Source organism: Meiothermus sp. (assembly GCF_026004115.1).
GTDB lineage: Bacteria > Deinococcota > Deinococci > Deinococcales > Thermaceae > Meiothermus.
The window spans coordinates 396,133-626,818 of the sequence record NZ_BPIM01000001.1; the positions used below are offsets into that span (position 1 = coordinate 396,133).

193 protein-coding genes, 3 tRNA genes and 1 riboswitch (2 of these 197 running past the window's edge) are annotated in these 230,686 nt (G+C 61.6%); of the genes, 100 read left to right on the plus strand and 96 right to left on the minus strand.

Features of this window, described 5'->3' with window-relative positions; translation table 11 throughout:
* From Q0X23_RS01895 to mce, 3 genes are all read left to right on the plus strand, one after another.
* Positions 1-796: the 3' end of an LPS-assembly protein LptD gene (locus tag Q0X23_RS01895; protein ID WP_297858710.1), read on the plus strand. It extends 2,189 nt beyond the left edge of the window; 796 of the gene's 2,985 nt are visible here — the last part of the coding sequence; the start codon falls outside the window, past its left edge; it ends in the stop codon at positions 794-796.
* Complete coding sequence (locus Q0X23_RS01900) at positions 797-1,915, plus strand: hypothetical protein (RefSeq protein ID WP_297858711.1); 1,119 nt, start codon at positions 797-799, stop codon at positions 1,913-1,915.
* A gap of 67 nt (positions 1,916-1,982) precedes the next feature.
* Positions 1,983-2,378 (plus strand): methylmalonyl-CoA epimerase, encoded by a 396-nt coding sequence (gene mce, locus Q0X23_RS01905; protein ID WP_297858712.1) that lies wholly within the window; start codon positions 1,983-1,985, stop codon positions 2,376-2,378.
* Between the two features lies 1 nt (position 2,379).
* Here mce and Q0X23_RS01910 read toward each other — a convergent pair whose 3' ends face one another.
* On the minus strand, positions 2,380-2,979 hold the full coding sequence (locus tag Q0X23_RS01910) for a DedA family protein (RefSeq protein ID WP_297858713.1): 600 nt from the start codon (positions 2,977-2,979) through the stop codon (positions 2,380-2,382).
* Between the two features lie 250 nt (positions 2,980-3,229).
* On the minus strand, positions 3,230-3,931 hold the full coding sequence (locus Q0X23_RS01915; RefSeq protein WP_297858714.1) for an SDR family oxidoreductase: 702 nt from the start codon (positions 3,929-3,931) through the stop codon (positions 3,230-3,232).
* A gap of 146 nt (positions 3,932-4,077) precedes the next feature.
* Between Q0X23_RS01915 and Q0X23_RS01920 the strand changes: the two genes are divergently transcribed.
* Together Q0X23_RS01920 and Q0X23_RS01925 are read left to right on the plus strand one after the other, a co-directional pair.
* Positions 4,078-4,515: an OsmC family protein gene (locus tag Q0X23_RS01920; RefSeq protein ID WP_297858715.1), complete on the plus strand. Its 438-nt coding sequence runs from the start codon at positions 4,078-4,080 to the stop codon at positions 4,513-4,515.
* 57 nt (positions 4,516-4,572) lie between these two features.
* Positions 4,573-5,346 (plus strand): hypothetical protein, encoded by a 774-nt coding sequence (locus Q0X23_RS01925; protein ID WP_297858716.1) that lies wholly within the window; start codon positions 4,573-4,575, stop codon positions 5,344-5,346.
* A 348-nt stretch (positions 5,347-5,694) separates the two neighbouring features.
* Here the strand turns inward: Q0X23_RS01925 and Q0X23_RS01930 are convergent, their stop codons facing one another.
* Entirely contained in the window at positions 5,695-8,466 is a 2,772-nt protein-coding gene (locus Q0X23_RS01930) for an exodeoxyribonuclease V subunit beta (RefSeq protein WP_297858717.1), read from the minus strand.
* Between the two features lie 215 nt (positions 8,467-8,681).
* Positions 8,682-8,855, minus strand: a complete 174-nt coding sequence (locus tag Q0X23_RS01935) for a hypothetical protein (RefSeq protein ID WP_297858718.1) — start codon at positions 8,853-8,855, stop codon at positions 8,682-8,684.
* A 63-nt stretch (positions 8,856-8,918) separates the two neighbouring features.
* On the opposite strand from Q0X23_RS01935, the gene Q0X23_RS01940 reads away from it, so the two are divergent.
* Positions 8,919-9,788 (plus strand): aminotransferase class IV, encoded by an 870-nt coding sequence (locus Q0X23_RS01940; protein ID WP_297858719.1) that lies wholly within the window; start codon positions 8,919-8,921, stop codon positions 9,786-9,788.
* A 30-nt stretch (positions 9,789-9,818) separates the two neighbouring features.
* Here the strand turns inward: Q0X23_RS01940 and Q0X23_RS01945 are convergent, their stop codons facing one another.
* The 12 genes from Q0X23_RS01945 to Q0X23_RS02000 all read right to left on the minus strand — a co-directional run bounded on the left by Q0X23_RS01945 (position 9,819) and on the right by Q0X23_RS02000 (position 25,663).
* Positions 9,819-12,230, minus strand: a complete 2,412-nt coding sequence (locus tag Q0X23_RS01945) for an ATP-dependent nuclease subunit B (RefSeq protein ID WP_297858720.1) — start codon at positions 12,228-12,230, stop codon at positions 9,819-9,821.
* 37 nt (positions 12,231-12,267) lie between these two features.
* Complete coding sequence (locus tag Q0X23_RS01950) at positions 12,268-12,804, minus strand: hypothetical protein (protein WP_297858721.1); 537 nt, start codon at positions 12,802-12,804, stop codon at positions 12,268-12,270.
* Positions 12,805-12,814: 10 nt separating this feature from the next.
* Positions 12,815-14,191: a c-type cytochrome gene (locus Q0X23_RS01955; protein WP_297858722.1), complete on the minus strand. Its 1,377-nt coding sequence runs from the start codon at positions 14,189-14,191 to the stop codon at positions 12,815-12,817.
* Between the two features lie 2 nt (positions 14,192-14,193).
* Positions 14,194-14,766: an SCO family protein gene (locus Q0X23_RS01960; RefSeq protein ID WP_297858723.1), complete on the minus strand. Its 573-nt coding sequence runs from the start codon at positions 14,764-14,766 to the stop codon at positions 14,194-14,196.
* 191 nt (positions 14,767-14,957) lie between these two features.
* Positions 14,958-17,348, minus strand: coding sequence for an ATP-dependent helicase (locus Q0X23_RS01965; protein ID WP_297858724.1), 2,391 nt, complete (start codon positions 17,346-17,348; stop codon positions 14,958-14,960).
* 83 nt (positions 17,349-17,431) lie between these two features.
* Entirely contained in the window at positions 17,432-19,267 is a 1,836-nt protein-coding gene (locus Q0X23_RS01970; protein ID WP_297858725.1) for a PQQ-binding-like beta-propeller repeat protein, read from the minus strand.
* A 51-nt stretch (positions 19,268-19,318) separates the two neighbouring features.
* Positions 19,319-20,266 carry a methionyl-tRNA formyltransferase gene (gene fmt / locus Q0X23_RS01975; RefSeq protein ID WP_297861144.1) on the minus strand — a complete coding sequence of 316 codons (948 nt, stop codon included), beginning with the start codon at positions 20,264-20,266 and terminating at the stop codon, positions 19,319-19,321.
* A gap of 62 nt (positions 20,267-20,328) precedes the next feature.
* Positions 20,329-20,934, minus strand: a complete 606-nt coding sequence (def, locus tag Q0X23_RS01980; protein WP_297858726.1) for a peptide deformylase — start codon at positions 20,932-20,934, stop codon at positions 20,329-20,331.
* Between the two features lie 34 nt (positions 20,935-20,968).
* Positions 20,969-21,841: a DMT family transporter gene (locus Q0X23_RS01985; RefSeq protein WP_297858727.1), complete on the minus strand. Its 873-nt coding sequence runs from the start codon at positions 21,839-21,841 to the stop codon at positions 20,969-20,971.
* 361 nt (positions 21,842-22,202) lie between these two features.
* Positions 22,203-23,111, minus strand: coding sequence for a CAP domain-containing protein (locus Q0X23_RS01990; protein ID WP_297858728.1), 909 nt, complete (start codon positions 23,109-23,111; stop codon positions 22,203-22,205).
* A gap of 9 nt (positions 23,112-23,120) precedes the next feature.
* Entirely contained in the window at positions 23,121-24,362 is a 1,242-nt protein-coding gene (locus tag Q0X23_RS01995) for a pitrilysin family protein (RefSeq protein ID WP_297858729.1), read from the minus strand.
* A 68-nt stretch (positions 24,363-24,430) separates the two neighbouring features.
* Positions 24,431-25,663, minus strand: coding sequence for a pitrilysin family protein (locus Q0X23_RS02000; protein WP_297858730.1), 1,233 nt, complete (start codon positions 25,661-25,663; stop codon positions 24,431-24,433).
* 139 nt (positions 25,664-25,802) lie between these two features.
* Between Q0X23_RS02000 and recG the strand changes: the two genes are divergently transcribed.
* The gene (gene recG, locus Q0X23_RS02005) at positions 25,803-28,172 is read left to right on the plus strand and encodes an ATP-dependent DNA helicase RecG (RefSeq protein WP_297858731.1); all 2,370 of its coding nucleotides are present in this window, start codon (positions 25,803-25,805) and stop codon (positions 28,170-28,172) included.
* 98 nt (positions 28,173-28,270) lie between these two features.
* On the plus strand, positions 28,271-28,519 hold the full coding sequence (locus Q0X23_RS02010) for a hypothetical protein (protein ID WP_297858732.1): 249 nt from the start codon (positions 28,271-28,273) through the stop codon (positions 28,517-28,519).
* Positions 28,520-28,721: 202 nt separating this feature from the next.
* On the opposite strand, the gene Q0X23_RS02015 is transcribed toward Q0X23_RS02010, so the two are convergent.
* Positions 28,722-29,726 carry a serine hydrolase gene (locus Q0X23_RS02015; RefSeq protein ID WP_297858733.1) on the minus strand — a complete coding sequence of 335 codons (1,005 nt, stop codon included), beginning with the start codon at positions 29,724-29,726 and terminating at the stop codon, positions 28,722-28,724.
* A gap of 73 nt (positions 29,727-29,799) precedes the next feature.
* Here Q0X23_RS02015 and Q0X23_RS02020 point away from each other — a divergent pair, with 73 nt between their 5' ends.
* The 3 genes from Q0X23_RS02020 (at position 29,800) to Q0X23_RS02030 (ending at position 34,328) form a co-directional block, all read left to right on the plus strand.
* Positions 29,800-30,363, plus strand: coding sequence for a GNAT family N-acetyltransferase (locus tag Q0X23_RS02020; RefSeq protein ID WP_297858734.1), 564 nt, complete (start codon positions 29,800-29,802; stop codon positions 30,361-30,363).
* Positions 30,364-30,600: 237 nt separating this feature from the next.
* On the plus strand, positions 30,601-31,020 hold the full coding sequence (locus tag Q0X23_RS02025; protein ID WP_297858735.1) for a MarR family winged helix-turn-helix transcriptional regulator: 420 nt from the start codon (positions 30,601-30,603) through the stop codon (positions 31,018-31,020).
* Positions 31,021-31,022: 2 nt separating this feature from the next.
* A complete protein-coding gene (locus Q0X23_RS02030) occupies positions 31,023-34,328 on the plus strand; it encodes an MDR family MFS transporter (RefSeq protein ID WP_297858736.1) in 3,306 nt (1,101 codons plus the stop codon).
* Positions 34,329-34,348: 20 nt separating this feature from the next.
* Here Q0X23_RS02030 and Q0X23_RS02035 read toward each other — a convergent pair whose 3' ends face one another.
* From Q0X23_RS02035 to Q0X23_RS02075, 9 genes are all read right to left on the minus strand, one after another.
* Positions 34,349-35,374, minus strand: a complete 1,026-nt coding sequence (locus Q0X23_RS02035; RefSeq protein WP_297858737.1) for a cytochrome P450 — start codon at positions 35,372-35,374, stop codon at positions 34,349-34,351.
* A 95-nt stretch (positions 35,375-35,469) separates the two neighbouring features.
* Complete coding sequence (locus tag Q0X23_RS02040) at positions 35,470-36,828, minus strand: NAD(P)/FAD-dependent oxidoreductase (protein ID WP_297858738.1); 1,359 nt, start codon at positions 36,826-36,828, stop codon at positions 35,470-35,472.
* Positions 36,825-37,913, minus strand: a complete 1,089-nt coding sequence (locus Q0X23_RS02045) for a glycosyltransferase family 2 protein (RefSeq protein WP_297858739.1) — start codon at positions 37,911-37,913, stop codon at positions 36,825-36,827. The genes Q0X23_RS02040 and Q0X23_RS02045 overlap by 4 nt, the downstream gene beginning before the upstream one ends.
* A 56-nt stretch (positions 37,914-37,969) precedes the next feature.
* Positions 37,970-38,638, minus strand: a complete 669-nt coding sequence (locus tag Q0X23_RS02050) for a 1-acyl-sn-glycerol-3-phosphate acyltransferase (RefSeq protein WP_297858740.1) — start codon at positions 38,636-38,638, stop codon at positions 37,970-37,972.
* A 115-nt stretch (positions 38,639-38,753) separates the two neighbouring features.
* Complete coding sequence (locus tag Q0X23_RS02055) at positions 38,754-39,908, minus strand: carotenoid biosynthesis protein (protein WP_297858741.1); 1,155 nt, start codon at positions 39,906-39,908, stop codon at positions 38,754-38,756.
* Position 39,909: 1 nt separating this feature from the next.
* On the minus strand, positions 39,910-41,097 hold the full coding sequence (locus tag Q0X23_RS02060) for a lycopene cyclase family protein (protein ID WP_297858742.1): 1,188 nt from the start codon (positions 41,095-41,097) through the stop codon (positions 39,910-39,912).
* Positions 41,098-41,189: 92 nt separating this feature from the next.
* Positions 41,190-42,722, minus strand: a complete 1,533-nt coding sequence (locus Q0X23_RS02065) for an NAD(P)/FAD-dependent oxidoreductase (protein ID WP_297858743.1) — start codon at positions 42,720-42,722, stop codon at positions 41,190-41,192.
* A gap of 95 nt (positions 42,723-42,817) precedes the next feature.
* The gene (locus Q0X23_RS02070; protein ID WP_297858744.1) at positions 42,818-43,645 is read right to left on the minus strand and encodes a phytoene/squalene synthase family protein; all 828 of its coding nucleotides are present in this window, start codon (positions 43,643-43,645) and stop codon (positions 42,818-42,820) included.
* A gap of 38 nt (positions 43,646-43,683) precedes the next feature.
* Positions 43,684-44,361, minus strand: coding sequence for a class I SAM-dependent methyltransferase (locus tag Q0X23_RS02075; protein ID WP_297858745.1), 678 nt, complete (start codon positions 44,359-44,361; stop codon positions 43,684-43,686).
* A 120-nt stretch (positions 44,362-44,481) separates the two neighbouring features.
* On the opposite strand from Q0X23_RS02075, the gene Q0X23_RS02080 reads away from it, so the two are divergent.
* From Q0X23_RS02080 to Q0X23_RS02095, 4 genes are all read left to right on the plus strand, one after another.
* Positions 44,482-45,363 (plus strand): MerR family transcriptional regulator, encoded by an 882-nt coding sequence (locus Q0X23_RS02080; RefSeq protein ID WP_297858746.1) that lies wholly within the window; start codon positions 44,482-44,484, stop codon positions 45,361-45,363.
* Between the two features lie 94 nt (positions 45,364-45,457).
* Positions 45,458-46,048, plus strand: a complete 591-nt coding sequence (locus tag Q0X23_RS02085; RefSeq protein WP_119342079.1) for a Crp/Fnr family transcriptional regulator — start codon at positions 45,458-45,460, stop codon at positions 46,046-46,048.
* Between the two features lie 7 nt (positions 46,049-46,055).
* Positions 46,056-46,955 carry a complex I NDUFA9 subunit family protein gene (locus Q0X23_RS02090; RefSeq protein WP_297858747.1) on the plus strand — a complete coding sequence of 300 codons (900 nt, stop codon included), beginning with the start codon at positions 46,056-46,058 and terminating at the stop codon, positions 46,953-46,955.
* A gap of 44 nt (positions 46,956-46,999) precedes the next feature.
* Positions 47,000-47,275 carry a hypothetical protein gene (locus Q0X23_RS02095; RefSeq protein ID WP_297858748.1) on the plus strand — a complete coding sequence of 92 codons (276 nt, stop codon included), beginning with the start codon at positions 47,000-47,002 and terminating at the stop codon, positions 47,273-47,275.
* A 370-nt stretch (positions 47,276-47,645) separates the two neighbouring features.
* On the opposite strand, the gene Q0X23_RS02100 is transcribed toward Q0X23_RS02095, so the two are convergent.
* Positions 47,646-48,557 (minus strand): glycosyltransferase family 4 protein, encoded by a 912-nt coding sequence (locus tag Q0X23_RS02100; protein WP_297858749.1) that lies wholly within the window; start codon positions 48,555-48,557, stop codon positions 47,646-47,648.
* 472 nt (positions 48,558-49,029) lie between these two features.
* Here Q0X23_RS02100 and Q0X23_RS02105 point away from each other — a divergent pair, with 472 nt between their 5' ends.
* On the plus strand, positions 49,030-50,424 hold the full coding sequence (locus Q0X23_RS02105; RefSeq protein ID WP_297858750.1) for a choice-of-anchor Q domain-containing protein: 1,395 nt from the start codon (positions 49,030-49,032) through the stop codon (positions 50,422-50,424).
* Here the strand turns inward: Q0X23_RS02105 and Q0X23_RS02110 are convergent.
* The 8 genes from Q0X23_RS02110 to Q0X23_RS02145 form a co-directional block, all read right to left on the minus strand.
* A complete protein-coding gene (locus Q0X23_RS02110; RefSeq protein ID WP_297858751.1) occupies positions 50,421-53,129 on the minus strand; it encodes a PA14 domain-containing protein in 2,709 nt (902 codons plus the stop codon). The genes Q0X23_RS02105 and Q0X23_RS02110 overlap by 4 nt on opposite strands.
* Positions 53,130-53,173: 44 nt before the next feature.
* Positions 53,174-54,745 carry an NAD(P)-dependent oxidoreductase gene (locus Q0X23_RS02115; RefSeq protein WP_297858752.1) on the minus strand — a complete coding sequence of 524 codons (1,572 nt, stop codon included), beginning with the start codon at positions 54,743-54,745 and terminating at the stop codon, positions 53,174-53,176.
* Between the two features lie 46 nt (positions 54,746-54,791).
* Entirely contained in the window at positions 54,792-55,982 is a 1,191-nt protein-coding gene (locus tag Q0X23_RS02120; RefSeq protein ID WP_297858753.1) for a DegT/DnrJ/EryC1/StrS aminotransferase family protein, read from the minus strand.
* A 237-nt stretch (positions 55,983-56,219) separates the two neighbouring features.
* Positions 56,220-58,283 (minus strand): Ig-like domain-containing protein, encoded by a 2,064-nt coding sequence (locus Q0X23_RS02125; protein ID WP_297858754.1) that lies wholly within the window; start codon positions 58,281-58,283, stop codon positions 56,220-56,222.
* Between the two features lie 402 nt (positions 58,284-58,685).
* The gene (locus tag Q0X23_RS02130) at positions 58,686-59,450 is read right to left on the minus strand and encodes a hypothetical protein (RefSeq protein ID WP_297858755.1); all 765 of its coding nucleotides are present in this window, start codon (positions 59,448-59,450) and stop codon (positions 58,686-58,688) included.
* 111 nt (positions 59,451-59,561) lie between these two features.
* Complete coding sequence (locus Q0X23_RS02135) at positions 59,562-60,734, minus strand: glycosyltransferase (RefSeq protein WP_297858756.1); 1,173 nt, start codon at positions 60,732-60,734, stop codon at positions 59,562-59,564.
* Positions 60,709-61,992 (minus strand): O-antigen ligase, encoded by a 1,284-nt coding sequence (locus Q0X23_RS02140; protein WP_297858757.1) that lies wholly within the window; start codon positions 61,990-61,992, stop codon positions 60,709-60,711. The genes Q0X23_RS02135 and Q0X23_RS02140 overlap by 26 nt, the downstream gene beginning before the upstream one ends.
* Positions 61,989-63,419: a lipopolysaccharide biosynthesis protein gene (locus tag Q0X23_RS02145; protein WP_297858758.1), complete on the minus strand. Its 1,431-nt coding sequence runs from the start codon at positions 63,417-63,419 to the stop codon at positions 61,989-61,991. Before Q0X23_RS02145 ends, Q0X23_RS02140 begins: the two co-directional genes overlap by 4 nt.
* 236 nt (positions 63,420-63,655) lie before the next feature.
* On the opposite strand from Q0X23_RS02145, the gene Q0X23_RS02150 reads away from it, so the two are divergent.
* The 12 genes from Q0X23_RS02150 to Q0X23_RS02205 all read left to right on the plus strand — a co-directional run bounded on the left by Q0X23_RS02150 (position 63,656) and on the right by Q0X23_RS02205 (position 78,862).
* Positions 63,656-64,441, plus strand: coding sequence for a hypothetical protein (locus Q0X23_RS02150; RefSeq protein WP_297858759.1), 786 nt, complete (start codon positions 63,656-63,658; stop codon positions 64,439-64,441).
* 176 nt (positions 64,442-64,617) lie between these two features.
* On the plus strand, positions 64,618-65,787 hold the full coding sequence (locus tag Q0X23_RS02155) for a choice-of-anchor Q domain-containing protein (protein ID WP_297858760.1): 1,170 nt from the start codon (positions 64,618-64,620) through the stop codon (positions 65,785-65,787).
* Positions 65,788-66,147: 360 nt separating this feature from the next.
* Positions 66,148-67,386, plus strand: a complete 1,239-nt coding sequence (locus Q0X23_RS02160; protein ID WP_297858761.1) for a glycosyltransferase family 4 protein — start codon at positions 66,148-66,150, stop codon at positions 67,384-67,386.
* Positions 67,387-67,395: 9 nt separating this feature from the next.
* Positions 67,396-68,715, plus strand: a complete 1,320-nt coding sequence (locus Q0X23_RS02165) for a nucleotide sugar dehydrogenase (RefSeq protein WP_297858762.1) — start codon at positions 67,396-67,398, stop codon at positions 68,713-68,715.
* Between the two features lie 9 nt (positions 68,716-68,724).
* Positions 68,725-69,672: a Gfo/Idh/MocA family protein gene (locus Q0X23_RS02170; protein ID WP_297858763.1), complete on the plus strand. Its 948-nt coding sequence runs from the start codon at positions 68,725-68,727 to the stop codon at positions 69,670-69,672.
* A 2-nt stretch (positions 69,673-69,674) separates the two neighbouring features.
* Positions 69,675-70,253: an acyltransferase gene (locus tag Q0X23_RS02175; protein WP_297858764.1), complete on the plus strand. Its 579-nt coding sequence runs from the start codon at positions 69,675-69,677 to the stop codon at positions 70,251-70,253.
* Complete coding sequence (locus Q0X23_RS02180) at positions 70,250-71,398, plus strand: DegT/DnrJ/EryC1/StrS aminotransferase family protein (RefSeq protein ID WP_297858765.1); 1,149 nt, start codon at positions 70,250-70,252, stop codon at positions 71,396-71,398. Before Q0X23_RS02175 ends, Q0X23_RS02180 begins: the two co-directional genes overlap by 4 nt.
* Positions 71,399-71,448: 50 nt before the next feature.
* Positions 71,449-73,353 (plus strand): asparagine synthase (glutamine-hydrolyzing), encoded by a 1,905-nt coding sequence (gene asnB / locus Q0X23_RS02185; RefSeq protein ID WP_297858766.1) that lies wholly within the window; start codon positions 71,449-71,451, stop codon positions 73,351-73,353.
* Positions 73,354-73,396: 43 nt separating this feature from the next.
* On the plus strand, positions 73,397-74,542 hold the full coding sequence (locus tag Q0X23_RS02190) for a glycosyltransferase family 4 protein (protein WP_297858767.1): 1,146 nt from the start codon (positions 73,397-73,399) through the stop codon (positions 74,540-74,542).
* Positions 74,543-76,384 carry an asparagine synthase (glutamine-hydrolyzing) gene (gene asnB / locus Q0X23_RS02195; RefSeq protein WP_297858768.1) on the plus strand — a complete coding sequence of 614 codons (1,842 nt, stop codon included), beginning with the start codon at positions 74,543-74,545 and terminating at the stop codon, positions 76,382-76,384.
* A gap of 39 nt (positions 76,385-76,423) precedes the next feature.
* A complete protein-coding gene (locus Q0X23_RS02200) occupies positions 76,424-77,626 on the plus strand; it encodes an acyltransferase family protein (RefSeq protein WP_297858769.1) in 1,203 nt (400 codons plus the stop codon).
* A 432-nt stretch (positions 77,627-78,058) separates the two neighbouring features.
* Positions 78,059-78,862: a DNA-formamidopyrimidine glycosylase gene (locus tag Q0X23_RS02205; RefSeq protein ID WP_297858770.1), complete on the plus strand. Its 804-nt coding sequence runs from the start codon at positions 78,059-78,061 to the stop codon at positions 78,860-78,862.
* Positions 78,863-78,887: 25 nt separating this feature from the next.
* Here the strand turns inward: Q0X23_RS02205 and Q0X23_RS02210 are convergent, their stop codons facing one another.
* The gene (locus Q0X23_RS02210) at positions 78,888-79,229 is read right to left on the minus strand and encodes a hypothetical protein (RefSeq protein ID WP_297858771.1); all 342 of its coding nucleotides are present in this window, start codon (positions 79,227-79,229) and stop codon (positions 78,888-78,890) included.
* 35 nt (positions 79,230-79,264) lie between these two features.
* Positions 79,265-80,221 (minus strand): YafY family protein, encoded by a 957-nt coding sequence (locus Q0X23_RS02215; protein WP_297858772.1) that lies wholly within the window; start codon positions 80,219-80,221, stop codon positions 79,265-79,267.
* Positions 80,222-80,489: 268 nt separating this feature from the next.
* Between Q0X23_RS02215 and Q0X23_RS02220 the strand changes: the two genes are divergently transcribed.
* The 3 genes from Q0X23_RS02220 (at position 80,490) to Q0X23_RS02230 (ending at position 83,019) form a co-directional block, all read left to right on the plus strand.
* A complete protein-coding gene (locus Q0X23_RS02220; RefSeq protein WP_297858773.1) occupies positions 80,490-81,407 on the plus strand; it encodes an SDR family oxidoreductase in 918 nt (305 codons plus the stop codon).
* Between the two features lie 112 nt (positions 81,408-81,519).
* On the plus strand, positions 81,520-82,488 hold the full coding sequence (locus tag Q0X23_RS02225; protein ID WP_297861145.1) for a D-alanine--D-alanine ligase family protein: 969 nt from the start codon (positions 81,520-81,522) through the stop codon (positions 82,486-82,488).
* A 36-nt stretch (positions 82,489-82,524) separates the two neighbouring features.
* Entirely contained in the window at positions 82,525-83,019 is a 495-nt protein-coding gene (locus tag Q0X23_RS02230) for a cupin domain-containing protein (protein WP_297858774.1), read from the plus strand.
* Positions 83,020-83,028: 9 nt separating this feature from the next.
* On the opposite strand, the gene Q0X23_RS02235 is transcribed toward Q0X23_RS02230, so the two are convergent.
* From Q0X23_RS02235 to glgC, 4 genes are all read right to left on the minus strand, one after another.
* Complete coding sequence (locus Q0X23_RS02235; RefSeq protein WP_297858775.1) at positions 83,029-84,369, minus strand: glycogen synthase; 1,341 nt, start codon at positions 84,367-84,369, stop codon at positions 83,029-83,031.
* A gap of 15 nt (positions 84,370-84,384) precedes the next feature.
* A complete protein-coding gene (locus Q0X23_RS02240) occupies positions 84,385-84,813 on the minus strand; it encodes a gamma-glutamylcyclotransferase (RefSeq protein ID WP_297858776.1) in 429 nt (142 codons plus the stop codon).
* A gap of 4 nt (positions 84,814-84,817) precedes the next feature.
* The gene (locus tag Q0X23_RS02245) at positions 84,818-85,507 is read right to left on the minus strand and encodes a SagB/ThcOx family dehydrogenase (RefSeq protein ID WP_297858777.1); all 690 of its coding nucleotides are present in this window, start codon (positions 85,505-85,507) and stop codon (positions 84,818-84,820) included.
* Positions 85,508-85,574: 67 nt separating this feature from the next.
* Complete coding sequence (gene glgC, locus Q0X23_RS02250; RefSeq protein ID WP_297858778.1) at positions 85,575-86,816, minus strand: glucose-1-phosphate adenylyltransferase; 1,242 nt, start codon at positions 86,814-86,816, stop codon at positions 85,575-85,577.
* Positions 86,817-86,970: 154 nt separating this feature from the next.
* Between glgC and Q0X23_RS02255 the strand changes: the two genes are divergently transcribed.
* Together Q0X23_RS02255 and Q0X23_RS02260 are read left to right on the plus strand one after the other, a co-directional pair.
* Entirely contained in the window at positions 86,971-89,130 is a 2,160-nt protein-coding gene (locus Q0X23_RS02255) for an AAA family ATPase (RefSeq protein ID WP_297858779.1), read from the plus strand.
* Between the two features lie 139 nt (positions 89,131-89,269).
* Positions 89,270-90,286, plus strand: coding sequence for a S41 family peptidase (locus tag Q0X23_RS02260; protein WP_297858780.1), 1,017 nt, complete (start codon positions 89,270-89,272; stop codon positions 90,284-90,286).
* A 45-nt stretch (positions 90,287-90,331) separates the two neighbouring features.
* On the opposite strand, the gene Q0X23_RS02265 is transcribed toward Q0X23_RS02260, so the two are convergent.
* Positions 90,332-91,249 (minus strand): aldo/keto reductase, encoded by a 918-nt coding sequence (locus Q0X23_RS02265; protein WP_297858781.1) that lies wholly within the window; start codon positions 91,247-91,249, stop codon positions 90,332-90,334.
* A 158-nt stretch (positions 91,250-91,407) separates the two neighbouring features.
* Complete coding sequence (locus Q0X23_RS02270) at positions 91,408-92,838, minus strand: ATP cone domain-containing protein (RefSeq protein WP_297858782.1); 1,431 nt, start codon at positions 92,836-92,838, stop codon at positions 91,408-91,410.
* Between the two features lie 87 nt (positions 92,839-92,925).
* Between Q0X23_RS02270 and Q0X23_RS02275 the strand changes: the two genes are divergently transcribed.
* Together Q0X23_RS02275 and Q0X23_RS02280 are read left to right on the plus strand one after the other, a co-directional pair.
* Positions 92,926-93,000 (plus strand) — tRNA-Cys (locus Q0X23_RS02275).
* A gap of 44 nt (positions 93,001-93,044) precedes the next feature.
* Positions 93,045-93,121, plus strand: a tRNA-Val gene (locus Q0X23_RS02280).
* A 27-nt stretch (positions 93,122-93,148) separates the two neighbouring features.
* On the opposite strand, the gene Q0X23_RS02285 is transcribed toward Q0X23_RS02280, so the two are convergent.
* Positions 93,149-93,772: a sigma factor-like helix-turn-helix DNA-binding protein gene (locus tag Q0X23_RS02285; RefSeq protein ID WP_297858783.1), complete on the minus strand. Its 624-nt coding sequence runs from the start codon at positions 93,770-93,772 to the stop codon at positions 93,149-93,151.
* Between the two features lie 197 nt (positions 93,773-93,969).
* On the opposite strand from Q0X23_RS02285, the gene Q0X23_RS02290 reads away from it, so the two are divergent.
* From Q0X23_RS02290 to Q0X23_RS02345, 12 genes are all read left to right on the plus strand, one after another.
* Positions 93,970-94,320, plus strand: a complete 351-nt coding sequence (locus Q0X23_RS02290) for a hypothetical protein (RefSeq protein WP_297858784.1) — start codon at positions 93,970-93,972, stop codon at positions 94,318-94,320.
* A 486-nt stretch (positions 94,321-94,806) separates the two neighbouring features.
* A complete protein-coding gene (locus Q0X23_RS02295; protein WP_297858785.1) occupies positions 94,807-96,195 on the plus strand; it encodes an HD-GYP domain-containing protein in 1,389 nt (462 codons plus the stop codon).
* Positions 96,196-96,239: 44 nt separating this feature from the next.
* Positions 96,240-96,695 (plus strand): DUF5317 domain-containing protein, encoded by a 456-nt coding sequence (locus tag Q0X23_RS02300; RefSeq protein WP_297861146.1) that lies wholly within the window; start codon positions 96,240-96,242, stop codon positions 96,693-96,695.
* A 77-nt stretch (positions 96,696-96,772) separates the two neighbouring features.
* Complete coding sequence (locus tag Q0X23_RS02305; RefSeq protein ID WP_297858786.1) at positions 96,773-97,780, plus strand: isocitrate/isopropylmalate dehydrogenase family protein; 1,008 nt, start codon at positions 96,773-96,775, stop codon at positions 97,778-97,780.
* Positions 97,781-98,023: 243 nt separating this feature from the next.
* Positions 98,024-99,160, plus strand: a complete 1,137-nt coding sequence (gene pilM / locus Q0X23_RS02310) for a type IV pilus assembly protein PilM (RefSeq protein WP_297858787.1) — start codon at positions 98,024-98,026, stop codon at positions 99,158-99,160.
* Positions 99,153-99,818 (plus strand): flagellar protein FliT, encoded by a 666-nt coding sequence (locus Q0X23_RS02315; protein WP_297858788.1) that lies wholly within the window; start codon positions 99,153-99,155, stop codon positions 99,816-99,818. Before pilM ends, Q0X23_RS02315 begins: the two co-directional genes overlap by 8 nt.
* Entirely contained in the window at positions 99,799-100,449 is a 651-nt protein-coding gene (locus Q0X23_RS02320) for a type 4a pilus biogenesis protein PilO (RefSeq protein WP_297858789.1), read from the plus strand. Before Q0X23_RS02315 ends, Q0X23_RS02320 begins: the two co-directional genes overlap by 20 nt.
* A complete protein-coding gene (locus Q0X23_RS02325) occupies positions 100,446-101,534 on the plus strand; it encodes a hypothetical protein (RefSeq protein ID WP_297858790.1) in 1,089 nt (362 codons plus the stop codon). Before Q0X23_RS02320 ends, Q0X23_RS02325 begins: the two co-directional genes overlap by 4 nt.
* Positions 101,535-101,543: 9 nt before the next feature.
* Positions 101,544-103,076 carry a secretin N-terminal domain-containing protein gene (locus Q0X23_RS02330; protein WP_297858791.1) on the plus strand — a complete coding sequence of 511 codons (1,533 nt, stop codon included), beginning with the start codon at positions 101,544-101,546 and terminating at the stop codon, positions 103,074-103,076.
* Between the two features lie 389 nt (positions 103,077-103,465).
* Positions 103,466-104,617, plus strand: coding sequence for a chorismate synthase (aroC, locus tag Q0X23_RS02335; protein WP_297858792.1), 1,152 nt, complete (start codon positions 103,466-103,468; stop codon positions 104,615-104,617).
* A 185-nt stretch (positions 104,618-104,802) separates the two neighbouring features.
* Complete coding sequence (locus tag Q0X23_RS02340; RefSeq protein ID WP_297858793.1) at positions 104,803-105,348, plus strand: shikimate kinase; 546 nt, start codon at positions 104,803-104,805, stop codon at positions 105,346-105,348.
* Positions 105,329-106,396: a 3-dehydroquinate synthase family protein gene (locus Q0X23_RS02345; RefSeq protein ID WP_297858794.1), complete on the plus strand. Its 1,068-nt coding sequence runs from the start codon at positions 105,329-105,331 to the stop codon at positions 106,394-106,396. The genes Q0X23_RS02340 and Q0X23_RS02345 overlap by 20 nt, the downstream gene beginning before the upstream one ends.
* 177 nt (positions 106,397-106,573) lie before the next feature.
* Here Q0X23_RS02345 and Q0X23_RS02350 read toward each other — a convergent pair whose 3' ends face one another.
* The 5 genes from Q0X23_RS02350 to ispD form a co-directional block, all read right to left on the minus strand.
* Positions 106,574-107,857: an NAD(P)/FAD-dependent oxidoreductase gene (locus tag Q0X23_RS02350; protein WP_297858795.1), complete on the minus strand. Its 1,284-nt coding sequence runs from the start codon at positions 107,855-107,857 to the stop codon at positions 106,574-106,576.
* 137 nt (positions 107,858-107,994) lie between these two features.
* On the minus strand, positions 107,995-109,545 hold the full coding sequence (locus Q0X23_RS02355) for an iron ABC transporter permease (RefSeq protein ID WP_297858796.1): 1,551 nt from the start codon (positions 109,543-109,545) through the stop codon (positions 107,995-107,997).
* Positions 109,546-109,661: 116 nt separating this feature from the next.
* Positions 109,662-110,717: a thiamine ABC transporter substrate binding subunit gene (locus Q0X23_RS02360; protein ID WP_297858797.1), complete on the minus strand. Its 1,056-nt coding sequence runs from the start codon at positions 110,715-110,717 to the stop codon at positions 109,662-109,664.
* Positions 110,718-110,765: 48 nt separating this feature from the next.
* Positions 110,766-110,865: riboswitch (TPP riboswitch) on the minus strand.
* A 35-nt stretch (positions 110,866-110,900) separates the two neighbouring features.
* Positions 110,901-111,728, minus strand: a complete 828-nt coding sequence (gene ispE, locus Q0X23_RS02365) for a 4-(cytidine 5'-diphospho)-2-C-methyl-D-erythritol kinase (protein ID WP_297858798.1) — start codon at positions 111,726-111,728, stop codon at positions 110,901-110,903.
* A complete protein-coding gene (gene ispD, locus Q0X23_RS02370; RefSeq protein ID WP_297858799.1) occupies positions 111,716-112,354 on the minus strand; it encodes a 2-C-methyl-D-erythritol 4-phosphate cytidylyltransferase in 639 nt (212 codons plus the stop codon). The genes ispE and ispD overlap by 13 nt, the downstream gene beginning before the upstream one ends.
* Positions 112,355-112,492: 138 nt before the next feature.
* On the opposite strand from ispD, the gene Q0X23_RS02375 reads away from it, so the two are divergent.
* Entirely contained in the window at positions 112,493-113,269 is a 777-nt protein-coding gene (locus Q0X23_RS02375; protein WP_297858800.1) for an undecaprenyl-diphosphate phosphatase, read from the plus strand.
* On the opposite strand, the gene Q0X23_RS02380 is transcribed toward Q0X23_RS02375, so the two are convergent.
* From Q0X23_RS02380 to Q0X23_RS02390, 3 genes are all read right to left on the minus strand, one after another.
* Complete coding sequence (locus Q0X23_RS02380; RefSeq protein WP_297858801.1) at positions 113,266-113,856, minus strand: UbiX family flavin prenyltransferase; 591 nt, start codon at positions 113,854-113,856, stop codon at positions 113,266-113,268. The genes Q0X23_RS02375 and Q0X23_RS02380 overlap by 4 nt on opposite strands.
* 142 nt (positions 113,857-113,998) lie before the next feature.
* Positions 113,999-115,375, minus strand: a complete 1,377-nt coding sequence (locus Q0X23_RS02385) for a sodium:alanine symporter family protein (protein ID WP_297858802.1) — start codon at positions 115,373-115,375, stop codon at positions 113,999-114,001.
* Positions 115,376-115,389: 14 nt separating this feature from the next.
* Positions 115,390-116,175 carry a DUF4388 domain-containing protein gene (locus tag Q0X23_RS02390; protein WP_297858803.1) on the minus strand — a complete coding sequence of 262 codons (786 nt, stop codon included), beginning with the start codon at positions 116,173-116,175 and terminating at the stop codon, positions 115,390-115,392.
* A gap of 185 nt (positions 116,176-116,360) precedes the next feature.
* On the opposite strand from Q0X23_RS02390, the gene Q0X23_RS02395 reads away from it, so the two are divergent.
* Positions 116,361-117,059 carry a carboxylesterase gene (locus tag Q0X23_RS02395; RefSeq protein ID WP_297858804.1) on the plus strand — a complete coding sequence of 233 codons (699 nt, stop codon included), beginning with the start codon at positions 116,361-116,363 and terminating at the stop codon, positions 117,057-117,059.
* A gap of 229 nt (positions 117,060-117,288) precedes the next feature.
* Here Q0X23_RS02395 and Q0X23_RS02400 read toward each other — a convergent pair whose 3' ends face one another.
* From Q0X23_RS02400 to Q0X23_RS02445, 10 genes are all read right to left on the minus strand, one after another.
* On the minus strand, positions 117,289-117,996 hold the full coding sequence (locus Q0X23_RS02400) for an RNA-binding protein (protein ID WP_374707438.1): 708 nt from the start codon (positions 117,994-117,996) through the stop codon (positions 117,289-117,291).
* 226 nt (positions 117,997-118,222) lie between these two features.
* Positions 118,223-119,896, minus strand: coding sequence for an ABC transporter ATP-binding protein (locus Q0X23_RS02405; protein ID WP_297858805.1), 1,674 nt, complete (start codon positions 119,894-119,896; stop codon positions 118,223-118,225).
* 59 nt (positions 119,897-119,955) lie between these two features.
* A complete protein-coding gene (locus Q0X23_RS02410; protein ID WP_297858806.1) occupies positions 119,956-121,125 on the minus strand; it encodes a sugar synthetase in 1,170 nt (389 codons plus the stop codon).
* A 99-nt stretch (positions 121,126-121,224) separates the two neighbouring features.
* On the minus strand, positions 121,225-122,010 hold the full coding sequence (gene lpxA, locus Q0X23_RS02415) for an acyl-ACP--UDP-N-acetylglucosamine O-acyltransferase (protein WP_297858807.1): 786 nt from the start codon (positions 122,008-122,010) through the stop codon (positions 121,225-121,227).
* The gene (gene fabZ, locus Q0X23_RS02420) at positions 122,007-122,450 is read right to left on the minus strand and encodes a 3-hydroxyacyl-ACP dehydratase FabZ (protein WP_297858808.1); all 444 of its coding nucleotides are present in this window, start codon (positions 122,448-122,450) and stop codon (positions 122,007-122,009) included. Before fabZ ends, lpxA begins: the two co-directional genes overlap by 4 nt.
* 204 nt (positions 122,451-122,654) lie before the next feature.
* The gene (locus Q0X23_RS02425; protein ID WP_297858809.1) at positions 122,655-123,617 is read right to left on the minus strand and encodes a Gfo/Idh/MocA family protein; all 963 of its coding nucleotides are present in this window, start codon (positions 123,615-123,617) and stop codon (positions 122,655-122,657) included.
* Positions 123,618-123,791: 174 nt separating this feature from the next.
* Complete coding sequence (gene lpxC, locus Q0X23_RS02430) at positions 123,792-124,544, minus strand: UDP-3-O-acyl-N-acetylglucosamine deacetylase (protein WP_297858810.1); 753 nt, start codon at positions 124,542-124,544, stop codon at positions 123,792-123,794.
* Positions 124,545-124,571: 27 nt separating this feature from the next.
* Positions 124,572-125,567 carry a UDP-3-O-(3-hydroxymyristoyl)glucosamine N-acyltransferase gene (locus tag Q0X23_RS02435; protein WP_297858811.1) on the minus strand — a complete coding sequence of 332 codons (996 nt, stop codon included), beginning with the start codon at positions 125,565-125,567 and terminating at the stop codon, positions 124,572-124,574.
* Between the two features lie 133 nt (positions 125,568-125,700).
* Positions 125,701-126,747: a rod shape-determining protein gene (locus Q0X23_RS02440; protein ID WP_297858812.1), complete on the minus strand. Its 1,047-nt coding sequence runs from the start codon at positions 126,745-126,747 to the stop codon at positions 125,701-125,703.
* Between the two features lie 268 nt (positions 126,748-127,015).
* Entirely contained in the window at positions 127,016-127,576 is a 561-nt protein-coding gene (locus Q0X23_RS02445; protein ID WP_297858813.1) for a molybdenum cofactor guanylyltransferase, read from the minus strand.
* Between the two features lie 336 nt (positions 127,577-127,912).
* Between Q0X23_RS02445 and Q0X23_RS02450 the strand changes: the two genes are divergently transcribed.
* The 4 genes from Q0X23_RS02450 (at position 127,913) to pstB (ending at position 131,901) form a co-directional block, all read left to right on the plus strand.
* Positions 127,913-128,884, plus strand: coding sequence for a PstS family phosphate ABC transporter substrate-binding protein (locus tag Q0X23_RS02450; protein WP_297858814.1), 972 nt, complete (start codon positions 127,913-127,915; stop codon positions 128,882-128,884).
* Positions 128,885-128,954: 70 nt separating this feature from the next.
* Positions 128,955-129,875: a phosphate ABC transporter permease subunit PstC gene (gene pstC / locus Q0X23_RS02455; RefSeq protein ID WP_297858815.1), complete on the plus strand. Its 921-nt coding sequence runs from the start codon at positions 128,955-128,957 to the stop codon at positions 129,873-129,875.
* A complete protein-coding gene (pstA, locus tag Q0X23_RS02460) occupies positions 129,875-131,092 on the plus strand; it encodes a phosphate ABC transporter permease PstA (protein WP_297858816.1) in 1,218 nt (405 codons plus the stop codon). The genes pstC and pstA overlap by 1 nt, the downstream gene beginning before the upstream one ends.
* 2 nt (positions 131,093-131,094) lie before the next feature.
* Positions 131,095-131,901: a phosphate ABC transporter ATP-binding protein PstB gene (gene pstB, locus Q0X23_RS02465; RefSeq protein ID WP_297858817.1), complete on the plus strand. Its 807-nt coding sequence runs from the start codon at positions 131,095-131,097 to the stop codon at positions 131,899-131,901.
* Between the two features lie 53 nt (positions 131,902-131,954).
* On the opposite strand, the gene pth is transcribed toward pstB, so the two are convergent.
* Together pth and Q0X23_RS02475 are read right to left on the minus strand one after the other, a co-directional pair.
* Positions 131,955-132,563, minus strand: a complete 609-nt coding sequence (gene pth, locus Q0X23_RS02470; RefSeq protein ID WP_297861148.1) for an aminoacyl-tRNA hydrolase — start codon at positions 132,561-132,563, stop codon at positions 131,955-131,957.
* 67 nt (positions 132,564-132,630) lie between these two features.
* Positions 132,631-133,251 carry a 50S ribosomal protein L25 gene (locus tag Q0X23_RS02475; RefSeq protein WP_297858818.1) on the minus strand — a complete coding sequence of 207 codons (621 nt, stop codon included), beginning with the start codon at positions 133,249-133,251 and terminating at the stop codon, positions 132,631-132,633.
* A 546-nt stretch (positions 133,252-133,797) separates the two neighbouring features.
* On the opposite strand from Q0X23_RS02475, the gene Q0X23_RS02480 reads away from it, so the two are divergent.
* Together Q0X23_RS02480 and Q0X23_RS02485 are read left to right on the plus strand one after the other, a co-directional pair.
* Entirely contained in the window at positions 133,798-133,959 is a 162-nt protein-coding gene (locus tag Q0X23_RS02480; protein ID WP_297858819.1) for a hypothetical protein, read from the plus strand.
* A gap of 145 nt (positions 133,960-134,104) precedes the next feature.
* Positions 134,105-134,842: a single-stranded DNA-binding protein gene (locus tag Q0X23_RS02485; protein WP_297858820.1), complete on the plus strand. Its 738-nt coding sequence runs from the start codon at positions 134,105-134,107 to the stop codon at positions 134,840-134,842.
* 215 nt (positions 134,843-135,057) lie between these two features.
* Here Q0X23_RS02485 and aceB read toward each other — a convergent pair whose 3' ends face one another.
* Positions 135,058-136,632, minus strand: coding sequence for a malate synthase A (gene aceB, locus Q0X23_RS02490; RefSeq protein ID WP_297858821.1), 1,575 nt, complete (start codon positions 136,630-136,632; stop codon positions 135,058-135,060).
* A gap of 145 nt (positions 136,633-136,777) precedes the next feature.
* Between aceB and Q0X23_RS02495 the strand changes: the two genes are divergently transcribed.
* Entirely contained in the window at positions 136,778-137,575 is a 798-nt protein-coding gene (locus Q0X23_RS02495; RefSeq protein ID WP_297858822.1) for an IclR family transcriptional regulator, read from the plus strand.
* Positions 137,576-137,585: 10 nt separating this feature from the next.
* Here Q0X23_RS02495 and Q0X23_RS02500 read toward each other — a convergent pair whose 3' ends face one another.
* Together Q0X23_RS02500 and speD are read right to left on the minus strand one after the other, a co-directional pair.
* Entirely contained in the window at positions 137,586-138,635 is a 1,050-nt protein-coding gene (locus tag Q0X23_RS02500; protein ID WP_297858823.1) for a cyanophycinase, read from the minus strand.
* A gap of 57 nt (positions 138,636-138,692) precedes the next feature.
* Positions 138,693-139,133: an adenosylmethionine decarboxylase gene (gene speD, locus Q0X23_RS02505; RefSeq protein WP_297858824.1), complete on the minus strand. Its 441-nt coding sequence runs from the start codon at positions 139,131-139,133 to the stop codon at positions 138,693-138,695.
* A 295-nt stretch (positions 139,134-139,428) separates the two neighbouring features.
* Here speD and Q0X23_RS02510 point away from each other — a divergent pair, with 295 nt between their 5' ends.
* The 4 genes from Q0X23_RS02510 (at position 139,429) to Q0X23_RS02525 (ending at position 144,341) form a co-directional block, all read left to right on the plus strand.
* Complete coding sequence (locus Q0X23_RS02510; protein ID WP_297858825.1) at positions 139,429-140,181, plus strand: succinate dehydrogenase; 753 nt, start codon at positions 139,429-139,431, stop codon at positions 140,179-140,181.
* A 12-nt stretch (positions 140,182-140,193) separates the two neighbouring features.
* Entirely contained in the window at positions 140,194-142,023 is a 1,830-nt protein-coding gene (locus Q0X23_RS02515; protein ID WP_297858826.1) for a fumarate reductase/succinate dehydrogenase flavoprotein subunit, read from the plus strand.
* 2 nt (positions 142,024-142,025) lie between these two features.
* Positions 142,026-142,796, plus strand: a complete 771-nt coding sequence (locus tag Q0X23_RS02520; protein ID WP_297858827.1) for a succinate dehydrogenase/fumarate reductase iron-sulfur subunit — start codon at positions 142,026-142,028, stop codon at positions 142,794-142,796.
* A gap of 465 nt (positions 142,797-143,261) precedes the next feature.
* Positions 143,262-144,341: a sensor domain-containing diguanylate cyclase gene (locus Q0X23_RS02525; protein ID WP_297858828.1), complete on the plus strand. Its 1,080-nt coding sequence runs from the start codon at positions 143,262-143,264 to the stop codon at positions 144,339-144,341.
* A 414-nt stretch (positions 144,342-144,755) separates the two neighbouring features.
* Here the strand turns inward: Q0X23_RS02525 and Q0X23_RS02530 are convergent, their stop codons facing one another.
* The 6 genes from Q0X23_RS02530 to Q0X23_RS02555 all read right to left on the minus strand — a co-directional run bounded on the left by Q0X23_RS02530 (position 144,756) and on the right by Q0X23_RS02555 (position 151,944).
* Positions 144,756-147,962 carry a molybdopterin-dependent oxidoreductase gene (locus Q0X23_RS02530; protein WP_297858829.1) on the minus strand — a complete coding sequence of 1,069 codons (3,207 nt, stop codon included), beginning with the start codon at positions 147,960-147,962 and terminating at the stop codon, positions 144,756-144,758.
* Positions 147,959-149,080 carry an NrfD/PsrC family molybdoenzyme membrane anchor subunit gene (gene nrfD / locus Q0X23_RS02535; RefSeq protein ID WP_297858830.1) on the minus strand — a complete coding sequence of 374 codons (1,122 nt, stop codon included), beginning with the start codon at positions 149,078-149,080 and terminating at the stop codon, positions 147,959-147,961. Before nrfD ends, Q0X23_RS02530 begins: the two co-directional genes overlap by 4 nt.
* A gap of 9 nt (positions 149,081-149,089) precedes the next feature.
* On the minus strand, positions 149,090-149,980 hold the full coding sequence (locus Q0X23_RS02540; protein WP_297858831.1) for a 4Fe-4S dicluster domain-containing protein: 891 nt from the start codon (positions 149,978-149,980) through the stop codon (positions 149,090-149,092).
* 484 nt (positions 149,981-150,464) lie between these two features.
* Positions 150,465-151,190, minus strand: a complete 726-nt coding sequence (locus Q0X23_RS02545) for a sulfite exporter TauE/SafE family protein (protein WP_297858832.1) — start codon at positions 151,188-151,190, stop codon at positions 150,465-150,467.
* A complete protein-coding gene (locus Q0X23_RS02550) occupies positions 151,187-151,591 on the minus strand; it encodes an OsmC family protein (protein WP_297858833.1) in 405 nt (134 codons plus the stop codon). Before Q0X23_RS02550 ends, Q0X23_RS02545 begins: the two co-directional genes overlap by 4 nt.
* 8 nt (positions 151,592-151,599) lie before the next feature.
* A complete protein-coding gene (locus Q0X23_RS02555) occupies positions 151,600-151,944 on the minus strand; it encodes a DsrE family protein (RefSeq protein ID WP_297858834.1) in 345 nt (114 codons plus the stop codon).
* A gap of 153 nt (positions 151,945-152,097) precedes the next feature.
* Here Q0X23_RS02555 and Q0X23_RS02560 point away from each other — a divergent pair, with 153 nt between their 5' ends.
* Both Q0X23_RS02560 and Q0X23_RS16135 read left to right on the plus strand, forming a co-directional pair.
* Entirely contained in the window at positions 152,098-152,385 is a 288-nt protein-coding gene (locus tag Q0X23_RS02560) for a helix-turn-helix transcriptional regulator (RefSeq protein ID WP_297861149.1), read from the plus strand.
* A 98-nt stretch (positions 152,386-152,483) separates the two neighbouring features.
* Positions 152,484-152,609, plus strand: a complete 126-nt coding sequence (locus tag Q0X23_RS16135; protein ID WP_374707467.1) for a thioredoxin family protein — start codon at positions 152,484-152,486, stop codon at positions 152,607-152,609.
* On the opposite strand, the gene Q0X23_RS02565 is transcribed toward Q0X23_RS16135, so the two are convergent.
* The 3 genes from Q0X23_RS02565 to Q0X23_RS02575 form a co-directional block, all read right to left on the minus strand.
* Positions 152,606-153,532 (minus strand): sodium:calcium antiporter, encoded by a 927-nt coding sequence (locus tag Q0X23_RS02565; protein WP_297858835.1) that lies wholly within the window; start codon positions 153,530-153,532, stop codon positions 152,606-152,608. The genes Q0X23_RS16135 and Q0X23_RS02565 overlap by 4 nt on opposite strands.
* A gap of 342 nt (positions 153,533-153,874) precedes the next feature.
* Positions 153,875-154,093, minus strand: a complete 219-nt coding sequence (locus tag Q0X23_RS02570) for a GDCCVxC domain-containing (seleno)protein (protein WP_119342115.1) — start codon at positions 154,091-154,093, stop codon at positions 153,875-153,877.
* A complete protein-coding gene (locus Q0X23_RS02575; protein ID WP_297858836.1) occupies positions 154,090-154,437 on the minus strand; it encodes a helix-turn-helix transcriptional regulator in 348 nt (115 codons plus the stop codon). Before Q0X23_RS02575 ends, Q0X23_RS02570 begins: the two co-directional genes overlap by 4 nt.
* Positions 154,438-154,812: 375 nt before the next feature.
* Here Q0X23_RS02575 and Q0X23_RS02580 point away from each other — a divergent pair, with 375 nt between their 5' ends.
* From Q0X23_RS02580 to Q0X23_RS02590, 3 genes are read left to right on the plus strand one after another with little or no spacing between them, the layout of a single operon-like run.
* Positions 154,813-155,292, plus strand: coding sequence for an arsenate reductase (azurin) small subunit (locus tag Q0X23_RS02580; protein ID WP_297858837.1), 480 nt, complete (start codon positions 154,813-154,815; stop codon positions 155,290-155,292).
* Between the two features lie 10 nt (positions 155,293-155,302).
* Positions 155,303-157,882 (plus strand): arsenate reductase (azurin) large subunit, encoded by a 2,580-nt coding sequence (locus Q0X23_RS02585; RefSeq protein WP_297858838.1) that lies wholly within the window; start codon positions 155,303-155,305, stop codon positions 157,880-157,882.
* A gap of 53 nt (positions 157,883-157,935) precedes the next feature.
* The gene (locus tag Q0X23_RS02590; protein WP_297858839.1) at positions 157,936-158,205 is read left to right on the plus strand and encodes a hypothetical protein; all 270 of its coding nucleotides are present in this window, start codon (positions 157,936-157,938) and stop codon (positions 158,203-158,205) included.
* On the opposite strand, the gene mnmA is transcribed toward Q0X23_RS02590, so the two are convergent.
* Positions 158,176-159,276 carry a tRNA 2-thiouridine(34) synthase MnmA gene (mnmA, locus tag Q0X23_RS02595; RefSeq protein WP_297858840.1) on the minus strand — a complete coding sequence of 367 codons (1,101 nt, stop codon included), beginning with the start codon at positions 159,274-159,276 and terminating at the stop codon, positions 158,176-158,178. The genes Q0X23_RS02590 and mnmA overlap by 30 nt on opposite strands.
* A 100-nt stretch (positions 159,277-159,376) precedes the next feature.
* Between mnmA and Q0X23_RS02600 the strand changes: the two genes are divergently transcribed.
* Complete coding sequence (locus tag Q0X23_RS02600; protein WP_297858841.1) at positions 159,377-160,117, plus strand: META domain-containing protein; 741 nt, start codon at positions 159,377-159,379, stop codon at positions 160,115-160,117.
* A gap of 5 nt (positions 160,118-160,122) precedes the next feature.
* Here the strand turns inward: Q0X23_RS02600 and Q0X23_RS02605 are convergent, their stop codons facing one another.
* Positions 160,123-160,725 (minus strand): Uma2 family endonuclease, encoded by a 603-nt coding sequence (locus Q0X23_RS02605; RefSeq protein WP_297858842.1) that lies wholly within the window; start codon positions 160,723-160,725, stop codon positions 160,123-160,125.
* Between the two features lie 213 nt (positions 160,726-160,938).
* Here Q0X23_RS02605 and pyrR point away from each other — a divergent pair, with 213 nt between their 5' ends.
* The 17 genes from pyrR (at position 160,939) to Q0X23_RS02690 (ending at position 188,376) form a co-directional block, all read left to right on the plus strand.
* Positions 160,939-161,484, plus strand: a complete 546-nt coding sequence (gene pyrR / locus Q0X23_RS02610; protein ID WP_297858843.1) for a bifunctional pyr operon transcriptional regulator/uracil phosphoribosyltransferase PyrR — start codon at positions 160,939-160,941, stop codon at positions 161,482-161,484.
* Complete coding sequence (locus Q0X23_RS02615; protein WP_297858844.1) at positions 161,481-162,416, plus strand: aspartate carbamoyltransferase catalytic subunit; 936 nt, start codon at positions 161,481-161,483, stop codon at positions 162,414-162,416. The genes pyrR and Q0X23_RS02615 overlap by 4 nt, the downstream gene beginning before the upstream one ends.
* Before the next feature lie 66 nt (positions 162,417-162,482).
* Positions 162,483-163,799 (plus strand): dihydroorotase, encoded by a 1,317-nt coding sequence (locus Q0X23_RS02620; protein WP_297858845.1) that lies wholly within the window; start codon positions 162,483-162,485, stop codon positions 163,797-163,799.
* Between the two features lie 35 nt (positions 163,800-163,834).
* Positions 163,835-164,311, plus strand: coding sequence for a hypothetical protein (locus tag Q0X23_RS02625; protein ID WP_297858846.1), 477 nt, complete (start codon positions 163,835-163,837; stop codon positions 164,309-164,311).
* 66 nt (positions 164,312-164,377) lie between these two features.
* Positions 164,378-165,058, plus strand: coding sequence for a response regulator transcription factor (locus Q0X23_RS02630; protein WP_297858847.1), 681 nt, complete (start codon positions 164,378-164,380; stop codon positions 165,056-165,058).
* A gap of 193 nt (positions 165,059-165,251) precedes the next feature.
* Complete coding sequence (locus tag Q0X23_RS02635; RefSeq protein ID WP_297858848.1) at positions 165,252-165,764, plus strand: hypothetical protein; 513 nt, start codon at positions 165,252-165,254, stop codon at positions 165,762-165,764.
* Between the two features lie 36 nt (positions 165,765-165,800).
* The gene (locus Q0X23_RS02640) at positions 165,801-168,500 is read left to right on the plus strand and encodes an S-layer family protein (protein ID WP_297858849.1); all 2,700 of its coding nucleotides are present in this window, start codon (positions 165,801-165,803) and stop codon (positions 168,498-168,500) included.
* 62 nt (positions 168,501-168,562) lie between these two features.
* The gene (locus tag Q0X23_RS02645) at positions 168,563-171,607 is read left to right on the plus strand and encodes a hypothetical protein (protein ID WP_297858850.1); all 3,045 of its coding nucleotides are present in this window, start codon (positions 168,563-168,565) and stop codon (positions 171,605-171,607) included.
* Entirely contained in the window at positions 171,604-177,174 is a 5,571-nt protein-coding gene (locus tag Q0X23_RS02650; RefSeq protein ID WP_297858851.1) for an autotransporter outer membrane beta-barrel domain-containing protein, read from the plus strand. Before Q0X23_RS02645 ends, Q0X23_RS02650 begins: the two co-directional genes overlap by 4 nt.
* A 231-nt stretch (positions 177,175-177,405) precedes the next feature.
* A complete protein-coding gene (locus Q0X23_RS02655) occupies positions 177,406-177,579 on the plus strand; it encodes a hypothetical protein (RefSeq protein WP_297858852.1) in 174 nt (57 codons plus the stop codon).
* 72 nt (positions 177,580-177,651) lie between these two features.
* Positions 177,652-180,555, plus strand: a complete 2,904-nt coding sequence (locus Q0X23_RS02660; protein ID WP_297858853.1) for a hypothetical protein — start codon at positions 177,652-177,654, stop codon at positions 180,553-180,555.
* A 119-nt stretch (positions 180,556-180,674) separates the two neighbouring features.
* Positions 180,675-181,655, plus strand: coding sequence for a folate-binding protein YgfZ (locus Q0X23_RS02665; RefSeq protein ID WP_297858854.1), 981 nt, complete (start codon positions 180,675-180,677; stop codon positions 181,653-181,655).
* 88 nt (positions 181,656-181,743) lie between these two features.
* Complete coding sequence (locus Q0X23_RS02670) at positions 181,744-182,946, plus strand: CinA family nicotinamide mononucleotide deamidase-related protein (RefSeq protein ID WP_297858855.1); 1,203 nt, start codon at positions 181,744-181,746, stop codon at positions 182,944-182,946.
* On the plus strand, positions 182,943-183,467 hold the full coding sequence (gene thpR, locus Q0X23_RS02675; protein WP_297858856.1) for an RNA 2',3'-cyclic phosphodiesterase: 525 nt from the start codon (positions 182,943-182,945) through the stop codon (positions 183,465-183,467). Before Q0X23_RS02670 ends, thpR begins: the two co-directional genes overlap by 4 nt.
* 53 nt (positions 183,468-183,520) lie before the next feature.
* Positions 183,521-184,570 (plus strand): recombinase RecA, encoded by a 1,050-nt coding sequence (recA, locus tag Q0X23_RS02680; protein ID WP_297858857.1) that lies wholly within the window; start codon positions 183,521-183,523, stop codon positions 184,568-184,570.
* Positions 184,571-184,906: 336 nt separating this feature from the next.
* Positions 184,907-186,682 (plus strand): ribonuclease Y, encoded by a 1,776-nt coding sequence (gene rny / locus Q0X23_RS02685; protein ID WP_297858858.1) that lies wholly within the window; start codon positions 184,907-184,909, stop codon positions 186,680-186,682.
* A 173-nt stretch (positions 186,683-186,855) separates the two neighbouring features.
* The gene (locus tag Q0X23_RS02690) at positions 186,856-188,376 is read left to right on the plus strand and encodes a CoA-acylating methylmalonate-semialdehyde dehydrogenase (protein WP_297858859.1); all 1,521 of its coding nucleotides are present in this window, start codon (positions 186,856-186,858) and stop codon (positions 188,374-188,376) included.
* A gap of 65 nt (positions 188,377-188,441) precedes the next feature.
* On the opposite strand, the gene dnaJ is transcribed toward Q0X23_RS02690, so the two are convergent.
* Positions 188,442-189,524: a molecular chaperone DnaJ gene (gene dnaJ / locus Q0X23_RS02695; protein ID WP_297858860.1), complete on the minus strand. Its 1,083-nt coding sequence runs from the start codon at positions 189,522-189,524 to the stop codon at positions 188,442-188,444.
* Positions 189,525-189,931: 407 nt separating this feature from the next.
* Here dnaJ and Q0X23_RS02700 point away from each other — a divergent pair, with 407 nt between their 5' ends.
* The gene (locus Q0X23_RS02700; RefSeq protein ID WP_297858861.1) at positions 189,932-191,047 is read left to right on the plus strand and encodes an aminotransferase class V-fold PLP-dependent enzyme; all 1,116 of its coding nucleotides are present in this window, start codon (positions 189,932-189,934) and stop codon (positions 191,045-191,047) included.
* 88 nt (positions 191,048-191,135) lie between these two features.
* On the opposite strand, the gene Q0X23_RS02705 is transcribed toward Q0X23_RS02700, so the two are convergent.
* The gene (locus Q0X23_RS02705; RefSeq protein ID WP_297858862.1) at positions 191,136-191,867 is read right to left on the minus strand and encodes a diguanylate cyclase; all 732 of its coding nucleotides are present in this window, start codon (positions 191,865-191,867) and stop codon (positions 191,136-191,138) included.
* Between the two features lie 204 nt (positions 191,868-192,071).
* Here Q0X23_RS02705 and Q0X23_RS02710 point away from each other — a divergent pair, with 204 nt between their 5' ends.
* Positions 192,072-193,328 (plus strand): replication-associated recombination protein A, encoded by a 1,257-nt coding sequence (locus Q0X23_RS02710; protein ID WP_297861150.1) that lies wholly within the window; start codon positions 192,072-192,074, stop codon positions 193,326-193,328.
* A 73-nt stretch (positions 193,329-193,401) separates the two neighbouring features.
* Here the strand turns inward: Q0X23_RS02710 and Q0X23_RS02715 are convergent.
* A tRNA-Trp gene (locus Q0X23_RS02715) sits at positions 193,402-193,478 on the minus strand.
* A 103-nt stretch (positions 193,479-193,581) separates the two neighbouring features.
* Here Q0X23_RS02715 and Q0X23_RS02720 point away from each other — a divergent pair.
* Positions 193,582-194,538: a carbohydrate kinase family protein gene (locus tag Q0X23_RS02720; RefSeq protein WP_297858863.1), complete on the plus strand. Its 957-nt coding sequence runs from the start codon at positions 193,582-193,584 to the stop codon at positions 194,536-194,538.
* Positions 194,539-194,742: 204 nt separating this feature from the next.
* Here Q0X23_RS02720 and Q0X23_RS02725 read toward each other — a convergent pair whose 3' ends face one another.
* Positions 194,743-195,537 (minus strand): class I SAM-dependent methyltransferase, encoded by a 795-nt coding sequence (locus Q0X23_RS02725; protein WP_297858864.1) that lies wholly within the window; start codon positions 195,535-195,537, stop codon positions 194,743-194,745.
* A gap of 309 nt (positions 195,538-195,846) precedes the next feature.
* Between Q0X23_RS02725 and Q0X23_RS02730 the strand changes: the two genes are divergently transcribed.
* The 8 genes from Q0X23_RS02730 (at position 195,847) to perR (ending at position 202,024) form a co-directional block, all read left to right on the plus strand.
* A complete protein-coding gene (locus tag Q0X23_RS02730; protein WP_297858865.1) occupies positions 195,847-197,211 on the plus strand; it encodes a PASTA domain-containing protein in 1,365 nt (454 codons plus the stop codon).
* On the plus strand, positions 197,156-197,509 hold the full coding sequence (locus tag Q0X23_RS02735) for a hypothetical protein (RefSeq protein ID WP_297858866.1): 354 nt from the start codon (positions 197,156-197,158) through the stop codon (positions 197,507-197,509). The genes Q0X23_RS02730 and Q0X23_RS02735 overlap by 56 nt, the downstream gene beginning before the upstream one ends.
* Entirely contained in the window at positions 197,506-197,835 is a 330-nt protein-coding gene (locus tag Q0X23_RS02740; protein WP_297858867.1) for a YraN family protein, read from the plus strand. Before Q0X23_RS02735 ends, Q0X23_RS02740 begins: the two co-directional genes overlap by 4 nt.
* A 58-nt stretch (positions 197,836-197,893) precedes the next feature.
* Positions 197,894-199,717 carry a menaquinone biosynthesis decarboxylase gene (locus tag Q0X23_RS02745; RefSeq protein WP_297858868.1) on the plus strand — a complete coding sequence of 608 codons (1,824 nt, stop codon included), beginning with the start codon at positions 197,894-197,896 and terminating at the stop codon, positions 199,715-199,717.
* Positions 199,718-199,822: 105 nt separating this feature from the next.
* The gene (locus tag Q0X23_RS02750; RefSeq protein WP_297858869.1) at positions 199,823-200,251 is read left to right on the plus strand and encodes a hypothetical protein; all 429 of its coding nucleotides are present in this window, start codon (positions 199,823-199,825) and stop codon (positions 200,249-200,251) included.
* 58 nt (positions 200,252-200,309) lie between these two features.
* A complete protein-coding gene (locus Q0X23_RS02755; protein WP_297858870.1) occupies positions 200,310-200,555 on the plus strand; it encodes a hypothetical protein in 246 nt (81 codons plus the stop codon).
* Between the two features lie 74 nt (positions 200,556-200,629).
* Positions 200,630-201,523, plus strand: a complete 894-nt coding sequence (gene hemC, locus Q0X23_RS02760; protein ID WP_297858871.1) for a hydroxymethylbilane synthase — start codon at positions 200,630-200,632, stop codon at positions 201,521-201,523.
* Positions 201,524-201,631: 108 nt separating this feature from the next.
* Positions 201,632-202,024, plus strand: coding sequence for a manganese-dependent transcriptional regulator PerR (perR, locus tag Q0X23_RS02765; RefSeq protein WP_297858872.1), 393 nt, complete (start codon positions 201,632-201,634; stop codon positions 202,022-202,024).
* Between the two features lie 2 nt (positions 202,025-202,026).
* On the opposite strand, the gene Q0X23_RS02770 is transcribed toward perR, so the two are convergent.
* From Q0X23_RS02770 to Q0X23_RS02785, 4 genes are all read right to left on the minus strand, one after another.
* Entirely contained in the window at positions 202,027-202,896 is an 870-nt protein-coding gene (locus Q0X23_RS02770; protein ID WP_297858873.1) for an alpha/beta fold hydrolase, read from the minus strand.
* 134 nt (positions 202,897-203,030) lie between these two features.
* Positions 203,031-203,681, minus strand: coding sequence for a DUF5639 domain-containing protein (locus Q0X23_RS02775; protein WP_297858874.1), 651 nt, complete (start codon positions 203,679-203,681; stop codon positions 203,031-203,033).
* A gap of 23 nt (positions 203,682-203,704) precedes the next feature.
* Complete coding sequence (locus tag Q0X23_RS02780; protein ID WP_297858875.1) at positions 203,705-205,231, minus strand: carboxylesterase/lipase family protein; 1,527 nt, start codon at positions 205,229-205,231, stop codon at positions 203,705-203,707.
* A 123-nt stretch (positions 205,232-205,354) separates the two neighbouring features.
* The gene (locus Q0X23_RS02785; RefSeq protein ID WP_297858876.1) at positions 205,355-205,870 is read right to left on the minus strand and encodes a bioflim formation protein; all 516 of its coding nucleotides are present in this window, start codon (positions 205,868-205,870) and stop codon (positions 205,355-205,357) included.
* Between the two features lie 389 nt (positions 205,871-206,259).
* On the opposite strand from Q0X23_RS02785, the gene aceA reads away from it, so the two are divergent.
* Positions 206,260-207,570 carry an isocitrate lyase gene (gene aceA / locus Q0X23_RS02790; protein WP_297858877.1) on the plus strand — a complete coding sequence of 437 codons (1,311 nt, stop codon included), beginning with the start codon at positions 206,260-206,262 and terminating at the stop codon, positions 207,568-207,570.
* Positions 207,571-208,194: 624 nt separating this feature from the next.
* Here aceA and Q0X23_RS02795 read toward each other — a convergent pair.
* From Q0X23_RS02795 to Q0X23_RS02835, 9 genes are all read right to left on the minus strand, one after another.
* Positions 208,195-209,901, minus strand: a complete 1,707-nt coding sequence (locus tag Q0X23_RS02795) for a DUF294 nucleotidyltransferase-like domain-containing protein (protein WP_297858878.1) — start codon at positions 209,899-209,901, stop codon at positions 208,195-208,197.
* 59 nt (positions 209,902-209,960) lie between these two features.
* Positions 209,961-210,647, minus strand: coding sequence for a gamma-glutamyl-gamma-aminobutyrate hydrolase (locus Q0X23_RS02800; RefSeq protein WP_297858879.1), 687 nt, complete (start codon positions 210,645-210,647; stop codon positions 209,961-209,963).
* Positions 210,644-212,038 (minus strand): aldehyde dehydrogenase family protein, encoded by a 1,395-nt coding sequence (locus Q0X23_RS02805; RefSeq protein ID WP_297858880.1) that lies wholly within the window; start codon positions 212,036-212,038, stop codon positions 210,644-210,646. The genes Q0X23_RS02800 and Q0X23_RS02805 overlap by 4 nt, the downstream gene beginning before the upstream one ends.
* A gap of 10 nt (positions 212,039-212,048) precedes the next feature.
* On the minus strand, positions 212,049-212,819 hold the full coding sequence (locus tag Q0X23_RS02810; protein ID WP_297858881.1) for a glucose 1-dehydrogenase: 771 nt from the start codon (positions 212,817-212,819) through the stop codon (positions 212,049-212,051).
* Positions 212,820-212,831: 12 nt separating this feature from the next.
* Positions 212,832-214,208: a glutamine synthetase family protein gene (locus Q0X23_RS02815; RefSeq protein ID WP_297858882.1), complete on the minus strand. Its 1,377-nt coding sequence runs from the start codon at positions 214,206-214,208 to the stop codon at positions 212,832-212,834.
* Between the two features lie 177 nt (positions 214,209-214,385).
* Positions 214,386-215,843 carry an ethanolamine permease gene (eat, locus tag Q0X23_RS02820; RefSeq protein WP_297858883.1) on the minus strand — a complete coding sequence of 486 codons (1,458 nt, stop codon included), beginning with the start codon at positions 215,841-215,843 and terminating at the stop codon, positions 214,386-214,388.
* 24 nt (positions 215,844-215,867) lie between these two features.
* Positions 215,868-217,322 carry a PLP-dependent aminotransferase family protein gene (locus Q0X23_RS02825; RefSeq protein WP_297858884.1) on the minus strand — a complete coding sequence of 485 codons (1,455 nt, stop codon included), beginning with the start codon at positions 217,320-217,322 and terminating at the stop codon, positions 215,868-215,870.
* Positions 217,323-217,458: 136 nt separating this feature from the next.
* Positions 217,459-219,348, minus strand: a complete 1,890-nt coding sequence (abc-f, locus tag Q0X23_RS02830; protein WP_297858885.1) for a ribosomal protection-like ABC-F family protein — start codon at positions 219,346-219,348, stop codon at positions 217,459-217,461.
* A 70-nt stretch (positions 219,349-219,418) separates the two neighbouring features.
* The gene (locus tag Q0X23_RS02835) at positions 219,419-219,988 is read right to left on the minus strand and encodes a glycerol-3-phosphate acyltransferase (RefSeq protein WP_297858886.1); all 570 of its coding nucleotides are present in this window, start codon (positions 219,986-219,988) and stop codon (positions 219,419-219,421) included.
* Positions 219,989-220,260: 272 nt separating this feature from the next.
* Between Q0X23_RS02835 and Q0X23_RS02840 the strand changes: the two genes are divergently transcribed.
* The 5 genes from Q0X23_RS02840 to Q0X23_RS02860 all read left to right on the plus strand — a co-directional run bounded on the left by Q0X23_RS02840 (position 220,261) and on the right by Q0X23_RS02860 (position 229,384).
* Positions 220,261-221,289: a LacI family DNA-binding transcriptional regulator gene (locus tag Q0X23_RS02840; protein WP_297858887.1), complete on the plus strand. Its 1,029-nt coding sequence runs from the start codon at positions 220,261-220,263 to the stop codon at positions 221,287-221,289.
* A 61-nt stretch (positions 221,290-221,350) separates the two neighbouring features.
* On the plus strand, positions 221,351-222,544 hold the full coding sequence (mqnE, locus tag Q0X23_RS02845; protein WP_374707439.1) for an aminofutalosine synthase MqnE: 1,194 nt from the start codon (positions 221,351-221,353) through the stop codon (positions 222,542-222,544).
* Positions 222,545-222,568: 24 nt separating this feature from the next.
* Positions 222,569-223,456, plus strand: a complete 888-nt coding sequence (locus Q0X23_RS02850) for a menaquinone biosynthetic enzyme MqnA/MqnD family protein (protein WP_297858888.1) — start codon at positions 222,569-222,571, stop codon at positions 223,454-223,456.
* Positions 223,457-223,777: 321 nt separating this feature from the next.
* Positions 223,778-226,678, plus strand: coding sequence for a tetratricopeptide repeat protein (locus Q0X23_RS02855; protein ID WP_297858889.1), 2,901 nt, complete (start codon positions 223,778-223,780; stop codon positions 226,676-226,678).
* 69 nt (positions 226,679-226,747) lie between these two features.
* Positions 226,748-229,384 (plus strand): PQQ-binding-like beta-propeller repeat protein, encoded by a 2,637-nt coding sequence (locus Q0X23_RS02860; RefSeq protein WP_297858890.1) that lies wholly within the window; start codon positions 226,748-226,750, stop codon positions 229,382-229,384.
* A gap of 469 nt (positions 229,385-229,853) precedes the next feature.
* Here the strand turns inward: Q0X23_RS02860 and gltX are convergent, their stop codons facing one another.
* On the minus strand, positions 229,854-230,686 hold the 3' portion of the coding sequence (gene gltX / locus Q0X23_RS02865; protein WP_297858891.1) for a glutamate--tRNA ligase. It continues 607 nt past the right edge of the window; the window shows 833 of its 1,440 coding nt (coding positions 608-1,440); its start codon lies beyond the right edge, outside the window; the stop codon is at positions 229,854-229,856.

The window sequence follows — 230,686 nt, forward strand, 5'->3', positions numbered from 1 at the left end:
GGCCTCCGTCACCAACCCCAACCCCACCACCACCCCCGCCCTGCTGGACGGCCTGGCCCAGCTCACCCTGAGCCTGCATACCTTTGTCTTTGCCCACACCATTGGCTTTAGCCCCGGCAGCGAAACCCGCTTCCGGCTGGGCTACCAGTACAGCGCCGACCTCCTGCAGGCCGACCTCTTGTGGAACTACCGCGAGGGCCTGCTGCGAAACCCCCGCCTGGCTGTGCGGGCCGCTGTGCGCGAACCCGAGGTATTCATCAACGAGGTCTCGGCGGAGTTTCACTTCCCCGAAAGCGAAAACCTCCTCACCCTCGAGGACGACACCCGGGCTTTCCTGCGCTTTGTGCGCTTTAGCGGCGAGCTGGAAATTTTCCCCGCGCCCCTGCGGATGGAAGACCCTCCCGGCCTTTCGTTGCAAGGTTTTGTGGCCCTGGAGCGCCTCACGGACAACAGCGGACGCTTCCGCGTGACGCTACGCGAGTTTGGCCCCACATTAAGCTTTATGGGCCAGGAAAAAACCCGCCTGTTCTACCGCATGGTGTGGAACGCGCCCGAAAGCGGCGGAACCAACCCCCGGGAGTTCTTCTTGCCCAACCTCGAGGGCACCATCCTGCGCCCCCGCTTCGACCTGATTATTGACCGTTGCTGCTGGGCTTTCCGGGCCAGCCTGGATACCCTCAAGCAGGAGTTCAAGTTTTCCTTTGCTCTAGGGGGCGATGCCGCCGAGTTCTTGTTCAGTCAGAATAATATCGTTCTGCCGGGCGGCATCAAACTCCCTACCCCCGGAGGTCGGTAGATGAAATGGAGAATCCATGCCCCAATCGCTCTCCTGTTGACCCTCGCCGCCTGCACCGGCAGCAGCGAGCAACCCACCCTCGCCCTGCTGGCAGCCGCCATCAACACCCCCAGCAGCAACACCTACCAGATTCGCTTTTTCCAGAGCAGCACCCTCCAGCCGGGCAATTTCGACCCACCGCGCCGGGTAGGCAGTTGGGATCTGGGCGAGCCCATCGTAACCCTGCTCTACCGCCGCAGCCTACAGGAGGGGGTCAACGACCAGCTCTGGGTGCTCACGCAAAACCGCCTGCGCCGGTACAACGCCAGCAACCTCAGTGTGGAGGATGTGGGAACCCCCCAGCTCGACGGCCTTGACCAGGCCACAGGGGTAGACTGCTCGGGGGGCTATCTGCGCCAGGGGCAGAGCAACATTTTACTGGTCTGTCCCCCCGCGCCGGCCATCCCTCCCCGCCCTATCGAGGAATACCGGGCCTGGATTATTCCCTTCACGGCCACGGCCCTTCCAAGCCCCATTGACTTCACCAACCCCAACCTGGTGCGCCTGAACGCTCCTGTGCGTCTCACCCTGGGGCTAAATGACCAGCTGCTCTACCTGACGCCGGCCCAGTTCGGGCAGTACGATTTCGTCAACCCGTTCATCGAGCGACCCCTGAGCCTCACGGGCAGCCCCACCGATCTGATTTTTGTGAACGGCCAGGGCTTAGGTCTGTTCGACGACAACGACCCCACCACCACCGACACCACCCTGGTTTCCTGGAACCTTGGCGCTACCAGCGAGGTAGGCCTGGTGCGGGACAGCAACATCGCCGCCCGGCAGTTTGCCCGGGGCGCTCCACCGGTCTTTGTGCTGGGTACCGGACTCGCCCGCTTCGAGGGGGGCTTTCAGCTACCCCGGGAGGGCGAAACCGGGCTACTGCGCACGCTTGGCTACGCCACGGGCGTTGTGGGGCTGGATCAGTTTTTATACCTCGCCGATGCCAGCAGCCCGGCCTTGCGGGTCGTAGACCTGACCGTGAATATCGCCAACACCCTCACCAGTGCCGGGGTTCGCACCTCCACCCTGAGCAACATCTTTCAGGAGCGCATCGTCGGCCTGGCCTTTATCCCGGTGGAGTAGCATCCTTCGGCCCTGCATCCTACGAATATCCCTGTCCTGCCAAGCGCTATTGAGGTAGCTTGGGAATATGAACATCCACCACATTGGTATCGCGGTTCAGGATTTGGAACAGGCCGCCAGGCCCTACTTCGAGCTTGGCTACACCCTCGAGGCCCAGGGCACCGTTGAAAGCCAGGGGGTCGAGGTCTGGATGCTCAAAAGTGGGCCCAGCCGGCTCGAGCTTCTCAAGGCCACCCGCCCCGACTCGGCCATCGCCCGGTTCCTCGAGAAACGCGGGCCGGGCCTGCACCACATCGCCCTGGCCACGCCGGATATCGCCGCCGAGTTACAGCGACTGGCCGCCATTGGCACGCCCCTGATCGATGCCGCCCCCCGCTCCGGTTTTGCGGGGCACCAGGTGGCCTTCATTCACCCCAAATGGTCGGGGGGGGTGCTGGTCGAGCTGGTCGAGGTTCAGGCCTAACTTACTCTGGCCTGCGGCTGGGCCAGCGCAGGTTCCCAGAGCGGTAAGCCCGCCAGGCGGCCAGCAGAACGGCAAAGCCCACTCCGGCCAGCAATATCAGGTAGACGTAGCGCTCGAGGTGTGGGATCTTGGAGCCCACATAGTAGGCCACCAGTGTGAGCCCCTGGGTCCAGAGCAAGCTTCCCAACAAGCTCAGTGAAAAAAACCGCAGCCAGGGCATCTTTACCGTCCCACAGGTAAAAGGCACCACCGCCCGGAACACCGGCACATAAGGGCCTATCAAAATGGAGAGCGGGCCAAAGCGGGCCATGAAGCGCCGGGTGCGATCCAAATCTTCCTGTTTGACTTTTGCCCTGGTCAGCAAGGCCGGCCCGAACTTGCGGCCCAGGAAATAGCCCAGGTTGTTGCCCAGCACCGAACCCAAAAACAAGGCCAGCAAAGCAATGGGCAATTGCAGTTTGCTGGCCGCCGCGAGCAAACCTACCGCGATGAGAAGCGAGTCCCCCGGCAGAAAAAACCCCACCAGCAATCCCGTTTCAGCAAACACCGTAGCGAAAATACCTAGATACCCCACTGCCTGCACATAGGCCGTTACATCCATGCACCTCACCCTAAGGCAAAAGGCGTCCAATCGGCAAGCCAATTTGAAGCATAACTTTGGGTTACGCTGGGGCTAACGGCGGTTGGCTCTTCTATACGGGATTTTTCGCCATATTCACGGGCACCTTCGACCCAATCTACCCTCCCGAATTCTCCCGGCACCCAAAGAATCGGCGGTCGGAACACCTTACGCGTGTCTTATCGAGAAGCTCAGCTGTGAGGTGTGTACAGATTTCTATGGTAAAGGTGTTTTACCGAGGCGGGAAAATCTGCAACTCCAGCACCCGGCCCCGGGGGCTGCGGCTGGCTGCATAGACCAGGCTTTCGCCAATTTCGGCGGGGTCTACCCAGGCCATGGGGTCGGCGTCGGGCATCTCTTTGCGGTTGGCCGGGGTGTCCACGGCCCCCATGGGGTAGACAATCGCCACCCGGACTGCCGTGCCCGTTAGTTCGGCATCCAGCGAGCGCAGGTAGGTCGCCACAGCGGCTTTGGCGGCGGCATAGAGCGCCACGCCGGGCCCCACCCCATTCCAGGCAGCCGCCGCCGAAATACCTGCAATAAAGCCGTCTTTCTGGCCCAGGAGCTCGGGCAGTATGGCCCGGGTCATGTAAAACAGGGTACGCATGTTGAGGTCGAACATCCGGTCGTAGAGGCTGGGATCGGTGTCCTTGACGGGCGCGTAAGCGAAGCCCCCTACGGTATGAATCAGACCATCCACCCGCCCGAAGTGGGCTTTCACCTGGCGCACCAGCATTTCGGCGTCGGGGTAGTGGGTCAGGTTGGCCACAAAGGCCCGCCCGCCCAGTTCCTGTGCTCGCTGGGTAATGGTCGTTTCATAAGCATCGGCGAAGGCCAGCTTTGCGCCTGCCTTGATGAACGCCTGGGCGATGGCCCCCGCAATGGCGCCCCCACCACCGGTGAGAGTATAGACTTTGCCCTCAAGGGTCTTCATAAGACAATTATCGGCGGGTTCGCCCAAGCGCGCTTGTCTGTGGAGTCACATTTGGTTTTCCGGGGGTCAATGGAAAGCCAGGGGTCAATTCTCCTACAGTTTTATCGTATTATCCCGCTCAGGGCAGCTAGGCTCCCAGGAGGCTTATGGCGACGAAAAAAGTGGTACTGCATCGTTTGGGAGGACACCGGTTTGTAGGCATCAACGAGCAAGGCGACAAGGTAATGGTGGACGGCGACCAGCCCGCTACTGGCATGCGCCCCATGGAGCTTTTGCTGGCAGCGCTGGCAGGCTGCACCGCCTACGACGTCGTGGACATCATGGAGAAGAAGCGCCAGCCCCTGGCCAGCTACCGCGTGGAGGCTGTGGGCGAGCGGGCCGAGGAGCACCCCAAGCGCTTCACCCACATTGTGGTTACCCACTATGGCGCCGGGCCCAGCGTGACCCGGGAGGCCCTCGAGCGGGCCGTGGAGCTCTCCCACACCAGATACTGCTCGGTCTCGGCCACCCTGAACGCCCATATTGAGACCCGGGTGGTAGTAGAGCCCTGGCAGGGCGAGCCGCAGCTTCAGCAGCAACAGTAAATTTTTCTAGAGCAAACCCCCATACTCTCTCATGCAAGGCTCTGGTAGCGTTGCCCCATGCGAGTGACTATTTTAGCTGCTGTACTGGTTTTATCTGGCCTTGCCCTGGCTCAAACCACTTCTAATTCTCCTATCGCCTGGGGTTCATATACCATCCGGCAAGAAGCGGGCCTGCTACGCATCATCCGTGCAGACCGCACGCAGGTGGAAATTAAAGGCGGGCAGTTCGAGGTCAAGCAGCTCGAGCTGACCGGCCAGGCACCCGCCGAACTCTGGATCAACGAAACCTCGGGGCCTCACACCACGGCTTATTTCTTCACCCAGGAGCAGGGCTTTCGCAACCTGCTCATCTACCGGGGGCGCACCGCCGGGGTTCTGGAAGTGCGCGATGTGGACGGCGACCGGCGGCCCGAGATAATTGTGGGCACCGATGTATTTTCCGACTTTGGCGGCTTACCTCGGGAGGTGTACCCCCGCCTGACCTACATCCTGGCCTGGGACGGGGTGCGCTATGTGGACGCCACCGCGCGTTTCCCCGCCTTGGGTTTCCGCACCCTTTCCTATTACCGCACAGCCCTCCAGGACGCTCTCATCCAAAAGGACGAAGTCAACGCCCGCAGCGCCGCGCTGGGCTACTACGGGCGCGGCCTCATTACCGGCCAGGCCGACGAGGCCAAAAAGTGGCTGATGGCCAACACCCCCCTGGCCATCCGGCGCTGGCTGCTGGACCTCGAGGGCGAGGTTATCCGGGCTTTGTATACCGACCTGGCCTGCCGGATGACGGTGAGTTACAGCCGGAGCCTGCCCCCCAAGCCAGTTTGCAACAGGTAATACCGGATTCAAAAAGACAGTTTACAAAAACAAAAACCCCAGGGTTGTCTTTTTGAATCCTAGATCACACCCCGCCCTTTCGGTCGGCGAAAAAAGCGTCTGCCTTCCAAGGGGCGGTATCGCCCTCCGCTACGCGGATAACTTCCAAGGGGCGGTATCGCCCTCCGCTACGCGGATAACTTCCAAGGGGCGGTATCGCCCTCCGCTACGCGGATAACTTCGGTCGGGTTGATTCGTTACCGAACGTTAACGAATCAACCGAATCTGGTATAACAGCCGCAGATTGCTGAAGGCTCAAGGCCGAAGGCGATGGGCGAAAAGCTGCCTGATTGCCAGGAAACCTGGAGGTCAGGAGCCTGGCTGCGTAAACCCATTTCGCTTTTCAGAGGGCCTGATCTCGTCCAGGGCAGCCTCCAGGAAGGTCTTCTCCAACCGAATGACCTCGCCAAAACGCAGGTACACCAGCCGCACCTCGGGTTCTATCTGCCAGGCCTGCTGAACGGCAGCCAGGTAAACCCCAAGCTGGAAGTAATACTGCTCGGGCCGCACCTCCTGGTCGGTCTTGTAGTCTTCCAGGTACCACTGCTCACCCACCCGGTAGAGCCGGTCTATTACGCCTTGCCAGACGGTTGTGCCCAGGGGGAGGGCTACCGCGAACTCGGGGTAGTCCTCGTCGCGGGGCCAGGGGAGCTGTGTGCCCAGAAGCCCCTGGTAGCTTTGCAGCAGGGTGTTCACTTCGTCCATGATGCCGGCCCGCTCGTCGGGGTCATAGGGAAACATCACCTCCTGGGCCTCGAGGTTGGCCAAATGTGCGGGGTTGTCGGGGTGCCAGTTCTGCCCGATGGCGTAGTGTACCAGCGTTCCGATGGCCCTGGCCCGGCCCGGCAAGGTCTCCCCTTCTTCGGGGTCCGGAAGCGGCAGGGGTTCGGCCTCAAGGCGCTTGTAGGCCGAGGGCGAGAAGAGCGGGGGAAAAGGCTCGATCTCGAAGCGGGCGGCCACCCAGGGTGCGGATTCGAGCGGTTCGGACGAGCCAATGACCGGGGTTGGCGGTATGGGCTGGTAGCGCCAGGTCTGTAACGTGAGTTCGGGTCGGTTGTAGCGCGGGCTGTAAGGCCCCAGGTTCAGCGCCTCCAGCACCCTCACCCAACCCTCGGGCCTGTCCTTGCTCACGCTACCGGTCAGCAGCAGGGTGTCGCGGGCCCTCGAGGCCGCCACGTAGAAGAGGCGGTAACTCTCCTCCTGCTCGAGGGCTTTGACCTGCTCTTTGAATACCCCAAACTGCGGGGTATCCGGCAGGGCCACCCATTGCGTCAGGTGGGCAGCATCGTCCTCCTTACGTCCCAGGTAAAGCGGTCGGGCCTGGTGGGTGTTCTTCCGGCCCAGGTCAAACACCGCCACCACCGGCCACTCCAGCCCTTTGGCGCGGTGAATGGTCAGGATTTGCACGCCCTCGCCCGCCTGCGGCACATCGCCCGCGTCGGCCTGGCGGGAGAGCATCTGAAGCCGCTCCAGCAAGCCCTCCAGGCTCTGTGGCGGGCGCGAGGCGAAGTAAAAGAGCAGGGCGTCCACATTTTCCCGCGCACGCGGCTCCAGAAACTCGGGGTAGGCCCGGCCCGCCATCAGGGGTGCGCGGATCAGGTACTTGAGCGCCTCGAGCGGAGCCTCCAGGCGCAGCCGGGCCTGAACCTGTCGCAGACGCGTATACACGCTAGGCCACCGGAGTTCCAGGGCTTGCAGGGGCGCACTCGATTGCAGCACCTGCTCGATTTGGGCCAGCTCCAGGGGCTTGAGGGGCCCCTCTTCGGTGTGCTGTCCAAAGGGGCTTCGCAAAAATACCGCCAGCGAAAGCCCCTGGGGGTTGAGGGCGGCCCGCAAGGTGTGGTAAAGGTCGCGCACTTCCTGTCGCTCGTAATAGCCCCGCCCTTGCAGGAGCACGTAGGGCACCTGGGCAGCTCTGAAGGCTTCTTCCAGAAAGCGCACGCTTTGGTACGAACGCACCAGCACGGCCATCTGGGAAAAAGCGGTCTGGCTTGATAAATCCCGCAGCCGGTGTGCCAGCACCCAGGCTTCCTGCTGCCGCAGTTCGTCGAGGGGGCTTTCGCCCACAACCCAGTGAATCTCCAGCCGCCCCTGCTCGGATCGAGTACTTTCCACCGGCGGAGCTTCCTCGGGGCCAAAACCCTGTCCCTGAGCAGCTAGATTCTTGGTCAGGTGGTTCAAAAAGCGCACCAGGGTCTGGCTGTGCCGGTAGCTCCGGGCCAGCGGCGGCAGAAGCTGGCCCTCCCGCAGGGCCTTGCGAAAGACCCCTACATCGGCATCGCGGAAGGCGTAAATGGACTGCTTGGGGTCGCCAACCATCTCGATGGGCAGTCCGGCCTGCTCGAGGGCCTCGAAAAAAGCCCCTTGCAGGGGGTTTACGTCCTGGTACTCGTCTACCAGGAGCACCCGTACCCGCTCGAGCACCCGCTCCAAAGCGCGGGGGTGGCGGGTAAGTTCCAGGGCGCGGCGCTCGATTTCAGAAGGCGAGAGCAGGTTGGCCCCCAGGCGGGCCTCGTAAGCGGCATATACCGCCGCATAAACCCTCAGCAAGCGCTGGTTGACCTCCCCTTCGGCAGGCTCGAAGACTTCGGCCTGAGAGCGCCTGGAAAACAGGTGCAGGAGGGGTTCGGTCAGGTCGTCGGTGGCCTCGCCGAAGAGCAGATGGCCCGGATCCTGGGCCAGATAGCGCAGGGTGTTCCACTCTTCCTCGAACAGGGCCAGAGCTTCCCAATCGCCCAGCATGGAGAAGTCGGGGTCGAGGTGCAACAGGGGGGCCGCAAGGCGCAGGCACTGACCCATGAAGCCGTGGATGGTACTCAGCGTAGCCCCCGTAATCTCGCGGGCGGCCTCCTGGAAAGCAGGCTGGCTTGCCGCCGAGGCTTCAAAATCCAGATGCTGCCCCTTGGTGAGCACATCCTCGATGGCCTGCCCCACCCGCACCCGCAGTTCGTCGGCGGCCTTGCGGGTAAAGGTCACACCCGCGATACGGCGCAGGGGCGTACCGGAAGAAATAAGCTCCAGGTAGCGCAAGACCAGGCTGGCGGTCTTACCGGTTCCGGCGGAGGCGACACGAACTTTCACAGGTGTTTGTCGGTGCAGTCCTGGTTGCAGGCAATGAGCAAAAAGACTCGAAATCCCTCGATACTGAGATAGCCTGCAGCCATCATAAAGCAGACTCCAGAGCCGATTTGTCCCGGACGCCCTCCAGTCCTCCATAGCGAACCAGGGCATTGCGGTGGAGCACTTCAACCAACCCCCCTGTGGGGTAACGGTGTCCCTTGCAACGATAAAAGAAACTAGCGCTGGGCAAGGCCACGCAATACCTCCGCATTGCGATCGAGAGCCTCGGCCACTATGCGTTCCTGCTCTTCCGCTGAAATCTCCTCGAATTCGATCCCCTCTACTGCAGATAGTTCTACGGACGCAGGTAGGTCGAGTTGAACCGGCGGCTTGGTATCGGCTGTAGCCATGTTTCTCCTGTTTGGAAGCATTATAGCAAGAACCTGCTAGAATTCGAGCGTTAGAGGTTTTTTGTGAAGTACGCCCACATCAACGGAACCATTGTCGAGCACGCCCAGGCCAGCCTGCACATCTCGGATCTGGGCCTGCGGCGGGGCTATGGGGTGTTCGAGTTTTTTCGTATTTTGCGGGGGATTCCGGTTTTTCTGGAAGACCACCTACAGCGCTTCGAGAATTCCGCCCGGCTTTTGGAGCTCGAGGTTCCCTACAGCCGCGATACGCTCGAGGGCTTCATTCTGGAGCTTATTCGGATGAACCATCTTGAGCAGGGCGGCATCCAGATGCTCCTGACGGGCGGCTACTCCGAGGACGCCTTTACCCCCGGCAGGCCCAACCTGGTCATGGCCCCCATTGCGGTCAACCCACCCCCGCCGCACCTCTACGAGCAGGGCGGCAAGGTGATTCTGCACCAAAACCTACGCGAGCTGCCCGAGGCCAAGACCACCGACTACCTGGTAGCGGTGCGCCTCGCCCGGCGGGTGCGGGCCGAGGGGGCCACCGAGGTGGTTTATCACGATGGGCAATGGGTCTCGGAAGGGGGGCGCAGCAGCCTTTCCGTCATCAAGAACGGCGTGCTCATCACTGCGCGGGAAGGGGTCTTGCCGGGCATCACCCGCAAGCACATGCTGCAGGTGGCAAAGCCCCTGCTGCCCATCGAGGAGCGCGCCATTGCCCTGGGCGAACTTTTCACCGCCGACGAGATGCTCCTGACCGGGGCCACCCGGCAGGTCATGCCCATTACCCAGATCGAGGACAGGCCCATAGGTAGCGGCCTGGTGGGGCCTTACGCCCGGGCTTTGATGGAGGCTTTCAAGAAGCACCTAGAAGCCTACCTGCTCGAGCGGGCAGCGGTGGGCAAAACCTCTGTATCAAAGGGCATTTGAACTTGTCGCCCGGGATAGGTTGCGGCAGAACTAGCCGGTTCTACCCTCGCGGCACATATCTTTGACCCCACAGCTACGGCAACGAAAGCCGGGGTTGGGTGTTATCTCCCCGGCTTGGTGGCTTTTGTGCACTACTTGAACCTTCTGCAAAAGTTCCTCGAGCTTTTTCCAACCCGCTTCGACCGGCTTGTCGTAAACCCGCACCGGCTCCCCCAGCACCGGCCAGGCCCAGATGTGCACCCGGCGAATGCGCCCCTTGAAGGCCGAAAGCAGGTAGCCGGCAGCCCAGCGCTCACTCCAGCGGTCACGTACCTGCTCCTCGGCCTCCTTGGGAGGGGTTTCAGGAGCTACAAAGCGGTAGATGTGGGCCTCGCTGCCCTTGCGCAGCACTCCGTCCAGGTAGGCTTCCAGCCCCTGGCCCTGTAGCCTGAAGCCCAGGCTCAGCTCCCCCAGAAGACTGTAGTGATGGCGCATCCAGCCTTCGGCCTGGGGAAACTGCTGGGATAGGGCCTGAAGCCGTGCCGGTACAAGTTTATCGGCCTTGCGCAGCTCGCGCACCCAGGTCTGCCACCACGGGGGTGCCTCCGGCTTTGGGATTAGCTGCTGGGCCCAGAACTGAAAGCTGCATTCGCTATAGCGACGCAGGTCTTCTACCCGGGGTGGCCCCAGGTTCACCAAGCCCAGGGGGGCCTGGTAGCCCTCGGAAGGGGCCGACTCCAGCAGGCTGGCCAGGGGCAGCCTGGGCAGATAGGGCGGCGGGTGCCTGCCCACCAGGGCCGGCTCGGGCTCGAGGGGCCCCTCCTGGCTGGCCTCGGGGTAAGTGATGATTACCTCGTCGGCGCGGGCTCGGAGTTCCTGCAAAAGCAAGCGATCCCGCCCCAAAAAACGCTTGGGCAAGAGGCCGCCAGCTTGCCGGAGGGCTTCCTCCAAACCCATGCGCCATTCCTCGGGCACGAAGTAGTCTTCTTGTTCGCCGGTACTGTAAGCCCCCTCCACCGCGTAGCTCAGGTAAAGCTTCTTCCAGCGCTGCCCTGAGGCCAGGGTAGGCGTAAGCAGGGCCACCCCCCCTGGCGGACGGTGCGGCTCGTAGGTCTCGGCCAGCAAGGCCGCCCACCAGTGACGAAAATCGGGGCCGGTGGCGATGCGGTGAGCCTCCAGGGCCCGCTCCATCAGGGTGGCCCGGCGCGGGCTGTGGCGCACCTCCGGCAGGGAGTCGAGCAGTTCTTCGGCCCAGGCCAGCGAGGACTGCTGGGAGATGGCACCGCGGTTGTCGAAAGCCGACCCATCCTCGCCAGGGGACTTGAGGCGCGAAAGCCAGGCCATCCACAGGTCGTAAAGCCCCAGTTCTGCCGCCAGCCGGGCAATGGCGGCATTGCCCACCAGGCTGCGCTCGAGGGCCGCCCGGCCCAGGGGGGCCAGGTCGGGCACGGACAGCAGGCGAGAAGGGGTGGGGTAGTCGGGCAGCTCCAAAAGCTCGAGCAAGAGCCGCCCCTCGGGGGTGTCGGCGGCGCTGCGGGGGCGGTAATCCACCAGGGGCAGGCCGTACTCGTCGGCCAAAGTGAGCAGGGCCGGAATCCGGGACTCCGGCGCCACCACGGCCACCTCGAGGGCCTTATAACCCAAAGCCAGGTCGCGCTTGAGGGCCCGCATCACCCAGCGGGCCTCGCTCACCGGGTTCTGGGCGCGGTAGATTTGCGTCTGGGTAGGGCGGGGGTGCAGCGCCGCATCGGGCGAAAGGCCGGGCGGGGCCTCCGGCAGCCCAACCCAGACCGGCACGTGCACCGAAAGCGCCTGCAACAGTCGAAGTTCCAGTACACCCAGTTCGCGGAAGCCGTCCACCACCACCAGGTCGGGCTCGAGGCCGATGGGCGCGGGCTTGCTGCGCGAAGAGGCGGACTCCACAAACTGCACAGGCCTCGTCTGACGCTCGAGCTGCACCGGTCCTTGCTCCAGCAAGGCCAGCGCCCCGGCGCGAAAGTCGTCATAGTCCCAGCGACCCCAGACGGTTTTGAGTTCCTCGTAGCGGGCGTAGACCTTTTGCAAGCGCCGGGCCTCGGGGCCCAGCGGGGGTATCTGCTGGGGCGCCACCCCGTTGCGCTTGGCCTCGGCAATGACGCGGGTAAACAAGCGGGCCTCGCCCGGGCTGGGCAGGGGGCCTTCGCCAGATATCAGCGCCTCCCCCACCAGCGCCACCCGGCTTGGCCCGGTCAGAATGGGTTTTAGGCCAAAGCTGGCAGCCAGCAGCCGATAGTAAAGCTGCTGCGAGGTGAGCACCTCGAGGCCCAGCACCGCGCCGTTCTCGGTTGCGCGGCGGTAAACGTAGGCTTTTTGCGCCGGCAAGCAGACCCACCAGACCCGCTTGCGCTGTTGCAGGTAGGTGTACGCGAGCTCGAGCAGGCGGGTGGTTTTGCCGGAGGCCGGAGGGCCGACAATCAGATGCACAGCTTCACTATATCGGCCCCCTCACAGGCCCGTGAAGCTACCGAATCGCGGGCTCTAGCACAGGAAACCGCACCGGCGAACGCTGGTAAGCCGCCAGCCAACGGGGGTCTGACAGGGGTTCTAAGTTCCGCCCCAACACCAGCACCCCCACCACCCGGCCCTGGTGGGTTAGAAAGCAGCGGTAGCCCCTGGGCTCACTCACATACCAGTTGCCCAGATTGAGGGTCTGGGTCACCCCCTCAAAGCGTCGGGCAAGCTGGTTGCGCAATCGCAGGGCATCCTGCACGGGGCGATCAACCACCACCACCGCGATGTCCTCGAGGCCCAGCGGCACCGGGGTCAGGTCTATGTTTACCGTGAGGCGCGACACCGGCACGCCGTCTGCCGCCAGCACCACCCGCAGCAAGAAGCGCTGGGGCGCCGCCCGCTCGGCATAGGCAAACTGGGGGCGCAGGTTCTGGAAAAGGGTCATGCAGCGTTCCATCACCAGTGGATCGCTCGGTTGAGCCCAGCCCAGTGCCCCAAGGCTCCAGACCCACAGGGCTATGGTCGGCGGAATGGCCCTGCGCCACACGGCTTCTCCCCTACTCCCGCACCCCGAAGAGCGAGCCCAGGCACATCTCGTCGGTAGTCCCCTCACCCCAGGTCATATAGCGGGGCGGCAAGATCTCCCCACCCGGGCCAGGGATGGCCGACTTATTGTCGTGGACGCAGGTAACCCGCACCCGGTCGCCCTGGCGCAGCCGGAGGGGGGTCTGGTACCAGTACTCGCCCTGCCACTGGAAGTTCCACTGGGGAATGTAAAAGAGCGTCCGGGCCCCCGCCGTGCCGGGGTTGACCTCCACCTTGAACTCCACCCCCCGCAGGTGCATGTGGGCGGTCACGCCGTAGACCTCCATGGCGCTTTGGGTTGTCCAGTCGCAGGAGGTGGCCTGACGGCTGCCATCGCCCACGTTGCGCTGGGCGTAGCCCTCGATGGAGGTGTTGCACAGCAGGTGAATCCAGTCGGCAATAAAGCCCAGCTCGGTTCTGGCTCGAGCGTACTCGCGGGTGCACTGTTCCCCGGTCAGGCCAGGCGGGCATTTGATTTCCACCGGGGCGGCCAGGGTCATGCCCACCAGGCGCTTGAGCTGCACCCCTTGGGGGGCCAGGTACAAAGCCATCTGGGTGGCGTCGGGGTTGGCGCCCGAGGCGGTGTTGTAGTGCACCTGCATCACCACCCGGCTGCCGGCCCGCAGGAGCCGTCCCGTGCCCTCCGGCAGCAGGGTGGCTCCTCCACCAGGCACCCAGAAGCCCAGTATGCCGCCGATGCTGCGGGGGTCGCTGCTCAGGCCCGGCCCGCCAAAACACTTCCAGCCGGGGCCGGGCTCGGTGCGGTCTTTGGCCAGGGCGGCCTCCACCATATCGGGGCCGATCAGGAACAAGATCACGTGATGCACGCTGCGCTTGTCACCCGGAATAATCTTGTAGCCGGTCATGTAGGTGTCGCGGTCGAACGTTGCAGGCATCAGGAAGCAGCGATAATCGTCCTGCAAGGCATCGTCGGGGGTGTAGGGGGGGTTCAGTGTGGCCACCAGGTCAGGCTGTGGAGCGGGCACGGCTGCTTTAGCAGCTACCGGCCTGGGGTCACCCAACGGCGCACCTGCCTGGGCCCAGGCAATCAGGGCAGCCTTGGCGCTGGCGGAAAGCTTACGCTCGTCCTTCAGGGGGGGTGTGCCCGCGCCGGGGGGCCAGGGCGGCATCCGGCCCTGCTTCACCGAGTCGGCAATGGCCGCAGCCATGTTGCGGGCCCAGCGGGCATCGTCGAGGGGAAAGGGCGCAATACCCCCTTCGGCATGACAACCCGCGCAGTTGGCTTGCAGAATCTCGGCCACTTCCCCGTAGTAGGTAGGGGGTTGGGCGGGCCCGGCTGCAATGGAACCCAGGGCCAAAAAAATCAGCAGCGGCAAACGTTTCGGCATATTTACCTCAGCAGTTGGGCGATTTCTTCCTTCAGCTTAGCGGTGGAAAGGCGGCTGACCCCATAGAGCATCCGTACCAACCGCCCCTGGGCGTCCAGCAGGGCCATGGCGTCGGTATGAAAAATCAGCCGCCCACCGGGGGCCAGGTTGTACTCGACGCTGGCGGCCTCGGCAATGGGGCGGATGGCTTCGGGCCTGCCGGTCAGGCCCTGTACCGGCGCAAAACCCCGCAGATATTTTTGCAGCGTTTGGGGGGTGTCGCGCTCGTCCACGCTCAGGAGCAGTAACCGCAGGTGGGGTGGGGCGCCCAGGGCCTCGTAGGCGGGTAGCAGGCGGCCCAGCGTGAGGGGGCAGGCGTCGGGGCACTGGGTGTAGCCAAAGAGCACCACCGCCGGGCCCTTAGGCGGAAACACAAACGCCTTGTTCTCGTGCGAACGCAGTTCCACGCTGGGGAGCGCTCTGGGCGGCTTGAAGTCGGCCACCCCCGGCCCGGAGGCAGGCAGATAATGCCCCCCGTGCGCCCAGACCAGGCTAAAAAGCCCCAAAAGAAAGATGCTGCGTAGAGGCGGTTTCACCTTCACCATCATGACCGGAACCAACCCAAAAGAGAATCGGATAACGCAGGGTGTAATGCAGCGGAAGTCGGAGGACGCAGTTTTCAAGTCGGGCTGGCCCCTGCTTGTCTTCGGCCAAAACACGACTTCCCCGGGTTCCTGCCTCTTTAGGCTAGCACCGCTCACTGAAACCAGGCTGAAGCCAAAGATACCTACCCCACCACCTCGAGCCTTGCGTAGCGCAGGGCCAGCTTACGAACCCCATCGGCAAAAGCCACCGTAGCCACGCCGTCTTCCAGACTCACCACCAACCCGGTGCCAAACTGGATGTGCTTGACCTTTTGGCCGGGTTTGAGGGCGGGGGGGCCGCTCTGGGCCGGGCGCTTGAGGAGGAAGCGCTCGAGGTCAGCAAACTCGCCTTCTGGCCCCTGGCCCGGCTCCACATCGAAGGCTTCCCAGAGGGTTTTGGCCTCGAGGCTAAGCCCCAGCGCCTCCAGCCAACCGGCCTGCTCGGCCCGGGCAAAAAGCCTCAGTACCTTGGCGGCAACCCCAGGCGCCTGCGGGGCGTTCCACCACTGGTACAAGTAGCGCTCGAGGCCCAGCTTGTGTGCTCCCTGGGCCAGGGCCAGGGTCTGGGCCGTAGAAAGTTCTTCGGCCCAGAGGGCCAGGGCCTCCCCCATCCGCTCCACGGCCCCCAGCACTTGCAGGTGCTCGGCTTCCTTCAGAAAAGGCGATAAGGGCAGGCTGGAAAGGGCGTACAGGTAGGTGTGCTGGGCGCTTCGGGTCAGGGCTACGTAGAAGAGGCGGCGTTCTTCCTCGAGGTTCTGCGAACCGCTATAGGGCAGGGTGCCCTCGTTGCAGTCGGGGATGAAGACCAGGGGCCACTCGAGGCCCTTGGCCCGGAAGATGGTCATCAGGCTCACCCGCTCGCGGGTGTCCTGGGCCGGGTCGCCCAGGTGTTCCTGGGCCAACAGCTCGATGTGCCGTAGCAGGGCGCCCACGCTGCCCTTGTCGCGGACATACTCCAAAAAAGCCCGCACCCCCTCGGCCTTGCCCGCCCCCACCTCGTAGAAACCCGAGGAACGCAACAGATGGCGGCAGTAGTCCAGACGGGCCTCGAGCGCCTCCAGCACCGCGTAGGCTGGGCTTCGCTCCAGCACCGCGCTCAGCCACGTAAACAGCTCGGCCAGCTCGTGCAGACGCCTACCAACCCGCTCCTCTGCACCCGCCGCCTCGGCTTTGAGGGCCTCCACCAGCGAGGCCCCCGGCTCCACCCGTCGCCAGACGGCATCGGCCAGGGCACGGCTCAGGTAACGCTTGGGGGTGTTGTAGATTTGCAGCCACAAACGCTTATGTTCTTCTTCCAAGCCCCCTTGGGCCAGGCGCAGGTAGGCCAGAAGCCCCTGGATCTCCGGACGCTGATAAAAGGGCGGGCTGCCCACCACCCGGTAGGGAATTTGCCGCTCGATCAGGGCCTGCTCGAGGTAAGGGGTCTGGGCATAAAGCCGCACCAGCACCACCATCTCGGCTGGCCGGCGGCCCTCCGCGAGCAGACCGGCTATGTCGCTTACCAGGCTTTGCGCCTGGGCGGGCATGTGGGGCTCCATCCGCAGGTGCACCCGGCCCGCAAAACCCCTGGTCAGGCTCAGGCGCTTGGGCTCGCGCTGCTGGTTCTGCGCAATCACCCGCCCGGCCAGCGCCACCTGCGGCGCCGGGCAGCGGAAGCTGTCGCGGATCAGGTATTTTTTCGCCTGATAGCGCTGGGCAAACTCCAGGATGAAGCGGGGGCTGGCGCCCCGCCACTCGTAGATGGTCTGGTCGTCGTCGCCCACGGCCATGTAGTTGCGGTGCGGGGCGGTAATCAGGTCAAGCAGCTCCGACTGGGCCAGGTTCACATCCTGAAACTCGTCCACCAGCACCGCTTGAAAAGCCTTTTGTACGGTTTGCAGGATGCCCGGGTAGCGCACCAGCACCTCCCAGCCCTGCAGCAGCATGTCGTCGAAGGTAAGAAGCCCTTCGGCCCGCCGCACCTGCTCAAAGAGCCGGTACAGCTCCAGGTACCACTCGAGCTCCCGGGGCGCTTCGGCCTGCGAGGCAACCTGGAGGGCCGCCGGAGGCAGACTGGCCCCCTTCAGGTCGGCGTATTGCAGGTTGCCCTTGCAGGCCCCCACATAGCTCAGGAAGTCCTCGGGCTCGAGGTTCTCCAGCTCGGGTGCCCAGGACAGTTTCAGGTCTCGAGCCCGCCGCAGGGTGCGCTGCAAGAGGGCCTGCTCCGAGCCCTCTTCCTTCAGCTCGGCCAGCTTCAAAAGCCCCTCCGAAGCGGCCTTGCGCACAATGCGGTAGCCCAGGGCGTGCAGGGTGGAGACCTGCACCCCGTGGGTGTGGGGCCAGCGCGTGAGCGCGCGCCTGAGGTCGTCCACTGCCATGCGGCTAAAGGAAGTAGCCAGAATCCTGCGCGGCTCAAAAACCCGCTCGCGCACCAGGCGCTCCAAGCGGTGCACCAGCGCGGTGGTCTTGCCCGCCCCCGCCACCGCAAACACCAGCGCAGGCCCCTCGTTGTGGGCCACGATGGCTTGCTGTTCGTCGGTCAGGCGCAAGGACACAGTCGGAATAGTCTACTCAACACCACGTTATTCCTTATGCTAATGGCTTATAGTTGTGAGGCAAAACGCGACGGAAAAGAGCTTCACGCAAACCGGTATAGCTTCCCACCCAGCGTGGCCACAAAAAGGGCCCCCCGGTAGGGCAGGGGCGGCACCTGGATGGGGCCCAGGCCGGTGGCCTCGAAAAGCAGACGCCCGCTCTGGGTGTCTACGCCCAGCAGCCGGCCTTCCTCGGTGCCCAGGTAGAGCACCCCGTGGGCAATGGAGAGCCCCGCCGTCACCTGGCCGACCTCGAGCTTCCACACCTCGTCGCCGGTTTTTTGGTTCAGGGCGTACAGTGTGCCGGCCCAACTCGCAGCGTACAGATGCCGGTCGTCCAGGGCCGGTGCGCCCCAAAGCTCGCCCTCGAGGTCGAAGCTCCACTGCACCTCGCGGGTCAGAGGATCGAAGGCGTGGATTTCTCCGGCCCAGGTGGGAATGAACAAGAGCCCCCCCCGGGCCGGCAAGGCCGTGTGCACCGCCCCTGTCTCCACCTTGTAGCGCAGGTGGCCGCTCAGGGGGTCGAGGGCATACAGCCAGCCGCCCTCGCTGGCCACAAACAACAAACCCCGGTAGAGCGTGGGCGAGGCCGAAAGCTCGCTCCCGGCCTGGAAACCCCAGCGCAGGGTGCCGCTGGCCTCGAGGGCATACAAAAAGCCATCGCGCCCAGCCAGGTAGATGAGGTCGGCTACCAGGGGTGCGGCGGTAATCTCGGCACGGGTAGGAAAACTCAGGATGGGCCGGCCGGAGAGCGACATCCCGGTCAGGCGGCCATCCCAGGCCGCCACATACACCCGCTCCTCGGTCACCACCGGCGGGGCCGAGACCTCGTCGCCTAGGCGCTGGCGGTAGACCGAGCCATCGGTCAGGTCGATGCGGGCGATGCCCTGCCCCGCCCCCACCCAGAGGCTGCCCTCGCGGGCTACGAGCTCTCCCGGCCAGGCCACCTCGCCCGAAAGGTCGTAGGTGCCGCGGAGCTCGAGTTTTTCAGGCCGGGCCGGGCCGGTGGGGTAGTGCCCGCTGCGGCTGGCCCCCGCCCGGGGCGTGGCCGAGAGGCTCTCGCGGTAGCGGCGCAGAGTTTCTTCCAGCACCGCGTGGGCCGTGGCCGCATTGGCCGGGCGTTCGCCGGGGGTTTTTTGTAAGAGCGCCTGAATCAGGCTAGCTACCTCGTCCGGAATGGCCGGGTTCAGGCTCTGGGGCGGCCGGGGAGGCTCGTAGACGTGCTGGTAGAGCACCGACTGGTCGTTCTCTCCCTCGAACAGGGGCTGGCCGGTAAAGGTGCGGTAGAGCACCGCGCCAAAGCTGTACAGGTCGGCCTGGGGAGTAAGGGAGAGGCCCTTGGCCTGTTCGGGGGCCATATACTCAGGGGTGCCCACGGTAATGCCGGTGCGGGTAAAGTGACGGCTTTCCTGCATCAGGTAGGCCAGGCCAAAGTCCATGACCTTAGGCTGGCCTTCGGGCGTAACCAGGATGTTGCGCGGGGTCAGATCGCGGTGGATCACGCCCCGGTGGTGGAGGTGCCCCAGGGCTTCCAGCACCCGCGCCGAGGCCGTGAGCAGGCGCAGGCCCTCCAGGCCATCTTCGAAGGGGCCCAGGCGGTCGTAGCTACCGCCCTCGACCAGCTCCATCACGAAGTAGGTGCGCCCCTCTTCCTCACCTAGATCGAATATCTGCACCACGCCCGGGTGGGAGAGCTTGGACAAAGCCTTGACCTCGCGGAAAAAGCGGTTGCGCTCGCTGGGGTGCAGGTAGGCGTGCAGAATCTTGACAGCTACCGGGCGATCCATACGCTCATCGGTAGCCCGCCAGACCTCGGCCATGCCCCCCTCGCCCAGGGGGGCCACAAGCCTGTAGCGTCCGGCCAGTTTCACCTTATCCATGGTACTCATGGGCTATGCAACCATTATGGAGCCAGCAAGCTCTAGCCGGCGTCAGTCCAAGCGGTCGCCGGGCCTGAGGCGCGCGCCCCGCGCCCAGTCTACGGCAGGCATGGGCTTTTTCCCTTCAGGTTGAACCTCGAGCAGCCGGATATAACCCTCGCCGGTAGCTACTACCAAGCCCTGGCCCATCTGCACCACCGTTCCCGGCACCCGCATCTGGGTATTCGCTGAATCCTCGACGCATGACATACGTGTCACTTTCACCCGCTTACCCTGGTGCTCGAACCAGCTACCCGGCCAGGGCTCTACCCCCCGGTAGCGGTTGTAGATTTCCAGGGCAGTGCGCTCCCAGACAATTTTACCGTCGTCCTTTTGCAGCATGGGCGCGTGGGTCCCCTCGGGGGGCTGGGGGGCGGGTTGCAGGCGCTCGAGGTCGGCCAGGGCATCCAGGAGTAGCTCGATACCTTTGTCGCGCAAGCGGTTGGCGAGTTCTACCGCGGTCTCGTGGGGTTCGACGGCGGTGCGCCACCTCGCCACCACCGGGCCGGTGTCCATGCCCACATCGGTCTGCATGATGCAAACTGCCGTTTCGGTCTCGCCGTTGATGAGCGTCCACTGCACCGGCGCGGGGCCCCGGTACCTGGGCAGGTCGGAGGGGTGCAGGTTCAAAAAGCCAAACCTGGGAACCTCCAGCAACTCGGCGGGGAGGATTTTGCCATAGGCCGCCGTTACAGCGACCTCGAGGCCCAGGCTTTGGAATAGCGCCAGGAACTCGAGGTTTTTGCGAAGCCGCACAGGTTTCTCCACCCGCAAGCCGCTTGCCTCGGCCCAGGCGGCCACCGGGCAGGGGGTCAGGCGCAAACCCCGCCCGGCAGGCTTGTCGGGCTGGGTCACCACCAGCACCACTTCGTGGTGACGGTGCAGGGCTTCCAGCACCGGCACGGCCCAGGCTGGCGAGCCAAAAAAAGCAAGACGGCGGCGCAGGGGTTGAGAGGTCATGATGGGTTGTTCAGAAGGCAGCAGATCGTTGACTAAAGGCTCTCGACCATCGACCATTGACCTTACCTGGTTTGTCCCAACCGCGCAGCCTCCTCGCGCAAAAAGGCCTTGGCCTGCCGCTGAAACTCGGCCAGGTCTTCGCGGTGTTCTTCCAAAAACTTTTGCTTATCGGCAAAGGACATCCGCTGGAAGAAGAGGATGCCGTCGAGGTGGTCAATCTCGTGCTGCATGACCACCGCCAGGTAGCCCTCGGCCTCGAGCACCTTCTGTTCGCCCTTCTCGTTCTGGTACTCGACCCGCACCTGCAAATCGCGCTGGGCCCCTTCGGCATAGAGGCCCGGTAGTGAAAGGCAACCCTCGGTGATGGACTGCTGGCCGGCGCGGTAGGTGATGACCGGGTTCACCATCACATAAAGCGACTTGACGCGGGTTTTGAGGTCGGCCTCGGGGCCTTCTTCCTCTCCCTCGTCGTCCAGGTACTCGGCAGCCACAAACAACCGCTGGCCAATGCCGACCTGGGGGGCAGCCAGCCCCACCCCCCTTGCTTCGAACATGGTCTCGAGCATGTTCTCGGCCAGACTGGGTATACCGCTAAAATCCTGCACCGGCAGGGCTTTTCTCTTCAGGATGGGGTCGCCGTACAGGCGAATGGGGAGAATCTCAGCCATTGTGGATTATTGTCTATGGTCTCTGGGCGATTGTCTATTGCTGGGTCACCTTGCCCAAAGTATTCACAATAACCACCCCAGCCAGAGCGATTCCACCCCCCACCAGGGCCAACACCCCCGGCACCTCCCCCAGCCAGAAGTAAGCAATCAGGGTAGCGAACACCGGGGAGACGTACAGAAAACTGGTCACCTGCGACGCCGGAGCCCGGCTCAGGGCGTAGTTCCAGGTCAGGTAGGAAAGCGCACCCGGCACCACACCCAGGTACACCACGCTCCCGGTGGCCTGAGCCGAGGCGGCTTGCATCTCGGCCCAGAGGCCCGGCCAGAACACCAGCAGCGGCAGCGTTCCGGCCCAGATGGTGTAGGCGGTGAAGTTGAGGGGGTTGTATTTTCGCACCAGTTTGCGCTGAAACACGAAGTAGACCGAGGTCACGAAGGCCGCAAGCACAATCAGCAAGGCCCCCGGCTCCAACTGAAAGCTGCCCGGGTGGTTGCCCACGGCGATCAGGGCTACGCCGGTAAAAGCCACCGCAATGCCCAACCAGCCCCAGGCCGAAAGCCGTTCGCGCAGGAAAAAATAAGACATCAGGGCCACAAACACCGGCCCTACTGCAATCAGGAGCGCCGCCGGCCCGGCCTTCACGGTGACCTGGCCAAAGTTGAGGGCCGTGTGGTAGGCAGTGATGCCCAAAAACCCCAGGCCCAGGATGGCGGGCCAGTCCCTCCGTTCGGGTAGGGGCATCCGCACCCACAAAGCATAGACCACCATCGCCGCCGAGGCCACCAGAAAGCGCAGCAGGGTCAGGTGAGCCGGGCTATAGTCTTGAAGGCCCGCACGTATCCCGGCAAAGGCCGAGGCCCAGGGCAGGATGGTAAGGCCAATCGCCAGAAGGACTCGTGAATCCACCGGGGGATAGTAGCATATCGTTAGAGCCCATGACCCACGGTATGCTCGAGTTCATCCGCCACCAGAACGCAGAGGGCGCTCGCTCAATGGTTATCGGCGGCGAGGATTTATGAAACCCATCGCTCGGAAGTAGCGGTTCGATGAAGTACCCTCCGAAAAAGAGTACTGGCAGGCCCTACCCCTGGAGGTGCGCCTACAGGCAGGGGTGGAGATGGCCTTCTTCTGGGCTCGCTTGCACGAGCAAGGCAGCGACAAAATTCATCCTGTAGCGCGCAAAAAGCCTCTCGCTCAGCCGAAATCTATAGAAGACCGCACGCAGAACAGCCCGCAACCATAGCCGTAGCGCAATTCGGAAAACAGCTCACGGTTTGAGGGGAATGCGGTGGCTGTAGTTTACGCTGTTGCCCTGGCGGATGCCCAGCCACAAGGCTTCTAGCGTGCCGGGAAGGGTCAGCTCGAGGCGCACCGGCCCGGACACATTCTGCCAGAAGCGTGGCTGCGACCCTACCGCCAGGGTGTAATTGCCGGCGGGAAGGTTGAGCAAGACTTGCTGGCCCGGCGCCTGGCTGTGCTCGAGAGTCTGCTGCAAACGCAAACCGCGCTCGCCGTTGCGGGTCGTCCACCAGGTCTGACCATCGAACACCGCGAAGCTCACCTCGGCTTTTGGAGGAAGCTCGAGGCGGTTCTGGATGGGCGGGTTGAGGCGGGCGTAGAGGTTGTTGCCCACAAAAATACCCACCGTACCGGAAGCCGTACCGGTAAGCAGCAGTACTGTGCGTTCGGCCTGGGCCGGGGTCAGGCGCACCTGGGGGTCAAAGGGCCGCCCAATGAAGTTCTGTACCACCATCACCTGCCGTCCCTGACGCACCAGGGCCACCCCCAGGTGGGTGAACTCGGGCTTGAGCAGGTTGGCCCGGTGTCCGGGGCTGTTCATCCAGCCCGTAAGCGAACGCCGGGGAATTTCTGCGTCCGGGTAGCCCTCGAAGCTGGCCAGGTTCTCCCCTACCGTGACCTCGAGCACGCCGGCAGCCCGCAGCCGCTCGGCAGCCCCCAGGCCATCGGGGTTCTGGTGAGCAAAAAAGCTGCGCCGGAGCATATCCCAGGCGTGGCCCAGGGCCGCTTTGTGGGCCAGTGTATCCCATTGCAAGGGCCGCAGACCCCGCTCGGTGCGCACCTGGTTGGTGCGCTTTAGCACCTCGAGCTCCAGGGCGCTCTGGGCCAGCGACACGCTCCCCAGCAGAAAAATGCCCAGCAGCCCGACCCGCCACATCCCCGCTTCCTATTGGGCCGGCACCAGACAGTAGATGAAACTCTGGCTGAAAGGTCTGGTCTCCAGAAGCCCGTTGACATCGGCCAGCGTAACCGCCTCGACCTTGCGGGCCACCTCGCTCAAGGGCTCGTAGGTCTGGTTGTACAGGTAGTTGATACCCACGCTCATCAGGCGTTGCATGGGGGTCTCGCCGGCAAACACCAGTGCGGCAGCCAGCTTGTTTTTGGCCCGCTCGAGTTCCTCCAGGCGCACCCCCTCGCGCTCGAGCCGGCCCAGTTCATCGCGTAGTACAGCCTTTACGGTTTCCTCGTTGGCGGGGTCGGTCTGGGCGTAGATGTAATAAAGCCCGGCCCCATCGGCCTCATCCACCCCTGCCCCCACCGACTCCACCAGGCCTTTATCGCTCAGGGCCCAGAAAAGGCGGCTGTTGCCCTCCTCGCCCAGGATGTTGGCCAGAATGTTGGCCGCATAACGGCGCGGATCCTGGGCCGAAACCCCCGGCGCCAGCAGCGCCAGGTAGGTCTGGGTGGCCTTGGGATAGGGTTCGCGCAGTTCGCCCACAGCGGGGTGCAAATCGGGATAATCCCTGCCGGCCTGACCCTTAGTCCAGGTCGCTGTGAGTTCTTGCACCTGCGCCAGGGTACGCTCCCAGTCCACCTTGCCCGCCAGGGTCAGCACCAGATTGGACGGCGCATAACGCCGGGTCTGATAGGCGGCCATCTGGTCGCGGGTCAGGGCAGAAATCGACCGGGTGGTGCCCAATACGCTGTTGCCCAGCGGATGCCCAGCAAAATAGCGGGCCCGCCCCCAGTCAAAAAGCATGATGTTGGGCCGGTCTTCGTAGAGGGCAATTTCCTCCAGGATGACCTGCTTTTCGGTGTCGAAGTCTTCCTGTCGCAGGGCCGGGCGCATCAGGTCGGTCCAGAGTTCCAGGAGCCTTGGGGCAAACTCGGGCAACACCGCGGCATAGTAGACGGTGTTCTCCTCCGAGGTATAGGCGTTGTACTGTGCCCCCATCTGGTCGAACTCGAGGTTCACCTGAAGGGCGTCGCGCCTTGCGCTGCCCTTGAACAGCATGTGTTCTAAAAAGTGCGACACCCCGGCGATCTCGGGGGTTTCGTCGCGGCTGCCGGTCTTGCAAAAGTAGCCCAGGGCCACGCTTTTGGCCTCGGGGTTAATTTCGGCAATTACCGTGAGCCCGTTTTCCAGGGTGGCTTGTTTGAACTCGAGCACCGGTTTGGTTTGGGTCATATTTACTCCAAAAAAGGAAGTTGTCCTGAACCGTTGGCCTTAGGGCCTTGAGCACTGGGCTTCTAACACTACTCCGTAACCGCCAGCTTTCTGGGCCCCAGGGTCGCAATCCAGGGGTTTTGGTAAGGGTTGGCGGCCAGGTAGCGGTTGATGCGCGGCACATCTACGGCAGCAATCTGGGCCTCGATCTCCTCCAGGGGGCGCACCCGGCCCAGCAGGTAGAGGTCACGGGCGATGCTGGCGGCCCTCGAGCGCGACGACTCATCCTGCATCACCAGGGCGGCCCGCAGGCCAATCTTGGTGCGCTCCAGCTCCGCCTCGGTCACGCCTTGCGATAGCCGGGCAATCTCTTCCTGCATCACCTTCAGGGTCTCGTCGGCCCGCTCGGGGGTGGTGCCGGCGTAGGCGGTCAGGTAGCTGTAGCCCTTGACGCCGTTGGGCGCCGCATAGACCGAGTAAACCAGGCCACGCTTCTCCCGTACCTCGGTGAACAGACGGCTGCTGCTGCCCCCCGAGAGCACCTGGGTAGCCAGGCGGGCGCTGTAAAACTCGGGGTGGTCGAAGGAAATATCGGGGTAGACCAGGCCAATCTGCACCTGGGCGCTATCCTGCTCGAGGTGAATGGCATGCACCGGTTGTAGCTCGATGGGCGGATAGCTCACCCCCGGCCCGCTCCACGCCCCTAGGGCGTTGAGCACGGCTTCCCTGGCCTGTTCAAAGCGCACCCCTCCTACCAGGGCCAGAATGGCCCCCTGGGGGGCATAGCGCCGGGCAAAATCCTGACGCAGGGCCTCAGCGGACATTGCCTCCAGATGGGCCTTTTTGCCGCTGGGGTTGCGCCCGTGGGGGCTGGCAAACACGGCCTGGCGCAGGGCCGCGAACATCTTTTTGGGGGGCTGGTCTTCCAGCGAGGCCAGCTCCTGCAAGGCAATCTGGCGCACAGCTTCCAGGGCCTCGGCGGGGAGACGTGGGCGCATGAGCACATCGGCATACAGCGAGAGCACCGCCGGGAGCTTTTCGGCCAAAAACTGCGCGGCAAAAGTGGTGTACTCGAGGGCGCTGCTGCTGCCGCGGCGCACCCCCAGGTCGTCGAAGGCATCGGCCAGCGCCCGCGCATCCCGGCTGCCGGCCCCTTTCCACAGCCAGCCCTCCAGCAGGCTGGCCGCGCCCTCCATGCCTTCGGGGTCGTTCACCGCACCCACCGGCACCAGCAACTGCAAAGCCACCCCGGGCATCCAGGGACGTTCTTCCACCGCCAGGGTGAGGCCGTTGGGCAATACTTCTACCTGAGATAAAGCCATACCTCCCAAGTATAAGAGCTGGCCCCATCCCGACCATGACTTTTCAGACATTGCCCGGCTATAAGGCGTTACGCAGGATCAGCAGGGCCACAAAAGCCGCCCGGTCTGCTTGGATACAATAAGCCTAGAAGAGGAGCCTGTGACCCGCGAAGAGCTAAAAGCCCGCCTCATCCGCCCCCTCCAGCGCGAACTGGCCGATGGCGCGCAGGATCGGGTGGTGGCCGGGGGCCTGGAAAAGTTGCTGCAAAACCTGGGTCAACCCTTCCCCGAGGTGGGTCAGGTACTGGCAGGTTATCGCCAGATGAGCGTTGAGGTACGCAAGGCGCAGCTAGAAAAGGCCATCGAGCTGCTGGGGGGAACCGTAGGGGACAGGGGTCAGGGTACCGAGCCTCGGTACTCGGAGCCCGGTAGCCGGGGCCCGGCGCCCGGTGCCCTCTCCTTCGACTCCCCCATCGAAGTTTTGAACCTGGGGCCGGGCAGCAAGAAAAAGCTGGCCGAGTTGGGCATTCGGGCGGTGCGCGACCTGCTGCACTACTACCCCCGCCGCTACGAAGACCGCCGCACGCTGCAAGGGGTGCGCGAGGTGGAGGACGGCACCAAGGCCACCCTGGTGGGCAGGGTACTCAGCCGCGAGCTGGTCAAGACCCCCAGAAAAGGGCTGCAACTGGTGCAGGTACGCTTTATGGACGGGTGGGGCTGGAAGTTTACTGGCATCTGGTTCAATCAGCCCTGGGTACTCAAGCAGATGCCCGAAGGGGCCAGCATGGTGCTTTCGGGTCGGGTGCAGAAGCGCGGCGGCCAGGTCTCCATGATGGTGGAATACTTCGAGGACGAAGGGGGTGAATCCCTATCTACCGGGCGCATCGTGCCGGTCTACCCCGCCAAGGAGGGCATCGGACAGGCTTTTTTGCGAAGGGCGGTCTGGCGGGCTCTGGAAGCCTTCCAGGAGATACCCGAGCCCCTCGAGCCCTACTTGAAAGGACAGGGGGCCGCAAACCAGGCCCCGCAACTCAGCGCCCTGGCCCTGGACGAAGCCCTGCGTCAGGCCCACTTTCCCGATTCGGAGACCAGGCTCGAGCAAGCCCTTTACCGGCTCAAGTTCGACGAGTTTTTGCTTCTGGAGCTCAAGGTAATGATTCAGTCCGGGGGCTCGGCCCTGCTGGGCCGGATGTTCCGGGTGACCCCCGGCATGGTCGAGCGTTTCCGCTCCACCCTTCCTTTCACCCTTACCGGCGCCCAGGAGCGGGTATTGAACGAGATACTGGAAGACATGCAGTCCGAGCGGCAGATGGCCCGCCTGGTGCAGGGCGATGTGGGCTCGGGCAAAACTGCAGTGGCCGCTGCCGCTCTTTATGTGGCCGCCCAGAACGGCGCCCAGGGGGCCCTGATGGCCCCTACCGAGATACTGGCCAAACAACACTTCGACAACCTGACCCGCTACCTCTACCCGCTGGGGGTTTCGGTGGACTTGCTGGTCGGCTCCATGAGCGGGGGCGAGAAGCGGGCCGTGCAGGAGCGGCTCAGAAGCGGCCAGACCCAGGTGGTGGTGGGCACCCATGCCCTTATCCAGGACGGGGTGGAGTTCCGCGACCTGGGCCTGGCGGTGATAGACGAGGAGCACCGTTTTGGGGTCTTGCAACGCCGCCGGCTGCTGGGGCAGCGCCCCGACGTGCTGGTGATGTCGGCCACCCCCATTCCGCGCTCTCTGGCCCTGACCCTGTACGGCGACCTCGAGGTCTCCCAAATCGACGAGCTGCCCCCCGGTCGCACCCCCGTCCAGACCAAAATCCTCACCCAGAAAACCCGCACCCAGGCCTACGCCTTTGCCCGGCAGGAAATCCAGAAAGGGCATCAGGTGTTTGTGGTCACGCCCATGATCGAAGAAGGCGAGTCGGAGGCCACCGCCGAGCTGGCCGCGGCCACCCAGCTGCGGGCGGAACTCGAAACGCTCTTACCGGATGTGCGCATAGACCTGCTGCACGGCAAAATGAAACCCGACGAAAAAGACGCGGTGATGGAGCGTTTCAAGCAGGGGGCCTTCGACCTGCTGGTCTCGACCACCGTGATCGAGGTGGGGGTGGACATCCCCCAGGCCACCCTGATGATCATCGAAAACGCTGAGCGCTTCGGGCTGGCCCAGCTGCACCAGCTGCGTGGGCGGGTGGGGCGGGGCGGGCTCGAGTCCTACTGCATCCTGATTGCCGGCGAGACCTCCAAGCGCACCCTGGAGCGCCTGCGGGTCATCGAGACCTCCACCGATGGCTTCTACATCGCCGAGCAAGACCTGAGGCTGCGCGGCCCCGGCGAGCTGCGCGGGGTGCGGCAGTCGGGGATGCCCGACCTGCGGCTGGGCGACCTGGCTTCCGACCAGGAAATCATCGAACAAAGCCGGGCGCTGGCCAAGGCCATCCTGGAAGCCGACCCCTACCTGGACAACCCCGAACACGCCCTCCTTAAACGCGAGTTGCAAGCCCGGGCCGAGGCCATCGGTTTCCGCGAGGTCATTTGATACCCAAGCAGACTTGGTTTTTGTGCCCCGAAGCAGGGGTAGCCCAAAACCCTGCACCTCAAGCCCCATCCAGCCGAACTGCGGTAACATAGGGCCATATGACCTGGGTATGGGTGGGGGCGCTCCTGGGGCTTCTGATATTGCTGGGTGCCGGGGTTTACTACTTGAGCAGACGGAACCCCTCCAGCAGACATTCAGCCTCAGATGCCCGTAATTCTCAGCCGTACAACCCTTCGGTATTTGTAGATATGGACGACAAGCCGCCCATGGAGATTGACTTCGACGCCGGCATCAAAGCCAATCAGCGGGCTCTATCCAAGAACCCCAGCAAAGACGAAGCCTCTTGAGTTTCTGTCAGAGCCCCACTGACCCCCCGCTGACCAAACCACCCTAGCCTGAATGTATGGAAAGTTTGCTGGCTGCATTGCTGCTCCTGGTCGTCGCCCTGCCCGTGGTGGCCCTGGTCTGGCGGGGGATCCTCGAGAACAGCCCGGCCGATGAAGTGCTGGACTGAGCAGGGCTGGTTTTTGCCTGACTCCGCTTATTCAATCAGCCCTTCCACGCTGCGGCAATGGCGTTCCCCACCGCCCGCCGCAGTTCCAGGATGCCGGTTTCCCGGTGCCGGCTGGGGTGCACCCGGTTGGTCAGCAAAACCCAGGCATAGCCCCGCTCAAAATCCATCCAGACGCCGGTTCCGGTAAAGCCTGTGTGGCCCAGGGTCTGGCGGCTGCACAGGCTGCCGCCGCTAAAAGCAGGTTGGGGAATTTGCCAGCCCAAAGCCCGCTCGGCGTGTTGAGGCCGACGCATCTCTGCCAGGGCTGCCTCCGAGAGCACCTCGCCTTTCATCAGCCGCTGAGCGTAGGCCAGAACCCCCCTCAGGCTGCCAAAAAGCCCCGCATGTCCGGTAGCACCCCCCAGGGCAAAGCAGTTCTCGTCGTGCACCTCGCCTTGCAAAACCCTTCCACGCCAGGGGTCTTGCTCGGTCGCGGCGCAGTCTTGGGGGTCGGTGGGATTGAAGCAAAACCCTTCTGGAAGTGCAAAAGCCGCCAGGCTATGACCCCGGACGCGCTCGAGCACCAGGCCCAGCAAGATGTAACCGATGTCCGAGTAAACCTGCGACCCCGCCGGCCCCACCTCCCAGCGGTGCTGCAAAACCCGCTGCTTGAGGGTATGGCTTTCACCCCCCCAGGTATAGATGGCCTCCCAGCCCGGCAGGCCGGAGACATGGGTGAGAAGCTGGCGCAGGGTACGGCGCGGCAACTCCGAGCCTTGCATCCAGGCCAGCTCGGGCAAAAAGCGCGAAAGCGGGTCGTCCAGGTCGGCCAGTCCCTCTTCGACCAGGTGAAGTATCTGGGGCACGGTAAAGAGCACCTTGGTCAGGCTGGCCAGGTCAAACAGCGTATCGGGGTCTATCACCCCCGGTTTTTGCAGATGCTTGAGGCCTGCGCAAAACATTTCCTTAGACCCGTCCAGATGCACCACACCCAGCGCGGCCCCCGGAATCCGGCCCGACTCAATAGCCTCCTGAACGATTTGTGTGGCTTTCTCGAGCATGACCTATTCAGTCTATACCGCTATCCTGTCGGCCCAAACCATTGTCCCCTGGGCTTTGCCGTATGCTAAAAAGGTGACGCTCAGCAACACCTGGCCCCGCCATGGGAAAGTCACCCTCAAGCCCTTTACCGAAGCCCTCACCGAAACCGAGTGGCGGCGTTTTTACGAATGTTTCCGCGACCCCGAAATTGCCGAGTGGAACGGGAGCCGCCCGCTCAAAATGCCCCTCTGGCTTTTCAAACGGGTGGTGATGGGCGAGGTCAGCCGGGGCGACCGCTTAGGCTTCGGGATTCTGGACGAAAAGGGCGAGTGGCTGGGCACGGTGGAGCTCTACGAAATGACCCGCAGCGAAGCTACCCTGGGCATCCTGATTGGGGCCAAAGACCGCTGGGGACAGGGTTACGGTACCGATGCGGTCAAAGCAGTTCTGGAATACGCCTTCTGTACCCTGGGGCTGCAAAAGGTCAAGCTGCGCACCTACAAGCACAACCTGCGCGCCCAACGGGCCTTCGAGAAAGCGGGTTTTCGGCACGTACCAACCCCTCCGGCTCCTACCCCTCGCTTCAACTTTGGCCTGGCCCCCAAGTCCGAGTTTGTGCCGATGGAAATTACCAGGGAAGAGTGGGCGTGTTTTTGATACAGGATCATTTTCGTCTCGACATCAGGCCGTAGTCAATGCGCCCCGTGCCCATCCTTGCTGAAGGAGGCGGCGCGGGGTATTTGTGAAAAACATCCAGGGTAGCACTTTCCAACCATTAGCAGGAAGGCTGCAGGCGGGCCTGCAACCCCTGCGAAGTTATTTTGCAAATGTATATTTTGGAAATGAATACTTTGTATTGACAATAGTTCATTTTGAAAGTAACTTAATTAAGTTATGACCTGGACAATACTAACCAGCATTTGGAAGCTGAGCCGTGAGGTGCGGGAGGAAACCCTGCCCTGCCTCGAGCGGCTGGGGCTGGCCCCCACCGATCCCTGGCTCCTGAGTGAGATTGAAAAATACCGCTACCCCACCGAGGTAGTACGAATCATGCAGATGCCCGCCCCTACGGTAAGCCAGATGCTCAAGCGGCTCGAGGCCAACGGCCTGGTAACGCGCTCGCTGGATCTCGGCGACTTGCGGCGGTATCACTTCCAACTGACCGAACAAGGCAAAGCAGTGCTCGAGGAAAGCCGCCAGTGCATGCTTCGGGCGATGGAACGGAGGCTCGAGCGCCTCACCACCGCACAGCGCCACTTGTTTGTCGAGTTGCTGGATATTCTCGCCAAGAGCGAGACAGCAGGAAAGGAATAATTATGGCCGAGCCCATCCGCAGCAGTTCCGCATCTGCCGAAACATCTAGCGGGATGCCCCGCGAGACCCGCATGACCCTCATTGGCATCATGCTGGGGCTATTCCTGGCCGCACTCGACCAGACCATTGTTTCCACGGCACTGCCTAAGATCATCGCCGACCTCAACGGCACCGAGCTATATGCCTGGGTCACCACCGCCTATCTGTTGGCTTCCACGGTCTCGGCCCCTATCTTCGGGCGTCTGACTGAACTCTTTAGCCGCAAATCCATCTTGATTATTGCCATCCTGATCTTCTTGGGGGGTTCGGCGCTGTGTGGGCTGAGCCAGAATATGCCCGAGTTGATCCTCTTCCGCGGCATTCAGGGAATTGGGGGTGGGGCGCTTTTCGCCCTGGCCCTCACCACCATCGCGGTGCTCTTCCCCCCCCGCGAGCGCGGCCGGATAGGCGGCCTCTTCGGCGCAACTTTCGGAGTTAGCAGTGCGGTCGGCCCCTGGCTGGGCGGCCTCCTCACCGATCACCTCTCCTGGCATTGGGTCTTTTACATCAACATGCCGGCAGGCGCAGTGGCCCTGTGGTTCATCGGACGCTTTATGCCCCGCTTGAAGCCCGATCAACGCGAGACCTTCGACTTCCTGGGGGCTGCACTGCTGATCGTGTGGACCGTCCCGCTGATGCTGGCCTTTTCCTGGGGCGGCAGCACCTACCCCTGGAGCAGCCCCCGCATCCTGGGTCTCTTCGCCCTTAGCGCGGTGGCATTGGTGCTGTGGATCTGGTCGCAAAGCCGCGAGAAACACCCGCTTTTCGATCTCTCGATTCTCAAGATTCGCACCTTCAGCATCGCTTCTGCTGCCACCTTCTTCTATGGCCCGGCCTTCTTGGGAGCAGTGGCCTTTTTACCGCTTTACCTCCAGGTGGTGAAGGGGGTCTCGGCCTCGGCTTCGGGCGTCACGGTGCTGCCCCTAACGGTGGGGGTGGTATTCGGCGCAACCGGCAGTGGAATTCTCTCGGGGCGTCTGGGGCGCTACAAACCGCTGCTTCTCATCGGCACCCTCTGGTTGCTGGCGGTCTTCCTGGCGTTGCACTTTGTGCTGAGCGTAAGCACCCCACTGTGGCTGGCGGTTATTTTCTTCTTCCTGCTGGGCCTTGGCCTGGGACCTTCGCAGTCGCTGCTACAGATCGCCGCGCAAAACAACATCCCGCCGCAGCGCCTGGGTTCGGCTACCGCAGCCACCCAGCTTATCCGGCAGATTGGCTCGACCATCGGGATTGCGCTGTTGGGAACGGTGCTCACCCAAAGCCTGAACGCCGAAACCTGCAAGGTCTTCCCCGACAACGCCTCCTGCAAGCCCGGGGCGCTGGTGCGGCAGAGCGAGGGAGGAACCGGAGCCAACCTGGATGCGCAGTTCCAAAAGCTCGAGGCCCAGATCGTAGCCGCACTCAAAGGCGATGAGGCCGCGTATGAAGAACTGATGGCGAATAAGGATGTTCCCGAAGACGTAAAAAGCAAGCTGGTCAAGGGGGGGCTCCCGGCCCAGTTTAAGGAAACAGAGGCCAAGGTAATCGCCGCACTGAAGGGCGACCAGAAAGCCTATGCCGAGCTGATGAATGACCCCAACGTACCCCCTGAGCTCAAGTCCCGCCTTGTGAAGGGCGGCATCCCGGCGCAGTTCCAAAAGCTCGAGGCCCAGGTCGCCACGGCCCTCAAGGGCGACGAAAAAGCCTATACCGAGCTGATGAATGACCCCAACGTACCCCCTGAGCTCAAGTCCCGCCTTGTGAAGGGCGGCATCCCGGCGCAGTTCAAGGAGCTTGGCGATCAGGTCGAAGCCGCTTTGCGCGGAGATATTGCGGCCTATAACCGCCTAATGAGCAACCCCGACGTCCCGGCGGAGCTCAAGTCCCGGCTTGTCGAGGGGGGCATTCCCGCCCAGTTCAAGGAACTCGAGCGCCAGGTGGAGGCTGCTTTGCGGGGAGACCTGCGGGCTTATAACGCCCTGATGAGCAACCCGCAGATCCCGGCGCAACTCAAGAGCCGCTTGGTGAAGGGCGGGATCCCGGCGCAGTTCCAAAAGCTCGAGGCCCAAGTCGAAGCCGCGCTCAAAGGCGATCCCGAAGCCTACACTGCGCTAGTCAACAACCCGCAAGTCCCCGCCGAGCTGAAATCCCGCTTGGTCAAGGGGGGAATTCCCGCCCAGTTCGTCCAGCTCGAGCGCCAGGTGGAGGCCGCCCTCCGGGGGGATGAGACGGCCTACACGGCCCTCATCGGCAATCCCCAGGTTCCCGCCGACCTCAAAAACCGGCTGGTCAAAGGCGGCATCCCGGCCCAGTTCAAACAGCTCGAGGGGCTCTTGATCGCAGCCCTGAACGGGGATCCGGCGGCCTACCAGGCCGTACAGAACAACCCGCAGGTTCCGGCCCGGTTCAAGCAGCAGATTCCCCAAGGTGGGATCGCCGCCCAGGTTCAGGCCCAGATCGCCCAGACCGAAAGCCTGCTCGAGGCCGCCCTCCAGGGCGACGAGCAGGCTGCCCAGACCCTTCGGGCCGACCCCAACCTGGACCCCCGCATCCAGAGCCTCTTGGATAACCCGCCCCCCGCCGAGGCCCGCTCCGCGACCTTAGCCCAGGTCAAAACCGAGCTCGAGGCCCAGATTCCGCAGATCATCGCCGCTGCCACCCAGCAGGCCGAGTCCAGAATCAGGGCTGGGCTACAACAGGCCCAGGCCGAGGCATTGGCCCAGGCTATCGCCGGGGTCAAGGCGGGCTTGGCTCAGGCCCAAAGCAAGGCCATCGCGGCGGCCACCGCCGCGGTGCGGGAAAATCTGCGCAAAGCCCAGGCCCAAGCCACAGAAGCAGCCATCGCAGCCGTCGGAAAAAACCTACAAGCCGCCCAGGCTAGCGCCACCGAACAGGCGGTAAAGGCGGTACGGGAAAACCTGCGCAAAGTGCAGGCCCAAGCCACCGAACAGGCGGTAAAGGCCGTGATCGAGAACCTGCAAAAAGCCGAGGCCACCGCCGAGGGAAAAGCCATCCAGGCGGTGCGGGAGAACCTGGCCGTTGCTCAGCAAAAAGCCCTGGTAGAAGTGCCGCAAACCGTGGTCGCCAGCCTCGAGCAAACCAAAGAAAAACTCCAAAACGCCCTGAACAACGGCATCACCAAAGCCGAAAAAAACATCTTCCTCTATGCAGCGATTTTTGTGCTGATTTCACTCCTCTTTATCGTGGTGCTGCCCAACGACGAGCTGCGGGGTGGGGGTGGCTTTGGGGCTCGAGGTGGAGAGGCGGGGACACCTGCACCAGCTCACTAGAGCGCTCCTCGTCAGGCCCCTTATGCTCCCAAGCCCAACCACAGTTCGCCCCTGGGCGCCAGGGTCAGAGCGGGTCTGGGCTGGGGATCGCCCCGCAGGGGCTCGAGCGACCCAAACAGCGAGAGGGCAACCTCCAGCACCATCTGGGCGAAGTGCATCCCCAAACAGATGCGCTCCCCCCCGCCAAAGGGCAGGTAGCCCCAGGCCGGGATGCGCCCCTGGAAGCGGGACGGGTCGAAGGACAGGGGCCTTTCCCACAGGTCGGGGTGGCGGTGGGTCAGGTAGGGGCTGTAGAGCACCAGGGCTCCTTTGGGAATCGGGTATCCGTCGAACTCGAGCGTCTGGGCGGCCCGGCGGCTGCCGATAAAGCCCGGCGGGTACAGGCGCAGGGTCTCCTTAATGAGCAAGGGGTGGCCTTCAGGGGTGTGCCAGTCCGGGTAGCAGGCCACGTGCCACAAGGCCCAGGCCAGGGTATGGGCGGTGGTATCGTAGCCCGCGGCCAGCCCAATTAAAACTTCCTCCCCCGGCAAGTGGGCCGCCAGGCCAAAGCCTGCCGCCTGCAGTTGCGCTACCCGACGGCGAACCTGGGCAAAAAGCAGCGGGCGCGGCCACAGCGGGGCCGGAAAGGGCCGCTTGAGGGGGGCCAGGAAGCGGGCCAGCTCATCCGCGGGAAACCGACCTTCAAAGTAGGCCACATTCAGGCTCACCTGGGCCACCAGGGAGGCCCAGCTGTTGGCTTCAAACTCGCCTTGGGGCCTCCTTTCTTCCAGCGCAGCCCGGATGCGCTCTTTAAGCCCTAGCAGGGCCTTGGCGTGAAAGTAGGGGTTCAGTTCCTGGCGCTTGGGCTTGTGTTCGGGGGCATCGGTGGTGATGATGCCGCCATTCAGATAGGGGGTGAGGCTAGAGAAGCTGCCTTTCGAGCGAAAGGTTTCCAGGTCGGTCAGCAGCCTGCGGTTCCACTCGGGGCTGTAGCCCACCACAGCCTTGCGGCCCAGACCCAGACCAAACACCGGCCCCAGGGCGGCTCCTTCTTCCAGCAGCGCCAAAGGCTCTCCCGCCCAACGCGGTAGATGAGCGAAGCGCCCCCAGGGATAGCCTTTGGGCTGGGGTAGGGGCCGCCTGGTAGCAACCCCCTTTAGCCTCACAGGGCCCCTCCCCTCTGGCCCAAAAACCGGCTGAGCAGCCAGCCCGCCCCGTTCCACCCCGAGAGCATGGAGAGCGGCACCCCCCCGCCGGGGTGTACCGTGCCGCCTACCTGGGCCAGGTTCCGCAGAGCCGCCACCTCCCAGCCGGGGCGCAGCGCCCCCAGCAACCCGTGCGGGGCCCGCCCGTACAGGGCCCCCCGGTAGGCGGTCTGGCTGTAGTCCAGGGGACTCAGGGCCCGCCAGGCCGCAATGGGAAGGGGGTGCCGTCGTTCTAGCTGACGGAGCAGGTGCTGGGCGTAGGCCTGGCTTTCGGAGGGACTGGTCTGCTTGGATAAGCTCGGCGCATTGACCAGCAAGAAGGCGGTGTCGCCGTCGGTGTGCAGGTACAGGGTGGGGTTCTGGGGCCAGCGCCCGGCGGCTATTTCGCGCCACTCGGCGCGGTAATCCGGTGAAAAGTAGATGTAATGACCCAGCGGCACGGCCTCGGCGAGCTTCATCAGCACGGCAAAGCCCGAGACCCCCAGGGCCTCCTGGGGTAGCGGCAGGCCCAGCCACGCCAGGGTGAAGTGCCGATCCGCCGCCGATACATAAAGGTCGGCGCTGTGCCAGCCCTGATCGGTTTGCAAAGCCCCCACCCGACCCGGCAGGCGTTGTAGCTGAAGTACTTTATGCCCGAACAAAAACTCGACCCCCTGCGCCCGGGCCAGTTCGTAGAGTTGCTGGGCCAGAGCCCGCATCCCGCCCGGCAGATGAAACACCCCCAGCCCCAGTTCTACCCAGGCGATGTTGTGGAGCACCGCCGGGGCCCGGTAGGGGTTGGCCCCCAGGTAGGTAGCAAAGCGCAGAAAAAAAGGCGTCAGGTAGGGGCCCGACTGCACCAGGGCCGAGAGGGGTTGCAAGGGGTGCGCCTTCACGCCCTCGCGCAAGCCGTACTGCAGGAGCCGAAAAGCCTGCGGAGGCGGGCCAAAGATGAAGGTCTCTCGAGCCCCTTCGTACATCGTGCGGGCTTCGCCCAGCAAGCGCCGGTAATCGCGGGCTTCCTGGGCCGAAAGCTGGGCCAGGGTAGCCCCTAGCTCGAGTTCGGGGGCAAAGACCCGGCCATCGGGCCAGGCATAGCGGGTAAGTGGGGATACGGGTTTGAGCCCTGGTAAATCGTGCCCAAAGGCACCCAAAATCTGGCGGGGAATTTCGGGCAGCGTAAGCACCGTGGGGCCGGTGGGCACCCCCTCCCAGCCGATGGCCTTGCCGCCCGGCTGGTCGAACTGCTCGATAACGCTCACTTCCAAACCGGCTTGACGAAGCCGCAAGGCCGCAGCCAGCCCGGCAAAACCCGCTCCTACCACTATTGTCCTCATCGGCTATATTCTCGGCCTTTCCAGGTATACTTCTTTTGTCCAGAGCGCAAATAGATGGGCGTGCTGAAAAGTGGGGCCAGGGGCACCAGCCCAAACTCCCACCACGCCCGTCCGGTTTTGAGGTTGAGCAACAGACGCTCCAGCAGACCCACGGCCCCCACCCACAACCAGCCGGGCTCGAGCAGCGCCATCGGCCAGCACAAGGTATAGGCCGTCAGGTGGCCCAGGTACGATAGCGCCAGCACCCCCCGACTGCGCCCGTGGAACTCGATCAGGTTCTTACCCAACCCCTCGACTATTTCCGCAAAGCTGCGGTACATCCGCACCGACACCAGACCGCCCCCCAGGGCCACAGCCAGGCGCTGCCCCGCTGCTTTGGTCTTTTGCGCCAGGCGCACATCCTCGAGCACCTCCCCCCGCACCGCCGCATGGCCCCCCGCAGCCAGGTAGGCCTGCCGGGTGAAGGCCATTACCTGCCCGTTGGCCGCCGCCGCCGAAGGAAAGGGCGTCCTGATAAGGGGATAGGGCAGGTAACACAAAAGCACATCGTCAATCAGGGGCAAAAGCACCCGCTCGGCCAGGCTGGGGGTAATCTGGCGCGGGTACACCGAGACCAGCCCGGCACGCTCCTGCTCCATCCGGGCCAGCACCGCCCGCACCCCGCGCTTGCGCCAGTACACATCGGCATCGCTAAAGAGCAGTACCTCCCCCTGGGCGGCCTGGGCCAGTTGAAAGCAGGCCCAGGTCTTGCCCATCCAGCCCTCGGGTTTGGGCAGGCCCGGAATCAGGCGCACCCGAGCATCCTGGCGGCCAAACGCTTCAACTATCTGGGCCGTGCCATCGGTGGAGTGGTCGTCCAGCACAAGGATTTCCTGTACCCCTTGCAGGAGCATCCCCGGCAGGGTCTCGCGCAGGTTGTGGGCCTCGTTGCGGGCGGGCACCAGGAGCGAGACCGTGGGGCGAGGGCCCTGCAATTTCTCCCGCTTCAAAACCGGGAACAAGGCCGTGTTCAAGAGCAAGATAAGTAGCTTCAGCCCCAGCCAGGCCAGTACCGTGTAGAGAACGTAATCGAGAAGAGCGGGCATAGGGGTCAGGTGAGGAACGAGCGATCAGCCATCGGCCTTGTTTGAGCCAGCGGCTTTCAGCGCCCTCCCGTCAGTTTACCCAGCGCCGCCCCCCAGGCCGCCATGCGCTCGTGGGTGCTCTGGCGCCCGGCCAGGCGCAGTTCAAAACCGGGTAGCGGTTCCTCGGCGGGGGCGGTGCGAATCTGTTGGTCCAGTTCGGTGAGCATCTGTTCGAGGTGCTCGTGCAGCAGGTTCAGGTCAGGCCCCAGGGGTTCGCCGAACACCAGGTAGGCCTCGGCGAACTCGTGCCCGCGCAGGGTGACCCTCGAGGCCACCGGCACCACCGGCACCCCTGCCTTCTCGGCGAACCAGACCACCCCTTTGTTCAGCTCGCCCAAAGCGCCAGGTGGGCGCAACTCACCTTCGGGAAAAACAATCAGCACCTGGCCCTGTTCCAAGGCCCGCAGACCCTCGCGGGGCTTGGCCGCCGAAACCGTGTCCAGGTGGCGAAAAAAAGCGAACTCCCGTAAGCGGCGCTCCCCCACCACAATCTTGAAAGGCTTCCGGGCGCCCCAGAATAAAACCGGCAACAGATAGCTATCCCACCAGGAGTGATGGTTGCCCGCCAGCACAAAAGCCCCCTCTGGCAACGCACCCCGCACCCACACCCCCCGCAAACCCCGTTGGACGGTACGGCGGAACAACACCCGGAAGAAAGCGGCCAGCAATCGTGCCCAAGGTCGCATCCTGCTTACACCCTACCAGGGTCAAGCACCAAAGGTCGAGGGGCTGGGCGTGGCGTAAACGGTCGTATACCGCAGACTACCAGACACGATTCGAAAGGCTTTCAGCACCAGGCCTTTAGCCTTCAGTCATCGGCACCCGTCCGGGCCCTCCAGCACGCCGCAGATACGAGCCCCAGGCCAACGCGTTCATAGCCAGGCCGCACACCAAAGCCGCCGGCCACAGGCCAAACAGGGCCAGCCCAACAGGGATGAACAGGGCCTCGAGCCGGTAAGCCCAGGCAAAAGACCTGTTTCGGTGCAACTCGGGCCCCAGCCGACCGTATATCCAGGAAATCAGGGCACCCACCGCGAACCAGGCCAGGTAGTTCTGTAAGGGAGCGCCATACCAGAGGGGATGGGGGTCTTGCCAGGCCCAGTAGCCCCGGGCAGGCATCAGGGCTTCCAGGCCCAGATCCCAGGCCACCACCAGCAATCCGGTCAGCCAAGGCCGCCCCCCAGCCAGCCCATGCGCCGAGAGCACCAAGGCAAACCAGCCCAGCGGCACAATCAGGGGCACGCCCAGCACGGTAGGCGGCGGGGCCCCCAGGTAGGTGTATTGACCAAAGGGCAGGCCCGTTTTACTGCCCAGAAGCTCCACCCCCAGGCCCAGAGCAAAGGCCAGCGCAAACAGCAGCCCAATCCGAGCCCCTACCTGCGCGTAGCCCCACCATAGCGCGGCCAGGCTGATGAGCGACATCTGCACCAGGCTGATGAGGGCGAAGCCCTCGGGCCATAGCGGCACCGGAATGCGCACCAGCACCGCCAGCGCCAGCAGCACCATCCAGGGCTTCAGGTGGGTTCTAAGCCATTTGAGGCGTACCAGGGCTTCCGGCTGCCCTAAAAGCCAGAGCGCCTGGGTTGTGGCAGTCGCCAACAACACCGCCCATACCAGAAGCGCAGCCTGGCCCCCCACAAGCCAACCAACTGCGCCCCCCAGCAACGCAGCTCCAAGCGCCACTACCGCCAGGGTTCGGCGAGCGGCCCAGAGCAGGTCGCCCCCCCAAACCGCCAGCACAGCCAGCACACAGCCCCACCAGGCCAGGGCCGCGCCCAGCAAGTCATCGGCCCTCAGCACCAGCAGCACCGCGCCCAACAATGCCAGGCCCATCCCCCCCAGCCCGCCCCACCAGCGCAGCCAGGCCGGGCCCGCCTCCTTCTGGGGTGAGCGAACCCAGACCAGCCCGCCCCAGGCCAATAAAAACGTAAGCAGGGTAATGAGTAACAGGTTCACGCTATCCTCGTTTTGGGGCCATAGCACCCCGCCGGGCCCCCTGCCAGCGCATGCCCAGCACATCGAGGGTTGCCCTCAAAAAGGCCGGAATATCCACCGAGGCCATAATTTGCAAATCCTCGAGCCAGCCGGTCTCCTCGTCCAAAAAGTGCAGCACCCGCTGGGGCGGGTTTCGGCGGAACAGGTCGCCAAACACCTTCGGCCCCGATCTGCGCTGTTTTTGAAGCACATTGAGCAGCACGCTGTCCATCCAGGCATGCCGGTTGAGGGTAGGTTCTGGATAAAAAGGCTGCCCGGTCTGTCGCAGCGCCTCGGCCATGCGCCGCGACTGCTCCTGAATACGGCGGAAGGTATAGCCGGTAGAAGCCTTGGTGCGGCCTCCGGCCATGCCGATATTGATTACATGGGCACTTTGCCTGCGGGGAAAGGGGGCATCGGTCATGGGGATGATGCCAAACTCACCCTCGAGGATTTCGTAGCTTTCCAGGCCCAGAATGCCCTTTAGATACTCGCGCAGGCCCGCATCGTAGGCTTCCGGGGGCAGCAGCTCTGGCGAGAACAGGGTGTACTCCACCAGCGCGGTCTGGGCATCGAGAGGCAGCACATACACAAACCGCACCGCCCCTTGCTGCGCCACCCGGAAATCCATGAAAGTAGCCGCCTCCGTATCGAAAACCGGCCTCGAGGCCCGGACAACCCAGCCCTTGAAGTGCTGTAACAGGTAATGGTACCGAGGGTTCTGGGGAGGTGGCCGGTACAGGCTGCTAAAAGCCCACCGGCCCCGGAAGGTTTGTCCACCAAGCCCTACCAACACCCCGTCATCCTGCTCCTCAATATGCGAAATTTCCCCGTATCGAACGGCAACATTGGGCTGTTCCGCAATAAAGCGGTTCATGAACCCATAAAAGTCCAGGCCCCGGATCATCTTGTAGGCGTAGGGGGCAATTTCCAACCGCTTGGAAATCCCTTCTGCATGAAACCAGACCCGGTTCCATTTGCGAAAAACCACCTTTTCAAAGGGGCCTTCCCCCACTTCCCAAAAACACCAGGTGCGGTCGTTGGTGGTTTTGGGCGCCCGGTCGAGCAACAAGATGCGCTCTTCGCGCAGCCCGGCCTGCACCAGGTGGTAGGCCAGGCTCAGGCCCGCCGCACCGGCCCCGGCAATGATGTAGTCGTAAGGCTCGCTCACCTTGTATCAGGCTACGCCGCAACACCCGGCCCGGACTAGTCGGGATTACAAATCGATCAGCTTACCACCGCACCCACGATACCAACCGAACCTTACACCCGCTTGCGGCTCAAATCCCCCAGCAGCACACGGGCTGCGTTCCGCCCGCTGGCCCCCATAATGCCCCCGCCCGGATGGGTACTGGCCCCGGTCAGGTAGAGCCCCTTGACGCCGGGGAAGCGGTACTCGTGGGCCCCCAGCCAGGGCCGGAACATGAACATCTGGTCGGGGGTCATCTCCAGGTGCATCACATTGCCGCTGGGCATGGCAAACTCGTTCTCCAGCCAGAGGGGGGTCTGGATTAGCTCAGCCACAATCTTGCGGCGGATCTGGGGATCGAAGCGCTCAAAGCTCCGGATTACCCCCTCCCTTGCCTCCTGGGCCCGGCTTTCCCAGTTTCCTGAGGCCAGCCGGTAGGGGTAGTACTGCGCCCACAGCCACAGCGTCTCGCCCCCCGGCGGGGCCAGGGTTTCGTCCACCGCGCTAAAGCTCATGGCAATCAGGGGCGGGTCGCGGGTGGGCTCGCCGGAAAGGTAGTCGCCGTAGGCCCGGTTCAGTTGCAGTTCGTCGGTGATGAGAAGCCCCAAACCCACCCGCGCCTCGTCGCCGGGGTGGGTCTGGTAGTGGAGCTTCTCGGATAAGCCCAGCCGCAGAACCAGGCCGAAGCCGTTGCCCACCCGCAGGCCCCGGGCCCCCTCGGGGGTTCGGTCGGGGGGCAGCAGCCCCAGGGTTTTTTGGATATGCGCCCCGGCCACCACCGCCCGAGCGCTCACACTCTGGCCGTTCTGCAAGCGGATACCCACGGCTTTTGAGCCCTCGAGCGCAATCTGCGCAACCGGGCTATCCAGGTGTACCCGCCCCCCTTTGGCCTCGAGGGCCCGCACCAGCGCCTGCGATAGCCCCCCCGAGCCGCCCCGGGGCCGGGCCACCCCGCCCACGTGGTAGAGCGGGTGCCAGAGCAAAAACGGCGACGAGAGCGGGTCGGAAGGAGGCGGGCCGGACTGCGCGGCCATCCAGACCAGGGGGGCCCGTACCCGTTCCTCGCTAAAGTACTCCCGTGCCACATCGCCATAGGGCCGCAGAATCTGGGGCAGCCGCTTCTGCCAGTCGCGCCCGAAGCCCGCCCCCCAGATCATCTTCCGGCCCAGGTTCAGGGGGCTGGGCGAGGCCAGGAAGGCTTCCTTAACGGCCTGACCAAAGGGCAGCCAGTCCTGCATGAAGCGGCGGTAGGCCGCCCCCTGGCCGGGGTAGCGCTCGTCCAGCTCTGCCGCCGTGCGCTCGGGGTCGCGCCAGACAAACCAGCTCTCTTTAGCGTTGGAGGCGTGGAAGAGGGGGTCGAGCTCGAGGTACTCCAGGCCGTGCTGGTATAGCTCGAGCTCGTCCGGGATGGGGGTCAAGCGGATCAGAATATGGGCGCTGCCCCCCAGGTCGAAGCGAAAGCCCTCGTGGTCAATGGTCGAGACCGCCCCGCCCGGCACCCTGCGCCGCTCGAACACCCCCACCCGGTACCCGGCCTGGGCCAGATACGCCGCCGTCACCAGCGCGTTGTGCCCCGCGCCCACAACTACCACGTCAAAATCCGGCATACCGGCAGCATCATACGCCAGCAATCGGCAAGGCCGTCTGTTGGCGAGCGCTAAATCTCTGGCTTTTCATCCCACGATCAAGCCACGACCAAGCCCTACGCGCCCCGCAGCCAGATGGCCTTGGGCAGGAGCATCACCCGCTCGTAGGTGGAAAGCGAGGCCCGCCTCGAGAGGTTGTCCCAGCGCATCAGCTCGAGCTTGTCCAGAATACCCTGGTACTGCAGGGCCGCCAGCGCAATGGCCGCGCGCCCGGTCTGGAGGTACTTAAGGCCCCCCAGGCCCTCGCGGTAAAGCCGGCGGGCCTCCAGGGCCAGTTCGCGCATCAGGCCCACGTAGCGCGGGCTAATGCAACCCTGGCGGAGGTCTTCAATGGACACCCCGTGCTTGTGCATCAGCTCGTCCGGCAGGTACACCCGGCCCAGCGCCAGGTCTTCGCCCACATCGCGCAGGCAGTTGGTAAGCTGCATGGCCTGACCCAGCTTGATGGCCGCACTGCGGCCCGCTGCACCCGCCCCGCCAACGGGCGCTATCATCAGTCCCACGGTTCCGGCTACCCGGTAGCAGTAGGTGTATAGCTCCTCCATGGTTTCCAGCCGCACCGGGTTCAGGTCGGTCAGGAAACCCTCTTTCATATCGGCAAAGGCTTGGTGGGGAATGTCCCAGCGCTCTAATGCCCAGGCCAGGGCCACTTCCCAGTCTTCTCTGGGAAGCCCGGCATAAGCACGCCCAATTCCGGCCCACCATTCGTTCAAATCGGCCAGCGGGTTGGCCGACTCATCTACGGCGTCGTCCCCAATGCGGCAGGCCGCATACACGGCCCAAGCCCCTTTGCGGGCTTCACCCCGGAACAGCAAACTACCGTAATAAAATGTAGCCGAGTGGCGACGGATAATTTCCGATACTGCCTGCCAGTTGGGTTCCATTCTGGTCTCCTGGGTAAAACCTCGAAAAGTGCTATTGGCTAAGAATGCCCCTGTTCTCCGGCTGTGACTTTTGTCCCTGTCACAAATCCTACCGACCTTTCCCGCCAGCCGTCTACCTTGAAACCCCTTTTGGATAGCGAATCCATTAGCCCAGGCAGGGTTGGAAAGCGCAATCCAGTCCATTCCAGCACGCGCTGGAGGGGGCTGTCGGAGCGGTGGCTGAACATGATCCACAAACACCCGCCCGGTTTGAGCACCCGGTAGATTTCGTCTAGTACCGGCTGAGGATGGGGGAATTCGTTCCAGCTGCCCCCCACCACCACCCCGTCCACCGCTGCCTCGGGCAGGGGAATGGCCTCGGCGCGGGCCAGCAGGGGAACCAAACCCGCATGTCCGCTGGCCTTCCGCAGGGCAACCTTGAGCATGGCCGGCGAAAGATCGAGGGCATAGACCCTGGCCGCGCCGGCCTCGAGCAAAGCCCGGGCGTACAGGCCTGTAGAGGTGCCTAGGTCTAAGAACACCCGCCCCTCCACCGGCCCTACCCTTTGCCGCATCAGATCAAACTCTTCCTCCAGGGGAAAGTGCCGCCCGGAAAGCAAACTGAGGGCCCGCTTGCGCCAGATTTCATAACCCAGGGCGGTCAGGGGCCACAGGTTGGTACGGGCCGCCAGGGTAAGGGGTGCGGGCTGGCGTTGGTCAGGGAACAATTGCTGCATGGGCCACCTCAGATTCGGATAAATTCCTAAACTTGAACACAGGTTTGACACGTATTGGCACAAACCCTTGACATAACTTATACAGTAGCGTATCCTATTTTTCAACAAAAGGGTTTACTTATGCGCAACGATCTGGGGGTTTACACCATCGCCGAAGTGGAGGAGCGGACAGGGCTCTCCACCGCACTGCTCCGCCAATGGGAGCGGCGCTATGGCTTCCCCCGGCCCGAGCGCTCGCCGGGTGGACATAGGTTGTACAGCGAGACCGACCTCGAGGCCCTGCGCCATATCAAACAATGGATTTCCGAAGGGGTAGCCCCCGCTCAGGCCGTCAAGCGCTACCTCGAGGGCCTGACCCAGGAAGGGCCCCGCCCCCCCGAAACGCTCTCGCTCGAGCTCGAGGAGGCCCTGCTGCGCGCCGACACCGAAGCGGCCGAGCGGGTTCTTTCGGAAGCCTACAAACTGCACCCCATGGAAACGGTCGTCCTGGAGGTCATCTCGTCCTGTCTGCGCCGCATTGGCGACGGCTGGCACATGGGCCGGGTCACCACCGCCCAGGAGCATTTTGCCAGCACCTACCTGCGGGGTTCCTTGCAAGGCCTGCTCAGTCTGATGGGGGGTTCGCTGGGCCCCACCCTGGTGGTCTCGACCCTCCCGGGCGAGCAGCACGAGATCGGAAGCCTGATCACCGCGCTATTCTTGCGCCGGGCCGGCTACACCGTGCACTACCTGGGCCCCAACACCCCCCTCGCCGACCTCAAATCCTTTGCCGAGCGCACCGGAGCCAGGGCCATCGTGCTTTCGGCGGCCCAGCCGGTTTCGCTGGAGTCGCTGCCCCACCAGGCCCTGCGCCCGCTCGCCCCGTTGGTAGTGGTTGGCGGACGCGCCGCTGCCAACGACCCGCGCCTGGTCGAGCGACTGGGGGCGCGCTACCTGGGGAACGATCCACGCGCCCTGGCCGATTCGCTCTCAGCGGTGCTGAAGGAGGAAGGCCTGTGGTAGGGTTGGGCTTTTCCGGGGAGGGTGCTCCTTGTGGAGCAAAATCGCCATCTTTTTGCCATGTTGCAGTCTCGCAAGTCCTGTTCAAGGAGGCCATATGAAAAAGGTACGTAGGAAAGAGGTAATCTATCGGGCAGGCGACCGTGCGGATGTGCTGTACCACCTCGAGCGGGGCCTGGTGCGCATTGTCGAAATTCTGCCCGATGGACGCCAGCTCACCTTGCGCCACGTGCTGCCCGGCGACTATTTTGGCGAAGAGGGTCTGAGCGAGCGGCAGTACAAGTACACCGCCGAAGCCCTCACCGACGCAGCCGCTTTTGCCGTAGACCCCAAAACCCTCTCCAGCGACGACCTGCGGGCCCTGGCCGCCAGCCTCGCCAGCCAGATGGCTCAGGTACAGGCCTACGAGACCCACCTGCAATGGGGCGAACTCCGCAGCCGCATCTGCCGCTATCTGCTCTACCTGGCCGCCACCGCCGCCCAAGGCCAGGACGAACGCGGGGTCTACGTTACCGCCAGCCACGAGGAAATCGCCGACGCCACTGCCTCCACCCGCGAGTCGGTCAGCAAGCTGCTCTCCGACCTGCGCCACGAGGGCATCCTGGACACCGGCTACCGCAAAATTTATCTGGTAGATCGCAAAACCTTAGAGCTCGAGGCCGAAAGCCGGATGCTACAAGCGGTGTAGAGGTTCTATGAAGGTACTCATCGTCGGCGGCAGCGGCTATGTGGGCAGCCACTTAGCGCGGCACCTGCTGGAGCAGGGCCACCAGGTCACGGTGGCCTCGAGGCGCGGCGAGGGCCCCCTGGCCGGGGTGCGCTACGTGATGGCCGATGCCGCCAAAGACGAGAATCTTCAGCAGGCCGCCCAGGGCCAGGAAGCCCTGATCTACCTGGTGGGCATCATCCGCGAGCGCGGCGACCAGACCTTCCGTCAGGCCCACGTGGAGGGGGTGCGCCATAGCCTGGCGGCGGCCAGGATGGCGGGTATCCGTCGCTTTGTGCACATGTCGGCGCTGGGCACCGCCCGGGGCACCGGCAGCCGCTACTACGAGACCAAGGCCGAAGGCGAAGAACTGGTACAGGCCTCCGGACTGGACTGGACGATTCTGCGCCCCAGCCTGATATTCGGCCAGGGCGACGAGTTCTTTGGGGGCATTTTGAAAGGGTTGGTCACCGCCCCTATTCCCTTCATCCCTCAAATTGGCGATGGTAGCTTTGTTTTCCGCCCAATCTGGGTGGGCGACGTGGCCCGGGCTTTCGAACAGGCCCTGAGCCGCCCCCACACCTTTTACCGCAGCTACAACCTGGTAGGGCCCAAGGAGTACACCTTCCGCGAACTGCTGCTGCTGGTGCGCGATACCCTGGGCTCGCGCAAACCCCTGCTGCCCATCCCGCTGGCCCTGATGGATCGGGTGGTTCCGCTTATTTCTCCTCTGCCCTTCAGCCCCATCACCCTGGATCAGTACTTACAGCTCAAAATGGGTAATACCGCCGACCCGGTGTACATGCGCAACGTTTTCTCTTTAGAGGAACGCACCCTGGAAGTGGAGCTACCCGGAATCCTCAAAACTAAACAGTTGGTCAGTGCATAGTCTGGAATACTGTCGAAAAACATCCGCCGTCCTACCCTGAGAGCGTGACTAAGTCTGCTCGGCCCTATCTGTTGAAAATGAACACGCCCTCCGACCCACTCAAGCGCTTCGAGGAAGGGCTTCCGCACAGCCGAGAAGGCTTGCTCAAGCTATGGGCAGCGCTGGCCCCCAGGGTTCGCGCTGCCGATCCGGGGCGCTACTTTGCCGTGCAGGAAGCCCTCGAGCAGGACATTCCCTTCCCCGTGCTGGTATTGTACGTATTCCGCGAATGCCGCCGGGCCCTGGAAGACAACCCCACCCAGGAACGGGCTGCCGAGTAACACCGGATTCAGAACAACAGCCAAAACCAAAGACCCACAGACTGTCTTTCTAGAGCACGCCCCTCCCTGTTTGGCGAAAAAGCGTCGCCGAGTCGCCCATTCCAGGGGGGGCGGTACCGCCCTCCGCTACACGGATAGAGCGCTCTTCACATAGAATGAGCCTCTTCCTCCCCCAACTGGGGAGGCTAGGTGGGGGCATAACACCCAGCCATCTCGCCTTGCTACGAGCATTTTTGCAACTCGGAGACTCGAAATCCAAGCACCCATGGGCCGGGCCCGGCCCACGCTTGGATGCGCAACATACGTCTGGGTGCAGACGCATTCTCGTTTTCGCGGGCGGCAACGCCTGTGAAGGGCGCTATAGTGACGCCTATAGCGAGCCCAGGCGGTACGCAACCCAGAACAGCAAAATTACCACCAAAAGGCTCAGGCCTATGCCCAACCAGAAGGACACGCTGTTCACCAGTAAGCCCGCCAGCACCAAGATTAGGCTCGTAATCCAGACCACCAGTACAGTCCTGGCCGGGTTGCGCAGGTACAGCTGGTCGAGGCGGTCGTAGGTGTGGTCGCGATCCCCATCGAAGATGGGTTTCCCGCTGCGCCAGCGGCGAACAATACCTGCCAGCATGTCGTAAAGCGGAAACCAGAGCATTACGCCCGCTGCCAGAAAAGTTGTGATGCCCTGGGTCGCAGCAATTAGCCAGCACATGGCCAGCAGATAGCCGATCGAAAGGCTGCCGCCGTCGCCCATAAAGGTTTTTGCTTGAGGATAGTTCCAGGCCAGAAACCCCAGCAAACTACCCGCCAAAACCAGGGTAAGCGGAACCTCGCTACTGGCCCCCCACAGCAAAACCGCCAGGCCCAGTGCGGATATGAGGGCGTTGCCAGAGGCCAGGCCATTCATGCCATCAGTCAGGTTTACTGCATTGGACATTACCGGTACCAGAATCAATCCCAGGAGCAGCGCAACCCAGCCCAGCGGCTCCCAGAAGTGCAGGCCCAGTGCAACCCCCGCCAGTAGCTCTGCGGCCAGGCGGACTCTGGGCGACAGGTTATAGCAATCGTCCAAAACGCCGATAAGGGCAATGATTAGCAGCCCAAGCAAGGACCAGTCCAAAAGCGTTTGGGTGAAGTAACCCCACACCACCACGCTGGCCACAATCCCAATGCCCCCCAAGCGGGGGGTAGGAAGGGCGTGGATCTTGATTACGCCCGGCTTGTCCACAACGCCCAGGTTTCTGGCTATGGGTATGGTAACGCCCACCAGCGTTAATGAGGTCAAAACAGTCAGCAGAAACCACGCAGACTCAAACACAAGAAGGCCTCCCGGGTAGGGTGTGTTGGGAAGTTGCTGCAAACAGGGCGCTGGCGTAACGCGCGTACTCGAGCCCGCCACTTTCAAAATGCGGCTGCCTCGAGCGATCCGCTGTTTGTGGGCAGGCGGCCAGAGCCATCTCTAACCTCGGCCCCAAAAAACCGGTTTTTCTGGATACACCACCCTGTATGGCGTCAGGGGCGCATTGTTCGAATTTCAGACCTTGCACATGCTCAGGATAGACGCCTTTCGAGCCAAAGCTGGTTTTTTTGTCACATGGGCTCGAGGTTCCTTTGTGTTACGTTTTTCGTTACAGCTATGTCTTTTCTAAAGGTCAACTTAACGTTTATCAAAAAAAACTCTATTGCTATCCGGTTATGGTCTGTAACGTTTGGGGTGATCTTTTCAAGCGCTGCTTAACACCCTGGGAGATTCAGACATGAGACGCTTAACTCTTGCCCTCCTGGCCGCTTTATTTGCCGCCTGTAGTTCCGAACAAACCCCTCCGCCTGCCTCTGGCGAACCCACGGTGCGTATTCTGAGTCCGGTGAGCGGCGCCAATCTGAACGACACCAGCAGCACCGTCCAGGTCAGCGCCAGCGACGACACCGGCGTTACCCGTCTGGGCTACCGGCTCAACAACGCCCCCGAGGTGACCCTTCCCATAACCCCTGGGCCCACCGTTAACACCAGTTTTGTGGTTTCCAACCTGCGCATGGGCAGCAATACCCTGGTCATTAGCGCCTACGATGCGGAGGGAAAAACTGGAAGCGCCAGCCTGAGCATTCAGGTCAGCAGCACCGCTCCCAGTTACCCCATTCCCAGCGGCCCCACCTTTTATGTAGGGCCCGGCGGCAGCAACGCCAACGACGGCAGCCGCGAGCGTCCCTGGGCTACCATTACCTTCGCCGCCGCCCGGCTCAAGCCCGGCCAGGTCTTGCGCGTCCTCCCGGGCACCTACAACGAAGCCGTTAGCGTCAGCGTCAGCGGCACCGCCTCAGGGCGCATCGTCATCGCCTCCGACACCCGCTGGGGCGCCAAAGTCAATGCCCAGGGCGCCCTTTTCGGTATCGATGTCCGCGGCAGCTACGTAGATATCGTCGGCTTCGAAGTTACCGGCGCCACCAACAGCGGCATCATTAGCTGGGGGCCGTACAACCGCTTTATGTTCAACCATGTCTATGGCATCCGGGCTCAGTGCGATACCAACGGCGGGGCCGGGGTTAATATGAGTTCTCCCGACTCATCGGATGGGGTCATGCTGGGCAACCTGGTACACGACATTGGCGATCTGAACGCAGGCTCCTGCACCCGCATTCACGGCATCTACCAGGGCGCTCCCCGCGGAACGGTACAAAACAACGTGACCTACCGCACCCGAGGCTTCGGCATCACCACCTGGCATGCGGCCACCGCCGTTACCATCACCAACAACCTCTCCTTTGCCAACCTCTACGGCGGCATCTCGGTCGGCTCGGGCGACAACACCCGCGGCAACATCGCCCAGAACTTCCTGGTTGCCAACAATATCGTAGTGGGCAACCCCAGGGGCATCAGCGAGGAAAACAACACCGGCCAGAACCGCTTCCTCCACAACCTGGTCTGGAACAACACCACCAACTGGCGTCTGCTGACCAGTTCCCACCAGGGCAGCCTGAGCCTGGACCCCGGCTTTGTGAACTATAAGCCCGATGGCTCGGGCGACTACACCCTGAGCAGCAGCAGCCCCGCCATTGACAAGGGCGTGGTCGAGCGCGCCCCCGAAATCGACTTCCTGGCCAAGCCCCGCCTGCAGGGCAGCAGCCTGGATCTGGGGCCCTTTGAAGTGCGCTAGGGCCGCCCGGCCTCGCGCAGCCGCATCACCCAGGCCCTGGAAGGCACCCCTCGGCCATCGAGCACGTAAAGCTGGTAGTAGCCCGGTGTTGCCAGGTTGGCGTTGGCCGGCGCCACAGCGCTAAGGGTGTGGGGGCCGGTGCGGGTAAAGCTCAGCTCCAGGAAACGCTGCCCCATGTTGAAGGCGTGCGTAACGGAGCCAAAAGCCACCAGGGTCACCCGCTCGACCAGCGAGCTTGGTACGTCGGTGCTGATGCTAAAGGTCTGTCCGTAGCTCACCCGTTCGGGCGCGGCCTGGATGACCGGGCGGGCGGCTTCGCTGCCGTCCGCATTGTGCAGGTAGGGGGGGTAGTAGATCTCGGCGTTGAGCTGGTTGGTTTTCTGTCCATTCCCCCTGGTCTTGTCGCACTCGGGGTAGGTAGGTGGGTCATCGCCCCCGGTAGCACCGCCCCCCATGGTAATAATGGTGCCGTCCAGCAGCAGCAGCGCCGTGGAGTGGTAGGTGCGGGGGCACTGGGCCTCGGCGGCGGGTTTAAAGGTCTCGGTTCTGGGCGACCAGATCTCGCTTTCGTAGACCGCAGTGCCGTTGTTAAAGATAAGCCCATCTTCGTTGCCGCCGTTGACAAATATGCGCCCATCGGGCATCAGGGTGGCGTTCAGGTGGGTGCGCTTGTGGGCCATGGGGGCCACATTGCGCACCGCGATGCTCTGGTTGTTGGGGTTCAGCTCGATCACCTGGGCTGTTTTATCGCCCATCTCTGCTGTGTTGTCCAGGTTGATCGCCCCTCCCCCCAGCACCAGGATCTTGCCCGGTTCGTACATCACCGAGGAGCCATAGTAGCGGTTGTAGGTTTGAGTGTTTATGGGGCCCCAGGCACCCGCTCCGCTGGTATCCAGGTAGTACCAGTATATGTAGCTGCCCGACAAAAAGACCTGGCCGTTGGGGGCTACGTGCACCCAGGGGTAAAAGTGTTCGATGCCCTTACCAAAAGAACTGGCGGAGGTCAGGCGGCGCAGGGTATTGGAAAACGGGTTCCACACGTCGGCGATGTAGTTTTTGTCGTCGGCCATGTTGTTGTTGTTATGCTGATCGGCATTACCGCCAATAATCAGCATCTCCTCGTTGGGCAGGGTAATGACGCTGGGGTACCAGCGGCCCTGCTCCATGTCGGGCCCTGCCGCCCAGGTGTTGCTGGCGGGGTCGAAGATGTTGGTGTGGGTGTGGCCTGCGGCAAAGTTCTGCTCTTGCCCTGTACCTGTGTAGTCGTAGCCCAGGTTGCCCCCGGCCAGGTAGAGCTTGCCGTTGGCCGCCAGCACATAGCCGGCGCAAAACAGGTCGGTGCGGGTGTTGTCGTAGCGGGCCTGGCTCTGGGCGTCGGTGGGGGTGCCGGGCGTCCAGACGAAAACCTGGGTAGAGGCGTGCTTGCTGTAGTCGCGGTAGTAGTCGCTCTGGCCCTTGCCCACCGGGTCCAGGCCGTGGAAGGTCATCACCCGGCCATCGGGCAGCAGGGTGGCGTGGGTGGCCACGGTGGGCCAGGGCAGTTTGGGGCCAAAGTAGCCGATGCGGGCCCTGGCGTGGCGCTTGAAGGCGCTCTGGGGGATGAGCACCGGGGTTTGCCCGGCGCGCGCCCAGCGGAGTTTTATGGCCCCGCGGGGGTCGCGGTTGTAGTACTCGAGCCGGATGGGGTAGGCCTGCCCACCGTTCAGGGTCATCTGCGCCGTGCGGCGGGTCAGGTTCTGGTCGGCCCAGCGGTTTATCAGAAGCTGGTTGCCAACCCACAGGCGAACCCCGTCGTCGGCCAGCACCACCAGGGTGTAGGTGTCGGTTGTGGGGGGGGTCAGCAGACCGGTCCAGCGGATGCTGAAGGTATCGGGATCCATACCGGGCACGGGGCCCTGGCCCGAAAAGGTACGGTTGATGTTGGGCTCGATGCGGCGGGCGTACAGCCCGGTGAGGTCGGGGTTGTTGAAGTACTCCACGTCCAGGCCCTCGTCCTCCAGGTTCTGCAGGGTCTGGCTCGAGGGCGGGTCATCGGCAAAGGAGTAGCTTGTGGGGGTTTGCACAAAGCCAGGTTCGCTGTAGGCCGGGGTTTGAATCTCCACGGTGGCCTGGGGGCCTGGGCCGGCGGCGTTGCGGGCGGTCAGGCGGTAGGTGTAGGGTGTGCCGTTACCCACATCGTTGTCGGTGTACTGGGTGGTGCTGGCCGGAAGGCTGTCTTCCAGTACTACGAAGCTGCCATCGCGGATGCGGCGCTCGAGGGTGTAGCGCGACACCCCTGCGGGGGCCGTCCAGGTCAGGCGCACCTGGGGGGTGTCGTTGGGGGTGGCCTCCAGGTTGGTGGGCGCCTCGGGGGGTGCTTGGGGCTGGGGCGGGGTGGTGGCCTCTACGGTAACGGGCGGGCTGCTACCGCTGCCGTTGCGGGCGGTCAGGCGGTAGGTATAGGTGGTACTGTATTCAACGCTGCTATCGGTGTACTGGGGGGCTGTGGCCACAAAAATAGGGGCAAAGTCGCCGTTTCCCGACCTGCGCTCGAGCAAGTAATCCGAAGCGCCCGCTACTGCATCCCAGCGCAGCGCCACCTGCGGGGTGGTGTCCGCGGTGGCCTGGAAATTGGTGGGCGTGGCCGGGGGTTTGGGGGTGCAAGCAGCCAAAAAAACTAAAAGAACAAGTATTCCAGCCCTTTGCAACCAGTCTCGTACTATCACTACATCACCTCCATACCCCTCCCTATGGTGTTTGCCGAAATCCATCAGGCTCGAGGAATCACCGGCAGGTTCTCCTCTTGCGTATTTTGTGCGTAAGCCTGTTCGATCAAGCTTTTTTCCCAGCCGAGGAAGTACTGCTTGACCGACCCCGAGGCCAGATCTTCCGTCAGATACTTCACGTTGGAGTACATGGGGGCGCGGTAGTCGCGCACCTTGCCGCTGCGCAGGGCATCGATCACCTGCCGAATCCCCTGCTCCACCGTCCAGTTGGGCTCGAAGCCCAGTCGGTTGCGAATTTTGGAAAAGTCCACCCGGTAGTTGCGGCGGTCGCCATCGCGCCCCGAGTCAATCAGTTCGGCGTCGGGCACGAGCTTCTTGACCAGTTCGCCAACCATGCCCAGCGTCATGTTGCCCTCGTTGCTGCCGACGTTGAAGGTCTCGTTGTGCACCAGCTCTTTGGGGGCCTCTACTGCCATCATGACTGCATTCGCGGCATCGTCCACATGCACAAAGGGCCGCCACTGGTCACCACCAAACACGGTAATCTTCTTCTCTACCACAGCCTTGGCCGTGAGCAGGTTGACCACCAGATCGAAGCGGGTGCGGCCCGAGAGGCCGTAAATGGTACCGAAGCGCAGGATGACCACGGAAAAGTCGTCGCTTTGCAACTGATGCAAAACCTGCTCGGAGGCAATTTTGCTCCGCGCGTAAAGCGATACCGGGTTCAAATTGCTGCGTTCGTTGAGGACCAGGTCGCTGGCCCCATAAACCGAGCAGGTGCTAGCAAAAATGAAGCGCCGCACGTGCATCCCCTTAGCAATTTCGGCAATGGTGCGGGTAGCCACCAGGTTGATTTCGATGGTGAGGTTTTCGTCCAGGGCGCAGGCGGGGTCGCCGACCAGGCCCCCCAGGTGCACCACGGTGTCCACACCGCGCATGGCCTCCACTACCTTGTCTACCTGGCGGAAGTCGGCCTGGATAATTTCCAGGTTGGGGTGGTGAAGCACATGGGCAATGGGCTCCTTGCCGAACATCAGAAGATCGAACAGGCGAACTTTGTAACCTTGCTCGAGCAGCCTGGGCAGCAAGCCCGACCCAATGTAGCCCGCGCCGCCAATTACCAGTACGATTCGCTCGTCGGCCACAGCAACAGGGGGGCTGGCCTTGCCCCTGCGGTTGCTTTCGATGCGCTCCCAGTAGTACACCCAGGCCCGAGAACCCAGGGTCAGACCCAGGGTAAGGAAGCCCGACAAAAACAGCACCGAACGGGGCGGATCCACCACGGGCAGCATAAATACCGCGAAGCCAAATATCAGGTACGTAAGTGCTACAGCCTGGGTCACGATGAGCATTTTGTAGCGACCCTGATAGGCCCGGCCCCGCGTATAAAAACCGCTGAGCACAAAAACAACGAAGCTAATGCCTGTCAGCATGGGCAGGTTGGCCAGGTAAATCTGGGCGTAGGCCCCCAGCAGGCGGGGGTCGCCCGAGTTGCTGTAAGCCCAGACCAGGTGCAGGATCATGGCCAGAGCAAAGCTACCCAGTACCATGGCTTGATCGGCCAAAATGCGCAAGACCACATCGGCTGTGAATCGCAACTCTTTGAAATGAATCATGCTCTATTCCTCCCCACAATCGAGCCCACAATCGAGCCAGCGTGTATCAGGCCGAGGCTTCCTCCATCACCCGCTCAACCACATCGGCGGTAGCCCGCATGTGCTCCAAACCCAGGGTGGGGTGCACCAGGAACATTAGCGAGGTCTCGCTCAGCTCCTGGGCCACCGGCAAGCGCTCTTTTGGCTGCCAGCCCCGGCGGGTAAAGGCTTTCTCGAGGTAAATCTCACCACAGCTTCCGGTCGTGCAAGGTATTCCGGTCTCGTTGATCGCTACCATGATGCGGTCGCGGTTCCAGCCCGGCTTAAGCTTTTCCGGGCGCACGTATACGTAGTATTTGTAGTAGGCGTGGTACAGCTCAGCCGGCACCTCGGGTACGCGCAGGGCGGGAATCTGACGGAAGCGCTCGCTCAGGTAGTGGGCGTGCGTCCGGCGCTTCTGGATCCAAGCATCCAGCTTACGCAAAATCACCCGGCCAATGGCCGACTGCACCTCGAGCATGCGCCAGTTGGTGCCAAAGTCTTCGTGCAGCCAGCGGAAGCCCGGCGGGTGCTGCCGGTTGTATACCGCATCGTAGCTTTTGCCGTGATCCTTGAAGCTCCAGGCCCTGTTCCACAGTTCGTCGTCGTTCAGGGTAAGCATACCGCCTTCGCCCCCGGTGGTCAGGATCTTGTCCTGGCAAAAAGACCAGGCCCCGGCATGACCTATGGAGCCCACGCTGCGGCCTTTGTACTTTGCGCCGTGGGCCTGGGCGCAGTCCTCAATTACCCAGAGGTTGTGCTGGCGGGCCAGTTCCATAATGGCGTCCATGTCGGCGGGCCAGCCTGCCAGATGCACCACAATGATGGCCTTGGTGCGCGGGGTAATGGCTTTTGCAATGGTTTCGGCGGTTATCAGGCCGCTGTTGCGGTCCACATCGGCGAACACGGGCCGGGCCCCCCGCATAACGGCCGCGCTGGCCGAGGCAATAAAGGTGCGCGGCGTGGTGATGACCTCGTCGCCCTCCCCCACGCCCATTGCGTACAGGGCCAGTTCGATGGCTACCGTGCCGTTGTGCAGGGCGATGGCATGTCGGGTACCTACATACTCGGCAAACTCCCGCTCGAACTGGCGGCCCTCCTGGCCGGTCCAGTAGTTCACCTTGCCAGAGCGGAGCACGCTTACCGCAGCCTCGATCTCGTCGGGTTCGAAGTGGGGCCAGGGCGCAAAGGCTACTTCGCTGTGGGATTCTTTTACCATTCGTTCGCTCCTTCAGGGATGGCTGCCTTGGTGCTAACGCTTAGAAGTTTAGTCTGGGAGCCGTTATGACGGCGTTATTCGGCAATAATCCCTTTTGCTAAGGGCAGCATATACTGCATTACAACCGCAAACGGGTTATTTTGAACACGCAACTCTCCTGTAACGATGCGTATAACGCCCTGTATAAGGAAAGGGGCTCGAGGGCGATTCCCCTCGAGCCCCTCAAATCCTGGGAAACTACTTCTTGTTACCGCCGGTATCGTACTTCAGCACGAAGATGTCCTCCGGGCCTCCCAGGTTGGTATAGCCATCGAAGGCCCCCGCCGTGTGACCGGTGATGTAGAGATCGCTACCGCGCAGGGTAACCGCCAGGGCGATTTCATCTTGCGGACTGCCTTCCTGCCGGTTCCAGCCCTTGGTGCCGTTGGCCAGGTACTGCAGCACGAAGACATCCTTACCGCCCTTGTGGGTCTCGGTGCCGTCAATCGAGACGTTCACATCGCCCACAATGTACACATTGCCGCTGGCGTCGGCGGCCATGCCGTAGGGGTTGATCTGGGCCGGGTCGGTGGGGCTATACTGCTTACGCCAGTCCTCGATACCGTTGCCGGCAAACTTGATTACAAACAGATCGGTGCCGCCGTTATAGCTAAAGCCCCCCTCGAACATTCCTGTCACGTAACCCGCTACATAGACATCCGAGCCCACCACGGCCAGCGCATTGGCCGAGTCGCCGAAGGCTGTACCGAACTGATTGAGCCACTGCTGGGTACCGCCGGCGCTGTACTTGGCCGCAAAGGCATCGGTCTGGCCCTGGTGGGTTTTGCCGGGCAGAGCCCCAGCAGCAAAACCGGCCACGTAGACATCCCCGCTCGCATCCACGCCCATGGCCGTGATCTGGTCGTTGGCGCTGGAGCCGAACTGAACCGCCCAGCTAAAGTTAAGGTCTGTGTCGTACTTATAAAGCGCCGCGTCAGAACCGCCCGCGTTGGTACCCCCTGGAACGATTCCGTTGGTATAGCCACCCAGGTAAAGGGTGGTTCCGCTCACCGCCACCGCATTTAGACCGTTTTCTGAAGACGTGTTCTGGTCGAGCTTGATGGAGTCAATTCGGTTGCCATTCGGCCCCAGTTTGAGCACAAAGCCTTTGAAGGCGTTGCTGGCCGAGACATAGGCGCTACCCACCACGTAAATGTTGCCGTCAGCATCGGTGGCCACCCCTTTAGCCGAAGACTCTACATTAGGTAAGGTGTTGGGGTCGCCCACCGTAAACTGTTTGAGCCAGAGGCGGGTGCCGTTGGGGTCGTATTTGGCTACCACCACGTCGGGGAAGCGGCTGTTGAGCTGGCCCAGCTCACCCAGCAACTCCCTGGAAAGGCCCGCCACAATCACGTTGCCGCTGGCATCGGTGGTGATGGCCGTGCCCTTGTCGGTGCCCGTGCTGGCCAGCCACTTGGTGTAAGGGCTGCACTCGACCTCGATGTTGCTAACGGCCGCACCGGCTACGGTCACGTTGGGGTTGGTAACGTTGCAGGTTTGGTCCGGGCTGCTGGGCTGGGTCTGCACGCTTACCGTGTAGGTGCCGTCGGGCAGGGGCGTATCGAAGGTGAAGCTCCCACTGGCACTGATGGTCTTGGTCTGCGCGCCGATGGCCAGCACCAGGCCCGACCCATTCAGGTAGCGCACCGTGCCGCCAACCGCGAAGGTAGGCACTGGGTTCACGGTGAAGGTGGCGGTGCCGCTCTTGCCCCCCGCGCTGGCGGTGATGGTGGCCGTGCCAACCGCTACCGCAGTGGCCAGGCCGCTGCTATTCACCGTGGCCACGCCATCATCGCTCGAGGTCCAGGTGAAAGTGACGCCGGAAATGGTGTTGCCCCCGGCATCCTTGGCCACCGCCGTGAACTGCTGGGTATGGCCCACCTGCTTGGTGGCCGTGGTGGGGCTCACCTCGATGGTTTCGATGGCGGGTGGAGGCGGGATCTGCACGGTCAGGGTGGCGGTGCCGCTCTTGCCCCCCGCGCTGGCGGTGATGGTGGCCGTGCCAACCGCTACCGCAGTGGCCAGGCCGCTGCTATTCACCGTAGCCACGCTGGGGTTGCTCGTGGTCCAGGTGAAAGTGACGCCGGAAATAGTGTTGCCCCCGGCATCCTTGGCCACCGCCGTGAACTGCTGGGTATGGCCCACCTGCTTGGTGGCCGTGGTGGGGCTCACCTCGATGGTGCTGATGGTCGGCGCACCACCCCCACCGCACGCAGCGAGGAACAGGGCTGCAAAGAGTAGTAGTAACCAGCGATATGTCATCCAGTACCTCCTTTGGATTGGGATCTATGGAGATCCTACGAGTCTGAGTGTAGTCGGGGGATGGAGTTTTGCAACACTCAAATGCACCTACGAAACGAGCATAACCAGGCGCTTTAACGGGTTTGGCCCACTCAACCGCCGGCCCCGGCTGCGGGCCGGTTTGGCCACAGACACAGCGCCCCGGGTTTCCTTGCTAGAAAGGGCTCGAGGCCCCCGATAAGCCAATCCAGTGGTTATGGGCTAGATAACGGTTCCTTAACGCTGGCGTTTACACGGCTTACCGAGCGGCTGATTTCTCTGGAAAAGAGAATATTCTCTCCCCAACAGCTTAAAACCTTTGCACTATCCCACGCCGCGGGGCCTCTACCCACCGCCTGTGGTTGCCAAATTACGTTCAAAAGCCTAGCCGGGCAGCCTAAGGCGGTAGTCCAGCGCTTCCCAAACCCGCCGGAGGTTGTCTGAAGCGTTCACCGGAATGTTGGCCCGCCAGTGGCGGGGGTGCAGCAAGACCTCGATTACCGGCTGCCGGGATTCCAGCGCGGCCAGGGGGTTGCCGTCCAGCCAAAACGTAGGGTAGGGGCCATCGGAGTAGCGCTGGGTATAGTGTTGCTGCAGCGCCGCGTCGTAGGCCTCGAGCTCGATACCCAGCGCCTCGCGCAGGGCCGGGTCTTGCAATAGCTCGAGGTTAATCACACCCAGCCTGCGGTTAAGCCAGTCGCCATGCGAGGCCACCGTGTGCAAGGGCAGGCCGGTCTGCATCTTCACCCGGCGGTAGTTATCGGCGAACAACGCCCGTATAGCGGGCATGTGCGCTTCGACCTCGGCGCGGCTACGCAGGCGATAACGCTTGGCATAGACCGCCAGCTCCTCGTAGTGGTAGCTGGCTTCGCTGCCCGCTTCGTGAATGGCTTGCATTAAGCGAACATCCAGGGTCGAGAGGCGAAAATAAAAAGTACCCCTTACCCCCAGATCGCGCAGCAACTGCCACAAAGCCCTGGTCGTAGGCAGGTCGGTATCAATATCCAGGCGCAGCACCAGGTGCAGGCCGGGTCTGGGGCCCCCGGCTTTGATTTGTTCCCAGAAAGAAGCAATCGAGTGCACCTCGTAGCCCAAAGACAGGGCCCGCTCGAGCAACAAGCGCAGCTCGCCCGTGCGGTCTGGCAGCATAAAGTCGGAGTACAAACGGTTCAAAACCGACCGCACAAAATGGCCATTGCCCTCAGGGCTTTGCGAGTTGTTTGGCTTCAGTATGCGCATTTCAGAAAGGCCCTCCCCACATCACGAAAGCGGTTCCTTGCTGAGAAGTTGTTGGTAGAAGCGCAGGAGTGTTCGCGCGTTTTGCGCTGCGTCGTAGTGCTCATACACATGGGCTTGCAGTCGTTCGGCCCGGGCGCGGGCTTCCTGGGGATTTTTGCGCAGTTCGTTCAGGGCCTTGATTATGGCCTCTGGACTTACCTCCTCGAGGGGAAATCCGGTCTGCTGGTTGATCAGTTCAGGCGTACCGCCGTACTGGCTGGCAATCACCGGCAGACCCGCCGCACCCGCTTCAACCACAACCGTGGGCAGACCTTCACGGTAGGATGGAAGAATAAAGGCATCGACAGCGGCCATATAGGTTCGCACCAGGCTGTTGGGTTGCTGACCCAACACCACCACCGAGGTACGCGAAGCGCTGACCAGGGTCTCGCGCAATGGCCCGTCTCCAATAAAAACCGCCATCAGGCTCTCGTCGTCGAGCAAGTGCAGGGCTTGAGCAAGTTCCGACACACCTTTGTACTTCCAAAGCATTCCTACGAACAAAAGCACAAAGCGGTCCTGTGGTAGCCCAAGCTGGTCGCGAAGGGTGCTTTTGTCGGGCCTGGCCTGCAGGGGGGAAAGACGCAGACCCACCCGGTGGGTCAGCACCGGGCGCTGGGTCAGGGCCTGGGTTCGCTGGCGGATGGCCTCGCTTACCGCAAGAATCAGGTCGGCCTGGGCCAGCACCTGCCGGAAATAGCGCATGTAGCGCGGGTTCTGGTAGGGGTAGGTGTTGGCGTCGTCGCCGTGCAGGGTTACGACCAGGGGTTTGCGCCAGCGGCGCTTAAGATGAAGACCCAGGGTGCCCTCGGGGTGGGCAAAATGCGCATGTACCAGGTCATATTTGGCGAGATCGTCAGGCAGGGTGGGGGCTTTGAGCAGGTGGGGCCAGCCCCAGAGATTCTCACCGGGAACCGCCAGATACCGCGGACGGTAGACCCTGGTTCCTTCTACCTCGTACTGGGCAGGAATCTGGGCGTAGCTCCGCCAGGCCGGTTTCAAGCGGCCCATACCGGGCAACACCAGGGGCAGTGGGGCGTGCACCTCTATCTGAAGGCCCAAACGCTGCAACTCCAGGGCCTGGGTTTGTACAAAGATACAGGCCGAGGGGTGTACTGCCGAGGGAAAGTCAGGGCTTAGGAGCAGTAGACGCATAGGTGCCTCGAAACATCATGGAAAGTCCGTGCAAGAGCGCTATAGTTAGCCACAGGTATTTACGTTCAAGAATGCCCAGAAATGCGCCCTGAATCAGGTAAGCCAGAAGGCAGGCTTTTAATATAAGGATCAGGTCAGGGTGAACCGACTGCCTCAGGCTCACCCGAAGCAAAACCCACATCCAGGCCAGAAATATCCCCAGCCCAACCAGGCCAATCTCGGAAACGAGCTCGAGGTAGATGTTGTGGGCCCCCCGGCCATCGGTAATGTAGTAGGTGTCAATGGACTCGAGGGCCGATTCGGTCGCGGCCCCTAGATCAAACAGCGAGGTGAAGGTTCCGTAACCATGCCCAATGAAGAGGTTCTGTTGCGCGATATGCCAACCCACCGTCCAGATGGCCGTGCGGCCCGCACCCCCATCTTCCGCCGCCGAGGTTACCCGGGTAGCTAAAAACTGGTTCACTGCCGGTAGCTGGTACAGTGCCACAAAAGAGAGTGCGAGCATCAGGCTTATGGATAGCATTCGCTGCCAGCCCAGGCGTGGCAATATGACCAAAAACAGGGTAACTATAATGGCCACCCAGGCGCTGCGAGTACCCGATAGCACCACCGCCAGGGTACAGGCCGCAAAGCAGGCCAGGCTGTACCAGCGCATCCATGGGCTTTTCGCTGCTAGCCACAAACCCACCGCCACCAGCGAACCCAGCAAAACGATAGCGGCAAAGTCGGCTGCATCTGCTGAGCCCGCAAAGCTGGATCGGCTCGAGGGGTTGCGCAGGTAGTTAGAGATACCTTGAAAAGCTGCAATCAAAGCCCCTAAAGAGTAAGAAAACAGGAGGGGTTGAAGAGTTTTGGGGCGTGCCATAATAAAAAAGGCTATGGCCAAAGCCCCTATGAGGTGCTGGGCCAGCGCCTGGAGCTTATCCCAGGTAGCCGAGGGATCTACCGACCAGAAGTAGCTCGCACACGCCCAGAACATTAGAAGTACAGCAAGTATCGAGATGCGCAAGCGGGGCACTTGCCGCCAGGTCAGCACTAAAGCTGGAAACCAGGCAATTTTAGGGCGTCGAACCTGGAAGGCCAGGGCCAGCAAAAATAGTCCCAGGAGCCCTTTCGATAGGGTGAATACCCCCTCAATGGCAAATACGCCTTCCAGCGGCAAGCTGAACGTATACAAATACAGCAGGATTTGCGGAAAGGCCAGCCAGGCCCACAAAGGAAACATCAGGGTTGCTGTCACCGAGGCTACGGCCCTCATTCCAAACCTTCCCTTCGTATTTCAACAAAACTCCTCAGAAGCAGCAAAAAAACCACCAAAACCGCAGCACCCACCCACCACCAGCCTTTCAGCCAGTAGCCCGCGCCCCATAGCAAAAGCAGGCCGAGCAGGTCGAACCAAACATACTTGCGCACCTTCAGCCAGAACCCCGGCCAGCTTGCCCCCGCTGCACGAAAAAAAAGCCCTATCGAGAGCAGGGCTACCAGCAGGCTGCTCAGGGCAAAAAGAACCACAGCCCAGTACATCTGCTGGGTGGTTACGCCCCAATAAATCGCCCCCATGCGCAGAAGCAGTTCGAAAATGGTAAAGGCCAGCAGCCCCCGCTGCCATTCGCGGATGGTTAGCAGGTTGGATAGGGGTTGGGCCACCATGGAAAAAAGCAAATAGGGGGCCAGTAGTTGCGCGTAGCGACCTGCTTCATCCCAATTGGCCCCAAAAACCAGCGGAAAGGCCACAGGCGCCACCACCCACAAAGCCCCAAAAACGGGCAAACCCAGTGCAAACAGCACTGCAGCAGTCCGCTCGGTAAGCTGGGCCAGGGCCGGCGTGTCGCGCGCAGCAGCCGCCCTGGAAAAGAAGACCTGGCCAATGGACTGGGCAACCAGGGTAACCGGAATGGTGGTGATGCGGTAGCTGAGACTAAACTGGCCCATAGCCGCAGCACCAAAAAAAGCCGTTAGCACGATAAAAGGCAGATGAAAGCTGGCCGCGGTGAGCAATGCCGCGCCTGTGCCATAAATAAGGAAACTTCGGTAGCGATGCGCTACGCGGTAGAGAGACTGGACAGAGATGCCCTGAAGCGTCCGCGGCCACAAACGCACCAGCGCATGTACGCCCCCCAAACGTCCCAGGACATCGCCCAGGATTAGCCCCCCTGCACCCGGGGAAAAAAGACCTGGTAGCACCTGGCCGAGCGCCTGCCACAAGCCCTGCTGAAACTTGGTCTGCGCCAGCACACCGAACCGAGATAGCCGCAAAGCCCACATACTGCCAGCCTGCATCAGGGCTACGCAGGCCAATCCCAACAAAACCAGCCAGGCAAACCAGACCGGCAGCACGATGTTAAACCAACCGGAAAGCGCCTGTCTCAGCAAAATAAATGCCACGCCTATAAGCACACTCGAGCCCAATCCGAGCACGAGGGACAGCACCAGCAAGTTGCGGGCCTCGGTCTCTTCTTTGGGAAGCTGTATGGCCTGCTCGTACCGAAGGTTAAGCACCACCGCGGCCAGAGAAAGAATGGAGGTGTACAAGGCCAGTAAGCCAAAGTCTTCCGGGCGGTACATTCGCGTCAAGAGGGGCTGTACCAGGATCACCAGTCCCTGCCCCAGTATGGTACTGCTGGCCAGCAAAGCGGCGTTGCCAGCGAAAGAGGGTTGGGTCAACAGGCGCTTAATGCGGGTCATAGACAACAACGGAACTCCGAGCCAGCTCGCTCCATCTCAGTTTTATGGTACCTAGCAGAACCTATTTGGTCTGGTTTTATGCGTAACCTCGAGCGTTAACTTCACCATAGGATGGTTAAGTTGAGCAGCAAAAGTTCATTTGCGATAGCTTTCCTGAAGTCTTATGGTTAGGCTAAAGAGCGCCTAGCTTTTGCGCTTGGGTCTTTCCCGGCCATTTGGGCCCACTGAGGACAAACATGAGAAGCATGACCAGCATGACCGACTTTGACCGCTTGCTCCTTAGCTTTAGCCGCTATATGTGGGCGCTGCTCGGGCTGTCGGTAGGAATTGCGATCCTGGCCTACTTTTTAGTCACCGCTCAGCCTCGAGTCTACGAGGCCACCACCCGCCTGCTTTCCGCCAACCCGGTCGAGCTTAGCTCGAGCCTCAACACCCCTCAACTGCGGCCTTTAGCGGCCGCGGCCTATCGAGAGGCCGCTTACAGCACCCTGGTCGTAGAGGAAATGCACCGCCGCTTCCCGGGCGTTTTACCAAAAGAAGTAACCAAGATACGGGAAAAAATGCGGATTCGCTCCATCGAAACGGTGGGCTCTACTTCGATTGTTTTTGTTTTGAGCGTGCGTGATAAAGACCCTCGCCAAGCAGCCGCCATGGCCAACGCCTGGGGCGAGGCTTTGCAAGCATGGGAAACCGCTTTAGTACGCGAAAATTTTAGGCGTGCCAGCGCTTCCCTGGAAAGCCGGCTGCGCTGGGTAGATAACCAGCTCAGCCAGGCGAGTAACCGAACCGACCTGGCGGGCCTACGCGAACTGCGCGCGACCATTGAACGCGACCTGGGCATTGTGCGCTCGTTGGAAAACAGCGCCAGCGGCCAGCTCTCAATGCTCTCAAAAGCAGAAGTGCCCACCGATGCCATCTGGCCCAGACCCCTTCTGACAGCAGGCATTGCCGCGGTAACCATTCTATTGCTGGGCTTTGTGCTCCTGGCTGTCCGCGACCGCTTATTCGGGCCACAGGGCTAGCGCCGCATAATATACGGCCTGCTTTTTGCCGGCCTCAAGATGATACTCCCTAAGCTGCAGGGGTTCTATACAACTCGAGAGCACTCCTATAGCATGACCTTATATCGCCTGCTTGCACCTGCCAGCGCTTGTGTCACGCCAGCTCGATATAACCTTATTTTCTATATTCCAAACCTATGAGAACATTACTCGAGCGCATCGGAAAAACGGCCAGAAATAGCCAGGTCTGGCTGTCATCACTGCTGCTCACCGTATGTGCCGCCTGCATTGCCGGAACACAAAGTGGGCCTGCCTTTCCCAATCCAGACATCTCTTATGGTTTGTTTAGCCTGTCTCAAGGCCCCACCTTTTATGTAGGGCCCGGCGGCAGCAACGCCAACGACGGCAGCCGCGAGCGTCCCTGGGCTACCATTACCTTCGCCGCCGCCCGGCTCAAGCCCGGCCAGGTCTTGCGCGTCCTCCCGGGCACCTACAACGAAGCCGTTAGCGTCAGCGTCAGCGGCACCGCCTCAGGGCGCATCGTCATCGCCTCCGACACCCGCTGGGGCGCCAAAGTCAATGCCCAGGGCGCCCTTTTCGGTATCGATGTCCGCGGCAGCTACGTAGATATCGTCGGCTTCGAAGTTACCGGCGCCACCAACAGCGGCATCGTTAGCTGGGGTAGCCACATCGGCATTCTGTTCAATTATATCCACCACATCCGGGCCCAGTGCGATACCAATGGCGGGGCCGGCATTAACACCAGCTATCCTGACGCAACCGGGGTTAGCATCATGGGCAACCTGGTGCACGATATCGGCGAAATCGGTGCTGGTGCATGTACTCGCATCCACGGCATTTATCAAGGCAGCCCAGGGGGCGTTATCCAAAACAACATCCTCTACCGCGCCCGAGGCTTCGGCATCACCACCTGGCAGGCGGCCACCGCCGTTACCATCACCAACAACCTCTCCTTTGCCAACCTTTACGGCGGCATCTCGGTCGGCTCGGGCGACAACACCCGCGGCAACATCGCCCAGAACTTCCTGGTTGCCAACAATATCGTAGTGGGCAACCCCAGGGGCATCAGCGAGGAAAACAACACCGGCCAGAACCGCTTCCTCCACAACCTGGTCTGGAACAACACCACCAACTGGCGTCTGCTGACCAGTTCCCACCAGGGCAGCCTGAGCCTGGACCCCGGCTTTGTGAACTATAAGCCCGATGGCAGCGGCGATTATCGCCTGAGCAAAAATAGTCCGGCCATCGACCAGGGCATCGGCGAAGCCGCTCCAAAGATCGATTTTTTGGGGCAGAAGCGCCTGCTAGGTGCAGCACTCGACCTGGGGCCTTTTGAAGTACGCTAACCCGATTTCTTTATTAAAGCGCCGTTATCTACAGATCTCTCATGAAGCGCTTAGTTCACAGGGGGCGGTGCTTGAGGGTAACGCACTGGCTGGGTCAAACAACCGGCCAACGGGCTTCAAACTGACTACACTACATGAGATGAGTTGCTCACAGCACCCCCAAGCCCTCCGCAGCCGCTGGAGGCACACAAATAAGAAGCCCGGCATGAGAGCGCATCTCTTTCAGTCGGCATACCTGCGGTTGCTTGAACCCGCAATCCTGCAAAAGATGGGGCTACATCTCTCTTTTCGGTCGGCAATAAGCCGCAGGGCTTCCTCCGCAAAAAACTCGAGCATAGCGCACCACAGGTCGGAGGCATTGTGCGTTTCTTGTTTCTGACACAGTATTTCCCACCCGAGATTGGGGCCGCCCAGGTGCGGCTGGCTTCTGTGGTTCGCGAACTGGTGCGGCTGGGGCACGAGGTGGAGGTGGTCACGGCCCTGCCCAACTACCCCACCGGGCGTATTTTTGCAGATTACCGAGGAAAGTTTGCCCTCGAGGAGACCTGGGAAGGGGTGCGGGTGCAGCGTACCTGGCTTTACCCGGCTATGGGTACAGGCGTGCGACGCCTGCTCAACTATTTCAGCTTTGCAGCCACTTCGTTATGGGCCTTGCTACGCGCCCGAAAGCCCGACTTTATTTTTGTAGAGTCACCCCCGCTTTTCTTGAGCATTACAGCCTTCCTGGCCTCTCGGTGGTTCCGCGTACCCTTCATTTTTAATGTGGCCGACCTGTGGCCCGACTCGGTGCGCCAGCTGGGGCTCATGAAGGAAGGCCCCCTGCTCAGGTTGGCCGCGGGCCTCGAGCGCTGGAGCTACCAAAAAGCCACCTACGTAACGGCCGTGACAGAGGGTATTCAAAAAATTTTGCTAACCGAGAAAGGGCTGCCCAGCCACAAGGTGGTCTACCTGCCCAACGGGGTGGATACCACCCTCTTTCGCCCCCTGCCCCCTGATCAGGCTTTAGCCAAAGAGCTGGGCCTGGAGGGGAAAAAGGTCATTCTGTATGCGGGCAACCATGGCTATGCGCACGGCCTCGAGGTTGCCCTTCAGGCTGCCCAGCACCTATCCAACCCCGACATAGTCCTGGTACTAATCGGAGACGGTTCGGAAAAGAAGCGGCTAATGGAAATGGCTCAGGAGATGGCCCTGCGCAATGTCCGCTTCCTGGATCCGCAACCTCCGGCCTACATTGCCCGCCTCTACTCCCTGGCTGTAGCCGGACTCTCAACCTTGCGCGACTCTCCCCTCTTCGAGATGACCCGTCCGGTCAAAATTTTTGCTGGTATGAGCTGCGCCAAGCCCATCGTGTATGTGGGTAAAGGGGAAGGAGCCCGGCTGATAGAAACAGCCCAGGCAGGTCTGGTCAGCCCCCCAGAAAACCCCGAAGCGCTGGCCCGCCACATCTTGCAGATAGTAGATGAGCCCCAGCTGGCCCAGCGCCTGGGCGAGAACGGGCGGCGCTACGTGGAAGAACACCTGAGCTGGTCGAGCCTGATTCAAAGCTGGCTGGAGAGCCTTCAACCCAAACAACCCCAGAGTGCAAAAGTACCCGGATAAGGAGCAAGCATGCAAACAGCCATAGATCCCAAAACCCAGCTACTACAACGCATTGAGGACAAGAGCGCCGTGGTCGGCGTGGTCGGCCTGGGCTATGTAGGCCTTCCTTTTGCGGTAGAGAAAGCCAAGGTCGGCTACCGCGTGATTGGCATAGACCGCAGCAAGCAGCGCGTGGACAAGATCAACCGCGGCGAGAACTATATTGGCGATGTAAAGGACGAGGAACTAAGCGACCTGGTGGCCCAGGGCCTCATCCAGGCCACAACCAGCTTCGACTGCGTACCCGAGCTGGATGTGATCGTTATTGCTGTACCCACCCCCCTTACACGCAATCTGGTACCCGACCTGCAGTACGTGGAGGGCGTTACTGCCGAGATTGCCAAATACCTGCGGGCGGGTCAGCTAGTCAGCCTCGAGTCCACCACCTATCCGGGCACCACCGAGGAAATCATGCTGCCATTGTTGCAGCAAAGCGGCCTTGAGCTGGGTCGCGACTTTTTTCTGGCCCATTCACCCGAACGGGTAGATCCTGGCAATGCCCGCTATACCACCAAGAACACCAACAAAGTGGTGGGGGGTGTGGGCCCGGAAAGCCTCGAGGTAGCCATAGCCTTTTATAGCAAAACCATTGATCACGTAGTGCCGGTAAGCAGCGCTAAAGCAGCCGAGCTGGTCAAGGTTTTTGAGAATACCTTTCGCGCAGTTAACATTGCTCTGGTCAACGAAATCACCCTGCTGTGCGACCGCATGGGGCTCAATGTGTGGGAGGTGCTGGATGCTGCTTTTACCAAACCCTTCGGCATCATGCCCTTTTATCCCGGCCCAGGGGTTGGGGGACACTGCATCCCCCTTGACCCGCATTACCTCGAGTGGAAGGCCAAGGAATACAACTTCAATACCCACTTCATCAATCTGGCGGGCGAAATCAACCGCAAGATGCCCGAGTTTACCGTAGAAAAAGCCACCCGGGTACTAAGCCAGCACGGCAAACCCCTGCGCGGGGCTAAAATCGTGCTGCTGGGCATGGCCTACAAGGCCAATCTGGACGACTATCGTGAGAGCCCGGCCATCGAGGTTTTCAAGCTCCTGCAGAATCAGGGGGCCGAGGTGGTATTTCACGATAGCTGGACGCCCCACATCGAAGAGCACGGCCTGGTAGCCGACAGCGTAGAGCTAACCGACGAACTACTGCAAAACGCCGACCTGGTCATCATCACCACCAACCACAGCAACGTGGATTACAAACGGGTGGTGGCCCTGTCCAGGGCCGTGCTCGATACCCGCTACGCTACCCGGGGTCTGAAGGCCGACCATGTGGTGCTTTTGTAAGGAGGAAGGATGAAGAACTTTGCGCTCATCGGGGCTGCGGGCTACATCGCCCCCCGGCACCTTAAGGCCATCAAAGATACCGGCCATACCCTTGTGGCTGCGCTGGATCCATTTGACTCGGTGGGAATTTTAGATAGCCATTTCCCACAAGCCGAGTTTTTTACCCAGCCCGAGCTGTTCGAGGACTATCTGCACGCTTTGCGCGGCACGCCCCGGCAGGTGGATTATGTAAGCATTGCCAGCCCTAACTACTTGCATGCCGCACATATCCGCATGGCCCTGCGAGCCGGCGCCGATGCCATCTGCGAGAAACCTCTGGTGCTGGAACCCAGGGACATTCTTCAACTCAAGGATCTCGAGGCCGAGACCGGGCGACGGGTGTGGACCATTTTGCAGCTGCGCACCCACGAGGCCCTGCTCAACCTGATGCACCGCCTGCAGAGCGATTCTCGTCGCACCTACGAGCTGGATCTGACCTACATCACCAGCCGGGGTACCTGGTACCTGCGCAGTTGGAAGGGCCGCACCGAGCAATCCGGGGGGCTGGCCACCAATATTGGGGTTCACTTTTTCGATATGCTGGCCTGGCTTTTTGGCAAAGTACAGCAGGTGGAGGTACACCGCCGCGACGACACGGTAGCGGCTGGTTACCTGGAGCTCGAGCGAGCCAGGGTGCGGTGGTTTTTATCCATTGATGTGAACCATGTACCCGCCGCCCTGAAGGCCCAGGGTAAGCGCACATACCGCTCCATGCTTCTGGATGGGCAGGAAATCGAGTTCTCCGAGGGCTTTACCGACCTGCATACTCGAGTGTACGAGCGTACCCTGGCAGGGCAGGGCTTCGGTCTGGACGACACCTATGAGGCCATTGCAACCGTTGCCCAGATTCGCAACCTGCCCCTTTCAAACCGCAAAGACACCATGCACCCGTTCTTGCTTGAGGCTGTAAGCGGCTAGATATGGAATACTTCAAACACGAGACTGCCGTAGTGGACGAGGGGGCCCAGATTGGTCGGGGCACCCGGATCTGGCATTTTTGCCATATCTCGGCCAAAGCGGTCATCGGGGAGAACTGCTCCCTTGGGCAGAATGTGTACGTGGCCAACAACGTGCTCATCGGCAACGGCGTCAAGATACAAAACAACGTTTCGGTGTATGAAGGGGTCATTCTGGAGGACTACGTTTTTTGTGGGCCCAGCATGGTTTTTACCAATGTACTGACCCCGCGCAGCGAGTTCCCGCGCAACTCTTCGGCCAATTACGGTCGAATCCTGGTAAAGCGCGGTGCCAGTATTGGCGCCAATGCCACCATTGTCACAGGGGTTACCCTCCACGAAGGTGCGTTTGTAGCGGCCGGGGCAGTGGTGACCAGGGATGTGCCCGCCTACGCAATAGTGGCCGGGGTGCCCGCACGGATTATTGGTTGGATGAGCGCCTATGGCGACCGCCTCGACTTTAGCCAAAGCGACACAGTAACCGACTCCCAGGGCCACGTCTACCAAAAGGTGGGGCCATATGAGGTGCGGAGGCTAGTATGAAGACCTTGCAGCAGATTCCCATCCTGGATCTCGGCGCAGAAGTAAACGAGCTATGGGACGAACTCAATGCAGCCTTACAAAGGGTCTTGCGCGCCACCCAGTTCATCATGGGGCCTGAGGTAAGCGAGCTCGAGCAAAAAGTCGCGCACTACCTGGGGGTTAGACACGCCATCGCCCTTAACTCCGGGACCGACGCCCTGATCATTGGGCTAAGGGCTTTGGGGATCGGGCCGGGGGACGAGGTGATTACCAGCCCCTTCACCTTCTTTGCCACCGCTGAAGCCATTAGCCTGCTGGGTGCCAAGCCAGTATTTGTGGACATAGACCCCCATAGCTTCAACCTGAACCCCGACCTGCTCGAGGCCGCCATTACCACAAAAACCAGGGCCATCGTACCCGTTCACCTGTATGGCCACCCAGCTGCCATGACGGCCATACTGGAGCTGGCCCGGCGGTATAACCTGAAGGTACTCGAGGACTGTGCCCAATCCTTTGGCGCGCGCTACGAGGGCGACCCGGGCGAGAGCCAGCGCCGCCCCGATTTGCTCCACCGTCATACCGGCTCACTGGGTGATGCCGGCGCTTATTCGTTTTTCCCATCCAAAAACCTGGGAGCGTATGGCGACGGGGGGTTGCTGGTAACCTCGGACGACGCCACCGCTGAACTAGCCCGCATGCTCCGGGCCCACGGCTCGCGCAAGAAGTATTACAACGAGCTCATCGGCTACAATTCGCGCCTCGATACCCTGCAGGCTGCTATTTTGCTGGTCAAACTGCCGCACCTGGAGCGTTACAACCAGGCCCGCAGGGCCATTGCCGAACGCTACAACCAGGCCCTGGCCGACACCCCGGGTCTGCGCACACCCGCGCTCAACCCAGGTCATGTCTTCCACCAGTACACCGTGCGTATTCTGAATGGGCGGCGCAACCAGGTTCAACAACGGCTAAGCGAACTGGGTATTGGTACGATGGTCTATTACCCCACCCCGTTGCATCGTCTTCCGGTCTATCAGAACCAGGGTCTGCACCTGCCCGAGAGTGAGCGGGCTGCCGCCGAGGTGCTTTCACTGCCCATCTGGCCGCAAATGAGCCAGGCAACCCAGGAGGTGGTGGTGGAGGCGCTCAAGAAAGTGCTCAATGGCTAGTCACCCGTACCAATCTACCAACAGAGCTATGCGTAAAGGGGGAAAAATCTTTGTGTGGCATTGCAGGCATCGTATTGCATAAGCCTGGATCGCTGAACTGGGCAGCAAATGCCCTACAAGGGCTGTACCACCGTGGCCCCGACGATCACGGCTGGCTAACCCTCGACCAAGCCACCGATAAGGGCAAGGACTGGTCAGACGCTTCCGGCTCGGTATTGCTGGTGCATCGCAGGCTTTCCATTCTGGATCTTTCAGCGCTGGGTTGGCAGCCCATGTCCAGCCCGGATCAGCGCTATCACCTTGTTTTCAACGGTGAAATATACAACTACCTCGAGCTTCGCCAGGAACTCCAGGCCCTGGGCCATTGTTTCCGTTCGCACTCCGACACCGAGGTACTGCTGGCAGCCTGGGCCCAGTGGGGCGTGCAGTGCCTTACCCGCCTGGTGGGCATGTTCGCTTTTGCCGTGCTGGATCGGCAGAATCAACACCTCTACCTGGCTCGAGACTATTTTGGCATCAAGCCTTTGTACTACGCCCAGTTCGACGAAGGTATTGCCTTTGCTTCCGAAATTCCTGTGCTCCTCGAGCTTCCTGGTGTAGGGCGCCAGGTTAATCCCAACCGACTGTACCGCTATTTGCGCTTTGGGCTTACCGACGATGGCAGCGAGACCCTCTTTGCCCAGGTGCAACAGCTTCCGCCGGCCCATTACCTGGAGCTTCAGCTTGGTAGTCCACAGCTTTCTTCTCCGCAACGCTTCTGGCAGCCCAAGCCGGAACCCATTTTTGAGGGTTCATTCGAGGAGGCTGCCGAAAACGTGCGCGCACAGTTTTTGGAAAATGTGCGGCTGCACCTGCGCTCGGATGTACCTGTGGGGGCAGCGCTCTCGGGAGGCATCGACTCCTCCGCCATCGTGATGGCCATGCGCCACCTCGAGCCGGGTCTCGAGCTGCACACCTTTACCTACGTGGCTGACCATGGGGTCTCGGAGGAGTCCTGGGCCGAACTGGTCGGCAAGGCCGCCAGAGTAAAGGCCCACAAAGTAAAACCCAGCGCAGGCGAGCTGGTTGCAGATCTGGATCATTTGGTACAGGTGCAGGGTGAGCCTTTTGGCTCCACCAGCATCTATGCCCAGTACCGGGTCTTTCGCCTGGCCCAGGAGGCCGGTATCAAGGTCATGCTGGATGGCCAGGGCGCCGACGAAATCCTGGCCGGTTATGCCGTGTATGGCGGGGCGCGTCTGGCCTCTTTACTGCGCCAGGGACGCTGGTCCGAGGCTCTGGCTTTCCTGCGGGCGAGCCGGCTCGAGCCTGCCCTCAAAGATACCTATAAAAGCGCCATAGGCTTTTTACTACCACCGAGCCTGGAGCCTCTGGCCCGTCGTCTCATCGGTCAGGAGCTGGCCCCTGGCTGGCTGAACGTGGACTGGTTTCAAGAAAAAGGGGTTGCCCTCGCCTCGCCGCGGGCCCTCCACGGACGCGAGGTGCTGCGCGAGGAGCTATTACAATCCCTCACTGAAACCAGCCTGCCCAAGCTGTTGCGCTACGAAGACCGCAATTCCATGGCCCACTCCATCGAAAGCCGGGTGCCCTTTCTGACGCCCCGACTGGTAGAGCTGATTTTGAGCCTTCCCGAATCGTATATCCTTTCACCCAGTGGACAAACCAAGGCGGTTTTCCGGCGCGCCATGCAGGGCCTGGTTCCCCAGGCCATCCTGGAGCGCAAAGACAAAGTCGGGTTCGCAACCCCAGAACAACACTGGCTGGAGCAGCTCGCACCCTGGGTGGAGCAACAACTAAAATCCGAAACCCTGTACCGTATCAGGGCCTTGAAGCCAGAGCTGCTTCGGCAGGAGCTGGCAGCCGTAATGGCTCGACGAAAACCTTTCGACGCCCGGGTCTGGCGCTGGGTCAACCTGATTGCCTGGGCCAGAACCTTTGACGTGCGCTTCGATTGATTTCAAACCCCTTGCACTTTGGCGTACCTGCAGGAGAACCGCAATGCCCCAACCTTTACCCAAGATTGTTCACATGAGCTCAGCCCACCCACCCTTCGACGTTCGAATTTTTCACCGGGAGTGTGTGAGTCTGGCCCAGGAAGGTTATCCGGTGTCGCTGGTCGTACCGCACCAGCAGGACGAGGTGCGCCAGGGGGTGCAAATTTGCGCTGTACCGGTGGCCAAAAACCGTTTGGGGCGCATGTTTGGGGTGGTCTGGGCCGTTTATAAACGGGCTTTGGCCGAAAAGGGCGATATTTACCATTTCCACGACCCCGAGTTGATTCCTGTGGGGCTGCTCTTGCAATTGCAGGGCAAAAAAGTTGTTTACGACGTACACGAGGATGTTCCCACGGACATCTTGAGCAAGGACTGGATTCCCAAATGGTTGCGCAGCCTGGTAGCCCTGGGTATGGGGCTGCTCGAGCGCCTGGCAGGCACCTTCTTGAGCGGAATTGTTGCGGTCACCGAACCCATTGGCGCACGTTTCCCCGCTCATAAAACCATCCTTTTGCAGAACTTTCCGCATCCCCAGGAGATTGCCGCCTTGCAAAACCTGCCCTACCAGACGCGCCCGGCCCAGGCCCTTTACACCGGTAGCATTACGCGGGTAAGGGGGCTTTTTGAAATGCTGGAGGCCATGCAGCGCTTGCCTGATACCAAACTTCGTCTGACGCTGATTGGAAACTTTGCCCCGGAAACCCTCGAGGCCGAGGCGGCGCAACACCCTGGTTTTTCCAGAACCGACTATCTGGGCTACAAAAACCGCCCGGATACCCTGGCCCTGCTCTCCAGCAGCCGCATTGGCCTTTCCATACTGCATCCCATTCCCAGCTTTCTGGTCTCCCAACCCACCAAACTATACGAGTACATGATGGCCGGTATGCCCTTTGTGGCCTCGGATTTCCCTCTCTGGCGCGCCTCCATTGGCCACAATAACTGTGGCTTATTTGTGGATCCACGCAAGCCGGACGCCATTGCCCAGGCCATCCAATGGCTGCTCGATCACCCCGCCGAGGCCGAGGCCATGGGCCAGCGCGGGCGGCGGTTGGTTGCTGAGCAGCTCAACTGGGGCGTAGAGTTCGTAAAGCTCAAAGAGCTTTACCGTCGCCTGAGCCAGCCCCCTGCCCTGGGGCATCTGGAGGCCTGAATGTGCGGTATTGCGGGAGCTTTTTCCTGGATTCAATCAGCAGAACCGCTTCGCGCGTTGGTAGCCGAGGTAGTCCAAAGCCAGCTCCACCGCGGCCCCGACCACCAGGCCGTAGTCGAGCTTCCACAGCCTGCGGGCCCCCTGGTCTTGGGCCACAACCGCCTGAGCATCATAGATCTCTCGGAACACTCCAACCAGCCGTTGTGGGATCACACCGGCCGATATTGCATCGTGTTCAACGGTGAAATCTACAACTACCTGGAGCTTCGTGATCAGCTTATGCAGCTAGGGCATCGCTTTCAAACCCAGGGCGACACCGAGGTAATCCTGGAGGCATATAAAGCCTGGGGCAAAAACGCTTGGGAGCGCTTTATTGGCATGTTTGCCTTTGCCTTGCTGGACACCCAATCACAGCAGCTCTGGCTGGTGCGGGATCGCTTTGGCGTCAAACCGCTTTTTTACCTCATAAAGGACGGCATTCTGGCTTTTGCCTCCTCTACCGGGGCGCTGGCCCGGCATTTCGGACTCGCCCCCAATCTGGAGTACGTGAGCCGGGGCCTGTATTACTACGTCTACGAAGACGATAGCGACATCTCGCCCTACGTGGGCTTGCGGGCTTTGCCGGCCGGACACCACGCCTGTATTCGCTTGCAGCAGCCCAGCGTAGAACCCCAGCGCTATTACGACCTGGCTGGCCGGGTCGAGCAGAAAATAGCCGCACTCGAGGGCCTGTCGGATAAGGCCCTGCTGGAAGAACTCGAGGCCACCTTGCAAAGCGCGGTCGTGCTGCGCTTGCGCTCCGATGTACCGCTGGCCATATCGCTTTCGGGCGGCCTGGACTCCTCCCTGGTAGCCGCCCTGGCCGCCCGGCAACATCCGCAGGTAGAAGGCTTTTGTTATGGTCACCCGCGCGCCGCCCGCTCCGAAGGGCCCCTGGCCCAGGCACTTGCACAAAAGAGCGGCATCGAGGTGCACTTTGTATGGCCCGAACTTTCCAAAGAACGCCTGGTTCAGGCTTTTGAAAAAACCCTGGCCTCGCAGGATGCCCCCTTCCCCACCCTCAGCATTCTGGCGCAAAACTTCGTCTACGAGGCAGCCCGAGCAGAGGGCTACAAGGTACTTCTGGGCGGTCAGGGGGGCGATGAAGGCTTTATGGGCTACCGAAAATTTTTTCTATTTCAGCTTCGCCACTTGCTACAGCAAAAGCGCCTGGCTGAGCTGGGCAGTTTCGCCCTGGGGTTTGCACAGCTTCTGGCAGCTGAGTCGTACAAGCTGGGCCTTTTCTGGCAAAACCGTCAGCGCTATTCTGGCAAACAACCTGAAGGCAACCTGCGCCTGCCCAAAGTTCAGCTCCAGCTTGGAGCTTCGGCTGACCAGGCACCCTGGCTGCGCCAGATGCTCGATGTAACCCGCTATAGCCTGCCCACTTTGCTCCGGTACGAGGATCGCAACTCAATGGGCCACAGCATCGAAAGCCGCTTGCCCTTTTTGGACTATCGGGTACTCGAGCTCGGATTGGCTCTTCCGGTTCACCTGAAGCTGCGCAACGGGTACGGCAAGTGGGCCCTGCGGCAGATAGCCCACAGCAAAGTGCCCGAAGTCATCCGCACTGCTCGCTACAAAAGAGGCTTTGATGTAACACAAACCTGGCTCACCGAAGGTCTGGGGGCACACCTCCAGGAGCAACTGTATTTAGCCTCGGGTATTCTGCGAGACGTTTTGGGCTCGAGCCAGAATCCAGTGGAAACATATACCCCAGAACAGATGCAGCACAGACCTCGCTTGCTAGCGGAGGCCATTAGCCTGCTATGGCTGGCCCGCAGACTTGGCAACCAAACCTAGACGAACTGTCCCACAAGTTGTTTTGCAGAGATCACCCATATGAACAAGCGCATTCACTACCTGGACTGGCTGCGGTTTTTGGCGGTATTTCTAGGCTTGGTGTTCCATTCTGGAAGGCCCTTCGACAACTGGCCCTGGCTTATCAAAGGGCCCGAACTGGGCTGGATAACCTTTTTCAACGAAGCCCTCACCACGGTTCGCCTGCCGCTCCTTTTTTTTGTGTCGGGGGCTGCCACCATCTTTGTGCTCAAAAAAATGGTCAAGGACTACACCCTGGATCGCATGATTCGGCTCTTGATTCCGCTGGGCATGGGTGTTTTGCTAATAGTTCCACCCCAGCACTACATTGAGCGCATCTCCCTCCCACCCAGCGACCCCCAACACTTTAGCGGAAACTACTGGCAATTTCTAAGCGGCCCCTGGCTGCATGGCGGCGCATATCCCCTGAGCAGCCTGCGAACCGAACACCTGTGGTATCTTTTGTACCTGTTTATCTTTTCACTGCTGGCCCTTCCCATCTTCCTGTATTTGCGCAGCGCTGGAGGTCTGGCTTTATGGGCGCGGCTCGAGCGCTGGTTTATGGCAGTCTCCTGGCGGGTCTGGCTTCTGGTAGTACTTCCCGCTATCGGTATTAGTTTGCTGCCACTTATATTCCGTTCGCACCCAGGGTTGGTACAGGATCTGGAAAACCTGCTATTTTTTTTCTTCGTATATGTACTGGGCTTTGCGCTCTTCCATAAACCTCGCTTACTCGAGAGCATCTTCAGCCAGCGAAAGCTGTTTGCCTGGGTAGGACTGGTGCTGGTCATCGGCAAGGCCTACCTTTTTACCGTAGTTTGGAAGCACGATACATTCAGTCCTGGTATCTCGCTGCAGAATTTCGAGCTCTACTGGCTTCTTCGAAACCTGGCCGCCCTGTGCGTTGTTTTTGCCGCACTTGGCTACGCACATCGATACCTGAACCGGCCCTCCCCTTTTTTGGAGCATGCCCGCCACTGGGTATACCCCTTTTATATCTGGCACCAAAGCGTCATTGTGGTTTTGGGCTATTTTGTACTCAAGCTGGCCTGGCCGGCCTGGTTGCTTTATGGGCTGCTGATGCTGAGCGCTCTGGTAGTTACTGTAGCCCTGAGCGAGCTGGTGCAACACAGCGCCTTAAGTCGGTTTCTTTTTGGCATACACCGAAGGTCGGGCAGAAAAAGCGCCACAGCGCTATTGGAAACTTCAAAGAAGCTGAGGTAGCAAGTTCGAATAGGCAGTTTTCAAAGCTGACACCAGATTCAGTTAGTTCGGCGCCGGATGGCGGCGAACTAACAGGGCCGAAGTTATCCGCGTAGCGGAGGGCGATACCGCCCCTTGGAAGTTATCCGCGCAGCGGAGGGCGATACCGCCCCTTGGAAGTTATCCGCGCAGCGGAGGGCGATACCGCCCCTTGGAAGTTATCCGCGCAGCGGAGGGCGATACCGCCCCTTGGAAGTTATCCGCGCAGCGGAGGGCGATACCGCCCCTTGGAAGGGAGACGCTTTTTCGTCAACCGACAAGGAGGGGTGTGCTCTGGACTCCAAAAGACAGCCTCTGGGTTTTGCTTTTGTAAACTGGCTTTTTTGAATCTGGTTTGAGTTGTGTAGCGGCTATCCTTGCAGCCCCTCAAGCAAGACAATAACCTGTAATGCCATGCCCGAACTCCCCGAAGTCGAGACCACAAGGCGCATCCTCGAGCCCTACCTGCTGGGCCAGCGTATCCAAAAGCTGCTGCACGACGACCCCGCCCGCTACCGCCACACCGAACTGGCCGAAGGGCGCAAGGTGCTTGGCACATCGCGCCGGGGCAAGTATCTGATACTGCACCTGGACAAGAAGCTGGAAGCCGTAATTCACCTGGGCATGACCGGGGGTTTTCGCTTTGAGCCGCACCGCCATACCCGGGTCACCCTGCACTTGCCCAACCAGACCCTCTACTACACCGATCCCCGCCGCTTCGGGAAGTGGTGGATAGTGCAGGCCGGCGACTACCGCGAGATTGGCCTGCTGGCGCGAATGGGGCCCGAACCCCTTTCGTCCGACTTCACCCTGGCCCGGTTCAAACAATCGCTATTGTCAACCCGGCGAAAAATCAAAGAGGTGCTCCTGGCGCAAGAGGCGGTAGCCGGTGTGGGCAACATCTATGCCGATGAGTCGCTGTGGCTCAGCAAAATCCACCCCGAGCGGCCCGCCGCTTCACTCTCCGACCCCGAAGTCCGCAGGCTTTACCAGGCTATTCGCGAAGTGATGCTTCAGGCAGTGGAGGCCGGAGGCTCGACCCTCTCCGACGAAAGCTATCAGCAGCCGAGTGGAGAACCGGGTTACTTTCAGTTCCACCACAACGCCTACGACCGCACCGGCCAGCCCTGTAAACACAAAAGCTGCTCGGGCAAGATCGTGAAAATGGTGGTGGGGGGACGGGGCACGCATTTCTGCCCATTGTGTCAAAGAATCTAGCGGGCAAAGCAGTTTTTCAAACGGTCTAATCTCCCCTGTTCTCCAGTTGCTCTTTGACCTGGGGCAACTGCCCGCGCTCGGCCAGGGTTTTGGTCACAATCCAGGCTTCGGCTTCCTCGGGGGTTTTGACCCGGTAGACCTCCTCGCCGGTGCGCTTGTCCAGGATGCCATAGGCCTTGCTGCCCTTGAGGGGCTTGTACTCGAAGGGGGCCGCCAGTAAGAACTGCTCCACATCCACCCCCTCCCCCAACATCTGACGAAACCAGGCTTGCTGGGCTTTCTCCACCCGCCGGTAGCCCCAGTAGTTGACCAGGCCAAAAAGGCCAATCAGCGCCAGCAGGGCCAGAAACACCACCACCCAACTCATGGGTTTAGTTTATTGCCAACAAGCCATTGGCGCATTCAGACAGACCTTCCCTGATACAAACCAAGTACATTGTCCAGCGCTTCGATTACCTGCCGGCGAAACTCGAGCGGCTCCAGTGCTTCCACCGCTGCCCCTGCCCCCAGAACCCAGCCCAGGGCCTGCTCGGGGTACTCGAAGCAAAGCTGGGCCAGCAGCCATCCATCGCCCATCGGCACGCTGTGCTCGAGTTGCCCCCAGTGGCTGGCGGGGTTGGTGCGGGCCAACACTTTCTCCAGAATTCGCACCTTGACGCGATAGCTGGGAATCTGAGCCCTGTATTCGGCACGGGCTTTGCGCCAGTAGGTCTCGAGGTCGAAGTCGGCAGGGCGCGACGAGGGCTCGTCCAGCAGCCTGGCCTCCAGAATTCTCGAGACCCGGTATGAGCGCAACTCCCCCTGTCTGGAGGCTACCAGGTACCACACGCTCCCCTTTACCACCAGGCCCAGCGGGTCAACAGTACGTTCCGCAGGTTTCCCCTGCATGGGCTCGTAGACCAGCCGTAGCTTCCGGTCTTGCCAGACCGCTTCCTGCAACACCGGCAGCAGGGGTACCTGCTCTTGGTAGCGCTGAATGTCCACCAGGATGCGCTGGCGAGCATACTCGGCCCCTTGTCGCTGCGTGAAGGGCAGAGCGGCCAGCAGCTTGATCAGCGCTTGCTCGCCCGCCTTACCCAGACCCAGATCGCGCAGGAGTTGGGCGGGTTTGAGGGCAAACAGGGCCATGATTTCCGGCTGGCTCAGGCCCGTCAGGTTGGTGCGGTATCCTTCCAGCAGTCCCCATCCACCCTTGCTGCCCCGCTCGGCGTAGACCGGCACCCCTGCCGCCGTAAGGGCTTCCATGTCGCGGTAGATAGTGCGCGGTGAGACCTCGAGCCTCTTCGCCAACTCGCTGGTCGTGGCCTGCCCTCTGGTCTGCAACAGCAGCAAAATTGAAACCAGCCGATCCGCTCGCATACCTCTACCCTAGCCCACCAATATGACAGAAGGTGACATATAACCGGTCTAGGCTGGGTTGTGGAGGGGGCAATGGATCACTGCCAATACGTACTCTACACATATCTGGCTCAAAGAGCCCTACAAGAGCAGTTCGAAACTTCCGACCACCGCGAAACCTTGCAGGCCCATTCACCTATCGGGCTGGACTGGCGAACTCGAGTGGCCAGGGTACTCATGCGCTTGGCGATTCGCTTGGAGCCAGAAGTAGTCGAGATGCGGAGGGAACATGTCTAATCTCAAAGGGAAAATTGCGGTTGTAGCAGGAGCCACCAGAGGCTGTGGCCGGGGTATCGCGGTGGAGTTGGGTGCGGCTGGGGCCACCGTGTACTGCACGGGTCGCAGCACCAGAGGCCACCCCTCCGACCTCAACCGCCCCGAAACCATCGAGGAAACCGCCGAGCTGGTGACCCAGGCCGGCGGGAAAGGCATTGCGGTACGGGTAGATCACACCAAAGAGGATCAGGTCAAGGACTTGTTTGAGCGAGTTAAAGCCGAACAGGGCAAGCTGGATATTTTGGTGAACGACGTGTGGGGCGGCGATGCCATCGTCGAGTGGGGCAAGCCCTTCTGGGAGCTGGACATGGCCCAGGGCTGGCGGCTCTTGGAGCGCTCGGTATACAGCCATTTCCTCACCAGCCGCTACGCCGTGCCGCTGATGTTGGAGCAGAATGCTGGGCTCATCATCGAGGTCACCGACGGTGACACCTTGAACTACCGGGGCAACTTTTTCTACGACCTGGTCAAGACTACCGTGATTCGACTGGCCCACAACATGGCCGAGGAGTTTCAATCAAACCGCTACCAATCTGATGGAAGCAGATTACCTGAAGCCACCAAGAACATCACCGCCTTAGCCCTTACGCCCGGCTTCCTGCGCTCGGAGGCGATGCTCGAGCACTTTGGCGTGAGCGAGGCCAACTGGCGCGACGCCATTGCCAAAAACCCCTACTACGCCGAGTCCGAGACCCCACACTACATCGGGCGGGCCGTGGTGGCGCTGGCCTCCGACCCCAAGGTACACGAGAAAGCAGGCCAGGCCCTGGCTACCTGGCATCTGAGCCGAGAGTATGGCTTCACCGATATAGACGGCAGAGCGCCACACTGGCAAGAGTTTTACGAGGGGAAAAAACCAGCAGAAAAGTGATGTGTAGAGAGGAACCGCTCTCACAGCTCGAGCGATGGCGTAAGGACTGGAGCCTGACCGCTTGAAGTTTGCATACCGCTCGTACCGCACTACAATACACATTGTGAGCAATTTGCGTATATTACTCATCGCTGGCGGGCCGCCTGGCGAGCACGAGGTTTCCCTGTCGTCGGCGCGGGGTGTGCTGGCGGCCATGCCCCATCCCACCGAACTGGCGGTGATTGCCAAGGACGGCCTGTGGCTGCTGGGGGAGGACGCCCGCGAAGCCCTGGTGGCCGGGGTGGCCGAACACGGCACCCACCGCTTCCCCCCCGACATTCCCTGGCAACATTACGATGTGGCCTTTCCCCTCCTGCACGGCCCGGTGGGCGAGGATGGGGTCATTCAGGGCTTTCTAGAACTGCTGAGGCTGCCCTATGTGGGGGCAGGTGTGACCAGTTCGGCGCTGTGCATGGACAAAGACCTTTGCAAGCGAGCTTTGCAACAGGCCGGCATTCCGGTGGTTCCCTGGGTGACCTTTTACAAAGGCGAGCCCACCCCCGAACCACCCTTCACCCCCCCCTACTTTGTCAAACCCGCCAACACCGGCTCCTCGGTGGGCATCTCCAAGGTCAGGGCCGACCAGGACGCCCACAAAGCCCTGGCCCAAGCCTTTGCCTGGGATCACAAAGTACTGGTCGAGCAGGGCATAGAAGGGGTGCGCGAACTGGAAGTGGCACTCCTGGGCAACGTTCATGCCCGCTCAAGTGTGGTGGGTGAGATCACCTACCAGGCCGAGTTTTACGACTACGAGACCAAGTACACCCCCGGCAGGGCCCAGCTTCACCTGCCTGCCTCCATTTCCCCCGAAATTGCGGAGAGGATACAGGCTACCGCCATCGAGGCTTACCGGATCCTGGGGGTGCGCGGGATGGCCCGGGTGGACTTTTTTCTCTCGAGCCGGGGTGAGCTTTACCTCAACGAGTTCAACACCATTCCTGGCTTCACCCCTACCAGCATGTATCCCAAGCTCTGGCAGGCCAGCGGTCTTGCTTACCCCGAGCTGCTCGACCGGCTGGTGCGGCTGGCACTCAGGCCCTAAACCGCGGTTTGACTTGAGGCTCTACCAAACCAATCCATGCCCCAGACCGCGTTGGCAGCAGCAGAGGCCCTGGTAAAATACGGCATGACCAAAACCCCTGGAACCGGCCCCATAGATGTGGGTATCGTAGAAGACCTTGGCGGTATCAGCGTTATACGCGGCGGTGGGAACCGCCGGGCGTGGAACGGCATCCAGTATTTGCAGGGTATGTCGGCCAAAAATGTGGGGTCTACCAGCCTGTCCATCAATGTGGCGACGGTGCCGCCGGGGGGCATTGCCTATGCCCATATACACGAGGGCTTCGAGGTGATGCTGTTTGTGCTGCAAGGTAAGGTCAAACACACCTTTGGCGAGAACTTGGAAAAAGAAGTAATCAACCAGGCCGGCGACCTCATCTATATCAAGCCCGGCGTACCCCACGAGGTGTTCAACATCGGCGAGGAGGATCTGGTGGTCTTTGTGGCCCGCTCGACCGCCGACGAGTGGGACAAAATTGTCAACTACCCCTCCCGGTACCGCCCAGCCGAATAGAAGGCCTGTTCAGCCCAACAGTTGCCGGTACAAAGCCACATACTCGCGCGCTGGCCCCTCCCAGGAAAAGTCCTGCTGCATGGCGTTTCGGGCCACCCAATCCCGATTGGGGTGTTTGAGGAACTCACGCACCCCGTGCAGTATGCCCCCTGCATCCATCGAGTCGAACATGAAGCCGGTTTCCCAGTGCTTCACCGTGTCCAGAAGGCCCCCCACTGCCCGCACGATGGGGGGCGTACCATAGCGCATGGCGATGAGCTGGGCCAGGCCGCAGGGCTCGAACCTCGAGGGCATCAGAAAGCCATCCGAACCGGCATAGATGCGATGGGCCAGGGCTTCGTTGTAGCCCTGTACGTAAGCCAGACGATCAGGCAGATGAGAGGCCATCCAGGCGAAGGTGCGCTCGAGGCCCGGCTCCCCACTGCCCAGCACCACCAGGTTGACCCCCAGGTCCATCAGGCCGTCTACCGCATCGGCAATCAGGTCTATGCCCTTCTGGTGGGCAAAGCGCGAGACAACCCCCAGCGTGGGGCGGTCTTCCAGGGCCAGCTCGGCCAGCAGTTCGGCCCGGTTGCGGGCCTTGCCGGAAAGGTCGCCGGCGTTGTAGTGGTGCCTGAGGTACTTGTCGGTAGCGGGGTCCCAGTAGTCGGTGTCGAGGCCATTCAGGATGCCCCGGAGCTTCCCCTGCTGGCTGCGCAAGACCCCGTCCAGGCCCTCGCCGCCTTCGGGGGTGGTGATCTCCCAGGCGTAGCGGGGCGAGACGGTAGTGACGGCATCGGCGTTCACTATCCCGGCTTTCATCAGGTTGACTGCGCCGTTGTGCTCGAGGCCTGCCCCGTAATAGGTCTCGCCCGGGAGGCGTGTCCAGGCATAAAAATCCTGCGGGCCCCAGACCCCCTGGTAGGCCAGGTTGTGGATGGTGTACACCGTGCGGGCCCGAAACCAGCCCAGGTTGCGCAGCAGGGACAGCAGGGCCGCCTGCCAGTCGTGGGCGTGCACCACATCAAAATCGCCCAGGAGTTCGGCCGTGGCCATGGCAAAGCGCACAAAGCGGCGGAAGTCGTCCTGGTAACCGTAGGGTTTGTCGCGGGCAAAATCCCCCAGCCCCACCAGCACGTAGCGCACCCCCTTGTGCTCGGCGTGGCCGATGCCTATTTTCTCCCGGTTCCCTTCAAAGTTGAACCAGGCTTCGCCCACATAGTAGCCCTGGATACCCCAGTACCACGGCAGAAAGATGGTGGGCTCGAGGCCTTGCTTTTTGAGGGCCTGGGGCAGGCTGCCGATCACATCGGCTAAGCCCCCCACCTTGGCGAAGGGGAAGGCTTCGGAGGCAACAAAAGCAACTTTCATACGAATACGGGCAGTTTACCCCTTTGGCTGTGTTTGTTCACCCCAGACCCCTTGCGGCAACCAGATACCCCCTGCGCTTTCCAAAGCCTGCAGGCTAGCGTACCTATACACCCAGACCCTACAGGGCGCTTTGCCTCGCTCCGCGAGATAGGCCGTGGTGGGGCTTCGCAGGTACTCGCTACCCTCGTCCTCGAGCCGATCCAGTAACGCCAGCGCCCGATCGAGGTTGGCGAACCACTGCACCTCCCCCCATACCCGCCCCTCTCCCTTCACCACCCCCGGGTAGGCATAGGGCCGCAGGTCGCCTTTGGGAATGTGGAAAAGTCGGAATCCCTCGATGCAGGCGGGTTCCGAACGTAACCAGCCCGCTTGCCTCGAGACCTCAAAGTTGCGCTCACCTCGCTTGAGCGTGCCGTAGACAAAAACCGCTTCGGGAAGCTCCATTGCCCTAGCGCCCCAGCAACAACACCACCACCGGATGCTCGGCATCGGGCAGCGAGAGCAGTTTACGTACTTCCTCGTCGTAGAAGGTCGCGGCAGGGTAGGCTTGCAGGCCCAGGGCGGTAGCGGCCACCATCACCTCGCCCACCGCATAGCCCACCTCGAGCAGGGCATAGCGAAACCCCCGCAACCCAAATACCGCTTCGGAGCGCTCCGGCACCGCACTAAAAACCACCAGCGCGGCCGAGGCTTCCACTGCTTCCAGATCCATCAGGGCCCTTTGCCAGCTTTCGAGGTCGAAGCGGCCCGAAAGCTGTTCCAACTGGTGCTGCTTGGCCGCATAGTGGTAGATGCCCTGGAAGGTGTCTTGCAGGTGCTGCACAGCCAGGTAGACCTCGAGGGGATAGGCCCCACCCGCCGAAGGATAGCCCCGCCCTCCCCGGCGCACGGCCAGCGGGGCCAGCACCTGCGAAAGCTCGGCCTGGGTGATGGAAGAACCCACCCTGGGGGTAATAGGCGCCACCCGGGACAGCACCCGCCAGACTGCCGGGCCCCCATCGCGCGCCGGCTCCGCAAGTTCCACCGACTCCAGCGGATTGGCATACACTTTGGCCGCAGGGGCCCGCCCACCCGGTAGCTGGTCTCCGGGGAAAATGCGGGTTAGGCGATAAAAAACTTTACCAGGATGCTTGTCCATAAATGCCGGTAGCCAATAGTTTATAGCCCGACCTGCCGTTGCAGGCTATAGACTATCAGCTTTTCGCCTAGAATCTGTAGCTTTTGGGCACCACCACGATGCCTTCCGAGGTGACGGTAAAGCCCCGGGCCCGGTCGGCCTCGAGGTCGTAGCCGATCTCGGTGTGGGGTGGGATGCTCACATTTTTATCTACGATGGTGTTGCGCAGCTTGGCGTAGCGCCCTACCTCCACCTCGTCAAACAGGATGCTGCGCTCGACTAAGGCATAGGAGTTGATGCGGTTACGTCGAAAGATCACCGACTCGCGGATGGTACCGCCCGAGATGATGCAGCCCCCTGCAATCAGGCTGTTGAAGGCCTGGCCGGTACGGGCGCCGGCCTCGTGTACAAACTTGGCGGGAGGAGAGTTGAAGTTGGCCGCCCGCAGGGGCCATTCGGGGTTGTAGAGGTCAAACTCCGGGGTCACCTGAATCAGGTCCATGCTGGCTTCAAAGTAGGCGTCTATGGTTCCTACATCGCGCCAGTAGGTGTTGGGGCCCTGCTGACCGGGAATGGGGTTGCGTTTGAAGTCGTAGACCTGGATGCGGTAGCCCTCGCTCAGCGCGCGGGGAATTACATCTTTGCCGAAGTCGTGCGAGGAGTTGGGATCTTTAGCGTCGTGCTCGAGCTTCTCTACCAGCGGCTCGGTACGGAAGATGTAGTTGCCCATCGAAACCAGCGCCAGGTCGGGCTTGCCTGGAATGGGGGTGGGATTCTTGGGCTTTTCCTGAAAGCCCACCATACGCCACTGGTCGTCTACCTGGAGCACCCCAAAGCGACTGGCCTGCTCGATGGGCACCGGGTAGGCGGCGATGGTCAGGTCGGCGCGATGGTCGTTATGGTAATCCAGCATGTGGGCGATGTTCATCTTGAAAATGTGGTCGCCGCCAAAAATCGCCACATTCTCGGGCTTATGGTTGTTGATCAGGTGCAGGTTCTGGTAGATGGCATCGGCTGTGCCCCGGTACCAGACCGGCCCCAGTTCTTCATAGCGGTACATCTGGGCCGGTACCAGCAAAATAAAGGCATCTTCCAGAAAACCCCCAAAGCGCCAGTGCCGCTGCACATGCTCGGTGAGGGACTGGGCTTTGAACTGGGTGAGTACGTAAATGCCATAAATGCCCGAGTTTAGGAAGTTGTTGAGTACAAAATCGATGATGCGGTAGCGCGCCCCAAACGGCACGGAAGGCTTGGCGCGTTTGGCCGTGAGGGGAAACAGCCTTGAACCCTGCCCCCCCGCGAGAATCATCCCCAGAACTCGCATAGACATGACGAAGTTGCCTCCTTTGCCAACAGCATAACAGGCTTGGGGTTTGGCTGAAAGCCCGTCCAAAAGCCCATCGGCTATAGTCGCCTCCAACCCAAAAGATTCCTTTCTAGCAACCTTCCAGATTCTCCACGGTCTGTGGGTATACTTGTGCGGCATGAGGCTTTCCTACGAAGCGCTCGAGTGGCGCACATTGACCGAGAATTCGAGCGATATTGTATCGCTGCCCCCTGCTCCCCCTTTTTTTGGCCAGGAGCGGGCCCGGGCTGCGCTGGAACTGGCCCTTCGGGGGGGGTTCCATGCCTACCTGGTGGGGCCTTCCAGCCTGGGCAAGCACGAGTCCTTGCTGGCTTATTTGAGCACCCAGTCCGTCGAGACCCCGCCCGACCTGTTGTATGTGCCCTTGTCGGAGCGCAAGGTGGCAGTGCTGACCCTGCCCAGTGGGCAGGAAACCCATCTGGCCGACGCGGTGGAAAACCTGTTGCTGGAGGTCAGTCGGCTGGACGAGTTGTTCCGCCAGGGCTCTTTCCTGCGGGAAAAAACCCAGCTCGAGGCCCGCTTCAAGGAGGCCCGCGACCAACAATTTGCCTCGCTTCAACAAGAAGCCCAGGAGGCCGGCTTCGCCCTTTCAACCAACGGCGACCGCCTGGAATTCAGCGGCCCCGGCCCGGTTCCCGCCGAACTCAGCGCCAGGCTCGAGGAAGTCGCACTGGGCAGCCTGGCCGCCGCCGCCGAGCTCGAGGTTGCGCTAAGGCGACTCCGCCGCGACTGGGCACTGCATTACCTGAACAACCGCTTCGAGCCCTTGTTTCAGCGCTTTCCCCAGGCCCGAAGCTACCTCGAGGCCCTGCGGGGCCGTCTGGCCCGCTACGCCGAGACCGGCGAACCCCTCGATCCCGCCCAGTGGCGGCCCAACCTGCTCACCTCTTCCAGCAGCGGCTCCCCGCCCCCCATCGTCTACGAACCCTATGCCACCGCCCCCCGGCTGTTCGGACGGCTGGATTACGTGGTAGAACGCGGGGTCTGGAGCACCAACGTCAGCCTGATTCGCCCCGGCGCGGTTCACCGCGCCCAGGGCGGATACCTGATTCTGGATGCCCTGAGCCTTCGGCGCGAGGGCACCTGGGAGGCCTTCAAACGGGCCCTGCGCAACGGCCAGGTCGAGCCGGTTACCGAGCCCCAGGCGCCAGCAGGCCTCGAGGTCGAGCCCTTCCCCATCCAGATGCAGGTCATGCTGGTCGGCACACACGAGTCTTTTGAAGCACTCGAAGAAGACCCGGCCTTCAGCGAGTTGTTCCGTATCCGGGTGGAGTTCTCCCCCACCCTGCCCGCCACCCCGGAAAACATGCGGGCTTTGGGTGGGTGGCTCCAGGCCCAGGGCCTCCAGCTGACCGAGGGCGGCCTGGTACGGCTTTACGACGAGGCCCGCCGCAGCGCCGAGCAGCGCGACCGCATGGATGCTCGCCTGATCGAGATTCGCGCCCTGGCCGAAGAAGCCGCTATTCTGGGCGAGGGTGCGATTACCGCCAAGGCCGTAGAGGAGGCCGTCTTGGCCCGTGAGCAAAGGAGCTTCCTTTCGGAAGAAGAGTTTTTGCGGGCTGTACGGGAAGGGGTTATCCGCCTGCGTATCACCGGCACGGCCGTTGGCGAGGTCAACAGCCTGGTAGTCATCGAGGCCGCCCCTTACTGGGGGCGCCCGGCCCGGCTGACCGCACGGGCCGCTCCGGGCCGCGACCACCTGGTTTCTATAGATCGTGAGGCCGGTCTGGGAGGGCAAATTTTCCATAAAGCAGTGCTGACCCTGGCTGGCTACCTGCGCAGCCAATACATTGAAAATGGCCCTCTTCCGGCTACCATCAGCCTGGCCTTCGAGCAAAACTATGTGTCCATCGAAGGCGACTCGGCCGGCCTGGCCGAACTGGTAGCCGCGCTTTCGGCCATTGGCAACTTCCCTCTGCGCCAAGACCTGGCCGTAACAGGCGCAGTAGACCAGACCGGAAAGGTACTGGCGGTGGGGGCCATCAACGCCAAGGTAGAGGGGTTTTTCCGGCTCTGCCAGGCCCTGGGCCTGAGCGGCAGCCAGGGGGTCATCCTGCCCAGGGCCAACATCCCCAACCTGACCCTCCGGGCCGAGGTGCTGGAGGCTGTCCGGGCCAAGCAGTTCCACATCTACGCAGTCGAAACGGTAGAGCAGGCCCTCGAGCTGCTAACCGGGGCCCGCATGGAGGGCTTCCGGGGCCTGCACGACCGCATCAAGGCCAGCCTGGAAGAGTTTGCCAAACTGGAAGAAGGCCGTAAAGAAGAGAACGAGTCTTAGCTGGTTCACAAGTCGCAGGTCTCGGGTCGCAAGTTTCAGGTCTGGGGCTTGCCAACTATACCTTGGGGAACGATCTAAAGCCCTTGGGCCTGTCTGGCCTTCTGCCCTTTGCTTGCCAACTTTCGCATATCATGCAGCTATGCGCTGGTGGTTGGTGGGGCTCTTGGTTTGGGGCAATCTGGCACTGGCCCAGAATCAGGCTTTTGCCCTGCGGCTCGAGCAAGCCTGGAAGCTGGTCAAGGAGCGCTACTACGACACCGGCTTTGGCGGCGTGAACTGGGAAGCGGTGGGCGATGCCTACCGGCTCAGGCTGGGCGAAGTGCGCGACTGGGAGGGGCTTTATCGTTTGCTGGACGAGATGTACGGCGAGCTGCGCGACGACCACTCGAGGGTCTTGAGCCCTGCGCAAGCCCGGCTATACCTGAGCGGGGGGCAGTGTCTGGCCTTACCTTTCAAGGATCAGGACATACTTCCCACCGCTACCCAGCCTTCGCCTTCACCCGCCCCCAACCAGAGCCCCCCAAGCACCACCCCCGCCCAGCCGGCCCCACCGCCCAGCCAACCCTCGAGGTCGCCCTACCAGGCCCCTCAGGTGCGCTTGACCGATGGAGTGGTCATCTTTCGGCTCAGCAACCTGGTGGATGTGGCGGGGCTGAACGCCTTGCAGGAGGCCATCCGCCGCTACGATGCCAGAGCCAGGGGCTATGTGCTGGATCTGCGCGGCAACCCCGGCGGGCTGGTGCTGCGCATGGCCGAAGTGGCTGGGGTTTTTATGCGGGGCGTACCCTGGCGCATCGTGAGTCGGGGGATTGGGGCCATTCCTTTTCCTACCACGCCTTTTTTGGGTCGCCCACAAACCCAAAAACCCCTGGTCGTGCTGATCGATGGCAACGTCCATTCCGCTGCCGAAGGGCTGGCCGGCGCCCTCAAGAACGCCGGGCGGGCCTACCTGATCGGCACCCGCAGTGCGGGCAACACCGAAGCCCTCACCCCTTACTGTTTCCCCGATGGCGGCGTGGCGCTCGTGGCCAACGGCGTACTGGCCCCGTTCAGCGGCCCTACCTGGGAAGGGCGCGGGGTAGAGCCCGACCTGGTGGAGGAGAACCCCCAAGAACAGCTCGAGGCCGCCCTACGCTACATCCTGCGCAAACGGTAGCGGATTCGTCCTACCGGCTTCTATATCAACCCGGTTTCAAATGCATTACGTGATGGCGTCCAGGCGGGTCATCTCTTCATCTGAAAGGCGAATCTGTAGGGCCCCCGCGTTGCCCTCGGCCTGCCGTGCGTTCTTGGCACCCGGAATGGGCAGGGTGCCTTTCTGGATGCACCAGCGCAGGGCCACCTGGGCTTGAGTTGCACCCATATTCTGGGCAATCTCGCCCAGGGTCTGTAGCAGCGCTGGAATTTGGGCCTTGTGGGTCACATAGCGCTGCGCCCGGTAGCGGCCTGGCGGGGGGTTCTCCAGGCTGTACTTGCCGGTGAGCCAGCCCATGGCCAGGGGGCTGTAAGCCATTAGCACAATACCCTCGGCCTGCATGGCTTGTAGCAGGCCCGAGCGTTCGGGTTTGCGTTCAAGCAGATGGTACTCGACCTGGTTGGCCGCCAGGGGAACCTTGTGTTTGGCCAGCACCTTTGCCACGCGCTCGAGCTGCGGCAGGCTATGGTTGGAAACCCCCACCGCCCGGGTCAAGCCTTGTTCATAGGCTTCGGCGAGCGAAAGTGCCCAGTCCTCGAGCGAAACTGGCTTCCAGGGCCAGTGCAGTAAATATAAGTCGAGTTGCTTCATCTGCAAGCGCTCGAGGCTTTTTTTGAGCGCCCCCAAAAGCGTTTTGCGGGAAAACCGCCAGGGGTAGGGAAATAGCTTGCTCACGATAAGGGGCTTGGCGTCGTGCGCATGATAATACTGCCCCAGAAGCCTCTCCGAGAGCCCAAAACCATAAAACTCGGCCGTGTCGAATAGCCGCACACCCCCTTGCAGGGCCGCCTGGTAAGCCGCCCGGGTATCGTCTTGCTGGTAGCCCTGGCCGTAGCCCCAGACCAGCCTGTCTCCCCACTGCCAGGTACCTATGCCCAGCGGTGGAATGGCCGGAAGCCCTTTTATCTGGATAAAGTCGCTCATCTTTTCAGCCTACCGTGCCGATTAAACCCACGTATGTGGCGTGTGGTCAAGTTTAGAGAAACCTCAAGGAGCGATTCATGGCCTGTGGCTGTCTCAAAAACCCTCGAAAAAAGACCCTCGAGCCCCAGCCATTCCTGGCCCTCCACGAGTCACACGAGCTACCCCTGTACCACGTCGAAATACGCTTCCTGCAAACGATCCACAATCACCTCGAGGCCCTTGTCAATGGCTCTGTCCAGGTTTTCGGCAGGAATCAGTGGAAGACCCGCCCCGCGGGCCAGCTCCACCAGATGCTGCTGAATCAGACGAATCTGGTCAAAATGTTGAGCATAGGCGCCGCTGGTGCGCGAACCCCTGGTTTCGCGTTCACGCAGGGCAAAACGGTCGCGGTGTAGAGATTCGTCCTCGAGCACCAGCATGATGGGAATCTGGATGACCTCACTTTGAAACTGGTGGGTCATGTAGCCCGGCACCACGTGTACACCTTCCACCACCAGCGAGGTTTTTTCCCGGGCGCTGCGCTCCTGAATGGCCTTGAGCCCTACCGCTACCCTCGAGACCTGGTCGCGGAACCCCTGCATGACCATCGCCGGGCTGGGCTCGGCGGTGTGGGGTGTGGCCAGCGCCCGCCAGGCGTCAAAGCTGCTGGTGTGCAGGGTGGGCAGTAAGTCTTTGGGGATGGTCGCCCGCAGTATTTCCCGCACCGCATCGGTGGAAATCATGCGGGTAATGCCCAGCCGGTAAGCCAGCGCCGAGGCCAGCACGCTCTTCCCCACCCCGGCCACCCCCCCAATCAAGAGGTGCACCGGCTTGACCGCCCGCCGGATACTGCGCAGCAGATGATAACGACGGGCTACCTCCTCCCCCGCTTCTTCCATAAGCTCTTCCGAGACCGCCTTGCGCAGGTAGTCGCGGGTTACCACCGCCGAACCCGCATCGCGCAAGCGCCGCTCCACATCGCGGGCCAGGCGGTAGGCCGAGTCGGGTGAAAGCCCCACCGCCATCACCGACTGGGCCAGCACCCCCTTGGAGAAAGGCACCCGGGGCTCGCCCTCGCCTTCCTCTACAAAAATCTCCCCCGCCAGCGCTTGCCGCCCCGCATAGCGGGATCGGGCCGCAGGGCCAAACAGCTCCTCTATTTCGGTGCTGATGCGCTTCTCGAGTTCGTCTGCATCAATCGAACGAACCCCACTGCGGCGCAAGCGGTTTTCCACCGCCCGGGCCAGTGCCTGCGCCTCGCGCATGGAAAACCCGGCGTCCTCCAGGCTGCGGGCCAGCACCCCTTTGGAAAAAGGCCGGCGGCGATACCCTTCCCTGACCACAATGTCCTCGAAGGCCTGGGTCTGGCCTCTAAGCCGCTCGGCCAGCTCGGGGCCAAAGTTTTTCTCCACCTCCTCAATAAGGAGTTTCTTGAGCGCCAGGGCGGTAATTTCTGGCTTCTTGCGGGTTTTGAGCTGCTCCTCAATGGTGTGGGCCACCGACAAGGCAGGCTCCATTTTCAGCCCGGCCATCATCATGGACTCTACCAGCAGACCCTTGGAAAAAGGCCAGCGGAAGCCCCCTGGCGTTTTGATGAATACTTCGCGCACGGTTCAATGGTACCCGAAAACTGTTTGACACACCCTCTGCCAAATGCTAACCTAGCGTTTGCTGAACCACTTTAGGGTGGCAAGCACGGCGCTGTAGCCAAGTGGTAAGGCAGAGGTCTGCAAAACCTCCATTCACCGGTTCGAATCCGGTCAGCGCCTCCAATGTTTCTCCAGTGAAGAAACACGGAGCAAAACCCAGCCCACGCGGGCGCGTAGCTCAGATGGCTAGAGCACTACCTTGACACGGTAGGGGTCGCTGGTTCGAGTCCAGTCGCGCCCACCAAAAAAACCCTCCTCCCGGGAGGGTTTTTTATGCATTGGCAGCGGAAGGCCCTTCCCTGCCCAAAAAACGGAAAGGGTACTCGTCGCTCACATCGGCCCGGCCTTCTTGCACCAGCTCCTGCATCAGTTTCATCAGCCGGCGGCGGGACATGGGGAAACGTGCCTCGAGCTCCTCGTAGGTGAGCGGGCTTTGGGCCAGAGTCGCCGCCACAGCAGCTTTCAACTCCATCCACTTTCCGGCCCTGGAGCCACGCTCCGAGCCCAGCAAGCGGGAGACCACCCGATCGCGCAGGGCGGTAGCTTCGGTGATGCTCAGGCCCAGCTCGGGGGCCAGATCGGCCAGCGAGTCGCCGTTGGCATAGGCCAGCACCACCTGACGCTCAGACTTGGTCAGGCGCTTAACCACCGACTCCAGCGGCATTCCCAGGCGTTGCTCGACGGCTAAGCGAAAGCGCCGACCCTGCACCTGCTCCGCAGAGCCCTCGTCCTTGAGTTTTCTCAGCGCCCGATGCTCGACCTGGCGCACCCCCTCGGGGGTCAGCTTAAGGCGTCCTCCAATAGCCCGCAGGGTCTCCCCCGAGGCCCGCGCCAGCAACACCTCGCGCTCGAGGGGGTAGAGCTTCTCGAGGTGTTCGGTCAGCGTATTTGGCAAAATGCCCTTACTCAAAAAATACTGTCCTGGTGTTTTTTTGGGCATATCTGCTAGGTACACTCCGCTATTTAGATTATAATGGTTTATGAGGGGCTACAAGCCCACTTATGCACTTTTCAGGGTGGTAATGTGGCCCAGCTAGTATCCCGCATGTGCAAAAGATCATCGTTTAAAAGGTATTACAAAGGCAGGGAGACATGAAAGAACAAGCCATTCTCATCATGACATCAGAAGGGCCCCCTGGCCCAGGGTTGCGTTCTGCTGCCCCCAGCTCGGGCTGGACCAAACTCTTCCAGGCCAGGGACTACTACCTCGACCTTAGCTACAAGCACGACGGCCAGCAGGGCCTGTTGCTGGGGCAACTCTTGTGCGAGGGTAAAGCCTCCGTTGGTGCAGCCAAGCTAACCCTGGTAGACCCCGAAGGCACCCCCCTCCAGACCGAGGAAGTTGTGCCCAACACCGGTTTTCGCCTGGTAGTAGGCGATGTGGCCGCGCACCGCCTCCTGCTCACCCTCGACCAAACCACCTTCGAAGTAGCGCTCTCCTGAAGCCCACTACCCCCCCAAAGCCGCTTCAGAGCGGCTTTTTTTATTCACGTACCCACCACGGCTGGCCTTCTGGCTCGTAACGCTGGCGCCCATTTTTTGGTGAAAAAATCACAGGCGGGTTCCCCAGGAGCCCCTAGGCTAAAAGCGTCCTACTTCGGTAGGCACTACAAAATTGGTGCAATTGTAATCTTGATACATTCTAAATCAAGTGCAGATATTCCTGTATCCCTTGACGGAACAGGAGACCCTGTCGTATTGTCTTCTACAAGGTTGGAAGCAAACACATAAAAGCGCTTCCAAACCGTCTAGGAGGAGGAAAGTATGAAAAAGATCGCCTTCAAAATCATGACCCTGGTTGCCGCCCTCGTTGCCCTGGCCGTAGCCGCCGGCGCTGGCACTCAGTGGGAGTAATTCACGTAACGCTTGTGCGGGTGCGGGTGTTCATACCGCACCCGCTATTTTTGCACTCGCCCTTACACTTGAGCCGTGAAGGTGCGGCTCGCGCTTCCCCCTCCCCGCGTTCTGCTCTTCCTCCTAGGCCTGCTGCTGGCCTTTGGGGGGCTTGTTTTTCTCCTGTCCAGGCTAGCCGGCACTACCTCTGCCGTTAGCATCCTCGACCTTGCTTTTTGGAGTGGCCTGGTCTGGCTGGCCAGGCGGGTTGCGGTTCGCTTACCCTTCAATGCCTCCATGTCCCACGCTTTCGTGGTAGACATTGCCCTAGTAACTTTTTTCCCCCCCTGGCTGGCTCCGGTTTTGGTGTTTACTTTGAGCTTCAACAAAAACTTTGGCCGACCCGGATACCCCTGGTACAAGGATCTATTCAACCGCACCCAGTCGGGCCTGGCCACCGGCCTGGCTGCCGGGGCCTGGTGGTTGGTGCAGCAGACCGACCTTAGTCCCGAGCTGCGCCCGATAACGGGCGTTCTGGCCGCCTCGGTGGTGTATTTCCTGATTAATGTGAGCACCGTTACCTATGTGATCCATCTCGCAAGCGGGGCTAGCCTTCGCAAAATCTGGTTCGAGAACTACAGCTGGCTATGGGTTAGCTACCTGGTGCAGGCCCCGGTGGGGTTGCTGCTGGCCAAGGCTTACCAGACTCCGCTGGTTGGGGGGTGGGGTGGGTTTACGGTGCTTTTCATGATGCTGTTGCTCTATTTCTCCCGCTACTACTGGGACGAAAAGGTGAAGCTGGAGGAGTCCTTCGACGAGACCATCGAGCTGCTGGTATCCACCATTGATGCCAAAGACCCCTTCACCCGGCTACACTCCGAGCGGGTTGCGGCCATTGCGGCCAGCATTGCGCAGCGGATGGGCTTCGATGAGCAAGACGTAAAGCGCATTACCTACGCGGCGCGCATTCACGATATCGGCAAGGTGGCCATCCCGGACTCGGTTTTGCTCAAGCCCGGCAAACTCAGCGAGGACGAGTTTACACTCATTAAAAGCCATGCAAGCAAGGGATTAGAGGTGCTCCAGCCCATGCGTCAGCGTTTGTCCAAAGACGTACAGGGGGTCATTATGCACCACCACGAGCGCTGGGACGGCAGCGGCTACCCTAGCAAGCTTATAGGAGAGGCCATTCCACTGTGGGCCCGGATTGTTTCGCTGGCCGACGCCTACGAGGCCATGACCGCAGGCCGGGCGTATAGTCCGGCCAAAGCCCCCCAAGAAGCGCTTAACGAGGTTATCATGCATGCAGGGCGGCAGTTCGACCCACAGGTGGTAAAACTCTTCGAGGCGTTGTGGCTCGAAGACCCCATCTGGAAAGACCGGGAGGAGTTTTTACGACGCTATACCTCGCCAGCGCACTTGTCGGGATTATCCTCGCCCTCGCGTTCAGGGCCAGTCTCCGAGACCTTGCCCACCTCGAGCTAAGGGCCGCCTGGGCTTTCATAGCGGCGGCACTGCTGGAAGGCGGGCTGGCCTTTGCTACCTCGCGCGGCCTTGTTGCCCCCGAGGTTGCCGGGCCCGTTGCCAAAACCCTGGTGGTAGGGCTGGTGGGGTATGGGCTGTGGGCCAATACCCACCTGCGCGGGTTGTGGTTTGTGGGGCTGGGCCTCTTTTGCAACGCACTGGTGATTTTTGCCAACAAGGGTCACATGCCGGTGAGCGCCGAGGCGCTATACAAGGTGGGCATGGAGGCCTATATTCCTAAACTCCAGCAGCAGTACGACGCCGTTCACACCCTTCTGAGCGAGTCTTCCAGGCTTTGGTTCCTAGCCGATGTGATTCCGGTGCGTATTCTGGGTTATACCAACGTGATTAGCCTGGGAGATGTGTACTTGATGGTAGGAATTGCCCTCACCATTCTGGATGGCGCGTTGGAGGCTAAGCGTAAGGCACAAGAGCCCCTCGAGATAGATCTAAGATTCTAAGGGAGTCGTTTCCTGTGGAAACCTGTGCTCTGGCCTGAGGGTGTCTTGAAGTTCGTTAGAATGTCGTGGGTGATACTGTGAGCAAAAGCTACAAGATTTGTCTGATTGAAGGCGATGGTATCGGTCACGAAGTGATTCCTGCCGCCCGGCTGGTACTGGAGGCCACTGGCCTCAGGCTCGAGTTCGTGGAGGCCCAGGCGGGCTGGGAGACCTTTGAACGAATAGGCATCTCGGTGCCCGAGGAAACCCTCGAGGCTGTCACCCATACCGACGCCACCCTGTTTGGCGCCGCCACCAGCCCCACCCAGAAGGTGCCGGGTTTTTTTGGGGCCATCCGCTATATGCGGCGCAAACTGGATCTCTTTGCCAACGTGCGCCCGGCCAAACACCACCCCGTTCCGGGCTCGAGGCCCGGGGTAGACCTGGTGGTGGTGCGCGAGAACACCGAAGGGCTGTATGTGGAACAGGAGCGCAGCTACCTCGATGGCGAGATCGCCATTGCCGATACAGTGATCACCCGTAAAGCCAGCGCGCGTATCGGCGAGTACGCCGCCCGGCTGGCCATGAGCCGCCCGCGCAAGCAGCTCCATGTGGCCCACAAGGCCAACGTGCTGCCCATGACCCAGGGCCTATTCATGAACACCGTGCAGGCCGAAGCAGCCCGTTTTCCCGAGGTCAAGACCCAGGACATCATCATTGACAACTGCGCCATGCAGCTGGTGCGCAACCCCGAGCGCTTCGATGTGATCGTGACCACCAACCTGTTTGGCGACATCATCTCCGACCTGACCGCGGGGCTGGTGGGTGGGCTGGGCATTGCGGCCAGCGGCAACATCGGCACCCAGCACGCGGTTTTCGAGCCGGTGCACGGCAGCGCACCCGACATCGCGGGGCGGGGTATTGCCAACCCGGCGGCCACCATCCTGTCGGCGGTGATGATGCTGGATCACCTGGGCGAGCACGCAACCGCGCGCCGGGTAGAAGCAGCGGTGGACAAGGTACTTGCAGAGGGCCCCCGTACCCCCGACCTGGGTGGCAACGCCACCACCCTCCAGTTTGCCGAGGCAGTGGCCAGGGCTTTATGAGAAGCCCGGAGCCGTCCCATTCCACTTGAATTACTGGCTCCCGAGCACAAAAAAAGCTTTACTGGCCAGTTCTGGATTCCACCGCCTACCGTCGGGCCGGTTGATTTTGGTTAAGAAACGATGTTCAAATGCACCGCCGCAAGGTTAAGACCTGAGCTAAAGTGGTCAGTATGGGCCCTGCTACGCAGATTTACCGTGCTATACTGACACATAGTTTGAGATTTATGTGGGAAAGGGGGCAGCGTGCGTGATTTTTTTGGCGGGTTGCTGAGACCCAGGGTCGAGGCACTTGGCCTCGAGATTGGATCGGCCAACATAAAGATGGTCGAGCTGTCCGGAACTCCCCCCAGCCTGAAGAACTTGAGCATCAGGCCCACCCCGCTGGGGGTTATTCAGGAGGGTTCGATCATCGAGCCGGGTGCGCTGGCCGATGCCATCAAAGAGATGCTGGCCGAGATGCGTACCCGCAAGCGCTACGTGGTCACGGCTGCCAGCAACCTGGCCGTCATTACCCGTACCTTGCAGGTACCCAAGATGCCCCTCAAGCAGATGGAAGAGGCAGTGCGCTGGGAGGCCGAGCGTTACATCCCCTTCCCGATTGACGAGGTCGTCCTGGATTATGCACCCCTGGATCCCCTCGAGGCCATCCCGGAAGGCGAGCAGATGGACGTGGTGGTGGGGGCAGCCCGGCAAGAGACTGTGGCCAGCCTGGTCGAGGCCCTCAAGGCAGCCGGTCTGGAACCCCTGATCATTGACGTGAAGCCCTTCGCCGGGCTGCGCACCTTGAGCGGGCGGCTGGTCGCTACCGACCGAGAGCCCATCACCCTGTTTCTCGAGATTGGCGCCGAGTCCTCGGCTCTGGTGCTTACCCGGGGTGAGCGGCTGCTCCTCAACCGCGTCATCAACCTGTCGGGCAAGGACTTCACCGCCGCCATCTCCAAGGCTTTCAACCTCGATGCAGTCGCCGCTGAGGATGCCAAGAAAAACTACGGTCTGGCCACCATCCCCACCGAGGATGAAGACCTGCTCCTGGACTTCGACGCCGAGCGCGAGCGCTTCAACCCGGCCCGCATGTACGACGCCATTCGGCCGGTGCTGGTCGAGCTCACTACCGAGCTGCGCCGAAGCCTGGAGTTCTTCCGGGTGCAAGTAGGCGACCTGGGGGTAGACCAGGGCTTTGTGGCCGGGGGGGGCAGCAAGCTGCGCAGCCTGGTACCCCTGCTGGCCGATACGCTGGGCATTCCACTGGAAATCGCCGACCCCTGGCAAGGCATCCAGATTGATAAGAGCCGCTTCGACCTGGAATACCTGCGCAGTCTGTCGCCGGAGTTCACGGTTCCGGTGGGGCTGGCCCTACGGGGGGTGAACCCGCTTGATTAAACTCAACCTCCTCCCTAAAAACCTGCGCCGCCGGGTCGAGCCCGGCTGGTGGCGGCTCGCCGCTGCTGCGGTGGTGCTGGCCGTGCTGGGGACGGTCGCCTTTCTCCACCTGTCCACCCTCTCGCGGGTACAGGCCCTGGAGAACCAGCGCGACCAGCTTCAGGTAGAAGTAGATGTGCTGCGGCCTTTTATCGCCGAACAAAACCGCCTGAACCAGCAACAGCGCGAGCTTGAGCAGTTGCTTTCGGTACGCAACCAGTTGCGCGAACGCTTCGTGCCCTGGTCGGACAACCTGGCCCAGGTTATCAACCAAATACCACGGGAGGGCCGCCGCTTTGGAGTAGCCCTGCGCAGCATTGGCACCAAAGCCCTCACCCCACAAGAGACCCAGAACAACGTGCAAAACGGGGTCTACGATGGCAAACCGGTTAATGTGGAGTTCAACCTCCAGGGCGAGGCCATCGGCCAGAATGCGCTGATTCGTTTCGTAGAGGCTTTCGAGACCTCGCCGCGCTTTGGCATCAACTTCCAGAACGCCAGCCTCGACCAACAAAGGCAGCTCTACACCTTTGGAGCGACCGTGGGTCTGGTCGGCCAAGCCCCGGCAACCGCCAGCAACACGACAGGAGGTGAAGGCAGTGGTAGCCCTTCTCGCTAGAATGGGCCAGCGTGAGTGGGCCATTGTCGCCATGGTGGCGGCCGTGTTGCTGGGCCTGATGTGGTACTTCCTGATAACCCAGCCCCTGCAGGGCCGCATCCCAGAGATTCAGGCCGAAGTCGATCGCCTGACCACCGAACGGGATCGGGGTCGCGCAGCCCAACGGGCGCTGCCTCAGTTGCGTGAAACCATCGCCCGCTTGGATGCCGAACGCCAGCAGTTCCTGCGCGAGTTGCCGCCCACCGAGCAGCTAGGCCGGGTGCTGAGTTCCCTGGCCCAGACCGCCCGCGAGAGCGGGGTGGTCTTGCGCACCCTCAGCCGCGGGGCAGGCGACAACCAGGGCGTAGCCAACGTGCGGGCCACCAACCTGGCCATGCAGGTCGAGTCTCCCTTCCCCGAGTTATATGTGTTCTTGCGCAACCTCGAGGGCTTCCAGCGCTTCGCTACGGTCTCGGGGCTCAACCTGACCCTCGGGGGGAGTGCTACCGCTACGGTAGGCCAGGCCACCAACCCCACCATCAACACCAGCCTGACCATGACCGTCTACACCTACACCGGACAGGCCCAGCCGGCCCAGGGTGGACAACCCCCACAGCCGGGTCAGCCTGGCCAGCCCGGAGGTCAGCCATGAACTTCCTCCAGCGCATGCCCCAATCGGCCAAGGTGGCTCTGGTGGCAGCCCTGTTGGTGGGGGCCGTGGCGACCTGGTATCTGGGCTTCTTCCGGCCCAGCCAGACTGCGCAGCAGCCCACCACCCCGACCCCCACACCTGCGCCGGTGGAGCCAGGCACGGCCACCAACCCCGCTACACCTCCTACCACCACCGCCCGGCCCCTCGAGGTGCTTCCCTTGCCCTTCCTGGTCACGGAAGCTGCCCGGCCCACCGAGCCAGCAGATCGGGGCGAAATTCCTGCCAGCGCGGCTTTGACCCGGCCTCGGGTAACGGTGCCGCCCAACCCCTTTGTACCCCTGGTCATCGAAACCACGCCGCCTGCCGTGGCCCAGCCCACCGGGCCGGCCCCGGCTATCGTCAGCCGGCCAACCCCCACCCCTCCGGTGGTTTCGCAACCCATCCCGAGCCAGATGGCCCGGGTGCAGGTGCGCCAGCCCGCCACCCCGTTGCCGCGCCCCAGCCTGCCGGGCACCCGGCCCACACCTGGGGTCACGACCTCTCCCACCAGCACCGCAACCCCTCCCACCCCCCCCTCCGGTCAGGCTCGCCTGGCCCAGGGGACTTCCCGTGCTAGCTTGCCTGGCTTGGTTAGCCTGGGTTCGGGTTCGCTGCCCATCCGGCTGGCCCCCCTGGACCGTGAACTGACCACCGTCCTGAGCGAAACCCCCAAGGAAGCAGCAGCCCTGGATATCGAACCTGGGACGGCCACTGCCACCGGCAGTGGCAGCCTGGATTTCGCGCGGGCCGAGATTGACGCCCGGCTGACCCAGGTGCTCGAGCCCCGCAGCAGCCTGGCCAGGGGCCAGGAAGCTGTACAGGAGAGCAACCTGGCCCGTTTCGTGCGCGAGCAAAACCTGAAGCTCTCGGGCGTAGTACTGGGGCCAACCAGCGTGGCCATTTTCCAGAGCAAAGATGGCTTTACGGTGCTGCCCGTGGGCCGTACCCTTCCCGGAAGCGATGTGCTGCTCAGAAGCCTGAGCGCCAAAGAAGCCCTCTTGGTACAAGGTTCGGAAACCCTGAACCTGACGATGGATAACCCCTAGGCGGTGAATATGAAGCGTTTTCTTGCCCTTTTGGTGGTGTTGAGTCTGGCGCTGGCCCAGGGTACTTTGCCCCGGGATGCGCGCTTCGACCAACCCGTAAGCAACATTGGCACCAACCTTCCCTTGCCCACCTTGCTCGACGCCCTGGCCCGCAGTGTGGGGCTCTCCCCCATCCTGCGCGATGTGCCTAACGTCAACGTCACGGCAGATATCGACAAAAAGCCCTTCCGTCAGGTCTGGGAACTGCTAATCAACACCTACGGGGACGGACGTATCACCTACGCCCTCCTGGACAACAACGTCATCGTGGTAGGGCCGAAGGAAGTAGTGGATCGGGCCCGTGGTCAAACCACCCAGCCTACCCCACAACCCAGCGAGCCGGTTGCGCGCGAGTTCTATCAGGTGCGCTCGGGCGACCCGGCTGCGCTGGCCAACTTTGTGCAACAAGAGGTCCCGGGCGTTACGGTACGCGCCGTACCCGGCCAAAATGTCCTCTCCATCAGCGGCCCCGCCCGCCAGGTGACCGAGGCCCTCAACTTCCTGCAGCGCATAGATGTGCCCAGGGCCACCGTGGCCGCCGCGCCGGTAGTACAAAAATCCTTCGCTCTATCCCATGCGCGCGCCAGTGAGCTAGCGGATGTACTGAGCAAGGCCATTGCCGCCCAGGCCCAAGGCCAGGCCGCGCCCGCGCAAGGGCAGGCCCAGGCCGCAGCCCCTGCCGCACCCCAGGTCACGGTGGTAGCCGAACCCCGCACCAACACAATCATCGTGACCGGCTCGGCCGAGCAGATTGCCCTGGCCGAGCGCCTGATTCCCACCCTGGACCGCCCTGTTCAGCAAGTCCAGTTGCAAATTCGAGTACAGGCAGTCTCGGGCGAGGTCATCCGCAACCTCGGCATCAAATGGGAGACCGTCTCGGGGGGCAACCTGATTGCCAGCTTCCTCTCCACGGGCCTCAACCTGATTTTTGATGCCACCCGCAGCCTGGCCTCGCTTAACATCCGGGCGGTGCTGGATGCCCTGGAGAAGCAGCAGCTTTCCCGCCGCTTGAGCGATGCCAATGTGCTGGTAGAAGACAACTACGGGGCCGATACCTCCGACCTGCGGGCCACTGGGGCACGGGGCGCGGAGATTAAGGTAGGCGGCCGTCTTCTGATTCCCATTAAGATTAGTGACCAGGTTTCGGTACGCGAGTTCGACTATGGGCTGCTGGTGCGGGTGCGTCCGCAAATCTCGGCCGATGGGAATATCTTGCTCGAGGTCTACACCCAGACCGGCGGCGACCCTGCCGATGGCCCCGCAGGCAGCATCCGTATCCCTCAACAATCCACCCTCTCCAAGCTCCGCATCCGCGACGGCCAGACGGTGGTGTTGGGTGGCCTGATTCAAAAGGTTACCGACACCTCCGAGAGCAAGGTTCCTCTGTTGGGCGACATTCCCCTGTTGGGCGAGCTTTTCAAACAGCGCACCTCCTCCATTAAGGACGATGAACTGATCGTGATTATTACCGGCAACATCGTCAAGGACGCTGCCCAACGCTAAAGCATCGCTCCGCCTTACAAGCCGGGTTTTTTGTCCCGGCTTTTTTGTTTGATTTGAACCCCGTGCCGGTATGATGGCAGATTCGGTTAGTTCGTCACCGAATGGAGACGCTTTCTTCGCCGACCGACAGGGAGGGGTGTGCTCTAGCATTCAAAAAGACAACCTATGGGTTTTTGGTTTTGTGAACTGTCTTTTTGAATCTGGTATGAGTTCTGGTTGCTCGAGCTACCCCGGCCCCCAAAAAACGCCCTTCACAGACGTGGCCGCCCATCCTGGGCCACAGTTCTCTTCAGAACCTCTATCTCTACAAACCCAGCCACCGACCATTGACCATAGACCCTGGACGCTCTTACTTTGGACATCACGGCTGGTTGTGCTAGATTCTGTTCATGCGTTTTCTAACTGCTGGAGAATCCCACGGGCCGCAGCTTACTGGTATCGTGGAGGGCCTGCCCAGCCAGCTACCCCTGACGGTAGAAGACATCAACCCCTGGCTCAAGAAACGCCAGGGGGGGTATGGGCGTGGGCGACGGATGGTGATCGAGACCGACACGGTAGAGTTCATGAGCGGGGTGCGGGCCGGACGTACCACCGGCGCCCCGGTGACGCTGGTAATCAAGAACGCCGACTACCGCAACTGGCTCGAGATTATGGATCCAGCCCCCGGCAACGAGCCACGCAAGAAAGCCCTCACCGCTGCCAGGCCCGGCCACGCCGACCTGGCGGGCGGGGTTAAGTACGGACACAAAGATTTGCGCGATGTGCTCGAGCGGGCCTCGGCCCGCGAGACCGCCATGCGCGTTGCGGTGGGAGCGATTGCCCACAAGCTGCTCTCGTTTTTTGGGGTAGAGAGTGCCTCTTTTGTAGATGGCATGGCCGGGGTCTGGAGTGAAGTACCGTTCGACTGGAGTCTGAAGGAACGCATCGAGGAAAGCCCGGTACGAATGACCGATCCCCAGGCCGAAGCCGAGGTTATCCGCCGGGTGGACGAGGCCAAGGCCGGGGGCGACACCCTCGGGGGTATTATCGAGGTCCGCTTTAAGGGGCTGGTCATGGGGCTGGGTTCCCAGATGCACTGGGAACGCAAGCTCGACGGGCGCATCGCCCAGATGGTCATGAGCATCCCGGCCATTAAGGGGGTAGAAATCGGCACCGGCTTTGGCAACGCCATGAAACTGGGTTCACAAGTCCACGACCCCATCTACTGGGAAGATAGCCGAGGCTACTACCGCCAGAGCAACCGCGCCGGCGGCACCGAAGCCGGCATGACCACCGGAGAGGAACTGGTCGTGCGGGCCGCCCTCAAACCTATCGCCACGCTGATGAAGCCGCTGCCCACGGTGGACGTGGTTACCCACCAGCCCGCCGACGCGGCCCGCGAGCGCTCCGACGTGACCGCCGTACCCGCAGCCAGCGTGATTCTAGAAGCGCTGGTGGGCATCGTGCTGGCCCAGGCCTACCTGGAAAAGTTTGGTGGCGACACCCTGGACGAGCTGGTTGAGCGGGTCGAACGATACAAAGAGCGGGTGCTGGCGTACTAGCTTCCGCTTGAGTGCTCGCAATTCCCCAGAAATCGGGGAAGCATAAAAGGAAATATTGGTGAAAAACAGCAAAAAACAGCAACACAAGGGGGGCGCTGGCTTTGGACTGAACCCTTCGTCTGCGCCCATCTGCATTGCACATCTTCTCCCACCAACCCCCAACCCCCGGCCTCCAACCCCCTTTTATGATTGAGATTGAGCGCCCCGTGACCTGGGTAGCCCTCACGGGTTTTATGGGGGTGGGCAAGAGCCGCATCGGGCGGGAACTGGCTCGCGAACTCATGCTGCACTTTATCGACCTGGATCGGTATATCGAGCGTGAGATGGGCCTCTCAGTTGCCGACATTTTCCGCCACCTCGGCGAGCCCACCTTTCGCCAACTCGAGGCCGAGGCCGTAAATGAACTTACCCAAAAAGATTTTCTGGTACTCTCACTGGGAGGGGGCACCTTCGTGAACGCAGAAAACCGCCAGCGGCTGTTGCGACGGGGGCCGGTGGTGGCACTGTGGGCCAGCCCGGAGACCATCCTCGAGCGGGTCAGCCGCCGCCCCGGACAGCGCCCGATGCTCGAGAACCCCGATCCCCTCGAGCGCATCCAGAGGCTCCTGGCCGAACGAGAGTCTATCTACCGCCAGGCCACCCTACATGTCTCTACCGATGGTCGACGGATTCCCGACGTAGTAGACGAGATTATTGACCGACTGTGGGATTATGCGGAAGCTGAAGATTAAACACCCCATCCCCTACCCGATCCATATCGGGTTCGACCTCGAGGTACCCCAGGCCGAAGGCCCCCGGGCCATGATTTTCGACCTGGCCGTACAGGACTACGCCAAGAAGCTGGCCGCCCGGCTGGATATTTCAGCGGGCCTGGGCCTGCCGGGCGGCGAGGGCGTGAAGAGCCTGGCCGCCTACGGCAAAGCCCTATCCTGGCTGGCGCAGCAGGCCCTTCCCCGCGACACCACCCTCTATATTGTGGGCGGCGGCTCCCTCACCGACCTGGGAGGGTTTATTGCGGCCACTTACCTGCGGGGCGTGAGTTATATCAGCCTGCCCACCACCACCCTGGCCATGGTAGATGCCTCGCTGGGCAACAAAACCGGCATCAACCTGCCGGAGGGTAAAAACCTGGTGGGGGCCTTCCATGCCCCCGAGGGCGTCTATGCCGATCTCGAGACCCTTCAAACCCTTCCCCTCCCCACCTTCAAGCAGGGGCTGGTCGAAGCCTTCAAGCACGGCCTCATCGCCGGGGACGAACTGCTGGTGAATGTGGAACCGCTCTCGCTGGATTGGGAAGGTTTCGAGAACTACCTGGCCCGCGCCATCGCGGTCAAGTTGCAGATTGTGGAGGCCGACCCCACCGAGCAAAACGAGCGCCGCAAGCTAAACCTGGGGCACACCCTGGCCCATGCCCTCGAGGGCGCCACCTTTGGCACCATGCCCCACGGGGTCGCGGTGGCCTACGGCCTGCTCTTTGCGGCCCTGCTGGGCCGTGCCCACGGCGGCAACGACCTGGTGCCCACCGTACTCAAGCTGTTGCAGTGGCTCTCCCCGCCCCCGCCCCCCCGCTTTAGCTGGGACGACCTGACTCCCTTCCTCAGCCGGGACAAGAAAAAGGTGGGCAAGGCCCTCAACTGGGTGGTACCCAAGGACATGGGCTGGCTCGAGATTCACCCGGTACTGCAAGAGGTACTGCTGGGCTGCTACGAAGAGTTCCTCAGTCTGGTGTCTACCCTGCAAAGCAGCCCCATCCCAAAAAGCCAGACCGAGCAGGTCTGATACCGGATTCAAAAAGATAATCATCCAAACCAAAGATCCCCCAGAGGTTGTCTTTTTGAATCCAGAAGCCCACCCTTCCAAGGGGCGGTATCGCTCTCTGCTACGCGGATCACTCCGGTCGGGTTGGTTCGTTAGCGTTCGGTAGCGAATCTGAATCTGGTACGAGTTTTGCGAAACCTACGCCTTCGCTGGCTCCTGGGCGGGTTCGTTCAACACCGGGAAGCTATGGCGGTTGTGCATAATGCGCACGGCAAAGTCGTAGGTGAAGTAGCTGTAGGCCCAGTTGGACAGCACCATCATGCGGTTGCGAAAGCCAATCAGGTAATAAAGGTGTACCGCCAGCCAGGCCCCCCAGGCCGGAAAACCGTGCATTTTCAGGTGGCCAATCTCGGCGATGGCATGGCTGCGCCCCAGGGTTGCCATGCTGCCCTTGTCTTTGTATCGGAAGACCTGTTTCTCTTGCCCGCGCAGCTCCCGCAGGATGTTTTGGGCTGCCAGCACCCCTTGCTGCATGGCAGTGGGGGCTACCTGGGGATGAGGCCGGCCGTCTTTGTGCTCCAAAAAGTTCATGTCACCCGCCACATAGACGGAGGGGTGCTCGGGCACGTACAGCTCGGGGGTGGTTGCCACCCGGTTGCCCCGGGTAATGGGCAGCCCCGGCAGAGCCTGTCCGGTTACCCCTGCGCTCCAGACCACGGTAAAGCTTGGGATGGTAGAGCCGCTTTGCAGACGAACGGCATCCGGGGTCACTTCGGTCACCCGCTCGCCAAACCGCAGCTCCACCCCCAGCTTTTCCAGGAAACGCTGCGCATACTGTGCCGATGAAGGCGCAAAAGCATCCAACAGGCGGGTGCTGTTTTCAATCAGGATGACCCGGATTTCGGAGAGATCGAGGTCGGGGTAGTCGCGGGCAATTACATGTCGGCGCACCTCACCCAGCGCCCCGGCCAGCTCCACCCCGGTCGGCCCACCGCCTACCACCACAAAGGTCAGCAGGGCCTTGCGCCTCTCGGGGTCGGAGGTACGCACTGCCTCTTCGCAGGCCGAGAGAATCCGGTCGCGGATTTTCATGGCATCCTCGAGGTCTTTGAGGCCATAGCCGTACCTGGCGACGCCCGGTAAGCCAAAGTCGTTGGTGCGGGTGCCGGTACCGACCATCAGATAGTCGTAGGGCACCGGACGACCCTCCACCCACAAGACCCGTGCTTTGGGGTCTACCCCCTCGGCTGTGCCCAGCAGGAAGCGGGCGTTTTTGTGTTTGCGCAGGAAAGCCCGTACCGGAAAGGCAATCTGGGGGGCCTCGAGGCCCGCCGTGGCCACCTGGTACAACAGCGGCTGAAACAGGTGGTAGTTGTTGCGGTCTACCAGCGTGACCTGCACCCCCGGTTCACGGGAAAGCACACGCACCGCGTGCAAACCAGCAAAACCAGCTCCCAGCACCACCACGTGTTTACCACTCATCTGGATCCTCCTCGGGACACCCTCCTGGGCTTAGCCAGGGACTTTTGTCCCTTTAGACGGATTGTACTTCTTTTCACAAGACACCAGGAAAGCTTCCTTACATTTTGCGGCCCTGCACTTGTGCCCAGGCTGCCCGTCTAGCGCTGCTGAAAACTCCGCTCGATCAGGGTCAATAAGAGCATGCACAAACCCATCAACACCACCGCCAAGACCACGGCTTCATAAAAAGGCAACGCGCCTGGTCTGCCCAGCCGCTCGTAGATGGCCAGAGAAAGGGTGGCCCATTCGGGGCGTTGCAGGGTCAGGGTGGCGCCAAACTCGCCCATAATCGCGGCCAGAGCCAGCGCCGCCCCGGAAAGCGCCGATTTCTGCACCAGGGGCCACTCTACCCGTACAAAGCGACGCCAGGGGCCCGCGCCCAGCACCCGAGCTGCCTCCACAACCCCTTTGGGCATGGCCCGCAAAGCGGGCAGCAAGGCCCGCCCCAACAAGGGGTAGCTGAGCAGCGCATAGGCTGCAATCAGAACCAGGAGCGAACCGCGCAACCCCGGATAGGCCAGCAGGTAGCCCAGTCCGATGGCTACCGGCGAGACCATCAGCGGCAGCAGACCCAGCCCATCCAGTAAGCGGTGTCCGCGCCAGACCGCGTAGGCATACAGGACACCCAGGGGCAGCACCAGCAGAAGGGCCAGGCCAGCAAAACCCAGGGTGTTGAGCAGGGCCAGCATGCCAGGGGTAAAGTCGGGGTTGTGCCACACGCTCACCCAGGCTTGGGGTCGCTCGAGGGCCCGCAGCAGCAAGCTCCAGAGGGGGCTATAAAGCACCAGAAAGAACCCCCAAACCAGGAGCGCAAGACCTATGGCTTTGCGGGGTGCCAGCGGCAAGGGGGTGCCATAGCCGCCAATGCCCAGTACCAGCCGTTCTTGCAGGCGCAGATAGACCGTCAAGACCAGAAGGGTCACGGCCAGTTGCATCAGCACCAGGGCCGTGGCCTCGGGGAAGGCCAGCCGCTGGGCCAGGGCGTAATAGGTTTCGACCTCGAGCGTCGCCCAGCGGGGCCCGCCCAGCAAGAGCGGCACTCCAAAACTGGTAAAGCTGTACAGGAACACCAGGCTGCCTCCCGAAAAAAGGGCAGGCCCCAGCAGTGGGATACCTACCCGCCAGTAGGCCCGCAGTGGGGTAGCGCCCAGGGTGCGGGCAGCGGCCAGGGGGGTTTGCAGAGCCGGCAGCAAAGCCACCAGGGGCCGCAGCACCAGGCCCAGGTTATAGAGCATACTGGCCCAGAACAGCACCCAGGCGGTGCCGTATAGGTTGAGACCCAGCATTCCCTTCGGCCCCACCAGGCTCAGGAAGCCCATCGCCACGACCAGGGTAGGCAGCACAAACGGCACGATGGAAAAACCCAGCAGAAACTCCCGCCCAGGGAAGCGATAGCGAAAGGCATAGGCCAGTGGCAGGGCCAGCCCGATGCACAAGAGCGACGAGCCCAGCCCGTAGGCCAGGCTCCATACCAGCCGCGAAGCGTAGTAGGGGTTGGCCAAAGCTACCTGCAACCCCTCCCCCAAGCCGAGCGCCATTATGCGCCCCAGGGGGTAAACCAGGGCCAGGGCCAGGAAAACCAGCACCGGCAGGCCCAGCCACCCGTGCAGGTTGGCGTGGGGCCTCGAGGTTCCCTTGGGGGTCTGCATACTTGAAAGCAAATGCCGATGGCCGATAGCTCATAGCCAGGGGGACACTTCGATTGGCCCCAGGGCTAACGTTATCCCACCAACGGGGCCCCTAGCGTGAAGAGCCTGTGCCCAATTTACCGCCGCGCCCTGACCGCATCGGCGCTCTGGCCTTGTACCACCACCTGCGTCCACTCCCGAATCCAGCGCTCACGGTTCTGGGCGATCTGCTGGGGCGAAAGGCGGGCCGGCTCAGAAGGCACCTCGGCGAAGCGGAACACCTCGGGCAAGCGGGCCTCGCGCCGGGCCGGGTAGACCCACATCTGGGTGGGGATGTTCTCCTGGGCTGGCTTGGAAACCAGCCAGTCCACAAAGCGCTGGGCCGCCCCCAGGTTGCGCGTACCCTTCAGGATACCCACATACTCCACCTGGAAAAACGAGCTCTTGGGCAAAAACAGGTTGGCGGTAGGGGGCTCAGCAGGTTTGGGTTTGGCCTCGCTGTAGTAAAGCTCAGCCGCCGGGCTGGTACTGTAGGAGACCACCAGGGGTCGATCGCCCCCGGCGCGGGTAAAGTGGGTGTAGTAGGCATCGCTCCAGCCGCTCACCACGCGCACGCCGTTCTTGCGCAGGTCTTCCCAAAAGCCCAGGTAGCGGTCTTCGCCAAAAGCCGCTACCGTGGCTAGCAAAAAGGCCAGCCCTGGGGAGCTGCTAGCGGGGTTCTGCACCACCAGCAGGCGGGCAAACTCGGGCGAGGCCAGGTCGGCAAAGCGCGCTGGCAGGGGCTTGTCTTTGAAGTAATCGCGGTCGTAGTTGAGGGCCACGTAGCCAAAGTCCACCGGGGTGGCCCGGAAGGTCTGGTCGAGCAGGAGTTCGGGGCGCAGGGCCGGTAGTTCGGGGGAGCGGTAGGGTTGGAGGATGTCGGCCTGCAGGGCGCGGGAGAGCAGGGTGTTGTCGAAGCCGTAAATTACGTCCGCGATGGGCGCCCCCTTGCTCAGAATGGCCTTGTTGAGCATCTCCCCGGCATCGCCCCCCTTGAGAAAGCGCAGGCGAATCCCCGACTGGCGCTCGAACTGGGCCAGGAGGGCCTTGTCCAGGTTGAAGCTGTCGTGGGTCAGGACGGTCAGGGTGGGGGCCTGGGCTGCCGTAATCTGCAATCCCAGCAGCAAAACACTTATCCACAGCTTTATCCACATAAAAATCCCCTCCTATCACCGGGAGGGGAACGAACCTGAGCGGCGGGTGGTTAGCCCCTGTCACGCTTCCTACGTCGGTGTTAGCCGATTCAGGTTCCAAGGGTATTTCTCAGCCTGCACAGTTGTGCAAGCACCCCCGGTGACAAATCTGATGATATTATCAAATTCTTCTACTGCAAAGCCTCAGCTCACGGTTTGCGTAGCCACCACCCAGAAGCGGGGGTACCTGGTTCGCAGTTTTTGGGCCACAAACCGGGCTTCCTCGGCATCCTGGGCGAAGCCAAAAAGGCTCGAGCCCGACCCGGACATCAAGACCCCACGCAGCCCGGTTCGGCGCAGCTCGAGCTTGAGCTCCTGCAGATAAGGCACCAGCCGGAAAACCGGCTGCTCGAGGGTGTTCCAGTACGGGGGCTCCTCGCCTGCGCGTATGGCGTGCAGGATGCCCGGCAGGTCTAGCTCGGGCTGCCACTCCTCGGGGCGAAGCTCCCGGTAGGCTTCGGCTGCCGAGACCGCAATGCCCGGATTGAGCAGTACCAGGTGGACCTCGAGCGGTTCCAGCGGTCTCAGTCGCTCACCCACCCCGCGCGCTTCAGCCAACCCGGCCTCGAGAAAAAACGGCACGTCGGCCCCCAGCTTCAGAGCCAGGGCAGGCAGGTTGGCAGGGGCTGGATAAAGTTTCGAGAGCGCCCGCAGTGCCGCCGCCGCATCCGAAGAGCCCCCACCCAGCCCGGCGGCTAAGGGGAGGTGCTTCTCCAGCACCACCTTCACCCCGCCCGGCCAGCCCACGGCGTTAAGATAGGCCACCACGGCCTTGTAGACCAGGTTATCGGGGTTGGCCGGCAGGTTAGAGCCCCGCACTTCCAGCTCCACCCCCTCGGGAATGGCCTCCAAAAAAAGCCGGTCGGCCACCCGCAATGCAGCAAACACGGTGTGGAGCTCGTGGTAGCCATCGGCCCGCCGGCCCAACACCGAGAGGCCCAGGTTGACCTTGGCCGGGGCTAGGAGTTCCATACCCGCGCCAGTCCTTCCGCCAGAAGCAGATCCTCGGGGTAGGTGATTTTGAACATCCGACGGTCGCCCTCCACCAGCGCTACGGGGTGGCCTTGCCAGCGCACCAACTGGGCATCGTCGGTGAACTCGAGGCCCTCCACCCGGGCTTTCAAATGGGCTTGCAGCAACACCTCGCGCCGAAAACCCTGGGGGGTCTGTACCAGCCGGTGGTGCTCGCGGGGGATGACTGCTCCGTACCGGCCCGACTGCTCCTTCACCAGGGTATCGGGCACCGGAACCGCCAGGGTAGCTGCACCCGATGCCCGCACCTCACCCAGCAGGCGTTCAACTGCCGCGCGCACCACAAAAGGGCGGGCCACATCATGCACCAACACAATTTCGCCCGCAGCCACCTGCACCAGATTGCACACGCTTTGCTGGCGGGTTGCTCCTCCCGGCACGGTCAGAACAGATAGGCCCGTGTCCTCAAACCCCTTCGGCAGAGCCACAATGATCTCATCGGCCCAGGCAAAACCCTCCAGTACCCACTCCAAAAGGGTCTTTTCGCCCACCTTCAAAAACGCTTTAGGCCCCCGCCCGATTCGCTCGCCCGAACCGGCGGCAGGCAGCAAGACCGAAACCTTCACGCCTGGAATCGTACCGTAAAAAGCAGGGAGACGGGCGACCCGACAGCGAAGGCTTGTTGCTCCCGTCAATGTTGGCAGCTCGGTCTTGAATGCCCAAATCCCCATCTGGCCTTCATCTTGCGTGGTATTCTCTGGGGCGTGACGTTTTTTGAGGCATTCATTCTGGGGATGTTGGAGGGCCTGACCGAGTTTTTGCCCATCTCCTCCACCGGCCACCTGACCCTGGCGGCTCACCTCATGGGCCTGGACATCGAGAACAACCCTTTTATCAAAAGCTTTGTGATTGTGATTCAGCTTGGGGCCATCCTGGCTGTGCTGGCGCTGTACTTCAAGCGCTTCTTGCGGGATATGGAGGTGTGGAAGCGCATAATCGTAGCCTTCATTCCTACCGGCATCCTGGGGTTTTTGCTGGCCGATGTGATTGAAAATGTATTCCTGGGCAACGACCTGATTGTGGTGGTGAACCTGATTGGGGTGGGTGTTCTTTTACTCTTTGTGGATCGCTGGCTGCAGCACCACAAGCGCTACGACGATGTGAACCAGATGCCCGTGCCTCAGGCGGTGTTGATTGGCCTGTTTCAAGCCGTAGCCATGATGCCAGGAGTCTCGCGCAGTGGGGCCACCATTGTGGGGGGCATGGCCCTGGGGCTCTCGCGCAAGGCAGCCGCCGAGTTTTCCTTCATTCTGGCCGTGCCCACCATGCTCTCGGCCACCGGATTTTCCCTGTTGCGCAACCTGAACGAATTCAGGGCGGACAGTTGGGGTCTACTGGCCGTGGGTTTCATCACTGCTTTTGTGGCGGCCCTGCTTACGGTGCGCTGGTTGCTGGGCTTTGTGAGCCGCAATAGCTTTGTGCCCTTTGCCGTGTATCGCATTGTGATTGGCGTGGTGTACGCGGTGTTCTTTTTGCGCTAGTCGAGCTCGAGCTCGGCCATCTCCTTCCAGCGCGGCGCCCGGGGATAATCCAGCCCAAACAAGTCCAGGATGCGCTGGGTGATGAAGGCCAGCAAGTCGTCTATTTGCCGGGGCTTGTGGTAAAAGCCCGGTGCGGCTGGCAGAATAATGGCTCCGGCCTGGGCGGCCTTGACCATGGCCTCGAGGCTGGGCAAAGGCAGGGGCGCCTCGCGCGGCACCAGCACCAGGGGGCGGCGTTCCTTCAGGGTAACGTAGGCCGCACGGGTCAGCAGGTTGTCGGCCAGGCCATAGGCCACCTTAGAAAGGGTGGTCGCGCTACAGGGCACAATCACCATGCCCACAGTGCGAAAACTGCCCGAGGCCACCGCCGCGCCCAGGTCGCTGCTGCGGTGTACCACGTGGGCCAGGGCTTCCACCGCCTCCACGCTTTGCTCGGCTTCCTCCACCAGCACCCGCTTGGCCCCCTGGGTCATCACCAGGTGGGTCTCGAGGCCCTGAATACGGCGCAGGGTTTGCAACAGGTCGAGGGCATAGGGCATCCCGGAAGCCCCCGAAAGCCCCACCACCAGACGCTTGGGTACGCTCATGGGCCAAGTGTACTGGCTGGCAAGGCTTGCAAATGCAGCACGGGCCGCAGGTGCATGCAGGCCCATGTGAGACTTTTACTCTCGCCATCTACTTTGTTTTGGTTTTAGTATTGGGCCTTCAGGCGCGGGATTCCGACCCTTCTCAATCTTCTTCGGGTGGCTGCCAGGGCATCCCGCTAAAGAACTCCCGCACCAGCCGACCCACCAGCCCCCCCAAAGCCAAGAGGGCAACCAGGTTGGGAATGGCCATCAGGCCGTTCAGGGTGTCGGCCACACTAGTCAGGGCCGCCAGACCCCCCAGCGGCCCCACAAAAGCAAAGGCCACAAAGGTCAGGCGGTAGGGCCAGCGGATGCCCTCGCCAAACAGGTAGGCCGCCCCTTCCTCGCCGTAGAAGCCCCAGGAAACCATGGTTCCCAGGGCAAAAATGGCCAACATCAACCCCAGCACCGCCACTCCCAGCGGATGCTCGGCAAACAAGAAGCGGGCAGCCTCCACCCGGTCACCCCCCAAAAAGCGCTGCCAGAGGCCACTGGCAATAAAGGTCAGGGCCATCAGGGTGGTTACCCCCAGGCTCACGAGCATCTCGGTCAGGCCCCAGAAGCCCTGCCGCACCGGATGGTCGACCTGGGCCTGGGCGTGGGCGATGGCTGCCGAGCCCAGCCCCGCTTCGTTGGCAAAAATGCCCCGCCCAACACCTGCTTTGAGAATTTCTGCCAGGCCCAGCGAGACGGCAGCTCCGGCGGCGCCCCCAGCAGCAGCCTGAAAGCTAAAAGCCGAGGAGACAATCAGGGCCAGCGCACCAGGAATATCCCCAAGGTGGATCAAAAGCAGGGGCAGAATCCCCGCCAGGAACAGGAGCAGCTTGAGCGGTACCATCACCTGGGCAAAGCGGGCAATCAAGCGAATGCCTCCGGCCAGCAGCACCCCTACCAGCAGTGCTACCAGCAAGCCGGTGATGGCCGGGGGCACATTAAACTCCTGTGCGAAGGCAGCACCCACCGCACCTGCTTGCGAAAGATTGCCAATACCAAAAGCAGCTATGGCTGTAAATAAGGCAAATAGCCCAGCCAACCAGGCAAACCGCCTGCCCAGGCCATAGCGAATGTAGAGCATGGGCCCCCCCATGACCGAACCATCGGTAAACTGGCGGCGGAAATGGATCGCCAGCACCGCCTCGGCGAACTTGGTGGCCATGCCCACCAGATAGGCCACCCACATCCACAGCACCGCCCCAGGCCCGCCCATCAGCACGGCACCCACCATGCCGATGAGGTGGCCGGTTCCGATGGTGGCCGACATAGCGACCATAGCGGCCTGAAAGGGCGTGATCTGGCCCCCGAAGCGCTGGAAGCGCTCGCGGATGGCCCCAAACGTCTCGCGCAGGGCGATACCCAGCCGGCTGAACTGGGGAAAGCCGGTGCGAAAAGAGAGATAAAAGCCCACCAGGATAAAGATGAGCATCATCCATTCGCCGTAAACGGCCCGGTTGACGAAATCGTTTAAGTAAAGGATATCCATAGCTCACCCTTGTTCTACCCAACCTCCGGCCAGGCTTCCACCAGCATTCCCCGGCCCAGACGCAGCTGACGCAAGTCACGCTCAAAAAGCCCCAGCCGGCCCTGCATGTTGATGCGAGGCTCGGCGCGCAGGGTGGTCTCCTGGCTTTTGGTACGCAGCCGCACCCGGAACGGGCCTCCCAGCAAACCTTGCCACTGCGCATATAGATTTTCGTCTATCACCGCTACCCCCTGCCCTCCGCCGTATAAAGAGAGTACTACCAGGGGTTCGGGTCTAATTTCCAGGTGCAACCGGGCCTCGAGCAGACCCTGCCGCAAGAGTTTGCTGAGTACCTGGGCAGTCTCGAGGGGCGAAAGACGCGGGTTCATAAGGGTTTTTGCAATACTCTGCCCCTGTGCGTAGGTGAGCACGGCCAGCTCCAACGGGCTTAGCTTGGTCTTCGCCGGGACCCCCTTTCCCTTCAGTATCAGGCCCCAGTTCTCGGGCAGGCTGATTTCCTTCCAGGCTTCAAACTGGTGCAGGATGAGCTGGTGGGTCTCGAGGCTGGGCTCAATGCTGCGTTCGTGGGTTTGCCTTTCGGACTCAAAGCGAAATGGCGCCGAGTGAACGCCGGCCAGGAGCTCGAGGGCCTCCAAACCCCGCAGCGAACCTGCTTCAGCATGTACCGGATGCCCTCCAGACAAGTAGATACACCCTGAGAAGTTGGGGTGCTCAATGAACAAAGCCCCGCCCCTGGCCGCTCCCATCAGGGTCTCCAGGAGGCGCAAAAGGGGAAACTCCGCCAGGTTGCCGCTCAACACGTTCTCACCTCCCCTCGCTTTAGAACTCGCTCCTGCGCATATTATCGGGCGCGACCTGGTTATTGTAACCGCAAGAAACAAAGTGGCTTGGTTCAAATGAGCCAGACACACGGCCAGGACAGGATTGCCGCGGATAACCCCTATTGGGAATCGGCCCAAGGCTTGCGATAAGCTATGAGCTGTCCATGTCGAACGTTCTGGTTTTGCACGGTTTTACCTCCCACCCCGTCCTGACCATGGGGCCGCTGCCCGAAACGCTGCGGAAGGCCAGCTTTAACGTTGCCCAACCCGCTCTTCCTGGCCACGGAACCAGGCCCGAAGACCTGCGCGGCGTGCGCTGGCAGGACTGGCTCCAGACCGCCCGCGCGGCCTACCTGGCGCTGCCGGAACCCAGGGCCGTGGTGGGGCTCTCCATGGGCGGCCTGCTGGCGGGTTGGCTGGCCGCAGAGCACAAAACCGCCGCGCTGGTGGCCCTGGCCCCGGCCTTGGGGCTCAAAAACCGCATGGCCTACCTGGCCCCCCTGTTGCATTATTTCAAACCCTGGGCCTTCAGCACCGACCCTGCCGAAGAGGCTAGAAGGCGCGAGCGAAGCCCCAACTACCCCAACTTTCCCACCAGGGCGCTGGCTGAGTTGATTGCCCTCCAGCAGCGCGTGCCGGAACTATTGCCGCGGGTCTGGGCGCCTGCTTTGGTGCTCGAGGCTACCCAGGACGACACGGTACCCGAGGCCGCCGTGCGCCGCTATTTTGCTCTTATCGGCGGCCCGCACAAGGAGTACCGTAGCTACCCCAGCCAGCACGACATGCTCTTAGACCCCCTGGCCCAGCAAATCTCCGACGATATTGTGGCCTGGTTACGCGACAAACTCCCGGCGCAAAAGTAGCGAACCCTACTGGTCTGGTAACCAGGAAATCGGCATACACTACGACCCCTCTGAATAAGCTGTACATCGCAATTTTGGGCATTCAACGCGCTTCGACATGTACCACAAAATAAGTTACCTGTAACACGTACCGCAAAAATAAGCTACCTGTGCAACAGCAAGGACACCCCGGCTCTATTGAGTATGAGTAAAAGCCGCGCTGCCCATCTGTTGAGACTTTCTCCATCGGCTAGCGGCGAACCTCGAGCTCGAGCTTCACGTTGCCCCGCCTGGTCTGGCCCAGCACCTTTTTGACCACCAGGCTGCCCAGCCCTTCGGCCAGCAGGGTGTCGCCCTCGGTTAGTTCGTCCTTGGCCGAGGCGGTTTTGCCCCGCAACCTGACCTTGCCCGCCTTGACCCCCTGGGCAAAGTAGGTGCGCGAAACCCCGAAGCCTTTGGCCCCCACCACATCCACCCGCAGGCTGGGCACCACCACGCTGCGGGTGCGCTCGCGCACCTGGGGCAACTGCTCAGGGGTGGCGAGCTGGGCCTCGAGGCCGGCCTCTTGCAGGATTTTGAGCCCTTTGGGCAGCGTCGCCAGGAAAAAGCCCTCTTGGGTCTCTTCCAGGTCGCCCAAGAGACCCGGCTCCAATAGGGTCCGGAGTTTGTCTTCCAGGGCCTCGAGGTCGCCCTCAAAGCGCAATAGCAACACCAGGACAGGGTCGGCCACCGCCGGGATATGCTCGGGGAACAGCACCGCCACCCGACGGGAGGCCATCGGCAGGCCCCCAAAGGTCTCGAGGCGAACCCCCTCTTGCTTCGCCAGTCGGCGCAACTCGTCCAGTGCATCGGCCTCCATAAAGGGGGTCTGCACCACCCGTCCCTCCCGGGCTTTTTTCAGGTATTCCTGCATGATCTCCTCCATAGCTTTTCGCAGGTCACAGGTCTCAAGTCGCATGCTGCGTCCAAAAGTAGTTCAACTGGCTGGGGTTCAACTCGAGGTGCCCATATATGTTTGTCACCCCACGGCGAGCATGTATTACGCGGTAACGGTCTATGGTAACTTGAGCAGAATTCGACCTGCCCTTCATGGGGGCGAGCCGATATACTGCTGGACTTTTAACCCCTGGCTATAGGCTATAGACCATCGACCATAGACATCTTTCTTTGCGCTTTCGATTATTTCAACCCCTCCACAGCCCCGCGTACACCCCCCCAAGGGCCATGAGCTCCACATGGGGACCGAGCTCCACAATCCGGCCATTCTCCATGACCACAATCTGGTCGGCGTGCTGCACGGTAGAAAGGCGGTGGGCCACGACCACCACTGTACGGCCCGGACGGACGGCTTCCAAAGCCGCTACCACCTGCCCCTCGCTGTGCTTATCCAGGGCGCTGGTAATCTCGTCGAGCAGGAGAATTTTGGCCTCGCGTAAGAGCGCCGCCGCAATCGCCAGGCGCTGCCGCTGTCCCACCGAGAGCCCGCCCCCTTCTTCATCCAGCAGGGTTTGCAGGCTTACCTCGGGGTGCAGGCCCACAGTCTGCAAGGCTTTTTGCATGGCCTCTGGGATTGCGCCCGGGGCCAGCACCGCCAGGTTTTCCTGTACAGTTCCGGCAAAGAGCATGGGCTCCTGGGGCACCCAGGCCATGCGGGCGCGCAGCCAGGCCGCATCGTAGCTTTGCAGGTCACGTCCGTCCAGCAAAACCTGCCCTTTGCTCGGCGGGTAGAGGCCCAGTAGTACCCGCAGGAGGGTGCTTTTGCCCGCCCCCGAGGGCCCCACAATAGCGGTGAAGGAGCCGGGCTCCAGGCACAGGTTGAGGTTTTGCAGGGTGGCCGCACTGTCCGGATAGCTGTAGCTCAGGTGGCGAAGCTCGAGCCTCCCCTCCAGGGATTCGGGGCGAAGCGCACCCATGGGAGGCGCATAGGGAAGGCCCAGCAACTCCACCACACGGGCCGCCGCCCCTTCGGCCTGGGCAAACCCGGTGCCCACCCGGCTCAAAACTTGCAAGGGGGCAATGGCCAGGGCCAACAAGGTTAGGAACGCAGTCAGATCGCCGGGGGTCATCTGCCCCCGCTGCACCGCACCCACCCCCAGAAAGAGCAGCAGGCCCAAAAGCAAGGTGGTCGCAAGCTGCCCCAGGGGCAGATTCAGGGCCGAAATCAGGCTGCGGGTAAGCCCCAAGCGGTATTGTTGAAGGTTGCTGTGACGAAACCGGGCGCGCATGAAGTCTTCGAGGTGCAAGGCCCGAATCAGCTCCAGGCGCCCAAACCCTTCGGCCATGCGGCCAGCCAACCGCTCCAAGGCAGCCTGGGTACGCCGGCTGTAATGGGTCACCCAGGTTCCAATCCAGCCCAGCAGCAGCGCCATCGGTAATAACACGAGCAGTAGGTACAAGGTGAGTTCGGTGTAGTGGAGCAGGAGTTGCCAGAGCAAAGCTAGAAGCAGAACCCCCTGCCCCAAAAGCCCCCCCAGGCTATAGAACAGAAAACCCTCGAGCTCCTTCAAATCGGCAATGAGCCGCCCCGTCAGCCCACCGGGCGAAGTCGGGAGGGCCATCAGGTGGGTCTTAAGCAGGTGCTCGAAGACCCGCTCCCGCCAGACCGCCGGAACCTTGACCGAAAGGTAGCCCATAAAGGCTTCCAGCGCATACCCGCTCACCACCAATAGCAACAATAGCCCCGCCCCCACCCAGAGCACCTCGCCCAAACGGTCAAACTGTCCTGCCAGCACCTGGTCAAAGAGCGGCTTGACCACCCGGCCCGGCAGCCAGGCTTGCGCCACAGCGGGCAAAACCGCCAGCCCTGCCGCCAGCAGGATGTGCGGCCAAAAAGAGCGCAGGAGTCGGAGGAGGTTCATATAGAGGGGATAGGGGGCAGGGCGATGGAGGCTAAATGCACAGGCGCAAAAACTCGACTTCAGGAGTTGGCCAGCACATACGCCACCAGCTTATCGGCTCCGGGCTCTGCTTCCAGGCGCCCCAGTCTGGCCCGGACTTCCTGGGCCCGCTCCTGGCGCAGCAGTTCCAACCCGGCCAGCGCTACCTCGGTGGGGCTAAAGACCCCGCGTAGCTCTGGGAAAACCCGCTCATTCAGCCACTGGTTCGGCAAGGCCAGGTGGGGAATGCGCGAGACCAGGCCCCGCACAAACCTTTGCTTGAAGGGCCGGGCCCCGGGCAGGCTCAGAAGCCAGTGCCAGAGGCCCTCCAGCGGCAGCATCTCCGGCTTGTGCAAGGGCAACAACACCAGCGAGGGGAGGCCGGCCAGGGCCAGCTCGAGGGTGTTGGTGCCGGGAATGGTAATGGCCAGCGAGGCCTGGCGCATGGCCGCATAGCGCTCAGGTTCATCCAGCACGGCCACCTCGAGGCCATGCAGGGTACGCAAACCTGCCCCTTCCCAGCTAGCCCCCACACCCCCGATGTCCTGCACCCGATGCGCTTGCAAAGCCTCCTCCACAACCGCTTCTGGTAAAAGGCGACTCTTAACCCAGGCAAAACGAAGCTGTGGCTTCTCTTTCGCCATCTGTTCCGCTGCCGCCAGCAAAAACCCCAGCAGGTAGCGGGCTGCAAAAGGGCGGCTGCCCGCAAACAGCAACACATCGGCGGGCTGGGTGGGTTGCCTGGAGGCTTGGTTCAGGGCATCCACCACCAGATTTCCTACCACCACTACGCGGGTAGGATCTACTCCCCGGGCTTGCATGGCGCTTTTGGTGCGCTCAGAGTCGACCAGCACTGCCCGCAGCCCGGGGTGATGGGCCTTGGCATCGAAGGTATAGGAAAAAGCCGGATAGCCGGTAGCCTTGCTCAGCAGAACCGCATCGCGCGGGGCGCCCCCCAGCATCAGCACCAACCCCCGCCCTTTGGCTTTTCCCCGCAGAAGCCTACGGGCCAGCTCCGAGCGCCCCGAGATCGCGTCGAGCTCGAGCGCTTTGGCTTTGGTTTGCTCCGTTCCAGCGGCAAACTGATCCCGGATTAAAAAGAGCTCAATCCAAGCTCCCGGTGCTACTCGTCGCAAGCGCGACAGCACCGGCGGCACCCAGGTCGAAAGTTCGCCAGGGCCGTTGGTCAGGAGCAGGATTTCATCCAGCATGTTGCGCTCGGTTCGGCGTCATTCCAGCATCTAGCCGCAGGTTTTTGCCCAAGCATCGCTATCTGGCTTAAAACTTTATGTGCAGCGTGCTGGACTGCATTACCCCTCAAAACTCGGCTTCCCCCGCACAAAACCCGACAGGTTGCGTTTGGAAGGAGCCGCCAAAAAGGCCTTCAGGGTTCGCACCTCTTCGGTATCGGGCAGGTTGTCGAGGGGCCTGCCTTCGCGTACCGCCCGGAAGGCTTGCTCGAGGGCCCGGTAGCGCTCGCCGCTCACCCCAGCCCGGCGCAAACCCACCGTATTCAGGCGGTAATGCAGCGCCGGGCTGCCCTCCGCTAGCGAAAACGGCAGGACATCCCGGGTGGGTTTGGAGAGGGCCCCCACCATGGCCCGGGTTCCAATGCGTACAAACTGGTGGATGCCAGCCAGCCCCCCCACCACAGCATAATCGCCGATCTCCACATGCCCTGCCACGGCCACGCTCTGGGTCAGAATCACCCCGTTGCCCACCTGGGCATCGTGCCCCACGTGCACATGGCCCATCAGGTAGCAGCCCGAACCCACACGGGTGGGCTGTTCTTCTCTGGTGGAACGGTGCAGTATCACCCCCTCGCGCAAGACCGTGTTGGCCCCCACCTCGAGCCAGGTCTCCTGACCGCGAAAGCTCAGGTCTTGCGGCACCCCCCCCAGCACCGCGTGTGGCCCTACCTTGACGCCTGCCGCCAGCCGCACAAAGGGGTGGATCACCACATGGGCCCCAATCTCGACCCCGGGGCCAATCTCACAGGGTCCCTCAATCACCGCATAGGGCCCTACCTTCACATCGGAGGCCAGCAGGGCCCGGGGCGAGACCACCGCGGTGGGGTGGATGGCCAGCCGACTCACGAGACCGCGCCCCCTGTGTCGGAGCGTAGCACAAAGGTCAGGGTGGCCTCGGCCCGCAGTTCGCCTTCCACCCGGGCCTCGACCCTGACCTTGCCCAATCCCCGCCGGTAGGCCAGCAGTTCCCCTTCTAACATGAGGGTATCGCCTGGGATCACCGGCTTCTTGAAACGGGCCTCCTCAACCCCCACCAAAAACACCAGCCCCCCGGGCCGGTACTCGGGCTGCTGGGTGACTACCGCCACCGAGCCCTGGGCCATGGCCTCGATCAGCAGCACCCCCGGCATGATGGGGTAGCCCGGAAAGTGCCCCTGAAAGTGGGGTTCGTTGAAGGTCACGTTTTTAATGGCCCGAAAGCGCTTCTCGTCGGCTTCCAGAACCCGGTCTATCAGCAAGAAGGGGTAGCGATGGGGCAGAAACTTGAGGATTTCGTAAATGTCCACGGCTTAATACTAAGGGTTTGGCGCAAGGGGAAAAACCATCCCACCGCAGTAGATGACGTTTTTTGGTTTACTTTGGGCTTGCGGCGTTCTGATCGCGTTTCCCACATTTACGCTACACACAGTGCAGCGTAAATTACCCCACACGCCATAACATCCAAAGGATGCTTTGTGGGGTATTCGTGGGAACCGCTCTGAGCTGGCTTTTTAGCGGGTCATTACCGGTTGCAAAGCGTGGGAGAGATCGAGGGCCAGCTCGAGGGCTTGCAGGTCGTCCTCGAGGGTGACCAGCGAAGGCTCTCCCTTTTGAATTCGATCCACAAAGTGCTTGAGCTGGCGGCGCAAGGGATTGTCGTTGTGGATGGCGATGCGCTCGGTCTGTACCTGGGTGCGCCCGTTGGGCTCCACCCGGTCGGGGTCGGGTTGTACTGGTGGCGAGCGGTGCAACGACAGTTCGGTAAACTCGCTATTAAAATCCAGCCGCAGCACCTCACCGGGCTGGGTAATGGTCAGGGAGCGTTCAGCCTGAGGGGAAATCCGGCTGGCCGTAAACAGGGCCCGCGCGCCCGAAGGGAAATCCACCACGGCCTGGGCAAACTCGTCCAGACCTTCTACCTGCCGCCCCACCACGCTGTAGCGCAGCGGTTTTTCCCGCAAAAGCAGCAGCACCAGATCCAGGTCATGGATCATTAGGTCGAGCACCACCCCAATATCGCGTATGCGCCGGTTGTTGCCCATGCGGCGGGCTTCCAGCACCCAGGGGGTGTTGACCATATTCATGAGGTCGCCCACCGCTCGGTAGAAGCGCACAATATGCCCTACCTGCAAAACCACCCCCCGCTGTTCGGCCAGCCGTACCAGCTCCCGCGCCTCCTGCATGGTGCGGGTCATGGGCTTTTCCAGCAGCACATGCACCCCAGCCTCTAAAAACATTCGGGCCTGCTCGTAGTGAAAGGAGGTCGGCGACGCAATCGAGACCGCCTGCACCCTGCCCAGCAGATCCTCCGGGCTGGCATAGGCCGGTACTTCCAGGTCCTGCTCGATGGCAGCCTGGCGAAAAGGATCGGGGTCGGCTACCCCAACCAGCCGAACCCCTGGCAACCCTGCGTAGACCTGCGCGTGGTACGTGCCCATCACCCCCACACCCACAACGCCCACATTTAGCTCCATAGAATCCTCGTAACGTGATGCACAAACCCTGCGTTCCAAGCAGGATGATACACTTAACCCCTATTTACAACCAATTTTTGGGGGGCTGGCCTTTAGCAATGGCTCAGGAAAGTCACAGCCTTGTGAAAAGAAGGCCCCCCAACCCTGAGGGCAGTGGGCCATCCGGCCAAGAAATTAGCTCTGGAGTAGCTTGGCCAGCTCCACATGCAGCCGATGGGAACTGCGGTGCGCCACGAAACGGCCCAGGTAGGGCCGACCGGCCAAGTACAAATCGCCCAGAAAATCCAGGGCCTTGTGCCAGACCGGCTCATGTAGCATACGGGGGGTGTTGACAAAGCTGTGCTCGCTAAAGACCAGGGCATTATCCAGTGAGGCTCCTTTAATGAGCCCGCGGGCCCGCATGGCCTCCACCTCCTGTAAAAAGCCAAATGTGCGGGCCGAGGCCAGCTCTTCCAGCGGCGTGGGTGGGCACTCTACCTGCTGGTAGCCGATTTTGGGATGGGTGAAAAGAATGGTGGTGGTCAGGGAAAAACCTTCGGCTGGCTGGGCCATCGCGCTACTGCGCCCCTCCTCTACCCGGATGGTTCCAGCTACCGAAACCGGTGGGGGGCCCAGCGCTGCAAATCCCTTCAAGGCCGCCAGCCATTCTTGCGCGCTGCCGTCCAGGATGGGAATCTCCGGGCCGGTTACCTCAACTACCAGGCCCTCCCAGATGCCCCGAATGTAGAGGGCTGCCAGCAGGTGTTCAACCGTCATCAAGCGCTGGTGCTGGTAGCCCAGCACCGTGCAGCGCGTAGTATCAATTACTGTAGAAGCCAAAGGGCGAAACTCGAGCCCCCCCACCCGAAAACGCACCGGCCCCTCGGCTGGATGAAACCGTACAGAGCTGGGTTCGCCAGTGTGCAGGCCGATGCCACGAATCGTCATTGGGGTTCCAGTTAAATGGTATAGAGATTATTTTTGCAGCTCCTTCAAGAATTGCCGCAGACTGCGCTCCGCCGTCGCCAACCAGTCCAGCACGGCCAGGCGCCGCCAGTGCTTGCGAAGGGGCTGGGCGGGAATGCCGCCGGCCCAGGTCTCGCCCGGAGGCACGTCTTTCGAAATCCCACTGCCGCCCGTTAGCCTGGCTCCTTTACCTATGCGCACATGGTCGGAGAGCACCACCCACCCGCCCATCAGCACGTCGTCCCCCACGACCGAGCTGCCACCAATCGCGCTACTACCCACCATCACCACACCTTTGCCAATTTGGACGTTGTGGCCAATATCGGTGAGGTCGCCGATTTTGCTGCGGGCCCCGATACGGGTCTCCCCTACCACGCTGCGCTGTACCACGCAGTTGGCCCCCAGCTCGACCCCATCCTCCAAGACCACCCGGCCGGTGTGGGGCAGCCGTTCTCCATTCTGAAACCCAAACCCCACCACCCCCAGGACAGAGCCTGCCCCAATTTTGCAATCCGCGCCAAGCCAGGTATTGCGGTAGAGGGTCACCCGGGGCTCGAGCACCGTCCGGGGGCCCACCTCCACCCCCTCGCCCACATAGCAGTACGGTGCAATTACCGCTCCCGCAGCCACTCGAGCTCCCCGGCACACCAGTACATACGCCCCAACCGAGGCGGTGGGGTCTACCTGAGCCCCGGCTTCGATGGTGGCGCTGGGGTGAACCCCCACACCAGCCCAGGTTTCGCGCTCATCAAAAAGGGCCAGAATCCGCGACCAGGCTTGATGTACCGCCGGCACACGAATCCGACTGATGGTATCTGGGCAAGGGCTGGTTTCGTCCAGTATTAAAGCTGCACCACTGGCCAGGGCAACCTCGAGATACCTCGCCTCGCGCACCACCACCAGCTCGCCCGGCCCGGCCCGGTCGGGGGCTGCCAGGCGCTCAATTTCGAGGTCGGGGCCCTCGAGGCGCCCTCCTATCTCCTGGGCAATTTCAGAAAGCAACATAGTTCAAGCAAATCGATAGCCCTGGAGGGCATCTATGGCCAATGATCCAAAGTCCGTAGTAAGTGATGAAAAGCCCTTAACCTTTTTGGCTTTCAACGCTAGGCGCTCGACCCCTCCGGCTTTCGACCCACCATTACCGCTTTAGTACGTTGTCGGAAGTAACCAGGGCATCCCGCAACACGTGCAGCATGTCGAGGGCCCGGCCCGTGCCCAGCGCCACCGCTTCCACCGCATTTTCGGCCACCACCACCGGTACCCCCGTGGCCTCCTGAAGCAACAGGTCCAGGTTGCGCAGCAAGGCCCCCCCGCCGGTCAGCAAAATGCCCCGGTCGATGATATCGGCCACCAGTTCGGGGGGGGTGGTCTCGAGGACGCTCTTCACGCCCTGGACAATCTTTTCCAGGGGTTCCTTGAGGGCCTCTACCACATCGTCGGTGGTCACTTCGATGCTCTTGGGCAGGCCCGAAATCAGGTCGCGACCACGGACTTCGGCCACCGCACCCTGATCACCAGGCGTACGCTTGGCGGCGCCAATTTTGATCTTGAGCTCTTCCGCCGTGCGTTCTCCGATCAGCAAGTTGTACTTATTACGGATGTAGCGAATGATGGACTCGTCGAACTCGTTACCGGCAATCCGCAGACTGGTGGCGCGCACAATGCCGCCCAGCGAAATCACCGCAATATCGCTGGATCCCCCCCCAATATCCACCACCATGCTGCCGGTCGGTTCAGCAATCTTGATACCAGCCCCGATGGCCGCCGCCAGGGGTTCGTCGATCAGGTAGGCCCGCTTAGCACCGGCTTCCACAATTGCTTGCACCACCGCCCGACGCTCGACCTCGGTTACGCCGGAAGGCACGCCCACCATCACCTGTGGTCTGAAAAAACGCAGGGGGGGCAGAACCTTTTTGATAAAGAGGGTGAGCATCCGCTCAGTTAGGGTATAGTCAGCAATTACACCATCCTTGAGCGGGCGGGCCGCCACGATGTTGCCAGGCGTGCGCCCCAGCATCCGGTAGGCTTCGGCCCCCACTGCCTTGACCTCTTTGGTGTCACTTACCATAGCAATAACCGAAGGTTCGCGCAGTACAATTCCTTTACCACGCACATAAATCAGCACCGAGGCGGTGCCCAGATCAATACCCACATCCTCGCCGCGAAACGAAAACATCCCAGCCATAGCGCTTCATTGTACAGGTTTGCATTAGAAGCGCAAAACACAGCGTCTTGCCGCTAAAGCGGTTCTGGGAAGGAACCCAGCAATCTCCTGGTGCAAAAGACTGTACAGAAGTAATTTTTACCACCAGGATTAGCAGCAAAGATAGAGGGAGCCGCGATAGTTGAACAACCCGTTACCACAAGCCAGGTGCCAAAGACATATCAATCTGCAACAAGATCCGCCCAACCGAAGTAGTGTTGCTGATAGGTATTTGTGGCCTCGAGCCTCATCATGGCAAGTCTTCTGGATAGTTGGCATTAATAAACAAATACCGCCCAAAACGATCTTCTAGCTCGGTCTTGTCCAGCGCCACATGGGGTATGCTCTGTAAAAGGGCCTGCATCTTGAGCTCTCCCGCCCCCAACCTGCGCAACACCTCGGGCTCGAGGGACCTGTGGTACAGCGATCCAAGCGGCTCAAAAAAACCACGCTCGACAGCCACCACAGCCAGGCTTCCGGGCTTTATTTGCGCCAACATAAAATCCCAAAAGCCTGCGTTGAAAAAAGGCTGATCACAGGCTGCAACCGCCACCCAGTCGTGTTTGGCGTGAGCTAGCGCAGCATGAAGCCCGGATAGGGTATCGCCACCCCGCCGAAGATCCTGGTATACCGTCCCAAAGCCAGGGTAGGGGCGGTTGGCCACCACAAAGACCTCCGACGCCCCGCTCATCGACTCCAGCACCCATCCGATCAGGGGCTTACCTCGGTACACATACATAGCCTTATCCTGCCCAAATCGGCTGGAAAGCCCTCCCGCCAACACTGCCCCGCTCCAGGTCGCTGGTTTCATCTTGCTATCATCATAATGTCCTGTACAGGCTGACCCGCCGATCTGGCTAACATCTCAATAATTAACCCACACCTACCACCAGTATTTGCTGGGGGCCCACATACTCAAGCCCAAAACGTCACGCCTCTCAGCGCGGCACAGCACCAATCTAACCGCATGCCCTCGCTCAGTATGTCAACGGTACTCGCTGAAGCGCTGACATTCTCATGACATACTTGGCCGACTGTTATGGTTGGGGTTCAGAATACCCCTACCCGGCTTGAAAAGGCCTAGTAACTATGCGTTTGACAAGGCCTTGACGCACACCAGCCATACTCTAGGTCGGAGGTAGCAAGAATGAAGAAAGTCCTCGTTGCAGCTTTAGCCCTGTTTAGCCTGGCCCAAGCCCAGCAGATCCGCGCCGATGGATCTTCCACGGTGTATCCGATTACCCAATCGGTAGCCGAAGAGTTCAACATCGTGCGGCCCGACGTAAAGGTCACGGTAGCCTTTTCGGGCACCGGAGGTGGTTTCAAAAAGTTCTGCGTGGGCGAGACCGACCTGCAAAACGCTAGCCGCCCCATCACCAAGTCCGAAATGGATGAATGCCGTAAAAACGGTATTGAGTACATCGAACTTCCGGTGGCTTTCGACGGCCTGACCGTGGTAGTAAACCCTCAGAATACCTGGGCGCAGTGCCTGACGGTTGCCGAGCTGAAGAAAATCTGGGAGCCCGACTCCAAAATTTCCTTCTGGAACCAGGTACGCCCCAACTTCCCGGTGCGCCAGCTTGTCCTGTACGGCGCGGGCACCGACTCCGGTACCTTCGACTACTTTACTGAAGCGATCAACGGAAAGGCCAAAGCCATCCGTAAGGACTTCTTCCCATCCGAAGACGACAACGTGCTGGTACGCGGGGTCGAGGGCAACGTTAATGCCATGGGCTTCTTTGGCTACGCCTACTACGTAGAAGAAAAGGGCAAGCTCAAAGCGCTGGCCATCGACAACGGCAAGGGCTGCGTTGCGCCTACCGAAGCCACCATCAACAACGGCACCTATGCGCCTCTTTCGCGGCCCTTGTTCATCTACGTGAACCTCAAAAGCCTCAACGAAAAGCGCTCTCTACAGGATTTTGTAAACTTCATGCTGACCAATAGCCGGGCCCGCACCGCTATTCGCAAGACCGGCTATGTGCTCCTGCCCGATGAAGCCTATCGCATTGGTAAGGTGCTGGTAGACAAGCGGGTCAAAGGTTCGGTTTTTAGCGGTATTGAACCTGGCACCCCCCTGGTTGAAATCATGAAGAAGCTCGAGGCTGAGGCCAAGTAATCGAACCAACCCTGCCCTCCCGGTGGAGGGCAGGGTATTATTTTGAAAGTTAAAAGAGTAGAAGACTTGTATGAACACATCCACTTCAACTACATGGGCTTCCAAAAAGCCGGGCCGAAGCCCTGGGGAACGGCTGGTCGAGGCTATACTCTTTGCAACTTCGCTGGTTTCAGTGCTCACCACCGCCGCAGTGATAGTGGTGCTTTTTAGCGAGACGTTTCAATTTTTTCTTCGCATACCCCTAACCGAGTTTTTGTTTGCCCCGGAGTGGACCCCGCTTTTTGCCGAGCCCCGATATGGCATTGGTGCATTGCTGGCCGGCACTTTTTTATTCACAGCCATCGGTCTAGTGATTGCCATTCCGCTGGGTCTGCTCACGGCTGCCTATCTTGCCGAATACGCCCCCCATGAGCAAAGCATCAGGGTCAAAGGGATCATGGAACTGCTCGAGGGCGTACCCACAGTGGTTTTTGGCTACTTTGCCCTGCTGTTCTTAACGCCCATACTGCAAAACCTTATTCCCGGCCTAAACCTCTTCAATCCTATTTCGGCCGGGTTGGTTTTGGGTTTTGCAATTTTGCCCTATATCTCCAACGTAGCTTCCGACGCCATGATGGCTGTACCGCGCAGCCTGCGGGAAGCCGCTTATGCGCTGGGCGCAACCAAGTTTGAAGTGGTCACCAAGGTGGTTTTTCCTGCCGCTGTTTCGGGCATTGTGGCAGCCATCATCCTGGCTACCAGTCGGGCCGTCGGTGAAACCATGATTGCGGCCATTGCGGCTGGGCAGCGCCCCATCCTTACCCTGGATCCACGCGAGACCATTGCCACCATGACCTCTTACATCGTGCAGGCCGCCACCGGCGACCAGCCGGCAGGTTCTCTGGCCTCGCGCGCCCTTTTCTCCGTAGGGGCCACCCTTTTCCTGCTCACACTGGGCTTCAACATACTCGCCCAACGCATTGTAGAGCGCTACCGCGAGAGGTACGAATAATGCAACGAGGCCTTATTCAAGATTCGTCGCAAAATCCGCAGAAACAGCAGCGCGACCGCATCAATCGCGTCTTCGCTCGAGCCGTAGTCGTACCCACCGTAATTGCTCTCGCTCTGATCGCGGTCTTGCTTCTCGATACGCTCTACGACACCGTCTCGGTTCAGGTCGTAGAGGTTACCGAAACAAGTGGTAAGAGCTTCGCACTTGGGCAAGCCCTGACCGCTGATCAGGTAATCCGGCTCGAGCTCGCTGCTCAAGGTAAATCCGAGGAAGAAATTGCTGCCTTCATGAGCGACCCTGATGAAATGCGGATTTTCCGCTTGCGCAACCGCGTTGAGTTGATGTGGGCAACCCAGGATGGCCCCATGCGTTGGGTAGTGAGCAGCCTGGACGACATACGCATAAAAAACCTAAGCTTAATAGAGGGCTTACGCCAGTGGAACGAGCTCAAGCAGGGTTTGAAAGAAAACCAACAACTTCGGCTCAACCCCTGGCTCGACTACTCTTTTCTTACCCGTGACCCTTCTCGCAACCCTATCTCTGCTGGACTTCGCGTGGCGCTGTTCGGCACCATTTGGTTGCTCACCATGACCCTTTTGATAAGCATCCCCATTGGGGTAGGCACCGCCATTTACCTCGAGGAGTACGCACCCAAAAACCGCCTTACACGGTTTATCGAGGTCAACCTGCGCAACCTGGCCGGTGTTCCGAGTATTGTGTTCGGGCTGTTGGGATTGGCGGTATTTGTTCGAGGCATGCAGCTTGGCCCAACCCTGATGGCGGCAGCCTTGACCATGGCTTTGCTTATCATGCCCACCATTTCCATCGCAGCTCGGGAGGCCTTGAGGTCTGTTCCAGACTCTATGCGCTTGGCGGCATATGCGCTGGGCGCCACCAAGTGGCAGATGATTTCAAAGGTCGTGCTTCCAGCGACCATTCCAGGTATGGCCACCGGGGTTATTCTGGCGGCCGCTCGAGCGATTGGAGAAGCTGCGCCTTTGCTAATGGTTGGTGCAGCCGCCTATGTGGCTTTCATACCTAGAGGGCCGTTTTCAGAGTATACGGTTCTCCCGGTGCAAATTTACCTCTGGATCTCTGCCAACCTGAGTGAGTTTGCCAATACTGCAGCTGCCGGGATTGTGGTGTTGTTGCTTACGCTGGGCGGGCTATATGCCCTGGCCTTCTGGGTTCGACGCAAGTATAGAGTGGAGTGGTAGACATGGTTCAGGAAGTTGCGATTGGTCACGAAACGGTACGGTGGGAGCCAGTGCCCGCCGAAGATGCGGTAGTTCAGGTGCAAAACCTCAACCTTTTTTACGGTAAGCACCAGGCCCTATACAATGTTTCTGTCAATTTTCCCCGCAACAAAATCACGGCAATCATCGGACCTTCCGGGTGCGGAAAGTCCACTTTATTGCGTTCTTTGAACCGCATGAACGACCTGGTGCCAGGTGTGCGCTTAGAGGGCAAAGTAATCTATGAAGGGGTCGATATCTACAACACTCAGGTCGACCCTGTGGAAGTGCGACGGCACATTGGAATGGTCTTTCAAAAACCCAACCCGTTCCCAAAGACTATTTTCGAAAATGTGGTATTCGGACTTCGTCTACAAGGTCAGAAAACAGGCCTGGACGAGGTTGCGCAAAGGGCTCTAGAGCGAGCCGCTCTTTGGGATGAGGTCAAAGACAAGCTTGGTGAGATCGCTCTGCGCCTATCCGGTGGACAACAACAACGTCTGTGCATTGCACGGGCCATTGCTACCGAGCCGCCTCTGCTTCTTTTGGATGAACCTACCAGCGCCCTTGATCCCATCGCAACTGAGCGGATTGAGTCACTTTTGATTGAACTCAAGCAACATTACTCTCTGGTAATTGTTACACACAACATGCAGCAGGCCGCACGCATTGCAGATCGTACTGTTTTTATGCATCTAGGCGTGCTTATTGAAGAAGGCCCTACCAATCAAATGTTCACCAATCCCAGAGATAAGCGCACCGAAGCCTACATCACCGGCCGTTTCGGGTAAGTCTTGAAATCTTGGGCTGACTTTCACAATTCTGTAAAAACTCGTCTTAGCGATCAATTGGCTTGTTCAGACTCTGCTCGTTTGGGCGGTTCGGCCAGGTTGAGACCATTGAATTTCTTCTGGCAGGCATCTATGCCCTCGGTAGCCCAGGTCTGGGCTGCTTCGGCGGCGGTCTGGATGACCTTGTCCATCAGCAAGGCCAAATCGGGAGGAAAACCTGTTAGCACCCAGCTCGCACCCTCCTCGGGCGTAGGGGGCTTACCAATTCCGATACGCAGTCGATGAAAATCCCTAGTTCCCAAATGGGTTGAAATGGACTCCAGGCCGTAGTTCCCTGCGTTGCTCCCACCTACTTTGAAGCGCAGTCTTCCGGGTGGCAAATCCAGCTCGTCGTGGATCACCAGAATGCGCTCGGGTGGAACTTTGTAAAACCGGGCCAGAGGTGCCACAGCTTCCCCAGTAGCGTTATAGAAAGTGGTGGGCTTGACCAGTAGACCTGAAACCTGCTCCCCGGAAGCCTTCAGAAACTCGATCTCAGCAATAAAGGCTTTGCCCTTGTGCCGAAAATTCGAAGCAAGTCGGTCGAGCACCCAAAACCCCACATTGTGCTTGGTTCGAGCGTACTGCAAACCCGGGTTTCCCTGTCCAACAATCAGGAACATGTCTAAAATGTCGAGGGCCGAAAGCCGGGAAAACCGCAGCTTTCGGCCCTCCATAAGGGCAGGAGAGTTACTTCTCCTCTTCGGTCTTACCCTTCTTAATGACTTCGACTTCGGTGGGTGCGGCTGCGGCCTGGGCGGCCAGCTTTTCTGCATCTTCGGGCGGTACAATCGCCACAACGGTATCGCGGGGGTTCATGGCCAGCTTGACGCCTTGGGGTAGGGTTAGCTCGTCGGCATGGATGCTGTCGCCAATGCGCAAGTTGCTGACGTCAACCTCAATATAAGGCGGAATGGCCTTGGGCGAGACCTTGAGCTGGATGTCGTTGTTGACAAGCTGGAGCACACCCCCTTCACGCACACCCTGTGCGGTACCGATAATCTTGACCGGAATCCACATCTGTACAGGTTCATCCGAGAGGGCGTAGAAGTCTACGTGGTCGGGGCGGCGACGGCGCTTATCCAGGTTAACCTGGCGCACCAGGGTATCTACAGTTTTACCGTTCTCGAGCTCGAGGGTAATCACGTGGTGGATGCCTGCGGCCATGAAGACCTTGTTAAACTCCTTGAGATCCACCGCCACTTTGTAGTTTTCTTGCCGATTGTAGACCACACCGGGCAGTTTGCCGGCGTCGCGCAGTGCCGCAGGATTTTCATTCCCACGGCTTTGAGCTTTGATGCGGTATTCCATTGCCTTCCTCCGAAACTTTCCCTTGGCTGCACATTGGCCAGTCCAGGATTTTGCTTTGGTCACACCACAGCATTCGTGTGGGGGTCAAAACACAAGCCTTCAAAGTGTACCATAACCCCCGCTCATTAGAAAAGCCGGATTTGGGGTAGTTGTGCCGCCAGCAGTCGGGCTGTGGCCTGGTTCGGCGGGGCATGGCGGCTGCGTTTTAAGGCTTTTAGCAAGGCCGGGCTTTCTTGTAAAAACAGAATACAGCTTTTTATCAGTGATACGAGAGGCCCTGTCCAGGGGGTAGCAGCCCTACATTGCTGAGCAGAAAATCAAGTTCTGAACGTTCTTAATAAATGAAATGGTCAAGCCGACTAGACAAAAGAGCAATTATGTTATAATCTCAGCTCATCCGAGTTGGTACAAAACCAAACGGGGGAAGGAACCAAACGCAAACGTAGATGAACTGAAGAACTGACCGCAACGCACGAACGAGCCGCCCGAAACACCAAGCCCCTAGCAGAAGCGTCCCTGTGGCGCAGACCGAAACGGAAGTGGATGATGAAAAAGCTCGAGCTCCCCCTGCACCCCCACCTGGAAAGCATCTTTGGCTACACCGGCGACGCCCCCCAGGTTGTGTTCTATTGGGAACCCGAAAACAAAAAGCTGATGTACGACGATGGCCTCGAGGGCAGTACAGCCAGCGCCAGGGCCTGTCGGTAGAAGCAGCGCAAACTGAAGAACGCAAGTTAAATATCAAGGGTCAAGCGCCAAAAACCAATGCGGATAGCGCGCCAATCCATCAGCCCCGACTCAAGAACTCAAGAACTACCTGCTAAATCTGACCGTAACGCACAAGGAGAAAAACATGTCCACCAACCTAGTCCTCATCAGTGGCGTCCTCAGCAAGCACGAGCTTCGCTATACCCCCAAAGGCACCCCGGTGCTCGAGGTCTCCCTCATCGGCAAGCGGGCCGTCGGCGAGAACCACCTCTTCTCCCGCGCCGACCTCACCTTCTATGGCAAGCTGGCCGAGCGTTGGGCCGATCAACTGGCAGACGGACAGGCCTACCAGGCCATGGGCCGCCTGGTTTACGAGTCCTGGGAGGCAGACGGCGTAAAGGGCTCACGCTTGCGCATTGTGGGCGAGGAACTCTTCAAGCTGGAAAACGCCGACGTGCGCGAGGAAGAAAAAGGCCCGGTGCTATACGGGGCCATGAACCGGGTGATTTTGTCGGGCGGCCTGACTGCCGACCCCGAAATTCGCCAGACCTCACTCAAAACCCCGGTGGCCAGGGCCAGCCTGGGCTTCTCGAGTTGGGAGGCTTCGGCAGGACAGGCCCGCAGCCACTATATCGAGCTGGAAGCCTGGCGCGACCTGGCGGTGCAGTTTGCCGATCTCAAGAAGGGTTCGCAGGTACTCCTGGAAGGCTCGCTCAAAACCGAGGTCTGGGAAAACAAAGAAAACAAGACCAAGCGCTACAAGCGTCTTCTGGAAGTAGAGCGCGTGACCCCCCTGGCCCGCATCCGCAGCGCCGAGCGCAACCCAGAAGAGCCCCCAATGGTCAAAGGCAACAAGGTAAAAACCAAGACCAAAGCCGCCTAGATTGCTACTACAGATGCATCGCTGAGTCAAGGCCGTTGAGGCGCACAACCTGTGCGCCTCTATGTTTTCTTGTGGACGGCTTAACGGTGAAATCTATCCGCGATGATTTCGATGTTGCCCAAGCAGTTTGCCTCTAGCCCTCATGAGCCATATTGCACGTTCGGCTCATACCCCCACCCAGTCGGACATCTGCGCTGGAGCGGAACAGCTCAACTTCAGTCCAGTCGCTCGTAAGCGGGCAGGGTCAGGAACTCCTTGAACTCGGGTTGTAACACCAGTTCGTCCAGGAGCTGTGCGGCTTGCTCGAGGTTCTTCATGCCCGCCAGCTTGGCCATCTCTTCCTGTTTGAGCTGTGCATACAACTCTGGGGTGAAGGTACGCCCGTCCTCTAGTTTTGCCCCCTTGCGCAGCCACTGCCACAGTTGCGAACGAGAAATTTCGGCGGTAGCGGCGTCTTCCATCAGGTTGAAAATAGCCACTGCCCCGCTCCCGCCCAGCCAGGCCGCCATGTACTGAAGCTCCACGCTGATGTTGTTGCGAATCCCAGCCTCGGTGATCTTGCCGCCCGGCACATTGAAGTCAATCAGGTGCTCGGACTTGATCTTGCCATCCACGTCCTCGCGCAGGCGGTCTTTCTGGTTGGGCCTGTCACCCAGCACCTTGTCGAAGACTGCCAGAGCCACCGGCACCAGATCGGGGTGGGCCACCCAGGTGCCGTCGAAGCCGTCGCCCGATTCGCGTTCTTTGTCCCTGGTGACCTGCTCGATGGCCTTGGCGTTGACCTCGGGATCTTTGCGGCTGGGGATAAAGGCCGACATACCCCCAATGGCGTGGGCACCGCGCTTATGGCAGGTGCGTACCAGCAGCTCGGTGTAGGCCCGCATGAAAGGCACCGTCATGGTGACCTGGGCCCGGTCGGGGAAGAGTACCTCGTGGGTGGCAAACTTTTTGATGCAGCTAAAGATGTAGTCCCAGCGCCCGGCATTAAGACCGGCAGCATGCTCGCGCAGTTCGTAGAGGATTTCCTCCATCTCGAAGGCGGCCAGGATGGTCTCGATCAGTACCGTAGCCCGGATGGTGCCCTGGGGAATGCCCAGGTAGCTCTGGGCAAACTTGAAGACCTCGTTCCAGAGGCGGGCCTCGAGGTGGCTCTCGAGCTTGGGCAGATAGAAGTAGGGCCCGCTACCCCGCCGCAGTAGCTCGTGGGCATTGTGGAAAAAGTACAGTCCGAAGTCGAACAGGCTTCCTGACATGGGTTCGCCATCCACCAGCACGTGTCGCTCCACCAGGTGCCAGCCCCTGGGGCGCACCAGCAAAGTAGCGATTTTCTCGCCCAGCTTGTATTCCTTTTCCGGCGTGCTGAGGCTGATGGTGCGGCGCACCGCATCCATCAGGTTCTGCTGGCCCTGCACCACGTTCTCCCAGGTCGGCGAAAGGGAGTCCTCGCAGTCGGCCATGAAGACCTTGGCCCCCGAGTTGAGGGCGTTGATCATCATCTTGCGCTCGGTGGGGCCGGTAATTTCAACCCGGCGGTCGTTGAGGTCGGGCGGAGCAGGCGCCACTTTCCAATCGCCTTCGCGCATGAAACGGGTATGAGGTAAGAAACCCGGTTTCTCGCCTGCCTCGATGCGCCTGGCAACTTCGGCGCGACGCTGCAGCAAACCTTTACGAACAGCGTTAAATTCACGCTGGAGTCCGGCTATAAAGGCCAGGGCCTCTGGGGTCAGCACGGTATCGGAGGCGGGAAGTTTGGGGCCGATAATCTGTACACCTTGGGGCATCTCGCTCATTGGGGTCTCCTGGTAGGGTGAACGGGGCACAGAACTCCCTGCCCCTTTCCCGGCCCAAGCCTAGCCCCTGGAAAATGAGTTTGTCAACCAGTGAGATTATTTTGCATCTATTGAAAATTATCTCCCACTATCCTAAGCTGAAGTCATGGAAACCAAGCGACGCCCAGGGCGCAGCCGCTCCACCGAAGTAAGCGAGGTACGTACCCTCGAGCGCGGTCTGCACCTGCTGGAAGTGTTGTCCGAGGCCGAGACCCTCTCCCTCTCGGAACTCTCCCGTAAAACCGACCTCTCCCCCAGCACCGCTTACCGGCTCCTGGAAACCCTGCGCCGCCGGGGCTTTGTCGACTGGGACGAGGCCAAAGGCCTGTGGAAGGTGGGCCTGCGGGCCTATCAGGTGGGCTCGGCCTTTCTCACCCGGGGCGGGCTGATCGAGGCGGCTTCCCCGGAGATGGAAAAACTGGTAGACGAACTCAACGAGACCGTCAACTTAGCAGTACTGGACGGCCACGAGGTCATCTACATCGCTCAGGTAGAAGGACGGCAGCTCATCCGCATGTTTACCCGCATCGGGGCCCGGGCTCCCATCTACTGCACCGGGGTGGGCAAGGCGCTGTTACTGGAGCACAGCGAGACCGAGGTACGGCGCATTGTGGGCGCAGGACCATTCAAGCCCTACACCGCCAAAACCATAACTACCCTCGAGCATTTCTTGCAAACCCTGCAAGAAGCCCGCCAACGCCGCTACGTGCTTGACGACGAAGAACGCGAGGACGGGGTGCGCTGCATCGCTGCCCCCATCCACGACAACCGGGGTAAGGTGGTGGCCTCGATGTCGCTCTCGGCCCCCGCAACCCGCATCCCCGACGAGCGGCTCAGCGAGCTGGGCGCTCGAGTACGCCAGGCAGCCGACGCGGTCTCGGCACGGCTGGGCTGGTCGGCGTAGTGGGCAGACTTCAGGTCACCGGCTCTACCTGTACCCGAATCGCCTCGAGGCTCAACCCCACCCGCACCACGCTAAAGCGCTCTCCAGGCGCCGAAGGGCCGTCGTAGCCCATCGTTTGAGGGGTTTTGTAGAAACGCACCCGAACACCCAGGGCGCTGAAGCCATCCTCCGGGCTGGCTCTAAACGATAACCCGGTGGCCGCCTGATCGGCGCTCTGCACCAGGCGGGCCAGCATCCGGGATAAGGCATACGGCGCAAAGATATCGGTGCTCAAAAGGTTTTTCAGTTCCGGGTCAGGCATCTGGATGAGGCTGCGGCTGGGGTGTATCTGGAATTGCCCCAGGGCCAAGTCGTAGCGGTCTCCCTGGGCCAGCAAACTCACCTGCCAGCCAGCCCGGGTGCGCTCGAGGAAAGCCACGTGACTTTCGCCCGCTACCTCCCAGGGGCCCTGCTTCGGCATCACCAGCGCGGTGTTTTCGTCCACACCCACGCCGAGCCCTACCCCGGCTTGCTCCATCGCCGACATCAGCCGCCCAAAGCGCCCCCAGGCCAGAAAATGCTGGTCTACCTGCAGGCTTTTGACCAACCCCAACCCAGGCTGCAAGGAAAGCGTCTCTCCGTCACCCAAGCAGGTGTCCAGGCTCTGGCCCCCGGCAATCATCGGGTCGGCCATTGCCGCTGTGCCGGCGCTGCTGCCAACCACCCCGGCTCCTTCTGCAAACTGACGCCTCAATAGCGCCAGGACTGGGGTTCCCAGCAAAGCCCGGGTAATCTGGCGTTGATCCCCCCCCGCAAAGAAAAACCCCGAGCAGCTTTGCACTTGCGAGCGCACGGCAGGGTCGTAGGCGAGGATACCGGCGTTTTCAACCGTGATGCCAATGTGTTGGGGATCAAAGCCCTGTGCCCTGAACAGGGCCGCATTCACTTCCCAGCTTTGGGCCGGGTTGCTGCTGGCGGTAGTAAAGATGCCGATGCGGGGACCGCAGTGCTCGAGGATCTTCCCAAACACCGACTGGTTGTCGGCCTTGAGCGCCCCTCCTACCAGAATGACAGTTCCCATTTTCTAAACAAACCGAGATTTCTCCCGGCCCTGACACCCATGCGTAGTTGCTGGCGGTTAGCCGATACGGGCCTCCACGTATTCCCGTTCGCCTGCCACAATTTTCCGAGCGAGTTCGATGTCTTTGGGGTACTCTTTGCCCCGGTTAATCAGATAGGTCTCGTAGCGCCCAATTTCGAAGTGTTCAACCACTTGCTTAAGGGCCTTGCCCAGGTCAAACTCCTTGCAGGAAAAAATATCCACGCTGATAAAACGCTGGCTGGGGAAGGTATGAATGGCGATGTGGCTTTCGGCGATAATCACCACCCCCGTAATCCCTTCCGCCTGGCCTGGCATGGCTGGATAGCGCTGCACTACCGGCGGCAGCACCTTGGTCATCTCCATCTCTTCGGGTAGCCGATCGAGTACCTGACGAATCAGCTCGAAGTCGGCCAGTTTTTCTGCATTTGCGTGGTAGCCGTCTATCATCAGGTGCGGGCCAAAACCGAACAGTTCCAACCTCGTAACCTCCAAAAGCTTGCGGCTTTCAAGCACCAGGCTCTGCCTCTATGCCTTGTCCGCAGCCCTCTGCTGGACGGCCACCCAAGGGTCGTCCTCAACAGCCCATCATTATGGGCCCCTGGGGGGAAGGTGTCAACCAATGGAGGAAAAAACCGTTCTGTACAAAAAATCGGCGCGTTTCGTAGCAAGTAGATTGGAATAACTGTTATTAATTACACCAGTCCTCTCCAAGAGCCAATGTGTGCCTTTTTAGTATCCATACCTGCCCTAAAGCGGGTATAGTCTAGGGGAAATGAGCACCAAACCTGTGACAGGTACTAAAAAACGGTTAACAGATCGGCAAGACAACTGGTGGATCGAGCCCCTCTTTACGGTGTTGAGCCTGGGCTTGTTTGGGTTGTATGCCATGTGGGTGGCCTGGAATCGCCAGCACTACGAGTTCGGGCCTTATGTATCGCCCTTCTACTCGATTCCCATTCCGGGAGTACATGCCCGCGACCTGGATTGGCTGGCGATTTCACCCGCTTTCCTGGTGCTGTGGATTCCGCTGGGTTTCCGCGCCACCTGCTACTACTACCGCAAAGCCTACTATCGGGCTTTCTTCTGGGATCCACCGGCTTGTGCGGTTCCTGAACTGCGCAAATCGTACAGCGGCGAACGGGCCTTCCCTTTTGTGCTCAACAACCTGCACCGCTACTTCTGGTATCTCTCCATCCCGGTCATGATCTTCCTCTGGTACGAAGCCATCAAAGCCTTCTTCTTCAGCGATGGTTTTGGCATTGGGGTGGGCAGCCTGATCATGCTGGCCAACGTAATTCTGCTCTCTTACTACACCTTCTCCTGCCATGCCTGGCGGCATATCGCCGGAGGCTGCCTTAACTGCATGTCCAAGCACAAAACCCGCTATAACCTGTGGCAGCGTATCACCCGCATCAACGAGAGCCACGGGTTCTGGGCTGTAATCAGCATGTTTTCGGTATGGTTTACCGACGTCTACATTCGCCTGTGCTCCATGGGCACCATCACCGATTTCCGCTTTTTCTAAAGGAGCCAGATCATGGAATCCTACACAACCTATGACTACGACGTACTGGTAATTGGCGCGGGTGGCGCGGGTCTACGGGCTGCCATTGCGGCCATTGAAAAAGGGGCCAGGGTAGGGGTGGTTACCAAGAGCCTCTTGGGCAAGGCCCACACCGTGATGGCCGAGGGGGGCATGGCTGCCGCTATGGGCAACGTGCGCTCCGAGGATAACTGGAAGGTGCACTTCCGCGACACCCTCAAGGGCGGGGGGATGCTCAACAACTGGAAGATGGTGGAGAACTACACCAAAGAAGCGCCCGACCGGGTGCGCGAGTTGGAGCGGTGGGGCGCGGTCTTTGATCGTACCCCCGATGGCAAAATCAACCAGCGCAACTTTGGCGGGCACTCCTATCCCCGGCTGGCCCACGTGGGCGACCGTACCGGTCTCGAGCTCATTCGCACCCTGCAAGACCACGCTGTGAAAATGGGCATTAACGCCCATATGGAAACCACCATCTATCGCCTACTGACAGAGGGTGGCGCGGTGGTGGGGGCGCTAGGCTTCAACCGCCAGACGGGCGAATTCCTGGTCTTCCGGGCCAAGGCCGTGGTGCTGGCCACTGGGGGTCTGGGGCGCATCTACCAGATCACCTCCAACTCCTGGGAGTGCACCGGCGATGGCTTCTCGCTGGCCAGTATGGTGGGCGCCGATCTGATCGATATGGAGTTCATCCAGTTTCACCCCACCGGCATGGTCTGGCCTCCCAGTGTTATGGGTATCCTGGTCACTGAAGGGGTACGGGGTGAAGGGGGCGTTCTCAAAAACAGCGAGGGCAAGCGCTTCATGTTCGACAACGTGCCCGAGCGCTACAAAGGTGAGTTCGCCGAAACCGAGGAGGAAGCTGAGCGCTGGCTGCAAGGCGACCGCAACGCCCGGAGACCCCCAGAGCTCCTTACCCGCGATGTGGTGGCCAGGGCCATTCGTAAGGAAGTCAACGAAGGCCGGGGGAGCCCCCACGGGGGCGCTTACCTGGATATCGCCAGCCGCCGCCCTGCTGATTACATTAAAAAGAAGCTCCCAAGCATGTACCACCAGTTCATGAAACTGGGCAACCTGGACATCACCAAAGAACCCATGGAGGTAGGTCCAACCTGCCACTACGTGATGGGGGGCATCCGGGTAGACCCCGATACCCAGGCCACCAACGTGCCGGGACTATACGCTGCAGGCGAGGTGGCTGGAGGGCTACACGGCGCTAACCGCCTGGGGGGCAACTCACTGTCCGACCTGGTGGTTTTTGGGCGTCGGGCTGGTATGGCCGCTGCCGAGTACGCAGCCAAACAGACCGGCTCTTATCAGGTAGACGAGGCTCAGGTGCGGGCCTACATTGCCGAAGCCCTGCAACCATTCAACAACCCCCAGGGCGAAAACCCCTTTGCGCTTATGAAAGAACTTCGCGCCACCATGCAGAAAAACGCAGGCATTATGCGCGAAGAAAATGAGCTCAAAACACAGCTCGAGATTCTGGCCAACCTCAAAAAGCGCGCCTGGAACACCTCGGTTTCGGGAGGCCGGGCCTACAACCCCGGCTGGCACACGGCCCTGGACATGCGGCTGATGGTCGAGATTTCCGAGGCAGTGGTACTTGCAGCCCTGGCCCGCAAGGAAAGCCGGGGTGGCCACGCACGCCTGGACTATCCCGACCCCGACCCCACTTTTGCCAAACTTAACCACATCATCCGGCGCAGCAGCGATGGAACCCTCCATGTGGTAGCTGAACCGCTGCCTGAAATGCCCGAAGACCGGCGAAAGATAGCCGAGGCCAAAGACCTCAAAGAACTCAGCGACAAGGTAGGTGCGTGAATATGTCAACCGTCACCTTCAAAGTTTTCCGAGGGGATCGAAACGGCGGTGAGCTAAAAGATTACGCCGTTGAGGTACAAGAGGGCATGGTGGTGCTGGATGCCATCCACCAGATTCAGGCCGAGCAGGCTCCCGACCTGGCCTGCCGCTGGAACTGCAAAGCCGGCAAGTGCGGCTCGTGCGGGGCCGAAGTGAATGGGAAGCCCACCTTGATGTGCATGACCCGGCTGGACACCATTGATACCAGCAAGCCTGTCACCGTGCGGCCCATGAAGACCTTCCCGGTCATCCGAGACCTGGCCACCGATGTGAAGTGGAACTACGAAGCCAATAAGAAAATCAAGCCTTTTACCCCAGCCCCTGGCACCGACTGGATCATGTTCCAGGAAGACGTGGATCGGGTACAGGAGTTCAGGAAGTGCATCGAATGTTTCTTGTGCCAGAATGTATGCCACGTACTGCGGGAACACGACGAAAAAACCGGTTTTATCGGGCCGCGGCTGCTCGTGCGCACGGCCAGCCTGGAAATGCACCCGCTGGACATTGAAAACCGCCTGGACATGCTCAAAAATGAGGGCGGCATTGGTTACTGCAACATCACCAAGTGCTGCACCGAGGTCTGCCCCGAGCACATCCACATTACCGATAATGCCATCATCCCACTCAAGGAGCGGGTGGTGGACGAGTACTACGACCCTGTACTGGGCTTCTTCCGGCGCTTGTTCGGCAGCAAGAAACGCGCTGAGCCCAGCGGTCAGGCGGCGGACGACTAAATAATCCGGTGCTCCGATCTCCTCTCCGGGATGCTATGAGCTAGCTGGAGAGGAGTTTTTTTAGCTCATGATACCGGATTCAAAAAGATAATCATCCAAACCAAAGATCCCCCAGAGGCTATCTTTTTGAATCCTAGAGCACACCCCTCCCTGTCGGACGGCGAAAAAAGCGTCTCCATTCCAAGGGGCGGTATCGCCCTCCGCTACGCGGATAACTTCAGTCGGGTTAGGTCGTCACCGTTCAGTGATGATTTAACCGAATATGGTATTAGACCTGAAGTCATCGACTGTGCTATGGGTCGCTTCCAAGGTGTCGCTGGTTGAGAGGAGTTCACCCCATATCCCAAAGTTGGTATTAAGCACCTGCTGCTATTAAGGGCTATGCGATGTCCTGCTGCAGAAGGCTTTTGTTGACAGGCAACTTGCGAACCTTTGAAATTGGTGCAAAATGATAAGAAAGTTATTATGACGCCGCAAGCCATTCTCGAGGACATTGACCCCACCGCTCCCCTACGGGCCAGGGCCTATTTTTTTATCCTGCCGGTGGTGGTCTGGGCTGCCCTATTTGCCTGGTCACAGCTCGACATTGCTAAAGAGGAAACTTTTTATGAGAAGTATTCTTTGTTGATTATGGCCATCTGGCTGGGGTTGTGCTGGATTGGGTTGTTGATTCCCAGATGGGTCAATTTTCACACCGTCGAGCATGGGGTTTTTTGGAGCGCCGCACTCTTAATGGTGCTTAATGTTTACTACAACCTCCTGGTTGTGAGCAGCGAAGGATTGTGGAACTCCTCGCTGTGGATTGCGGTAGTGTTTGTGATGGCCTATTTCGTGTTTAAGCCTCGCCAGGCCTGGTTGGTTTCGTTAGGAATTTTTTCGGCCTTTGTATTCTTAGGTTTACTAACCGTGGTGCCCCAAACCTTACAGGGAATACCCCTCGACCAGAACGCAGTAGTGCAGCTTTACGTCTCGCAATTATGTTACTTGATACTGTTCCGGTTGCTGGTGCTCTCTAAAGAACACTCCATGCAGGTGCGCCTCGAGGCCGCCAGGTTGTATTGGCTGGCCCATACCGATCCACTAACCAACATCGCCAACCGCCGCTCTATTATGGAAGCCCTGCACAGGGCCCTCGAGCACCACCAAAAAACCGGCGAACCCCTTTCGCTGGTGTTGCTCGATCTAGATTACTTCAAGCGAATTAACGATCAATACGGGCACGAGATGGGCGACAAAGTGCTAACCCACACCGCTCAGGTCTTGCAGCAGAACCTGCGCCAGAGCGACCAACTCGGACGTTGGGGCGGTGAAGAGTTTGTGATATTGCTACCCAATACCCCCCTTCAGGAAGCCCGCAAGTTATGCGAGCGTCTCCAGACGCTACTGGCCGAGAATACCCCGGACAGACCGCTCCCCGTTTCGGCCAGCTTTGGCGTTGCCACAGCGGCGCCAGACGACACCCCCGACTCCTTGATCTCGAGGGCCGACACGGCCATGTATATGTCCAAGCAAGCGGGGGGCAATCGGGTGGAAGTTGCAGGCTAGGCACATAGTCTGAAAGACACGGGCATGGATGTAACGTTTTCCCTCTATTGAAACGAGATTTGGTTAGTTCGTCACTACTCGGCGACGGCTCAACCCGACCACAGTTAAGTTGCGCCAGGGTAGGTTGGCGAAACCAGCAGATGCAGCAATCGCGTGCCTGGCGCAATTCCCCCTACAGGCGTTTCGGTTTTCATATCACATTTCGATGATGGAGACACTTATCCGCGTAGCGAAAGGCGATACCGCGCCTTGGAACGGGAGACGCTTATTTTCGCTGACCTCGAGAGAGGGTGTGCTCTGAGATTCTAAAAGACAGCCTCTGAGGTTTTTGGTTTTGTCAATTGTCTTTTTGCATCCGGCATGAATAGCAAAAATCCCAAGCAGCGGGCTTGGGATTTTTGGTGAGGTAGAAGGCTACACCGGCTCGAGCCGAACCTTGGTGTCGTAGAAGACTGCGCTACCGCCTGCGATGTCCGAGAGGGTCACATCCTTGAGCACCGGGTCGACCCGCATGGCCGCATTTGCATGTATACCGGTCGCTCGCCGAGGGTCACTGCGCACGACCTTTCCATTCACCTCAATGTTGGCAGCCCCGTAGCTCCAGTGACCATAGCCCAGCGAAAAAGCCACACTGCCGGGGCGGAGTCCGGGCACCACCTTGACCTTGCCGATCATGGGCTTTTTCTGGCCATTACCTAAATCCCAGACTCCCTCAGGGTTACTCCTGGAGACCACCTTGACCCTCTGCCCATCGCGTAGCCCCAAGCGTCTGGCATCCTCTGTTGGAACAGCGATAAAGTTCTCCGGCTGCACGTTGAGTAGCCAGTAGTTGGAGATGGTCCGGCTCTTGGTCATGGTGATGATACGGTGGGTAAGCAGGTTGAGCTCGTAGCCTTCCGCCGCGTCGGCAATAGGCTGGCCGGTTGAATCCAGATAGGCAGGGAAATACGCCGCTAAAGGATAGTAGGGCTGGCCGGTCATGGCATCCTTGGCGCCAGCCTGCTTCTCGAGGTACAGATTGACCTGTTTACCGTATTTGTGGGCCACCGTACCATCCTCCAGGAAAGCTTTTTTGAAGTCTTCAAAGCGTCCTCCGCGGTTCATCACATACACCGCACGACGCCAGTGTGCCTCACCAATGGCTGCTTTCCAGCGCTCGAGGTCGAACACGCTCTTGGGCAAGTGGTTACGGGCTTTGGCGAAGTACTCGAGCTCTTCGTCGTCTGCCTCTGGCACGGCCTTGCTGCCATCCTTGGCCTCGCCATAGGCCAGGTTGGCCACCATCTTCAGATAAAAGTCCTCGGGCCGCTTGAAGGGCAGACCACCCACAAAACCCTGCTCACCAAAACCCGGCATGCCCAGCTTCTCGGCAAGGGCCAGGAGCATGGCTTCCATCGAAATGGGCATCTCCTCCCCAAAAACCTTTACCGTTTCAGGAATCGGCGCAATGGTAGGCTGGCGAAGAGGCTGGGTTTTCCAGATTACGTTGGGGTGCGAGCCGTGGAACTCCCACCGCTCAAGGTAAGAGAGGTCTGGAAAGATGTAGTCGGCGTATGCGTAGCTATCCCCCACTACGATGTCCGAGGCCACAATCAGGCCAATCTTATCTGGGTCGAGCATGGCCTCAATCTGGGTATGACCGGCGGGCAGGGCATAGGCTGGAGAGCCCATGTAGTGGAATAGAATTTTTACAGGATAGGGATAGCCCTGAGCTGCTGAGGGGAGTACCTCCTGGTAGACATCGGATGCGTTGTAATACCAGGGACGCTTGGCGGGATATCCCTCAAAAATCGTCGTGTTTTCATACTTCACGCCATGACGAATGATGGAGATTCCAAAGGGGGCGAGTTTCCTGGGATGGAGCTCCTTTAGGAAGAAGGGGCCTTCGGCTTTTTCACCCAGTATGTCGTAGGTGCTGTTTTGTACCAGTCCACCCTGCCAGTCGTGACTACCGATCAGCGCTGCCAGGGTGTACCAGGCAAGCACATTGTAAAAGCCGTTGGTGTGCTGACTAACACCACGGTGAATATCGATGGCAGCCCTCTTGCCATGGTTGGTGAACTCGTAAGCTAGCCAAGCAATGTCCTCTGGCTGGATGCCGGCGATCCGGGCCCAGCCCTCGAGGCTTTCTTTGTTGGCTTCATCACGGATTAGTTCCAACACACTCTTGACCCGGATGCCATTCAAGGTCGTATTCACAAACAAATCGCCTACAACGGCTTCCTCCTCGCTTTGCACATCAATACGAGTCGGGATTCCTTTGACCATGGCGATGGGCGGGTCGAACTCGACGGTCGTGTCCTTAACAGTTTTCTGAAAAGCAGGAAGTCCCAGGTCGCTGGCCCGCAGTAGCTTGGCCGGGAAGCCTTTATCGTCGAGTTTGACCAACCAGGCTGCATTGCTCCAGGTCGGCTCACCAACTGACTTTGCGGCAGCCTTGTTCGCTGCCGAGAGGTATTTGCGGTCATAACGGCCCTGTTCTAGAATCCAGCGAATCATCCCCAGGGCAATGGCCGCATCGGTACCGGGCTTGGGAGCAATCCAGCGCGCCGCGTGCGCTACAGCCTTCTGAGCGCGAGGATCAATCACCGCAAATTTGAGCCTTCCCTCAGCGACGGCCTGCGTAATGCGGTTAACCCGCAGGGGGGGCCCATAACCACCCTCATAAACATTGGAACCCACAAAAATAGCAAACTCGGCTCCACTCAGATCGCCTTGCCAGTAGAACTTCTTTCCTCCGGTCCAGTCGAACTTGCCCTTTTTCTCGTCAAAGTCGAGTTGCTCGCTCATAGCCTTGCCGGTGAAGTAGAGCGAGCCCTGGCAAACCGTGGTGTGACCATGCTGGTTAATCGTGCCAAACCCCGAGTCAAAAAACCATTTGAAGAAATCAGTGCGTCCGCCTTTGAGGCGCCCCCAGCTGAAGACCACCTGATTATTTTTGGGACCCAGATCGGGGTGATCGGGGTCAATCAGGGTATCCAGGTAGTCCTTGAAATCAACCTTGAACTGCTCCACAAGGGCTTTCTTTTTGACCTTGTCTTTTTCGGCCCAAATGGCATCCACGGCCTTGCCCATAGCCTTCATGACCTTGGGATCGCGCAAAGCCCAGTAGTCCTTGAGAGCAGGATAGTTCCTGGTGTCACCTATTGAGGCAAAAATCTGCCCCCCCTCAACGATTTCCCGTATGGCCTCCTCAAATGGAACCTCTACCCACTTACCGCTACCCCGGGGCCCTGCTCTTTTGAGCACCTTGCGGATTCTGTACGGGTCGTAGACGCTCTGAATACCCGACTGCCCCTTTGGACACAGCGCCCCATCTACACGCGCCATACGCTTTAGGTCGGTGTTGTAGGGCAGGTGAGGGTACATGGTCCAGGGCGTAATGGGATTACCGTCAATCTTAGCAGCTACGCCCTCATATAGCTTGACCTTGATGGGGCAGCCGGTATTGCACTGCAAGCAAACAGAGTACAAGGTATTCTCGGCCTCTTGGATGGGGTAGCTACCTGGTACGCTTGCAGCCTTGGCCTGCAACGCCTCGGCAGTGTGCTTGCCCAGCAGAGCCCCCCCGCCCCCAATAACCCCCAACTTGAGTAAATCGCGGCGTGGTATGTTTTTCATTCGATCACCTCAAGTTTCTTTTCACGATTCAAAAACCAGACCACTCCATACGCAATGGCAATGGCCAACGCTACCGAGAAGGCGACCACCGACCACTCAAACAGGGTGGGAAGATAGGTATAGCTCAGGCGACGGTCACGGTAGGCGTTAACCAGGCCCTCGAGCTGGGGCTGTACCTGACTGGGGATGACCAGGTTCAGGCGGACCGACAAAAACATCGAAGATGCCAATAGTCCCGCTATGCCCACAGCCAACGGGTTACGCGGCGATAGCGCCAAAAGCAGGATAGGTATTATCATGCCCAGCAAAAGATGAAAAATCCAAAACACAAACCAATACGGTCCGAAAAGCACCCCCATCAAGGCCTCAAACTCATGCCCTACCTGATACCACATGGGAATGGAGTACTCGGCCCACTCTATAAGCAAGTACATCAACAAAAGGCCTAGCATGATTCGCCCTAGCAGCCAAACCCGATCCGCATAGTCTTTATCCTTACGGCTAAAAAACACCGTTGCGAAGGTCACCAGGGCTATTCCCGAAAGCACACCCCCAAACAAGAACAGAATTGGGAATACCGGACTGTGCCAGAGGCTCTGGGCTACTACCGTGCCAAAAAGCGCGCCGGCGGCTCCGGGATAGAAGACCACCAGCGGGGTACCAACCATCAGTGCGATACGGGTAAGGCTCGGAAGGCCGCGCCAAAGACCATACAACACCAGCACTGTAGCAATGGCATAAGCCGTGTACAGCCAGACCATCCAGGCCATCATGGAGGAAAAATGGGGTCGTAGAAAGACATTAAAAACCCGCTCCATGTGACCCAGATCGAACCAAACCGTTACTAAAGCCGCTCCTAGACAGGCCAGCGCGATAGCCAGGGCTAAGGGAGCAATCGGACGAAGGCGCTCTACTCCAAATACGTGGCCCAGCACCGCTACCACAAAAGCACCTGCCGAGAGTCCGGCAAAAAAGATATATGTGGCTACCCATAATCCCCAAGGAATGTAACTCCCATAAGCGGCCAGGTCACGGCTGCTGGTAAAGCGCAGGAATACCCCCACCACGCCCACCAGCGCCAGGATTGCAAACAAAATCCAACCTACCGTGCGACTCATGTTTTCCTCCTAGACCAAGTAGTAGACCCGTGGCTCTGTCCCGAGTTCCTCTTTGAGTCGGGTGGCGTTCGGCTTATGAATAAGCTGGGAAACCAGTGAGTTGGGGTCGTTGGCATCCCCAAAAAAAGTAGCCCGCCCGATACAGCTTGTTACACACTGTGGGAGCAGCCCGTGCTGCAGACGGTGACGGCAAAAGTGACATTTGCGAGCATTACCCACCGGGCTTTTGTGTCCCTCGGGTTTCCATTCCTTACCATATTCGAACATCGGCAGCTCTTCGTAGGGCATTTTTCCCTGGCCGGGGGTGCCGTCGGTCCAGCGGTCGCCAAAATCTGAGGTGCGAGCTTGGTAGGGACAGGCCGTAAGGCAGTATCGGCAGCCAATACAGGCGTTATAGTCAATGTCCACAATGCCATCTTCACTTTTCCAGGTTGCCCCGACCGGGCAGACCGGCACGCAAGGAGGCTTGTCACACTGCATGCAGGGACGGGGTGTGAAGCGCCAGGAGACGTTGGGAAACTCACCTATCTGCTCCTCGATAACCGGACGATACACCACCCCCGGCGGAAGCTTGTTTTCCACCGCGCAGGCAATGGTACAGGCGTGACAGCCCACACATTTGCGGGTATCAATTACCATCACCCATTTGGGCGTGACGCCTCGTTGCTGAGCAGCCTCGAGTTCTCGTTGCATCCTTACCAGCACATCTTCGTACTCGAGCTCGGGCTGGATCGGGCCATCTGGCGCTCGGCTGGGTAGCTGCAGCGGTTTCTTAACCTCTTCAGCCTTGACCGCAGCCCCCCCCATCACCATTCCGGCAAAAACCGTACTGGCGAACTTACCCAAGAAAGCCCTGCGGTTTTCTAGATCTTGGGTCTGACCGACACCGTTTTGTGGCATACGCCGCCTCCTGTAACCAAGGCTAGCGGGTATCGAAGGGGCAGTTGTCCTTATGTTTATTACTGCTCACATATTCTGATTTTGCGCAATCAAGTTTCAAGCTGTGCTAGAGGAAATAAATCAGGTGTGATACTGCCGGAGATGAGTTTGAGACGGTATTGGTAGAAAGGTATCCGCTGCTTTCAGCATGAGGTGTACCCCCGTTTCAACCAAAGTCAAAACTAACCCCGAACTCTTTTTGCAGCCTCAATCACTGCAAATTACATAGCGAAAGCTGACTTCCGCAGTACACAACAAGCGGCCAAAGTGGGGCCTTGCATACAACGGTGACAACCTCGAGAGAGGTTGGGGGGATTTGCTGTTTGGGTTTATTGGTTGATTTTGGGACACACCCTTCAGCATGATCCTTCACCCGCGAACAAGCCGAAGCTGGTAAAAGTAAAGCCTCGAGACATGTTGGGGTGGGAAGCTTATTATAGGCCACTCAAAGCTGTGAAACTCTGTACAGGGTCACCAGTACAATGAGCACACCAAATATCTGCTTGATTCGAGCTGGAGGAACGTACAGGCTGGTGAGCCTCGAGCCTAGATACGACCCCAGGGCACCAAAAAGCAGCAATGTGATCGTCATGCTAGAGTCGAGCCGAGCCGTTTCAAGGTGGGGCAGGAACGAAGAAAAAGACGGTGGGGTGACCGCAAAAGCATTGATGCCGGCGGCCTGTTTAGGATTGTGTCCAGTCAGGATAAGCGTGGGCATTAGCAAGAAACCCGGCCCCACACCCAAAAATCCAGATAAGATCGAGATGGGGGCAGCCAGGGCCAGAGCCAGGGTAAAGTTCTCCTTGGCTACAGCTGCCTTGACGGGACGGAACAGGTTGAAGGCCAAGTAAGCCACCGCCCCCAGGTAAATCCACCAAACCCACTGCACCTGTACGCGTTGTACCAGCCAAGCCCCCAACGGAGCGAACAAGGTAGTCACCAACGCCAAAAAAAGCGCTTTGCGCCAGTCCACATGGCCGCTTTGAGCAAAACCGAACACTGCAAACAGGGCCGTCACCCCATTCAGCAGAAGCGACAATGGCTGCACCTGATGCACCAGATCGGGCAGAAAAAAAGACAGAAAGGGCACTGCAGCAAAAGCCACGCCCAGCCCCAGCATCCCCGAGACTACGGCCAGAACAAACAATCCGCCCACCAGCAAAGCACTCATGGCACCACCTCCCAGGTGCCCTCGAGTTGCACCGCTTGTGCTAAGGTTTGCAGTACCGTGCTGTTGCGCTGGGCCAGCACCACTAGCTGCTGCAGCCGCTCTTGGGGTGCTGGGCTTTGTAGATGTAAATTGTATTGGATCTGCATCAGGGTAGGGGGCTTGTCCTGTCGGGTAGCTTCTAGTTTCACCCATGCGCCATCAAGTGGAATTTGCGAGGCCTTGGCCACAAACTGTAAACCCGTGAGCAAGCAGGCTCCTGCCGCCGCTAGTAGCGTCTCCACTGGGTTGAAGCCTGCTTCCGTGTCAGCCCGGCGGGCCCCTAGCTCTAGCGTATAAGAGCGAACAGAGGCCCGTGCATGCTGTGAATCTATCCGTTCAACCCGAACTTGATAAGTTTGCACACTCCCTCCTAGAAGCTTATGACCGTTGCGCCCTCAAGGGCATATTCCACAAACTTGTCCCGTGCGTAGGCCAGCCGAAAGCCCCGCTGCTTGAAAGATTCCTCAGCGCCTAGTGCCTTGGCAGTGTTCAAGCATGTATAGACCGGTACTCCCGCTGCAATAAGCCCATCCAGGGTTGCGTTGTAGTCTTCTAGGGCCGGGTTCAAAAGAGCCCTTTCAGCCGGACCAAAGATATACACCTCCAGATCTACAGCCCGTTCTTGCATCACCTGGCGAATCCGCTCAGCAACATGCGAGCCCGCCCCTAGTGAGCTTTCGTCGGCGTGGAAAACGTGAATCACTACTTTTCTCATCTTTTGTCTCCTTTTTACATCAACCATCCTTGATTCAATACTTATTGAAGTATATTGCGCACGCCCTGGTAGCGCAAGGACATCTGTCGGCTTGACCCGGCCAAAGCGAGTCGTTAGACTCGCATCGTGAACAATTCAATCAACATTGATGTAATGGTGCAAGGCTATCAGGCCTTGGCGGATCCAACGCGTTTGCGGATCTTGAAGCTACTTGAACATAGCACGCACTGCGTATGCGAAATCCAAGCAGGGCTAAGAGATATCGCCCCTAATCTATTGTCCCACCACCTGCGGGTGCTGCGCGAGGCCGGGCTGGTACATGCCCTCAGGCGAGGGCGCTGGATTGACTACTCGTTGAACGAAGCAACCCTGAAGCAGCTTCGCGAGGCCATACCCCAACCCCAGGCCCATTCCACTTTGTGCACCTGTGAGGCGTTATGAACAGCGTACCGCTAAGGCGAACCTCTCTCTGGCTGACGGTAGGGCGGGCGGCCCTGGAACGCATGCGTAAACCCCTCGAGGTGTAAAAAATCACCGAAATCCCGGAGATACTGGCCTATGGCGTGGTGCAGACCCCGGCACTGGTGGTAGGAGAAAAGGTTCTGGTGGCCGGGTTTGTGCCCTCATCTCGGCAGATTCAGGAGATGCTTCAGGGCAAAGTCTAGGCCAGGCCGCTGATCTCGAGGATAAACAGCGCATACATCACCAAAAACAGCATGCCCTCCCAGCTCGAGATACGCCTGTCCTGCACCAGTAAATAAAACAAAAGCGAAGCACCCACCACAAAGGGCAGGGCAAACCCCGTAAGTTCGGGCGGCGCCTTGACCGTACCATAGACAGCCCCCGCCCCCACCACCACCAGCGCATTGAACACACAAGAGCCCAGGATGTTGCCCACCGCCAGCGAGGCTTTGCCCTGCCGAGCGGCGGTAATGCTCACCACCAGCTCGGGCAGGGTTGTGCCCAGGGCCAGAACCGTAACGGCCACAATGGCCGTTGGCACGCCCAGGACAGTGGCCAGACCCTGGAGGCTGTTCACCGTCCATTCGGCCCCGAAGTAGATGCCCACTGCGCTGAGCGCCACCTGCACCATATCGCGCAGGGCAATGGGGGGGCGCACTGCACCGTCGGGCCCGCTGCTACCTTCTTTCAGCAAATAGGCCACATAGACCCCGTAGACAGCCAGCAAGCATAGGCCCTCGACCCGGCCCACTATCCCATCCGACATCGCCACCCCCAACACAAAAGCCGAACCCACCAGAAAGTGCAGGTCAATGGCGATATAGGCCTCGCCCAGGTATACCGGTCGTAGCACCGAAAACACCGTGCTGACCCCCAAAATCAGGAGCAGATTGGAAACGTTAGCCCCCAGCACGTTGCCGCTCACTATCTGGGAGACCCCCTGGCTTACCGAAAAAAGCCCGGTGATGAGTTCGGGCAGTGAAGTACCCACGCCCACGATAATCACGCCCACCATAAAGCCGGAAAGACCCAAAGCCAGGCCGATACGCTCGGCAGCCCCTGTAAACAAGCGCGCCGCCAGCAGCAGCAAAGCCAGACTGCCAACAAAGGTAAGCAATAGCAACATAGGGCCTCCTCAAAGCACCATACCCAAAAGCCTCGAGCAGGTGCAATGTAGCGGGTCGGCCTCATACCAGATTCGGTTAGTTCGTCACCAAAGGGTGACGAACTAACCCGACCGAAGGGAGACGCTTTCTTCGCCGACCGACAGGGAGGGGTGTGCTCTAGGATTCAAAAAGACAGCCTCTGGTGTTTTTGGTTTTGCAAACTGTCTTTTTGAATCCGGTATCACCACCCCTGGGCTGGCTCATGCGATAGCGCATGCCTCGGCAGCTCGGCAGCAAGGGTGCCGGGAAAGGGCCATCTATTTATCGCCTGGATTCGTAGCAAAAAAAGTGCGATTTTCTGGTCACGCGCTGCAGCCGCCCTCGGCGCAAGACTGCTCTTGCTGTTTGGGGGGGCAGGGCACGTCGCCGTAACTACAAAACACGCAACAGTCACCCGGCTTGGGCCGCATCCAGAAGCCGCAGTAGGAACACACGTAAAAATGCTGGCAGGCCTCGGTGGGCATAGTCAGGGTCTCCTGCCGGTGGCAGGAGGGACAGGTAAGGGTGGAGGTGGGGATCATCGGGCGCGCTCGAGCCGGTGCAAGCGGTGGGAGGTGCGGAGGGTCTCGAGGTCGTGCAAGAGCCCCTCGAGGCCTGCGGGCTGCAGCCGGTAGTACGACCAGCGCCCAGCCCTTACCACTTCAATCAGACCGGCCTCTCGCAGCACCTTAAGGTGGTGGCTTACCGTGGGAGCAGCCAAACCCAAACGTTCTTGCAAGTGACAGAAGCAAGCCCCCAAAGCTGCACCGCAGCGGGGGTCGCGCACGGTGTGCTCGTCGGGTAACTCGGCCAGCAGGCGCACCAGGCGCAAGCGTGCTGGGTCGGCCAGGGCTTTCAGGCGAGCAATTGCCAGTTCATCGTTCACAAAAGGTAGTGTAGCTCAAAACCAGCCAGGCCTCCAGCATTAGGGGCCTTACCGCAATCTATAGGGGCAGAACCCGTTTCATTGCAGCCATCGCTGTTTTTCAACAAAAGTTTGTCCCTTCAGTCAAAATATAAAACTTCCTTTGGCTTGCGAAAAGCAGAGCTTATAAGTAGCCTAACTTGTCGCCCTGGATAAACAGATGCGCCGCAAAGAAAACCCTCTGCAACGGCATTTTGGCCGAGACAATCGGTCTTTGGCGTACATCTCGTGTCGCACATTGATGCAACACGATATTGACATTCATCGGCACTGTTCGATAATAATAAAACCTGTCCAAAAAGTACCAAACGGACACCTCTAAGGAGGAAATAAATTATGGTTGTAAGCCGTAGACGCGTCGTGCAGGTTTTGGGTGGGGTCACTATGGCCTCGCTAACCGGTGCGGGTAAGGCCCAGTTCTGGTTCGCCCCCAGTCTGACCTACCCGGCCATCAAGGTTGGCAACGTCAACAGCCTCAAAAACAACGAGCCGGTCTATTTCAATTACCCCGATGCCCGCTCCCAGGGCATTCTGGTCAAGCTGGGGCGCCCTGCTATCGGCGGGGTGGGCCGCGAGCGGGATATTGTGGCCTTCTCGGCCGCCTGTACCCACATGGGCTGCGGGGTGCAGTACAAGGGTGGGCGGTTTCTCTGCCCCTGCCACTACTCCATGTTCGACCCGGCCAAAGCCGCAGCGGTTTACCAGGGCTTAGCCAGCACCGGACTGCCGCAAATTCAGCTCGGAATCGCACAAAACGGAGATATTTTTGCCAGGGCGGTCAACGGCCTGATCTGGGGCCGGGCCCGCAACATCTGAGGGAGGGAACATGTCTAATATCGGTCGTCGAGATGCACTGCCCATTCCCCCCACCAACGCAGAAGTAAAAAACACGGTATGCCAGTACTGCACGGTGGGCTGCGGTTACAAGGTATACACCTGGCCGGTCGGCGCCCAGGGGGGCCTGGCCGCCAATCAGAACGCCTTTGGGGTGGACCTGCGCAACCCCCAAAACCCCCTGGGTGGCCTGGTCTATACCGAGACCATGCACTCCATCGTGACCCGCAAGGATGGGCGTCAGTACCACGTGGTGATCGTGCCGGCCAGCGACTCGCCCATTAACTTTAAGCGCGACCATTCCTCGCGCGGGGCCACCAACGCCGTGGCCACCTGGAGCGACGCCCGCGCTACCCAAGAGCGGCTCAAGTACCCCCTGCTGCGCATGGGCGACCAGTTCCAGGTCATCACCTGGGACGAGGCCCTCGCCATTCTGGCCGGGGTTGCCAAAGGCATCCGCGACAAGGACGGCAACGACGACAACATTGCCGTAAAAGCCTTCGACCACGGGGGCTCGGGAGCCGGTTTCGAAAACAACTGGGGTGTGGGTAGTTTGTTCTTCAAGGGCTTTAGCGTCAAACACATCGCCATCCACAACCGCCCGGCCTACAACTCCGAGGTCTGGGGTAGCCGCGAGCGGGGCGTGCACGAACTCAACTACGACGCCATCGACGCCCGCCTGGCCGATACCATCGTGCTCTGGGGCGCCAACCCCTACGAGACGGCCAGCGTCTTCTACACCGAGCACATGCAGCCCAACATTCAGGGAGCCACCCTGGAGGAAAAGCAGCGCAACCTGAGCCGCGGCGAGCCGGTCGAGGCCGGCTACATGATTGTGGTTGACCCCCGCCGCACCAGCAGCCTGACCATTGCCGAAAATATCGCCAAAGACCGTACCTTGCACCTCAGGCCCAACCTGGGCACCGACTACATCCTGGCCAACGCCATCGCGCGGGTGATGTGGGAGCGCAAGTACTACAATCAGCGCTTCCTGGAAACCCGCACCGACATGGCCAAGTTTGAGGAGTACAAGGAAAAAAGCCTCAAAGTCGGTACCCCCTATGCCCAGTTCATGGCCGAGGTGGAGCGCATCACCGGGGTACGCCGCGCCGACATCGAGAAAGCAGCCGACTGGATTGCCAAACCCAAGGCCGGTGGTTTTGCCCGTCGTACCCTGACCATCTACGAAAAGGGCATCATCTGGAACATGAAGAACTACGACCAGGTTGCGGCCATTGTGCAGATGGCGGTACTGGGGAACAATGTGGGGCGGGCCGGTACCGGCTGCGGTCGCCTGGGCGGGCACCAGGAGGGCTATGTGCGTCCCCCCTCCCCCACCCCGGGCTCGATCTACAACGGCGGGCCGCCTGTTAACGTAGACAAATACCTGACCGACGGCAAGGGCAAGCTCTACTGGGTCATCGGCACCAATCCCTACCTCTCCACACCCAACAACCAGCTCTTCCGCAAGCGCATCCGCGAACGCACCAAGGCCCTCTCGGACTTCCTGGGGCAGTCGGGTGAGCCGGGTACCACGCAGGAGTGGGTTGCCAAAATCCTGGAAGGTCTGGATGCTACGGGCGGCCTGTTCATGGTGGTGCAGGATTTGTATCTGATTCATACTGCCCAGGACGCACATCTGGTACTCCCCGCGAGCGCCTGGGGCGAAGCCAATCAGACCTCGATAAACTGCAACAGCCGTTTGTTGCGCTTGTACGAAAAGTTCATGGACCCACCAGGCCAGGCCAAGCAAGACTGGGAAATCTGCAAGCTAATGGGCCTCAAGATGGCCGAGCTGTACCGCGCCGAAGGCAAGGAAGAGGAGGCCAAGCGTTTCGAGTTTGGCAAGAACTGGCGCACCGACGAGGATGTCTTCCTGGACGGGGGCAACTCCTACCCCAACAACGCCATCCCGGCCAGCGAGGAAGCCACCCTGCCGGCCGAGTGCTACAAAGGGGTTACGTACGCCTTCTTGCGTCAGGTTGGGCAGCAGGGCATCCGTACCCCGGTGCGCGTAGAAAATGGCAAACCGGTGGGCACCCTGCGGCGCTACAGCGTGAAGTTTGGCACCAAAGACGGCAAGTTTAGCTGGTATGGAACCGACGACTGGGAAGGCTACCCCGAAGAGGTGGCGAAATACCTTCAGGGCGAGATGGCCCAGAAGTACCCCTTCTGGATGACCACCGGGCGGGCCCAGGCCATCTGGCAGACCATGTACAACGACCGCTTCCTGCCAGAAAAAATGAACACCCTGCCCATGCCCTACATCGAGATCCACCCCCAGGACGCCCAGCGCCTTGGCTTGCGTGGCGGGGATCTGGCCCAGGTCTGGAACGAAGAGGGCAACGGTACGTTCCTGGTCTACGTTACCGATGCGGTACGGCCGGGTATGATTTTTGCCTTGCAGTACCACCACCTCGGCACTTCCAACAGCATGACCCCGGGATACACCGATCCCAAGACCACCATCCCCTGGTATAAAGGCACCCGCGTGGCCATCCGCAAGGTACGCGGTGCCCTGCCCGACCTGCAGAACAGCACCAGCTTCCTGCAGCAAAACAAGTTTGATTAAGCCTCTATCCTGTACCCGCCTCCAAAATCTGGGGGCGGGTATACTTGCGCCAGATGAAAAGCCTCGAGCAACGTGTCCGCGACTTTTTAAACCGACCCCTCCCCGACGAGGTGGCCCTCCACTACGAACCCGACTCCCTCACCGAAGTGTTTCTCAACACCTTTGTCCAGGGTCAGCCGCTGGATGCAGCTCTGGTACAGATGGGCAAAATTTGTCTGAGTCAAATGGATCAGACCATTGCGCAGGTAAGCACCGAGCCCGCGCGGGAATACTTCATCGAGTGTCGGAAATTGCTAACCGAGGTGTTGCAAACCGTGATGTGAAGTTTGGTTCCAGAGGTTGTACAGCGGCTTCTCGATAAAACCGCCCCCCAGCAGCCTGTCCCCCCGGTACAGCACCACCGACTGGCCGGGGGTAACGGCAAACTGGGGCTCCAGAAGCCGAATCGTCATCCGACCCGGGCTCATCTCCTGCACCGAAGCCGCTACCGCCCTGGTGCGGTAGCGCACCTGTACCTCAAGCTGCGCGGGCAGGTCGGCGGGCTCTACCAGCAGGTTGACCTCGCGGGCCTCGAGCCCCCCCCACAAGCAAGCCTCCCGGGGCCCCACAATCACTTCGTTGGTGGCGGTATTAACCTGCACCACGTAGCGCTCGAGGTGGCTCTTCCACAGGCCCAGGCCCTTTTTCTGGCCCACCGTGTAAAACTGCGCCCCGCTGTGCTCCCCAATCTGCTGGCCCGTTTCCAGGTCGATGAGGGGCCCGGGACGAGCAACTATGTGACCGGCCAGAAAGTCCTTCAGGTCGCCCTGAACAAAGCAAATATTCTGGCTCTCGGGCTTTTTGGCGGTGGGCAGGCCAAACTGCTCGGCCAGGGCCCGCACCTGGGGCTTTTCCAGGTGCCCCACGGGGAAGAGCATGTGGGGGATGGCCTCTTTGGGCGTGCCCCACAGGAAGTAGGTCTGGTCTTTCTTGGGGTCGCCCCGGTACAGCCCGCCGTCCCGGTTAATCACGTAGTGGCCGGTGGCCACGTAGTCGCAGCCCAGCATGCGGGCCTTTTTTAGAAGCGAGTCGAACTTGACCCGGGTGTTGCAGTTTACACAGGGGTTGGGGGTCTGGCCCGCCTGGTAGCCGGCAATAAAAGGGTCAATGATTTTGGCCTGAAACTCTTCGCGGTAATCGAGCAGGTAGAAGGGAATGCCAATGATGTCTGCGACCCGCCGGGCCTCGTAGGCGGCGTCAGGCGAGCAGCAGGTCTCGAAGCAGTCGTCTTGCTTGTTGTCGGGCCAGAAGCGCATCATGGCCCCGATCACCTCGTAGCCCTGGGCTTTAAGCAATGCCGCACTCACGGAGGAATCGACCCCCCCGCTCATGGCCGCCAGTACACGCTTGCTCATAACGATCCGTAGAGCCCCCAGGCTCCCAGAGATTAAGTGTACCTGATGCTTTTAGGAGTTGGTGCACACTTTTTGCCACTAGAATATTTCCAGGTGAAGCATGAAAAGTCTTGTATATCTGATGATTTTGCTCGGTACGGCCCTGGCCCAGGGAGCTTCCCTCGAGAACACCCGCTGGACGCTGGCCGCCTATGCCCAGGGTGGGCGCTTTGTGCAGGTAGGGCCGGAGGTAGGGGCTACGCTCGAGTTTACCCAAAACCGCGTCGGCGGCCAGACCGGCTGCAACAGCTTTGGGGGCAACTATACCCTGGAGGGCGACACCCTGCGCTTTGGCCCCCTGATGCAAACCATGATGGCCTGCCCCGATGAAGCCATTAACCGTTTGGAACGTGCCTACTTGCAGGCCCTGGGGCAGGTGCAGGCCTACAGCCTGGAAGGCAGTGTGCTGCGCATGAAAAACCAGGCCGGCCAGACCCTCTTGATCCTGTCCCAGGCCCGGCCCCAGGCGATTCTCGGTGAGTGGACCGTAACCGCCATCCACAGCGGCAACGCCATTGCCTCTGTGGCCGAGGGCAGCAAACCCACCGTTGGCTTTGGCCAGGCCCGCATGGCTGGAAACACCGGCTGCAACCAGTTCTCGGCCCGCTACAGCCTGCAAAACTTTTCTCTGCAGGTTGGCCCTGTCGCCAGCACCAAACGGGCCTGCCCCAGCGAGGCCCTGGCCCGCCAGGAAACTGCCCTGCTGCAGGCCCTGGAAAAAGTGGAGGGCTTCCGTATTGTGGGCCGACGGCTTACCCTCTACGATGCGGAAGGAAAAATCCTGATGAACCTGTCCCGCTGATGGGCTCACTCCCCGCTGGCAGTTTGTAAGTCAGGCATCACCGCCTTCGCTCTGAACGTAGTAAGGAAACAAATCCTCCACCGGCATCCGCCACCCCGGCAAGGGCAGGCTCGGCCTCGGCCACATCCCCCCGGCGGTATATGGTCGGGTGGCTGGGGGTCGCTGGCCCGGTAGACCCGCACCACCTCGACCCCCAGCATGTCCACATCCCAGACCACCAAGGTACCCGCCGCAAAATAGTCGGCGCGTTTCTGGGCCATCTCTTGCTCGGCTTTTTTGCCGTAATCGCCATCACTCCGAACTTCCACGGCAAATACCGGAGCCCCCTCCAGGAACTTCATCCCCGAGTGAGGGCCCACATAATAGGCCGCATCGGGGCTAAAGCTCTTTCGCCCAGGCAAGTCCACTGCAAAGCCCACGTTGTCACCAACCGCATAACCGTTTCGATGCGCCAGGGCGTACTCATGTAGGCTGAACAAAATCCTCATTGCGGCGAATCCGGGTAGAAATCCAGTTGGCGGCATGCGCACAATCTCCCCACCGACCAGCTCGGCCTTGCCGGGTTCTTTCATCAGGTCGTCCAGGGTGGCTTCCTTGACCTTGGGCATGCCCTCAGTTTAGCGCAGTTGTTGACGGCCTGTGCTCCTCCACCGTAGCATGAGGGTTGGGAGCAGTCCCGCACCTTTAATCCCGATCCCGTGAGGTCGGAAAGGAGAGAAAATGAAGCATACCCCAACCCCCAAAACTAAAGCTGCGCGCCCGTTATGGGCGCATTTTTTATGGTGCCCCAAACGCGGTAGGCTGGGCGTGGAGGAACAACCATGACCTTCAAGTCCAAACTCCTGAATGAAGACGAAGTGCGCCGCGCCCTGACCCGCATCGCCCACGAGGTCATCGAGAAGAACAAGGGCACCGACAACCTCTGCTTTGTGGGCATTCATACCCGCGGCATCAGCCTGGCCCAAAGGCTGGTAGACCTGGTGGAGAGGTTTGAGGGCAAGCGGGTGCCCATGGGCATTCTGGACATCACCCTATACCGAGACGACCTGACCGAAATCGGGCTGCAACCTAAGGTACGCGAGACCCGCATCCCCTTCGACCTGAACGGCAGGGCTGTGGTGCTGGTAGACGACGTGCTCTTTACCGGCCGCACCGCGCGGGCTGCCCTCGACGCCCTGATTGACCAGGGCCGCCCCAGTCGCATCTACCTGGCGGTGCTGGTAGACCGAGGGCACCGCGAGTTACCTATCCGGGCCGATTTCGTAGGTAAGAACCTGCCCACCTCCAAAAGCGAAGTGGTCAAGGTAAAAACCCAGGAAGACGACGGCGAGGATGCTGTGGAGCTATGGGAGATGGAAGAATCATGAACGAGACCGCCACCTCGAGCTTCCCCAAACACCTGCTCGACTTCCAGGACTGGAGCCGCACTCAGGTAGAAAGCCTGTTGGAAACTGCCCAGATGATGCAGGAGGTACTGGCCCGTCCGGTCAAGAAGGTGCCGGCCCTTACTGGTTTTACGGTGGCAACAGTCTTCTTCGAGCCTTCTACCCGCACCCGAATCTCCTTTGAACTGGCCGCCAGGCGTATGTCGGCCGATGTGGTTAGTTTTTCGGGCGCCGTGAGCTCCACCACCAAGGGTGAGACCTACCGGGACACCCTGCGGACGCTCGAGCAGATGGGCATCGATGCCTACATCCTACGCACCGACGCCGCCGGGGTGCCCCACCAGGCGCACCGCTGGCTGCACAAACCGGTCATCAACGCTGGGGATGGCTGGCGAGCCCACCCCACCCAGGCCCTGCTGGACGCTTTTACTCTGCGGGAGAAGCTGGGCGACCTCGAGGGCAAAAAAATCGCCATTGTGGGCGATATTCTGCACTCCCGCGTAGCCCGCTCCAACGCCGAACTGCTGCCCATGCTAGGGGCCAAGGTGGTGGCCTGTGGCCCGGCCACCTTGCTCCCCGGCAGCTTGACCGGAACCACCCTCACCACCAACCTGAAGGAGGCCCTGGCCGAGGCTGATGCGGTAATGGCCCTGCGGCTGCAGAAAGAGCGCATGGACAAGGGGCTGCTGCCCTCGCTACCGGAGTACATTGCAGGCTATCAGATTACCGAGGAACGCTTGGGCTGGGCAAGGCCGCAGGCCCCCCTGCTCCACCCCGGCCCCATGAACCGCGATGTGGAGCTCGAGGGCACCCTGGCCGACTCCCCCCGCAGCCTGGTGGAACGGCAGGTAGCCAACGGCCAGGCTGTGCGAATGGCCGTGCTGTACCACGTGCTGGTAGGCAAGAAAAGCTGACAGCGCAGAGCACCCTTTGCAATTAACCATTTGCTATCGACTATCAGCACGACCCAAAGGAGCCACATGAAGGGTGAAATCCTGATCAAAAACGCAAAACTGGCGGACGGGCGCGGTGAGCACGGCAGCGCCGACGTCCTGATTGGGGAAGGGCGCATTCTGTCGCTAGCGGGCGGCGATGCCTCAACGGTACTGGACGCAACCGGAAAGGTCTTGTCGCCGGGATTTTTCGACCCCCATGCACACCTGCGCGAGCCAGGACAGGAAGTGAAAGAAGACCTGCAAAGCGGCCTCACGGCGGCAGCCAAGGGAGGCTATACCGATGTGGTCTCGATGCCCAACACCTCGCCCGTGGTAGACAGTGCCGAGATTGTGCGGGCCCTCAAGGAAAAAGCTGCCCAGATTGGACGTGCCCGGCTCCACCCCGCTGCCGCCCTAACCCAGGGGCAGGAGGGTAAAATTCTGAGCGAGGCCCGGCTTTTGCGCGAGGCGGGGGCGGTTATGCTTACCGACGACGGGCGCACCAACGAAGACGCTGGGGTGCTGGCCCAGGGCCTCCAGTACGCCGCTTCGTGGGGGCTTCTGGTCTCGGTGCATGCCGAGGATGCCGGCCTGCGACGCGGCGGGGTCATGCACGAAGGGAAGGTTTCGTTTCGGCTGGGGCTACCGGGCAACCCGGCCTATGCCGAGAGCGCCCGTATTGCCCGCGACCTGGAGGTGGTGCGCTACGTGATACAGGGGCCGGGGATGGAGGCCCTGAGGTCGGAAAAAAGCCTGCTGCACATTCAGCACCTGAGCACCCGGCGCGGCCTCGAGCTGATTCGCCAGGGCAAGCAAGACGGCCTGCCCATCAGCACGGAGGTCGGGCCACATCACCTGACGCTAACCGATGAACATCTGGAAAGCCTCAACCCCATCTACAAAGTAGCCCCACCTTTGCGCACCCAGGCCGATCTGGAGGCCCTGGTGGAAGGGCTTCTGGACGGCAGCATTGACTGCGTCGGCACCGACCACGCCCCCCACACACAAGACGAAAAAGAGCTGGATCTGCTGCGGGCCCCTTTTGGCATTCCCAACCTCGAGGTAGCCTGGCCGCTTCTGTACACCGAGCTGGTGCTCAAGCGCGGGTTTCCGCTGCCCATCTTGATAGAACGCTTTACCGACGGCCCCAGGCGGGTACTGGGGTTTTCCCCCATTCACCTGACCGAGGGGGCCGAGGCCAGCCTGGTGCTGTGGCAGCCCAACAACCCACGCCCGGTGGAGCCTTCTGCCTTTGCCTCTAAGGCCAAATATAGTCCATGGGAGGGCTGGACGTTGCAGGGCTGGCCGGTGCTTACCCTGGTCGAGGGCCGAAGGGTGTTTGCTTCAGAGCTGCCCCTCTAATGTAATTCTCCAGGCAAGGCTTAAACTCGACAAGTATGCGTCCTGTTGTCATCCTACTTGCGGTCGGCTTGCTGTTGGGCTGTTCGAAGGCCCCACTAAGCGTTCCCCTGCGCGATTTTGATATAGATGTTGCAGCCATCCAATCGGGCAAAATTGCCTTTGTGAAGCAAGGCTTTGAAAAACCCCCGGTAGGACTAACCAGGGCCAGCCTGGAGGGCAGCCTGACCTACAAAACGGGTGTTTCCTTTACTTTCTACGCTGCCGATACCGAGCCCTGCACAACCCAAATCAACGGTCTATATCTTTGCGACCAAAACCCTGCCATTGAGGAAATCGGCATGGCCAACTTCACCTCGAGTCCAACCCAGCCCCTACTGCTTTCTGGGAACAAGCTCACCAACGGGATCAACACCGGCGATCTCTGGATAGGCATCAAGCTGGAAAGCGGCCTTTTTACCGCTGGAACTCTTCAGTTTCGCAACATGGTAGCCAAGATAGCTGTTTTACCTTGAAATCAGTCCAAGTCTTAATAACAAACCAAAACAGCGAATTTAACTCGGTATACTCTGCTGCGGTATATGGAACGTATATTGGTCGTGGAAGACGATCCCCAATTGGCGCGTCTGGTCACATCGACCCTCGAGCGCGAGGGCTTCTCCACTTTGCTGGCCATCAACGGCCTGGATGCTGTGCAGATGGCACCGCAAGCCGACCTGATGGTACTCGACCTGGGTCTACCGGGACTGGGGGGCCTCGAGGTAATACGCGAGTTGCGTGCGGCCGACTGGAGCCTGCCCATCCTGGTAGCCAGCGCCCAGGGTTCGGAAGACTTGCGCGTGCGGGCCTTGGAGCTCGGCGCCGACGATTACCTCACCAAGCCCATGAGCCTGCGGGAGATGGTCGCGCGGGTACGGGCCTTGTTGAGACGCGCGCGACCAGAAGAGGAAGTTTGCGTCGGCGATCTGCGCATTGTGCTCAAGCGACGCCAGGCCTACAGGGCCAACCAACTGCTGGATTTATCCCCCACCGAACTCGATTTGCTGCTAACGCTAGCCCAGAACCCCGGCGAGGTCTGGAGCCGGGAGCGCTTGTTGCAGCGGGTCTGGGGCGCCGAGCGTGGCAGCGCGGTAGATGAGCGGGTCGTGGATAGCTATGTGGCCCTGCTGCGGCGCAAGCTGGGCGACGACCCCAAAGCCCCGCGCTATGTCGAAACCGTTTTTGGCCAGGGGTACCGGCTGGTGGATAGACCCAAAGGATAGATTTATTTCAAAAAAGCGTTACGTTTGTTTTTGCTTTTCCAAACAAACTTTTGGCCAGTTTTGAAAGGGTTGTGTAAATACCCCCCTGGCGGTATTGTTCATTTGACCGGGTTCCGGTGGGTTTCTCATCTAAACTTTCTCCTTAGTGGCGTTACGTCTGTTTTTAACAGCCGGGACGCCCATTGGAGGAATCATGAGGGTGAAGCAATGGTGGACGGTGGCTTTAGGGTTGTTGCTGACTTTTGCTCTGGCCCAGACCCGGGGCGATATTCGGCTCGACTTGAAGGCCTACAGGGTTTTGAGCGTGCAAGAGCAAGGGCGCACGGTGGAGAGACTCGAGGCCGCCCTGGACGCCAAGCCCGGCCAGATCATCGAGTACCAACTCACTGCCCAGAACACCACCGACAACCCCCTCCGCCTGGTAGCGCTCGTCGTGCCCATTCCTGCCAGCACCGCCTACCAGGCCATGAGCGCCGAGCCTTTCCGGCTGGGCGAAACCTTAGTTATTCCAGAGTTCAGCTTCGACGGGGGGCGCACCTACGGTAAACCCCCGCTCAAGCGCAAGGTTCGTGTTACAGAAAACGGCAAGGAGGTCGAGAAGGAAGTCGAAGTGAAACCCGAAGAATACACCCATGCCCGCTGGGTACTCCCCGAGCTGGGCGCAAAGCAGTCCGTCTTGCTCAAACTTCGTACCGTCGTGCGGTAATGCGCCGCAGCGTAGTGCACAAGGAGGAATCCAGGAATGAACAAACTCTTCGCCCTGTTGGTTGCAGCGCTGGTGCTGTTTGGGGCTGTAATGGCCCAGCAGACCCCGGCTGGAACCAACATCTCCAACCAGGCCTCGGCCAGCTATATTGACTCGGCCGGTCAGGCCCGCACCACCACCTCGAACCAGGTCATCACCGTGGTGCAGCAGGTCTATAGCTTCAGCATCACCCCGGACGGCACCCAGGCCGCCCCAGGCCAGACCCGCAACGCCCTCCCAGGCGCACCCGTCTATTTCAGCTACACGGTCAACAATACCGGTAACGGCTCTGATACCATCAACCTGACCACCGTGCAAGATACCGGGGATAACTTCGACCTGGGCAGCACGACCATCTACCTCGATGCTAATTGCAACGGCACCATTGACCCCGGCGAGAACACCCCCATCACCAGTGTGAACCTGACCCGCCAGGGAACCCCAGGGGCCAGCGCATGTGTGATTGTGGCCGGAACCATCCCGGCCTCGGCCACCAACGGCCAGTTTGGCAATCTCAACCTGAGCGGCACCTCGGCCGGCAGCCCCAGCGTGACCGACACCAACAACTGGGCCCGGGCTACCGCCACCACCGCCGCCGCCCTCACCGCCACCAAGTCGGCCAGCCCTGCCGGTAGTGTGAGCCCCGGCAGCAGCATCACCTACACCATCAGCGGTTCGAATGTGGGCGGTAGTGCGGCCAGCGGCGTGAGCGTGAGCGGTCTTACTGGCACCGGTATTCTTGTTGCAGATGCCATCCCCAACGGCCTGACCGTATCCACCGCACCCACCGGCAGTGCAGGCGCTGGCACGGTGCAGATCGTCTACTCTACCAACGGAGGCGCGACCTGGAGCACCACCTCGCCGCTGCCCCTGACCGGCGACACCACCGGAACCAACCGGGTAGGCATGTTCATCAGCGGCAGCGGGGCCTTCTTCCCCCAGACCGCCTCCTACACCTTTAGCTTCCAGGCCACCGTACCGACTGCCTCGCCCGCCGGAACCGCCTACACAAACAGCGCAACTGTGCAATACAGCAACGGCACGGCCAACCAGACCACCACCTCCAACACCACTACCAGCACCACCGCCAGCCGCTTTAGCGTGGCCATTGGCGGCACCGGCGCTACAGCGGTGGATGGGGCCGATACCCAGACCCTGGCCTCGGCCTTCTCGGGTAGCACCATCAGCTTTAGCTCCACTTTGCAAAACACCGGCAATGCCTCGGATAGCTTTACCCTGAGCCTGGGCCCCAGCACCATTGGGGTCTGCACCCTGTTCCAGTCCGACGGCGTAACACCGCTTTCGGGCCCGGTAGGCCCCCTGGCCGCAAATGCAACCTACCCGGTGGTGGTACGCTGCGCCATCCCGGCCAGCCAGACTACCGGCGGCAGCGTGACCCTGACCGCCACCTCGGTCAATAACCCCAGCGGTAACGTGGCGACACTCCTGGACGGCGTGGATGCAACTACGCTGGCCGTTACCTCGGTGGTCTCGGGCTACGCTGTGGACGCCGCCCACAACACCAACGGCGCCGCGGGCGGCGAAGCCGGCGACCCCACCAACGATAGCCGCCCAGGCTACAACCCGGCCGTGAACCCTGGTGGCAGCGCCCTCTTCCCCTTCGAGGTGAGCAACACTGGCCAGAACCCTGATACCTACACCTTCTCGGCCTCGCTGCCCATGGGCTGGACGGCGGTCTTCTACCCCGATAGCGACTGCAACGGCAGCATGGACACCCCCACCCCCACCCCGGTGAGCGGCACAGGCCTCCTGAACAATGGCAGCACCACCTGTTACATTGCTGCGGTACAGGTACCTGCCGGTACAGCCCCCGTAGACGCCACCCCTGGCACCAGCGACAACGTGCAGTTCACCATCACCAGCACCACCCTGGGCAGCGTAAGCGATACCCTCCGCGGTGCGGTAGATGTGAACCTGGTGGCCCAGGTCACCCTGAGCCCCGACCGCACCGGAACCCTCACCACCCCCGGTACTCTCACCTATACCCACACCTTGATCAACAACTCCAACCAGAGCGGGGTGTGCAGCATCACAGGGGACGGCGGCAGCTTTGGCTGGACCTACCAGTACTCGCTGGATGGCAGCACCTGGGCGGCCAGCCTGAGCGGAGTCTCGGTAGCGGCCAACGGCGGCAGCCAGACCTTGTACGTGCGGGTACTCACCCCCGCCGGACAGCCCATCGGGCGTACCGACGTCAATACCGCGACCGCAACCTGCACGGTAGGCAGCGCCACAGCCAGCGATAGTGCCAGCGAGACCACCACCGTGGTTGGCGGCGACCTGCGCCTGACCAAGAGCGGCGTGAGCTATGTGGGCAACACCTCCACTGTGCGCGACCCCAATGCCGCCACGGCCTTGCCCGGCGACGTGATTGAGTACACCGTGGTGGCTACCAATATCGGGACGGGCAATCTCCAGCAGGTGGTGATTACCGACCCGCTGCCGTCGTATACCAACTTCGTCAGCGTGAGCGCCACCATCGGCGGCTTCAGCGGCGGTACGGTGCTTTACTCCACCAACGGCACCACCTGGAGTGCTACCGCCCCGACCACCCTTAGCGCGGGCAGCTCGATCTACGTGGCGGTGGACACCAACGGCGACAACAACATTACTAGCACCGACCTAATGCCGCCTGCGGCCACCATCACCCTCTCCTTCCGGGTGCAGGTGCAGTAAGTCTAGGGCCCACTCCCCGGTTGGGGGGTGGGCAACCCGTCCATCCACATGTGCGAGAGTTTATGAACCCCCATAAAGCTGGCCATGAGCTCTCGCACGACCTTTTCAAAAACATTCAATTGCGCAACTTCATGAAGAAGTTTTCGGCTTTCACACGGGTTCAACCCAGCCCGATCCAGCACTTCTCTGGGGGACTGCTGCTGGTTTTATGGTTGAGCCTGGCCTGGGCCACCCCTGCCGGTACCGTCATTCGCAACCAGGCCTTGGCTATTGTGAACGGACAAACCTATCTGTCCAACGAAATTGAGACCATTATACAGGCCGTGTGTGTACCCTCCCTAACTCCAAACGGAACCTCAGGGGCCCCCGCCCAGTCTGCGGTGGTGTCGGCCGGGGGATGGGTGTACTTTGCATATCTGCTGCGCAACAGCGGCAACCAGTCGTTTACCTTTGACCTCGGCTGGGCACAAGACAGCGCCCCCTGGTCGCCTGTTGGAGTAAAGTTGTATCACGATGCCAACGGCAACGCCCAACTGGATGCCGGGGAAATGGAGCTGAGCCAGGCTACCCTGGCCCCCGCCCAGGAAATTCGACTGCTTTTGGGACTACAAACCCCTTTGACGGCTGCGGGCAACCTGCATATTGGCCCGGTCGCAACCTGCCCCGATGGTACGCGCGATAGCGACAACTTGAGCCGGGTGGGCATTGGCAGCGGAGCTGCCCTGAACGTGATCAAGTCGGTAGACGCCACCCAGGCCCAAGAAGGACAGGTAGTGGGCTTTCGCATTCGGGTTTGGAACCTGGGCAACGCCCGGACCGAGGGGCCCATTTACGTGAGCGATTGGCTAGACAAGCCGGAACTGCGCAACCTGACCTACGTGATGGGTTCGGGCAGCGCTGCCAAGGGGCGCCTCGAGTACAGCGACGGCAGCACCTGGAGTACCCTCGAAACCCAGGTGCGGGGTATTCGCCTGGTGCTGGAGGGCCTCGAGGCCGGCGAGGAAGCGTTCTTTAGCTTCCAGATGCAGGTGGAGGCCGGGGCCACCCCAGGCGATCGGCTTAACCTTGTGACGCTCGAGTCGGCCAGCAGCCGCGCTCAGGCTACCGCAGGGCTGCAGATTATGCCCCGCTACGCCCACGCTTTGGGGCCCCTGGACAACCCCGAGGCCATGGGCGCTGCCGACGAACAGTCGGCCAGGGTGCTTGCCGGACAGCCTTATTGCTTCCGACACACCCTGCTCAACAACAGCAACGCCGACGACCTGTATAGCCTGGAAGCGGTGGGCTTACCGGGCGGGGTGGGCCTCAGCTTCCGCACGCTGGCGGGCGGCAGCCTGCCCCAGCCCATTGTGCTGCCAGCCGGGTCCCGCCAGAGTTTTGCCGCCTGCCTGACGGGACTGCCCGCCAGCACCGCGCCCTTTGCCTTCACTTTGCTGGCCCGTTCGGCAGCCACGGGTCAGACCGACCCCACCCTCAACCGAGTTTTGCAGGTGCTGGATCCTTCGCTGATTACCTTGCGCAAGAGCACCCGCACCGGCCCCACCGTGACCCCCGGCGAGCGGGTGGTTTATACGCTGGAAATTGAGAACCCCTTGCCTATAGCCCTCGAGAATGTCCTTGTGGAAGACGTGCTGGATGCGGGCCTCGAGTTCGTCTCGGCTTCGGAAGGCGGTACCTACACCTCCACAAGCCGCACAGTGCGCTGGAACCTGACCCTGGCGGCAGGCAGCACCCGCACCCTGAATCTCGAGGCCCGGGTAGCCAGTAGCGCTCCCAACGGCGCAGTCATTCCCAACCGCTTTAGCCTGCGGGCCGATGCCATCAGCAACCCGCTGCTCTCCAACACGGTTAGCCTGAACGTGCTGGCCTCGGTGCTCTTGCTGGAAAAGCAGGTACAGCCCAACCGGGCCAGCGTGGGCGACCTGCTGACCTATGCCGTGACGGTGGTAAACGTGGGCCCGGTGGCGCTTACGGTGCGCCTCGAGGACACCCCGGAGGCTGGCCTGCTTTACCTGCCCGGGAGCGCCACCCCCGGCGAGCCCCTCCTGCAAGGAAACCGGCTTATCTGGGACAACCTGACCTTAGCCCCCGGCGCCCGCATGGTAGTGAGCTACAAAATGCGTGTCGGAGCCGGAGTCGGCCCTTCGCTTCGGAACACCGTGCAGGCCATCGGCAGCGCTGGTAGCAACGCGGCGGTAGCCAGCGCGGTGGCTTCGGCGGTGGTGCAGCTCCAGCAAGGGGTGTTCACTCCGCCCCACAGCTTGCTGGGACGGGTCTTCCTGGACACCGACCGCGACGGCCGGTTCACAACGGGCCTGGACGTGCCGCTGCCGGGCGCACGGGTGCTCCTGAGCAACGGGCTACAAACCCTGACCGATAGCGAGGGCCGCTACAGTTTCCGCAACCTGCCGGGAGGGCTCTTTGAGGTGATGCTCGAGCCCGCCTCGGCCCCCTTCCAACCCCTCCCCCACCCGGAAGCCCTGGGACGATCCCCTTCGGGACAGACGGCTGACGCCGCTGTTCACCCGGGGGGACGATCCCCTTCGGGACAGACGGCTGACGCCGCTGTTCACCCGGGGGGACGATCCCCTTCGGGACAGACGGCTGACGCCGCTGTTCACCCGGGGGGACGATCCCCTTCGGGACAGACGGCTGACGCCGCTGTTCACCCGGGGGGACGATCCCCTTCGGGACAGACGGCTGACGCCGCTGTTCACCCGGGGGGACGATCCCCTTCGGGACAGACGGCTGACGCCGCTGTTCACCCGGGCGACGGCTACCGCCACCGGGTGCGGGTGGAGGGCCTGACCGTGAGCGACTTCCCGCTCGAGCGCCCCACCGGTCTGGCCCGGGCCATGCGCGAAACCACCCTGGAGTTTGGGCCGCTGAGGGTGGAAAAGAAACTGCTGCCGCTCCCGAGCGGCATCCGGGTGGTGCTGGTTCTGAACGCCGCCGAAACCCTCACCGACCTGACCCTTACTGACCCCCTGCCCGGCGGCGGCGAACGGGTGTTCCGGTTTGCGCAGTTCCAGGGCACCCAGACCCTCACCTACGACCTGCCGGGTGGCTTTTTGACCGATCCTCAGGCCCGCTGGAGGTATCCGTGAAGAGGACAGGGCTCAGAGCACAGAGCATCCTGCACCCTGGGGTGTTGCTGGCCTTGAGCTTCTGGCTCCTGGCTTTCGGCGGCATAGCGCTGGCCCAGGCCCGCACCGACCTACGGGGCATCGTACCGGGGAATCGGCTGGGCTGGGAGATTCAGGAGCTGCGGGCCAGCGTGGTGGTGAGCAAACCCACCCTTCTGAACCTGCAAATTTATTCGCCCGGCTTCGACCCGAACGATTACCGCCGTGCCCTGCAGGGCCAGGAAGAGCTGGGCGACGAACGCTACGACAAAGGCCAGGGCAAAATGGTGGCGCAGTTTGTGCTTTCGCACGACGGGCAGATTCTGGCCCAGCAGACCTACCAGGTGGAGCCCCACCGCTGGGTGCTGTTCTTCCGGGGCCCGGTTGAGCCCGGGGTATACCAGCTTTCCAGCCGCCTCTTAGGCCTGGGCAAGAACGCCTTCCGCTACCGCATCCAGACCAGTGTGCCCGGGGCCGCCGAGCTGCTGGTTGATCCCACCCTGCAACTCTACGATGTGCGCCAGTTCCAGGTCGGCAACCCCCTCTCGGTCGCCACCATCAAGGGACAAGGCTGGCTCGAGCCCTTCGTGCTGAACGTGAGCCCCGGGGTACTGCCCCTGCGCGTGGGCTTCTACGACGAGGACGGCGCCAAGGAGATGGAAGGCCGGGTACGGCTGCCGGACGGGCGCATAGAGCCGCGCGAGGTTTCCGGCGACCGGAACTGGGCCTATTACGAGATCCGCCAGCCGGGGGTGATTACCTTTGGCTTTCGCCAGCCCAAAACCGCCACCCAGTACTCCAACACCATCGGCTTCCGGGTAGATGCCTGCATGGAGGTCGAGCAGAACGCCTTCCGGGTGGTGGCTCCGCGGCCCGTAACCGCCAGCGCGGTGGACAGCGAAGGCCGCCCCCTGAACGTACCCATTGCCACCGAGGGCGACAAAATCCGAACCCTTACCCTCTCCACCCTGCCGGAAGGCTACCGCCTGGTGCGGGTGGAGGTACAGGGCGGCGAACGCCTGGGCAACCAGAGTGTGCGCTTTGGCTGTGCGGGGGGCCAGGCCCGCTTTGTGCTGGAAAAAATCGCCCCCCCTGAACCGGCCCCAACCCCCCTGACCACGCTGGAAGTTGAGGCGGTGCTGGTGCTGCCAGATGGCGAACAACCCCTGGACCTGAAGGTGCAGGTAGGCGAACAGGAGATAACCTTGAACCAGGGAAGGGCAAGCCTGCAGCTACCGCCGGGCGGCTTCAAGCTCACCCCCCAACTGAGCGGCGCCCGCATGGTGGGGCCCGCGTCGGTAGCGCTCGAGGGCGGCCAGACCCAGCGGGTGCGCTTTCTGGTTTACCCGAAAGTAGAGCTTAGCCTGGAAGCCGCCCCGACCACGCTGCGGGTGGGCGAACAGACTACCCTAACGGCCCGTGTCAGCACGGCTTTCCCCCGCCTGCTGCCCGCCGATCTGGAGCTTCTGCTACCCCCCTGCCTGGAGGCCCTGGGCGCCACCCGCCTGACCGCCCCCGTGGCCCAGGGCCGCAACGCGGTTTTGCAGATACAGGCCCGGGCCACCTGCAAGGCCGAACCTGTGGTCAAGGCCGCGCTTTCTCCCTGGCAACAAGAAGCCTCCGCCGGCTTGCGTATCCTTCAGCCCGCTACCTTTACCCTGCGCAAGGAAGCGCTCACCCCCAGTGTGGTAGCAGGCGGTGAAGCCACCTGGCGCCTGCGGGTACAGAACACCGGCGACGAAGCGGGCCGGGTACGCTTGCAAGACAACCTGGCCGCAGGGCTGCAGGGCTCGCCGCTCGACCAGACCCTAAAGCTTCAGGCCGGTGAAGAACGGGTGCTCGAGGTACGCGCCCGGGTAGCCCCGGACGCACCCGCCACCCTTACGAACACCGCCCGCCTGCTCAACGAGCAAAACCAACCCCTGGCCCAAGCCCGCGCCGAGGTACAGGTGCTGCGCCCGGTGGCCGAACTTTCGCGCACGCTCGACAAGCGCATGGTGGTACCGGGGGAGGTGGTGGAGGTGCAGCTGAAAGTACACAACAGCGGCCAGGCCCCCCTGACCTACACCCTGCACGACACCTACCCCGAGTGGCTCGAGGTGGCCCAAAGCCCAGCGTTCAGCGGTATGCTCGCGCCCGGGGCCAGCACGACCCACGCCTACCGGGCCCAGGTGCGCTTTGGGGCCCCGGCGGAGGGGAGCTTCCTGGCCCGGCTCTCCTCCAACGGCGGTGATAAAACCGCCCCCGATTACCTCCAGCGCACCCTGTTGCGGCTGGAAAAAACCGTCGAGCTAGCGCGGGTGCTGGTGGGGAGCCCGGTAACTTTCTCCCTGCGCGTGGGCAACCCCACCGACCACCCGGTAACCCTCGAGCTGCAAGAGTCGCCCGACGAAGGCCTCAAGATGCAGCTACCCAACAGCCTGCGCTTCACCTTAGGGGCTGGGGAAGTGCGCGAACTGCGGCTCGAGGCCGAGGCGGGCCGGGTGGGCCTGTTGGAAAACCAGGCCACGACCCTGGTAAACGGGGTTCCGGCCTCCTTCCCGGCCAAAGCCATCCTGACCGCGCTGCCCCTTATGGAGCCTTTGCGCCTTTCCACAATCTACCTGGAGTTCAACGTCCAGAGCACTATCACCGGGGAGCGCCTGCTGCTCACCCACCTGCCCCCCGACCCAGCCGCTTACGAGCCCGGCTCAGCCCGGCTCGACGGCAAGCCCATCCCCGACCCCCGGATAGACGAGGCAGGCCGGTTGTTCTTCGAACTGCCCTACCAGACCCAGGGGGTCTTTTCCTACCAACTGCGCCACCGCGAGGGCCTGGGGCCCATTGCCGAACCCACCCTGACGCTGCGCCTTGCCGACCGCGAGGTGTACCTGCAAGGCCAGCAGAGCTACGCCAGCTTCGAGAAAGCCCGACCGCTACAGGCCCAGTCCCGCGAGGGTTTCATTCAAGAACCTCTGCCCGGCACCCTCTTCCGAGTGGACAAGGCCCGGGTGGTGCTGCAAACCCCCTACGGCCTCGAGACCCGCCTGAGCCTCAACGGACAGCCGGTAGACAGCAAAAACCTGGGCCAGGCCACCTACGATACCGGCAAAGGTCTGCAGCGCCTGGAATACTACGGCCTGCCGTTGCAACCGGGCCGGAACCTAATAGAGGTGCAAACTGTGGCCGGCTCCGACCGGGTGGAGGTCTTTTTAACGGGTAACCCCACCCGGCTGGAGGTACGCCCTCTGCGCTTGCTGGCCGATGGCCGGACGCCGATTGAGCTAGAGATACGGGCCCTGGATGCCCTGGGCCTGCCGGCGGGCTTTGGCGCCGTGACGGTGGAGACCTCCATCGAGCCCACCGATCCCGACGCCTTCCCACTTTTGTCGGGTTATCAGTTGCTGCTCAAGGACGGACAGGCCCTCCTGCGGCTCAAGCCCACCCCCACCCCCACCTCGTTGCGCCTGCGGCTGGCCTTTGACGAACTCGAGGGCCAGGCCGAGTTCTTTGTGCTGGGGCGCCAGAACCGGCTGTGGCAGTTCCAGGGCAGCGTGGGGATGCGCTTGGGCGAGAGCATTCAGGTGTTTGGCCTGGGGCGTGGCTACCTGGAAAGCCCCTTGGCCGCCGGCACGCTGCGGGCCGCCCTGGATGGCTCGCTGCGCTTTAACCAGGGCCAGCCCCAGGTGGAAAGCGGCCTGCGCGATTTACCCGACCCCAACGGGCGCTTCCCCCTGACGGGTACGGGCAACGAGGCCCAGTGGCCCCTGCGCTCGGACGACCCGGTGGCCCTGCGCTACGACCAGGCGGGCTTTAGCCTGGGCTATTATGCCGACCAGTTGAGCGTCTTCGGGCTCAGTGGGCTGCCCCAGGGCACCGCCCTGCGCATCGAAACCCGCGACGATCTGGCCCTGCAGGGCTTTGCTGGCTGGCTCCCTGTGAACAGTAAAACCGACCTGATCGTACCCGACGGCACCCGCTTCTACCGGCTCAGTGGCCCTGCCGAGCCCGGCAGCGAGCGGGCGGTGCTCCTGGTGGGGGCCAGCGAAAGGCCCCTCGAGCGCCTTAAGGATTATGTACTAGACGCCGCCAGCGGCACCCTGACCCTCGCAGAGCCGTTGTGGCCCAGCGCCCCCGACTTCCAGCCGGTGCGCCTTAGGGTGGTGTATGCCCCGCTGGGCAGCGCCCGCGAACTCGGCTACGGGGCTGGGGCCCGCTGGAAGCTGGGCGATTTCAGCATTGGCGCGGGGGCGGCGTACCTGCCCGGCAGCGGCTGGCGCTACGGGGCCGAGGCCGCCTACCAGCTTCCTGGCTTTGGCCTGCGGGCTACCTACAGCCAGGGGATCGTCCACGGGCGGCTGGGCCTCGAGCTCTCTGGCAAGAACGGTTCCCTCGAGTCCAGCGCCAACCTGGCCTACGAGGGCAGGCTCCAGGGCCAGGCCCAGGTGGCCTACAGCCTGAGTGAGGCCGACCGGGTCTTGCTGGAGCACCAGACCGCCGAGGCCAACCGCACCGGCCTGCTCTACACCCGCCGTCTCACGCCCGCCTTCTCGGTGGGGGGCGGGCTGGGCTACACCTGGGAAAGCGGCACCACCCTGGCCCTGGGCCGGCTGGGCCTGGAAAGCGGGGCTTTGAGAAGCGAGCTCACCCACGCCCAGCCTTTTAGCCTGACCGAGAGCGCCTTCACCCGCCTGCGCAGCACCCTTGCCCTGGATGCCAACCTGAGCGCCGAGGCCGACCTGACCCAGACCTGGGGCCTGGGCCTATCGGGCAGCCTGGGGCTGAAGCAAAAACTGGGGGGCGCCAATCTTTCCCTCGCCTACCAGCTCCCGGGGGCCTCGGGCGAGGGTAACCGGGCCCGTTTTGGCCTGGAGGCCCCCTTCCCCCTTTCTGATAGCTGGAGCCTGAACGCCAGCGCTGGCTATGAGCGCAGCTTCTCCAGCGGTAACGACCAAATGGCCTTTGGCCTGGCCCTGCGCTACCAGGCCGAGAACTTCGCCGCCACCCTGGGCGGCGAGACCGCCTGGGCCGCCGGTCAGCCCAAGGTGGTGCTGCGGGCCGGAGCCACCGGGCAGCTCGACGCCCAGCAGTCGCTCTCGCTGGACGCCAACTACCAGCTGGTGCCCACACTGGAGGGCCGCTTTACGCTGGCCTATGCCCTGCGCGGGCGCGAGGCCTCGCTGCTCACCTACCACCGCCTTAGCAGTGGAACTGAGCGTGTTCTCGAGGGGGCCCTGGCCGCCAGCTATCAGCCGGATCTGGCTTTCCAGCTCCGCCCCAGCCTGGCCTACCGCCTCAAGCTGGACGACCCCGCCGGCCACACCTACCAGCTGGGCCTGGGCGGCAACTACTACTTCACCGACTGGCTGGGCCTGGGAGCCGCCGCCTACTACCAGCTCCAGCCCGGCACCCAGAGCAGCGCCACGGCGTTTTCGCTCGAGGCCAGCTTCCGGGTGGTAGAAGGCCTGTGGTTCAACGCCGGCTACACCTTTGGCGGCTTTGTGGGCCCGACCCCCGACACCGCGCCGGGTTTTTACCTTCGCCTCGATATTCTGGGAGGTGGCCGATGAAGAGGTCTTTGATCGTACTGCTCCTGCTGACCCTGAGCCTGGCCCAGGCCCAGGTCATCCGCAACTTCACCTCCCGCTATAGCACCAATACCACAGGCGACATTGTACTCATCGGCAACACCCTCATGACCTGCTCCCCAACCGGTACAAACGGCGGCCAGTGCGCCAGCGCCAGGAACGGTACAACAAGCGGAAGACTTGGCCAACAACAACTCCTACACCATGATTTACGTGGACACAGACGGAGATAGCACCACCTTCAACTCCTCCTCGGCCAGCCTCAACCTGCCTGCTGGCGCCACCGTGCTCTGGGCCGGGCTCTACTGGGGTGCCGAAGCACCCAGCCTGCCCAGCCCCAGCCGGTTCGATTCCGCACCCCCGCCAGTGGGGGCTACACCACCCTGACCGCCACCCAGACCGACTTACTCACCGCTATCAGGCCGAAGTCTCTACCATAGCTTCGTTGAGGTCACCAGCTTGGTTCAGGCAGGCGGTAATGGAAACTACTGGGCCGCCAATGTTCAGGGTAGCCCCAATAACAGCAACCGCTACGCAGGGTGGAGCCTGGTGGTGGTTTATCAGCACTCCAGTCAACCATTGCGTCACCTGAACGTCTTTGACGGGTACGCGCAGGTTGGTGGTACAACCACGGTCAACACCACCATCAGCGGCTTCCTAACCCCGGCCACCGGCCCGGTCACCTTGCGGTTGGGCACAGTGGCCTACGAGGGCGACCGGGGAATAACGGGCGACCGTCTGCGGGTTAACGGCACGGATGTTTCCAACGCCACCAACCCTGCAACCAACTACTTCAACTCCACCATCAGCGACCTGGGGTCGCACGTTTCCAGCAAGAACCCGAATTACATTGACCAACTTGGCTTCGACATCGATCGCCTGGAAAACACAGGTCTGCTGGGCAACAATCAGTCCTCGACCAGCGTAGCTTTTGTCTCTACCGGCGATGCCTACTATCCGGGTATCCTCACCTTTGCCGTCAACATTTACGCCCCCGACCTCACCTCCACCTTCGCCAAGAGCGTAGCCGACCTCAACGGGGGCAACGTGCTAGTAGGCGACATCCTGGAGTACACCATCAGCTTCACCAACACCGGCCAGGATGGGGCTACCAAAGTGGTGGTGCGCGACCCCATCCCGGCGGGCACCCAGTATGTGCCGGGCAGCTTGCAGGTCGTCAGCAACGCTACCGGAGCCCCCACCGGCAGCTTTACCGACGCCAGCGGAGACGACATCGCCGAGTACAGCCCCGCCTGCAGCGAACTTTCCGGTAGCCCCCCTTGTGTGCGCTTCCGCCTAGGCACCGGGGCCAATGCCAGCCAGGGCGGGCTGATTCCGCCTACTCAGGGGGCCAGCCTGCGCTTCCGGGTTCAGGTACTCCCCAGCGCCGCCGGCCAGACCATTACCAACATCGCCCAGGTAAGCTACAACGCCCAGACCCTGGGCACCGCCTTCAGCCAGACCGCCAGCGCTAACGCAAATAGCACCGTGCCCACCTCCCCCAGCCTCAGCAAGGCCTTCAGCCCCAGCAGTATCCCCATCGGCGGCACCAGCACCCTCACCATCACCCTGAGCAACCCCAACGCCACTGTCGCCACGCTGACCGCTACCCTGGTGGACAACCTACCGGCTGGCCTGGTGGTGGCCAGTCCCCCTGCGGCCAGCACCACCTGCCCGGGCGGTTCGGTAACGGCCGCCGCGGGTAGTTCCACGGTAACCCTAAGCGGAGGACAGATCCCCGCCAACGGCGCCTGTACGGTTACCGTCAACGTTACCGGCAGCAGCCCAGGCAGCTACACCAACACCCTGGCCGCCGGAGCCCTGCAGACCAACCAGGGCAACAACACGGCCCCCGCCAGCGCCAGCCTTACCCTCCAGGGGGCCAGTCTCTCGGGCCGCATCTACGCCGATCTACAGCCCAACGGGGTGCGCGAGCCGGGGGAAGACTGGAGCAGCGGGGCCCCCGTCTATGTGAACCTGGTGCAAGGCAGCAGTGTGGTGCAGTCGGTAGCGGTGAACCCTGGTAGCGGGGTTTACACCTTCAGCACGGTAGCTCCAGGCAGCTACACCCTCGTGGTGACCAACAGCCCCACCAACACCACCCCCACCGCGCCCTCCGGCTGGCTCTTCATCAACCCCAGCGGCAGCCGTACCGTCGGCATGGGCAGCAGCAATATCGCTGACCAGGACTTCGGTTTATTCAACGGTTCGCGCATCCGGGGCACGGTATTCCGCGACGATGGGCTGGGCGGGGGCACTGCCAACGACGCCTGGCAAAACGCGGGTGAACCAGGTATTCCCAACGCGCTGGTGAGTGCATCGGACGGAACCAATGTGCGCAGCACCACCACCGATGCCAGCGGGCTTTACACGCTCTTTATCCCGGCTAGCTTTGGTTCTAGCCTGACCCTCTCCCACCCCCTGCAGCCCGCCACGGGCAGCAACGTGAACGGAAGCAGCGTTAGCCTGGCCTCCGGCTACGGCAGCGCTGCCGCGGCCAGCCGAACCATCGGTGGCTTTGCCCCTGGGCAGTACTACGAGGGCTACAACTTTGGGGTGGTGCGCGAAAGCCGCTTCTCCCCCGATCAGTCGAGGCAGTCGCCCAGCCCGGCTACGATTACCTATAGCCACCTGTACCGCCCGGGCACCCTGGGCACGGTAAACCTTGTCCAGAGTGGGGGCAGCTACACCTACGCCCTGCGCCGCGATGTGAACTGCGACGGCGATTTTGCCGATGCGGGCGAGAGCTTCCAGCCTTTGCCACAGAGCTTTACGGTGGGCGCCTCCTGGCCGCGTGAAAGCGACGGCAGCTTGCGAGCCTGCGCCCTGGAGTTGCAGGTCGTGGTGCCGGCAGGCTTGCCGGCGGGGCGGGTGGACATGGCCCAGCTCCAGGCCGCCCTGGGATGGGCCAACAACCCGACCCTTACCGACACCCGACAGGTCTTCGACACCACCACCGTGATTACGGCGGGAACCTTGCAACTCCTGAAGGAAGTGCGTAACGTGAGCACCGGGAGCCCCTTCGCCGCCAACGTGCTGGGGCGGCCCGGGGAGGTGCTCGAGTACCGCATCGCCTATCAGAACATCGGCAGCCAGCCCATCTTCAATGTGGTGTTGAGCGATCCCATTCCCTTTTTCACTACCCTGGTGCAAAACGCCTATGGCGGCACGGGGGAGCTCGAGCTGGCCTGCCCAAACAGCACCCTGGTACGCCCCGATCTGGGCAGTGTGGGCGGCATCAACCTAAATCTAGCCTCGCTGTGCAGCCTCAGCACCGCCCCCAACCCCAGCGGCAGCGGCACCCTACCGGCGCTATTGCCGGGTGAGGGCGGGTATTTCGTGTACCGGGTGCAGATACAGTAAAGCGGCCCCGTAGCAGTTCCAGAGCACACCGTTCTATCCTGCACTTTTGTAGCCCCGGCCAAGGCTGACATGGTGAGGTTGTGGGGGTTTTGATTGCAAGAAAGCTTTACACTAAAAGCATGTCGTTGCAGGCATTGCACGAGGCGCATGGGGTGACCTGGCGTACCCAGGGTGAGCAAGTGATTCCGTGGAACTACGGCGACGTCGAGGCCGAACTCGAGGCCCTCCGGTATGGCGCAGCCCTGCTCGATTTCGCCGAATATGGGCTGGTGGAGCTAAAAGGTGCCGACCGGCACGATTTTTTGCACAACCAGTGCACCTCCGACATCCGCCGGATGCCCGAAGGGAGCTGGCTCGAGACGGTTTTCCTGAACGCCAGGGGCCAGATTGAGCATATAGGTCTGGTGCTGCATCTGGGTGAGTCCTTCTGGATTAGCTCCCCCAGCGCCAAAGCCCTCGCCAACCGTTTTCGCAAATACATCGTGTTCGATCAGGTGGAGGTGAACGAGCTCCAGGGCTGGCTCACCCTGCGCCTGCAGGGCTCCAAAGTCGAGCAGGTCGCAAAGCGCTTAGGGCCGCTGCCGCCGCGTTGGGGGCTCCAAAAAGGCGAGGGCCTGGTCATGACCCGTGATGAGCTGGGCCTATGGCTTTTTGCAAGCGCCGCGCAGGCACCGCTGTTTACCAAAATGCTGTTGGAGAATGGAGCTACGCCGGTAGGCCGCGAAGCCTGGCAGATCTGGCGGGTCGAGCGCGGTCAGGCCGATCTGCCCGAGGCCCTGGGCGAGCTGCCCCAGGAGGTCGGCTGGGAGGGCCGGGTGAGCTACAAGAAAGGCTGCTACCTGGGGCAGGAGATTATGGCCAGGCTCGAGGCCCGGGGTAACACCCGCTACCAACTGATGGGCCTGCTGGGCCAGAAGGAAATCCCCGCCGGGGCCGAGGTTTTCCGCGAGGGCAAGCGAGTAGGCCGGGTGGGCACCGCAGTGGAGTCGCCCCATCTGGGCGCGGTCGCCCTGGCACTGTTGCGCAAGGAGCTGGCCCCCGGCGACCAGGTGCAGATTGAGGGCTGGTCGGCCACCGTGTCGGCATTGCCCATGCAATAAAACATGCCTCCTCGCCACTGCCGGTTCGTATGATGGGGGGCAGGCCTTTGACGTTTTTCAAAAATCGCTGTAATCTATAGGAGTTATTATGTTTTTAGCAGAAATAATTGGCGTGGGGGATGAGCTCTTATACGGCGAAACCGTGGATACCAACACGGCTGAGATTGCCGTCAGCCTTCAGCCCTACGCCGTAGCGGTGCGCCGGACGCTTCGGGTCGCCGACGACCTGGAAACCCTGGCCCAGGAGGTACGTCAGGCCTGGCAAAAGGCCCGGCTGGTGGTGCTTTCGGGCGGGCTGGGCCCCACCCCCGACGATATCACCCGCGAGGCCATCGCGGCCGCCCTGGACGAGGATTTGCAGCTTGACCCGGCAGTGCTGGAGTGGCTTCAGAAGCTCTTCGCGGAGAGGGGCTGGAAGATGCCCGAGACCAACCGCAAACAGGCCCAAAAAATCCCCTCGGCCCGCTGGATCGAGAACCCCAGGGGCACCGCGCCGGGTTGGTGGGTGCACCAGGAAGACAAAGACCTGGTGTGCCTGCCCGGCCCTCCGGCCGAGTGGCGCCCAATGTGGGCCGAGATCCTGCCCCAGCTGCATCTGCCACAAAAGCCCTACAAGCAGGTGACCTTCAAGACCTTTGGCCTGGGGGAGTCGCGCATTGTGGAGTTGCTGGGCGAGCTGTTTAAGCGCAACGGGCAGGTCGAGGTGGGCACCTACGCTAAAATGGATGGGGTGGCGGTGGTGGTGCGCGGCGAACCAAGCCTGGTAGACCGCCTTGCGGCTCAGATCCGCCCCCTCCTGGACGAAGCGGTTTGGGGCCAGGATGCCGACACTTTACCTGTGCTGGTGCTCAAAAGGCTGGAAGTCCAACAGGCCACCCTGGCCACCCTCGAGTCCATGACCGGGGGGGTGCTGGGGGCCCTCCTGACTGGGGTCGCGGGCGCTTCCAAAAGTTACCTGGGCGGGCTGGTTCCCTACCACCCTTCGGCCAAGTCCCAACTCCCCATTGACCCAGGTGTAGCCACTCAACATGGTGTGGTTTCTGCTGCCTTCGCCGAGGCCATGGCTTCCGCTGCTCGCCACATGCTGAACTCAACCTACGCCCTCTCCACTACCGGGGTGGCCGGGCCCGAAGCCCTGGAAGGTCAGCCGGTAGGTACGCTCTTTGTGGGACTGGCCGGTCCGGGCGGCGTCAAGTCCAGGCACTTTCGCCTGCCCGGCGCCAACCGCGAAATGCTGCGCCAGCGGGCAGCCCATGCCGCCCTGGCCTTTTTGCTGGGTGAGCTGCAATGAGGCTCTTCTATGCCATCTTCCCCCCGCGCGCGGTGCAAGAAGCCCTGGGCGAAGCCCAGGAAAAAGTGCGGGGTTTCAAGGGCTGGAAGCTGAGCCCACCCCCCCAACTCCACATCACCCTGCTCTTTTTAGGACCACAACCCGAGGAGCGCCTGCCGGAGTTCCGCCGAATCGGACGGGAAGTAGCCGCCACAGTGCCAGAGTTTAAGGTAGAGCTGGCTGGAACCGGGTACTTCCCCCCCACGGGCTCACCCCGGGTCTGGTTTGTCAAGGCCAGCGGGGTGGGCCTGGAACCCCTGGCCCAAAGACTGCAGCGAGCGCTTCCAGAGATAAAAACCGCAGCGTTCCACCCCCACCTGACCCTGGCCCGCAAAAAAGGCCCAGCCCCTCGCATTGGGCCGCTGGTACTGAATCTACAGTTCCAGGCCAGAGCAGTATGCTTGGTGGAGTCTAAGCTGGAGCGTTCGGGTTCACAGTATCGCGTTATAGAGCAGTTCCCGCTTGTCAGTATCGCGTTATAGAGCAGTTTCCGCTTGGTTGAGTCGCATCCCCGGCAGTTTGAACAGGAGTGTATATGGATAAGGAGAAACAAAAAGCGTTGGAAGGAGCCCTAAAGTCCATCGAGAAGCAGTTTGGTAAAGGGGCCGTGATGCGCCTGGGCGAGGCCCCCCGGCAGCAGGTGGATGTGATTTCCACAGGCAGCTTAGGTCTGGATATGGCCCTGGGCATCGGCGGCATTCCCAAGGGGCGGATCATCGAGATTTACGGCCCCGAGTCGGGCGGCAAGACCACCCTGGCCCTCTCCATCATTGCGCAGGCCCAGCAGGCCGGTGGGGTAGCCGCCTTCGTAGACGCCGAGCATGCCCTGGATCCCATTTACGCCAAAAGCCTGGGGGTCAACATCGACGACCTGCTGGTCTCCCAGCCCGACACCGGCGAACAGGCCCTGGAAATTGTGGAACTCCTGACCCGTTCGGGCGCCATCGACGTGATTGTGATTGACTCGGTGGCCGCCCTGGTGCCCCAGGCCGAAATCGAAGGGCAGATGGGCGATGCTTTTGTAGGCATCCAGGCCCGCTTGATGAGCCAGGCCCTGCGAAAGCTCACCGCAGCCCTCTCCAAGAGCAACACCGCGGCCATATTTATTAATCAAATCCGTGAAAAGGTGGGCACCATGTACGGCAACCCCGAGACCACCCCCGGCGGGCGGGCGCTCAAGTTTTATGCCTCGGTGCGGCTGGACGTACGCAAACAGGGCCAGCCCATCAAGGTAGGCAACGATGCGGTAGGCAACCGGGTACGGGTCAAGGTGACCAAGAACAAGCTGGCCCCCCCCTTCCGCGAGCACGAGATCGAGCTGTACTTCGGCAAGGGCATTGACCCCCTGGCCGACCTGGTAACAGTAGCGATTGCCACAGAAGTGGTGGACAAATCGGGCTCCTGGCTTTCCTACGGCGATACCCGGCTGGGCCAGGGCAAAGAGAAGGCTGCCGAGTTCCTCAAGGGCGAACCCCGGATGGCCCAGGAGATCCGCGAGAAAGTTTTGGCCCAAGCTGGTAAGCTATCGGTATTGGCGACCCCAGGAGAGGACGAGGAGTCTTCTGCCGTGGTTGCCGAAGCTTAAACTGCTTGCTAGGTGGGGTTCTCCCAGTATGAAGGACCAGGAAGCCATTGTTCTCAAAATCTGCCCGCTGGTATGCAATTGGGCCAAAGGGCGGCTTGGTGCAGAGCTTGGAAGCGGTCTACCTCTGGTGTGGCGTTTGGCTCGAGCAAACCCAATGGTGGTTCCGACCCGTACTCCGCAGGTGCGGGGTGATTTACCCCAAGCACAGCGAATTGTTCGGGGTATGCGCGAACCATGCTATATAAGGATTTGCTCATAGCAGGAGATTTATTTAGCAACTAAACGCCCGCCAGACCCGAAACTGTGAGAACCTCCTTGCAAACCCTGGAGGTACCGATGGCCTTTACTCCCCTGGATCTTATACTCACGCTTATCGTGATCGTGCTGGCGGTGGTTGTGGTGCTGCTATTGCAGCGCAGCAATCGCCAGAGCGAGGTTAATAAAAGCGAACTCGAGGCCGCCCGCCGCGAGGCCCAGCAAACCCTGGAAGCGGCCCGACGCCAGGCCCAGACCGCTTTAGAGCAGGCCCAGGCCCAGGCCAAGACCCAGCTCGAGGCCGCCCGCAGCGAGGCCCAGAGCCTGCGGCAAAGCGCCCAGGCCGAGGTGCAAAGCCTGCGTCAGAGCGTACAGGCCGAGCTTGAGCGCCTGCGCACGCAGGGCGAGGAGCGCCTGCGCCAGCAGCTCCGCGAAGAGCGCGAACGCCTGCAAGCCAGCCTGCAAGCCGAGCGCGAAGCCCTGGTTAGCGAACGTGCCTCCATCCAGGCCGAGCGTGAGCGGCTACAAGCCGACCTACAGGCCAGCCGGGCCGAGCGCGAGGAGCTCAAACGCGAGACCGAACGGCTGGCCCGGCGCGGGGAACAACTCGATGCCCGCGCGGCCAAGCTCGATGAGCAGGAAGAAAAGCTCGATGCCCTGGAGAAGGCCCTCGAGGCCCGCCAGGCCGAGCTGGCCCAGCGCGAGCGCCAGATCGACCTGAAGCTCCAGGAGGTAGCCGGGATGAGCGCGGAGGAGGCTCGCAACCTGCTTCTGTCGCGGCTGGACGCTGAGCTGGAAGAAGAAAAGGCCCTGCGGGTCAAGGCCAACCTTGAAAGAATCCGGCTCGAGGTCAAGCGCGAGTCGCAAAAGCTCCTGGCCCAGGCTGCCCAGCGCCAGGCCTCCGAGACCGCGGCGGCCCTGGCGGTTTCGGTGGTGCCCATTCCCTCCGATGCCATGAAGGGCCGCATCATCGGGCGTGAAGGCCGCAACATCCGTACCTTCGAGGCCCTTACGGGCGTAGACCTGATCATTGATGACACCCCCGAGGCCGTACTGCTTTCTAGCTTCAACCCCATGCGCCGGGAAATCGCCAAGATGGCCCTCGAGCAGCTGGTCGCCGATGGCCGTATCCACCCCAGCCGCATCGAGGAGGTGGTGGAAAAGGCCAAAAATGAGATGAAGACCTTCATCTACGAGCGTGGCGAGGAGGCTGCCCTGGAAGCCGGGGTGGTGGGCCTCAAGCCTGGCCTGGTACAGCTTCTAGGCCGCCTGCACTTCCGCTCGTCGTATGGCCAGAACGTGCTCAAGCACTCGGTGCAGGTCGCCCACCTCACCGGCATTATGGCCGCCGAACTGGGCCTGGATGCCGCCCTGGGCCGCCGGGCCGGACTGCTGCACGACCTGGGCAAGTCGGTAGACCGCGAGATCGAGGGCACCCACGTGGAGATTGGCATAACCCTGGCCTCGCGCTTTGGCGAGCCCAAGGAGGTCATTGACGCCATCGCCCACCACCACGACCCCGAGAATGGCGAGACCCTTTACTCGGTGCTGGCTGCCGCCGCCGACGCCATCAGCGCGGCCCGGCCCGGTGCGCGGCGCGAGAGCCTGGAAGAGTACATCCAGCGCCTGGAGCAGCTCGAGCGCATCGCCCTCAGCTTCCCTGGCGTGGACAACGCCTTCGCGGTGCAGGCTGGGCGCGAGGTGCGTGTGATCGTCAAGCCCGACCGCATCAGCGACGCCAAAGCCACCCTGCTGGCCCGCGAGATCGCCGGGCGCATCGAGCGCGACATGAACTACCCCGGCCAGGTGCAGGTGACGGTGGTGCGGGAGAGCCGGGCTGTGGAGTACGCTAAATAATCCCGCTCATCCCTGCCACGCTGAAATCCTGTGGCTAGAAGCCTGTACCCAACCGGTACAGCAGGAAGGGTATTTAGACAAACTGTCCATTGCAACAGATGGAACATTGCGCCTACCATAGGTTTATCTGGGCCAAGTCTTCTAGCTATTTCTAGCCCGTAAGGAGGCAGCATATGGCAGTCAAAGAACCCAAAATCACCCTCAAGCGCGTTTCGCACTGGATCGGCGGCAGGCTAGTCGAAGGCAATTCGGGCCGCAGCGGCATCGTCTGGAACCCCGCCACCGGACAGCAGCAAGCTACTGTGGATTTCGCCTCGGTAGAGGAGCTCGATGCCGCGATTGCTGTTGCCAAAGAAGCCTTCAAGACCTGGCGGCAGACCCCCCTCTCCCGCCGGGCCGAGATCATGTTCAAGTTCCGCGACCTGGTAGACCAAAACCGTCGCAAAATTGCCGAGCTGATTACCCTCGAGCACGGCAAAACCCTTGCCGACGCCCTGGGCGAAGTGGCGCGGGGCCTGGAGAACGTTGAGTTTGCCACCGGCATCCCCCACCTTCTTAAGGGAGGCTTTTCCGAGCAGGCCAGCCGGGGGGTGGACGTATACCAGATCCGTCAGCCGCTGGGGGTGGTAGCGGGCATTACCCCCTTCAACTTCCCCGCCATGGTGCCCATGTGGATGTTCGCCAACGCCATCGCCTGCGGGAACACCTTTGTCCTGAAGCCCTCGGAGAAAGACCCCTCGCCCAGCCTTTTCCTGGCCGAACTTTTGCAGCAGGCGGGGCTGCCGGACGGTGTATTCAACGTAGTACACGGCGACAAGGTGGCCGTAGATCGCATTCTGGAGCACCCCGACATCAAGGCCGTAAGCTTTGTGGGCTCTACCCCCATCGCCCGCTACATCTACGAAACCGGCACCAAGAACGGCAAGCGGGTACAGGCCCTGGGTGGGGCCAAGAACCACATGATTGTGCTGCCCGATGCCGACATCGGCATGGCCGCCGATGCCGCCGTGAGCGCTGCCTATGGTTCGGCAGGCGAACGCTGCATGGCCATTTCGCAAGTGGTTGTGGTGGGTGACCAGACCGCCGACGAGTTAATAGCTGCCATCCGCGAACGGATGTCCAGGATTAAGGTGGGGCCGGGCATGGAAGAAGGCGTGGAGATGGGGCCGCTGATCACCCGCGAGCACCGCGACAAGGTAGCCTCCTACATAGAGAACGCCCCCAAGGAAGGAGCCACCGTGGTGGTGGATGGTCGGCAAGACCCCATTGCCCAGTCTGAGGGCTTTTTCCTGGGCACCAGTCTACTGGATCATGTAAAGCCCGGCATGAAGTGCTATGACGACGAAATCTTTGGGCCAGTGCTGGGGGTGGCCCGCGTCAAGACCTACGAGGAGGCCGTGCGGATGGTCAATGAGCACCCTTACGGCAACGGCACGGCCATCTTCACCCGCGATGGGGGCGCCGCGCGGCAGTTCCAGTTCGAGGTAGAAGCAGGCATGGTGGGCATCAACGTGCCCATCCCGGTTCCGGTGGCCTACTACAGCTTTGGCGGCTGGAAGGCCAGTCTGTTCGGCGACCTGCACATGTACGGCCCCGAAGGGGTGCAGTTCTATACCCGGGCCAAGGTTGTAACCAGCCGCTGGCCCGACCCCAGCACCTCCAAGGTAGACCTGGGCTTCCCGCAGGTGCGTTAGGAGAAGTCGTCGCAGCCTCCAGGCCCCCACTGTTTTTGGGTGGGGGTTCTATTTTTGGCCCGGAGCTACCCCCTGAATACCCGCTTCACCTTGTCCCAGAAGCCCTCGGGGGCAACCTCCTCGCCGACCTCCTGGGCGTACTGGCGCAACAGTTCGCGGGCTTTTTTGGAAAGGTGCTGGGGCACGGCAATTTGCGTTACCACCTGTAGCTTGCCCCGGCTGCGGCTGCCGGGGTGGGGCAAACCCTGGCCCTCGAGCTCGAATACCTCGCCGTCGTGGGTGCCGGGCGGCACGGAGAGCTCGAGGTCTTGCTCCAAGCCAGGGATAAGCACCCTGGCCCCCAAAGCAGCCTGGGCTAACCCTAGCTCGAGCTCATAAACCAGGTTGGTACCTTCGCGCTTTAGGTGCGGGTGGGGCTTGATGTGTGGCCGTACAAACAAATCGCCCGGCCCCCCAGGCCCCAAGTTGCCCATGCCTGAAACTCTTAGAAGCTGGTTCTCGTCTATGCCCGCCGGCATGTTGACCTTTATTTTCTCCTTGCGCCGTACCCGTCCCTGGCCCTTGCAGGTTTGGCAGGTCTCGGAAAGGGTATAGCCCCGACCCCTACAGGCCGTGCAGGGTACCTGGGCCACCATATTGCCAAAAAAGGTGCGCTGAACCTGCTCGAGCATGCCCCGCCCCCCGCACGAACGGCAGGTCTGGCGCTTGCCGCCCTGCCCATTGCAGGTTTCGCAGGTTACCAGGCGGTCGTACTCGATCTCTTTCTCGACACCGTGCAGCACATCCACCAGCTCCATCTCGATGGCAGCTTCCAAGTCCTCGCCCCGCGGTGCGCGGCCTCCCCCGCCGCCGGGCGAGCGAAAGCCAAAGACCTGCTCAAACAGGTCGAAAATATCACCAAAATTGCCACCGCCCGCCCCGCCAAACCCACCGGGTGTCGCGGTGCCGTAGCGGTCGTAGTTGGCGCGCTTTTCGGGGTCTGAGAGCACCGCGTAGGCTTCGTTGATTTCCTTGAACTTCTCCTCGGCGGCCTTGTCGCCGGGGTTTTTATCGGGGTGGTACTGGAGCGCCAGTTTTCGATAGGCCTTCTTGATTTCGTCGGCGCTTGCATTCCGGTCTACGCCGAGGGTTGCGTAGTAGTCGTTCATCGAAGTTTAGTCTATCAGGCTGAGGTATTTTTCTTGTGGGATTGGACACACGCAAATCGGGTGGGCCAAGCAGCGCCAGGTTGTGCTCGTTGAGGCCTCGAGGTCGATATGTTGGCTGCACGGTCAGGGGCTCAAGCAGGTGATGAGCAATTTGCGGGGCCCAGTATGCCCCTAAGTGCGCCTTGGACGCAGGGTGTATTTTGACAAACCGCATACACCCCTGTATATTCAGACCAGATGCGATTCTCCGCTCGAGACCGCAGGTGCGAGCCCGGCAAAAAGCGCAGAATGCAGTCAAAGCGATGAAACCCCTTCACCCTGCTCGAGCTACCCTCTAACGGTGCTCTTCCTTTGGAAGAGGCCGTGCGGGTGTGCCCAGCGGGGAATCTTTTTGTTTGGAGGAATGCATGGTTCTGTTGACCCCCGGCCCCACCCCCATTCACCCCAGGGTGCAGACTGCCCTGGCCAAGGAGATGCGCGGGCATCTCGACCCTGAGGTGCTGGCCACCAACCGCCGTATTCGGGAACATCTGAATGTTCTGTTCGATCCGGGCGAGGGCGCTTTGCTGGCCGCCATGCCGGGGTCGGGCAGCCTGGGGATGGAAGCGGGCCTCACCAACCTGGCCGACGAAGGGGATGCGGTCTTGCTGCTGGTGAGCGGCACCTTTGGTGAACGCATGGTGGAGATTGCCCACGCCTACCAGTTCGACTACAAGGTGCTGCGCTCCGAGCCCGGCCAGCCCATTGACCCCCAGGCGGTGTCGGAGGAACTGAACCACCGCCCTTACAAGCTGGTAGCCCTGGTGCACGGCGAAACCAGCACCGGCGTGCTCAACCCGGTAGAGGAAATTGCCGCCCTGGTACAGGCCCACGGGGCGCTGTTTATGCTGGACGCCGTTACCACCGCGGGCATGATGCCGCTCTCCATGCAAAAACTGGGCATAGACTACGCCTTCACGGGTAGCCAGAAATGCCTCTCGGCCCCGCCCGGACTGGCCCCCTTTGCCCTTTCGCTGCGGGGACGTGAGTGCCTGGGGCAGGTACGGGGCTGGTACTCCGACCTCTCGAGGGTCGCGGTGTACTGGGAGCAGGAAGGTTACTTCTGCACCTCGCCGGTGCTGCTGCACTACGCGCTGGAAGAGGCCCTCAAGCTGGCCCTGGAAGAGGGCCTGGAAAAGCGCCAGCAACGCGCCGAGAGCCTGTACGCTGCGGTGCTCTCGCTCCTGGAAGAGCTGGGCTTCAGCGCTTATGCTGCCGAAGGCGCCCGCCTGCCCACCGTGCTGGTGGTGCGCCCCCCCCAGGGGCTGCACGAGTCGGAGATCCGCAAAGCACTCTATGCCAAAGGGGTCTCGGTGGCCGGGGGCATCGGCCCCACGGCCGGCAAGGTGCTGCGGCTGGGCCTGATGGGCGAGAGTGCCCGGCCCGAGCACTACCGGCTTTTCTTCAAGGCGCTGGGAGAGGTGCTGGGCAAGAGCGGCCTCGAGCGGGCCTTCGAGGAACGGGTGGGGCTGATAGCAGTCTAGGTGGCCAAAGTCTCCAGGCAAATCGCAAAACAGGCAAGCATTATCGGCCATCAGCTATCGACTATTGACTAAAGACCTTCTGACCCGCTCAATGCTGTGTCAGGTAGTAGTGCTCGAGTTCCCCCTCGAGCTGCGCCAGGGCTTGCTGGATGCTCATGCCTTGCAAGGGCAGTACCCCATAGGCCCGGATGACCAGGTTTTGCCGGATACGGCGAAACACAATCTGGGCGCCCTCGAGGTTGCTGCCTTGAAGAGCAATCAAAAACTGGCCCGGCTTGAGCCGAAAGACCATATCGGGCTGGCGCAGGTACTGCAATAGCTCGGCCCCAGGCTGGTCGGAGGGGGTATGCAGCAACAAAAGCGTGACAGGCCGCACCGCCGAGAGGGTCTCGAGGCTCGGGGCCAAAGCTTGCAGGGCCGCATAGGGCAGAATGCCCTCCTGGGCACGCAGGCCCATCTGGGTGGGGGTGGGCAAACCGGGCACCTCGCGCCGGAGCAGGAAAAAGAGCCCCACCAAAAACACCAGTCCCCCCAGCAAGCTCGTCACCGCCGCCATAACCGCTACATCTGCAGGCACCTCGGCCAGGTCGCGGCTGGCGGCCACCGCCACCACGCTGCTCATGAGCCCCAGACCCAGCACCCAGAAAAAGCGCACCTGCGGGCCCAGCGGCACCCTGGCATACAAGCTAGCGGCTGCAGCCAGAATCAGGGCGGCCACCAAAAACACCACCCCGGGATAGATGCTCTCCTGCCGGGGGAATAGCCACAAGGGCGACAGGCCCAGCAGAACAAACCCCCAGGGCAATAAGGATAACCACATAGGCCACAGCATAAGATTGAAGTTTGGATTGCCCTGCCAAGAATGACCATGATGGAGAGGCCAATGGTCTATGGCTCAAAGCAAAAGCAGGCGTTGCAACCTTTGCTAACCAACAGATCGTACACGCTAGATAATTGTTGCAGTGCTCTGAAACGAGGAGCGCCATAGACTGCGCCGCGCCTCTGCTACAATTACGTTGTGAACATAGCCCCTCTGGCCGAACGGGTACGCCCCAAAACCCTGAGCGAAGTGGTGGGGCAGGAGCATCTGACCGGGCCTGGAAAACCATTGAGGCGGATGCTCGAGACCCGCCGACTCTCCTCTTTTATCCTGTGGGGGCCGCCTGGAAGCGGCAAAACCACCCTGGCCCGCCTGATGGCCCAGGGAGTAGGGCAGGCAATGGTGGCCCTCTCGGCGGTGAATGCCGGGGTCAAGGATATCAAGGAAGTTGTCGTGCAGGCACAGCAAAAAGGCAGCCTGGTGCTCTTTCTGGATGAAATCCACCGCTTCAACAAGTCGCAGCAGGACGCACTCTTACCGCACCTAGAATCGGGCCTCCTGACTTTAATTGGAGCGACCACCGAAAATCCTTCCTTCGAGGTGAACCCGGCCCTGCGCTCCCGAGCCCGGGTGTATGTGCTCAACCCGCTCGACGAGGAGGCTACCTTAAGGCTCCTGGAGCGGGCCCTCGCCCACCCCCAAGGGCTACAGGCCCAGGCCGAGCCCAAAGCGTTGGAGCTCATTGCTCAGGCCGCCATGGGCGACGCAAGGCGAGCCTTGTCGGCGCTGGAACTCGCCGCCAGCCTGGGCGAGGGCCAGATCAGCGAAGCCGCCGCCCGGGAAGCCCTGGGCAGCGGCACGCTCAACTTCGACAAAGGGGGCGAGCACTTCTACGACCTGATCTCGGCGCTGCACAAGAGCGTGCGCGGCAACCACGTCGACGCCGCGCTGTACTACCTGGCCCGCATGATTGAGGGCGGGGCCGACCCGTTGTACCTGGCCCGCCGCTTAGCCCGCATGGCCGTGGAGGATGTGGGCCTGGCCGACCCCAATGCGCTGCGCCTGGCCATGGCCGCCAAGGATGCCTACGACTTTCTGGGCAGCCCCGAAGGCGAGCTGGCCCTGGCCGAACTGGTCATCTACCTGGCCCTGGCGCCCAAATCCAACAGCAGCTATGTGGCCTGGAAAAACGCCCAGAATGCGGCCCGCGCACACCCCGACGCAGCCATCCCCCTCCCCCTCCGCAACGCACCCACCGCCTTGATGCAGCGGCTCGGCTACGGCCGGGGTTATGCCTACTACCACGACGACCCCGAGGGCAGCTTTGCCCAGCAGTACCTGCCGGATGGTCTGGAAAGCCTGACCCTTTATCAGGCCACCGGGGAAGGCTGGGAGGAACGGGTGCGCGAACGATTAAAGGCCCTGCGGGCACGTTTTGCCAGCAAAACGAAGCGGACGTAATATGCAACCCCCAGTGGAAATGTGCGTTCTGGAGCTTGTGCTGCGCATGGTGTAATCGGTACGAACTTATTTCTGGCGGGCCGTGAAGGATTCGAACCTCCGACTTTTCGTTTTGGAGACGAACGCTCTACCGGACTGAGCTAACGGCCCAAACTGTTCCAGCCTCTCGCTGGCGCATCGGATTTTAGCACAGGGACGAAGAACCGGCAACCGGGCGGCGAGCTATACAGCGAGCTGGGGTAGAATCGGCCCAATGGCAGACCCCAAACCCCTCGTTGCCCTGGGCGACCTCACCTGGGATGTACTGGCCAAACCCAATACCCTGCTCCTGCCTGGCGGTGACACCACCGGAAGGGTCTTGCTCATGGGGGGTGGGAGCGCGGCCAATGTGGCGGTCTGGGCGGCGCGGGTGGGCTTCCCGGCAAGCTTCATTGGGGAAGTAGGGCGCGACCGCTTCGGTGAGTTTGCCGTACAGGAGCTGGCGGCTGAAGGTGTGGAGCCACACATCATCTGGAACAGCAGCAACCCCACCGGGGTGATACTGGTCTTGATTGATGCGGCGGGGCAACGCTCCATGCTCACCTCGCAGGGGGCCGACTTCGATCTGCGCCCCGAGGAAGTACCGGTAGAGGTCATCCAGCAGGCAGGGCACCTGCACGTGACAGCCTGGTCGCTCTTTACCGACCCTCCGCGCCAGGCAGCACTCAAAGCTGTGCATGTGGCACGCGACGCCGGTCTCACCATCTCCTTCGACCCGGCCTCCTTTCAGATGATTCGGGAGATTGGGCGCGAGGAGTTCCGCCGCATGACCCGCGACCTTTCGCTGGATTTTGTATTTCCCAACCTGGACGAAGGCCAGGCCCTGACCGGCGCCAAAGAGCCCAGGGATGTCCTCGAGGTGCTGCAAAAGCTCTACCCAGAAGCCATGATTTTGCTCAAGCTGGCCGCCGATGGGGCCCTGATTCTGGACCGGGGAAATCTAATCGAACTCCAGGCCACCCGCGACCGGCCCGTAGATGCCACCGGCGCGGGCGATTCGTTTGGGGGTGCTTTTCTGGGGCACTACCTGCGCTCCAGGGATGCCCTGGCAGCAGGCCAGTTGGCCGTTCAGGTAGCAGGCTGGGTCATCGGGCGGTTCGGGGCCCGCCCCCCCATGGATACCGAGATTCGGCAGCGCCTGGAGCACTTTGGCTATGCGCAGCTAAAGTAAACCGGGATGAGGCAGGCCCTTGCTGGCAAGCTAGGGCAGGGTCGGTGCGTAAACCCCGCAAACCTTAGCTAAGTGCGCTTTAGACAGCCGGTGTTGCAAAAAATTGCTTGCAAGCAGGCAACCTGGCCGGGTATTAGGCCCCCACCTGACCTCCCCCGTTGGGGGAGGAAGGAGAGGTTTTACTATAAGCACCGGCCCTGCAAGCTAGGGCATCCGCGTGCTACGAACTACAAATTTCCAGTGAATGGGATACTCTACATCGGGGTCGGGGTAGGTTGCCGCCACCCACTGGCTGAGTTCGGCCACCGAAGGCCTGAAAACCTCCTCTGGGACTTCCCAGGTAAAGGAGTAGATGCGCTCTAAAAGCATTTCCAGGCTGGTACGAGGGCTGCGCATCTCCACCCAGTCGGCCACTGTTTTGGCTTTGGGCTCGAGGCCAAGCCGGATCAATGCTTTTTCCACCTCGGCCAGGCGGGCCTGGTGACGACCCCGCACCAGGGTATAACCCAGACCGGCCAGGATTTCTTTCCACTTTTGCTGGATGCGCCAGTCTTCGCTTTCGTCGTCGGATTGATCCCAGCCCTCAAACAAAAAACCACCCGGACGCAGCACCCGCAAGCTCTCCTGCAGGGCTTGCTGCCAGTTGTCGAGCAGGTGCCAGAAGTGCACCGCCACAACCGCATGAAGACTATCTCGCTCAAAAGGTAGCTCGCGGGCGTCGGCTTCGATTAAGCGGGCCTTGCGGGCCACGCCGGCCACTTTTTGCCGCAGGACCTCGAGCATGGCTGGGTTGTCATCCAGGGCGATGTAGCGATACCCCCGGGCAATGATGGGCACCGCAATACGACCTGTGCCGGCCCCAATTTCCAAAAACAAGGGGTCTCGGAATAACTTCTCTACGGGAGCCGTGAGCGCCGTAGCGATGCGCCCGGAGACCTCGGGCGGATGATACCGCGTCCGGTCGTAGGTAAAGGCTACCCGACTAAAATGAGAAGTCATGCTCGGTTTTATGATAGCAACGGCAGGTCAAATTGCAAATAATACCGCGAAGTTGTCGATCAAAGTGTGAAGTCGGGGCTTAGCTTTTCCAGGAAAGCTTTATCGCAAGCCAAAAATACTTTATTAATGTGCAGCACAGCAAAAGTTGGCTTTGGAGATTGCTGCAGGCAAAGCCGTAACGCGCTGGATTGGGTATCGAAGCCTAAAATACCAAAGTATCTGAGGCAAAAAGGCACAAAGCAAGCCTTCAAAATTTCTCTACTTCCTCCATTCACAAAGCCCTTCCTGCGATCTGTATAATCGCTTGTGGTGTCGCTACTGGACGATAAGTTCACCATTCTGAGCGAAGAGCTCCCGCAGGGCTTTTTGCGCCCCTATCAGGTGCAGACCCCGGAGGGGCTCAGGGGACAGTTGTATTGGTTTGAAGTGCATACCCCCGAGGCCCGCACAGCCTTCCACCGCTACAAGAACGCCATTCGGAGGCTCGAGGCCCAGGGCTATTTGCCTAAAGGGGTGTTGGTTTCGGCCAATCCGGGGCGCTACTATGTGTTCTGGCCCGAGCAGCCCCGCGCAACCCCCAAGGCCCGGCGGCTCAAGCCCCTTTTGGAAGTCCTCGAGCCTTTTGGCTACCAGGAAGCCGACCTCGAGGCCACCGAGGAAAGCGGGCGGCCCCTGGTCGGGAAGCTACGCCCCCAGGTTGCCCCGACCCCCAGGGGTTCGAGTCGCCCCGACCTGAACCCTGCGCTTCCAGCTCTCCCTGCCGAACCCCTCCCCACCCCACCCCCTGCGCCCCACGAACCCCCCACCAAGGCCGAGATGCCCCCCAAACCCAGCCCCACCCCCCATACCCCCAAAGAAGCCAGGCCCCGACGGTCGCAGCGCACCTATCGCTGGAACTGGCCCGGCTGGCTGCCAGGTCTCTTGATGCTGGCCCTGGGCGGCGTAGCGCTCTGGCAAGCGGCCAACAGCTACCTGAACCCACCCGCGTACGTGTTGCCCGATCTGGTAGGCAAAACCCCCCGACAGGCCCTCGAGGCCGTGCGCACCTATGGCCTCAAGGTGGAGTTTGCCGAGGGGAGCGATGTCTCGCTGCCCAAAGACCAGATTCTTGAACAGACCCCCGACCCCGGCACCCGCGTGAAGCCCGGGCGCAGGCTCGAGTTGGTCATCAACAAACCCCGCTTTGGCAACGTCCCCACCGTGAGTGGACGCTCCCTGGAGGATGCCCGCCAGGCCCTCGAGGCCTCCGGCTACCGGGTGGCGGGCATCACCCGCATCGCCTCCGGCGACACCGCCGACACCGTTCTCTCCAGCATTCCCCGCGAGGGCCAGCCCCTTCGCCCCGGCCAGGGGGTGCGCTTGCTGGTCTCCACCGGAACCCGCCCTTCGGTGCGCGAGACCCTGCTGCCCGACCTGAGTGGTCTGACCGAGGAGGAGGCCCGCTACATCCTGACGGTGGCCGAACTCCAGGCCCAGGTGGTGCGGGTGGCCTCCGGGGCACCCGAGGGGCTGGTAATTGGCCAGGAGCCCGGCCCCGGCGTGGTGCTACCCCGCGAGACCGTGGTACGGGTGTTGGTGGCCGCCCAACCTGTGGCTACCCTGCCCAAAGCCTCCCCCTTTGCGCCACCCCGCCTGGCCGCCCCCCCCGCCCCCCGAACCCACCCCCACCCCTGAGCCCATCCCCTCCCCTGAGCCCACCCCCGAGCCCACCAACCCCGACGTAAACCAACCCACCCCACCCCCCGTACCCGCCGGGCCGCAAGAACGCCGGGTCAATGTGAGCTACACCTTGCCGGAAAACATCCCCAGTGCGGTGGTGGTGATTACGGTGCAGGACGAGGTGCTGGTCAATACGGTGTTTGAAGGGCCGGTGCAGCAGCCCTGGAGCTTTAGCCAGGAGATCGTGGTGCGGGGAACGGCGGTGCTGCGGGTGGTGGTCAACGGAGAGCAGGTGCTGGAAAGCCCGCTATGAAAGGGGCCTGGGCCGAAGCGCTGGCCCGCAAGCATCTGCTGGCCAGGGGGTATGTCCTGCTGGGGCAAAATAAGCGCACCCCCTTTGGTGAAATTGACCTCTGGATGCAGGATGGCCCCACCTATGTGGCCATCGAGGTCAAGCAGCGCCGCAACAGTGCCTTTGGGACGCCCCTCGAGGCCCTCACCCCCTCCAAGTACGAGCGCATCTACAAATCTGTACTTTACCTACTGGGCCGCGACGATGTGCCGGTACGGCTGGAAGCAGTCTTGGTCTACGGAACACCCCGGCAGTTTCGCCTCGAGCACCTGTCTTTAGAACCTTGAGCCGCAGTTGAAAGCTGCTTCCATATTGCCCCTGTGCGCATCGGCTATCCTGAAATGGATGTACAAGAACCTTCAGGCATTCATCCAAGACCTAGATCGCCAGGGCGAACTCCTACGCATCCAGGAGCCAGTTTCCTGCGAACTGGAAATCACCGAAATCGCCGACCGCATGGTCAAATCCGGCGGGCCGGCTTTGCTCTTCGAAAACGTACAAGGCCGCGATTTTCCGGTCTTTATCGGGGGTTTTGGTACGGCGGAGCGCACCGCGCGGGCCATGGGGGTAAAGCGCCTGGACGACCTGGCCGAGCGGGTCGCCCGCTTGATGAACCTGAACCCCGGCAAGGGCGGCCTCAAGGCGGCTTTTGCCCTGCTGCCCAAGCTGCGTGAGCTGAAGGGCTTTTTCCCCAAAAAAGTGCGCGGCGGCCCGGTGCAGGAGGTAGTCTGGCAGGGCGAACAGGTAGACCTGTCCAGAATTCCCATCCTCAAGTGCTGGCCCCTGGACGGCGGCCCCTACATCACCTTGCCGCTGGTGATTAGCAAAGACCCCGAAACGGGCGAGTTGAACCTGGGCATGTACCGCATGCAGGTGCTGGACAAACAAAGCACCGCCATGCACTGGCAACTGCATAAGGTGGGGCGGCGGCACTACGACAAGGCCAAAAAGCTGGGGAAGCGGCTCGAGGTCGCCGTTGCCCTGGGGGGCGACCCCATCCTGACCTACGCCGCCACTGCCCCGGTGCCGCCCATTCCGGGCGTGAACGAGTTCAACCTGGCCGGGTTTTTGCGTGGGCAGCCGGTGGAGCTCACCCGTGGCATCACGGTAGACCTGCCCGTGCCCGCCGAGGCCGAGTTTGTGCTCGAGGGCTACATAGACCCCGCTGAAGACCTGGTCGTCGAGGGGCCTTTTGGCGACCACACCGGCTTTTACACCCTGGAAGACTTCTACCCCCGCTTTCACCTGACCGCCATCACCCACCGCAAGAAAGCCATCTACCCCGCAACCATCGTGGGCCGCCCCCCCATGGAAGATGCCTATCTGATCGAGGCTTCCGAGCGGCTCTTCCTGCCCGCCGCCCAGCTCATCCTGCCGGAAATTGCCGACTACCACATGCCCCCCGCCGGGGTGGCCCACAACTGGGTCAACGTGAGCATCGAAAAACGCTACCCCGGCCAGGGCTACAAGGTGGCCAACGGCCTCTTTGGGCTGGGCCAGATGATGTTTGCCAAGGTGATGGTGGTGCTGGACGCAGGCGCCCCGCTCAAAGGCCCCGAGGCCCTGCAGCACGCCCTGCAGCACGCCGTGCCGGGCCGCGATACCCTGGTCTCGAGGGGCCCCATCGATGTGCTCGACCACTCTTCGCGGGCTATGGGCTATGGGGGCAAGCTGATTATCGACGGCACGGCCAAGCTGGAAGAAGAAGGCGGCCCCCTCCCCTTCACTCCCAGGGCCCACCCCAGCCTGCCGGGCATTCCGGGGGTGCGCCAGAAGCAACTGCCCGGTATCTGGATGGCTACGCTGGAGAAAACCCGTCCCTACCAGGCCCGGGAAATCGCCGAGCATCTGCTGGTTGCCCCTCAGAGCGCGGGCATCCGCCTGGTGCTCATCACCGATAGCGACACCCAGCTGGACTTCGACGAGGTGATGTGGGCGGTTCTCAACAACATTGACCCCGAGCGCGACGCCTGGGTGATGTCCGGGGTGGAGGGGCCGGTGCTGGTGCTGGATGGCACCCGCAAGCTGGCCGAGGAGGGCTTTACCCGCCGCTGGCCGCCCAAAATCGCGATGTCACCCGAAATTGTGCGGCGCGTGGATGAGCGCTGGAAGGCGCTGGGGCTACCGGCCCTGCCACCCAAAGACACCGGCGTAGTTACCAGGTTCTGATGCCAGTCTCTGGTAGATGCAACTTTGCTCAGGGCAAAAAAAATAAAGCGTTGCCAGCATGTCAAATAACCCGGATTCCCGCCAGCGAGAGGCTAACCTCGTTGTATGAGAGTACTTCTCCTTTCCTGGTTGCTTCTGCTGGGGGCCCCCGCCCTGGCCCAAACCTTGGTCGAGGTCACCACCGTTGCTGCCACTGCCTCCACCCTCGATGCCAATGTGCGGTTTCCTTCCGGTTCCTTCCGGGCCGGGCGCGGCAGCGAGGCCATTGTGGCCCGGATTCCCGATGCCGGGCGCTTCAACCTGGAGGTCTATGCGGCCCGGGGCCTGGCGGCTCGCCTGCAGGCCGGTTTTGTGCAGCAGATTCTGACCGGCTTCGCGGTGGCGGGTTATTTTATGGAGAACCAGCAGGAAACCCAGGTCGCGGGCGAAATTCGCACCCGCTACGACCTTAAGGACAGCGCAGGCATGGCAGCCATTCTGTTTGTGGTGCGAAAAGGCGACGAGCTGGCGTATGCCTTTGGCAAAGCTCGCTAAAGCTCAGGGCCGAAGCGGACAACAAGGGGGTTGGAGGGTGGGATAAACTGTAGGGAGCATGAGTGCGCCCTTGCGCTGGTCGGCACTCGAGGCCCGGCTGCCCCTGCACGAGCTGCCGGCTTTTCACCGGGCTTTCTTGCGCCAACACCGCCCGGAACTGAACCCCGATACCCTGCCGCTGCGGCGGGTGCAGCAGTACGTGAGCCAGACGCTGCATGCGCTGGCGAAGGAAGGGAAAGCCCGGCGGGTAGGCGACGACTTCGAACTCGAGGCCGAGCTTATCCCTCCTCCCTACCGAGAGTAGGGCCCACACCTGGACTGATCGAGCAAGCGCCTCGCACTTCACAATCGGTCATTTCCGGCTAATATATTGGCGTTATGCGCGTTATCGTAATCGGGGCCAGGGCTAGCCTGTTGGCCCAAGCCCAGACCCGCTGGGTGATGGAACGCCTGAAGGAAAACTGGCCCGAGACCGAGTTCAAAATACGCACCGTGCAGTCCAAAAACGCCTCCGAGAGCAGCGCAGCGGAGGCTCTGCGGCAGGCTTTGGGGAAGAGGGAAGTAGACATTGCGGTGTACTCGCTCAAACATCTGCCCACCCAGGAAGTGCCCGGAATTCATCTGGTAGCGGTAACCAAGCGGGTAGAGCCCCGCGAGGCCTTGGTAGGACGCAGCGCCAAGCGGCTGGAGGAACTGCCCAAAGGAGCGGTGGTGGGGGTTAATAGCCTGCGGCGTAAAGCCCAGCTGCTGGCCTTTCGCTCCGACCTGAGTATCCGCGACCTCGAGGGCGACGTGGACGACCGCCTGAGCGCACTGGGAACCGGCGAGTACGACGCCGTAATTATCGGCGCAGCCAGCCTGCTGCGACTGGATTTGCGTAACCGCATTGACCAGCTCATAGACCCCGAGATTCTGCTGCCTGCGCCCGGGCAGGGGGCTTTGGGCCTCGAGGTGCGCTTGGGCGACGACTGGGCCGAGGAGCTGGCCTACAGCCTGAACCACCGGGCCTCCTATGCACGGGTCAGCGCTGAGCGAGCCTTCCTGCGGGCCCTGGGCGCGGGCGACGAGTGCGCCGCGGGGGCGCTGGCAACCCTGGAAGCCGACGATACCCTGGTCTTGCAGGGGGTGGTGGCTTCGCCCGATGGCCGCGAACTCATCCGGGCCGAAATCGAGGGCGATGCCGAGGAGGCTGCCGAGTTGGGCCGCGACCTGGCCCAGGACTTGCTGGCCGAGGGCGGGCGGGAGCTGTTGGGTGCGGTACAGGCCCGCTGAACCCGGTGTGATTTGCCCACCACCCTACTTTCTGGTAGCGGTTTTGCGATAAACTTGAGATAATCAGTCGGGATTATTTATTCCGGCTTACTACCCTTTAGGGCGACCATGAGCATGAAACGTCTGACCAAGCAGCGCAGGGCCGTACTCGAGGTGGTTCGCAGTGCCAAGGGCCACCACCCCGATGCTGCTTGGGTATATGCAGAAGTCCGTAAGCTGGTGCCTAGCATTAGCCTGGGCACGGTGTACCGCACCCTGGATACGCTTATCGAAGAAGGTTACCTCGTGCCCCTATCCCGCCCGGGGGAGGCCCTGCGCTACGAGGCCAACCCGGACGGCCACCTGCACATGGTCTGCCGCAAGTGCAACCGGTTCTTTGACATCGTGCAGCCCCTGCCCGACCTGCTGAGCGAGGTCAAGGCCCGGTATCCAGGCTACGAGATTGAGGACGTGCAGGTCGAGTACCACGGCATCTGCCCCGAGTGCCGGGCCCAGGGGTAGTTCTACTGCAAAATCAAGCGCACGAGCTCCAAAGGTTTTTCCTGTTGTGGCAGGTGCCCGCAACCCGGAATGACGTGCAGTTCGGCGCCGGGAATCCAGCTTGCCAGGGTTCGGCCCGCCTCAACAGGTATTACAAAGTCCCGCTCACCCCACACAATCAGGGTGGGGGTGGTGAGCTGGCCCAGCTTGGCCGGGCGGGGGTGGCCCAGCAGCCCCTCCACAGCCATCCAGCGAAAAGTCGAGAAATAGGCCCGCCGCTGATCATCGCTCCAGACCCGATCCCACACCCGTTCCCGCAAAAACTGGCGGTCTTCGGGGGGCAGGGCATCCAGATCGCCGTAATAGGGCCGCAGGCTTTCATAGGCAGCATCCTGTGAAGCCCGGAAGCTGTTGTAGATTTTTTCACCCTGGCCCGGAATCAAAAACATCACCTGAACCTTACCCAGTTTGCTTCGCACCGGGGGGCCATCCACCAGCACCAGCCGGGCCGCCAGGTCGGGGCGGCGCATAGCCACCCGCAGGGCCACAGCAGCCCCCATCGAGTTCCCCACCAGCACCGCTTGGGGAATTTTCAGGTGCTCCAGAAGCGTCGCCACCGTATCGGCAAAAAAGTTGAGCGTATAGGCTCGTTTGGGGTGGTCGGAACGGCCAAAGCCCGGCAGGTCGAGGGCCACCACCCGACCCTGCCCCGCAAGAAGCGGAAAAACCTTTTGCCAGCTATCGGCTTCGTCGCCCAGGCCGTGAATGAGCAGGAAGGTGGGCCCCTGAGACGACGCAACCCCCGAATCGTAGAGGTGCAAGCCGACCCCATGGGCCGCCACTTTGCGCTGGTAGGGTTTCAGATGGTCGGGAACGGCAAATTTGGGTTTCATAAACTCCTGATGGTGGGTTTGTGGGCCCTTTGGTTTCCCTGCAACCGTCACAGGTCGCAGGCCAAAAAGTTGTCGAGGGTCGAGGGTTTCATGGTTCGTAAGCCATCCACACGCTCAAGTTTTGATTCCCCTGCTCAAATGGCTTCTACCAGGCGCTTATAGGCTTCGGGCATGGGGGGCCTGGTGCCTCCATCGGCCCAGCTAAAGCGCAGGTCTATCAGGTGGCCGGGGCCCACACCTATCCCGTTGGGAAACAGAGGGGTGTAATCCAGCGTGCCCCGGACTTCCTCGCCGCCAAAGGTTTGCGCGAGGCGCTCGACCTCGAGCGGATACCCAAAATGGTAGGCGCAGGTATGAGCCAGCGCCTGCCACAAAAAGCGCGGCTTGTGGGGGGGTTCGGCCAGTTCCCCCTTGCGGCGCAAGAGCACCGAAGCCCGGCCCGGACGCAGCCGTAGGGTGGCTTCCAACACATCGCCCAGCACCCCAAAGCTCCCCACAAAGGGCCGCACCAGGTCGTAGCCTTGCACGTTCTTCACCGTGAGACCTCCGGCCTGGATGGTATGGCCCCTGGGCGACCTGAACTTGAGCCCCAGCACCTCGCTCCCCACAAAAAAAGTCTGGGCGAAGCCGCCTCGTTTGAGCAGGCCATCCAACCCCCCCGGTAGCTCCACCGGGGGGAACGGCGGGAAAAGCCCCTCGGGCAGGGCCTCCCAGACTTCCAAAAGCCGGGTGTCGCCCGTGGCGACGAGGTACTGGTCGGCAGCAGAGACCTTCAGAACCGGCATGTCTTTATGCTATTCGCCCCGGCCTAGCGGAACAACCCACAGCGCAGGGGGTAAGGGTCGGGAATCAGGCCAGGCTGGTCGGCAAAGCCCATCGCATAACCACTTTTGGTCTCGGGCCAGCCCTGCAAATAAGGCTCACCGGTGCGGGCAAAGTGCAGCCACTGGGTCTGGAGCGCCCGGGCCAGGGGCCGGGAACTGTCCAGCGCCTCTGCGGTCAGGAACAAGGCCAGCGAGGGCCAGCTGGTCTCGGTGCCAAAGAGCAAGGGCAGCTCGATGCCATGAAAACTCCCCAAGAAATCCAGCACCGGCGACGTCCAGGTCACCAAATAGCTATAGACGGGGGCGTGGCGGGCCTGGGCGGCCCCGGCGGCCAGCGTGGGGCAAAGCAGGATGCGGTCGGTCTGGAAGTAGGCCCAGGCCTCGGCAGGAGAAGCGTAGCGGTTCTGGTAGAGCTGCCGCGCTGGTATGCCCTGTCCTGGCAGCTTGGCCTCGACCCGCTCGGCAAACCCGGCCCAGTCGGAGGGGCCTGCCAGGCGCTCCCCCCAGGTCTCCTGCGCGGTGGCCCCCACAATGAGGGGTATGCCCTCGGCCACGCCCTCGCGTAACGCCTGGAGGGGTATCTTGTTCAGCCAAACCCCGTCCAGATGGGGCTTCCAGGGCACCTCGGCGAACTCCCCGGCCTCGACCCGCTGCAACAGCGTCCCAATGCTGCGGTCTTCGGGGGGAAAGAGGCGCTCGAGCGGAATCCGGCGCAGACAGGCCAGGTCGTTCGCACTGCACCCCCCCTGGGCGGCCCACCGAGCGCCCCAAGCAAAGCCCTGCTCGAGGGTTCGCACATACGCACACCCACCCGACTGAATAATGGCCTTGTGAAAAAGCCCCCTGGCGCTGGGGGTTGCCATCAGCGTGCAAACCGCCATCCCCCCCGCCGACTGCCCAAAGAGGGTCACGTTGTGGGGGTTACCCCCAAAAGCGGCGATATTCCGCTGAACCCAGCGCAGGGCCTCGAGCATATCCAAAAGCCCATAGTTACCGGTGGAGCCGCGGGGGTCTTCAGCTTGCAGCGCAGGCAAGGCCAGCCAGCCCAGCGAGCCCAGCCGGTAGTTGAAACCCACCACCACCGCCCCCTGTGCGGCCAGAGCGGTGCCGTCGTAGAGCGGTTCTGCCCAGCTTCCGCCGGTGTAGCTCCCCCCATGCACCCAGACCATCACCGGATAGCCCTCCGGTGGGGGCGGCGCCAGGGGCGTCCAGACCCCCAGGTTCAGGCAGTCTTCGCTTTGTGGAGGGATATAGCCGCCCAGCCGGGTGGTAAAAACCCCACGCTGCGGACAGGCCGGGCCCGGCGCATTAGCATTGAAGACCCCCTCCAGGCGCAGTACCGGCTCCGGGGCCTTCCAGCGCTCGGCCTGCGCGTAAGGAATACCGAGGAAATAGGCCACCTGGGCTTTGGGGTTGAGGCCCCCCTGCAAACGCCCCTGCGGCGTGAGCACCCACACCGGGTGCCCATACGCCACGCCCAGCACAACCACTAGTGCCCAGATGCCGCGCATGGGGGTATTGTGCCGCAAGGTTAGATTTTGAGCTATAAGCGAAAGCTCAAAAAGGCCAGGGTGTGGCTCGTAGCTCTTTGGATATTGGCTATCGATGATGGGCTGTTAACCATCGCCCAGGACTTACCACAGGTAAAGCAGCGCAATTTTGAAAGGATAGCGGTCGGAGATGCCCACCTCGAGGGCCACCGGGTCGAGGTAGAGCCGCCCCCCCAGGCCATAGGCCAGGTTGAAGCCCCCCTCGAGGCCCAGCCCCACATAGCCCGAGATGGCCCCACCGGGAATCTCGAGGCTGGCCACCGGCCCCAGATGGAAGCCAAACAGGCTGCCCGCGGTGTTGAAGCTCAGGTCAACGCCCAGGCCCGCCGAGAGCGAGAGATCGGCCACCGTCAGGGCCGGTAGCAGGTTGGCCTTGAACAGGGCCCAGACCTCCACATTGTCGAAGCTGGTGGGTACGATGACCTCCACATCCAGCCCGGTGTCGATGCCCAGCGGGCTGAAGGGCAGGCCCAGGCTCCCCTGCACCATCAGTCCGCGCCCCACCCCAAACCCCACCCCCACGGTGTTTTCAGGGTAGGCCGGGGCCTGGGCAAGGGCGAAACCAACCACCAAGGTCAGCAAGGCGAAGAGTCGCTTCATGGTTCCTCCAAAATCTGCCTCATCATAACAGGCCCTCGTCAGAGAACCAGTGCCCAGCGCTACGGGGTGTGGTGGCCCGTTCTGTTTCGGCTTTCCGCCTGCTCAGCGCGTACAGGGCCTGGCCGCATGGTGCTGTCAGGTACGGCTCGAGGTTGCTTTGCGCGCCTACAAAGCTCAGGGTCAGGTTCTCGCCCAGAATGCAGTTGTGGTTGACGGGGCAAAATCTGCATGTTGGCGAGACTGCTTCGACTGGCTATCTACACTTGTGTGTAATATTTTTTGGGTGTACTGATATAACCAGTACACGATTTTGCGGGTGTCGCTTATCAAGATATACACACATCGAAATTCTGCTGTCCAAGCCATACTCAAAAAAAGGAGGAACTGCCATGTCCAAACTGACCCCTGAGATGAAACTGGAAGCCGAGAAGCTCCGTCGTGAGTGGGAAACCAGCCCCCGCTGGAAAGGCATAAAGCGCGACTATACCGCCGAGGATGTGGTGCGCCTGCGCCCCAGCATTCTGCCCGAGCAGACCTTAGCCAAGGTGGGGGCCGAGCGGCTGTGGGAGCTTTTGCACACCCGCCCCTACGTGAACACCTTTGGAGCCTACACCGGCGCCCAGGCCGTGCAGATGGTGAAGGCCGGCCTCGAGGCCATCTACCTTTCGGGCTGGCAGGTGGCCGCCGACGCCAACCTGGGGGCCCAGACCTACCCCGACCAGTCGCTCTACCCGGCCAACTCGGTTCCGGCGGTGGTCAAGCGCATCAACAATGCCCTGCAACGGGCCGACCAGATTGAGCGCTCCGAGGGCGCGCCCCCGCCAGGCGCGGGCGGGCGCTACTGGTACGCCCCCATCGTGGCCGATGCCGAGGCCGGGTTTGGTGGCCCCCTCAACGCCTTCGAGCTGATGAAGGGCATGATCGAAGCCGGCGCTGCCGGGGTGCACTGGGAAGACCAGCTCAGTAGCGAGAAGAAGTGTGGCCACCTGGGGGGCAAGGTGCTCATTCCCACCTCGCAGCACATCCGCACCCTCAACGCCGCCCGGCTGGCCGCCGATGTCGCAGGCGTACCCAGCGTAATCATCTGCCGCACCGACGCCGAAGCCGCTACCCTCTTAACCAGTGACATTGACGAGCGTGACAGACCCTTTGTGAAAGAGGGCGAGCGCACCCCCGAGGGCTTTTACCGGATTCGCAACGGCCTCGAGGCCTGCATCACCCGCAGTCTGGCCTACGCCCCCTATGCCGACCTCCTCTGGATGGAGACCAGCACCCCCGACCTGGAAGTAGCCCGCAAGTTTGCCGAGGCCATACACCGCGAGTTCCCCGACAAGATGCTGGCCTACAACTGCTCGCCCAGCTTCAACTGGAAGAAAAACCTCGACGACGAGACCATCGCCAAGTTCCAGCGTGAGCTAGGGGCCATGGGCTACAAGTTCCAGTTCATCACCCTGGCCGGCTGGCACAACCTCAACTACCGCACTTTCGAGCTGGCCAAGGGCTACAAGGAACGCGGCATGAGCGCTTTTGTGGAGCTGCAGCAGCTCGAGTTCGCCGCCGAAAAAGACGGCTTCACCGCCGTCAAGCACCAGCGCGAGGTGGGGGCGGGCTACTTCGACGAGGTGCTGATGGCCATCACCGCCGGACAGGCCTCTACTGCGGCCCTGGTGGGCTCGACCGAGGAAGCACAGTTCCATTGATCGCTGATTAGCAAATTGCCCATACCTGTAATCAACACTCGCCGTTGCTGGCGGGTGTTTTTACTTTTGTGGGTACCGTCTACCCATAGCATTTCCGATCTTTAAGGGCGGTTTCAGGAAATAATACCAACTTTACTTGGACAGTTAGCTTTGAGGGTCGTCCCAAGCCCCCTCATCCGGCGACACCCCAGGTTCAGTCAAGCGTGTTCCTATTGCTGTTTGTAAATAGCGCTGTCGGGGTGTCGCCACCTTCTCCCTCCGGGGAGAAGGCAAGGGGTTCATGTGGATTTGGTATAAGACCGGATTCAAAAAGATAATCATCCAAACCAAAGATCCCCAGAGGCTATCTTTTTGAATCCTAGAGCACTAGAGCACACCCCTCCCGAACGGTCGGCAAAGAAAGCGTCCCCCTTCCAAGGGGCAGTATCGCCCTCCGCTACGCGGATAACTTCCAAGGGGCGGTATCGCCCTCCGCTACGCGGATAACTTCGGTCGGGTTGACTCGCTGCCGAACGCTTAACGAATCAACCGAATCTGGTATCACTTTGCAGTAAAGCGGGCGGTAACACCATCACTCGGGAGGCAGTTTACCTCCTCATCACCCTTGGAAGAACCAGGGGCAGCCTATAAGGTTTGCAGCCGAAATCGCGCCGCCAAAGCCTGCTGGGCCTGGCGGATACGCCAGAAGACCTGCCGCAGCATCTGCTGCTCGCGGGGGCTAAGGGCTTCCTGGGCCACGCGGTTGGCGGGGAGCTGACCCCGTCCTAAAGCAGCGAGCTGATGCTTCAGGCGCAGGTGGGCAAGGAACAAAAAGGCCTCGCTCAGGTCTTCGGCTTCTTCCCTAGGAAGCAGCCGGGCCTCGGCGGCGGCCCGCAGGCGCTCCGGGGTGGGGCGGGCCAAAGAGCCGGCCTCGAGGCCATACACCCGGGCCAGTGCCACGATGGCCGCCAGGCCCCCTTTCTTCAGGTTGATCTGCCCCGCTTCCCAGTGGATGCGGCCTAAGAAGCCCAAGGGCGGAGCAAAGGCCAGGGCCGAGCGGGCCAGGGCGGTGAGGAAAGCGCGGTTTTTGCCGGCCTGGCGCAGGTAACCGTGCAAAGGCTCCGGCGAAAGCCCCCCGGCAATCGAGCGGAAATCGAGAAACACCTGGGCCTCCAGGAGGCCCTCGCCTTCAGGGTTTTCCAACCACAGCCGGAAGCGGGCCGCCCACTCGGGCAGGGCGTAGCACCACCGATCGGCCATGAAGCCCCCTGGGCAGGGGGGGAACCCAGCCTCCAAAAGCCCCTCGAGCACGGCCTGGGCCAGGGCCTGGAAGTAGGGCCGGGCCGAGGGGTTTTGGAAGAGCAGGGCGTTGTCCTGATCTGTGAGCAGGGCCTGCTCGGTGCGGCCCTCTGAGCCCAGGGCCAGCCAGGCGTAGGGGCCGGGGGGCGGGCCCTGGCGGGCCTCGGCCCTTTGGAGCAAGCTGCGGGTCAGGGCATCGTTCAACAGGCTCACCTGGCGGGTGATGGCCGGCACCGCGAAGCCCGCAGCGAACATCTGTCGCACGATGGCCTCGAGCTGCCTCCGGTAGTCCTGGAGCAGGCCTAGGTCGTCTTCGTGGGCCAGCCGCCGCAGCAGGGCCAGGGGGGTCTGGAGCCAGCGGCGCAGGAAGGCCCGGTCGGTTAGGAGGCCTACGACCTGGCTTCCCTCGAGGAGGGGCAGGTGGTGGATGCCCTGCTGCTCCATAAAGGCCAGGGCTTCGTAGAGGGGGGTGCTTTGGGGCAGGGTTTTGGCCGGGGCGCTGGCCACCCGCAGGGCCGGGGTGGAGGGGGGGAGCTCCTCGGCCAGCACCCGGTTGCGCAGGTCGCGGTCGGTGAGAATGGCCAGGCCCTCTGGGGTCTGTAGGAGCAAGGCGCTCACCCCGCGCTCGCGCAAGCGCCGGGCGGCCTGGGCCACGCTGGCCCCCTCCTCGAGCCACACCGCCGCCTCCGCCGCCTCGCCTGCCGGTTGCCCCAGGTCGGGCAGGCTCAAAGCGGAGGGCTGGAATAGCCTGAGCCGCTCGGCTAGCCGGGCGCTAAAGAAGAGGGCAAAGGAAGGCCTTTCCAGGAGGCGGTGGAAGGCTTCCTTAGCGAGGAGCAAGCACGCCGCCTGGCCCTCAGCCCGCACGGTAAGGCTGGGGGGCTGCTGGCCCAGAAGGGAGGGGTAGCCGAAGGCCTCGCCGGGCTCGAGCCAGGCCACGGTCTGTCCATCCTGTTCCAGGCGCACCTCGCCCCGAAAGACCACATAAAGCCCTTCGGCCTCGGGCTGGGCAGGGGAAAGGATCACTGCGCCCGGCTCAAAGTGCAGGAGACGCAAGGCCCCCTCGAGACCCGCCCAGTCGGCCTCGCTTAAGGCATCGAAGGGGGGGTACTGCTTCAGGAAGCGAGAAAATTCCGAATCCAGCCCGCCACCTCCCTCGCGGTGGGCTCCAGGGCAAAGCTGGCCCTGGCCTCGGTGTAGCGGGCCTCGCCCACCCGCTCGCGCCGCTGTTCCAAAAGGGCCTGGGCAAACGCAACGGGAAACTCGGGGTGGGGCTGCATCCCCAGCACGTTCTCCCCTACTTGAATAATAGCGTGGGGGCTGAATTCGCTTCCCCCCAGCACCAAAGCTCCCGGCGGAAGCACGGTGATCTGATCCTGGCAGGAGAGAATGAGCCGGAGTTCCTTGAGCGCAGGCTCCATCCAGGGGGCCTGCCGGTAGATTGCGAACCGATGCACCCCCACCCCCCAGCCCAGGGGCCAGCGCTCTACCTTGCCCCCCAGGGCCTGGCCGATCATCTGGTGACCAAAGCAGACCCCCACCAGCCGGCTGGACGAGGCCGCCACCGCCCGCACGAAGTCCTCCAAGGGGGGGATCCAGGGCAGAGGGTCGTAGACCGAGGCTCGAGAGCCTGTAATCAGGTAGCCCTCAAAGTCTTCGATCTGGGCCGGATACTGCCCCGTTCGCACGTCGAAAGGGGTGAGGGGCAGGCCCAAAAGCCGCTCGAACATGGCGGGGTAGTCACCCGCCATGCCCTCCAGGCCTGGCGGAGGGTCGTCGCAGACCAGCACAGCCAGCGTCATAGCCTACGCAGATGATACGACTTGGGCCGGGTGAGCTGCTCGTAGCCCAGCACGGAGAGCGAGCAGCCCCGCCCGGACTCCTTGACCCCCGTCCAGGCCAGGGCGGGATCCAGGTAGTCGCAGCGGTTGAGGAAGACGGTACCGGTCTCTATGGCCTCTCCAAGTGCCAGCGCGGCCCCTTCGTCCTGGCTCCAGATCGAGGCGGTGAGGCCGTAGGGGGAGTCGTTCATAAGCGCCAGGGCTTCCGCATCGCTTTTTACCGGCATTATGCCCACCACCGGGCCAAAACTCTCTTCCCGCATCACTCGCATCCCGTGGTGCACGTTCACCAGCACCTGGGGGGCCAGGTAGGGCGTGCCCGGCGCGTCGGCGGGAAAGTGACGGGGGTCTATGAGGGCTTTAGCCCCCTGGGCTACTGCCTCGGCTATCTGGCCCCGCACGAACTCGGCGGCCTCGGTGCGCACCATGGGGCCCAGGGTGGTCTCGGGGTCTAAGGGGTTGCCCAGCCTGAGCTTCAGGGTCTCGGCCACAAAGGCCTCCACGAAAGGCTCGTAGAGGCTCTCATGCACGTAGATGCGCTCCACCCCGCAGCAGGACTGGCCCGAGTTGAACATGGCCCCGTCCACCAGGTTCACCGCGCTATACTCGAGGTCGGCATCTGAGCGCACATAGGCCGGGTCCTTTCCCCCCAGCTCCAGGGCCACCCCCTTGAAGTGCCCCGCTGCGGCCCGCTCTACCGCCCGCCCCCCAGCCACCGAGCCGGTAAAGGCCACGAAGGCCACCCGTGGGTCGGCAATGGCCTGGGCCACCAGGTCGTGACCCATATGCAGGTACTGGAAGACCCCCCCAGGTAAGCCGGCCTCCTGCAAGGCCCAGGCGTAGCGCTCAGCCACCAGGGGGGTCTGGGCCGAGTGCTTGAGCACCACCGCGTTTCCGGCCAGGAGGGCGGGCACGATGGTGTTGACCGAGGTCAGGTAGGGGTAGTTCCAGGGGGCCAGCACCAGCACCAACCCCAAAGGCTCCCGCCGGATGAAGCGCGTAAAGCCCGGCAGTTCCTCCACCGGAACGTCCTTCAGGGCTGCCGGGGCGATGCGGGTCATGTAGCGGGCCCGCTCGGCAAAGCCCCCGGTGATCTCCTTGGGACTATAGCGGATGGGGCGGCCCATCTGCCAGGTAAGCTCTTGGGCCACCTCCTCCACCGCCCCAAGCATCACCTCCACCATTCGGGCTACGATGCGCATTCGTTCTTCCAGGGAGGTTTTGGCCCAGGCTTTCTGGGCCTGGGCGGCACGGGCCAGGGCGGCCTCGAGCTCATCTGGCCCGGCCAGATCCCGCTCGGCATAGACCCGCCCATCCACCGGGCTGATGGTTTTTTGAATGGTCTTGGTCACTTCTGCACTCCTACTCCGGTGTGACATAGGCCGCAGTAATACCCCCATCCACCAGCAAGGCTGCCCCGGTCATGAAGGAAGAAGACGGGCTGGCCAAAAACAAGGCGGCCTGGGCGATTTCGGTGGCCTGGCCGAAACGGCCCATGGGGATGTGCACCAGGCGGCGCTGGCGCTTTTCCGGGGTGTCCAGGTACTTCATCAAGAGCTCGGTCTGCAGGGGCCCTGGGCACAGCGCATTGACCCTTATGTTCTCCCGGGCGTGAATCACCGCCAGCTCGCGGGTCATGGAGAGCACCGCCCCCTTGCTCGCGGTGTAGGCCAGTTGGGGGGTGGCAGCCCCCAGGAAGGCCACAAAGGAGGCGGTGTTGATGACCACGCCCCCCCCGGCGCGGCGCAAGGCGGGGATGCCGTACTTGCAGCCCAAAAAGACCCCCTTCACGTTCACGGCAAAGGTCACATCCCATACGGCCTCGCTGGTGTGGATGGCATCGTCGTCCTCGGCGTGGGAGATGCCGGCGTTGTTGAAGAGGATGTCGAGTTGCCCAAAAGCATGCTCGGCTTCCTGTACCATGCGCTCAGCATCGGCGGTCTTGGAGACATCGGCCTGCACGAAGTGGGCCTCGCCTCCGGCGCTCCGAATGGCTTGGACGGTTCCCCGGCCCTTCTCGGAAACGTCTACCGCCACCACCTTGGCCCCCTCGCGGGCAAAGAGCAGGGCCGCCTCGAGGCCAATCCCGCTGGCGGCGCCGGTAATCAGGGCCACCTTGTTCGCAAGTTGCATGCTATACCTCCCTCAAATGCGCTCGAAGTACCGCTTGCGCTCCCAGTCGGTCACGGCCCGGTTAAAGGCCTGCCACTCGGTGCGGAAGAAGTGGGTGTAGTGCTCGTGGACGGCCTCGCCCAGTACCCCTTTGGCAAAGGCACTATGGGCAAAACCCTCCACCGCCTCGCCCAGGGTGTGGGGCACCCGCGGCAGGTGGCGGGCCTGGTAGATGTCGCCCTGGAAGATGGCGGGTGGGGTTAGGTTTTGCTCGAGGCCCGCGAGCCCCGAGGCCAGGGCTGCGGCCAGGGCCAGGTAGGGGTTCAAATCGGCCCCGCCGATGCGGCACTCGATGCGCAGCGAACTACCGTGCCCTACCACGCGGAACCCGGCGGTACGGTTATCGTAGCTCCAGGCCAGCCGGGTGGGGGCCCAGGAGCCGTCCTCGTAGCGCTTGTAAGCGTTCACCGTTGGAGCGTAGAAAGGCATCAGGTCGGGTACGTGGGCAATCCAGCCCGCCAGGAACTGCCCGAAAACTGTAGACCCCTGAACCGGCCCGTAGCTTTCCTCTCCCGCAAAGGCGTTCTGCCCGTCCTTCCACAGCGAAAGGTGGATGTGGCAGGAAGACCCCGCCTGGCCGTGGTGGGGCTTGGCCATGAAGGTTACCGAGAGACCCATGCTGTCGGCAATTTCCTTGAGGCACTGTTTGAACAGAACGTGCCGGTCGGCCATTTCCAGGGCCTCGGCGTAGCGCACATTTACCTCGTGCTGCCCCAGGCCCCACTCCCCCTTAGAGTTCTCCACCGGGATCCCCGAGGCTTTGAGATGGCGCCGCGCCGCTGCGGTGAAGGGCTCCTCCCGGGTGCCCTGCAGCAGGTGGTAGTCCTCCAGGTAGTAGCCGGCGGGCTCGAGCCCCGCGTAGCCCTGCCGGTGGGCCGCAGCGTAAGCGACCCGGTACAAGTAGTACTCCAGCTCCGAAGCCGCCATCACCGTGTAACCGAGGGCTTTGGCCCGCTTTAGCTGCCGCCTCAGGAGGGTGCGGGGGGCTACCTCCACGAGCCGGTGGGTGCGCTCGTCTTCCAAGTCGCAGAGGACGATGGCGCTTTTCTCGAGCCAGCTTGCAGGCCGCAGGGTAGAGAGGTCGGGCACCAGGTGAAAGTCGCCATAGCCCAGCTCCCAGTTGGCAAAGCGGTAGCCCTGCACCGGCTCCATCTCCATGTCGGTAGTAAGCAGGTAGTCGCAGCCGTGGGTGCCGTGCAGGGCTACCTGCTCCACAAAGAACTCGGCCTCGAAACGCTTGCCCATGAGCCGCCCGTAGTGGTCGGGAAAGGCCACCAGCACGGTCTCGATCTCGCCCGCATTTACCTTTTGCGCCAGCCAGTTGAGTTTTTCTTCGGCGCTATGCGCCATTCATAACCTCCTTGCGTTCCCAGTCCTGCACCAAAGCCACATCGGCAGCGGGTGGGCTTCTTCGCAGTACAAAGCGTGCGCGTCTGCTATCGGGGCCCCCACGGTAAGCGACAACGCTTACAAGGGCTCATCGCTTAACGGGGCGTTGTCGCCCGACAAACTTACCGTGGGATGAGCCTAGCGAATCTCCCGCTGTGCCTCGGCAATGAGGGCGGCCTCCTCCTCGGGGGCCTGGGCCACCAGGCGGAAGCGGCTGTAGAACCAGTAGTAGGCCATCATCAGCACCACAAAGACGGCAGTACCCACCACGCCGGGGCGGTAGCTCTCCACCGCGAAGGTAGCCGCCAAGCAGACCAGGGCCAGAATGGCCCCCACCCAGGCCCCCGCCACACCCAAGGGGCTCTTGTAGGGCCTGGGCAGGTCGGGGCGGGCGCGGGCCAGGCGAATGTAAGCAAACATCACCATGGCATAAGAGATCACCGCACCAAAAACGGCCATGTTCAAAAGCGCGGCCCCCACGCTATCGGAGAAAGTGCTGATGAGCACGCACATCAAGAAGCCCACCACCGCGCCCAGCACCAGGGCGTAGTGCGGGGTGTGGTAGCGGCTCACAATAGAAAGCCCGGTAGGCAGGTAGCCGGCCCGTGAAAGGGCAAAGATGAGCCGCCCATAGGCGTAGATGATGGCGTGGAAGCTGGCCACCAGGCCGGTGATGGCAATAAGTGTCAGGAAGGTGCTGGTCGCCGCATCGCCAAACACCGCCTTGAAGCCCAGCTCCAAAGGTGCGCCGGACTCCCCGACCTCCTTGGCGCCGGCGACCCCAGTGTTGAGGATGAGGGTGAGCACCGAGAGCACCAGCAGGGTAATGATGCCCAGGATGAGCGCCCGGGGCATGTCGCGCACCACATCGTGCGACTCCTCGGCAGCCAGAGGAAGCTGCTCGATGGCCAGATAGAACCAGATGGCAAAGGGTAGGGCTGCAAAAACCCCGTACCAGCCAAAGGGGAGGAAGCTCGAGCCCCCCTCCGCAGGGGCAATGTTGAAGACCTTATCCCAGCTAAACGCCCCGGAGAGACCCGCAGCTACGTAGAAAAAGACCAGCACTGCGAGCGCCAGCAAAGTCACGATCAGCGAGATCCGGAGGGTGAGGGCCGTACCCCGAATGTTGATGCCCACGAACAGGGCATAAAAGGCCGCCCACCAGATCCAGGCCGGCACCCCAGGAATAAGGGCGTTCATGTACCCCGCAATGCCCACCACAATCACGGCCGGGGTAATCACATACTCGATGAGATCGGTGACCCCGTTCAGGTAGGCCCAGTTGGGCCCAAAGGCGTTGCGGGTAAAGGAGTAAAAGCCCCCGGCGTGGGGCAGCGCGGTGGAGAGTTCGGCGATGGAGAGCACCATGGTCACGTACATCACTGCCACCACGAGGGTGGCCAGCAAAAGCCCCCCAAAGCCGCCTGCGGCCAGCCCGAAGTTCCAGCCGAAGAAGTCGCCCGAGATAACCGCCCCCACCCCCAGGCCCCATAAAAGCACCCAGCCCGCGCTCTTGCGCAAGCGCCGCTTTTCCAGATAGGTGTTGTCTACATCCACGTAGTGCGCCCCGCGCACCTCTTTGGGTTTGTTTTCCATTGAGCTACCTCCCACCAGCTCGCTTCATGTCTGTGTGTGTGTAACCCGCGCACGGATCAGTTTTGCCAGTTCTTTCACCCCCTCTTCCAGGCCCTCTGCGGCCTGGGCCCCAAAGCACAGCCGCACGTGCATGGTTTCGTCGGCCTGTACCAAAAAAGCCTCGCCGGGGGTGATGGCCACCCCCTGGGCTAAGGCCTGGTGGTGCAGCTCGAGGTTGGAAAAAAGCCGGGGCAGGTTCACCCAGCAGGAGAACCCCCCCTCGGGACGGCTCCAGTGCACCCCTGGGGGCATATAGCGGCTTAGAGCCTGCAAAAGCACATCCCGGCGCTTTTGATAGATGGGGAGCACCTGCTTGAGGTGCTGCTTCAGGCCTCCCTGCCGTATGAACTGGGCTGTAGCCCGCTGCAAGAGAGGCGGAGGGCCGGTGATGTCGGAGACGTTGTGCAAAGAGGTAAAGCGCTCGAGCAAGGGCGGTGGAGCCACCAGATAACCAATGCGCAGACCCGGCATCAGCACCTTGGAGAGGCTGGCCAGGTGCACCACCTGGGCCTTCAGGCCGGTTCGCTGGGCCAGGGCATAGAGGGGGATGGGGGGGGTTTTCTCATAGCTCAAGAAGCCCAGGGTATCGTCTTCTACCAGGGTGAAGCCGTAGGTTTGGGAAAGCTCGAGCATCCGCTGCAGTTTCGACTCGCCGAAGCGCAGCCCGGTGGGGTTATGGTAGCTGGGAATGGTGTAGTAAAAGCGCGGGCGGTGGCGCTTCAGCAGGGCCTCGAGCACCTCCAGCCGGGGGCCTTCGGGGTCGAGCGGTACCGGCAGGGGTTTGAGGCGAAACTGCTTGAGGATGCCCAGGAGGCCCAAATAGGTGGGTTCCTCCAGGAGCACCTCCTCACCCGGTTCGGCCAGGGCCCGGCAGACCAGGGCCAGCCCTTGCAGCCCCCCCACAGTAACCAGCACCTCGCTGGGGTCGGCCCCGATACCCCGCTGCTCGAGCAGCTCGCCGAGGGCCACCCTAAGCTCGGGCTCACCCATCACCGAGCCGTAGCCAAAAACCTCCCGGGCCAAAGGCTTCAGGCTCTCCAGACAGGCCCAAAAAGACAGGTAGGGAAACAAAGTGGGGTCGGCAGTGGCCAGGGCCAGGTTGTGCAGGACTTTGGCCTGTTGCAAGCGGTGCAGGTCGGAGAGCACCGAGTCGGGCTCGAGCCGCTCGCTGAAGCTGGGCTGAGCGGTGGGCTGGGCCTGTGGGCTCACAAACGTACCCCGTCCCACCACCGACTCGATAAGCCCATCGGCCTGAAGCTCGCGGTAAGCGTTGTGGATGGTGAGGCGGGTGGTGCCTACTTCGCGGGCCAGGGCCCGTACTGTGGGCAGGCGGGTACCGGGGGGCAGCTCGCCCTTGGCAATGCGGGTGCGAAACTCCTCGGCAATGTGGCGGTATAAAGCTATATGTTTGTCATACCGCAGCTTGACCCGCACCCCCATGCGTCCTCCATTTGGATGGAGGGCATTATATGCACAAGGCTTGGATGGGAGGAAGGTACAAGTTGATGGATTGTGCTAGGACAATCGGAAAGTTCCCATAACTTGTAACAGGTGGTTCTGGCCGCCGCTAAAGCCCTCAGAACGAACCTTCAAGCTGCTCAACCACCTCGGCCCAGCGGGCAAAGGCTTGCTCAAGCGCTTCCTCCAACTTGGCTTGTGTTTCGGCAATTTGGGCGTACTCGCTGTGGTGCAGGCTGGGCTGGTTGGCCCTGGAAAGCTCAGCCTGGATTTGTGCCTCGAGTTCAGCAATTTGGGCTTCCAGGCGTTCTTTTTCGCGCTCCAGGTGCCAGCGTCCCCTGGCCCTGGGGGGCTTCGGATGCTGCGCTTCAACCCTGGAAGTCGGCCGCTCGAGTTTCCTGGGCACCACCTCCGTCTTGCGACGCTCCAGGTATTCGCTGGGCGGGGCCGGGTAGTCAGCGAACTGGCCCTCAAAAACGTGCCAGGTGCGCGTAGCCAGCCGATCGAGGAAGGCCAGGTCGTGTGAGACCAGCAAGAGGGTGCCGGGATAATCCAGCAGGGCCTGCTCGAGGGCCTCCACCGTCTCGAGGTCGAGGTGGTTGGTCGGCTCGTCCAGCACCAGCAGGCTGGCTTGTTGCAACGAGAGCGAGAGCAGGGCCAGCCGGGCCCGCTCCCCCCCCGAAAGGCTCTTCACCTGCTTGAACTGGGCCTCGTAGGGAAACATCCAGGCTCCCAAAGCGGCATGGGCCCTCTCGCCCAGCATGCGGTAGAGCGTCTCGAACAGGGTGAGTTCGGGGTCGAAGCCCGAGAGTCTTTGGTCATAGTAGCCAATCCGCACCCCCGGCCCGGTTTTGACCCGCCCCGCCGGGTGGTCGGAGGGCAGCAGCCCCAGGAGCACCTTGAGCAGGGTGGTCTTGCCCGCCCCGTTGGGGCCGATAACGGCAATGCGCTCGCCATTCCGAACCAGCAGGCCAGGAATATGGAAGAGTTCGCGTCCTCCGAAGTTCTTTTGTAAATTCCACCCTTCCAAAACCCGCTCAGCAGTGACCTTCTTCTCCACCGGAAAGCGGATCCGCACCGCAGGGTCGTCCACATCAGGAGCCTGGACGGTTTCTTCTAAGAACTGCTCCATGCGGGCTTCCAGGCTGTGCAGCCGCTTGGCGTGTTTGGCGCTGCTGTGGGCCCAGCGCTGGGCCTGCTCCAGAATCTCCTCGCGCCGCTCTTTCTCTTTGAGCCAGTTGGCGTATTCGCGGGCTTCCTGTTCTTCTTGTAGGGCCCGCTCACGGCGGAAAGCCGTGAAGTTGCCTTCATAAAGCCTGAGGCTGCCCTTGCGCAGCCAGGCCACGCGCTCTGTGACCTGGTCAAGAAACTGCCGGTCGTGCGAGACCGTGACGGTAGCCCCCCCGAACGATCGCAAAAAATTGACCAGCCAGGCCACCATCTCTAAGTCGAGGTGGTTGGTAGGCTCGTCCAACAGCAGGGCATCCGACCCCGATAAGAGCAGCGCCCCCAGCGCCAGCCGCCGGGTCTCGCCCCCGGAGAGCACACTGGCTTTTTCCTGTTGTCGCCCCTCGAAGCGAAGCCCCTTCAGCACGGCCTCGTAGCGGGCGCGCTGCTGATAGCCCCCAATGGCCTCGAAGCGCTCGTGCAGCTTTTCCCAGCGATGGTAAACCTCGGGATCGGCCAGGCTGGTTTCCAAGCGGGCCAGTTCGGCTTCCATGGCCTGTACCCGGGCGAACCCCCGCTTGAGCACCGTTTCCACGGTGTCGCTGGGGCTGTACTGGGGGTCCTGGGGCAAAAGCTCCAGGTGCACCCCCTCGGTGCGGTGAACACGCCCGGAGCTCGGCTGGAGTTCCCCCATCAAGAGGCGCATCAGGGTGGTCTTGCCCGAGCCATTGGCCCCCACCAGGGCCAGACGGTCGCCGTGGCGCAGTTCCAGGCTCACCCCGTTCAGCAAGTCGCGTGCGCCCAGGGTATATTCAATATTCTCAGCAAAAACAATCCGCACAACCGCCAGTTTAGCAAGCGAGGCACTTTCGAAAACTCACCAGGGTTGCTCAAACCCTAGCCCGAACCGCTCATTGGTCCTTCCGGATCATCCTGAGACCGCGTAAAGCTACCACCAGGCTCACCAACAGAAAAGCCCAGAACCCTTTTCCAGTGGGCCAGAAGGCAATCAGGGCATAGATATACCCCACCAGGGCCCCTACCGGAATGGGATACCAACCACCCCGATGGTTTTTCCAGTACAACTGCCAGTACAGGCCCGCCACGGCCAAACCAATCCCAACCGCCACCAGCGTGATGGTGGGATACAAAAAGCCAAAAAACCCCAAAGTGGGGGCAATACCACCCCCACCCCGAAAGCCGAAATAGAGCGGCCAGTTATGGCCCGCCACCACCGCCACCCCCATCAGGGGCATGGCCCAGGGCGCCTGGGCCCACTGGCTCAGGTAGGCCGCCAGAACCCCCTTGAGCACATCGGCCAGCGCCACCGCAAGGCCCCACTTGGGCCCCAGTTGACGAAAAGTCCCGCTGGCGCCGGGGGTGTCCCGTTCGGCCAGGTTGAAACCCCGGATAACACCGGCAATGCGCCCAAAGCTGAGCGAACCCACCAGATAGGCCAGCACCACCCACACCAGGTCCATAGCAACCGCTTTCTATGCTAAACGGTTTGGGTGACAACCGTTGAGCTGCCCAAGACCGGAAGCAAGCCCGAGAAAAGGTTGATTCAAGGCCCAGACCAGCAACCTTCTATTACGTTGATGCAGCAAGTTCTGTACCCTGGGCAGCAGCATGGCGCCATCGTCAAGTAAAGGGGCCCCTGGGGCCTTTTTTGTGTTCTCGCAGTCCAGATTGTGTGATAAACTAATTTTAGATTTCGCAGGAAAGCGTTTCCACCCCGAAAGAGGAGCCAAATTTGGCCAAGCGTAAACCCACCATCCACGAAGTCGCCCACCTTGCCAAAGTGGGGATTGGTACAGTCAGCCGGGTTCTGAACAACCACCCCTCGGTACGGACCGAGACCCGCGAGCGGGTACTGGCGGCTATGTCCAGCCTTGGTTACAGCCCCAACCCCCACGCCAGGCGGGTGGCCGGGGGGCGCAGTTACACCATCTCGCTCATCCTGCCGGTTATCTCAACCGAATTTTACAACCGGCTCCTCGAGGGTATCGAGCAGGTCTTGAGCGAGGAGCGCTACGAAATTGCACTCTTTCCCATCTTCTCCCCCCTGCGGCTGCAACGCTACCTGGAGAGCCGCTCTTTGGCCTACCAAACCGATGGCTTGCTGGTAGCCTCCCAGGGCCTGGCTCATCTGCTGCCCAACCAGCGGTTTCCCACCGAGCGCCCAGTGGTTCTGGTAGACGCCCACAGCCCCCGCTACGACTCTGCCTTCGTAGACAACTACCTGGGTGGGCAGATGGCCGCCCAGCACCTTGCAGCCTTTCCTGGAGAGCTGTTCGCCATCCAGATGCAAGAAGAACTCGACGAGGTTATGCGCAATACCGTAGGGCAGGAACGGGTCGCGGGGTTTCGCGATGGGCTAGCCCGCGTAGGCCGCTCGCTGCCGGACGCTCACGTCTTCGTCTCGCGCTTCTCTGCCGAGGGCGGGCGGCTGGCCCTGCAGCACTTTATGCGGCTGTCCAGGCCTCCCTACAACATTTTTGCCGGAGCCGACCTCCTGGCCCTGGGGGTGCTCGAGGAAGCCGAACGACAGGGTCTGAAGATAGCTGAGCAGGTACGCTTGCTGGGCTTCGACGGCCACGCCTGGACCGAGGCCCGGGGCCTGTCCACCCTGTCGCAGCCCATCGAGGAGATGGGGGCCGAGGCCGCCCGCATGCTTTTGGAGCGCATTCGGGGCTACAAGGGCAGCCCCCGGGCCCGGCGTTTCGAGCCCACCCTGGTCGTCCGAAGCTCCACCCAGAACCACACCGTGTATGCGGACTGACCGCTCCAATCGTTAGCCAGGTATCAGGTTTCACAACCGGGCAGTGCTAGGATTGTCTCTGATGAATGTGGCTTCCTCTTCCGTAGGCGCTTTGCGGTACATCCCTGTGGTGCGTGACCCCAAACTCCTTCCCATCGTGGAGAAAGTAGAGGCCGGGGAGCGCCTGACCTTCGACGAAGGAATGACGCTCTACCACACCCCCGACTACAACGCCCTGATGTGGCTGGCCAACCGGGTGCGCGAGCGCAAGCACGGCGATAAAACCTACTTTGTACACTCCATGCGGCTCGAGTTCACCAACATCTGCTACGTGGGCTGTACGTTCTGTGCGTTTGCAGCTAAGAAAGACGAGGCGCGGGCCTGGGATTATAGCGTGGAAGACGTGGTGGCCAAAGTGCGCGAAAAGTGGGAGCCGGGCCTGACCGAACTGCACATGTCCAGCGGCCATCACCCCAACCGCCCCTGGAGCTACTACCCCGAGATGGTGCGGGCCTTGAACGAAAACTTCCCCGGCATCCAGGTAAAGGCTTTCACGGCAGCGGAGATCGAGCACCTCTCCAAAATCAGCAAGAAGCCCACCCTCGAGGTCTTGCGCGAACTCAAAGCCGCCGGCCTGGTAGCCCTCCCCGGCGGCGGGGCGGAAATCTTTGCCGAGCGGGTACGTCGTCAGATCGCCAAGAATAAGGTCAAGGCCGAGAAGTGGCTGCAAATCCACCGCGAGGCCCACAGCCTGGGAATCCGCACCAACGCTACCATGCTCTACGGGCACATCGAGACCCTGGAAGAACGCCTCGACCATATGGATCGGCTACGCCGGCTGCAGGACGAAACCGGAGGTTTTTATAGCTTTATTCCCTTGGCCTTCCAGCCCGACGCCAACGCGCTGGCGTTCAACCTAGGCAAGACCGAGTTCACCACCGGCTTAGACGACCTGAGGAACCTGGCGGTTGCGAGGCTGTACTTGGACAACTTTGACCACATCAAGGGCTACTGGGTGATGATCTCCTCCGACCTGGTTCAGGTCTCGCTCGACTGGGGGGTCTCGGACATCGACGGCACCATCATCGAGGAGCACATCGCGCATGCCGCCGGGGCTACCTCGCCGCTGGGCCTCTCCCGCCAGAAGATGGTGCAGCTCATCCAGGCCGCCGGACGCGTGCCGGTAGAGCGGGATGCGCTGTACAACGAGCTACGCATCTACGACAACCCGCCAAGAGCCGAAGGGCCAAAGCCCAGGGCCATCTCTACTAGCTAGCTTTCGGCTTTTAGCCTCTTGCTTATGTATATTCTGGGTGTCCCCCGCTACGCCAACACCGCGCCGCTCTACCACTTTCTGGAGGAAGGGGACGGAGTAGCCTTTCGCTACGGCGTGCCCACTGAACTCAACCGGTGGCTGCTGGAGGGCTCGGTAGACCTGAGCCTGGTTTCCTCCTACTTCTACCTGGAAAACGCCGACAAGCTAAGACCCCTGCCCGACTTCAGCGTGGCCGACCTGGGGCCGGTGTATTCGGTCAACTTGTTTCACCGCAAGCCCTGGAACGAGCTCCGGCGCATTGCTCTGACCACCGAAAGCGCCACCTCGGTACGGCTTTTGCAGTACCTGCTAGAAGCCGATGGCATAGAGGCCCAGTACACCCCCGAGCAGGGCGGCCTCGAGCGAAAGACGAGGCCCTCGCAAAGCACCCAGGACGGCCCACCCCCATCCAGCAAGCTCGCGCCTATCGGCCTCGAGCTCCTCGAGCGCTACGACGCAGTTCTCCTGATCGGCGACCGGGCCATCAGCACCTACTTTGGCCTGCTCTCCATCATCCCCGAGTCGGTGCACCAGGTGCCCACCCAGGTTGAAGGCATTCGCATTACCGACCTCTCGATGAAGTGGTTCGAGCAAACCCGGCTGCCCTTTGTTTTTGCGGTCTGGGCCACCCGCAAAAACGCGCCACCGCCCCCTGAAATTGTCCGGCGCCTGCGGGCCGCCCGTTCGCTAGGGCTGGGCAACCTGGCCGCCGTGGCCGGCACCGAGGCCCAGCGCCTGAACGTACCCGAGCGCCTGATGCAGCACTACCTGTGGAACTTCCGCTACCACCTGGAAGCCCCCGACCGGCTGGGCCTGCAAGCCTTCGCCCAGGCTGTGGGGCTGCCCTATCCCGACGACTACTGGGATGTGTAGGTAAGAAGTCAGCTTATACCGGATTCAAAAAGATAATCATCCAAACCAAAGATCCCTCAGAGGTTATCTTTTTGAATCCTAGAGCACTCCCCTCCCGAACGGTCGGCGAATAAAGCGTCTCCTTTCCAAGGGGCGGTATCGCCCTCCGCTACGCGGATAACTTCCAAGGGGCGGTATCGCCCTCCGCTACGCGGATAACTTCGGCCCGGTTAGTTCGCCGCCATCCGACGCCGAACTAACCGAATCTGGTATTACGCGCCGGCCATGGCGTGGTCAAAAATAATCTTCTCGTCGGTCTAGTTCTGCTATGGTGGGAGTGTTGTGGGCACACGGGTTCGGCTCCTGGGTTCGCCGCGCCTCGAGCGGAAGGAGGCAGTCGCGCCGCTACCCAAGGAGCGCCCCTTGTGGCTGCTGAGCTACCTGGGAGCCCAGGAGGACTGGGTCAGCCGTGCAGAACTGCTGGAGCTGTTCTGGCCGGAGGTGGAGCCTGCCTCCGCCCGCAACAACCTGCGCCAGTTGTTGCACCGGGTTCGCCAGATGGAGGGGGTGGAGGGTCTCGAGGCCGATGCGAGCGGCGTGCGCTGGCAGGCCGAGGTCGATGTGCGGCTCTTTCGGCAGGCTCTGGCCCGGGGGCAGTGGGAACAGGCGGTGGAGCTTTACGGTGGACCTTTCCTCGAGGGCGTGCGGATCTATGGGCTGCCCGGGCTCGAGGACTGGCTCGAGGCCGAGCGCGCCGACCTCCAGACCGCCTGGGGCGATGCGCTGCTGAGATGGGCGGCCGAATCCAAGCCCTCGCAGGAGTTGCTGGAATGCCTTGAGCGTCTGCTGGAGCGTGACCCCTTCAACGAGCGGGCTCTGCAGGCCATCCTCCAGCACGCTGCGGCACTGGGAGAGGCCGGGCGGGCCCGCGAGATCTACGCCGCTTTTGCAGGGCGGCTGGCGGGGGAGATGGGCCTCGAGCCCGATCCCGCCACCCGGCGGCTGCTCGAGGAACTTGGCCGCTCTGCCCTGCCCCCGCAGACCCCAGCGCACCCCGTGCTGCACAACCTGCCGACCCGCCTGACCACCTTCATCGGGCGGGAGGAGGAGCTAGGCCTGGTCAACCGGCGGCTCGAGGCCGGCGAGCGCCTGATCACCCTGGCCGGGCCGGGGGGCATGGGCAAGACCCGCCTGGCCCTCAGCGTGGCCGAGAGCCAGCTCGGCGCGTTCGCCGACGGGGTGTGGTTCGTGGCGCTGGCTCCCCTCGCCCGCAGCGCCCTCATCATCCCGGCCATCGCGGAGGCCCTTGGCCTCAACCTGACCCGCGCCACCGACCCCAAAGCCAGGCTGCTCGAGCACCTGCGCGGGCGGGAGATGCTACTGGTGCTCGACAACTTCGAACACCTGGTGGAGGGGGCCGAACTGGTGCTGGAACTGCTCAACGAGGCCCCCCAGCTCCGGATGCTGGTCACCTCGCGCGAGCGGTTGCGCTTGCAGGCGGAGTGGACGCTCGACCTCCAGGGCCTGAGCTACCCGCCGGGGTACGGGCTGGAGGCGGTGCGGCGCTCGAGTGCGGTGCGGCTGTTCGTGGAGCGGGCCAACCGGGTGTGGCCGCAGTTCGCCCTCACGCCCCAGGTAGCCCCGGCGGTGTTGCGGATTTGCCAGCTGGTGCAGGGGATGCCGCTGGGCCTGGAGCTCGCCGCTGCCTGGGTCTCGGCCTTCACCCCCCAGGACATCGCCGATGAGCTCGAGCGCAGCCTGGGCTTCCTCGAGTCGCCCGGGCTCGACTTGCCCGAGCGCCACCGCTCCCTGCGGGCCGTCTTCGAGCACTCCTGGCAGCGCCTCACTCCCGAGCAACAGCAGTCCCTGGCCCGTCTCACCGTATTCCGGGGTGGCTTCGACCGGCAGGCCGCGCTCAAGGTCGCGGGTGTCGGCCCCGCCGCCCTGCTGACCCTGGCCGACAAGTCGCTGCTGCGCCGCACCCCGAGCGGGCGCTTCGAGTTACACGAGGTAATTCGCCAGCAGGCTCAGGAGCGGGCCGAAGCGGGCGGGGTTCTGGCAGCCATCCGCCAGGCCCACGCCGAGCGCTATCTGGCCCTGGCCGAGGAGGCGGGCAGCTATCTGCGCGGTCCCGAGGAGGCCCGGTGGCTGGAGCGTTTGGCCCTCGAGCACGACAACCTACGAACCGCGCTGGAGTGGGCGCTGAGCCAGCAAGATGCCCCCCTGGCGCTGCGGCTGGCGACGGCCATCCACCACTTCTGGTACGTACGCGGGCACCACCGCGAGGGCAGGGTCTGGCTCGAACGCGCCCTCGGCCTGCCCTTAGAGGGCATTCCCCCGCGCCTGCACGCCAGAGCCCTGAACGCCCTGGCCGAGCGGACCAAAGATCAGGGTGAATACGCGCAGGCCCTGCGGGTTCAGCAGGAAGCATTGGATCTCTGGCAGCGCCTGGAGGACTTGGGCGAGGTCGCGGGGGCTTTGCACAGCCTTGGAACTATCGTCCGCGAGCAGGGCAACTTTGACCAGGCCCTGGCGTACTTCGAGGAAAGCCTGCGTCTGCGACGCGATATCGGCGATCGCAACGGCATCGCCACCACCCTCAACGACATCGGCGTGGTCTACGGCTACCGCGGCCAGCTCGAGGCGTCGCGGCCCTACTTCGAGGAAAGCCTGGTCCGCAAGCGCGAGATTGGGGACCGGCGGGGCATCGCCTACGCCCTGGGCAACCTTGGGCAGGTGCTCTCGGAACTCGGCGAGTCCGCCCGGGCTCGAGCCCTTACCGAGGAGAGCCTGGCCATCAAGCGCGAACTGGGCGACCAGCAGGGCATCGCGGTCTCTCTGGTCAACCTGGCCCTCCTGACCCTGCAGCAAGCCGATCTGGACGCAACCTGGAGCCACCTCGAGGAGGCCCTGCGCATCTTCTACACCCTCGAGCGGCGCTGGAGCATCGGCGTGGTGTTGGGGTCTTTCGTCGAGCTGGCCCTGCGCCTGGAGCAGTTTGAGCGGGCGGTGCGGCTGGTGGGGGCCGTCTATGGCCTCACCCAGACCATGGGCCTGGCTGAGCCGCCGGTGAGTGCGGGCAACCTCGAGCGCTACCTCGCCGCGGGCCGCCAGCACCTCGAGCCCCAGACTTTCGAGCGCGCGCTGGCCCAGGGCAGGGAAATGAGCCTCGAGCAGGCTGTGGACTATGCGTTACAACAACCCCTGGTGGGGGCTCGAGCGGCACCGGGAGCAGCGGATTAGACCGCCTTATAACGGCATATAACGCCTTCTGCCTATCCTTGGCCTCAAACCAAGCCGGAGGAGGCTTTTATGATAGGCAGATCCCAGATCATCCACATCACCTGGAAGATTTTGACCCTCGCGCTGCGCGCTTCGCTGATGCCCTTAGCTCGTATGCGCAACTGGGTTTTTCTCTTCGGCCTGCTCATCCTGGCGGCCTGCGGGGGAGCGGGTACCCAGGGCGGCGTGCTGCAGGTGCGGATCACCGGGCTGCCCACCGGTACGGCGGCAGCGGTCAAGGTGATCGGGGCGGATCAGTCCGAGCGCACCGTCACCGCCGACACCGACCTAAAGGTTCCCCCGGGCGAATACGTGGTTCGGGGGCTCGCAGTAGGCAGCGGCGAAAAGGATGCCCCCGCCTATAGCCCCGCAGTCGCCACCCAGAGCGTGACAGTGGGTTCCGTAGCGGGGGCTTCGGTCAAGGTGGAGTATCAGCCCGTCGTGACCAAAATATCGCCCGAGACCAGGGTGGCGGACGACGCAGCCTCAGCGGCCCTTACCTCGTTGTTACGGGACAGCGGCGGGCGCACCACGCTCACCTTCGCGGGCGGCAACCCGCAGATCACGGCCCTCAAGCCCGGGGAGATTTTGGTGCTCGGCCCATCGGCGGCGGCCCCAGAGGGGCACCTTGGGCGGGTCGTCTCGAGCGACGGCACCACCGTCGTGACCGAGCCCGCCGACATGCAGGAGGTGGTTCAGCAGGGGGCGTTTATCCTCAACCGGACGCTAGTGCTCGACGGCCAGGGCGTAGCGCTCCCCCAGGGTGTGCGGCCCAGCGGGGTCAGCACCTGCCTGGACGTGAACCGCACCATAGACGCCGCCGCGGGCACCGGCGGCGTGGCGGCGGGTCTTAAGGTGACGGTCTCCGGAACCCTCTGCTTGAGCATCGATGTGTCTTTTAACATGACCTACTACCCGATCAAACTGGTGAACGGGAAGCTTGTGCAGCCACCGCCGGACATTTATCTGAACTCTAAGGTCTCCACTACCAGTCCGGATGGCCGCAAAACCAGCCTTAGGGTTTCGGCTTCGGCCTTGGTCGCCACGCCCGCGGGGGAGGCTCCCTTCGAGTTCCCCGAGATCACAATTCCTCTACCGGAGTACAAATTCTCTCCAATAACCGTTTGGACAGGAACGGTACCATGGGTAATCATCCCGTTCATCGCGTTGGACGTGGGGGCAGGCGGCACCGTGACCGCCGGGGTGAAGTTCGGCATGGATTCCGAGGGCAGCGTGGAGGGTGGCTTTTCCTACGACTCGAACAGTAACCGTACCACCACATGGTCGAAAAGAGAATTGTCCTTCACGCCCATTTGGCCGGTGTTCAATTCCACCCTAAGCCTTAAGGCTTTTATAGAGCCCTCAGCCGGGTTTTACATTTATGGTGTCGCCGGGCCCTTCCTGGGCCTCCAGCCCTATGTCCGCTTCAAAACCGACTTCGGCCCCCCTATCTCTTGGCAGCTTTATGGCGGGATCGGGCTCACGACGGGCCTGACCACGGCTTTCAAGGGCGTTCCCCCTTTTTCTTACACCCTCTACAACTACGAGGCGCAAATCCTTAGCAGCCGCCAAACCCCACCTCCGGGCCAGACCACCGGCAATGCCTCCGGTTTCGACGCGAGCGGGGGCCTGGTGGTGGGGCCGGACGACACGGTGTACGTCGGCTCGGGGAACTCGGTGCGGGCCTACCCCTACGCCCTCGCGCCCAAGTGGACCTACAACACCAGCGGTAATGTACAGGGCCTCAGCCGAGGCGACGACGGGACCATCTACGCCTGGGATTTTGGCGGTACGCTTTACGCCATCAACCCCAACGGCACCGAGAAGTGGAAGACCAACCCGCTGGGCAACCTCGAGATCCGCCGGGTAGCGCTCACCACCAGCGGCCTGGTGGTCACGGCGGGCGGCAACACCGTGCGCACCTTCTCGGCGGCGAACGGCGCACCAGGTTGGAGCGACGACTTGGGCGAGAGTGTTTATAGCGTCGCGGTGGACAAGAGCGGCAACATCTGGTCGAACGGCAGCTCCTCGGTGCGCAAGCACGCCCCGACCGGCGGGGTGCTGGCGACGGTGGCTGCCCCGAGTTCCCCCGGCGGGATGGCGATGGCCCCGGACGGCACAATCTACGTGCGGGCCATTAGCAATGGGGTCATCCAGGTGTCTGCGGTGGCGCCCAATGCCACGCTCAAGTGGTCTAAATCGCTTAGCAATACCAATAACGAGCTTGCCGAGGCGGACTCGCTGAGCGAACCCGTCGTGGGCCCCGATGGGACGGTATACATCTGCGGAACCCCGACCGATCCCATGTACACCGGCAGCCTGTTCGCGGTAAGCCCTACCGCTCCTACCGCCGCCTCAGAGGTTCCTAAGTGGATATACACCCACAAGGAAATATGCGATGCCGCGCCCGCAGTTGGCAACAATGGGCAGGTCTATATCATTACCGACAAATCCTTGCGCGCCATCAAGGCGGATAGCGGAACCCTTGTTTGGAGCGTCCCGGCGGGCAATAGCAATACCAAGTCCTCGCCTGCCTTTTTAACGAACCAATCCGTCGTCGCAGGAACCAGCAGCGGGCTGATCAACGCGCACGCCGGCGGTCAGCTTGCCACTGGCACCTGGGCCCGCGAAGGCGGGGATGCCAACGGTTCGGGCCGGATGAGGTGATACCAAATCCACATGAACCCCTTGCCTTCTCCCCGGTGGGAGAAGGAGGCGACACCCCGACCGCATTATTTACAAACAGCGATAGGAACACGATTGGCCGCACCTGGGGTGTCGCCGGATGAGGGAGCTTGGGACGACTCTCAAAGCTACCTGCCTAGGTAAAGTTGGTATAATACCGGATTCAAAAAGATAGTCATTTAAACCAAAAAACCAGAGGCTATCTTTTTGAATCCTAGAGCACACCCCTCCCTGGCGGTCGGCGAAGAAAGCGTCTCCCTTCCAAGGGGCGGTATCGCCCTCCGCTACGCGGATAACTTCGGCCCTGTTAGTTCGCCGCCATTCGGCGCCGAACTAACCGAATCTGGTATAAAAAGGTATAGAGATAAGCACAACTCTGACACATCTTTTAGGTTCGTCAACCTGCCCGAACTTGCCAGCATGGGGTGAGGGGCAAAAGATAGAAGTGGTGTTATTCCTTTACAAGCTCTATGGCCCGCTCGAGCCGCTTCAACACGCGCTCCTTGCCCAACAGGGTGAGGAGGTCGAACATGCCGGGGGTCTCGAGGCTTCCCGTCAGGGCCGCCCGCAGGGGCTGCATCACCGCCGCCGCTTTTACCCCCCTGGCCTCGGCAAAACCCTTGAGCAAAGGTTCGGTGGCGTCTTGCAGCAGGTCGGGCAACTGGGCCAGTTGCTCCTTCAGCTCAGGCAAGAAGGCCGCCCCCTCGCGCAGCTTGGCCAGGGCCTTTTCCTGTATGGGGTAGGCTTCGCTAAAGAAGTAAAGCGACTTGTCCACAAATTCCTGCAAGGTCTCGAAGCGGGCCCGCATGGCCTCGAGCACCTGCTTCAGGTAGGTTTCCGAGGGGTAGGATAGCCCGGCCCGCTCCAGAAAGGGCTTGACCCGCTCGGCCAGGTCGTCCAGGCTCAGGACTTCGCGGATGTACTTGCCGTTCATCCATTTGAGTTTGTTCAGGTCGAAGACCGGCCCGCCCAGGCTGATGCGCTCCAGGCTGAAGTGCTCGATCATATCCTGAAGGCTAAAAATTTCCCGCCCATCGGGCATGCTCCAGGCCATGGTGCCCAGGTAGTTCAAAAGGGCCTCGGGCAGGATGCCCTGGGCACGGTAGCTGTCCACACTGGTATCCATCTTGCGCTTGGAGAGCTTGGATTTATCGGGGTTGCGCAAAAGGGGGGTGTGGCACCAGACCGGCTCCTCCCAGCCAAAAGCCCGCAGGATCAGGATGTGGAAGGGGGTGCTGGTAATCCACTCCTCGGCCCGGATCACGTGGGTCACACCCATCAGGT

Excerpts from the sequence above, each read along its gene's own strand:
- Q0X23_RS01900 (WP_297858711.1), top strand. The coding sequence starts at position 797 with ATGAAATGGAGAATCCATGCCCCAATCGCTCTCCTGTTGACCCTCGCC.
- mce (WP_297858712.1), top strand. The coding sequence starts at position 1,983 with ATGAACATCCACCACATTGGTATCGCGGTTCAGGATTTGGAACAGGCC.
- Q0X23_RS01910 (WP_297858713.1), bottom strand. The coding sequence starts at position 2,979 with ATGGATGTAACGGCCTATGTGCAGGCAGTGGGGTATCTAGGTATTTTC.
- Q0X23_RS01915 (WP_297858714.1), bottom strand. The coding sequence starts at position 3,931 with ATGAAGACCCTTGAGGGCAAAGTCTATACTCTCACCGGTGGTGGGGGC.
- Q0X23_RS01920 (WP_297858715.1), top strand. The coding sequence starts at position 4,078 with ATGGCGACGAAAAAAGTGGTACTGCATCGTTTGGGAGGACACCGGTTT.
- Q0X23_RS01925 (WP_297858716.1), top strand. The coding sequence starts at position 4,573 with ATGCGAGTGACTATTTTAGCTGCTGTACTGGTTTTATCTGGCCTTGCC.
- Q0X23_RS01935 (WP_297858718.1), bottom strand. The coding sequence starts at position 8,855 with ATGGCTACAGCCGATACCAAGCCGCCGGTTCAACTCGACCTACCTGCG.
- Q0X23_RS01955 (WP_297858722.1), bottom strand. The coding sequence starts at position 14,191 with ATGCCGAAACGTTTGCCGCTGCTGATTTTTTTGGCCCTGGGTTCCATT.
- Q0X23_RS01970 (WP_297858725.1), bottom strand. The coding sequence starts at position 19,267 with ATGGATAAGGTGAAACTGGCCGGACGCTACAGGCTTGTGGCCCCCCTG.
- fmt (WP_297861144.1), bottom strand. The coding sequence starts at position 20,266 with ATGACCTCTCAACCCCTGCGCCGCCGTCTTGCTTTTTTTGGCTCGCCA.
- def (WP_297858726.1), bottom strand. The coding sequence starts at position 20,934 with ATGGCTGAGATTCTCCCCATTCGCCTGTACGGCGACCCCATCCTGAAG.
- Q0X23_RS01990 (WP_297858728.1), bottom strand. The coding sequence starts at position 23,111 with ATGTGGCGGGTCGGGCTGCTGGGCATTTTTCTGCTGGGGAGCGTGTCG.
- Q0X23_RS01995 (WP_297858729.1), bottom strand. The coding sequence starts at position 24,362 with ATGACCCAAACCAAACCGGTGCTCGAGTTCAAACAAGCCACCCTGGAA.
- Q0X23_RS02000 (WP_297858730.1), bottom strand. The coding sequence starts at position 25,663 with ATGGCTTTATCTCAGGTAGAAGTATTGCCCAACGGCCTCACCCTGGCG.
- Q0X23_RS02010 (WP_297858732.1), top strand. The coding sequence starts at position 28,271 with ATGACCTGGGTATGGGTGGGGGCGCTCCTGGGGCTTCTGATATTGCTG.
- Q0X23_RS02015 (WP_297858733.1), bottom strand. The coding sequence starts at position 29,726 with ATGCTCGAGAAAGCCACACAAATCGTTCAGGAGGCTATTGAGTCGGGC.
- Q0X23_RS02025 (WP_297858735.1), top strand. The coding sequence starts at position 30,601 with ATGACCTGGACAATACTAACCAGCATTTGGAAGCTGAGCCGTGAGGTG.
- Q0X23_RS02030 (WP_297858736.1), top strand. The coding sequence starts at position 31,023 with ATGGCCGAGCCCATCCGCAGCAGTTCCGCATCTGCCGAAACATCTAGC.
- Q0X23_RS02040 (WP_297858738.1), bottom strand. The coding sequence starts at position 36,828 with ATGAGGACAATAGTGGTAGGAGCGGGTTTTGCCGGGCTGGCTGCGGCC.
- Q0X23_RS02045 (WP_297858739.1), bottom strand. The coding sequence starts at position 37,913 with ATGCCCGCTCTTCTCGATTACGTTCTCTACACGGTACTGGCCTGGCTG.
- Q0X23_RS02050 (WP_297858740.1), bottom strand. The coding sequence starts at position 38,638 with ATGCGACCTTGGGCACGATTGCTGGCCGCTTTCTTCCGGGTGTTGTTC.
- Q0X23_RS02065 (WP_297858743.1), bottom strand. The coding sequence starts at position 42,722 with ATGCCGGATTTTGACGTGGTAGTTGTGGGCGCGGGGCACAACGCGCTG.
- Q0X23_RS02070 (WP_297858744.1), bottom strand. The coding sequence starts at position 43,645 with ATGGAACCCAACTGGCAGGCAGTATCGGAAATTATCCGTCGCCACTCG.
- Q0X23_RS02075 (WP_297858745.1), bottom strand. The coding sequence starts at position 44,361 with ATGCAGCAATTGTTCCCTGACCAACGCCAGCCCGCACCCCTTACCCTG.
- Q0X23_RS02080 (WP_297858746.1), top strand. The coding sequence starts at position 44,482 with ATGCGCAACGATCTGGGGGTTTACACCATCGCCGAAGTGGAGGAGCGG.
- Q0X23_RS02085 (WP_119342079.1), top strand. The coding sequence starts at position 45,458 with ATGAAAAAGGTACGTAGGAAAGAGGTAATCTATCGGGCAGGCGACCGT.
- Q0X23_RS02090 (WP_297858747.1), top strand. The coding sequence starts at position 46,056 with ATGAAGGTACTCATCGTCGGCGGCAGCGGCTATGTGGGCAGCCACTTA.
- Q0X23_RS02105 (WP_297858750.1), top strand. The coding sequence starts at position 49,030 with ATGAGACGCTTAACTCTTGCCCTCCTGGCCGCTTTATTTGCCGCCTGT.
- Q0X23_RS02115 (WP_297858752.1), bottom strand. The coding sequence starts at position 54,745 with ATGATTCATTTCAAAGAGTTGCGATTCACAGCCGATGTGGTCTTGCGC.
- Q0X23_RS02120 (WP_297858753.1), bottom strand. The coding sequence starts at position 55,982 with ATGGTAAAAGAATCCCACAGCGAAGTAGCCTTTGCGCCCTGGCCCCAC.
- Q0X23_RS02125 (WP_297858754.1), bottom strand. The coding sequence starts at position 58,283 with ATGACATATCGCTGGTTACTACTACTCTTTGCAGCCCTGTTCCTCGCT.
- Q0X23_RS02130 (WP_297858755.1), bottom strand. The coding sequence starts at position 59,450 with ATGCTGCCAGACCGCACGGGCGAGCTGCGCTTGTTGCTCGAGCGGGCC.
- Q0X23_RS02135 (WP_297858756.1), bottom strand. The coding sequence starts at position 60,734 with ATGCGTCTACTGCTCCTAAGCCCTGACTTTCCCTCGGCAGTACACCCC.
- Q0X23_RS02140 (WP_297858757.1), bottom strand. The coding sequence starts at position 61,992 with ATGAGGGCCGTAGCCTCGGTGACAGCAACCCTGATGTTTCCTTTGTGG.
- Q0X23_RS02145 (WP_297858758.1), bottom strand. The coding sequence starts at position 63,419 with ATGACCCGCATTAAGCGCCTGTTGACCCAACCCTCTTTCGCTGGCAAC.
- Q0X23_RS02150 (WP_297858759.1), top strand. The coding sequence starts at position 63,656 with ATGAGAAGCATGACCAGCATGACCGACTTTGACCGCTTGCTCCTTAGC.
- Q0X23_RS02155 (WP_297858760.1), top strand. The coding sequence starts at position 64,618 with ATGAGAACATTACTCGAGCGCATCGGAAAAACGGCCAGAAATAGCCAG.
- Q0X23_RS02165 (WP_297858762.1), top strand. The coding sequence starts at position 67,396 with ATGCAAACAGCCATAGATCCCAAAACCCAGCTACTACAACGCATTGAG.
- Q0X23_RS02170 (WP_297858763.1), top strand. The coding sequence starts at position 68,725 with ATGAAGAACTTTGCGCTCATCGGGGCTGCGGGCTACATCGCCCCCCGG.
- Q0X23_RS02175 (WP_297858764.1), top strand. The coding sequence starts at position 69,675 with ATGGAATACTTCAAACACGAGACTGCCGTAGTGGACGAGGGGGCCCAG.
- Q0X23_RS02180 (WP_297858765.1), top strand. The coding sequence starts at position 70,250 with ATGAAGACCTTGCAGCAGATTCCCATCCTGGATCTCGGCGCAGAAGTA.
- Q0X23_RS02190 (WP_297858767.1), top strand. The coding sequence starts at position 73,397 with ATGCCCCAACCTTTACCCAAGATTGTTCACATGAGCTCAGCCCACCCA.
- asnB (WP_297858768.1), top strand. The coding sequence starts at position 74,543 with ATGTGCGGTATTGCGGGAGCTTTTTCCTGGATTCAATCAGCAGAACCG.
- Q0X23_RS02200 (WP_297858769.1), top strand. The coding sequence starts at position 76,424 with ATGAACAAGCGCATTCACTACCTGGACTGGCTGCGGTTTTTGGCGGTA.
- Q0X23_RS02205 (WP_297858770.1), top strand. The coding sequence starts at position 78,059 with ATGCCCGAACTCCCCGAAGTCGAGACCACAAGGCGCATCCTCGAGCCC.
- Q0X23_RS02210 (WP_297858771.1), bottom strand. The coding sequence starts at position 79,229 with ATGAGTTGGGTGGTGGTGTTTCTGGCCCTGCTGGCGCTGATTGGCCTT.
- Q0X23_RS02215 (WP_297858772.1), bottom strand. The coding sequence starts at position 80,221 with ATGCGAGCGGATCGGCTGGTTTCAATTTTGCTGCTGTTGCAGACCAGA.
- Q0X23_RS02220 (WP_297858773.1), top strand. The coding sequence starts at position 80,490 with ATGTCTAATCTCAAAGGGAAAATTGCGGTTGTAGCAGGAGCCACCAGA.
- Q0X23_RS02230 (WP_297858774.1), top strand. The coding sequence starts at position 82,525 with ATGCCCCAGACCGCGTTGGCAGCAGCAGAGGCCCTGGTAAAATACGGC.
- Q0X23_RS02235 (WP_297858775.1), bottom strand. The coding sequence starts at position 84,369 with ATGAAAGTTGCTTTTGTTGCCTCCGAAGCCTTCCCCTTCGCCAAGGTG.
- Q0X23_RS02240 (WP_297858776.1), bottom strand. The coding sequence starts at position 84,813 with ATGGAGCTTCCCGAAGCGGTTTTTGTCTACGGCACGCTCAAGCGAGGT.
- Q0X23_RS02245 (WP_297858777.1), bottom strand. The coding sequence starts at position 85,507 with ATGGACAAGCATCCTGGTAAAGTTTTTTATCGCCTAACCCGCATTTTC.
- glgC (WP_297858778.1), bottom strand. The coding sequence starts at position 86,816 with ATGTCTATGCGAGTTCTGGGGATGATTCTCGCGGGGGGGCAGGGTTCA.
- Q0X23_RS02255 (WP_297858779.1), top strand. The coding sequence starts at position 86,971 with ATGAGGCTTTCCTACGAAGCGCTCGAGTGGCGCACATTGACCGAGAAT.
- Q0X23_RS02260 (WP_297858780.1), top strand. The coding sequence starts at position 89,270 with ATGCGCTGGTGGTTGGTGGGGCTCTTGGTTTGGGGCAATCTGGCACTG.
- Q0X23_RS02265 (WP_297858781.1), bottom strand. The coding sequence starts at position 91,249 with ATGAGCGACTTTATCCAGATAAAAGGGCTTCCGGCCATTCCACCGCTG.
- Q0X23_RS02290 (WP_297858784.1), top strand. The coding sequence starts at position 93,970 with ATGAAAGAACAAGCCATTCTCATCATGACATCAGAAGGGCCCCCTGGC.
- Q0X23_RS02325 (WP_297858790.1), top strand. The coding sequence starts at position 100,446 with ATGAACTTCCTCCAGCGCATGCCCCAATCGGCCAAGGTGGCTCTGGTG.
- Q0X23_RS02330 (WP_297858791.1), top strand. The coding sequence starts at position 101,544 with ATGAAGCGTTTTCTTGCCCTTTTGGTGGTGTTGAGTCTGGCGCTGGCC.
- aroC (WP_297858792.1), top strand. The coding sequence starts at position 103,466 with ATGCGTTTTCTAACTGCTGGAGAATCCCACGGGCCGCAGCTTACTGGT.
- Q0X23_RS02340 (WP_297858793.1), top strand. The coding sequence starts at position 104,803 with ATGATTGAGATTGAGCGCCCCGTGACCTGGGTAGCCCTCACGGGTTTT.
- Q0X23_RS02345 (WP_297858794.1), top strand. The coding sequence starts at position 105,329 with ATGCGGAAGCTGAAGATTAAACACCCCATCCCCTACCCGATCCATATC.
- Q0X23_RS02350 (WP_297858795.1), bottom strand. The coding sequence starts at position 107,857 with ATGAGTGGTAAACACGTGGTGGTGCTGGGAGCTGGTTTTGCTGGTTTG.
- Q0X23_RS02355 (WP_297858796.1), bottom strand. The coding sequence starts at position 109,545 with ATGCAGACCCCCAAGGGAACCTCGAGGCCCCACGCCAACCTGCACGGG.
- Q0X23_RS02360 (WP_297858797.1), bottom strand. The coding sequence starts at position 110,717 with ATGTGGATAAAGCTGTGGATAAGTGTTTTGCTGCTGGGATTGCAGATT.
- ispE (WP_297858798.1), bottom strand. The coding sequence starts at position 111,728 with ATGGAACTCCTAGCCCCGGCCAAGGTCAACCTGGGCCTCTCGGTGTTG.
- Q0X23_RS02380 (WP_297858801.1), bottom strand. The coding sequence starts at position 113,856 with ATGAGCGTACCCAAGCGTCTGGTGGTGGGGCTTTCGGGGGCTTCCGGG.
- Q0X23_RS02385 (WP_297858802.1), bottom strand. The coding sequence starts at position 115,375 with ATGGATATCCTTTACTTAAACGATTTCGTCAACCGGGCCGTTTACGGC.
- Q0X23_RS02395 (WP_297858804.1), top strand. The coding sequence starts at position 116,361 with ATGTCGAACGTTCTGGTTTTGCACGGTTTTACCTCCCACCCCGTCCTG.
- Q0X23_RS02400 (WP_374707438.1), bottom strand. The coding sequence starts at position 117,996 with ATGCGACTTGAGACCTGTGACCTGCGAAAAGCTATGGAGGAGATCATG.
- Q0X23_RS02405 (WP_297858805.1), bottom strand. The coding sequence starts at position 119,896 with ATGAACCTCCTCCGACTCCTGCGCTCTTTTTGGCCGCACATCCTGCTG.
- Q0X23_RS02410 (WP_297858806.1), bottom strand. The coding sequence starts at position 121,125 with ATGCTGGATGAAATCCTGCTCCTGACCAACGGCCCTGGCGAACTTTCG.
- Q0X23_RS02425 (WP_297858809.1), bottom strand. The coding sequence starts at position 123,617 with ATGGAGCTAAATGTGGGCGTTGTGGGTGTGGGGGTGATGGGCACGTAC.
- lpxC (WP_297858810.1), bottom strand. The coding sequence starts at position 124,544 with ATGACGATTCGTGGCATCGGCCTGCACACTGGCGAACCCAGCTCTGTA.
- Q0X23_RS02435 (WP_297858811.1), bottom strand. The coding sequence starts at position 125,567 with ATGTTGCTTTCTGAAATTGCCCAGGAGATAGGAGGGCGCCTCGAGGGC.
- Q0X23_RS02440 (WP_297858812.1), bottom strand. The coding sequence starts at position 126,747 with ATGGCTGGGATGTTTTCGTTTCGCGGCGAGGATGTGGGTATTGATCTG.
- Q0X23_RS02445 (WP_297858813.1), bottom strand. The coding sequence starts at position 127,576 with ATGAAACCAGCGACCTGGAGCGGGGCAGTGTTGGCGGGAGGGCTTTCC.
- Q0X23_RS02450 (WP_297858814.1), top strand. The coding sequence starts at position 127,913 with ATGAAGAAAGTCCTCGTTGCAGCTTTAGCCCTGTTTAGCCTGGCCCAA.
- pstC (WP_297858815.1), top strand. The coding sequence starts at position 128,955 with ATGAACACATCCACTTCAACTACATGGGCTTCCAAAAAGCCGGGCCGA.
- pstA (WP_297858816.1), top strand. The coding sequence starts at position 129,875 with ATGCAACGAGGCCTTATTCAAGATTCGTCGCAAAATCCGCAGAAACAG.
- pstB (WP_297858817.1), top strand. The coding sequence starts at position 131,095 with ATGGTTCAGGAAGTTGCGATTGGTCACGAAACGGTACGGTGGGAGCCA.
- pth (WP_297861148.1), bottom strand. The coding sequence starts at position 132,563 with ATGTTCCTGATTGTTGGACAGGGAAACCCGGGTTTGCAGTACGCTCGA.
- Q0X23_RS02475 (WP_297858818.1), bottom strand. The coding sequence starts at position 133,251 with ATGGAATACCGCATCAAAGCTCAAAGCCGTGGGAATGAAAATCCTGCG.
- Q0X23_RS02480 (WP_297858819.1), top strand. The coding sequence starts at position 133,798 with ATGAAAAAGCTCGAGCTCCCCCTGCACCCCCACCTGGAAAGCATCTTT.
- Q0X23_RS02485 (WP_297858820.1), top strand. The coding sequence starts at position 134,105 with ATGTCCACCAACCTAGTCCTCATCAGTGGCGTCCTCAGCAAGCACGAG.
- aceB (WP_297858821.1), bottom strand. The coding sequence starts at position 136,632 with ATGAGCGAGATGCCCCAAGGTGTACAGATTATCGGCCCCAAACTTCCC.
- Q0X23_RS02495 (WP_297858822.1), top strand. The coding sequence starts at position 136,778 with ATGGAAACCAAGCGACGCCCAGGGCGCAGCCGCTCCACCGAAGTAAGC.
- Q0X23_RS02500 (WP_297858823.1), bottom strand. The coding sequence starts at position 138,635 with ATGGGAACTGTCATTCTGGTAGGAGGGGCGCTCAAGGCCGACAACCAG.
- Q0X23_RS02510 (WP_297858825.1), top strand. The coding sequence starts at position 139,429 with ATGAGCACCAAACCTGTGACAGGTACTAAAAAACGGTTAACAGATCGG.
- Q0X23_RS02515 (WP_297858826.1), top strand. The coding sequence starts at position 140,194 with ATGGAATCCTACACAACCTATGACTACGACGTACTGGTAATTGGCGCG.
- Q0X23_RS02520 (WP_297858827.1), top strand. The coding sequence starts at position 142,026 with ATGTCAACCGTCACCTTCAAAGTTTTCCGAGGGGATCGAAACGGCGGT.
- Q0X23_RS02525 (WP_297858828.1), top strand. The coding sequence starts at position 143,262 with ATGACGCCGCAAGCCATTCTCGAGGACATTGACCCCACCGCTCCCCTA.
- Q0X23_RS02530 (WP_297858829.1), bottom strand. The coding sequence starts at position 147,962 with ATGAAAAACATACCACGCCGCGATTTACTCAAGTTGGGGGTTATTGGG.
- nrfD (WP_297858830.1), bottom strand. The coding sequence starts at position 149,080 with ATGAGTCGCACGGTAGGTTGGATTTTGTTTGCAATCCTGGCGCTGGTG.
- Q0X23_RS02540 (WP_297858831.1), bottom strand. The coding sequence starts at position 149,980 with ATGCCACAAAACGGTGTCGGTCAGACCCAAGATCTAGAAAACCGCAGG.
- Q0X23_RS02545 (WP_297858832.1), bottom strand. The coding sequence starts at position 151,190 with ATGAGTGCTTTGCTGGTGGGCGGATTGTTTGTTCTGGCCGTAGTCTCG.
- Q0X23_RS02555 (WP_297858834.1), bottom strand. The coding sequence starts at position 151,944 with ATGAGAAAAGTAGTGATTCACGTTTTCCACGCCGACGAAAGCTCACTA.
- Q0X23_RS02560 (WP_297861149.1), top strand. The coding sequence starts at position 152,098 with ATGGTGCAAGGCTATCAGGCCTTGGCGGATCCAACGCGTTTGCGGATC.
- Q0X23_RS02565 (WP_297858835.1), bottom strand. The coding sequence starts at position 153,532 with ATGTTGCTATTGCTTACCTTTGTTGGCAGTCTGGCTTTGCTGCTGCTG.
- Q0X23_RS02570 (WP_119342115.1), bottom strand. The coding sequence starts at position 154,093 with ATGATCCCCACCTCCACCCTTACCTGTCCCTCCTGCCACCGGCAGGAG.
- Q0X23_RS02580 (WP_297858837.1), top strand. The coding sequence starts at position 154,813 with ATGGTTGTAAGCCGTAGACGCGTCGTGCAGGTTTTGGGTGGGGTCACT.
- Q0X23_RS02585 (WP_297858838.1), top strand. The coding sequence starts at position 155,303 with ATGTCTAATATCGGTCGTCGAGATGCACTGCCCATTCCCCCCACCAAC.
- Q0X23_RS02590 (WP_297858839.1), top strand. The coding sequence starts at position 157,936 with ATGAAAAGCCTCGAGCAACGTGTCCGCGACTTTTTAAACCGACCCCTC.
- mnmA (WP_297858840.1), bottom strand. The coding sequence starts at position 159,276 with ATGAGCAAGCGTGTACTGGCGGCCATGAGCGGGGGGGTCGATTCCTCC.
- Q0X23_RS02600 (WP_297858841.1), top strand. The coding sequence starts at position 159,377 with ATGAAAAGTCTTGTATATCTGATGATTTTGCTCGGTACGGCCCTGGCC.
- Q0X23_RS02605 (WP_297858842.1), bottom strand. The coding sequence starts at position 160,725 with ATGCCCAAGGTCAAGGAAGCCACCCTGGACGACCTGATGAAAGAACCC.
- pyrR (WP_297858843.1), top strand. The coding sequence starts at position 160,939 with ATGACCTTCAAGTCCAAACTCCTGAATGAAGACGAAGTGCGCCGCGCC.
- Q0X23_RS02615 (WP_297858844.1), top strand. The coding sequence starts at position 161,481 with ATGAACGAGACCGCCACCTCGAGCTTCCCCAAACACCTGCTCGACTTC.
- Q0X23_RS02620 (WP_297858845.1), top strand. The coding sequence starts at position 162,483 with ATGAAGGGTGAAATCCTGATCAAAAACGCAAAACTGGCGGACGGGCGC.
- Q0X23_RS02625 (WP_297858846.1), top strand. The coding sequence starts at position 163,835 with ATGCGTCCTGTTGTCATCCTACTTGCGGTCGGCTTGCTGTTGGGCTGT.
- Q0X23_RS02630 (WP_297858847.1), top strand. The coding sequence starts at position 164,378 with ATGGAACGTATATTGGTCGTGGAAGACGATCCCCAATTGGCGCGTCTG.
- Q0X23_RS02635 (WP_297858848.1), top strand. The coding sequence starts at position 165,252 with ATGAGGGTGAAGCAATGGTGGACGGTGGCTTTAGGGTTGTTGCTGACT.
- Q0X23_RS02640 (WP_297858849.1), top strand. The coding sequence starts at position 165,801 with ATGAACAAACTCTTCGCCCTGTTGGTTGCAGCGCTGGTGCTGTTTGGG.
- Q0X23_RS02645 (WP_297858850.1), top strand. The coding sequence starts at position 168,563 with ATGAACCCCCATAAAGCTGGCCATGAGCTCTCGCACGACCTTTTCAAA.
- Q0X23_RS02665 (WP_297858854.1), top strand. The coding sequence starts at position 180,675 with ATGTCGTTGCAGGCATTGCACGAGGCGCATGGGGTGACCTGGCGTACC.
- Q0X23_RS02670 (WP_297858855.1), top strand. The coding sequence starts at position 181,744 with ATGTTTTTAGCAGAAATAATTGGCGTGGGGGATGAGCTCTTATACGGC.
- thpR (WP_297858856.1), top strand. The coding sequence starts at position 182,943 with ATGAGGCTCTTCTATGCCATCTTCCCCCCGCGCGCGGTGCAAGAAGCC.
- recA (WP_297858857.1), top strand. The coding sequence starts at position 183,521 with ATGGATAAGGAGAAACAAAAAGCGTTGGAAGGAGCCCTAAAGTCCATC.
- rny (WP_297858858.1), top strand. The coding sequence starts at position 184,907 with ATGGCCTTTACTCCCCTGGATCTTATACTCACGCTTATCGTGATCGTG.
- Q0X23_RS02690 (WP_297858859.1), top strand. The coding sequence starts at position 186,856 with ATGGCAGTCAAAGAACCCAAAATCACCCTCAAGCGCGTTTCGCACTGG.
- dnaJ (WP_297858860.1), bottom strand. The coding sequence starts at position 189,524 with ATGAACGACTACTACGCAACCCTCGGCGTAGACCGGAATGCAAGCGCC.
- Q0X23_RS02700 (WP_297858861.1), top strand. The coding sequence starts at position 189,932 with ATGGTTCTGTTGACCCCCGGCCCCACCCCCATTCACCCCAGGGTGCAG.
- Q0X23_RS02705 (WP_297858862.1), bottom strand. The coding sequence starts at position 191,867 with ATGTGGTTATCCTTATTGCCCTGGGGGTTTGTTCTGCTGGGCCTGTCG.
- Q0X23_RS02720 (WP_297858863.1), top strand. The coding sequence starts at position 193,582 with ATGGCAGACCCCAAACCCCTCGTTGCCCTGGGCGACCTCACCTGGGAT.
- Q0X23_RS02725 (WP_297858864.1), bottom strand. The coding sequence starts at position 195,537 with ATGACTTCTCATTTTAGTCGGGTAGCCTTTACCTACGACCGGACGCGG.
- Q0X23_RS02740 (WP_297858867.1), top strand. The coding sequence starts at position 197,506 with ATGAAAGGGGCCTGGGCCGAAGCGCTGGCCCGCAAGCATCTGCTGGCC.
- Q0X23_RS02745 (WP_297858868.1), top strand. The coding sequence starts at position 197,894 with ATGTACAAGAACCTTCAGGCATTCATCCAAGACCTAGATCGCCAGGGC.
- Q0X23_RS02750 (WP_297858869.1), top strand. The coding sequence starts at position 199,823 with ATGAGAGTACTTCTCCTTTCCTGGTTGCTTCTGCTGGGGGCCCCCGCC.
- Q0X23_RS02755 (WP_297858870.1), top strand. The coding sequence starts at position 200,310 with ATGAGTGCGCCCTTGCGCTGGTCGGCACTCGAGGCCCGGCTGCCCCTG.
- hemC (WP_297858871.1), top strand. The coding sequence starts at position 200,630 with ATGCGCGTTATCGTAATCGGGGCCAGGGCTAGCCTGTTGGCCCAAGCC.
- perR (WP_297858872.1), top strand. The coding sequence starts at position 201,632 with ATGAGCATGAAACGTCTGACCAAGCAGCGCAGGGCCGTACTCGAGGTG.
- Q0X23_RS02770 (WP_297858873.1), bottom strand. The coding sequence starts at position 202,896 with ATGAAACCCAAATTTGCCGTTCCCGACCATCTGAAACCCTACCAGCGC.
- Q0X23_RS02775 (WP_297858874.1), bottom strand. The coding sequence starts at position 203,681 with ATGCCGGTTCTGAAGGTCTCTGCTGCCGACCAGTACCTCGTCGCCACG.
- Q0X23_RS02780 (WP_297858875.1), bottom strand. The coding sequence starts at position 205,231 with ATGCGCGGCATCTGGGCACTAGTGGTTGTGCTGGGCGTGGCGTATGGG.
- Q0X23_RS02785 (WP_297858876.1), bottom strand. The coding sequence starts at position 205,870 with ATGAAGCGACTCTTCGCCTTGCTGACCTTGGTGGTTGGTTTCGCCCTT.
- aceA (WP_297858877.1), top strand. The coding sequence starts at position 206,260 with ATGTCCAAACTGACCCCTGAGATGAAACTGGAAGCCGAGAAGCTCCGT.
- Q0X23_RS02800 (WP_297858879.1), bottom strand. The coding sequence starts at position 210,647 with ATGACGCTGGCTGTGCTGGTCTGCGACGACCCTCCGCCAGGCCTGGAG.
- Q0X23_RS02810 (WP_297858881.1), bottom strand. The coding sequence starts at position 212,819 with ATGCAACTTGCGAACAAGGTGGCCCTGATTACCGGCGCCGCCAGCGGG.
- Q0X23_RS02815 (WP_297858882.1), bottom strand. The coding sequence starts at position 214,208 with ATGGCGCATAGCGCCGAAGAAAAACTCAACTGGCTGGCGCAAAAGGTA.
- eat (WP_297858883.1), bottom strand. The coding sequence starts at position 215,843 with ATGGAAAACAAACCCAAAGAGGTGCGCGGGGCGCACTACGTGGATGTA.
- Q0X23_RS02825 (WP_297858884.1), bottom strand. The coding sequence starts at position 217,322 with ATGGGGGTGCGGGTCAAGCTGCGGTATGACAAACATATAGCTTTATAC.
- Q0X23_RS02835 (WP_297858886.1), bottom strand. The coding sequence starts at position 219,988 with ATGGACCTGGTGTGGGTGGTGCTGGCCTATCTGGTGGGTTCGCTCAGC.
- mqnE (WP_374707439.1), top strand. The coding sequence starts at position 221,351 with ATGAATGTGGCTTCCTCTTCCGTAGGCGCTTTGCGGTACATCCCTGTG.
- Q0X23_RS02850 (WP_297858888.1), top strand. The coding sequence starts at position 222,569 with ATGTATATTCTGGGTGTCCCCCGCTACGCCAACACCGCGCCGCTCTAC.
- Q0X23_RS02860 (WP_297858890.1), top strand. The coding sequence starts at position 226,748 with ATGATAGGCAGATCCCAGATCATCCACATCACCTGGAAGATTTTGACC.